This window comes from Pseudomonas sp. B14(2022), assembly GCF_012030485.1.
Lineage (GTDB): Bacteria > Pseudomonadota > Gammaproteobacteria > Pseudomonadales > Pseudomonadaceae > Aquipseudomonas.
In genome coordinates, this window is sequence record NZ_JAAUVM010000009.1 from 55,468 (window position 1) to 261,782 (window position 206,315).

The following is a 206,315-nucleotide window of genomic DNA, read 5'->3' on the forward strand; positions in this document are numbered from 1 at the left end:
GGCTGTGGCTGCCGTGCCGAGCAGCAGGCTGCACGTCATACCGTGGTAGGAAAGTCGCTGGCGGAGCTTGGTGCGAAGGCGCATAGGTGGATAAGCCCTGAAGGTGGCGTCGTGATTACCTTTAGGGCCGTGTCAGGTAAAAAAAAGATAACCCCTTGTGAGGATATTTTTGCGATCAAGCGATTCGCTTCACCGAAACCCAATAGCGAGTGAAGTATTTCACCTGAATAGGCAAGGTTGCCTGCAGATTCGCCAGTACCGCATCGGTGGAATCCAGGCGGAAGGTCCCGGAAACACGTAGACGTGCACAAGCCAAGTCGCATTTCAGGACACCGGGACGGTAGCGGGCAAGGTCTTCGATCACATCCCCGAGGCGAGCATCCAATACGATCAGTTGGCCATCGACCCAGGCTGCCTGGGACCCGCTATACGTGTGGTCAAGCCCCACGTTTTGACGATCAAAGTCAGCGCTTTCACCGGCACCGAGCAGTCGAGCATGGCCGGGCTGGTCACCAGGGGACACACTTACGCGATCCTCCAGAACACCGACACGTGTGGAATCCGGCAACTGGCGCACTGTAAACCGTGTACCCAGTGCCTGGACTCTGCCTTGGCGGGTTTCGACATAAAAGGGCGTCTGCCCGCCCAACTTCCCGGTGTGGATAAGTACTTCGCCTTCACGCAGCCGGATCAAACGTTGGTGCCCATCGAATATCACGTCAATCGCCGTGCTGGTATTCAGATCAATCCGTGTGCCGTCAGCCAATACGACGCGCCGGCGCTCACCCACAGACGTCCGGTAGTCGGCCCATACATTTCCCAGGGAGGTATGTTGCTGAACATTCCACCCCAGGCACCCGGTACCGCCCATTACCAACATCCACTTCAACACCTGACGACGTTGTTGCGTGGTCGACAATGCCCGGCGGGTGAAATCCTGGGGCAGGGCGCCGAGACTGCGCTGCAATTGCTCCATCTGGTTCCATGCCGCCTGATGGGACGGATCGCCGTTGAGCCACTGTTGCCAGGCAAGGCGTTCAGCAGCCGTAGGCGTTTGGGATTGAAACTGTACATACCAGTTAGCAGCGGCCTCGAAGGTCTTGCGATCGGGGGCGGCCATTACAGGCTGGCCACGATCAGCGAGCATTCAGTCAATGCGCGGATCATGTGCTTCTTCACCGTGGTCAGCGACACCTGCAGTTGATCGGCGATCTGTTGATAAGTCAGCCCCTCGATCTGCGACAACAGGAAGATCCGTCGCGCTCGCTCGCCGAGTGCGGACAGGGCTTTATCCACAGCCACCAGCGTCTCGATAATGATGGCCTTGTCTTCTTCACTGATGGCCGTGGTTTCAGGCCGTTCGGCCAAGGTTTGCTTGTAGGCCTGCTCGATGCCATGCCGGCGATAACGATCAATCACCAGGCCCCTTGCGATGGTCGCCAGGTAGTCCCGCGGTTCAACAATCTGCGCCGCATGCCGCCCACCCAAAATGCGCACGAACGTATCGTGCGCCACATCGGATGCATCGCAGGCGTTATGCAACTTACCTTTGAGCCACCCGTGCAACCAGGAATGGTGCTGCTCGTAGATGTTCTGAACCGCAGCCGTGTGTGAAGAAGGGGACATAGGGCATGACAAGGTAGGTTAATGATAATCGCTATTATTAACTGCCTCACTGTTTTCTCACAATAGATCTCTTTTTTTGACGTGCTTCCCCCCAATAGAAAGATTCGGTGGGCTTCATCTTGGGCGAAATTCACACCATTGCACGGAGTTCTGTGGATTAAGCCCTGTGAATAACCGCCCCTGTGCCCAGTTGATAACAGGGCTTGAAACCTGAGTAAAAACCCCTCTGTGGATAACCACCTGTTTAATCCACAGGCTTAAAGCACTTATCCAAGGGCCTCATTGGCACATGACCACAGACTTTTGAATCGCTGTACACATTGTAAATAAAGGCCTGTAGAGATCTATCCACAGAAAACGTGCTCAGTAGAAATAAACATAAAAACAAAGATTTAATAACTTTCTCTCTTTTAATTTCTATTGTCTGTGATTCATCCACAGCTGGTTAAATTTTGTGCAAAGGGTTCTTTAGGAAGGGCGAAGTCCCTATACTTGCCGCCAAAGCTCCAAAACCCTTTCAACAAACAACTCCTGATTACCTACATAAGCAGGCACGAGGTGCGTGGTGGATTTCCCTTCCCGTTTTGAAGTGATCGTCATCGGCGGCGGTCATGCCGGTACCGAGGCAGCACTGGCGTCAGCACGCATGGGCGTAAAAACCCTGTTGTTGACGCATAACGTGGAAACCCTCGGTGCCATGAGTTGCAACCCTGCCATTGGTGGGATCGGCAAAAGCCATCTGGTCAAGGAAATCGATGCCCTTGGTGGCGTGATGGCCGAGGCCACCGACAAGGGTGGTATTCAATTTCGCGTGCTCAACAGCCGCAAAGGCCCGGCCGTGCGTGCCACTCGGGCCCAGGCAGACCGCATCCTGTACAAGGCCGCGGTCCGCGAAACCCTGGAAAACCAGCCCAACCTATGGATATTTCAGCAAGCCGCCGATGACTTGATCGTCGAACAGGACGTGGTTCGCGGTGTTGTCACCCAAATGGGCCTGCGTTTCTTCGCAGAATCCGTGGTGTTGACCACCGGTACGTTCCTCGGCGGACTTATCCACATCGGTATGCAGAACTATTCGGGTGGCCGCGCCGGTGATCCGCCGTCGATTGCCCTGGCAAAACGCCTGCGCGAATTGCCGCTGCGCGTCGGTCGGCTGAAAACCGGGACCCCGCCGCGTATTGACGGACGTTCCGTGGATTTTTCGGTGATGACCGAACAAGCCGGCGACACACCGATTCCGGTGATGTCGTTCATGGGTTCCAAAGAGCAACACCCCAAACAGGTGAGCTGCTGGATTACCCACACCAACGCCCGAACTCACGAAATCATTGCCGCGAACCTCGACCGTTCGCCGATGTACTCCGGGGTGATCGAAGGGATTGGCCCGCGTTACTGCCCGTCGATCGAAGACAAGATCCACCGCTTTGCCGACAAGGAAAGCCACCAGGTCTTCATCGAGCCTGAAGGGCTGACCACCCACGAGTTGTACCCAAACGGGATTTCCACTTCCCTGCCGTTCGATGTGCAAATCCAGATCGTGCAATCGATTCGCGGCATGGAAAACGCACACATCGTGCGACCGGGCTACGCCATCGAATACGACTACTTCGACCCGCGTGACCTGAAGTACAGCCTGGAAACCAAAGTGATCGGCGGTCTGTTCTTCGCTGGCCAAATCAACGGCACCACCGGTTACGAAGAAGCCGGCGCCCAAGGTTTGCTGGCCGGGACCAACGCCGCATTGCGTGCACAGGGCAAAGACAGCTGGTGCCCGCGTCGCGATGAAGCGTATATCGGCGTGTTGGTCGATGACCTGATTACCCTGGGAACCCAGGAACCGTATCGGATGTTTACCTCCCGAGCGGAATATCGCCTGATCCTGCGCGAAGACAACGCCGACCTGCGCCTGACCGAAAAAGGTCGTGAACTGGGCCTGGTCGACGATGCCCGTTGGGCCGCCTTCTGCAAAAAACGCGAAAGCATCGAGCTCGAAGAGCAACGCCTGAAAAGTACTTGGGTTCGCCCGGGCACCCAGCAGGGCGACGCGATTGCGGAAAAATTCGGCACGCCGCTGACCCACGAGTACAACCTGCTGAACCTGCTGTCCCGTCCGGAGATCGATTACGCGGGTCTGGTCGAAGTGACCGGCGGCGGCGCAGATGATCCACAGGTTGCCGAGCAGGTCGAAATCAAAACCAAGTATGCCGGTTACATTGACCGCCAGCAGGACGAGATCGCTCGTCTGCGCGCCAGTGAAGACACCAAGCTGCCTGTGGATATCGACTACACCGGCATTTCCGGATTGTCGAAAGAAATCCAAAGCAAGCTGGGGATAACTCGCCCCGAAACGCTCGGCCAGGCTTCACGTATCCCCGGCGTCACCCCGGCAGCCATTTCGCTGTTGATGATTCACTTGAAAAAACGCGGCGCGGGCCGTCAGTTGGAGCAAAGCGCTTGAGTTCGTTGGTCACCTCGCAACACGCCGAAGAGTTATCCACAGGTGCGCGCCAGTTGGGCGTGGACTTGACCGAAGCCCAGCACGATTTGCTGTTGGGTTACCTGGCCCTGTTGATCAAGTGGAACAAGGCTTACAACCTGACGGCCGTGCGTGATCCCGACGAAATGGTTTCCCGTCACTTGCTCGACAGCCTGAGCGTGATGCCATTTATCGAAAACGGTCGTTGGCTTGACGTGGGCAGTGGTGGCGGTATGCCTGGCATTCCACTGGCTATCCTGTTTCCCGAGTCGCAGGTGACCTGCCTGGACAGCAACGGCAAGAAAACTCGTTTCCTGACCCAGGTCAAACTCGAGCTCAAGCTGGATAACCTGCAAGTTATCCACAGTCGCGTCGAAGCCTTCACGCCTGAACTGCCCTTCAACGGAATTGTTTCCCGGGCGTTCAGCAGCATGGAGAACTTCAGCAACTGGACCCGTCACCTGGGCGACCGTGACACCCGCTGGCTGGCAATGAAGGGCGTCCATCCAAGCGATGAGCTGTTAGCATTGCCGGCAGACTTCCACCTCGATAGCGAACACGCCTTGGCCGTACCCGGTTGCCAAGGCCAACGCCATCTGCTGATACTGCGCCGCACGGCATGATTGGGAACACAAGCAAGAATGGCTAAGGTATTCGCGATAGCGAACCAGAAAGGTGGCGTGGGCAAAACCACCACCTGCATCAACCTCGCAGCATCTCTGGTCGCCACCAAGCGCCGGGTGCTGTTGATCGATCTCGATCCACAGGGCAACGCCACCATGGGTAGCGGTGTGGATAAACACGGCTTGGAAAACTCGGTCTACGACTTGCTGATTGGCGAGTGCGACCTGGCCCAGGCCATGCACTACTCCGAGCATGGCGGTTATCAACTGCTGCCGGCCAACCGCGATTTGACAGCGGCGGAAGTGGTGCTGCTGGAAATGCAGATGAAGGAGAGCCGTCTGCGCAGCGCTTTGGCACCGATCCGCGAGAACTACGACTACATTTTGATCGACTGCCCACCGTCGCTGTCGATGCTCACACTTAACGCACTGGTGGCGGCCGATGGGGTGATCATTCCCATGCAGTGTGAGTACTACGCGCTGGAAGGGTTGAGCGACCTTGTGGATAACATCAAGCGTATCGCCGAGTTGCTCAACCCGAACCTGCAGATCGAAGGCCTGCTGCGCACCATGTTCGACCCGCGGCTGAGCCTGATGAACGATGTGTCGGCCCAGCTCAAGGAACACTTTGGCGAGCAGCTGTACGACACCGTGATCCCACGTAACATCCGCTTGGCCGAAGCGCCGAGCTATGGCATGCCGGCGTTGGCGTACGACAAGACTTCGCGTGGTGCCATTGCCTACCTGGCATTGGCCGGCGAGATGGTTCGTCGTCAACGCCGCAACTCACGCACCGCTGCAGCCCAGCCAACTTAAGGAATCCCCATGGCCGTCAAGAAACGAGGTCTCGGACGTGGACTGGATGCACTGTTGAGTGGTCCGACCGTCACATCGCTTGAAGAACAGGCGGTGCAGGCTGACGAACGTGAGCTGCAGCACCTGCCCCTGGACCTGATCCAGCGCGGCAAATATCAGCCACGCCGGGACATGGATCCCCAGGCGCTGGAAGAACTGGCCAATTCGATCAAGGCTCAGGGCGTGATGCAGCCGATTGTGGTTCGCCCGATCGGCGGCGGCCGCTTTGAAATCATCGCCGGTGAACGCCGCTGGCGCGCCAGCCAGCAGGCCGGCAAGGACACCATCCCGGCGATGGTGCGCGATGTAACGGATGAAACCGCCATCGCCATGGCGTTGATCGAGAACATCCAGCGTGAAGACCTCAACCCGATCGAAGAAGCGATCGCCCTGCAGCGTTTGCAGCAGGAGTTCCAGCTGACCCAGCAACAGGTCGCCGAGGCCGTGGGTAAATCCCGTGTCACCGTGTCCAACTTGCTGCGCCTGATCGCGCTGCCGGAGGTCATCAAGACCATGTTGTCCCATGGCGACCTCGAGATGGGTCACGCCCGTGCTTTGCTCGGGTTACCGGAAAATCAACAGGTTGAAGGGGCGCGACACGTTGTCGCACGAGGGCTCACCGTTCGTCAGACCGAGGCCCTGGTTCGCCAGTGGCTCAGCGGCAAACCTGCACCGGTCGAAGCGGCCAAACCTGATCCGGATATTGCGCGCCTGGAGCAGCGCCTGGCCGAGCGCCTGGGCTCTGCGGTACAAATTCGCCACGGCAAGAAAGGCAAAGGACAATTGGTCATCGGATATAACTCCCTTGATGAGCTTCAGGGCGTCCTTGCCCACATCCGCTGAAACATTTGCTTATGTAGCGCGTGATCGGAAATCACTACCCGGCAGTTGAATAGGGGCAGAACCGCCCCTATACTCTGCGCGCATTTTGTCGGCACAAATTATGCCAAGTTATTGATTTCCGGCAGCCGACTATTGAGGAGCAAGAGTGATGGAAACCCGCACGCCAAACACGTCGCCCTTCCATCGCTTGGCTGTTTTTCCGGTTTTATTGGCTCAATTTGTCATTTTGCTGATCGCCGCATTGGCGCTTTGGTACTGGCATGGAGTCGTAGCCGGATATTCAGGACTTTGCGGAGGCCTGATAGCCTTGCTGCCCAATATGTATTTTGCTCACAGGGCCTTTCGGTTTTCCGGCGCCCGAGCAGCCCAGGCTATCGTCCGGTCTTTTTATGCCGGCGAGGCGGGGAAACTGATTTTGACGGCAGTGCTGTTTGCACTGACCTTTGCAGGTGTGAAGCCATTGGCGCCGCTGGCTGTATTCGGCGTCTTCGTGTTGACCCAACTGGTCAGCTGGTTCGCTCCCCTGCTAATGAAAACAAGACTTTCGAAACCTTAGGGCGTTTGAGGCAACCATGGCAGAAACAACCGCTTCGGGCTATATCCAGCACCACTTGCAGAACCTGACCTTCGGTCAGCTTCCCAACGGCGGCTGGGGCTTTGCCCACTCCGCAGCAGAGGCCAAAGAAATGGGCTTCTGGGCTTTCCACCTGGATACTCTGGGCTGGTCGGTCGCTTTGGGTCTGATCTTCGTCCTGATTTTCCGCATGGCGGCAAAGAAGGCAACTTCCGGTCAGCCAGGTGCTTTGCAGAACTTCGTTGAAGTATTGGTCGAATTCGTCGATGGCAGCGTGAAAGACAGCTTCCATGGCCGTAGCCCGGTGATTGCACCGCTGGCACTGACCATCTTCGTCTGGGTGTTCCTGATGAACGCCGTCGACCTGATCCCGGTTGACTGGATTCCTCAGCTGGCCATGGCGATTTCCGGCGATCCGCACATTCCATTCCGTGCCGTATCGACCACTGACCCGAACGCTACCCTGGGCATGGCCCTGTCGGTATTTGCGTTGATCATTTTCTACAGCATCAAGATCAAGGGCATCGGCGGCTTCATTGGCGAACTGACCCTGCACCCGTTCGGCAGCAAGAACATCTTCGTTCAAGCCCTGCTGATCCCGGTGAACTTCCTGCTGGAATTCGTCACCCTGATCGCCAAGCCGATCTCCCTGGCCCTGCGACTGTTCGGCAACATGTATGCCGGCGAGCTGGTGTTCATTCTGATCGCTGTGATGTTCGGCAGCGGCCTGCTCTGGCTTAGCGGCCTGGGCATTGTTCTGCAGTGGGCGTGGGCTGTGTTCCACATCCTGATCATCACCCTGCAGGCCTTCATCTTCATGATGCTGACCATCGTCTACCTGTCGATGGCGCACGAAGAGAACCATTAAGACCAGTCTCGACTAGTCTGATGTCCTTCCCGGTGAAACGGGAAGGTGGCCCACCAGGGCTATGAAACGATTTGTTTTACCGCTTTAAAATCTAAAAAACCTAAACCATACGACGTAAAAGTCGGGAGGAAAGATGGAAACTGTAGTTGGTCTAACCGCTATCGCTGTTGCACTGTTGATCGGCCTGGGCGCCCTGGGTACTGCCATTGGTTTCGGCCTGCTGGGCGGCAAGTTCCTGGAAGGCGCAGCGCGTCAGCCAGAAATGGTTCCAATGCTGCAAGTTAAAATGTTCATCGTTGCCGGCCTGCTCGACGCCGTGACCATGATCGGCGTTGGTATCGCTCTGTTCTTCACCTTCGCGAACCCCTTCGTTGGTCAACTCGCCGGTTAATCACTCGTTTCTCGAGTGATTGGTGTGTTGTGCAACGAATGAGCGAGGTATTGGCGTGAACATTAATGCAACCATTATTGGTCAGTCCTTAGCGTTCTTGATTTTTGTCGTTTTCTGCATGAAGTTCGTATGGCCTCCGGTCATCGCGGCTTTGCACGAACGTCAAAAGAAGATCGCGGATGGACTGGACGCTGCCGCACGAGCAGCTCGCGACCTGGAGTTGGCCCAAGATAAAGCGGGTCAGCAACTGCGCGAAGCGAAAGCTCAAGCAGCCGAAATCATTGAGCAAGCCAAGAAACGCGGTAACCAGATCGTTGAAGAGGCTGTTGAAAAAGCCCGTATCGACGCTGACCGTGTGAAGGTTCAGGCTCAAGCCGAGATCGAGCAGGAACTGAACGGTGTCAAAGATGCGCTGCGTGCCCAATTGGGTGCTCTGGCCGTCGGCGGTGCTGAGAAGATCCTGGGTGCCACAATTGATCAAAACGCGCACGCGGAGCTGGTTAACAAACTGGCTGCTGAAATTTAAGCGAGGGCGATCATGGCAGAATTGACCACGTTGGCCCGACCTTACGCTAAGGCAGCCTTCGAGCACGCCCAGGCCCACCAGCAGCTGGCCTCTTGGTCAGCCATGCTCGGCCTGGCTGCAGCAGTGTCGCAAGACGACACCATGCAGCGCGTGCTCAAGGCCCCGCGACTGACGAGCGCAGACAAGGCCGCCACTTTTATTGAAGTGTGCGGCGACAAGTTTGATGTGAAAGTGCAGAACTTCATCAACGTCATCGCCGAAAACGACCGTCTCCTGCTTTTGCCGGAGATTGCCGCTCTGTTCGACCTGTACAAGGCCGAGCAAGAGAAATCGGTAGACGTTGAAGTGACCAGTGCTTTTGCATTGAACCAAGAACAGCAAGACAAACTCGCCAAGGTTCTCAGTGCACGACTCGACCGGGAAGTGCGCCTGCAAGTTGCGGAAGACCCATCCCTCATTGGGGGTGTTGTCATTCGCGCCGGCGACCTGGTTATCGATGGCTCGATTCGCGGCAAACTCGCGAATCTTGCCGAAGCATTGAAATCTTGAGTTTGAAGGGGCAGCAGAGCAATGCAGCAACTCAATCCTTCCGAAATAAGTGAAATTATCAAGGGCCGCATCGACAAGCTCGATGTGACCTCCCAAGCCCGTAACGAAGGCACTGTCGTCAGCGTATCTGACGGCATCGTGCGGATTCACGGTCTGGCCGACGTTATGTACGGCGAGATGATCGAGTTTCCGGGCGGCGTCTTCGGTATGGCCCTCAACCTGGAGCAAGACTCCGTAGGTGCCGTTGTATTGGGCGCGTACACCAGTCTGGCTGAAGGCATGAGCGCCAAGTGCACAGGCCGCATCCTGGAGGTTCCGGTTGGTAAGGAACTGCTGGGTCGCGTAGTCGACGCACTGGGTAACCCTGTTGACGGTAAAGGTCCACTGGGCAACACCGAGACCGACGCGGTCGAGAAAGTTGCTCCAGGCGTGATCTGGCGTAAGTCGGTAGACCAGCCTGTACAGACTGGCTACAAGGCTGTCGATGCCATGATCCCTGTCGGCCGTGGCCAGCGTGAGCTGATCATCGGTGACCGTCAGATCGGTAAAACCGCTCTGGCGATCGACGCGATCATCAACCAGAAGAACAGCGGCATTTTCTGCGTCTACGTAGCGATCGGTCAGAAGCAATCGACCATCGCCAACGTGGTTCGCAAGCTGGAAGAAAACGGCGCCCTGGCCAACACGATCATCGTGGCTGCCAGTGCTTCGGAATCTCCTGCGCTGCAATTCCTGGCACCGTACTCCGGTTGCACCATGGGTGAATTCTTCCGCGACCGCGGTGAAGACGCGCTGATCGTTTATGACGATCTGTCCAAGCAAGCAGTGGCTTACCGCCAGATTTCCCTGCTGCTGCGCCGTCCACCAGGCCGTGAAGCTTACCCAGGCGACGTGTTCTATCTCCACTCCCGTCTGCTGGAGCGCGCATCCCGCGTTTCGGAAGAGTACGTAGAGAAGTTCACCAACGGCGCAGTGACCGGCAAAACCGGTTCCCTGACCGCGCTGCCGATCATCGAAACCCAGGCTGGCGACGTTTCCGCGTTCGTTCCGACCAACGTGATTTCCATCACCGACGGTCAGATCTTCCTGGAATCGGCCATGTTCAACTCGGGCATCCGCCCTGCAGTGAACGCCGGTGTTTCGGTATCCCGTGTGGGTGGTGCCGCTCAGACCAAGATCATCAAGAAGCTCTCCGGTGGTATCCGTACCGCTCTGGCTCAGTACCGTGAACTGGCGGCATTCGCCCAGTTCGCTTCTGACCTGGACGAAGCGACCCGTAAGCAACTTGAGCATGGTCAGCGCGTTACCGAGCTGATGAAGCAGAAGCAATACGCCCCAATGTCGATCGCTGACATGGCGTTGTCGCTGTATGCCGCTGAGCGTGGGTTCCTGACCGACGTTGAAATCGCCAAGGTCGGCAGCTTTGAACAAGCGCTGATTGCTTACTTCAACCGCGATCACGCCGAATTGATGGCGAAGATCAACGTGAAGGGTGACTTCAATGACGATATCGACGCTGGCATGAAAGCCGGTATCGAGAAGTTCAAGGCCACCCAAACCTGGTAAGCCGCAGCGGGAGCCGCAAGGCTCCCGCTTGCTAACCTGATAGGTGTTACATGGCAGGCGCAAAAGAGATTCGCAGTAAGATTGCGAGCATCAAAAGCACGCAAAAAATTACCAGCGCCATGGAAAAAGTGGCGGTCAGCAAAATGCGCAAGGCACAAATGCGCATGGCTGCTAGCCGTCCTTATGCGGAGCGTATCCGCCAGGTAATTGGGCATCTGGCCAACGCCAACCCGGAATACCGCCACCCATTCATGATCGAACGCGCCGTCAAGCGTGTGGGTTATGTGGTAGTGAGCAGTGACCGTGGTTTGTGCGGTGGTTTGAATACCAACCTGTTCAAGGCCCTGGTCAAGGACATGGCGGTAAACCGCGAAAACGGCGTCGAGATCGATCTGTGTGTTGTTGGTAGCAAGGGTGCGGCCTTTTTCCGCAACTTCGGCGGTAACGTCGTTGCAGCTATCAGCCACCTGGGTGAAGAGCCGTCGATCAATGATTTGATCGGCAGTGTGAAGGTGATGCTGGATGCGTACCTGGAAGGCCGGATTGACCGCCTCTCCGTGGTATCCAACAAGTTCATCAACACCATGACCCAGCAGCCAACCGTGGAGCAATTGATTCCACTGGTGGCGACTCCGGATCAGGAACTCAAGCACCACTGGGACTACCTCTACGAACCAGACGCCAAAGAGCTGCTTGACGGCTTAATGGTGCGCTACGTGGAGTCGCAGGTGTACCAGGCGGTGGTCGAGAACAACGCAGCTGAACAAGCGGCGCGGATGATCGCGATGAAAAACGCTACCGATAACGCCGGTGATCTGATCAGCGATTTGCAGCTGATCTACAACAAGGCGCGTCAGGCTGCGATCACCCAAGAGATCTCGGAAATCGTCGGCGGCGCTGCCGCGGTTTAACGGTTCAAATATTCAGAGGATCCAGCTATGAGTAGCGGACGTATCGTTCAAATCATCGGCGCCGTTATCGACGTGGAATTTCCACGCGACAGCGTACCGAGCATCTACAACGCGCTGAAAGTACAAGGCGCGGAAACTACTCTGGAAGTTCAGCAGCAGCTGGGCGACGGCGTAGTTCGTACCATTGCGATGGGTTCCACCGAAGGCTTGAAGCGCGGTCTGGACGTAATCGACTCTGGCGCAGCCATCTCCGTACCGGTCGGTAAAGCGACCCTGGGCCGGATCATGGACGTACTGGGCAACCCGATTGACGAAGCTGGCCCGATCGACACCGAAGAGCGCTGGGGCATTCACCGTCCAGCACCTTCGTTCGCGGAACAAGCTGGCGGCAACGACCTGCTGGAAACCGGCATCAAGGTTATCGACCTGGTTTGCCCGTTCGCCAAGGGCGGTAAAGTCGGTCTGTTCGGTGGTGCCGGTGTAGGCAAGACCGTAAACATGATGGAACTGATCCGTAACATCGCCATCGAGCACAGCGGTTATTCCGTGTTCGCCGGTGTGGGTGAGCGTACTCGTGAGGGTAACGACTTCTACCACGAGATGAAGGACTCCAACGTTCTGGACAAAGTGGCACTGGTTTACGGTCAGATGAACGAGCCGCCGGGAAACCGTCTGCGCGTAGCACTGACTGGCCTGACCATGGCCGAGAAGTTCCGTGACGAAGGTAACGACGTTCTGCTGTTCGTCGACAACATCTACCGTTACACCCTGGCCGGTACTGAAGTATCCGCACTGCTGGGCCGTATGCCTTCCGCAGTAGGTTACCAGCCGACCCTGGCTGAAGAGATGGGCGTTCTGCAAGAACGTATCACTTCGACCAAGGAAGGTTCGATCACTTCGATCCAAGCGGTATACGTACCTGCGGATGACTTGACCGACCCATCGCCTGCGACCACCTTCGCCCACTTGGACGCCACCGTCGTTCTGTCCCGTGACATCGCTTCCCTGGGTATCTACCCAGCGGTCGATCCACTCGACTCGACTTCGCGCCAGCTGGACCCGAACGTGATCGGCCAGGAGCACTACGACACCGCTCGCGGCGTTCAGTACGTGCTGCAGCGTTACAAAGAACTGAAGGACATCATTGCGATCCTGGGTATGGACGAGCTGTCGGAAGCCGACAAGCAGTTGGTAAACCGTGCTCGTAAGATCCAGCGCTTCTTGTCGCAGCCGTTCTTCGTGGCTGAAGTCTTCACCGGTGCTTCGGGTAAATACGTTTCCCTGAAAGACACCATTGCTGGCTTCAAAGGCATCCTCAACGGTGACTACGACCACCTGCCAGAACAAGCGTTCTACATGGTCGGCGGCATCGAAGAAGCGATCGAGAAAGCCAAGAAACTGTAATCCAAGCGCCCGGAAACGGGCGCTCATCAGGTTGAGGCAATCAGATGGCTATGACAGTCCATTGCGATATCGTCAGCGCGGAAGGGGAAATCTTCTCCGGTCTGGTGGAGTTTGTGACAGCGCACGGTGACCTGGGTGATCTTGGTATCGCCATGGGCCACGCACCGCTGATCACCAGCTTGAAGCCAGGTCCGATCACTCTGACCAAGCAAGGCGGGGAACGTGAGGTGTTTTACATCTCCGGTGGTTTCCTCGAGGTTCAGCCGAACATGGTCAAGGTACTTGCCGACACCGTGCAACGTGCTGGCGATCTGGATGAAGCCTCCGCTCAGGAAGCCGTCAAGGCTGCCGAGAAGGCCCTGAACGAAAAGGGTGCGGACTTCGACTACAGCGCTGCTGCTGTACGTCTGGCCGAGGCTGCAGCTCAGCTGCGCACGCTCCAGCAGATCCGCAAGAAGTAAGCGGCCACGCCGTGATGCTTATGCGCGATTGATTAAAAAGGGTAGCCTCGGCTACCCTTTTTCTTTATTTAGCAAAACACATCTCTGGTCTGAAGCCGGACCGCCCAGGATTGGTAGCCATTCATGTCTCTTGAAATCGTCATTCTCGCCGCAGGCCAAGGCACCCGCATGCGTTCGGCCCTGCCCAAGGTGCTGCACCCTGTCGCGGGTAATTCCATGCTTGGGCATGTTATCCACAGCGCTCGCCAGTTGGACCCACAACGTATCCACGTAGTGATTGGCCATGGCGCCGATGTGGTGCGCGAACGCCTGGCTGCGGATGACCTGAATTTCGTATTGCAGGACAAACAACTGGGGACCGGCCACGCCACCGCGCAAGCTGTGCCGTTCATTACCGCCGACACCGTGCTGATCCTCTACGGTGACGTGCCGCTGATCGAAGTGGAAACCCTGCAACGCCTGCTCAAGCATGTGGTGCCCGGCCAGATGGGCCTGCTCACCGTTGAGCTGGATGACCCCACCGGTTACGGGCGCATCGTGCGCGGTGCCGACGGCAAGGTCGCGGCGATCGTCGAGCACAAGGACGCCAGTGAAGCCCAGCGGGCTATCACCGAAGGCAACACCGGTATTCTCGCCGTGCCTGCCAATAAGCTCGCCGACTGGATGAGCCGTCTGTCCAACAACAACGCCCAGGGCGAGTACTACCTCACCGATGTGATCGAGATGGCCGTGAGTGATGGCCTGCTGGTCGCCACCGAACAGCCTCACGACCCAATGGAAGTGCAGGGCGCCAATGATCGCAAGCAGCTTGCAGAGCTCGAACGTCACTACCAACTGCGTGAAGGCCGCCGCCTGATGGCCCAGGGCGTGACCCTGCGCGACCCGGCTCGCTTCGACGTACGCGGTGAGGTCAGCGTGGGCCGCGACGTACTGATCGATATCAACGTGGTCCTCGAAGGCCGCGTGATCATCGAAGACGACGTGGTCATCGGCCCGAACTGCGTGATCAAGGACAGCACCCTGCGCAAGGGCGTGGTGATCAAGGCCAACAGCCATATCGACGGTGCCGTGATGGGCGAGGGCAGCGATGCCGGACCGTTTGCGCGGTTGCGTCCGGGCACCGTGATGGGCGCCAGGGCGCACGTCGGTAATTTTGTCGAATTGAAGAACGCACGGATGGGCGACGACGCAAAGGCCGGCCACCTGGCCTACCTCGGTGATGCGGTGATTGGCGCACGCAGCAACATCGGCGCTGGCGCAATCACCTGCAACTACGACGGTGCCAACAAGTACCAGACGACGATTGGTGAGGACGTATTCATCGGTTCCAACAACTCGCTGATTGCCCCTGTGACGATCGGCGATGGTTCGAATACGGCAGCGGGCTCAACTATCAACCAAGATGTGGATAAGTCCCAGCTGGCCGTAGCCCGTGCCCGCCAACGCAACATTGACGGATGGAAGCGCCCGGTCAAAATCAAGAAGACCTGAGTTATCCACAGCCTCATCAGCAGTGCTATCCAAATGTGGGAGGGGGCTCACCCCGATGGCGGATTTCCAGTCAATGTTTTAGTCGACTGATCTACCGCAATCGGGGGCTCGCCCCTTCCCACATTTGTCGTGTGTTGTTCGAAAAATCTGGTCCCGACGCTTGACGATATCTTGCCAATAGGTTTTGATTGCCTTCGTTATCTTTCGAAACGAAACTTATCATCACCATGTCGAAACGAAATACACCCCAACGGCGCCACAACATCCTGACCTTGCTCAACGAACAGGGCGAAGTCAGCGTGGACGAATTGGCCAAGCGTTTCGAAACCTCGGAAGTCACTATCCGCAAGGACTTGGCCGCCCTAGAAAGTAACGGCCTGTTGCTGCGCCGCTACGGTGGTGCGATCACCATGCCTCAGGAACTGGTGGGCGACCCCGCCCAACCAATCTCGGCCTACAAGCGTGCGATAGCCCGTGCTGCCGTGACGCGTCTGCGTGAACACGCCCGCATCATCATCGACAGCGGCAGCACCACCGCCGCCATGATCCCGGAACTGGGCCATCAGCCCGGCCTTGTGGTCATGACCAACTCCCTGCACGTGGCCAGCGCCTTGAGCGAACTGGAACACGAGCCGGTGCTGTTGATGACCGGCGGCACCTGGGACCCGCATTCGGACTCGTTCCAGGGCCAGGTCGCCGAGCAGGTATTGCGTTCCTACGACTTTGATCAACTGTTCATCGGCGCCGACGGCATCGATCTGCAGCGTGGCACCACCACCTTCAACGAATTACTGGGCCTGAGCCGTGTGATGGCCGAGGTCGCCCGTGAAGTGGTGGTGATGGTCGAATCCGACAAGATCGGCCGCAAGATTCCCAACCTGGAACTGCCCTGGAGCAGCGTCCATACCCTTATTACCGATGATCGCCTGCCGCTTGAGGCCCGCGACCAGATCCAAGCCCGCGGCATTACGCTGATATGCGCGGCAATCATCTAGGAGAAGCACCATGTGTGGAATTGTTGGCGCAGTTGCCGAACGTAACGTAACGGCCATCCTGCTCGAAGGCCTCAAGCGCCTGGAATACCGCGGCTACGACAGCGCAGGTGTGGCCGTTTTCACCAATGCTGGCAAGCTTGAGCGCATGCGCCGCCCAGGTAAGGTCAGCGAGTTGGAGCAGGCATTGGCCGGCGAGCCGCTGGTAGGTCGCCTGGGGATTGCCCACACCCGCTGGGCTACCCACGGCGCACCGTGCGAGCGTAACGCCCACCCGCACTTCTCCGGTGACTTGGCCGTGGTGCACAACGGCATCATCGAAAACCACGAAGTGCTGCGCGAACAGCTCAAGAGCATGGGCTACGTATTCACCTCGGACACCGACACCGAAGTCATCGCCCACCTGCTCAACCACAAGCTCAAGGACCACAGTGACCTGACCACCGCCCTCAAGGCCACGGTCAAGGAACTGCACGGCGCCTACGGTCTGGCCGTGGTCAGCGCCAGCCAACCGGACCGCGTAGTTGCCGCCCGCAGTGGTAGCCCGCTGGTAATCGGCCTGGGCCTGGGTGAGAACTTCCTCGCCTCCGACCAACTGGCCCTGCGCCAGGTCACCGACCGCTTCATGTACCTGGAAGAAGGCGATATTGCCGACATTCGCCGTGAAAGCGTGGCGATCTGGGACGTGAACGGCAATTCCGTCGAGCGCGAAGCCGTGCAGTACCGCGACGGTGCAGAAGCCGCCGACAAGGGCGAGTTCCGCCACTTCATGCTCAAGGAAATCCACGAGCAACCGGCCGTGGTACAGCGCACCCTGGAAGGCCGCCTTGGCGACAAGCAAGTGCTGGTCAACGCCTTCGGCCCACAGGCTGCGGAGCTGTTCGCCAAAGTGCGCAATGTGCAGATCGTGGCCTGTGGTACCAGCTACCACGCCGGTATGGTTGCCCGTTACTGGCTGGAAGAACTGGCCGGCATCCCGTGCCAGGTCGAAGTCGCCAGTGAGTTCCGCTACCGCAAGGTGGTGGTGCAGGCCGACACCCTGTTCGTGACCATCTCCCAGTCCGGCGAAACCGCCGACACCCTGGCCGCGCTGCGCAACGCCAAAGAGCTGGGCTTCCTTGCCAGCCTGGCGATCTGCAACGTCAGCATCAGCTCCCTGGTGCGTGAGTCCGACCTGACCCTGCTGACCCAAGCCGGTCGCGAAATTGGCGTGGCGTCCACCAAAGCGTTCACCACCCAGTTGGTCGGCCTGTTGCTGCTGACCCTGTCCCTGGGCCAGGTTCGCGGCACCTTGGCTGCCGGCGTCGAAGCCACCCTGGTGGAAGAACTGCGCCGCCTGCCGACCCGCCTGGGCGAAGCTTTGGCCATGGACAGCACCGTGGAAAAAGTCGCCGAGCTGTTCGCCGACAAGAACCACACCCTGTTCCTCGGCCGTGGCGCGCAGTACCCGGTGGCGATGGAAGGCTCGCTGAAGCTCAAGGAAATTTCGTACATCCACGCCGAAGCCTACCCGGCCGGTGAGCTCAAACACGGCCCGTTGGCCCTGGTGGACGACGACATGCCGGTGGTCACCGTAGCGCCGAACAACGAACTGCTGGAGAAGCTCAAGTCCAACCTGCAGGAAGTCCGCGCCCGTGGCGGCCAACTGATCGTGTTCGCCGACGAAAAAGCCGGCATGACCAACGGCGAAGGCACCCACGTCATCAACATGCCGCACATCCACGACACCTTGTCGCCGATCCTCTACACCATCCCGCTGCAGCTGCTGTCGTACTACGTCGCCGTGCTCAAAGGCACCGACGTTGACCAGCCGCGTAACCTGGCGAAATCGGTGACGGTGGAGTAATCCGCTCTACCCTGGAGGCCCGCCCGGGTCTCCAGGTACCCGCGAAAGGACGCGCCTTCGATGAACACCCTCTCGCAAATCCACGAGCGTTTGCACAACCGCCGATTCACCGTCGCCAATAACACCCACGGGCTATCCGGCGCGGGCACGGTGTTTCATTACCTTGTCGACGGCGATGCCATTTCCGGCACCTACCAAGGTGGTCGAATTCGCTTGGGTACGCAGGTCGGCCGCGTCACAGGCCCAGACTCTATCGAACTGCTGTATCAGTGCCTGACGCTGGAGGGTGAGCTGCTGGCCGGCTGGTCCCGGGGCATCATCGGCGTCGATGCTGCCGGGCGTACCACGCTGAGTTTCGTGTGGGGTTGGTTGTCGGGGGCGACAGGAGGTGGGGAGTCGAACTACGTGGAGCTTGCAGAGTGCGATGGCCACTCCTAAGGCACAAACTCCACCCTCAACCCCCGGCTCGCACTACGCCCCTGATCATCACTGACCCGCAGCCGATATTCCCCCGACTTACCCGGCCGCCAGTTCAATGTGGCTTGCGGCGGGCCCTGGCCGATCAAGGTTTGATCCGCAAACCAGTACAGCGTCGCCGCATCGCTGGCCGCATTCGCGTTCAGCGGGATGCTTTCCTGGGGTTGGGACAGGCGCAACTGATAACTCACTTGAGTCAGCGGCGAGCGGATCTGCGGGGCTTCGCTCTGGTCGCTGATGCGGTTGGGCTGGCAGTTTTTCATCACGTTGGGTGGTGTGCGGCGGGGCAGGCCGGCGGCGCGGTACAGGCGTTGTATGTCGCTGGGCCAGAATTCGAAGACTTCCTCGCGGGTGTATTGCGCCTCGAACGGCGGGCACGCGGCCTTGCCGGTACGGGTGTCGATCAGTACCGGGCGGTGCAGGTTGGACACGCGAATCGGTGAAACACCGGGGATGTACCAGGTCTTGCGGGTTTGTGGGCACCAGCGGTTGGGCAATTCGCCCGAGGCGGCGCAGACGTCGATGCGCACCAGGCCGGCGGGTGGTTTGTCGGCCTTGATCACGACGTTGGGCAAGGCCAGGGGCAGGGCGTCGGCGATGCGGAAGAACAGCGGTGCAGCGGTCTTGGCACCGATAAACGCCGGGTTGGGTCGACCATCGAAGTTGCCCACCCACACCACCAGCACGTAGGGACCGACCAGGCCCGCGCTCCACGCATCATGGAAACCCCAGGATGTGCCGGTTTTCCAGGCGGTGCGCCAGTGCCGCGCGGGCAGGCCATCCGGTCGCGGGTTGCGGCGCAGCATGTCGCGCACCATGAAGGCGGCCTGCGGGGTGAGGAGCTGCGGGCCGGTGGCCTGGGGTTGCTCCTGTAAATAGCGCAACGGCCGTAGATGGCCGTCGCCCGCCAGCATCACATACAGCCGCGCCAGCTCTTCCGGTGTCATCTCACCGCCACCGAGGGCCAGGGCCAGGCCGTAATGGCTTTCAGCACGCAGGCCCTTGATCCCGGCGCGTTGCAGCAACCCATACAACGACGGCGACTTCACCTGGCTGGCCAGCCACACCGCCGGGATATTGCGGCTACGGATCAACGCATCTCGTGCGGTCAGAGGCCCGACAAAACTGCCGTCGAAATTTTCCGGCTGGAAGTAGCCGAAGTTACTGGGCAAATCCTTGAGGATACTCATGGGGTGGATCACCCCTTGATCCAGCGCCAGCCCGTAGAGAAACGGCTTGAGGGTCGACCCCGGCGAACGGCGTGACAACACGCCGTTGACCTGGCCGTGGATGCCTGTGGATAAGTAGTCCGCCGAGCCCACCAGCGCCTTGACGCTCTGGTCGCGGCTGTCGATCAGGATGGCCGTGGCATTTTCCACACCGGTGCTGCGCCGCTCGGCGATAAAGCCGCTGATCAGGCGTTCGAGCAATTGCTGCAGGGGCAGGTTGAGGGTGCTGTTGAGTTCGTTGCCTGGCTGGGATGCCAATAACTGCTCGCTCAGATGCGGCGCCAGAAACGGGATCTGCTGGCGGTTGCGGGCTTCCAGGGGCAGGTCGAGCAAACTGTCGTTACGCGGGTCTTGTGGATAAGTTTCACGCCAGTCATTCATCAAGCGCAGTCGCGCGTTTTGCAGTGACGGCCCAAAGCGTGCGCGCCGCCCCGGCTGCTGGGGAATCACCGCCAGCGCCAAGGCTTCGGACAACGACAACTGCGCGGCCGCCTTGCCAAAGTAGATGCGACTGGCCGCTTCGGCGCCTTCGATATTGCCGCCCATGGGCGCCAGGTTCAGGTACGCCTCAAGGATGTCGTGCTTGCTGTAGCGCGCCTCCAGCCACAGGGCCAAGGCCATCTGCTGCAATTTGCCGGGTACCTGGCGGGTGTTGAGATCCCACAGGCGCCGCGCCAATTGCATGCTCAAGGTCGAGCCGCCCTGACGCTGGCCGCCGCTGTAGGTGGCCAGGGCCGCGCGCAGCAACGCCGGGGGATTGATCCCCGGGTGCCAATAGAAATTGCGGTCTTCCTTGAGCAGCAAGGCCTCCACCAGTGACGGCGAGATGCGCTCCAGCGGTAGCCATAAACGGTATTGGCCGTCATCCGCCAGGGTCATGCGCAGCAGCGAACCGTCATCGGCCAACACCACCCGTGACGACGTCACAGCCTGTTCCAGCGGAGCGTGGGGCCACAGCCGCAGCCCCGCCAGCACCAGCGCCGCTGCCAGCAGCGGCGCCAGGTGTTTAAGGCTTGGTAATTTCAAGTTGGCCTACTTTGCCGCGCCCTTGCAGGGTGGTTTCGTACATGCCTTCGGCGTAGGCCGGTGGCGTATTGAACGTGCCGGCGTTGGTGGCGCGTACGCGATAGACGAAAGTGCCTACGTCGCGCAGCGCCGTGCCGTACAACACCACCCGATCATCACGCACATCCACGTAGTCCGGCTGCCAGTTGCTCAGCTCGGTTTCGCCGATCGGCGCTTGCCAGGCATCGGCTTCCTGATCGCTTTCTTCGACGTAATCGGACTCTTCGCCTTCACTTTCCTCGCTGCTGGCGGTTTCCGGCTCCGGCGGCAAGTTATACACAGGCTCGACGCCACCGGGCAGCAGGTCGACCACGGCCACTTGCTGCACCTGGTCACGGTCGGTGGCACGCAGGCGCAAGCGCACCAGGAACTCATCGCCCACCGCCACTGTGCTCACCGGCTCGCCTTTGAGGTCGAGGTATTCGTGGATGATCTCCAGCCCGTTGCTGATCGGCTTGAGCTTGGCACCCTTATCGAAACCGGCTTCGCTGAGCATGTAGAACGCCGCCGGGCCATCGGATTTTTCCATCAGCAGTTTTTGCGTGGCGCCCGGTACAGCCGCTCGGGGTGGCTGGCCGGCCATTTCCAGCAGTTGTTGCTGCTTGTCGCCCACCCAGGCGGTGGCCTTGAGGGTCATATCGCTTTGCGCGCGCTGGCCGTAGTTGTCCAGGGCTCGCAGCAACAGCGCCGCCGACAGCGAGTTGTAGCGCTGTTCGTTGAGGCGTTTGCCGAGTTTATCCAGCAGGGCGGTAGGAACATCGTCCAGCAACTCGGGGAAATGGCGAGCGAGCAGGTGCAGGTGCTCGGCATCGTGGACCAGCGGGTCGTAATACAGGCCATCGCTGTCCCACTTATCCACAAGCGAACGCCAAGGGATCTTGCGGAACAAGGTGTCGGCCTGGCGATCCTGCTTGAGCAGTTTGTAGCTGGCCGCCAGGTAGGCGGCGCCCAGGTCGTTCTGCCAGCTGTCCTTGAAGTAGCTTTCGTAGCGTTCGCGTATATCGCTCAAGGCGCCGCTCACCAGAATCCCCTGACGACTCAACAGATAACTGGCGTAGGCGCGGTTGCGCAATTCCGACAGGCCTTCGCTCGGGCCGTTGGCCAAGTCCGTCAGATAACTATTGGCGCGCACCAGCAGGTCTTCGGGCACCGGCAGCCCGCGTTCCTTGGCTTCGATCAGGAAATCGGTGGCGTACAGGCTGGCGTAGGGCGCCACATCCGGGTTGGCGGCCCACAAACCGAAACCACCGGCCTGGTTCTGGCGCTGACGCAGCATGCGCACCGCGCTGCTGAAGGCGTGTTCGGCTTCGGGTGCGGTACCGCCCCAGATCAACGCCGGCATGGCCTTGGACACCAGTTGCTCGGTGCAGGCATAGCCGTAGTCATCCAGGTAATGCTTGAGGCCGTTGGCCCACACCAGCGGCGAGGCCGCCACACCCAGTTGCACGTCGCGCAGTTGGCTGAACAGTTCACGGGTGGGCTTGAGCTCTTTGCTGGCGCTGTCGAAGCGACCCAGGCTCAGGGCCACGCGATGCTCGCTCAGAGGGCGAATCGAAGTGGTTTCCGCCACCTGGATCCGCTTGCCATCCGGCAACACTGCAACAAAGCGCAAATCCGCCGAACCGAGGGTTTCGCCGACTTTGATCTTGAACTCGGCGGTGCCCTCCTTGCGCGGTTGCAGGGACAAGGTACTGGCTTTGTCGCCCTGCACCACCAGGCCGTCGCTGGTCTGCACTTCAAACTTCACGTCCGCCGCAGCCTCGAGGTTGCTGAATACCCCGGCGCTGACGTTGAACACATCACCCGGCGCCACGAAGGCTGGCACGTTCGGCGTGATGACGATCGGGCCACGGACCTCGGTATTGGCCTCGCTGACGCCAACGCTGTCGGCATCCACTGCCACCGCAAACAGGTGCAGCTTGCCGTTGAAGCTGTCGGGCACCTGGTAATGCAGCACGGTTTCGCCGGCGGGCAAGTCCACCAGCCCGGACCACCAGGCCACTGGCGGCTGATGTTTACGCTTAAATGGGTTGAGGTGGTTGGCCAGGGCGCCTTCCGTATCGCCACCGGGCGCCGCCCCACTGAGCAGGCGGCTGAATTCCGGCAGGATCAGGTCCAGGATCTGACTGGTGCCGACTTCCAGCGCACGCTTCTGGAAGAAGAAACCCAGCGGATCCGGCGTCTGGTAGCGCGCTACCTGCAAGATGCCTTCATCCACCGCGTACACCACCGCGCGGCCGGGGCGGTCGGCGTTGACCTTGATGTCGAGGGTCTGCCCCGGCTCTATTTTCGCCGGGCCCTCGACCTTCAACGCCATGCGCCGTGCATCCAGGTTGATGCTGAACGGCACCACCCCGTAGGACAGCGGGCTCATATAAACCTCGGACGAGCCGATGTCGCGCACAAACTGCACGTTGACGTAGGCATTGCCCTCAAGCCCCGCAGGCACGCGGATATGTTGCACGCTGTTGGTACTGTCGGCCTTGAACCACTGCTGGGTGTAGACCTTGTCCCGCTCGATGGTGATCAGGCCTGCACCGGTGTAAGGCGCGCGGATGCTGATCGCGATCTCATCGCCGGTGGCGTAGCTGCGTTTATCCAGGCGCAGTTGCAGCTCGGCGTTGCGTTCCAGGGAGCGCGAAGTATTCCCGCGTCCGGCCACGCTGTAGTCGATCTGGTTGAGCAGGTTGCCGTTGGCGTCCTTCACTTGCAGGGTGAAATCGCCAGGGGTGGCGGTGTTCAGGGTCTGCCTGGCGCCGTCCTTGGTCATCACCAGCGGTGAGGCCGGCTGGCTGATGTTCTTGATGCGCGACTCGTACTTGTAGGTGCCGTTGGACTGTTTCACCAGCACCGACACGTAGCGGTGTTCGACCACTTCGCTGGTCAGGCCATCCACCGCCAGCGGGGTGAGGTCGGGCGCGACGGCCAGCCATTGCACCTGGCGTGGGGCGTCCTTGGCGACGTACGACAGCGAGTCCTGACTTTTCACACCCACAAGGTAGGGTGCGGACGACACCAGCAACGCACTTTGCGCCGCCACGTTACGACCCCCTTCGGCCTCGAACACCTGGGTCATCACTTGTAAGCGATAGGTGCTGTTGGCGAAGCGTTGCAGGTTGAGGTCGAGTACAGCCTGGCCGTTGTCGTCGGCGGTGGTTTCGGCCAGGTCTTCGGTGCTGGCCTCTTCCAGGGAATCGTTGAGGCGGAAACGGTAGTCGGGGTAACGCTCAAATGCCGCGAGCGTCGGGCTCAGGGACATTTTTGCGGTGACGCGACGGCCGGCCGCCGGCGCGCCGAACAGGTGCATCGCGGTGACCTTGGCCACCACCTGGTCCGGTGGAATCCAGCCCTGCACCGGGGTGTCGTGCAGGCTCAGGTTGACCTTCATGCGGTCCGGTTCGAAATCGCGGACCTTGAAGCTGACACTGCCGAGGTCGGTGCGGGTCTGTTTCTGGCCAATCAACTGCAAGGTCGCGGTGTAGTCACCGGCGGGGGCGACTTCGCTGCTGGGGAAATCAAAGGTTTCAAAACCGCTGGCAGACAGCTTCAGCGGCTGGCGAATCACTTCAAGACCGCGTGGGTCGGTGATCTGCAACTCCACGGGCAGGCCTTGCAGGGCGCCTTTCCAGTTGCCGCTGCGCACGATCATGCCCAGGTGCGCGGTTTCGCCAGGGCGGTAGAGGCCACGGTCGGTGAACAGGTAGGCACTGAGGCGATCAATCGCGCCGTCTTCTTCCAAACCGCCTACGTCGAAGCGTGACAAATCCAGCTGCTGCGACTGACGAGCGATCGGCAGGAACGACTGGTCATTGCCGCGAGTGACCACATACATCAGCGGTGTCTTCTCACGGCGCAGTTCATCCAGCTTGGCGAAATGCACGTGGCCTTCGCCGTCGGTGTGGCCGCTGCTCACGGGCAGACCGTTGCGGCCAATGATGTCGACCTGGGCGTCGGACACCGGCGAACCGTTGCCGATGGACTGCACATACACGTCATGGCTGCCATCGCTGGAGCGCTTGGCGATGATGCCGAGGTCGGTGACCACGATAAAGCGCAGGTCAGAGGTGGTGCTGCGCGAATAGTCGAACGTGCGCTCGGCCGGCTCATCCTGAGGGCTGAGCTTGAGGACAAAAATACCGCGACGGCCACCGTTGGCGGTGAGGTAGTGGCTCAGATCGACGTTGTCATAGACGGTTTTCGCCGGATCCGAGGACGACAGCGCAATATCCAGGGACTGGCGTTCAACCATGCGGTCGAAGTACTCGTTGCCGAAATTGGGCCGGGCAAAGCTGCCGCTGCTCTGGTCCACCAGGTGCTGCAATTGGTTGGGCAGCAAGCGCGCGATTTCCACATGGGCGCCAGGTACACCACGAGCCATGAAGCCCAGGCGTTTTTCGCCATTGAGGCTGAGCAGCGCGCCGTCGGACAGGAACTGCAAGGTGCGCGGATAAGCCGGCATGCTGATCAGCGAGGCCGTCGGGTTTTTCGCCAGGTAGCCACCGATGGCTTCCAGGTTGGCGGGCACGCGCACATACAGCGCACGGCCGGCCGGGGCCTTGAACTTGAAGGCGTGCAGGGTGTTCAGCGGTTCGACGCTGGGCACGTGGGTCAGCGTGACCTTGGTGCTACGGGCCAGCAGGGCGTCATCTATGTCGTTGCTGTTATAGGGACGGGTGTCGTCCTGGGCTTTTTCCGGCAGCAGCCAGGCCTGGACCTTACCGGCAATGGTGTCATCGGCCACGGCGCTGGAACTGCTGAACATCAGCACCGGCTCAGGCTCGCCGCGCTCGTTATCCACAAAGCTCACTTCGGCGCCGGTAAAGGTCAGGCGATAGCGGCCAGGCACGGTGACTTCCGCCACCAGTGGCGCGGTGCTGGCGTTACCGCCGTCGCGGGCCTTGATGCCTTCATCCAGCTTGGCACTGACCGGCGTGCTTTCCAGCGGCGTGGCCAGGGCGGCGGAGCGTACGTAGGCGTTCAGCTTGGTCTCGTCGAAGCTGATTTCCGGGCGGTTGGGCAATTGGGCGTCGCGGTAGGCCAGGCCTTTGCCGAGGGTTACGGAGACGCGCTTGCGCAGGCTGTCTTCATCGACCGGATGGGAAAAATGGAAGGTCGCCACCAGTTGTTTCAGCGTCGGGTTCGACGGGTCTTGATACAACTCGTTGTGTGCCAGGGTGGCGCGGAATGGCTGGGTGGAGAACTGGCTGCTGTACTGGCTGAGCAGTACGCCATCGGCCAGCAAACCTTTCCTGGCCAGATCAAGGGTGTAACCCGCTTCGATGGGCCAGTCTTTCTCCGGTACGAACAGCAGAGTACGGTCATCGGACCAACGCCAGGTACCGGCCACGCCAGGTTTGAGGGTGATGCCCTCGGTGACCGGCTTGCCAATGGCGGCCAGCGGGGCCACCGATTCGGCAAAACGCACTTGCAAGTTATCCACAACCGGCGGTTGCTGGGTGTAGTCAGTCAGATTGGGTTTGTGCAGCGAATAGCCCACGGTGTGGGGCTGCGGCAGGTTGGAGTACCAGTGCCAGCCATAGAAGCCAGCGGCCGCCAGCAGCACCAGGCCCAATACGCCGGCACCGGCCTGGCGCGGATAAGCGCGGGCTTTGTTGCCCAGGTTCACCAGGCCACGGCCGATAGCGCGCAGCCATAGCGGCGGATGCCATTGGCCAAAAACGGCCCCCACCACAGTCAGAAACACACCGACAACACGACGGCTGACGGCTTTGAGCGAATCGAACATGGTGAGCATCCCTGGCTAAGTGCGGCGTATCTTACACGCGTCTTTGATACAAAAGATGACGCCGATACGCCGCACGGCGGGGATGTTTACCGCGTCAGCGGGGCCCCACGCATTCCAATGAGCGGTCGACCATCACTCTGGCCATTTCCATGAGGTGTCCTGCGGCTTTGGGCGAGTCGCGCAACTGTTCGGCACAGTGGAGCAGGTCTGAGGCGTAGACCAGTGCGTCTTCGAAGCTGATTTCGGGGTGGGGGATGAAAAAGGGATGGGGCGGACCGGGTTTTACTTTGCTCATTGCGGTAACTCCAATGTAGGTAATTGGAGCTGCCACGAGTCGCGACTAAACGATGGGGTGGCAGCTGTACGCAGGTTAGTCGACCGGAACATTGGGAACCCGGCGCACCCGAAGGTGCCCTGCGCACAGCCACCATAAAGCGTTGGCAGAAAAAAACGCCATGCTTGAGATGGCGCTTGTGCGCCCAATGTAAATCTTTCCCGAGCGACTAAACCCGGTCACTGAATTGGCAGTGACGAACGCAGACTAGCCACCGAAAAGGCAGGGCACAAGCGGCTGGGATTCTCTCGGAAATGTCCTGCGAAATAAAGAGAAGCGAGAGGTAGGAGCAGCGGTTTCAGACTTTGCTTAAACCTCGATAACACCAGAAAACCAATGTGGGAGGGGCAAGCCCCCTCCCACAGTTTGATCTTCATTGGGCTTGAGAGGGGTGTGGGTCAGGTCCACCAGTAGCGCACGAGGTGGAAGAAAATCGGCGCCGCAAAACACACCGAATCCAGCCGATCCAGCATCCCGCCGTGCCCTTCGATCATATGCCCCCAGTCCTTCACCCCCCGGTCGCGCTTGATTGCCGACATGACGATGCCGCCGGCGAAGCCGAGCAGGTTGATCAGCAAGGCGATCAGGAACGATTGCCACGGGTTGAACGGCGTGGTCCACCATAGCGCCGCGCCGATCAAGGATGACAACAGAATCCCGCCGACAAAGCCTTCCACAGTCTTTGATGGCGACAGGTTGGGCGCGATCTTGTGTTTGCCGAACAGCTTGCCGCACACGTACTGCAGCACGTCCGAGAGTTGCACCACGATCACCAGGTAGGCGATCAGCAGCAGGTTGCGGCCTTCGTAGCCGGGGATGTCGAGGGTCAGCAGGGCGGGCACGAACGACACGCAGAACACCGCGATCATCAGGCCCCATTGCACCTTGGAGGCGCGTTCCAGGAAGTGCGTGGTGTCGCCGCCCAGGGAGGCGAGGATCGGCAGCAGCAGGAACACATACACCGGGATAAAGATCGAGAACAGCCCGTACCAGTCCGAGTAGATCAGCAGGTATTGCAGCGGCAATGCCAGGTAGAACGCGGCCACCAGGGCCGGGTAGTCGCTGCGCCGGGTGGGCGTGAGGGTGAGGAATTCGCGCAGGGCGTAGAACGACACCGCGTAGAACAGCAGGATCACCGCACCGGTACCGAGCCAGAAAGCGATGCCGATGACCACCACCATCACCCACCAGGCGTTGATGCGGGCGTTGAGGTTGTCGATCACCGCATTGGGCGTGCCACGGGTACGCAGTTTGAGGATCAGGCCGATTAGCGAGGCGAGCACCAGGATCGCGCCGATGCCGCCAAATAACATCAGGGTTTGGCTATCCATCTCAGGAGTGCTCCGGGGCGAGGGCGAGCAGGGCATCGCGGGTTCGGGCAAGGAACGCGGCTTTGTCTTCGCCTTCTTCCAATTGCAATGGGGCGCCGAAGCTGGTGGTGCACAGCAAAGGCAGCGGTAGGACGCGGCCCTTGGGCATGACCCGGTTGAGGTTAGCGATCCACACCGGAATCAATTCGGCCTGTGGGTAACTGTTGGCCAGATGGTAGATGCCGCTTTTGAACGGCAGCAAGCCGTCCTCCAGGTTGCGTGTGCCCTCGGGAAAGATGATCAGCGAGTCGCCGCCTTCCAGCGCGGCGAGCATGGGCTGCAAGGGGTTATCCACAGGGTCTTTGCGCTCGCGGTCGATCAGCACGCCATTGAACACGCGGTTGATGATGTAGCGGCGCAGCGCGCTTTTATTCCAGTAATCGCTGCCGGCCACCGGGCGCGTGAATTTGCGCAGGTTCTGCGGCAGCGAGGCCCACAGCAGCACGAAGTCGCCGTGGCTGCTGTGGTTGGCGAAATAGATACGTTGCACCGGCACTGGCGCGCAACCCAGCCACAGGCTGCGGGCGCCGGTGACGGTGCGGGCCATGGAGGTAATGAGCGTGGCGACGACGGGTTCGAACATGGGGATTCCTTATCCGGCGAAAGGCAGCCAGGGGCTGGCGAGGATCACGGCGAGGGTCAGCAGCGCTTGCGCGCCCAGCAGCCAGGCTTGTTTGCGCAACAGTTTGAGGGCACCGCGACGGCGCTCGGTCCAGGGCCGGCCGGCACGCTTGGGCGATTGCAGGCCGAGGGCTTGCAGAGCTTGGTCGAGGTCCGGGGTGCGCTCGGTATCGCGGGCCAGCAGGGCGAACAGGTCGGCGTCGAAGGCAACGCGCAGCGCCCAGTACTTTTGCAGCAGCCCCAGGATAATCATCCACAGGCTGAGCAGCAGGCAGATGGTTGAAACACTCGCCATCAGCAACTGGGCGAGGCCAAATAACACACCGGCCACGGTCAGGCCTGTGGATAACTGATCCAGTGAACGGCCACGGCGCAGCAGGCTGGCGACCACCTGGAGTTCCATATCAGCGGGCATGAGGCAAACCCTCCAACGCTTGACGATGAGCAGGATGCAGGACCACATGGGCCCGCGCTGTACGAATAATAGCCAGCGCCTGGTCCACCGTGGCGGCGCGCCCACTGTGCAGCAGCCAGGCGGCGACCGCGGTGGCGCTGCGTGAGTAGCCAAGGGCGCAGCACACCAGCACCGGGCCGCTTGAACGCAGGCGCTCGATGGCCTCGGCGGCTTGCTGGCATTCGGTGGGTGTCGGGGCGATCAGGTCCAGCACGGGGATGCTTTGATACGCGCGGCCCTGTGGATTAATTGGCAACTCGGCACAGAGGTCGACGATGGCGTTGAATGAATCCTGCTCTTTCGCACTGGGAATCCGCCCAAGCCACACGTTATCCACAATCAGGTCCGGCTTTGGGTGTTTGCGTGTCCACAGGCGCGAATTTATCCACGCCCCGGCCAGATAGGGTGCATACAGCCAGCGCGCCGCAGGCGTGAGCCGGCCATCGGCGCGTTTCTGAAAGCCCGACGCGCCGAGCACCAGGTAATTCACCTTGATCAAGCCCAGGGACACCGCCGGCCAGAGCAGCCATAACCAGGCGCCGCCCAGGGAAAACGCGAGAACTGCCAGTGCCAACGCCCCCAGGCCGTAGCGCAGGCCCAAGCGCCAGCGCTTCGAATCTCGGGTAAGCCGTGCATTCAGCAGGGGGCTTGGATGTTCCACCGGCCACAGCCACACGCAGATCCAGCCGGCGAGGGCGCCTGTGGGTAAGTCGATAAAGTGATGTTGATAAGTGGTCAGCACCGAAATACCGATCAAGGCGAACCAGCCATGCACCAGCCAGCGCCATAACCCTTGGGTGTGGCGCTGATACATGACCCACAGGATCACCAGCAGCGCGATATGCAGCGAGGGCGCCTGGTTGAACGGTTTGTCGAACCCCGCCAGCACGGCAAACAGCCAGCCGAACACGCCATCCAGTTCCGGCCTCTCGAAGGTGAAGCGCAGCGGCCAGATCAGGAAGCAACTCACGGCGATGACCTGCGCGCTCAGCAAGCGCAGCGCGTGTTGCTTCAGCTCATGGCGGCTGGTGGGCAGCAGCAGGGAGAAACCGTAAAGCAGGTCGATGGACCAATAGGGCACGATGGTCCAGGCCCAGAACGGCATATGGGTTTCCCAGTCGAACACCAGGGTGCCGACGTCGCTGCGCTGGCTGGTGACCCAGGTGGCGAAGCCGTAAGTGCTGAAAAACAGCGGCGCCAACAGCAGCAGCCACAGGACCGCTGGTTTCAATAAACCGGGTTCGCGCATGGTCAGATCTTCTGGGCCAGGGACACGGTAAAGATGCCCCACTCATCCACACGCTGGGTGATCTTGCGAAAGCCTGCCGCTTCTACCAGTTGATCCATTTCCGCCTGGCTGCGACGGCGCATCACCCAGGCCTGGCCCTGGCGATGGCTGGTCAGTGCGCGGGCGATCAGTTCCAACTGCGGGTGCCACGGTTGGCCGGTGTAGACCAGGTAACCGCCGGGCTCCACGGCTTCAGACAGGCCGGCCAACGAACCACCGACCATGGCGTTATCGGCAAACAATTCATACAGCCCGGATACCACCGCCAGCGTCGGCTTGGGTTGCAGTGCCGCCAAATCCAAGCGGTCAAACGCATCGCCTTTGACGAACTGCGCGATGTCTCCCAAGCCTTTCTCACGAATCAGCGCGCCACCGTCGCGCACGTTGATGTCGCTGTAGTCGCGCAGCAGGATCGATTCCGGCAGCGGCGACACGCCCTGCAACGCTTCAAGAATGTAGCGCCCGTGGCCAGCGGCGATGTCGACGATGCGCACTTCGCGGTCTTCTGCGCGCAGCTTGGCCATGGCCAGGCGCAGCAGTTCCTCGACGTTCAACTTGCGCTGGCGAATACCACGCCAGCCGATGGAGTTGAGGTAGTTGGTGTCGATCATGCGGCCCAGCCCGCCCTTGCCGGTGGGCGTGTTGCGGTACACGTAGTCCAGGGTGCTGCCGGAGTCGAAGCCGGTGTCGAAGCCCAGCTTTACGCCGTCCGACAGGTTCTTGCCCAGGCCCATGCTGGCGCGGGTCAGGCGCCAGTACAGGTCGCGCAGGGAGTTGCGTGGCAAGGGGGCTGCGAGGGATTCGGATTCGGCGCAGGTGGCGCCCAGTTTGTCGGCGTCCAGCAGGGATGCGCGATCCAGCGGCTGCGCGAAGTTCTGCAGGATAAAACGCCTGGCGCTGCTCACGGCCACCGCGCGGTCACGCTCGCCGAGGGTGTCGTGGAAAAAACCGGGGAGGATATGCAGTTCTTTTTTCAGGCTGCCAAGGCGGTCGAAGAATTGCTGCTGGGGTTTGCGGTGCACCACAAAGTCGGAGCCCGAGACCAGCAGTTGGGTCGGCACCTGAATCGCCTGGGCATCGGCGACAACCCGGTCGGCGGCTTCGTACAGGCCCAACAGCACGTTCACCGAGATGGCCTTGGTGATCAGCGGGTCGCTGTCGTAGGACGCCACGCGCTCCGGGTCATGGCTGAGGAACTTGGCCTTGACGTAACTGTTGACGAAGAAGTTGCCGCGAAACCTGCGCATGAGCGCCAGGCCCGGCCGGGCGAAGGGCACGTACAGCTTGACCTTGAACGCCGGGGACGCGAGCACCAGGGCGCGGATTTTCGGCGCGTAGTCATGCACCCAGGTGGCTGCGATCACCGCGCCGACACTTTGGGCGATCACGGCACACTCTTCTTCCTCGATGCCATAGGTGGCACCGATATGGTCGCGGAAGGTCTGCACGTCACGGGCGCTGGTGGCGAAGCTCGGGCTGTCGCCGCGTTCGCCAGGCGATTGGCCGTGGCCACGGGCGTCCCAGGCGAAGAAATCGAACTGCGGCAAGTCCAGTTCATCCACCAGGTGCGCGATACGCCCCGAGTGTTCATGGCCACGGTGAAACAGCAGGATCGCCTTGCGCGGCTCGCCGTCCACCGGCGCGCTGGCCGGCCAATGACGGTAGAAAAGCTCGACGCCGTCATGGGTACTGAAGGTGTGCTCTTGCTGTTCGCGCATTGCAAAATCCTTATGCAGAAGGGGAGATGTGTTGTTCTTCTTTCAGGCCCTGGCGCACCCGGTTGACCAGGGTGTAGGCGAGCAGGGCGGCAACCAGCCACATCACCGTGTCGACCCAGCCGGCGCCGAGCCAGCCGAGCGCCACACCGGTGGCCAGCACGCCGAGGACGAACGCACGGTCACTTTTGCCCATCGGCCCGTCATAGCGCCGTGACGCACCGACCATCGGCCCCAGCACGCCAGCGTATTCACTGAACACCGCCAGCAGCGCCACCAGCAGCACCGGCACCAGGCTCACGCCGGGGATCAGCGCGAAGGGCAGAATCAGCGCGCTGTCGGCAATCACGTCGCACAGTTCATTGAGGTAGGCGCCCAAACGCGACTGCTGGCCGAATTCCCGGGCGAGCATGCCATCGATGGCGTTGAGGGCCATGCGCAGGATCATCCACAGCGGGATCAGCGCAAACAGCCACAGGTGTTGAGCGAAGCTGGCGATCAACAGGCCGACCAGCAGGGAAATGACCCCGGCCAGCACGGTGATCTGGTTGGCCGTGGTGCCGTTGTCATAGAGGCGCTGCACGAGGGGGCGCAGCAGGTTCTGAAAACGCGGTTTGAGCTGATAGATCGAAATCATGAGGGGTGACGCTTCCTTGTCCGAGAGCCCGCGAAAAACTGTCTGGAGTGTGCCGATTATTCATGGCCTGTACCAGTGATGGCTCGTGTTTATGGGGGTTTAGTCACGATCTTGAAAGCACTGAAGGACAAATGTGGGAGGGGGCTTGCTCCCGATAGCGGTTTGTCAGTCGATGCAGGTGCTGGCTGATCAACCGCCATCGGGAGCAAGCCCCCTCCCACAGGAGATCTGTGTGCAGCTTAAAAACGCTGTTTAACGAACAAAAATTTCACGCCGCGTGTTATATCGTAACGAATTGTGTACGAGCGGGCGTGAGTGGATGCAAGTGGATCTAGAGGCGGACGGCGCTTCGGTGGAAGGCCTGCCGCGTTTTCAGCAGGGGCTGTTCCATGCCCGCCGATTGCGGCAAGCCGGTATCAGCCTGACGGTGCTCGCCATTGTCGGTTGGGTGCTGGCGTTGTTTGTCGCGCTGTTTGCACCTGTGTCGATCTGGCCGGTGGTGTTGATCAACTGCGCATCGGCCCTGTTGGTGCTGGTGGCAGGGCTGCAGTCGGCGTGGTGGGTAGCCGATTGGCGTGCCCAGGCGCTGGAGGAGCCGGCGGCCGAATTACCCGTTGAAGAAACGGGTCGTTACGCACGCCTGGTGGGGCGCTTTGGCCGGCAGATTGGCGCCCCGGTCTTGTGGCTGGGCGGCTGGTCGCTGCTGGCACTGGTCAGCATCATCGAATTCTGGAACCTGGCCCTGCCCTCGGCGCCTGTCGGCCAAGCGGCCAGCGTGGGGGCGGCATTGGCGTTGGCGCTGGCGTTCGGCTTGCTGGTGTTCGAACGGCGCCTGGCTCAGGAAACCACGGCCCAGTGGCCGGAAGCCGCGCAACTGGCGCAGTTGAGTCGGGTCGCGATTATCTGTCTGGTGGTCAGCGCCATTTGCCTGCTGTTTGCGGGGGATGAGTCAGTCTGGCCGTTGCGCCTGGCGGTGCTGGTCGGGCTGTTGCCGGCGCTGGTGGCGCTGGAGTTTCTATTAAGAGGCGTGCTGTCGCTGTTCAGCCCGCGCCAGCCGCGCCTTGAACCACGCCTGATGGCGCAAAGCTTCATCGCCGGGTTGCTGCGCTGGCCGCCACAACCGCTGCTGGCGTTGCAGCACGAATTACATAACCGCTTCGGCATCGACCTGCGCCAGATCTGGGCGTTTACCTACATGCGCCGCGCGTTTTTGCCGGTGTTGCTGGTGGTGCTGGCGGTCGGCTGGGCGCTGACCGGCGTGCATGAAGTGCCTCTGCAAGGCCGTGGGATTTATGAGCGCTTTGGCAAACCCGTCGAGGTGTTCGGCCCAGGCCTGCATACCGGCTTGCCGTGGCCCTTGGGCCGCGTGATCAACGTTGAGAACGGTGTGGTGCATGAGTTGGCCACCAGCGTCAGTGAGGCCTCCGTACCGGAGTTGGCGCCTGCGGAAGGCCCGGCGCCGCTGATTGCCAATCGGTTGTGGGACGCCAGCCATGTGAATGACAAATCCCAGGTGATCGCCAGCAGCAGCGGCGATAAACAGAGCTTCCAGATCGTCAACATGGATGTGCGCTTCGTTTACCGCATCGGCCTCACCGATCAGGCCGCACTCGCCGCCACCTATAACAGTGCGGATGTGCCGACCCTGATTCGCAGCACCGCCAGCCGCATCCTGGTGCACGATTTTGCTTCGCGCACCCTCGACGAATTGCTCGGCGAACAACGCACCCGCCTGGCCGACGAAATCGGCCGCGCCGTGCAGGCGGACTTGCAGACACTCGACAGCGGTGTGGAAATCCTCGCCACCGTCGTGGAAGCCATCCACCCACCGGCCGGCGCCGCCAACGCCTACCACGGCGTGCAAGCCGCGCAGATCGGCGCCCAGGCCCTGATTTCCCGCGAGCGCGGCGCTGCCAGCGAACACACCAACCAGGCCTTGCTGCAAGCCAGCACCGCCCGCGACCAGGCCTTGGCCACTGCCCGCGAAGTGAATGCCGGCGCCCAAGCGGCCGACCTGCGCTTTACCGCCGAACAAAAGGCCTACGCCACGGCCGGTCGGGCCTTTGTGCTGGAACAGTACCTGGGCCAACTCAGCCTGGGCCTGGCCCACGCCAAGCTGCTTATTCTGGATCACCGCCTGGGCGCCGAGGGTGCACCGACGATTGATCTGCGTTCTTTTACTTTGCCGGCCGACCCTTCGCTGCCGCGTAAAGCCGTTCAATAAGGAGTCTGTCTGTTGAGCGCTCATTCTCACGATCATGGTCACCACCACGGCCACCATCACCATCATCACGGTGATGAACAGGCGGCGGGTCCTTTCCCTTGGCGTCGCATGGCCTGGGCGGTGTTGCTGGTGCTGTTTGCGGTGGCGGCGGCGAGCCTGGTGCAGGTGCGCTCCGGCGAGGCCACGGTGATTACCCGCTTTGGCAACCCGTCGCGGGTGTTGCTGGAACCGGGCCTGGGCTGGCGCTGGCCGGCGCCGTTCGAAGCGGCGATCCCGGTGGACTTGCGCCTGCGCACCACCTCCAGTGGCTTGCAGGATGTGGGCACGCGCGACGGCCTGCGGATTATCGTGCAGGCCTATGTGGCGTGGCAGGTGCAGGGCGATGCCGACAATGTGCAGCGCTTTATGCGTGCCGTGCAGAACCAGCCGGATGAGGCGGCGCGGCAGATTCGCACCTTCGTCGGCTCGGCGCTGGAAACCACGGCGGCCAGCTTTGACCTGTCGAGCTTGATCAACACCGACGCCAGCCAGGTGCGCATCGCCGATTTCGAGGCGCAGCTGCGCCAGCAGATTGATCAACAATTGCTCACCACCTATGGCGTGCGTGTGGTGCAGGTGGGGATCGAGCGCCTGACGTTGCCGTCGGTCACGCTGACCGCCACCGTCGACCGCATGCGTGCCGAGCGTGAAACCATCGCCACCGAACGCACGGCCGTGGGCAAGCGCGAGGCCGCGCAGATTCGCTCCGCGGCTGAGCGTGACGCGCGCATCGTGCAGGCCGACGCCACGGTGAAAGCCGCCGACATCGAAGCCCAGTCACGGGTCGAGGCCGCGCAGATTTATGGGCGTGCCTATGCCGGCAATCCGCAGCTGTATAATCTGCTGCGCTCCCTGGATACCTTGGGCACGGTCGTGACCCCCGGCACCAAGATCATCCTGCGCACCGACGCCGCGCCCTTTCGCGCGTTGGTGGACGGGCCCAAGGACGTTCAGCCATGACCGAGCGTGACAGCCCGGACAGCCCCTGGATCCAGGCCGGGCGCCTGACGTTCCTGGCGTTGTACGCGGTGACCGTGTTGGCGGCGTTGGCGTGGGCGTTTTCCAATGTGCGGCAGATCGACCCGCAGAACCGCGCCGTGGTGCTGCACTTCGGCGCCCTCGACCGCATCCAGAATGCCGGGCTGCTGCTGGCTTGGCCGCAGCCGTTCGAGCAGGTGGTGTTATTGCCGGCGGCCGACCGGGTGATCGAGCGTCGGGTGGAGAACCTGTTGCGTTCCGATGCGGCGGTGCAGGCGGATCGCGTGGCCAGTTTCGCCACGCCCTTGAGCGACGCCCTGGCCGGCTCCGGCTATTTGCTGACCGGCGATGCCGGAGTGGTGCAGCTGGATGTGCGGGTGTTCTACAAGGTCACCGAGCCCTACGCCTTTGTGTTGCAGGGCGCGCATGTGCTGGCTGCCCTGGATCGCCTGGTGACCCGCAGCGCCGTGGCCCTGACGGCCGCGCGCGATCTGGACACGATCCTGGTGGCGCGCCCCGAATTGATCGGCACCGACAACGGCGCCGCCGAGCGTCGCGAGCGGCTGCGGGGTGACTTGGTGCAAGGCATCAACAAACGCCTGGCCGAGTTGGCCGCCACCGGCCTGGGGTTGGGCATCGAGGTGACGCGGGTGGATGTGCAATCGAGCCTGCCGGGCCCGGCGGTGAACGCGTTCAACGCCGTACTCACCGCCAGTCAACAAGCCGACAAAGTCGTGGCAAACGCCCGGACCGAAGCGGAAAAACTCACCCAGACCGCCAACCAGCAGGCCGACCGCCTGGTGCAGGTCGCCCACGCCCAGGCCAGTGAACGCCTGGCCAATGCCCAGGCGCAAACCGCTACGGTCGCCAGCCTGGCCCAGGTCAAAGACCCGGGCTTGCTGTTGCGCCTGTACCGCGAGCGTATGCCGAAGATTCTCGGCCAGGCGGGCTCCGTGACCACGGTCGATCCTAAAGACGACTCCCGCTTGATCATCCAGGGAGCCGAACAATGAGCGCACCCATGCTGACCTCCGCCGAACAGCGCAGCGCTGCCCGGCAATTGACCCTGGCCATGCTCGCCCTGGGCTTGCTGACGCTGGGCCTGGTATGGCGCTGGCTGGCGCCGGACCAGACGGGCGTCAGCCAGTTGCTGCTCGGTGTCGCCTCGTTACTGGTGGCGGTGCCGGTGATGCGCTCGGCCTGGTACAGCCTGCGTTTTCCCAGCCTGCATGGCATTACCGACCAACTGATCGCCCTGGCGATGCTCGGCGCCTGGGCCACCGGCGATCTGCTGACCGCCGCGCTGCTGCCGATCATCATGATCTTTGGCCACGTATTGGAAGAGCGCAGCGTGATCGGCTCCCAGGAGGCGATTCATGCCCTGGGTAAACTGACCCGCAGCCATGCGCGGCGGGTGCAGGCCGACGGCAGCATCATCGAAGTGGATAACGGCACGCTGAGCACCGGCGATATCGTCGAAGTGCGGGCCGGTGATCGCGTGCCTGCCGATGGCGTGGTGCTGTCGGGCCAGGCGAGCCTGGACACGGCGCCGATCACCGGCGAGTCGGTGCCGTTGGAAGCCAGTGTGGGGGTGCAGGTGTTTGGCGGGGCGATCAACCTCGATGGCCTGCTCCGTCTGCAAGTGACGCGCACCGGCAATGAGTCGACCCTGGGCAAAGTCATCGCGCTGATGCAGAACGCCGAACGTTCCAAGCCGCCGATCACGCGGCTGCTGGAGCGTTACGCGGGCAGCTATATGGTGCTGGTGTTGCTGCTGGCGGCAGTGACCTGGTTTGTGACCAATGACGCCCAGGCGATGCTCGCGGTGCTGGTAGCGGCATGCCCGTGCGCCCTGGTGCTGTCGGCACCGGCGACGGCGATTGCCGGCATCGCCGTAGCGGCCCGGCATGGGATCCTGATTCGCAGCTCGGCGTTCCTCGAAGAGTTGGCGGACCTGACCTCGCTGGTGGTGGATAAGACCGGCACCCTGACCTTTGGCACCCTGCGTTTGCAGTCCATCGAGAGCGCATTGACCGATCGCCAGGCGCTGCTCAACCTTGCGGCCAGCCTCGGTTCGGCCAGCAGCCACCCGGTCAGCCGTGCGTTGGCGGGGTTGGCGACTCAGGCGCAAATGCTGGCGCTCACGGATATTCGCGAGCGCCAGGGCTTGGGCGTTGTGGCACAGACCGAGCAGGGCGAAGCGGCGTTGGGCCGTCCCGAGTTGTTCGAGCAATTGGGTATTGTCACCACCGCCGTGCCTGACCATGACGGCCCGATTGCCGGGCTGGCCCTGAACGGGCAGTTTCTGGCCTGGCTGCTGCTGGCCGACAGCGTCAAGCCGGAGGCGCGCCAAGCCCTGCAAGAGTTGCGGGATTTGGGCCTGGGCCGCCAACTGCTGCTCACTGGCGACCGTCAAAGCGTGGCCGACAGCCTGGCGCTGGACGTGGGCATCAGCGATGTCGAAGCCCAGGCATTGCCCGAGGACAAGCTCAACCGCGTGCTGGGGGAAATCGGCAGCGGCTTCCGGCCCATGGTGGTCGGTGATGGGATCAACGATTCCCTGGCGCTCAAGGCTGGGGTGGTCGGCGTGGCCATGGGCGCGGGCGGGGCGGACATTGCGCTGGCCTCGGCGGATGTGGTGTTGATCGGCAGCGACCTGCGGCGCCTGGGCACCTGTGTGCGCTTGAGTCGCCAGTGCCGGCGTACGTTGCAGGTCAACGTGGTCATCGGCCTGGGCTGGACGTTGGCCATCGTGGTGTTTGCCGCCTTTGGCTGGTTGGGTGCTGCGGGGGCAATGATTGCGGCGGTGTTGCATAACCTCAGCACCTTGCTGGTACTGGGCAATGCCGGGCGTTTGCTGCGGTTTCAGGAACCGCTGTCGAAGCTTGAGGATTAATTTTCGGGAATATTTGCACACGGCTGTAACGCCGATGTGGGGCCTCACTCTAGTGCAGTGTCGAGACTGGGCAATCCGTTCAGGCCGACGCCACTACCGATCATGAGGAATACAAGAATGAAGATTAAATCCGCTGCTGCTGGTGCTGCGCTGGCGATGGCTGCCGCCACCATGTTTGCTGGTGTTGCTACCCAGGTACAAGCCGCAGACGCCACCGTTCACTGCTATGGCGTCAACGCCTGCAAAGGCCAGAACGATTGCAAGACCAAAGACCACGCCTGCAAAGGCCAGGGAGCTTGCAAGGGCCAGGGCTTCCTGTCCATGAGCAAGGCCATGTGCGACCAGAAAGGCGGCACCGTCGGCGAGTAACCGGCCACCGAGTGCAACCGCAGCGGCTGCACCCACCGCTGCGGACACTTTTCCCTGGAGTGTCCTATGCCTGTTTCCCTTCCGAGCCTTGGTTACGGCCTGGGTTTACGCAGTGAGTACTATCAACAGATCCTTGAACAATCGCCGCCGGTGGATTGGTTCGAAGTGATCTCCGAGAATTATCTGGTTCAGGGCGGCAAGGCCTTGTACTACCTGGACGCAATAGCCGAGCGCTATCCTCTGGTGATGCACGGTGTGTCCCTGTCCATTGGTGGGCCTCATGCCCTCGATATCGATTACCTGAAGCAAATCAAATCCCTGGCCGAGCGCATCCAGCCGGCGTGGATTTCCGATCACCTATGCTGGAGCCGTGGCAGCGCGCACCAGTTGCACGACCTGCTGCCCCTGCCTTACACCGAAGAAAGCCTCTACCACGTGGCCGCTCGCGTTCGCCAAGTGCAGGATGTGTTGCAGCGCCCGCTGGTGCTGGAAAACGTCTCCAGCTATGTGCGTGCCAAGGCGGATGAATTCACCGAATGGGAATTCCTCAATGCCCTGGCCCACTTGTCGGGCTGCCAGTTGCTGCTGGACGTTAACAATGTGTATGTCAGTGCACGCAACCATGGCTTCGATGCCTGGACCTTCATCCGCAACCTGCCGCCCGACAGCATCCGCCAGTTGCATTTGGCGGGGCATATGGATTACGGCGACTACGTGGTCGATACCCACGACCATCCGGTGTGCGATCCGGTGTGGGCGCTGTATCAACAGACCCTGGAGCACGTGGGGCCGGTCTCGACATTGTTGGAGCGCGATGACCATTTCCCGCCGCTCGAAGAACTGCTCACCGAGTTGAGCAAGGCCCGCGAACTGGGGGCCACCGCCCTGGCCAGGAGAGCGTTATGCGCCTGACCGATTGGCAGTTGGCTTTTGAACGGCACCTGTTATCCGAGACGCCGGTTGCCAGCAGTGATTTCGCCGCCACGTTGCTTGGTGGGCCGACACTGGATGTGGAAACGGGCCTGGCGATTTATCACAATGCCTACCTCTCGCGGTTGCAGGACGTGCTGCGACATGACTTCGGTGCCATCCGGTATTGGCTGGGGGATGATGAGTTTGCGTTGCTGAGCGAAGCCTATGTTCGCCGCCATCCCTCTGCGCATTACAGTTTGCGCTGGCTGGGGGAGCGGTTTGCGGCGTTTATCCTTGAGCATCTGGTGGCCGAACAAAGCGCGCCGCTGGCCGAGCTGGCGCGGTTGGAGTGGGCGTTCACCCTGGCGTTTGACGCGCCCGAAGGGCGGTTGCTGACGCTGGATGACATGGCGTTGTTGCCTGCCGAAGAATGGCCGGGTCTACAGGTCAACCTGGCGCCTTCAGTGCAGCAGTTACTCTGCCGCTTCAACACGCTGGCGATCTGGCGATCCAGCAAGGATAAATCCAGTTTCCCAGGCAGCGAGGTGCTTGATCCCGCACACATCTGCGTGGTGTGGCGCCACCAGAATGTATGCCGTTACCGCAGCCTGGAACCCTTCGAGGCCTGCGCCTTGGCGGGGATGGTGACCACCGGCTGGGATTTTTCAGAACTGTGTGCAGAGTTGGCAGTCACTTATGGAGAGGGTGCACCACTGCAAGCGGTGACATGGCTGAAACAGTGGATCCAGGACGGTTTGCTCCAGCGCCGAGCCCCATAGAAGAACGCTATCAAATCGATAGCCTCCTACTTTTTCTCGGGATGGTCTACCCTCATTCCAGACGTCTGAAACAAGGGGGGATTACTCATGCTCGCGCAACTTCCACCGGCCTTACAGAATCTACAGCTGCCGCTGCGTCTTCGACTCTGGGATGGCCATGAATTCAGCTTGGGCCCCGAGCCCAGTGTGACCATCGTGGTGAAGGACCCCACGGTCGTGCCCCAACTGACCCATCCCACACTCGACTCGTTGGGTGAAGCCTTCGTCGAGGGCAAACTGGAGCTGGAAGGTTCCATCAGCGAAGTGATCCGGGTCTGTGATGAGTTGAGTCATGCCCTGGTCGAGGACGACGGCAGGAGTCTGCCGGTGCGCTCGATCCACGACAAAGCCACTGACGCCGCGGCTATTTCCTACCATTACGACCTGTCCAACGCGTTCTACCAGCTATGGCTGGACCAGGACATGGCGTACTCCTGCGGTTATTTCGAAACCGGCAGCGAATCCATCGACCAGGCCCAGCAAGACAAATTCCGCCACCTGTGCCGCAAATTGCGTTTGCAGCCAGGCGAATACCTGCTCGACGTAGGCTGTGGCTGGGGCGGGCTGGCGCGGTTTGCGGCGCGGGAGTTCGGGGTCAAGGTGTTTGGCATCACCCTGAGTAAAGAGCAGCTGGCGTTGGCCAAGGAGCGGGTGAAAGCGGAGGGCCTGGAAGACCGGATCGACCTGCAACTGCTCGACTACCGCGATCTGCCCCAGGATGGTCGTTTCGACAAAGTGGTGAGCGTGGGCATGTTCGAACACGTCGGCCACGCCAACCTGGCGCAATACTGCAAGACCATGTTTGGTGCCGTGCGCGAAGGCGGCCTGGTGATGAACCATGGCATTACCGCCAAGCACACCGACGGCCGGCCCGTGGGCCGTGGCGCTGGGGAGTTTATCGAGCGTTATGTGTTCCCCAACGGCGAACTGCCCCATTTGGCGATGATGACCGCTGAGATCAGTGAAGTCGGGCTGGAAGTGGTCGACGTCGAAAGCCTGCGCCTGCATTACGCGCGCACCCTGGACCATTGGAGCGAGCGCCTGGAAGACAACCTGGAAGCGGCGGCGAAGCTGGTGCCGGAGCAAGCGTTGCGCATCTGGCGGCTGTACCTGGCCGGGTGTGCTTATGCGTTTGCCCGGGGCTGGATCAACCTGCACCAGATTCTCGCGGTGAAGCCTCACGCGGATGGCAGCCATGAACTGCCGTGGACGCGGGAGGATATCTATCGCTGAGCTGATGTTCCAGAAAGGTGGAGATCCAAATGTGGGAGGGAGCAAGCTCCCTCCCACATTTTTTACCGCATTGGCTGTTAGAGAATCGGTGAGATCAAGCGCGCCACCCGCATGCCCAGTTGTTGCAGGCGGCGGGTCTCGCGGCTTTCTTCCTGGCTCACTTCATGGGCCAGGGCGAAGTCGTCCAGCAGCATCTGCTCCACCTGCTTGGCGAAGGCTTCGTCGACCGTCAGCAACATCACTTCGAAATTCAGCCGGAACGAACGGTTATCCATGTTTGCACTGCCGATGGCGCTGATCTCGCTGTCCACCAACACCACCTTTTGATGCAGGAAACCCGGTGTGTAGCGGAACACCCGGACACCGGCGCGCACCGCTTCGATCGCATACAGGCTGGACGCGGCGTACACGATGCGGTGGTCGGGCCGCGATGGCAGCAGCAGGCGTACATCCACCCCGCGCAGGACCGCCAGGCGCAGGGCGGCGAAGACCGCTTCGTCAGGGATGAAATACGGGCTGGTGATCCACACGCGCTCGGTTGCCGCGTGGATAGCCTCGACGAAAAACAGCGAACAGGTTTCATACGGGTCGGCCGGGCCGCTGGCGAGCAATTGGCAGAGCACGCCGTCTTCGGGGTAGGCGTCCGGCAGGATCAGCGGCGGCAGCTCGCGCGCGGCCCAGAACCAGTCCTCGGCAAACGACTCCTGCAGGCACGCCACTACCGGGCCGGTAACTTGCACGTGGGTATCGCGCCACGGCGCCAGCGGCGGTTTTTTGCCCAGGTATTCATCGCCCACATTGTGCCCACCGACAAACCCGGTGACACCGTCCACCACCACGATCTTGCGATGGTTGCGGAAGTTGACCTGGAAACGATTGAGCCAACCGCTGCGGGTGGCGAATGCCTTGACCTGCACCCCGGCGTCGCGCAGCGATTGCACGTAGCGATGGGGCAGGGCATGGCTGCCGATACGGTCGTACAGTACGTAGATGCCCACGCCTTGGGCGGCCTTTTCCTTCAACAAAGCCTGTAACTGACGGCCGAGTTCATCGTCATGGATGATGAAGAACTGAAACAGTACGGCGGTTTGTGCGTTGCGGATGGCCTCGAAGATCGCACCGAAGGTGGCGTCGCCATTGATCAGCAAGCGCACTTCGTTGTTCGCCAGGCACGGCATGCGGCCCAGTTTGGGCATGGCACGCAGTGAGGCGTAGGCGCTGGAATTACGCGCGGCGAGGGCTTCTTCGACCCATGGGCGCCAGTTCAGCTCGGCGATGGCGGTGTGCATTTCCTGATTGGCCTGGCGGCGGGCCTGGATGTACGCGTCGAAGGTGCTGCGGCCAAAAATCAGGTAGGGGATCAGCGTGAGGTAGGGCATGAACATCAGCGACAGGGCCCAGGCGATCGAGCCTTGGGCGGTCCTGACGGTCAGCACCGCGTGGATCGCGGCGAGAGTCCCGAGAAAATGCAGCGTGGCGATGAAGTAGGCGAGCAGGTGCGGGCCAAAGAAATCCATGGACGACGGTACTCCAGGCAATCCAATGCCTAACAGACCATGAACGGCTGCGAATGTCGCTATTTTATTTGCCGTGCAACACTGGCACTTTTGTGGCGTCTAACGCCCACAATTGCCCAGGAGTTACCCGATGAATGCTCGTCTGCTTGGTTTGGCCATGGTTGTTGGTTTGTCGTTGCCGGTGGCAGCGCAGGCGCAGATGCTGGCGCCGGGCTTGTGGGAATTGACCACCAGCAACATGAAAGTCGATAACCAGGACCTGCCGGACCTGTCGCTGATCCTCGGTCAGCTCAAGCAACAGATGACCCCCGAACAGCGCGCCATGCTGGAAAAGCAAGGCATCACCATGGCCGGCAAAGGCGTGCAGGTGTGCCTCACCCCGGCACAGGTCGCCTCTGATTCAATCCCCCTGACCGACCCGCAATCGGGCTGCAAACAGGAAGTGACCGACAAGACCGGTAACCAGTGGAAATTCCGTTTCAGTTGCCCGAAAGCCCAGGGCACCGGCGTCGCTACTTTCCAGAGCCAGAAAGAATTCACCACCACCGTCAACGGCACCTTCAATGCCACCGGCGTTCAGCAGAAGGGCAGCCTGGATACCCACGCCCAATGGCTGGGCACCGATTGCGGTACGGTCAAGCCTCGCGCTTAATAGGAGCGAGCAAGCGCGCTCCTACCTTAGGAAATGCAGGGGTAAACCCTGGCAGCTGTCGACTACCTGGCCGTTGTGCCAGGCCAGGTGGCCGCAGACCAAGGTGGTGCTCACACTGTGGCGAAAGCGACGTTCGGCGAACGGCGTCCAACCACAGCGGGCAAGAATCGGCTCATCCCTGACCGGCTTTCCCTCGGGCTCCGGTTTGATCAGCACCAGGTCGGCCCAATACCCTTCGCGTAGATAACCCCGGTCGGGGATGGCAAACAGGTCGGCGACACGGTGGCTGGTCTTGGCCACCAGGGTGGCCAGGGGCAGCAGCCCATCGGCCACCAACTCCAACAGCGCAGGCAGCGCGTGTTGCACCAGGGGCAAACCCGAGGGCGCTTCACGATACCCCAACTGTTTTTGCGCCCAGGTATGCGGCGCATGGTCAGTGCCAATCACATCCAGACGATCACTCAGCAAGGCCAGGCGCAGGGCGTCGCGGTCGGCGCGGGTCTTGATCGCCGGGTTGCATTTGATCTGGTGGCCGAGGCGGTGATAGTCGTGGTCATCGAACAGCAGGTGATGCACGCAGACTTCAGCGGTAATGCGTTTTTGCGCCAGCGGTTTGTCTTCGAACAATTCCAGCTCGCGGGCACTGGTCAGGTGCAGCACGTGCAGGCGTGTACCGTGACGCTTGGCCAATTCCACGGCGAAGGAGGATGAGCGATAGCAGGCTTCGGCATCGCGGATCAGCGGGTGGGCGACGGCGGGGATCTTGTCACCAAAGCGCTCACGCATGCGCTGCTCGTTGGCTTGGATGCTCGGCGTGTGTTCGCAGTGGGCCAGCAGAATGGTCGGCACTTCGGCAAACAGCCGTTCCAGGATCCGTGGATCGTCCACCAGCATATTGCCGGTAGAGGCGCCCATGAACACTTTGACCCCGGCCACTTCGCGTGGGTCGAGGGCGGCGACGGTGTCGAGGTTGTCGTTGCTGACGCCGAAGTGAAAGCCATAGTTGGCCACCGAGTGCAGGGCCGCGCGGCGCTTTTTATCGGCCAGGGCTTCCAGGTTCAGCGTGGCGGGCTGGGTGTTGGGCATGTCCATCACGCTGGTAATGCCGCCGGCCACGGCCGCGCGGGACTCGCTGTAGAAGCTGCCCTTGTCCGGCGCGCCCGGATCGCGAAAATGCACCTGATCGTCAATCATGCCCGGCAGCAGCCACTGGCCTTGGGCGTCGATGGCCACCGGCGCGGCGTTTCCCTCGATACTGCTGGCGATCTTCTCGATACGGCCATTGACGACCAGCACGTCGGCATCGAACTCCTGGCCTTCATTCACCAGGCGGGCATTGCGGATCAGCAGGCGGCTCATGGCTCAGAACTCGTTTTGCAGGGCTTTGTAACCGCGCACCAGGTCGACGTTGGTACGTGCCACGTCTTCGGAAAACTCCGAGGCGCTGACACTCACCGGCGGGAATTGCGACAAGTCGGTATTCGGCCCGATACGGGTGGTGGAGGGCACGTAGAAGGCGGCGGGCAAGTCACGGCCGTCGACCACCGAGTTATGGCGCACCACGCATCCATCGCCGACGGCGCAATTGAACAGCACACTGTTGAAGCCGATAAATACGCGGTCGCCGACCGTGCACGGGCCGTGGACGATGGAGCGATGCGCGATGGATGTAAATGCTCCTATCGTCACCGCCGCGCCGGACTTGGAGTGGATGACCACGCCGTCCTGGATATTGGAATTGGCGCCGATGGTGATCGGGTCCATGGCGCCGCTGGCGTCGACTTCGTCGGCGCGGATCACGGCGTAGGGGCCGACAAACACGTTCTCGCCGATGATGACTTTGCCGCAGATGATCGCGGTCTTGTCGACGTAGGCCGATTCGGCAATCACCGGCAGATCGCCGGAAGGGTTCTTGCGGATCATGCAACTGGCTCCGTAATGATGTGAACGTAGGCGCCGTCGATGGCGTTGTAGAAACAGGTGTGGCGGCCGGTGTGGCAGGCCGGGCCTTGCTGGTCGACGATCAGCAGTACCGCGTCGCCGTCACAATCCAGGCGCGCTTGCACCAACTGTTGCCAGTGGCCGGAGCTTTCGCCTTTGCGCCACAGCTGTCGGCGCGAGCGCGACCAATAGCAGACCTGCCCGGTAGCCAGTGTTTCGTTGAGGGCCTGGCGATTCATCCAGGCCAACATCAACACTTCGCCGCTGCCGTGTTGCTGGGCGATGGCGGCGATCAGGCCGTCGCTGTTCCACGGCAGGGCGTCGAGCACGGCTGCGAGTGGAAAGCGGCTGCCGACGGCAGCCCCTTCCAGTTCGAGCATGCTCAGGGTCATGGCTTGCTCAACGCGGCGCACAGGGTGTTGAGGTTGTACTCGAACAGCCCTATGAAGGTGCTCGCCGGCCCTTCTGCGGCCAGGGCGTCGGAGTACAGCGTGCCGCCAATCTGCGCGCCGCTTTCATCGGCGATCTGCTTGAGCAGGCGCGAGTCCTTGATGTTTTCCATGAACACGGCCTTGACCTTGTCTTTGCGGATTTGGGTGATCAGCGCGGCGACTTCGGCGGCCGACGGTTCACGTTCGGTGGACAGGCCTTGCGGCGCCAGGAACTGGATGCCATAGGCCTGGCCCAGGTAGCCGAAGGCGTCATGGGAGGTAACGATGCGACGGTTACCCGGCGGCAGCGCGCCGAATTTGGTCTTGGCTTCGGCCAGCAGGCGGTAGATTTCCTTCAGGTAGGCCTGGCTGTTACGCAGGTAGTCGGCCTTGTTGGCCGGGTCGGCAGCTACCAGCGCCTTGGTGATGTTGTTCACATAGATTTCGGCGTTGGCCAGGTTGTGCCAGGCGTGCGGGTCGGGGATGGTTTCGCCGTCTTCCTCCATGGTGTGGGAGATCACACCTTTGCTGGCGGTGACCACCGTGGCCTTGGTTTCGGTGCTGGTGACCAGGCGATCCAGCCACGGCTCGAAGCCCAGGCCGTTCTTGATGATCACCTTGGCCTTGAGCAGCGCCTTGGCATCGTCCGGGGTTGGCTCGTAGGTATGGGCATCGGCGTCGGGGCCGACCATGTTGCTGATCTGGATGTGCTCGCCACCGATCTGGTGGGTGATGTCATCGAGAATACTGAAGCTGGTAACCACTTGGAGTTTGTCGGCGGCCTGGGCCATCGAAAGCGGCAGCAGCAGACTGAACAGCACGAGTAGAGCGCGCATCGGGAAACACCTCATTGGGATGTAAGCAAAGGCGGGCGGCGCAGCAAGCCGTGCACCGGACCGAAGACCACGGACAGCAGGTACCCACCGCCAGCCACCAGCACAATCGCCGGGCCGCTGGGCAGCGAGAAGTAGAACGACAGCAATAAACCCAACCACACCGACAGGCATCCCAGCACCGCCGATACAGCGATCAACACCGGCAGGCGCCGGCTCCAGAAGCGTGAAGCGATGGCCGGCAACATCATCAATCCCACCACCATCAAGGCGCCGATGGCTTGGAAGCCAATCACCAGGTTCAGTACCACCAGGGTCAGGAACAAGCCGTGGGCCAGGGGGCCAAGGCGGCTGACGGTTTGCAGGAACAGCGGGTCGAGGGTGTCCAGCAGCAGCGGTTTGTAGATCAGCGCCATGGCGATCAGGCTGAACCCGGAGACCCAGAGCATGCCGGTCAGGGTGGTTTCGTCGACGGCCAGGGCAGAGCCGAACAGCAGGTGCAGCAGGTCCAGGCGCTTGCCGGCCAGGCCCAGGATCAATACACCGGCGGCGAGGGAGATGGGATAGATAGCGGCGAGGCTGGCGTCTTCGCGCAGGCCGGTGCGGCGGGTGATCCACGCCGACAGGCCGGCCATGCTCAGGCCCGCGCCCAGGCCGCCGATGGTCAGCGCGGGCAAGCTCAAGCCCGCGAACCAGAAGCCCAGTGCAGCGCCGGGCAATATGCCGTGGGCGACGGCGTCACCGATCAGGCTCATGCGGCGCAGGATCAGAAATACGCCGAGCGGAGCGGTGCTGCAGGCGAGCACCAGCCCGCCCATAAGGGCGCGACGCATGAAGACGAAGTCGAGGAAGGGCATCCACAGATGGGCGGCGAAGTGCATCAGGCCACCTGCATGTGCGGCTGCGGACGGATCAACTCTTTGCTGGAACCGAACACACAGCCACTGCTTTTGATTTGCACCACTTGCTGGGTGTGATGGCGTACGGAGGCGAGGTCATGGCACACCACCACCAACGTTCGGCCTTCGGCGTGCCAGGCGTGGATATGGTTCCAGCAAAGCGCTTGGCCTTCTTCGTCCAGAGCGGCATGGGGCTCGTCAAGCAGCAACACTGGCGACTCGGCAAGGCTCATGCGAGCGAGCAATGCGCGTTGTAGCTGGCCGCCTGACAGCGCCATCAGCGGGCGCTGTTCCAGACCGCTGAGGCACCAGTCTTCCAGTACCGCTTGCAGGCGTTCGCTGCGTTGTTGCGGGGTGAGCCGTGTGCCCCATAGACCGGCGGCGACCAGTTCTTGCAGGCTGATGGGGAACTGACGGTCAAGGTGCTGTTGCTGGGGCAGGAACGACAGGCCACCTCGGCGTGGAACATCCACGGTCACTTTGCCCGCCAACGGTTTTTGCAGGCCAGCGATGACTTTGAGCAGGCTGCTTTTGCCGCAGCCGTTGGGGCCGATCACACCGGTGAGGCTGCCTTTTTCCAGGGTGAAATCCACGGCGGGAGTGAGCGGTTGGCCGGGGGCGCCCCAGCGCAAGGCGGTGCAACTGATCATGAAGGGTTTCTCGTCCAGCGGCTTTCAGCCACGGCATCGTGCGCGTGCAGGCTTTCGGCGTGGATCACTTTGAGGTGGAAGGCTTTGACGGCATCCGAGCGTTTCAAGGCGAGGTTAAGGCGGCGTGCGGCGTCTTCGCAGAACATCAGGTTCTGCCCGTTGGCCAGGGCGAAGGCTTGTTCGTCCGCGCGTTTTACGGCGGTTTGTACGGCTGTGCCGAGGGCGGCTTCGGCAGCGTTGATCAGCTCGGTCAGTGGCAGGTGATCGCCTTGCAGGTGCACGTGCAACTGCGCGCTGCTGCGCTGGCTGTGGGGCGTGGCGACGATACCGTTGGCGCTGCCGAGCCAGGTCAATACGTCTTCATGCAGCAATGGCGTGTTGCCGAAGTCTTGGAGAAATTGCTGCTGAATCAACTGCCTGGCGAGGGCAGCGGAACAGGGGCAGGTTGAAGAATAGGTAACGTCAATTTTTAGTTCCACGTGGAACATCTGGTTTTCCAGGCGCGCCTCGATACTCACCGGGTAGCCCTTCCAGCCGGCCAGTGGGCTGACCAGCGCGGGGCGTTTCAGCAGTAAATTCGTGTGCAGACGCAGGTAGGCGTTCTTAGATAAATCTTCATGACTGTCGAGAAACCGCTGCAGTACATTGCGCAGAAGTGCGGGTGTAATGGGCTGCTGGTCGAGCATCTCCAGCGCCAGGTAAAGGCGCGACATATGAATACCACGGGCGGTGCCGTCGTCCAGGCTGACGCCGGCATCGGCGGTGGCGGTCAGGCGCTGGCCATCGATGAGGATCGGCAGGGCGATGCCGCACATGCCCACCCAGTCGAGTGGCAAGGCTTGGCGTGAAGCCTGCGCGGCAATATCCGGCAGAGTCAGCGCATTCATAAGCAGGTCCATCGTTGGAAATAATTCGACATGTTATAGTATAACAATAGAGTCGGCGATGAATTTTCTGCCCCGACCTTTTTTCAGTCATGTCGAGTACGGACGCTCCTTTATTCGCGGTATTTGTCATGCACAGACGTCAGCTCCTCCACCTGCTCCTGGCCAGCCCTTTGTTTGCTTTGCCGTTCGCCGCCCACGCGACCCAGATCCGCAATGCACGCCTGTGGCGCTCGGACGACAAGCTGCGGCTGGTGTTCGACCTAAGCGGCCCAGTGCAATACAAGACGTTCTCCCTGACTGCCCCGGAACGCCTGATCATCGACTTGAGCGGCGCAGGCCTCAGTGGTGACTTTTCTCAACTTGAGCTGAAGAACAGCGGGATCACCTCGATTCGCTCGGGGCATTTCGGCAAGGCGGATACACGCATCGTGCTTGACCTGGCCGCGCCGATGCAGCTCAACAGCTTTGTATTGCCGCCTCAGGACGGGCAGGGGCATCGCCTGGTGCTGGACCTGACCAGCGCCACCCGTGCACCGCGTCAAATCGCTGCTGAAGCCGTGCCCTTGGTGGCTTCGGTGGACAAGGCGCACCCCAAGCGCGACATCATTGTGGTGGTCGACCCCGGCCACGGCGGCAAAGACCCCGGTGCTGTCGGGTCCAAGGGGCAGCGCGAAAAAGATGTGGTGCTGTCGATCGCCCAACTGCTGGCCAAGCGCTTGAAACGTGAAAAGGGTTTTGACGTGAAACTGGTGCGTAACGACGACTTCTTTGTGCCGCTGCGCAAGCGCGTGGACATCGCCCGTCAGCACAAGGCCGATATGTTCATCTCGGTGCATGCCGATGCCGCGCCACGGCTCACGGCCTCGGGCGCCTCTGTGTATGCGCTGTCGGAGGGCGGCGCGACCTCGGCCACGGCGCGCTTTATGGCCCAGCGTGAAAACGGCGCGGATTTGCTGGGCGCCACCACGTTGCTCAATCTCAAGGATAAGGATCCGATGCTGGCCGGGGTGATTCTTGATATGTCGATGAACGCCACCATCGCGTCCAGCCTGCAACTGGGCAGCTCGGTGTTGGGGAGCCTGCAAAGCATCACCAGCCTGCATCAGAAACGTGTGGAACAGGCGGGGTTCGCGGTGCTCAAGTCACCGGACGTGCCGTCGATCCTGGTGGAGACCGGCTTTATCTCCAACGCCCAGGACGCCCAGCGCCTGGTGACGGCGCGCCATCAACAAGCGGTTGCGGATGGCTTGTTCGAAGGCCTGAAAAAATACTTCCAGAAGAACCCGCCGATGAACAGCTACATGGCCTGGGTGCAGGAACAGAAGAACGCTCAGGCCTAACAGCCGGTAATTCGGCTGCACGTGAACTTGGCAGTGGCGCCTCCGGAGCTGGAAAACCGGTTGATCGTGGTCCAGCCCACCCGCCGCGTGTAGCCGACCCATGCCTCCCCATCCGACGCCAGGCCGGTAAAGAACGTCAGTTGCCCGTAGCGGCTGTTGGTTTGTGCCCAATAACGTTTACCGACCACCTCGAAACCGCGCAAATACGTGGTGGTGCCCACCGTCGCTACGCTGTAGGCATTGCCCAGCGGGTCCACACAGGCCAACAGGTTGGCGCTGCGCGTGCAATTGGCCAGCAAGCTTGGCGCTTGGGCGCAGGCAGGCCCTGCCGCTGCCAGTAACAGGGCGCACACCAGGTATTTCATAAGGGATCTCGGGGGCTGGGAAGTGTTCAAGCATTGCGCCCTTCGTCGCAACGAGCAAGGGGGATTGGCTTATTTGTATTGTTATACTATAACATTAAAGCACAGCCTGACCCGTGACCCATTCCCTATGACCGAACAAGACCTGCTGGCCCAGCCGCCCGCCGACTATATGAATGAAGCCCAGCAGGGCTTTTTCCGCGAACTGTTGCTGACTCAGCGCAATGAACTGCAAGCGCGCATCGAGGGCGAATTCCTGTTACTGCGCGAGCAGGAGCCCAACAGCGATCCGGCCGATGTGGGCAGCGCCGAAGAACAGCGCCAGTGGCAACTGCGCTTGCTGGAGCGGGAAAAGAAGCTGCTCGACAAGATCGACGACGCCCTCGAACTGCTCGCCCGTGGCGAGTACGGCTGGTGCCGCGAAACGGGCGAGCCCATCGGCCTGCAACGTCTGCTGCTGCGCCCCACCGCCACCCTGTGTATCGAAGCCAAAGAACGTCAAGAGCTGCGCGAACGCCATAAACGGGCGATTTGACCGGCCAACCCTGATGAGGATTACCTGATGCCCAATCGTCTCCCCGTTACCGTGTTGTCCGGCTTTCTCGGCGCCGGTAAAAGCACGCTGCTCAACTACGTCCTGCGCAACCGCGAAAACCTGCGCGTGGCGGTGATCGTCAACGACATGAGCGAAATCAACATCGACGGCAGCGAGGTGCAGCGTGACGTCACCCTCAACCGTTCCGAAGAAAAACTGGTGGAGATGAGCAACGGCTGTATCTGCTGCACCTTGCGTGAAGACTTGCTCGAAGAAGTCGGAAAACTCGCCAAGGAAGGTCGCTTCGATTACCTGTTGATCGAATCCACCGGTATCTCCGAGCCGTTGCCGGTGGCTGAAACCTTCACCTTCCGTGATGAAAACGAGCAAAGCCTGGCCGACATCGCGCGCTTGGACACCATGGTCACCGTGGTCGACGGCATGAACTTCCTGCTCGACTACCAGGCTGCCGAAAGCCTCGCCTCACGGGGCGAAACCCTTGGAGAGGAGGACGAACGCTCGATCACCGACCTGTTGATTGAGCAGATCGAATTCGCCGACGTGATCCTGATCAGCAAGATCGACCTGATCAGCAGCTGTGAGCGCGAAGAGCTGATGGCGATCCTTGAGCGCCTCAATGCCCAGGCGGAAATCATCCCGATGGTCATGGGCGAAGTGCCGCTGAACAAGATCCTCAACACCGGCCGCTTCGACTTCGAACGCGCCGCGCAAGCGCCAGGCTGGTTGCAGGAGTTGCGTGGTGAACATGTGCCGGAAACCGAAGAGTACGGCATCGCGTCCACCGCTTATCGCGCACGGCGCCCCTTCCATCCGCAACGCTTCTTCGACTTTATCGACCGGCCTTGGGTCAACGGTAAATTGCTGCGTTCCAAGGGCTTTTTCTGGCTGGCCAGCAAGCATCAGGATGCGGGCAGTTGGTCCCAGGCCGGTGGCTTGATGCGCCACGGGTTTGCCGGACGCTGGTGGCGCTTTGTGCCGAAAAGCCAATGGCCCCAAGACGAAGAAAGCGTCGCGGCAATCATGGGTAACTGGCAGCTCAGTACCGGCGACTGCCGTCAGGAACTGGTGTTTATCGGACAGAACATCGACTTCGCGCGGATGCGTACCGAGTTGGACGCGTGCTTGCTCACCGATGAAGAAATGGCCCTGGGCGTCGAAGGTTGGCGCCTGCTGGCTGATCCGTTTGGTCCCTGGTACGAAGAGGTTGCCTGATGTTGGCACCGGTTATCCCCTTGCGCCCCGTGGTTCGCCAGACCAGTGGTGACACCCCGCTGGCGCTGTCCGATATTCTCGAAGATGGCGTGAACCTGGCGCTGTGGCAGCGTCAATTGCCGTTGCATATCGCCGAATTCGGCACTTTGCTGGTGGCGCTCAATGAGCCGTTGGCCGAGTCCTTGGTGATCGAACTCAACAGAGAGGACGCCGAGCCGAACTTGCGCGGTCTGGCGTCCAGTTACCGCGATCTTGAAGGCTACGAAGGTTTTATCGCCGATGTGTCGTGGCTGGTCAGCGCCTTTGCGTGCCTGCTCGGCGCCAAGCGCATCGGTGTGCGCCTGCGGTTGCTGGATAAAGCCATGTGCCCCCGTTTTCACGTTGACCATGTGCCGGTGCGGCTGATCACCACCTATGCCGGCATCGGCAGCCAGTGGTTGCGCGAAGGGGTGATGGACCGCCGCAAGCTCAGCCAACCGGACGCCGAACCGAGCCAGTGCATCGAACAGATCCAGTGCGGTGAAGTGGCGCTGCTCAAAGGCACTAAATGGCATGGCAACGAAGACCACGGCCTGATCCATCGCTCCCCCGCGCTGAAAGCGGATGAGCGCCGATTGATTCTGACGCTGGATTGGCTCGCGTAACCGCGTAGGATCAAACGCTCTACACGGTCCGAACGATGGCTCTCATGCTGCAGAACATTCCCACCCACGTAATTGCCGGGCCCTTGGGCGCCGGCAAGACCAGCCTGATCAAGCACCTGCTCGCCCAACGCCCGGCCAACGAGCGCTGGGCGGTGTTGATCAACGAGTTCGGCCAGATCGGCCTGGACGCTGCACTGCTGACCCTGGATGACGACGGCATTGCCCTCGGTGAAGTTGCCGGTGGCTGCCTCTGCTGTGTGAATGGCGCACCGTTCCAGGTAGGCCTGGGCCGGTTGCTGCGTAAGGCCAATCCGGATCGGTTGTTTATCGAACCCTCGGGCCTGGGCCATCCTGCGCAGTTGCTCAAGCAGTTGCGCGAAGCGCCGTGGCAGCAGGTGCTGGCGGTTCAGCCCTGTGTGCTGGTGCTGGATGCCCAGGCGCTGGCAGCGGGCAAACCCTTACCGCCAACGCAGCAGGAAGCGTTGGCCAGTGCCGGACTGTTGGTGCTGAACAAGGATGAGGGGCTGGATGCTGGGCAACGCGAGGCGGTCGAACGACAGCTACCCGACCGCGATATTTATTGGACCCAACAGGCGCACGTGCCGCTCGGCAAACTGCCAGGCTTGAATGCACAGGCTGAAGCTGCTGTGGATAACTTCGCCGTGCCTAAGGGGCTGGCTCAATTGCCGGCTATCTGGAGCGATCCGGCAGTGCCGATCTGCCTGAGTCAGGCCCAGGAGGGCGGTTGGAGTATCGGTTGGCGCTGGCACCCGAGCCAGCAATTCGATTCCGAGCGTCTGCACCTGTGGCTGACAGGGCTTGAGTGGTGCCGCGCCAAACTGGTTATCCACAGCCGTGATGGGTGGATCTCGGCCAACGCTGTGGATAACAGCCAGCTCGTCTGGCAACCCAGCGAATGGCGTCGCGACTCACGTATCGAACTGATCTTCAGCGCACCACAGGACGTGGCCGCATTGCAGGCCGCACTGGCTGCCTGCCGTTACTGACGGTTCTTGGTGGCGTGGTCCTGGCGCCATTGGCTCAGCTCGATCACATTGGCGCTGGGCAGCGCTTCCTTGACCTCGAACGGGTAGGGCGCCAGTTCGATCTGCGCGCTGTGGGCACCGAATTGTGTGATGGTCCCGCTGTGACGAGTCTCGCCTGTGACGGTGAACTCGAAATTGTAGATACGCGCCAGACGCCGCCGACCGTTGGCATCCTTCACAAAACCGATGCGCTTTAACGCCACGGCGCCGTCGAGCAATTCGATATCGAGCTTGGCACAATGCTGCTTGACCCGCGCCAGCGCCCGCTCTCGCAGGCCGTGGTTGTGCCATACCCAGGCGGCACCGGTCGCCAGCAGCATCAACACGAAGATGTTTCCCAGGGTGAGCATGCGAAAAACTCCAACAAAGTGAGAGCAGCTTAACTGTGTCGTCGGCCTGTCGTACAGGCTGCGTTTAGTCGCATACTGCGCGGCCAGAATTTCAATGGCTTTACGGAAATCCCCTGCATGAAACGCACACCTCATCTGCTTGCGATCCAGTCTCATGTGGTCTTTGGCCACGCCGGAAACAGCGCCGCCGTGTTCCCCATGCAGCGGGTCGGGGTAAATGTCTGGCCGCTGAACACGGTGCAGTTCTCCAACCATACGCAGTATGGTCAGTGGGCGGGCGAAGTGTTGGCGCCGCAGCAGATTCCTGCGCTGGTGGAAGGCATTGCCGCCATCGGCGAGCTGGGCAACTGCGATGCGATCCTGTCCGGCTACCTGGGCAGTGCGGATCAGGGCCGCGCGATTCTTACCGGTGTGGCGCGCATCAAGGCCATCAACCCCAAGGCCCTGTACCTGTGCGACCCGGTGATGGGCCATCCGGAAAAGGGCTGCATCGTGCCGCAGGAAGTCAGCGATTTCCTGCTGGATGAAGCTGCGGCCATGGCCGACTTCCTGTGCCCCAACCAACTGGAACTGGACAGCTTTGCCGGGCGTAAGCCGCAATCGCTGTTCGACTGCCTGGGCATGGCCAAGGCATTGCTGGCCCGTGGCCCGAAGGCGGTACTGGTCAAGCACCTGGATTACCCGGGCAAGTTGCCGGACGGTTTCGAGATGCTGCTGGTAACCGCCGAGGGCAGCTGGCACCTGCGTCGGCCGCTGCTGGCGTTCCCGCGCCAGCCGGTGGGCGTGGGCGACCTGACGTCGGGGCTGTTCCTGGCGCGGGTGTTGCTGGGTGACAGTCTGCTGGCGGCTTTTGAGTTCACGGCCGCGGCGGTGCACGAAGTGCTGCTGGAAACCCAGGCCTGCGCCAGTTACGAGTTGGAACTGGTACGCGCCCAGGACCGCATCGCCCATCCTCGCGTACGTTTCGAGGCGACGCCGATCAGCCTGTAAGTGCGGGAGGGTTTACAGTCCCGGACTTACAGCGCGTCAGCCTTGATTTCCTGGTAGCGCTTCTCCAGCTCCTGGCGGATCTGCCGGCGCTGCTGGGCCTGCACGAACCGGCGCTTGTCTTCGCTGTTGTGCGGTTGCAGCGGCGGTACGGCAGCGGGTTTGCGCTGGTCGTCCACGGCCACCATGGTGAAGAAACAGCTGTTGGTATGACGTACCGAGCGCTCGCGGATGTTCTCGGTCACTACCTTGATGCCCACTTCCATCGACGTATTGCCGGTGTAGTTGACCGATGCAAGGAATGTCACCAGCTCGCCGACATGGATCGGCTCGCGAAAAATCACCTGATCCACCGACAACGTCACCACATAGCGACCGGCATAACGGCTCGCGCAGGCGTAGGCCACTTCGTCGAGGTACTTGAGCAAGGTGCCGCCGTGGACATTGCCTGAGAAGTTGGCCATGTCAGGGGTCATCAATACCGTCATCGACAGCTGGGCGTTTCCGGGTTCCATAGCACACTCACGGGTTGTAGGCATTGGTTGGGGGGCACCTCTGCGGGTGCTGGGATCTTTGCAGCGCCATCCCTTACGGGACGCCGGTGGGCGGCTTGCCGTCACGCGTTCACCGATCTGTTTCCATATATTGCACCGGCTTTCCGGCGGAAGTCGCGGTGTTAACCTTCAAAAGCCCATCTCAGGGCATTTCTTACGATTAAGGCAGACTTTTCCTTCCGCACTTTGCGATTTTTCAAAGGCGCGTGCGGAAGTGGGAAAAGCGCCAGTACCCTCAAGGAGCCCCTCGCCATGCACGCCATCAGCTTTATTCAGGACTTGGCCGTGATCATGCTGGTGGCAGGGGTGGTCACCGTCCTGTTTCACCGCCTCAAGCAACCCGTGGTGCTGGGGTACATCGTCGCCGGCTTCATCATTGGCCCGCACACACCGCCGTTCGGCCTGATCCACGACGAAGACACCATCAAGACCCTCGCCGAGCTGGGGGTCATCTTCCTGATGTTCTGCCTGGGCCTGGAGTTCAGCCTGCGCAAACTGTTCAAGGTGGGGGCCACGGCGTTTATCGCGGCCTTCCTGGAAATCATCCTGATGATCTGGATCGGCTACGAGATTGGCCGCTGGTTCGACTGGAACACCATGGACTCGCTGTTCCTCGGCGCGATCCTGGCGATTTCCTCTACCACCATCATCGTGAAGGCACTCAATGACCTGAAGATGAAAAACCAGCGCTTCGCCCAACTGATTTTTGGTGTGCTGATTGTGGAGGACATCCTCGGCATCGGCATCATTGCCTTGCTGTCGAGCATCGCCGTCAGCGGTACGGTGAGTTCCGGCGAGGTGTTCTCCACGGTCGGCAAGCTCTCGCTGTTCATGATCGTCGCGTTGGTCATCGGTATTTTGCTGGTGCCCCGCCTACTGGCTTATGTGGCCAAGTTCGAAAGCAACGAAATGCTGCTGATCACCGTACTGGGCCTGTGTTTCGGTTTCTGCCTGCTGGTGGTCAAGCTGGAGTACAGCATGGTGCTGGGGGCGTTTCTGATCGGCGCGATCATGGCCGAATCCCGGCAGTTGGTTAAGATCGAGCGCCTGATCGAGCCGGTTCGCGACATGTTCAGCGCGATCTTCTTCGTGGCGATCGGCTTGATGATCGACCCGCAGATTCTCCTGCAATACGCCTGGCCGATCGCGGTGATCACCGTGGCCGTGGTGCTGGGCAAGATGCTCTCCTGCGGCCTGGGTGCCTTTATCGCCGGTAATGACGGCCGTACCTCATTGCGCGTAGGCATGGGGCTGTCACAAATTGGCGAGTTTTCCTTCATTATCGCCGCGCTGGGCATGACCTTGCAGGTCACCAGCGACTTCCTGTATCCGGTGGCGGTGGCCGTTTCGGCGATCACTACACTGCTCACGCCATACCTGATTCGCGCTGCCGACCCTTTGTCATTGAAGATCGCCGCCGTGATGCCAAAGCGCATGAGCCGGGTGTTTGGCATGTACGGCGAATGGTTGCGCAGTATTCAGCCTCAGGGCGAGGGCGCAATGCTGGCGTCGATGATCCGCAAGATCATCCTGCAGGTGGGCGTTAACCTGGCGTTGGTGATCGCGATTTTCTTCGCCGGAAGCTTTTTCGCGGTGCGCATTGGCGGGTATCTGGAGGGTTGGATCAGTGATCCAAGTTGGCAGAAGGCGTTGATCTGGGGTGGGGCATTGCTGTTGTCGCTGCCGTTCCTGATTGCGGCGTACCGCAAGCTCAAGGCGCTGTCGATGTTGCTGGCGGAGATGAGCGTGAAACCGGAAATGGCCGGGCGACATACCCAGCGGGTGCGACGGGTGATTGCGGAGCTGATCCCGATTTTGTCGCTGCTGGTGATCTTTGTGCTATTGGCAGCCTTGTCGGCCAGTATTCTGCCGACCAACAAGTTGCTGGTGCTGATTGCCGCAGTCACGGCGGCGGTGGCGGCCGTGCTCTGGCGATGGTTCATCCGTGTGCATACGCGGATGCAGGTCGCCTTGCTGGAGACGCTGGATAACCATAAGGATACGCCGGAGCACTAGTGGGGGCCGCTACGAGGTCCGGCGCGGGACAAGCCCGCTCACTACAGCAAGCCCGTTCGCCAGGGGGATCAGGTGTCAGCTTTCCAGCCAGACGTCCCGCGCCCAGTGCCACACCGATTCCCAGGTTTCTTCGGTGACGAGTTCTTCTTCGCCGGACCACAGCACCACAGTGCCGTCTTCTTCGACGCAGTAGTAGTCTTCGCCGTCCTGGCAGATAGGGATCATGCTGCGGTCAACGCCGGCATCCCAGGCGTTGGCGGCCACGTCCGGCAGGTAGGTGTGCGACTGCGGGTCGGTGACGGTCACCGGCTCCAGGCTGCCGTACACGACATCGCTGACGGTCAGCAGGAACTCGCGAAAGACAAACGGGATGTCGATGAACAGCTGTTCTTCGATTTCCACCAACTGATCTTCATCAGGCAGTTCCAGGGGAACCGGAACCGGTTCGTTGGCTTCACGCAATTGTTCGATGATTTCTTCCACGTCCGGGATCCTCTTGCTGATGGCGCGGTTTATAGGGGGGTTTTATACAGTAGCTTGCTATAAGTGCAACCGTGAAATAGAAAACCCCGGACAGGTCCGGGGTTTTTTGTTACGGCTTGCTCAAGCGCGTGGGTATCAGCCGTTCTGGCGGATACCGGCGACCAGCCATGGCTGGTTGTCGCCTGGGGCACGTTCCATGTTCCAGCTTTCGCTGAACACTTCACCCTGGTCGAAACGCGAAGTCTTCGACACGCCGCTGAAGGTCAACGTTGCGATGGTCTTGTCGGCACGATCATCCACACCGTCCAGTTGCACGCGCAGGTCGTCGATATAGGTCGACTGGAAGCCGTCGCCCAGGTCGGCGCGTTCGCGCTTGAGGAACTCCAGCAGTTGTGGGGTCACGAACTCGGAGATCTTGTCCATTTCGTTGGCGTCCCAATGCTGCTGCAGGGACTGGAAGTGGCTGCGGGCCGCTTCGATGAAACGCTCTTCGTTGAACCAGGCCGGTGCGTTGATCACCGGGCGGGCTGCGGCAGGCGCTGCCGAACCACCGAAGATCGAACCCATGGCTGGCTTCTGTTCGAACACTTCACGCTGCATCGGCCCGCCGGCTGGAGCCAGCTGCTCCTGCTGCTTGCGGCGACGGGCGGCGATGAAACGGAAGACCAGGAAGGCGATGACCGCCATGATCAGGATGTCGAAGATCTGCATGCCCTGGAAGCCGTCGCCCATGAACATGGAAGCGAGCAGGCCACCGGCCGCGATACCGGCCAGAGGGCCCAACCAGCGCGAAGCACCGCCGGCCTTGGCAGCGGCGCCGGCAGCACCGGCTGCGCCTGCGGTCGCGGCAGCACCGCCTGCACCGGCGGATGGAGCCATTTGGCTGGTCTGGTGAGTCGGTGCCGCGCCCGAGCTTTTGCCGCCACCGAAGCGTTTGGCGTTGGCGTCGAGGCTCATCGTCAGGCCGATGCACAACGCCATGGCGATGCTAAGAAAACGTTTCATAAAGGGAATTCCCATTTGTGGATTGCACGCGCGCCATGTTGCACAGGTGTAGTGACAGTGGCTAGCGACATAATGTTTCGGGCTTTTGCGTAAGACCGAATCAGAATGGTCTGTAGGACTTATTACAGATATTGGCCCGCGCTCGTTGAAAACAAGGGCGGGCCAATAACCTTCATGTTGGCAAATGTTTCAGACCGCTTCGAGCTTCGCGTAGCCCATCATCAGCCATTTGCTGCCTTCGGCGAAGTTCACCTGCACCCGTGCCTGGGCACCGGCGCCTTCGAAGTTGAGAATCACCCCTTCGCCGAAGATCGCATGCTTGACCTGCTGGCCCAGGCTGAACGGGGTTTCCGGAATCTCGGAACCGGCGAACATGCTGCTGGAGTTCTGCTGCTGACCGCCGCCGAACGGGCGGCTGACGCTGTTGGACAGGCGCACTTCCTGGATCAGACCCTTCGGCACTTCACGTACGAAGCGCGACACCTTGTTGTAGGTCTCGCTGCCGTAGAGGCGTCGGGTCTCGGCGTAGGTCATCACCAGGTTCTGCATCGCGCGGGTGATGCCTACGTAGGCCAGGCGGCGTTCTTCCTCAAGGCGGCCGGGCTCTTCCAGGCTCATCTTGTGGGGGAACAGGCCTTCTTCCATGCCCACCAGGAACACATACGGGAACTCCAGGCCCTTGGCGCTGTGCAAGGTCATCAACTGGATGCTGTCTTCATGCTCATCGGCCTGGGTGTCGCCGGCTTCCAGGGATGCATGGCCGAGGAAAGCGGCGAGCGGAGTCAACTCTTCGTCTTCCTCGGTGTTTTCGAACGCGCGGGCGGCGCTGACCAGTTCCTCAAGGTTTTCTACCCGGGCCTGGCCTTTCTCGCCTTTTTCCGCTTCGTGATAGGCAATCAGCCCGGACTGCTCGATCACCGTCTGTGTCATCAGGTGCAGGGGCATTTCCGAACATTTGGCGGCGAGGTTCTCGATCAGCTCGACAAATACCCCCAGCGCGCCAGCAGCACGCCCCGTCAGGCCTTTATTGGCGATGAGCAGGCGCATGGACTCCCACATCGACACATCGGCATGGCGCGCGTGGTCGCGAATCGCCTCGACGGTTTTCTCACCGATGCCGCGCGCCGGGATATTGATGACCCGCTCCAGCGCCGCATCGTTGCCACGGCCTTCGAGCAAACGCAGGTAAGCCATGGCGTTCTTGATTTCCGCACGCTCGAAGAAGCGCTGGCCGCCATAAATGCGGTACGGGATGCGCTCGCGCAGCAAAGCCTCTTCCAGCACCCGCGATTGGGCGTTGGAGCGGTACAGGATCGCGATGTCGCTGCGCGCCAGGCCGGTTTTCAGTGCGCTTTCGATGGTTTCCACCACGTAGCGTGCTTCATCGTGCTCGTTGAACGCGGCGTACAGGTTGATCGCTTCGCCTTCGCCACCGTCGGTCCACAGCTCTTTGCCCAGGCGCCCGGTGTTATTGGCGATCAAGGCGTTGGCGGCCTTGAGGATGCCGGCGGTGGAGCGGTAGTTCTGCTCCAGGCGGATGGTGACCGCGTCCGGGAAGTCTTCGGAATACTGGTAGATGTTCTCGATTTTCGCGCCGCGCCAGCCGTAGATCGACTGGTCGTCGTCGCCCACCACCATCAGGCTGTCGCCGCCCTTGGCCAGCAGGCGCAACCAGGCGTACTGCACGGCGTTGGTGTCCTGGAATTCGTCCACCAGAATGTGACGGAAGCGTTTCTGGTAATGGGCCAGCAAGCCCGGGTTGTCGCGCCACAGGTCGAGGGCGCGCAGCAGCAGCTCGGAGAAGTCGATGACACCGGCGCGTGCGCAGGCCGCCTCGTAGGCCTCATAGATGCTGCGCATGGTGGCCAGGAACAAATCGCCGCTGGCCTGGATGTGCTGCGGGCGCAGGCCTTCGTCTTTCTGGCCGTTGATAAACCACTGGGCCTGGCGCGCCGGCCAGCGCTGCTCGTCGAGACCCAGCTCGCGGATCACGCGCTTGACCAGGCGTTGCTGGTCATCGCTGTCGAGGATCTGGAAGGTCTGGGCCAGGCCCGCTTCCTGCCAGTGTGCCCGCAGCAGGCGGTGTGCCAGGCCGTGGAAGGTGCCCACCCACATGCCGGCCGGGCTGATGCCCATCAACTGCTCGATGCGATGGCGCATCTCGGCAGCGGCCTTGTTGGTGAAGGTCACCGACAGGATGGAGTGCGGGGACGCGTTCTCGACCTGGATCAACCAGGCGATACGGTGCACCAGCACTCGGGTTTTACCGGAGCCAGCACCGGCCAGGACCAACTGACGGCCAACGGGGGCCGCTACGGCCTGGCGTTGGGCATCGTTGAGAGAGTTCAGCAAAAGAGAGAGATCATCGCGCATCGGCGCATTCTATGGGCCTAAGGAGACTCGGGCAAATCCCAATGCCGGGTGGTCGACGCAAAACGTCACGCGTGATCCCGCCGGGGCAAATATTCCGGCAGGACTGATGACCGGTAAGTCATGGCCCACAGCCCGCGCGGAGCCTCGCTCAAGGGGTCTGGCACCGAGGTTTGCGGCCAATCACAGCATGATTTTTATGATCTGGAGCAGTTTGGCCCAAGCGCTTGCTTGTGTATGCTCCGTCGACGTTTCGGGCTCACCATTATAAGAACACTGCCTATGACTCTCAGCAACGACCTGCTCGGCCCCTCGGCGGCGCCCGCGCAGGTTATCCGCAAACATTACGCCACCGAGATGGCGGTCGAGCGCACACGCCTGCTATACCAGGGCTCATTGCTGCCCACCTTATTAATGCTGGTCAACGGCCTGGTCTGCGCCTGGCTGCTATGGAACCCCAAGCAATACCTGCTGGACAGCATCTGGCTGGTCTGGCTGCTGGCCCTGGTGGCGATGCGCGTGATCCAGGTGGCAGCCTTTGATTCAGCCATGCCCAGCCGGCAGGCCCAACCGATCTGGCGGCGCATGTTCATGCTCGGCTCGGCGGTCAGTGGCCTGACCTTGGCCACCGCAGCCATCGCCCTGGTGCCGGTCGACAGCTTTATCCAGCAGGCCTGGGTGTTCGGCCTGATCGGTGCGGCGACGTTGTCAGCCAGCGTCGCCTACGCAGTGAGCTTTCCGGCGTTCTTGTCCTTTGCCTTGCCCTGCCTGGTGCCGGCGATCGTCTATCTGTTCTGGAGTGGCGCCCCGCAGCAACAGGGCTGGGGTGTGCTCGGCCTGATCCTGCTGGCCTCCCTGAGCGTGGTGGCGTGGCAGGTCAATCGCCTGATCCAGCGTGGGCTGTTGCGGCGGTTCCAGAACCAGGCATTGATCGAGCATCTGCAGCAGGCGCAGCAGCGCAGCGAGCAACTGAATCAGGATCTGGTGCGCGAAGTCGAGCAGCGGCGTCAGGTTGAGCAGGAGCTGCGTGAGGCGCAAGTCGGCCTGCAGGACCGCATGGCGCAACGCAGCCAGGAACTGGACGCCGCCAGCCTAGCCCTGAATAAAAGCGAGGCGCGCCTGGCCATGGCCCTGCAAGCCAGTGAACTGGGCCTGTGGGACTGGAACCTGCAAACCGACGAGGTTCATCACACCCAGCTCAAGGAGCTGTTCGGCCTGGAGCCCGAGCACGTCACGGCCATGCTCGGTCACCTCAAGCCGCGCCTGCACCCTGACGACCTGCCGCTGCTCAAGCGGGCGCTGGTGGAGCACCTTAAAGGACGCACTGAGGATTACCAGGTGGAATACCGCGTGCGCCATGGCGATGGCCACTGGGTATGGATCGAAGACCGCGGTCGCGCCGTGGAGCGTGCACCCAGCGGGCGAGTGATTCGAATGCTCGGCACCCGCCGCGACATCAGCGCCGGCAAAGCCCTGGAAGAGCAGCAGCGGTTGGCCTCGACCGTATTCGAGGCAGCCAGCGAAGGCATCGTGATCCTTGACCCGGACTACGCGCTGATCGCGGTCAACCAGGCTTTCAGCCGTGTCACGGGATTTGAAATCGACGATATGCTCGGTCGCAATGTCGTCGAGCTGCCCAGCAGCCGCGACGCCCGGCGCCACTTCCCGGTGATCCGCCAAGCGTTGCTCAGCCATGGCACCTGGCAGGGTGAGCTGGTGGAAACACGCAAGAACGGCGAGTTGTATCCGCAGTGGCTGCAACTGAACGTAGTTCGTGATGTTCGGGGAAAGGTCAGTCATATCGTGGGCTTCTTCGCCGATCTGTCAGCGCGGCGCGAATCCGAGGAGCGCATGCGCTACCTCACCCACTACGATGAGTTGACCGGCCTGGCCAACCGCTCGTTGTTCCGCGAACGGCTGCGCGAGGCGCATCAGCGTGTACGCCAAGGGGGGCGCAGCCTGGCGTTGCTGCATATCAACCTCGACCGCTTCAAGTTGCTCAATGACAGCCTGGGTCATGAAGTGGCCGACCAGTTGCTGCAAAAAATGGCCCGTCGGTTGATCAATGCCTTGCCCGAGGCCGACACCATCGCGCGTTTGTCCGGCGATGAATTCGCCGTGCTGTTCGACGCCTACGGCAACCTGTCGAGCCTGGCCCGAGTGGCCACGCGGCTGCTGGCCAAGCTGCGGGTGCCGGTGACGGTAGAAGGGCATGAGTTGGTGGTGAGTGCGTCGATGGGGATCAGTCTGTTGCCGGATAACGCGCGGGAAATTTCTGCGCTGGTCAGTCAATCGAACATGGCCATGCAGCACGCCAAGCACCTGGGCGGCAATAACTTCCAGTTCTACACCGACAGCCTGCAAGCCAGCACCCTGGAGCGTTTGCAGCTGGAAAACCATCTGCGCAAGGCCATTGATGAGCGCCAGCTCACGGTGTTCTACCAGCCGAAACTGTGCCTGGCCACGGGCAAGCTTAACGCTGCCGAAGCGCTGATCCGCTGGGAGCACCCGCAATGGGGCATGGTGCCGCCAGGCGACTTTATCGGCCTGGCCGAAGAAACGGGCCTGATCGTACCGCTGGGCGAATTCGTGCTGCGCCAGGCGTGCTGGCAGGCCTGTGAGTGGCAGCGCCAGGGGCTGGCACCGATCCGCGTGTCGGTGAACCTCTCGGTGCACCAGTTGCGCCAGGGCAAGCTGGTCAGCCTGGTGCGCCAGGTATTGGAAGAGACCGGCCTGGACCCGCAATACCTTGAGCTGGAGCTGACCGAAAGCCAGTTGCTCGACAGTGTTGAACACATCATTGCGACCTTCCAGCAACTGCGGGACCTGGGCGTGAAGCTGGCGATCGACGACTTTGGCACCGGCTATTCATCCCTCAGTTACCTCAAGCGTATCCCTGTGGATTACGTGAAGATCGACCAGACCTTTATCCGCGGCCTCGGCCAGGGGCGGGAAGACGCCGCTATTACCCGAGCGATCATTGCGATGGCGCACGGCTTGGCGCTCAAGGTGGTGGCCGAAGGCGTGGAAGATCAGCAGCAGCTGGATTTCCTGCGTACAGAACGATGCGATGAGGTGCAGGGCTACCTGATCAGTCGGCCGATGGAGGCCGAGGGGCTGGCAGATTTGTTACGCAGCAATGCAGATTTTCCCTGAAGACAGTCCTCACGCCCATATGGCTACAAGGCAGCTACCCGCTGATTCAAAGGGCATCAGGGCGATTTAGTGATGCATCGGGCGGGCAAAACGACAATTCTTGTAGTATAACTACAAGCTTGCTACATCCCTGGCCCCGCCAATAACAAGAGTCCTGCCCTTTGAACCTGTTGCAACATATCGCCCAGTCGCGCCACCTGTTACGCAAATCGGAACTCAAGGTTGCCGATCACGTGCTGCTTGACCCTGCGGCCGTGATGCACAGTTCCATGGCCGATCTGGCCCACAGTGTGGGCATCAGCGAGCCGACCATCGTGCGCTTCTGCCGCGCCATCGGTTGCTCCGGATTCCAGGACTTGAAGCTCAAGCTGGCCCAGAGCCTGGCCGCCGGCGCGAGCTTCGGCCAATTTGCGATTCACGAAGACGATTCCGTCGCCGACTACAGCCTGAAAATCTTCGACACCACCTTGCACACGCTGATGGAGGTGCGCGAGAAGCTTGACCCGGTGGAGTTGCAAAAGGCGGTGACCGCCATGTCCCAGGCCCAGCGTGTGGAGTTCTATGGTTTCGGCGCGTCCGGTGCGGTGGCAGCCGACGCCCAGCACAAATTTTTCCGCCTGCTGCTGACCGCGGCGGCCTACAGCGACCCGCACATGCAGGCGATGTCGGCGGTGACCTTGAAGCCGACCGACGTGGCGATCTGCATTTCCCAGTCGGGCCGCTCCAAAGACCTGCTGATCACCGCCAACCTGGTGCGTGAAAGCGGCGCGACGTTGATTACCTTGTGCCCGAGCCAGACGCCGTTGGCGGAGCTGTCCACGGTCAACCTGGCGATCGATGTGCACGAAGACACCGAGATCTACACCCCGCTGACCTCGCGTATCGCTCACCTGGTGGTGATCGACGTGCTGGCGATGGGCGTGGCCATGGCGCGGGGCCCGAGCCTGGTCAACCACCTCAAGAGCGTCAAGCGCAGCTTGCGCAGCCTGCGGTTGTCGCCCAAGTCCGTCAAAGCCCTCGACGACTGATCCAGGGCCATACACGCTCACAATGTGGGAGGGGGCCTGCTCCCGATAGCGGTGGGTCAGTCAAAGAGAAATTGGCTGATGTACCGTAATCGGGAGCAAGCCCCCTCCCACATTTGGATTGTTTACCTATTCGGAAGATTCATCGTCCTGTAACCCCCGCGCCGTTAAACCGTCATCGCTACAACCCATCCTGTACTCCCCGTACTCGCATTGGGAGACTCCAAATGGCCCGGCCCTACGAAGACAGCAACAGCTCCGTCAAAACCCGTCGTCAGCAGGAAGACCAGCGCCGCATGGCGTTCCGTCGCGCAATCGAAGACCGCTGCGACCAGCGTCAGCTGCAGCAGAGCATCAGTGACTACCCGGAACTCCATTGGCAGGCGCCCGCGGCTGCCCAGCGAAACGTTCAGCCAACGCGCTGATCTGCACCCGTTCGCTGCGGATAAAGCCCAGGAACGCATGGGCCACCGGTGACAGGCGCTTGGCTTTGGCCTGCACCAGGCACCAACTGCGGTACAGCGGCAGTTCTTCCACCGGCAGCTCCTTGAGCCCGCCGGTGGCCAGTTCCATATTGACCGCGTGGCGCGTCAGCAAGGCCACGCCAAGGCCGGCGCAGACGCATTCACGTTGCGCCTCGGCGGAGGCCACTTCCACCGTCTGGGTGAAGTGCACGCGTTTCTCCTTGAAATACTCCTCGCAAGCCAGCCGTGTGCCGGAACCCGGTTCGCGCAGCAACAGCGTGTAGGGTTCCAAGTCCTGCAAGCGCAGCGGCCCTTGCAGGCTCAAGGGGTGATCGGGTGGGGCTACGGCCACGATCGGGTTGTTGAGAAACGGCAGGAATTCCAGGCCCATGTCCTGGGGCACCATGGACATGATCACCAGGTCGTCGCGGTTGTCGGAGAGGCGCCGAATCACCTGGGCGCGGTTGACCACGGTCAGGTGCAGCTGTACTTCGGGATGCTGGCGCTTGAACGCGGCGAACAGGTGCGGCACGAAGTACTTGGCGCTGGACTCAATCGCGAGCTTTAGCTGGCCTTGCAAAGAACCCTGCATGTCCGACAGCTGCATATCGAGGTTTTCCAGGCGCCCGAAGATATCCCGACTGGCCCGTTGCAAGGCTTCGGCAGCTTCGGTCATGTAGAGCTTTTTGCCGACATAATCGAACAGCGGCTGGCCGATCAGCTCTTCCAGCTGGCGAATTTGCAGGCTAACGGCCGGTTGTGTGAGAGACATTTCCTCGGCGGCGCGGCTGTAGGAGCGCAAATCACACACTTCATTGAAGATCTGCAATTGACGCAATGTCATACGCATCAAAGACTTACGCATTATTCGATTCCTCTCTCCCCAGGCCGGCCGGCCAACTATAAGTCTTTACTTATGCACGACCCAATAATTATTGATTTTTGTTAATCCCTCCACGGGCTTAGTGTGTGCCTGCGACTGGCTTGAAACATTTGGTCACGCGCCGACCCGGCTCCAGCGGGTCGAAGAACGCAGCAATCGGCTCAAGGGAATTTCCAAGTGATAAAAAAGATCCTGATCGCCAACCGTGGTGAAATTGCCGTACGAATCGTGCGTGCCTGCGCCGAGATGGGCATTCGCTCGGTCGCGGTTTACTCGGACGCCGACCGCCATGCCTTGCACGTCAAGCGTGCCGACGAAGCCCACAGCATTGGCGCCGAGCCGCTGGCCGGCTACCTGAACCCGCGCAAGCTGGTGAACCTGGCGGTGGAAACCGGTTGTGATGCGCTGCACCCCGGCTACGGCTTCCTGTCGGAAAACGCCGAGCTGGCGGATATCTGCGCCGAACGTGGAATTAAATTCATCGGCCCTTCGGCTGAAGTGATTCGCCGCATGGGCGACAAGACTGAAGCCCGCCGCAGCATGATCAAGGCCGGCGTGCCGGTTACGCCCGGTACCGAAGGCAACGTTGCCGACATCGCCGAGGCCCTCACCGAAGGCGACCGCATTGGTTACCCGGTGATGCTCAAGGCCACCTCCGGTGGCGGCGGTCGCGGTATCCGTCGTTGCAACAGCCGCGAAGAACTCGAACAAGCCTTCCCCCGCGTGATCTCCGAAGCCACCAAGGCCTTCGGCTCGGCGGAAGTGTTCCTGGAAAAATGCATCGTCAATCCCAAGCACATCGAGGCGCAGATCCTTGGTGACAGCTTCGGCAACGTGGTGCACTTGTTCGAGCGCGATTGCTCGATCCAGCGCCGCAACCAGAAGCTCATCGAAATCGCTCCGAGCCCGCAACTGACCCCGGAACAGCGCGCCTACATCGGCGACCTGTCGGTGCGCGCGGCCAAGGCCGTGGGCTACGAGAATGCCGGCACCGTGGAGTTCCTGCTCGCCGAAGGCGAGGTGTACTTCATGGAGATGAACACCCGGGTGCAGGTGGAACACACCATCACCGAAGAAATCACCGGGATCGACATTGTCCGCGAGCAGATCCGCATCGCCTCAGGCCTGCCGTTATCGGTAAAGCAGGAAGACATTCAGCACCGTGGCTTCGCGTTGCAGTTTCGCATCAACGCCGAAGACCCGAAGAACAACTTCCTCCCAAGCTTCGGCAAGATCACCCGTTACTACGCGCCCGGCGGCCCCGGCGTGCGTACCGACACAGCGATCTACACCGGCTACACCATCCCGCCGTTCTACGACTCCATGTGCCTGAAACTGGTGGTCTGGGCGTTGACCTGGGAAGAAGCCATGGACCGCGGCCTGCGTGCCCTGGACGACATGCGCCTGCAAGGCGTGAAGACCACTGCCGCCTATTACCAGGAAATCCTGCGTAACCCGGAATTCCGCAGCGGCCAGTTCAACACCAGTTTTGTGGAAAGCCACCCTGAGCTGACCAACTACTCGATCAAGCGCAAACCCGAAGAGCTGGCCCTGGCCATCGCCGCCGCCATCGCCGCCCACGCAGGCCTGTGAGGAACATAATAATGAGCAAGAAAATCTTCGTAACCGACACTATCCTGCGCGACGCCCACCAATCGTTGCTGGCGACCCGCATGCGCACCGACGACATGCTGCCGATCTGCGACAAGCTCGACAAAGTCGGCTACTGGTCCCTGGAAGTCTGGGGCGGCGCCACCTTTGACGCCTGCGTACGCTTCCTCAAGGAAGACCCGTGGGAGCGCCTGCGCAAACTGCGCGCCGCGTTGCCTAACACGCGCCTGCAAATGCTCCTGCGTGGCCAGAACCTGCTGGGCTACCGCCATTACAGCGACGATGTGGTCAAGGCCTTCGTGGCCAAGGCTGCCGTCAACGGTATCGACGTATTCCGCATCTTCGATGCCATGAACGACGTGCGTAACCTGCGCGTGGCCATCGAGGCGGTAAAAGCCGCTGGCAAACACGCCCAGGGCACCATCGCCTACACCACCAGCCCGGTGCACACCGTCGAGGCTTTTGTGGCCCAGGCCAAGCAGCTGGAATCCATGGGTTGCGACTCGATCGCGATCAAGGACATGGCCGGCCTGCTGACTCCGTATGCCACCGGTGAGCTGGTCAAGGCGCTGAAAACCGAGCAGAGCCTGCCGATCTTTATCCACTCTCACGACACCGCCGGTTTGGCTGCGATGTGCCAACTCAAGGCCATCGAAAACGGTGCCGACCATATCGATACCGCAATCTCCAGCTTCGCCTGGGGCACCAGCCACCCGGGCACCGAGTCGATGGTCGCCGCCCTTAAAGGCAGCGAATTCGACACCGGTCTCGACCTGGAACTGCTGCAAGAGATCGGCCTGTACTTCTATGCCGTGCGCAAGAAGTACCACCAGTTCGAAAGCGAATTCACCGCCGTCGACACCCGTGTGCAAGTCAACCAGGTACCGGGCGGGATGATTTCCAACCTGGCCAACCAGTTGAAAGAGCAGGGCGCTCTCAACCGCATGAGCGAAGTGCTGGCTGAAATTCCACGGGTGCGTGAAGACCTCGGCTTCCCGCCCCTGGTGACCCCGACTTCGCAGATCGTCGGCACCCAGGCGTTCTTCAACGTGCTGGCCGGTGAGCGCTATAAGACCATCACCAACGAAGTGAAGCTGTACCTGCAAGGCGGCTACGGCAAGGCGCCGGGCACGGTGAACGAGAAGTTGCGTCGCCAGGCCATCGGCAGCGAAGAAGTGATCGACGTGCGCCCAGCCGACCTGCTCAAGCCGGAGATGACCAAGCTGCGCGGCGAAATCGGCGCATTGGCCAAGTCCGAAGAAGACGTGCTGACCTACGCCATGTTCCCGGACATCGGGCGCAAGTTCCTCGAGGAGCGCGACGCCGGCACCCTGACGCCAGAGGTGCTGCTGCCTATCCCTGAGGCCGGCGGCGTGGCCCGTGCCGGTGGTGAAGGCGTGCCGACTGAGTTCGTCATCGACGTGCACGGCGAAAGCTACCGCGTGGACATCACCGGGGTCGGCGTGAAAGCCGAAGGCAAACGCCACTTCTACCTGTCCATCGACGGCATGCCGGAAGAAGTGGTGTTCGAACCGCTCAACGAATTCGTCGGCGGTGGCGGCAGCAAGCGCAAGCAGGCCAGCGAGCCGGGGCATGTCAGCACGGCGATGCCGGGCAATATCGTCGATGTGCTGGTCAAGGAAGGCGATGTGGTCAAGGCCGGCCAGGCCGTGTTGATCACCGAAGCGATGAAGATGGAAACCGAAGTGCAGGCTGCGATTGCCGGCAAGGTGACCGCCGTTCACGTGGCCAAAGGCGACCGGGTGAACCCTGGCGAAATCCTGATTGAAATCGAAGGCTGATCCAGCCTTCGACACGACCGTTTAATCCTCGGGGGGGCAGGTGCTCCCCTTTTTTTTGCCTGATGATCAGGCTACGTCATGGCTCAGAACGCTATCGCCCACTGGCCCATCACCCCTTGATTGCGGCTGTGGCTGCCGAACTCGGCGGAATAGGCCAGGCCCACGCTGTGTGTGTCCGACAGCGCCATGTCCAGGCCGGTACGCAGCGCCAGGCTGTTACGGTCCAGTGAGGTGCCGCCGATGGTGAACGAGCTGTCGAAGTCCTCGCGTTTTTCCCCGGCGAAGGACTGGCGCACATGGCTGCCGACGTCGCCATACAGGTGTTTCCAGCTGGTGCTCAGGTGCGGTTTGAGCGTGATTTGGTTGCCCAAGGCAAAGTCGCGGGTCAAACGCAGGCCAAAGGTACTGCTGAAGTTTTGCTGGGTCTGTGCACCAACGTCCAGCGCGCTATCGCCACCCTTCTCCACGAAGCGGTCGCGCTGATAACGCTGGAAACCCAGTGCGGCAAAGGGCTGGGCGCGTAAGCCACCTGTATGAAACTGATAGCCCAGTTCGGCGAAGGCGTTTTGGCTCCGCGCTTTGTACTTACCCGTGAGGTGTTCGCGGTAATTGATGAAGTCGAAATCGACATTGCGTTGGTTCTGCCCGCTATGCCTGCTGTAGAGCGCGCCCAGGCGCAGTGCCAGCGGCCCGTCCTGGCGCACCGCATAAGCGCCCAGATGCCAGCTGTCCAGTTCGCCTTTGAAACGTTTGGCGCTCAGGTCACTGCCCGACTTACCGCCCATCACGCCGAGTCGCCAGGCATTGTCGGCCGACCAGTCGGCGCCCAGCAGCAAGCCTTGGCTGCGTTGCTTCAAACCAAAGCTTCCGTGTTGAGCATCCAGAGTGCCGGCGCCGCCCAAGGCTTGGAGCCATACACGGCTGCCCTCGTCGGTGTCGTTATCCAGCTGACGTACTGCCGACAGCAGGCTGGCGTTCAATTGTTTCATGCTGTTTTGGGTGGCGCTGCCCAGGTTGGCGTTCTGGCTACCCGCCAATTGTTCCAGTACCGCGCCCAATCGCCCTGGCTCCAGGCTGCCCAGGTACTCGCCGTATTGCTCAAGTCGGTATTTTTCCCACTCGTTCAGTTCGTCCGACGCCAGCAGGTCATCCACCGCGGCGTCGAGCACACGGGCGACGCTCAGGCCATTGCGGCTGGTGGCATGGTCAGCGAAGTAGAAGTCTTCGGGCGCGGGCAGGGCCGGTTCATGAGGGCTTTTCTCACTGTGCTCCGCGAGCGGATCGAACCATTCGCTGTCTGGCTCCATGTCGCCCCGTGCCTGTGCGTATTGAGCACAGGTGGCCCCCAGCGCGAGGGTGATGGCGAGTACGAGTTGTTTCTGAATGAGCGGCATGTAAACCCACCTCTTGATGTATGAGGCGGGGAATTTAGCGGGGCACTCGGAGGATAACTGTCAGGCCAGGCAGTGCTCGTTTGCGGGAGATGTCTCTAGCCTGATGCGAAAAAGAATGCAGCAGGATTGGCACCGTAAGGTTGCGGTCGATGGTTACTTTACTGACCTCACCCTCGCTTTACATACCCCTTGCCAAAATGGCGTTCCATCCGCGCCTGGATCAGTTCCAGCCCGAGGGACATGATCCAATAGATGATTGCCGCGGTGCTGAGCATCTCGATGTAGCGATAACTGGAGCGCCCGTAGGATTGCGCCAGGAACATCACTTCCCACACGCCCATCACCGAGATCAGTGACGAGTCCTTGAGCATGGAGATGAACTGGTTGGTCGCCGGCGGGATGATGGTGCGCATGGCCTGGGGCAGGGTGACGTGCCAGAAGATCGCGCTGTCGCGCATGCCAAGGGCCAGCGCGGCTTCCCGTTGCCCATGAGGGACGCCCAGGATACCGGCGCGGAAGATTTCGCTCAGGTAAGCGCCGTAGTTCAGCGACAGCGCGATGATCCCCGCGACGATGGCACCCGGCACCAGGCCCAGCTGCGGCAGGCCGAGGTAGATCAGCAGGATCTGGATCAGCAACGGCGTGCCACGGAAAAACGACGCGTAAAAGCTGGCTATGCCAAAGGCCACGGCACTCTTGGACAAGCGCCCGAGCGCAGTGACAAAGCCCAGCACCGACGAAGCGGCAATCGAACACAGGCACAGGAACAGCGTCAGCGCTGCGCCTTGCAGGAAGCCATTGGGGGCCAGGTGCAGGCCAACCAGGTTGGGCAGCTTGTCGAGGATGATCGAGAACTTCAGGTCAAAGCTCAGGAAGAAACTGGCAAACAGGGCGAACAGGGCCGCCCAGGTCAGGTAAAGCCGCGTGCGAAAGCCCAGCAGGGCGCGCGCAGGTTTTGGAGGAACACTCATTGGCTGATATCGGCACCGATCCATTTTTGCGACAGTTTGCTCAGGGTGCCGTCCTGTTTCAACTGGGCAAACACCTCACGCACCTTGGCGTCCCACTGAGCGTCGCCTTTTTCGATGGCGACCGAATTGGGTTCGGCGTACAGCGGCGCGCCGGCGAGCTTGAAGCGTTTGTCTTCGTTCAGGCGCGGCTGGGCGGTGACCAGGTTGGTGAGGATTGCATCCAGGCGCACACCGGCGCCCAGGCCGAGGTCCTGGAAGGCGACGTTATCGGTGTCGTACGGGGCGATCTGCACGTCCTCGAACGGGTACTGCAGTTGAGTGTCTTCGGCGCCTTCGATCACCAGGTTCTTGTTCAGATAGCTTTCGTAGCTGGAGGCGCTGGTGAGCCCGACCTTTTTACCGCTCAGGTCCTTGGCGCCATGGATGCTGTCATCTTTGGCATTGACCACGATTACGGCGGGGGAGGCGTAGTACTCCACCGGGAAATCAAACACCTCGGCGCGGGCCTTGCTCGGGGTCATGGAGCAGATGCAGATGTCGTAGCGACCGCTCCAGCGGCCAGCGGCGATCACGTCCCACGACGGCGTTTCCAGACGCAGTTTCACACCGAGCTTTTGCGCGACGGCCTTGGCCACATCGACATCGAAGCCGTCGAGTTGGTTTTGGTCGTTGAGGAACGAGAACGGCGGGTAGCTTTCCATCAGCACGCCCACCAGTTCTTTCTTCTTCTCAATCCGGTCCAGGGTCGCGCCGCCAAAGGCTTGGGTGGAGGCAGCAAGCATCGTCAGGCCCAAGGCCAATAGCGGTTTAAGTTTCAAAGTGGGCACCTGAATAAAAAAGAGTTGTTATGAACCGAATTGAACGTATTAAATAGTTATAAGAACGACTCTCATAGTGAGTTATTTTCATAAGCTTATGAGTAAAAAGCATATGGGCGCAGTAAGCACAGTAATTCTGGACGGCGGCATGGGCCGTGAACTGCAACGACGCGGTGCGCCCTTCAGGCAGCCGGAGTGGTCGGCGCTGGCCTTGAGCGAAGCACCGCAGGCGGTGGAGGCGGTGCATGCGGCCTATATCGACAGCGGCGCCAACGTGATTACCAGCAACAGCTACGCGGTGGTGCCGTTTCATATCGGTGAGGCGCGGTTTGCTGCCGAAGGCCAGGCCCTGGCGGCACTGGCGGGTGAATTGGCCAGAAGGGCGGTGCAGGCTTCGGGCAAAGCCGTGCGTGTGGCCGGCTCGTTGCCGCCGTTGTTTGGTTCGTATCGTCCCGACCTGTTCGAGCCGCAGCGCGTGTCTGAATTGCTGACACCGCTGGTGCAGGGCCTGGCACCCCATGTCGATCTGTGGCTGGCGGAGACCCAGAGCTCAATCGTCGAAGCGCGGGCGATTCATGCGGGCCTGCCGAAGGATGGCAAGCCGTTCTGGCTGTCGTTTACCTTGAAAGATGAAGACACCGACGATGTACCGCGCCTGCGTTCCGGCGAACCGGTGGCGGACGCGGCCGAAGCGGCGGCGCAGCTGGGCGTGCAAGTGTTGTTGTTCAATTGCAGCCAGCCGGAAGTGATCGGCGCGGCGATCGATGCCGCGCGCCAAACCTTCGAGCGGCTGGGCGTGGCGATTCAGATCGGCGCCTACGCCAACGCCTTCCCGCCACAGCCCAAGGAAGCCACGGCCAACGACGGCCTGGACCCCTTGCGCGAGGATCTCGACCCACCGGGCTACCTGCAGTGGGCCGCGGACTGGCAAAAGCGTGGTGCCAGCCACTTGGGCGGTTGCTGCGGGATCGGGCCGGAGCACATTGCGGTGCTGGCCCAGAAGCTGGTCTAAGCCTTAAAGCGCCTGGCGGCGACACTCCGCCAGGCCCTTCAACTGCCCGGAACCTGCCTGGTTCGCCTCGGACAACCACGCCTCAAACCCCGCGCCCACCGTCGGCCATTCCGAATCCAGAATCGAATACCAGGCCGTATCCCGGTTCTGCCCCTTCACCACCATATGCTGGCGAAACACCCCTTCAAAACTGAACCCCAACCGCTCAGCCGCATATTTGGAGCGGGCGTTGCCGTTGTTGCACTTCCACTCCAGGCGTCGGTAGCCCTGCTCGAACGCGTATTTGGCCAAGAGGTACACCGCCTCGGTGCTTTTGGGTGAGCGCTGCATCGGCGCGCCGAAGGTGACATGGCCGATTTCGATACGGCCCTGGGCCGGGACGATGGACATCAGGCTGAGGATGCCCTGCACCTGGCCGGACGCACGGTCGACCACGCTGAAGAAATACGGATCGCTATTCGCCGCATGGTTGTTCAACCACGCATCGAACGCGGCGCGCTCGGCAAACGGGCCGTAAGGCAGGTAGTCCCACAACTTGGGGTCGGCACCGGGGCCTTCGAGGGCTTGCCACAATTGATCGGCGTGGCGCGCCGGGTCGAGTTTTTCCAGGCGGATAAAGCGCCCTTCGAGCAGTTGCGCGGTGGGCGCCGGGGCGCCTTTCCAGTCGGCGAGGGAAGTAGACATGCTGCGCTCCTTAAAGACCTTTGCGAAATTGAATGAAGCCAGGGCGTTCGGCGATGCGCTCGTAGAGTTGGATCGCGGTGGCGTTGGTCTCGTGGGTCAGCCAGTGGACCTTGCAGCAGCCGTCGGCCTTGGCAGTGGCGTAGACGAACTCGATCAGTTTACGGCCGACACCGGTGCCGCGCTGAGCCGGGTCCACCAGCAGGTCCTGCAGGTAGCAGGAGTTTTCGATGCTCCAGTTGGAACGGTGGTAGATGAAATTGACCATGCCCACCGCCTTGCCATCCTGCCAGGCCAACGCGGAGTGGGTCGGCTCATTGGGATCGATCAGGCGCTGCCAGGTGCTCTGGCTGACGGCGTCCGGCAGTTCGGTGTTGTAGAACGTCAAGTACGCCTGCCACAGCGGCAGCCAGGCGGCGTGGTCGGCCGCGGTGACCTGGCGGATGTCGATCTGGCTCATTCTGAAACTCCTTGGGGAATAAAGCGCGCGAGGGTCTGGTCGCGTATATCGGCGCTGGCGGCCAGCCCGTCGCGCACACCGGCGATGTCCGCCGCGCTGCGGTTCTGGCTGAGCTTGCGTTTGCCGATCAGGCGCTCGATCGGCAGGCTGAAGCCGACGATGGCCTTGAGCATGCCGTCAATGTAGTCGGCCGGGGCGTCGCTGACTTTCCACGGTTGTGCGCGGTTGCCTTCATGGCGGTCGGTGAGGGCGCTGACCACGCCGAGCAAACGTTCGGCATCGGTAAATACCTCGGCCTTGCCATAGGCATGCACCGCGATGTAATTCCAGGTGGGCACCACTTTGCCGTGCTCAGCCTTGGCCGGGTAAAACGCCGGACTGACGTAGGCCTCGGCGCCGGTAAAGATCACCAACGCTTCGCTGCCGTTTTGCAGGTCGCGCCACTGCGGATTGGCCTTGGCCAGGTGCCCGTACAGCGTGCCATTGGGGCCTTCATCGGGATTGAGCAGCAGCGGCAAGTGGCTGGCCCGCAGGCCTTGCTCACCCAAGGTCACCAACTGCGCCAGGCGTGTGTGCTGGATCAGTTGCTGTATCTCGGGCAAGTCTTCGAGGGCAAAGGCACGAGGTGTGTACATGAATATTTTCCTTGGCGAATGCCTGCATCCTAGGCAGGCTAATGGTTCGTTGTAAGAGCCATCTAACGTCAATTTAATAGGTCCAATTCGATGCCTTCCGTAGAGCCGCCGCTGTCGTTCAACCCTGCCGGTATTGAGTTGGATCGGCGGCAAGGCCTGACACGCCAACTCTATGAAGCCTTACGCCAGCGTGTGCTGGATGGCCGCCTGGTCAGCGGTACGCGCTTGCCCGCCAGCCGTGACTTGGCGGCGGCCCTGGCGATTTCCCGTAACAGTGTGGTGCGCGCCTACGATCAGCTGTACGCCGAAGGGTTTATCGAAGGCCGCGTGGGTGACGGTACCTATGTCGCCCAACTGCCCAGCCCGAAAAAACTATCCACAAAAGTGTCCACAGGGTTATCAACAGGCTTATCCCCAGCCTTATCCACAAAATGGGCCGACTTACCGGAAGATCTCGCTGGCGAAGTTATCCACAGGTCGGCCTTGGGGCGCGTGCGAAATAACCATTTGCCACAACCGCCAGCGGGTCCGCCCAAGGCGTTTCGCGTGGGCGTGCCGGCTTTCGATCTGTTCCCGTTTGAGGTCTGGGCCAAGCTCAATGGGGCGTTCTGGCGCAAACCCGACATGGAGCAATTGTGCTACGGCGACCCGGCAGGCGATGCGCGGCTGCGCGGGTTGATCGCGGCGTACCTGCGCAGTTCGCGGGGCATGCAGTGCACGGCTGAGCAAATAGTGATCACCAGCGGCGCACAGCAGGCAATCAGCCTTTGTGCACAGTTGCTGGTAGAGCCAGGTGACGGGGTGGCAGTGGAAAACCCGGGCTATCGCGCCGCAGGCCACGCATTCGCCTTGGCCGGTGCCAATCTGCAGGGCGTGCCGGTGGACAGCGACGGCATCGATTGTCAGGTCCTGAATACCTTAGTCAATTGCCGCCTGGCCTATGTCACGCCCTCCCACCAATACCCCCTGGGCGTGGTGATGAGCCTGGCGCGGCGTCTGGAGTTGCTGGCCTGGGCCGAGCGCACCGGCGGTTGGATCGTGGAGGACGACTATGACGGCGAATACCGCTACAGCGGCGCACCGCTGGCGCCCCTGGCCGCGCTGGACCGCAGTGGGCGTGTGCTCTACGTCGGCACCTTCGGCAAAGTCGCGTTCCCGGCCTTGCGCCTGGGCTATCTGGTGTTGCCGCCTGGCCTGGTCGATGCCTTCTCGCGGCGCCGTGCGGTGGATATGCGCCACTCGGAAGTCAGCACCCAAGCCGTGATGGCCGAATTCATGGCGGCCGGACACTTCCAGCGGCATATCCGTCGGATGCGGCGTGCGGCATTGAGCCGGCGCAATGCCTTGCTCGCCGGGTGGCCGCGCGGTTTGCCGGGTGTCGGCGAGTTGCCCGTCATTGCCGCAGGGCTGCACATGACCGTGCGCGTGGACAGCCTGGCCCGCGAGCAACAGCTGCTTGAGCAGGCCCGTGCCGTGGACGTCGAAATCAATGGGTTAAGCAGTTACTGGCTGGCGCAATCCACCCCCCCGGAAGACCAGCGCGCCGGCCTGGTGCTGGGCTTTGCTGCCGTACCCGAAGCGGCCGTCGCCGAGGCCCTGGCAACGTTGCGCAGGGCCTGGCACTTCGGTTGACCATCAGTGTTGGGAAAACAAGCAGCGGGCCAGCGGCAGAGTCAGCGAGTGCGCGGCGGCGGGTGCGCACTCGTCCACACTGCGCTGAACATGCCGATCAGGTCCCGGACTTGATCTTGGTCCAGACGCGCGTCCTGGCGCGTTCGGCATCGCGTCCCAAGGGTTTCAAGGTATAGAGCGTGGCCATCGCCGCCTCGGTTGGGTACAGGTTGGGGTTGTTGCGGATCGCGGGGTCCACCTGCTCGGTCGCGTCTTTGTTCGGGTTGGGGTAGCCGACGAAATCACTGATGGGCGCAATGACTTGCGGTTGCAGCAGGTAGTTGATGAAGGTGTAGGCGTCCTGCGGGTTCTTCGCGCCCTTGGGAATGGCCAGCATGTCGAACCAGATCGGTGCGCCTTCCTTGGGCAGGCGCATATCGACGATCACGCCGTTCTTGGCATCCTTGGCGCGGTTGGCGGCCTGGGAGAAGCTGCCGGAGTAGCCGACGGCGACGCAGATGTCGCCGTTGGCGATATCGGCCATGTATTTGGAGGAGTGGAAGTAGGTGATGTACGGGCGGATTTTCATCAGCAACGCTTCGGCTTTTTCATAGTCCTTGGGGTTGCTGCTGTTGGGGTCCAGGCCCAGGTGCTGCAAGGCCAGCGGCAGGATCTCCGAGGGTGAATCCAGCAGCGCCACGCCGCATTGCTTGAGCTTGCTGATGTTCTCTTCCTTGAAGATCAGGTCCCAGCTGTCCACCGGTGCATCGGCGCCCAATGCGGCCTTGACCTTGTCGGGGTTGAAGCCGATCAGGATGGTGCCGTACATGTAGGGCACGGCAAATTTATTGCCGGGGTCGTTGGCTTCGATCAGCTTCATCAACTTGGGATCGAGGTGGTTCCAGTTCGGCAGCTGGCTGCGATCCAGCGGCTGGAACACGCCGGCCTCGATCTGCTTGGCCAGGAACACATTGGACGGCACCACCACGTCATAGCCGGAATTGCCGGCGAGCAGCTTGGCTTCCAGGGCTTCATTGGTGTCGAAGATGTCGTAGACCAGTTTGATTGCCGGGTTCCGAGCCTTGAAGTCTTCCAGAGCCTTGGGAGTGATGTAGTCGAACCAGTTGTAGACCCGCAGGGTTTTTTCTTCAGCGTGCGCGGCGGTGCTTAATACGGCGGCGCAGAGCACAAGCGACTTGAACAGATTCATTCGACTGCCCCTTCAAAACCTTCGAGAACGTTGACGGCATTGATGCCGATTTCTTCTACCGCGTAGCCGCCTTCCATCACGAACAGCGTCGGCCGGCCCAGGCGGGCAATGCGCGCGCCCATCGCCAGATAATCCGGGCTGTCGAGTTTGAACTGCGAGATGGGGTCGTCCTTGAAAGTATCGACGCCCAGGGACACCACAATCACGTCGGCGCCGTAGCCCTCAATGGCCTGGCAAGCCTGTTCCAGTGCGGCGCTCCAGGTGTCCCAGCCCGAACCGGCCGGCAACGGATAGTTGAAGTTGAAACCCTCTCCGGCCCCGTCGCCGAGCTCATCGGCATAGCCGAGAAAAAACGGAAACTCGGCTTCCGGATGCCCGTGGATCGAGGTGAACAGCACATCGCTACGCTCATAGAAAATCGATTGGGTGCCATTACCGTGGTGGTAATCCACATCGAGGATCGCGACTTTTTTATAGCCCTGATCGAGAAAGGCCTGGGCGGCGATGGCTGCATTGTTGAGGTAGCAGTAACCGCCCATCAGGTCGCTGGCGGCGTGGTGTCCCGGCGGGCGGCACAGGGCAAACGCCGCCGGCGCACCGGCCTGGATCGCCTGCTGCGCGGTCAGCGCCACCTGCGCTGCGCTGTAGGCCGCCTGCCAGGTACCGGCGGTGATGGGCGCGCCGCCGTCGAAGCTGTAGTAACCCAGTTGGCCATGCAGGCTGGTGGGCAATACCCGGCGCAAGGTCCGGGCGGGCCAGGTGTAGGGCAGCAGGTCGCCTTCCTGGCCGAAGACGGTCCAGCGTTCCCAGGCGCCTTTGAAGAAGTCCAGATAGGCCGGGGAGTGAACGCGTGCCAAGGGGGGCAGGCCGAAATCGTGAGGTGCGCGCACCGGCCCCAGTTGGCGGTCTTTCACCCGTTGCAACACGTGGTCGGCGCGGGAGGGCATTTCGAAACAGGGCATCAATTGCCCGTCCATCAATTCGCAACGGCCATGGTGCAGATGGTGATCGTCCGAGTAGATCGTCAGCATGTTGTTGTTCTCGAAGACTCAGGAAGGTGCCTTGCAGTGTTGCCTCGTCGGTGCGACAAGAGAACGGCAGGAGCGGCCAAAACGGGATAAATATGGCCAACGGCACTGTCCGTTATTCGCCCGCCGGGGCTTATGGCCGGAACTGACTCGGCGCGACGCCGCTCCAGCGCACGAAGGCATGCCGGAAACTCGCGGTTTCACTGAAACCCAGTTGCTCGGCAATGCAGTGGATCGGCATCGCATCGTCGGCCAGCCACTGCTTGGCCTGCTCGAAGCGCAGCTCATCGAGCAGTTCCTGATAACTGCTGCCCAGATCATGCAGGTGGCGGCGCAAGGTGCGTGGCGAGCACTTCAACTGCTCGGCGAGCCTGTCCAGCCCCGGTGCGGCATGCAGTTGCGTGGCAAGCAGGTGACGTACGCGGCCCAACCATGCCTGGCGCCCAGTGAACTCGGTGTTTTGCTTGCGGCAGCGCTCAGCCATGGCGCGATGGGTGATTGCATCGGCCAGGGGCAACGGCTGATCGAGCCACTGACGGTCGAAGGCAAAAGCATTGCTACCCGCCTGGAACTGCAACGGGCAGGCGAAGCGTTCGCCATAGCGAGCGCTGTAGGCGGGCGCCGGGTAATCGAAACGAGCCCCCAGCAACGGCAACGGATGGCCGAGCAAGTCGTCGCAGATCACCTTGAGCGACGCCAGGCACAACTCGATATTGAATGCCGCCAGCGCCGGATCCTCCCGATAATCGCAGGCGTTGAACCAGACCCGCTGGCCATCTTCCTCAAGGTTCAACTCGAAAAGTGTTCCCAGCAGTGCCGGATAGCGCAGTGCCAAGCGCAAAGCGTCACCGAAGGTGGCACTGGTCAGCAGCGCATAGCCCAGTATGCCGTAGGCCGACACGTGCATGCGTTGCCCCAGTTCCAGGCCGAGGTCCTGGCGCAGGGCTACTGCATTTGCGCAGACCTGCATCTCCTGGCGCGTGGTGATCCGTGTATCGGGTTGGTGCAGGTCTACAACCTCGATGCCGCTGCCGGCCAGCAGCACCTCATGGCTTATGCCTTCGGTGTTGAACGTCTCGAGCACCAGCGAAACAGCGTTCAAGGTGGTCAGGTGTGAGTGCAGCATAGGGCGGATCCCTGCAAAAATTGCTTGGAGGGAGCAATTCCCATGCCGCAGGCACCCGTTGATCAGAGGCCGAAGAATAGTCGGCGTGCCTGTTCCAAGTTGATTTCGCTACGGTAGTAGTCAATCAGTTCCTGCGAGTCCAAGCCGTTGGGGGTATCGGTAGTCAGGCCCTGGTTGCGCTGAGCGGGTGTTTTCAAGCGGGCCTTGATGAACGCCTTGGATTGCGTCCAGGACGTCGAATAGTGAAAGTGGGCATACCAGAGTACGTCATGGGTAACACGGTCCGTGATGGTGTACTCATCCAGGTAGTTCGGTCTGGCGCTCTTGAGCCGCTGTCGACTCTTGGTTTTCTTCAGGGTGATTTCGCGGCGCTGCTGGAGCCATTCCACGCCGGCAATAGTGGGTGGCCGTTCCTTGATCATGCGCCGTATGTGCTGGGCGGCGTCTTGGTAGAGTTCGGCCGCGGCCTCCTTGAGTTTTCGGCTGAGGATGGCCGCAGAGCGCTGCTGTTGAGTGCCGAGTTGCGGTCGTGACAAGGCTTGTTCTATGGCCTGGCCGGTTTCTTCCAGCACCAGGGCGTGCTGGTGATACAGGTACTCGATACCGATGGCGGTACGCGCCGTCTTTTTCGCCTGCTCGTCGGCACGCTCCTTGAACGCCGTCAGGCCGTCGAGAAAGACCTGGGCCTTATCAAGGACTGTCTGGATCTGCGGTGTCGCAGGATGCGATGGCGGTGGCGTGGTAACGCGCTGGACCCACAACCCCTGATCTTTTTTGTGGTAGGTCGCGATGATTTGTTGAGTGATGGGCGACTTGATATCCACCAGATCGGTCTCAAGCCCGACGGAGGTCATTCGCGGCTCGCCGATCAATACGCCGTTGTAGCGGGTATTGATGAATTTTTTCTGCGCCCTGGGCGGTGTGGGTGGCGGTGTGGGTCGGCTCCTGAGGGCGTCGCGGTCGACATGCAACAGCGTCAGTTGCTGCTGCGCATCCTGGGAGTAGGCGCGCATTTTCTGACGTAGGGATTCCAGCTGTTCGGGAACGACGGCGTCGGCGAAGTCTTGTGGCAGGTCCTCCAGACGTTCATTGATGACCGCGAATTGTTCGATCAGGCTGCCCAGCGCTTCAATACGTTCATCCAGACGTGCTTCGCTGCGCTCAAACAAGGTATCGCGCAGGGCCTGGACCGCAATGTCAGCGGTATCGACGATCTTGTCCAATGCGGCCCAGGCCTCAGGCGCGCTATCAACAGAGGCTTCATCCAGGCACAGGTTGCGCGACATGGTCACCTGCAAGGCCTTGAGGTCATCACTGCTGTAGGAAGGCATTCGCTTTTTCCGCAGCTGGATCTGGTGCAAGCCCTCGGAGGACAGTTGGCGTAGTTGTTCAAAGCGTGAGTGCACGTAATCCAGGCGCTCGATCATGTCCTGATTCAACCTGGTGAGTTGTCGCGCATCTTCGATATGCCGTTCCTGAGGGGCGCGGGCCTGGCGTTCGATCTGCTCCAGTACCTTGCGAAAGGCTGGAGTGAATGTGCTTTGGACCTCCTTGATACCCACTTCGGATAATTCCAGTTGTGCATTCAAATAGGCGATGGCCCTGGGCTGATAGTCTGGGATGGGATCAAACACGTGCAGTTGCTTGAGTTGTTGCAGGGCGGTTTCATAGTCCGAATGCTGGGTGGCGAGTTTTTGCAGATAGTGCTGGCGTTGCTCGTCGGCCGAGGTCTCGAGCGCTTCGGTCATTTCCGTGCGGGCTCGTTGCAGGTCCAGTGACAACGTTTTTTTTGAGTTCTCAAACGCTTGCAGTTTTTCGCGCAACTGCTTGGCAGTTTCCGTGGCCTGCAGGCTGGCGCGTCTGATCGCGCGTTTGGGGCCACCGCCACGCAGGCGCAGGCGACTGTCGATAAACCATTGGCCTAGAGCATTGTGGATCAGGGCCGGGCCGATACGTTCTGATTTAGTTGGATCAATGATGAACACTGGCTCGTCCGGTTGCGCTGATACCTCGAACCAGCGTTGGCCGACGGGTACGTAGTATTTCTGGCCTGAACGGTAGAGGTGTTGGTGAGTACCTGCCTTGGTGATGGGGCTACTCAGCGTCGCGGGTTTTTCGACCTTGAAGCTCTCCAGCAGGGCGCGTAGTTGTTCGGTGCGGCGGTTGACCGCGCCACTGATGTTCAGCGGGGAAATAGTGTCGGCAGGCAGGTTGGATGATGCGTTGTCGGCCAACTGCTTGACGACGATCGCCTTAGCGACGGTTTTTTCAGCCGGCGGTTCTGGCTCACGCTGGGCGGCGAGCGCTTTGCCGGTGTGCTGATGCCGTGTGGCGATATGCAGGGTGATCGCCAGGCCCAGATTGAGCAGGACGTCGGTGATGGCAGCCCATTGCGCGGGTTTGTCCTGTTGCTGTTCGGCATCGACGAACTGTTGCAGTTGATCGAGAACCTGCCAGATCCACAAGGCGGTGCCCAGGGTCGGGCTGAGGAAGGGCAGCACTGCATTGAGCAGGTTCCAGCCAGCCTGCTTGAGCGTTGCCCAGCGGCTTTCGGCGTTGGAGACCGACTGGCGATCGGCCAGGGTCACTAATGCCTGGGCGTTGGCAGTGAACAGCGTGGCGAGCAGGTCATCGTTCAGCACGGCGTTGCCCAGCACCATCGGGCCGCTCAGGGTCCACAGTTTGTCAGGCTCCACCAGATAGTCCGCAACGGCCCAGGGAGAGGGCAGGTCCCCTGGGAATACGTAGTTGGCGTAGTCTTCGCGCACAGCGTCGGGCAGCCAGGCCAGTACCGAGTTGCGCAATTCGGGCGACTGCGTCACGGCGTAGATCAGGTTGGCAGGCGAGGCGTATTGAACCAGCGGCGGGTTGAACAATGGGCGGTAGAGCAGGCAGGGACCGGCGGCAGGATCGGACGGGCCGATGACATACATGTTGGCCACCTCGTCGTAGGTCCCTGCACTGCGCCGTTTAGGGGCAAAGGCCAATTGGCGCATGACAATAGCCTGGCCATCCACGTTGTGCTCATGGGTGTCGAGTTCCATCAGCGCGGCGATGTAGCGGTATCCCAGTTCATTAATCCCGTCCTGCTGACGAAGCTTGCTCTGCAGCGCCATCAGCGGCAGTTGGATGCGCATGTGTTGGGTGTACAGCGCTTTGCGGCGCGCGGACTCCTGGCGCAGGTCCAGCAATTTAGTGTTGATCAGCTCGGGGTAGGTCTTGCCGATATTGACCTGCTGAATAACGTTCTCCACGTAGTCGACGGTCATCCATTCGGGCAGTGCCACTGCGTTATCAAGCTCAATCGTTTTGTTGCCCAGGGGCAGCGCAATCAGGTTCTGCAGGGCCAGCTCCACGAGTGTGAAGGTGGTTGTGTTGTAGACGCCCGGAACAATGAAGGAACCCCAGGTTTCCAGGCTCTTGACGCGCACGAGGATTTTTTCAAAAGACAGGTGCCCGGCGGTTGGGTGGTCCAGGAGAATCTGATCCTTGATTTGGTCAAGGGCGTACTTCTCGATGCCGGGGATGTCTTCCAGGTAGGACGCGCCGGCATGCGCGCTGTTAAGCGCCGCCAGGTCCTTGAGCAGACGTGCGTAGCGGTTGAGGTCACTGGTCGAGGCGCTGCTCAGCCAATCGGGCAAGGCGTCGCGATACCATTCAAGCCCGGGCCCTTTTTGTGCGGGCGCAGTGTCCGGTCCCGGGGTTGAATTCAAAGCGTTGTTGACCTTGCTCGGACTGTCTTCGCGCAGTTCTGAAAAACTCATGGCGCCGACAGCGTCAACTTGCTGAGCGATGTAGGCGCAGGCCAGATGATCAAAAAAATTGCCTTCGGGCTCGAACAAGCGCCAGTTGAGTGAAGGGCGGTTTGCCTGTGGTCCGAGATGGTCCGGCAGCGATTTGCCCAATTGCTCCAGAGAGTCGAATTTCTCGTAGCCCTTGAGCAGTGAGTAGCTGAGGATGATCGTGCGTTCCTGATGCCGGCCCGACAGTAACGCGATCTGCAACGCTTTGAATCCCTTGCTCTGCGTGCCGTCCGTCTGTTCGATTTCGATCATGCAGGCTTTGCTCGCATAGGGATCATCGATTTGTCGAGTGGCGCGTTCGGGCAGGTGAAACAGTCGGCGTGCCAGGGCGCAGTCGGTTTCGTCCCATGCTTCAACTTCCTGGACGTTCCAGCCATTACGCAGGGTGTTGGACAGTTCCTGCCAGCGCGGGCCTTTGGCGTTGCTATCGTTCCAGAATTTGACCAGGTGCTCCTGGAAAGCGCAGAGCATGACCGGGGCTCTGGTGTTGAGGATTTTCGCAACATCGGTCGTGCGCACGGGCAAATGCACAGGCGGATCGGTGAGCGGGTACCGTGTGAGAAAGTGCTCTCCCTCGATGCACAGCGTCGGTATCGCCAGTACCGCCTGGCGGACCAGCAGGTCACTGAGTGCGTGATACTCGGGCGGCCCGGCAACGATCTGGTCGTCGAGGAGGTGCCAGGTCGGCACGCCCATCAAGGTGCTGCCCGGGTCGATGTTCAGGGTTGCGTATTGCTCATTCAGCGCCTGACGCAATAATTCGGTGGCGGCCTCTCTGAAGGAAGGCCCTGCGTAGAATTGAGCAATCAGCTCCAGTGTCGGGTCATTGTTCTTGAGCTGTTTCTGGGCGGTGGGGGTTGCAGAGGTCATGAGGGGTTCCTGTCGTGCCGGTTGATGGAAACAACCCGAGGCAGAGGCTCGGGTTTTCCATGCTAGGCACCGACAGGTCGCTGGCGAGAGTGACTATGTATCGAATCTCAACGCAGCTCTTCACACAGGTCCAGTTCGACCAGGCGGCGAATCTCGGCGTTGGGCAGGCCCGCACCGATCAAGGCATTGAGCTTGCCGAACGCGGCTTCCCGGGTCATGCCGCCACCGGACAGCACGCCCACGCTGCGCAAGCGGCTGCCGGCTTCGTACACATCCAGCTCCACGCCACCTTCATGGCATTGGGTGATTGCCACGACCACGATGCCGTTTTCTTCTGCTCGCTTGAGGCTGGCGAGAAACGCAGGGTTGTCGCTGGGCCCGGTGCCACTGCCGAAGCATTCCAGCACCAGCGCCTGGATGCCGCTGTCGACCAGTGCATCCAGTTGCGCTGCGCCGATGCCCGGGACCAGCGGCAACACGCCGACATTGGCCAGGGCCTTGGACTGGCGGTAATCCAGGGCGGCGGGAAGCGCTTCGGCCTTGGCCACACCGCCGTTGCGCTGCAACGCGGCAAACGGATGACGACCAAAGCTGCGGATCTTCGCGCAGCGGGTCGGTGCCATCAGCGCGCCGTGGAAGAACAGGTGCACGCCGGGTGCCAGGCCTTCGCCCAACGCCAGCAGGGCACCGCTGACGTTTTCCCAGGCATCGCTGTCGGGTACGCCGGCCGGCAACATCGAGCCAGTGAACACCACCGGTGCCGGCAAGCCCAGCAATTGGAAGCTCATGGCTGCCGCGCTGTAGGCCAGGGTGTCGGTGCCGTGCAGGATCAGCACCGCGTCGCAACCCTCGTCAACGGCCTCGACCACGGCGCTGCGCAGGCGCTGCCAATAGGCGGGGGTCATGTTGGCGCTGTCGATCAACGGGGACATTTCCCGGAAGCGCCAGGCGGGTACTGAGACGTTGGCGAGCTGTTCGCGCATGCGCGCTTCAAAACCGGAGGCGGGGGCCAGGCCATTGGCGCTGGCCTGCATGCCAATGGTGCCACCGGTGTAGAGCACCATGATGTTGTTAGCTGGTTGCATCAAAGAATCTCCTGAACGAAAAACGCCGCCGGGCCCAGAGCATGCCCAAGGCCAGGCGGCGTGTCATCTGTCTACGCTCAGCGTTGCACTTGAGCGTTCAGTTCAGCCGCTGGGGCCGCTTGCGGTTTTACCGGATTGGCCGGCCAGGCCTTGCGGTCCAGGTCCAGGTCAGGGAACTGGCTGGAGTCGAACACCGGGGTCTTGATGCCTGCCGCGCGCTGGTTGTCGTAGTCGTTCAGGATGCGCATGGCAATCTTGAACAGGAACGCCAGGGCGAACAGGTTGACGAACGCCAGCATGGTCATGGTGATGTCGGCGAAGGCGAACACGGTGCTCAGGTTCTCGATCGAACCCCAGAAAATCAGCACCAGCACCAGCGCGCGATAGCCCATCAGCACCTTGCGGTTGTTGCCCACCAGGAAGCGCAGGTTGCTCTCGCCCAGGTAGTAGTTGTACATGATCGAGGTGAACACGAACAACGCCAGGGCCACCGAGATAAACATGCGGCCCCAGTCACCCACTACGGCAGCCAGGGAGTTCTGGGTCAGGGCAATGCCGTCGCCTTCAAAGCCTGGGGTGTAGAAGCCGGAGAGCAGGATCAGCAACGCGGTGCAGGTGCAGATCACGAAGGTGTCGAGGAACACGCTGAACGCCTGGACCACGCCTTGGGCGATCGGGTGTTCTACCGAAGCGACGGCCGCTACGTTAGGCGCACTGCCCAGACCGGCTTCGTTGGCGAACACGCCGCGTTTCACACCCATGATGATCGCGCTGCCCACCAGGCCACCGAAGGCTTGGTCCAGGCCGAAGGCGCTTTTGACGATGGTCGCGAGCATGGCCGGTACGTGGTCGAATTGCAGCACGATCACATAGAGGGTCACGGCGATGTAGATCAGGGTCTTGACCGGCACCAGCAGGTCGGCGATCGAAGCGATGCGCTTGATCCCGCCGATGAATACCAGGCCCAGCAATGCCGCCAGGGCCAGGCCGGTGTAGGTGGTGTCGAGGCCGAAAGCATTGTTCAGCGAGTGGGTCACGGCATGGGCTTGCAGGCCGTTGAAGGCAAAGCCGAAGGTCACCAGCAGCAGGAACGCCATGACCATACCCAGCCAGCGCTTCTGCAAACCGTGCTGGATGTAATAGGCCGGGCCGCCACGGTAGGTGCCTTCCGCGTCAGTGCGTTTGTACAACTGGCCGAGGGAGCACTCGATAAAGCTCGAAGACATGCCCACCAGCGCGGTGACCCACATCCAGAACACGGCACCCGGGCCACCCAGGGTCACGGCAATGCCGACACCCGCGATGTTACCGGCACCGACGCGGCCGGCCAGGCTGAGCATCAGCGCCTGGAACGAGCTGAGTTGGTCGGAGCTGTTTTTCAGGCTGTCGCGAAACACCGAAAACATGTGGAAAAAGTGACGCAATTGAACGAAACGCGAGCGGATCGTGAAATAACCGCCGAGCCCGACAATGAGCACGATCAGTACTTTCCCTGAGAGGAAGTCGTTGATGACTTCGAGCATGGAGTGTTCCTCGCTGATTTTTCTAATGGCAAACGCAGGACGGTCCTACCCTTCGCATAGCACCAGGCAGTGCGCGACGGTTCGACCCCAATCCTTTTGCGGGTGTTGTTATTCATGCGCTATCGCGTGTATCCGGGCCTCGTTACCGACGGCCGCAGGCGCGAAGAGGGGCGGCACTATACCTAGGCGAACGTGATCCGTCTGCTCGGGCTGATTAAAGGTTTCAGCCACGCTGTTACAGGCAAGGAGGGTTTGCAGGGCGATATTGGATTTTTTATGGGCGTCATTTCACAACCTTGAGGCAAAAAAAAAGGGCCTGAAGAACGAGCCTTCAGGCCCTCAAAAGGTGAGAGGTGTCTAGTCCCTCAACCTGGTGAGCGGTGCAACAAACACTTAGGCCTTCAACGGGACCAAGCGTGGGGCAATCATGTTTTCGGGTCGCAGGATGTCGTCGAGCATGGCGTCGTCGAGCAAGCCTTCTTCGCGCACCAGTTCCAGCACGCCGCGGCCGCTTTCGAGGGCGATACGTGCGATGCGGGTGGCGTTTTCATAGCCGATGTACGGGTTCAGCGCGGTGACCAGGCCGATGGAGTGTTCCACCAGTTCGCGGCAGCGGGCTTCGTTGGCGGTGATGCCGACGATGCAGTGTTCGCGCAGCATGTCCATGGCGCGCTGCAGCAGGCGGATCGAGTCGAAGATCTTGAAGGCGATCAGTGGCTCCATCACGTTCAACTGCAGCTGGCCGCCTTCGGCCGCCATGGTCAGGGCCAGGTCGTTACCGATGACTTGGAACGCAACCTGGTTCACGGCTTCCGGGATCACCGGGTTGACCTTGCCGGGCATGATCGAGCTGCCTGGCTGGCGCGCCGGCAGGTTGATCTCGTTGATGCCGGTGCGTGGGCCGCTGGACAGCAGGCGCAGGTCGTTGCAGATCTTCGACAGCTTCACGGCGGTACGCTTGAGCATGCCGGAGAACAGCACGAAGGCGCCCATGTCGGAGGTGGCTTCGATCAGGTCGGCAGCCGGGACCACTGGCTGGCCGCTGATAACGGCCAGGCGTTGTACGGCCAGGGCCTGGTAACGCGGGTCGGCGTTGATGCCGGTACCGATGGCGGTACCGCCCAGGTTCACTTCGGTCAGCAGCTCTGGCGCCAGGGTTTTCAGGCGGGCCAAGTCTTCACCGAGGGTGGTGGCGAAGGCGCGGAATTCCTGGCCGAGGGTCATCGGCACGGCGTCTTGCAGTTGGGTGCGGCCCATTTTCAGCACGTGGCTGAACTCGACGCCCTTGGCGGCGAACGCCTGGATCAGGCTGTCGAGGCTGGCCAGCAGCGCGTCATGGCCCAACAGCAGACCCAGGCGGATCGCGGTCGGGTAGGCGTCGTTGGTCGACTGCGCCATGTTCACGTCGTTGTTGGGGTGCAGGTATTGGTACTCGCCCTTGTTGTGGCCCATGGCCTCCAACGCGATGTTGGCGATGACTTCGTTGGCATTCATGTTGGTTGAAGTGCCGGCGCCGCCTTGAATCATGTCCACCACGAACTCTTCGTGGAAATCGCCGCGGATCAGGCGGGCACAGGCTTCGCTGATGGCAGCGTGCTTGGCTTCGCTGAGCTGGCCCAACTCGCGGTTGGCGTCAGCGGCGGCTTGCTTGACCATTGCCAGGCCGACCACCAATTTCGGGTAATGCGAAATCGGAACGCCCGAGAGGCGGAAGTTATTCACCGCTCGCAGGGTCTGGATGCCGTAATACGCTTGGGCAGGTACTTCGAGTACGCCAAGCAGGTCTTTTTCTGTGCGGAATGATGCAGCGGAGGACATGACGGAAATCATCTCGATATGGACCCGGAACAGGCCGGAACGCTGCGAATGCTAGGCCTGTAGGGGATTTTGGGCCAATGCTGTTAAACACTGGCCTATGCATAAACGGCATAATGCACGTGTGACCCGGCTATCATGGCGGGCGTGTGTGCCAAAATGGTGCGTATCCGTGGGAGGCAGCGATGAACCTTGAGAGCAAATGGCTGGAAGACTTCAGCGCCCTGGCGGCGACACGCAGCTTTTCCCAGGCGGCGGAGCGGCGGTTTGTCACCCAGCCGGCGTTCAGTCGACGTATCCGCAGTCTTGAGGCCGCACTGGGCCTGACCCTGGTCAACCGCTCGCGCACACCGGTTGAGCTGACGGCGGCGGGGCAGCTGTTCCTGGTCACTGCACGCACCGTGGTCGAACAGCTCGGTGAAGTGCTGCGCCATTTGCACCACCTGGAAGGCGGGCAGGGCGAGGTCATGCAAGTGGCCGCTGCTCACTCCCTGGCGTTGGGTTTCTTCCCGCGCTGGATCGCGCAACTGCGCAACGAAGGCCTGAACATCGCCACACGGCTGGTCGCCACCAACGTCGGTGACGCCGTGCACGCCCTGCGCGAAGGCGGTTGCGATTTGATGCTGGCCTTCTACGACCCGGATGCGGCCATGCAGATGGACGCCGAAATCTTCCCTTCGCTGCACCTGGGCAACACCGAAATGCTCCCGGTGTGCGCGGCGGATGCGGATGGCAAGCCGTTGTTCGATCTGGAAGGCGAGGGCAGTGTGCCGTTGCTGGCCTACAGCGCTGGCGCGTTCCTCGGCCGTTCGGTGCACCTATTGCTGCGCCAGCGCGCGCTGCGCTTCACTACTGTTTACGAAACCGCGATGGCCGACAGCCTCAAAAGCATGGCCCTCGAAGGCCTGGGCATCGCCTGGGTGCCGCAGTTGAGCGTGCGTGCCGAACTGGCTCGAGGCGAACTGGTGGTGTGCGGTGGGCCGCAATGGCATGTGCCGCTGGAGATTCGGCTGTATCGCTGCGCGTTGGTGCGCAAGGCGAATGTGCGGTTGTTGTGGCGTAAGTTGGAAGGTGGGGCGGCGCAGAATACCTGAGCCCTCCCACAGGGTTTTGTGGTTATTTGGCTGACTCTTAAGTCAATAAAACCGCCGGTTTGCGCCGCTGGACAGATGGTCATTCCAGGGGCTGTTTATCTGGATTATTACGGTATACTGCGCGGCCTTCGGCCGGTCCAACCGGCCAAAATTCGTACACCAAGCCACGCCGGATTTCCCGCGTGGCTTGTTGTTTTTTGACGCGCCTGCGGGCGCCCAGAGAGAAGAGGCACGACGATGAGTGCATTGGTTGGCGTGATCATGGGCTCCAAGTCCGATTGGTCCACCCTTAGCCACACCGCCGATATGCTGGAAAAACTCGGCATTCCGTATGAAGTGAAAGTGGTCTCTGCCCACCGCACCCCGGATTTGCTGTTCCAGTATGCCGATGAAGCAGAATCCCGTGGCATCGAGGTGATCATCGCCGGTGCCGGCGGCGCAGCGCACCTGCCGGGCATGTGTGCGGCCAAGACTCACCTGCCAGTGCTTGGCGTACCGGTGCAGTCGGCAATGCTCTCGGGCGTCGATTCGCTGTTGTCCATCGTGCAGATGCCGGCCGGTATCCCGGTGGCCACCCTGGCGATCGGCAAGGCCGGCGCGATCAACGCAGCCCTGCTGTCCGCCAGCATCCTGGGCGCCAAGCACCCGCAGTTCCACGCGGTGCTGAAGAAATTCCGTGCTGAACAGACAGACAGCGTGCTGGACAATCCAGACCCACGTATCGCCTGAGGTTGTTGACGATGAAAATCGGTGTAATCGGTGGCGGCCAACTGGGCCGCATGCTGGCCTTGGCGGGCACCCCGCTGGGGATGAACTTTGCTTTCCTGGACCCGGCGCCGGACGCTTGTGCGGCAGCCTTGGGTGAACACCTGTGCGCTGACTACAGCGACCCGGACCACCTGCGCCAACTGGCCGATGAAGTCGACCTGGTGACGTTCGAGTTTGAAAGCGTGCCGGCCGAAACCGTGGCCTTCCTGTCGCAGTTCGTACCGGTGTACCCGAGCGCCGAGGCCTTGCGCATCGCCCGTGACCGCTGGTTCGAGAAGAGCATGTTCAAGGACCTGGGCATTCCGACCCCAGCCTTCGCCGATATCCAGTCCCAGGCGGACCTGGACGCCGCCGTCGCCAGTATTGGCCTGCCGGCCGTGCTGAAAACCCGCACCCTGGGTTACGACGGCAAGGGCCAGAAAGTCCTGCGCACCGCCGCCGATGTGGTCGGCACCTTCGCCGAACTGGGCAGCGTGGCCTGCCTGCTGGAAGGCTTCGTGCCCTTCACCGGCGAAGTCTCGTTGATCGCCGTGCGTGCCCGTGATGGCGAGACCCGCTTCTACCCGTTGGTGCACAACACCCACGACAGCGGCATCCTCAAGCTGTCCGTGGCCAGCACCGATCACCCGTTGCAGGCCCTGGCCGAAGACTATTCCAGCCGTGTGCTCAAACAGCTGGATTACGTCGGTGTGATGGCGTTCGAGTTCTTTGAAGTCGACGGTGGTCTCAAGGCCAACGAAATCGCCCCGCGTGTGCACAACTCCGGGCACTGGACCACCGAAGGCGCCGAGTGCAGCCAGTTCGAAAACCACCTGCGCGCAGTCGCGGGCTTGCCGCTGGGTTCCACGGCCAAGGTCGGTGAGAGCGCGATGCTCAACTTCATCGGCGTGGTACCGCCGGTGGAGCGCGTGATCACGATCGAAGACTGCCACCTGCATCACTACGGCAAGGCCTTCAAGGCCGGGCGCAAGGTCGGCCACGCCAACCTGCGCTGCAAGGACCGCGCAACGCTGCAAGCGCAGATCCTCAAGGTCGAAGCGCTGATCGCCGAGCAATAACCCTGGGGTCGGCGGGAACCATTCGGTTATCGCCGTCCTCTGATTGCAGGGTGCCAAAGCCTGTCTAGGCTTTGGCATAGCTCACTTCATTCAGAGGGAAATGCCATGGGTATTATCGGAACCATCTTTATCGGCTTGATCGTCGGCCTGCTGGCGCGTTTCCTCAAGCCCGGCGACGACAGCATGGGCTGGATCATGACCATCCTGCTGGGTATCGCCGGCTCCCTGGCCGCGACCTACGGTGGTCAGGCACTGGGCATCTACCAGGCGGGTCAAGGCGCAGGCTTTATCGGCGCACTGGTCGGCGCCATTGTGCTGCTGGTGATCTACGGCCTGATCAAAAAGAAGTAATCAGCCGACAAAGTCCTCTGCGCTGCGCAGGCGCAGAGGGCTAGAATGCTCGGCACTTGTTACTTGCCGAGCCTCTCCATGCGCCGTTTTCTGTTGACTCTTCTCTTGCTGGGCTCTGGCCTGGCACACGCCGGCGAACTGCCGGAAACCGACTGGCTCGACCTGATGCCGCTGTCGGACCAGAAGGCCCTCGAGGCCATGCCCGAGATCGACCACAACTCCCCCGAAGCCCAAGGCACGTTCACCGACAAAGGTGGCCTGAAGCAGAGCAAAGGCTTGCCGGCGGTGATGTATTCCACCAAGACCGTGGCCGCCATGAACGGCAAGAACATCCGTATCGGCGGATATCCGGTGCCGTTGGAAACCGACGCCAAGGGTCGCAGCACGTTGTTCTTCCTGGTGCCGTACCCGGGCGCCTGCATCCACGTGCCGCCACCGCCGCCTAACCAGTTGGTGCTGGTGCGTTATCCCAAGGGGCTGAAGCTGGATGACATCTACACGCCGCTGTGGGTTACCGGTACGTTGAAGGTGGAGAAGGTGAATAACGACCTGGCGGATGCGGCGTATGCGCTGGATGCTGGGAAAGTACGGGTCGTAAAGGAATCCGATCTCTAAGCTTACGCAGAACCCAATGCGGGTTTACAGGGCGATACCGGTAATGCTCACGCCCAGCATGTGGCTTTCACCTGGGGCCAGGCTCACCACATCATCCAGCACATTCGCCGTCTCGACGCACAGCATGCCTTGCCAGCCATCGTCGGCCATGTCGTCGAAGGCCTTGGCGCGTTCAGTCCAGGGGTTCCAGATCACGGTCGATTTCGAGCCTTGGCTGGTGAGCTGTATGCGGCGCTGCCAGTCCTTATCGACGATGTTCAGCGATGAGGGCGTATCGAGGTAGATGCGGTCGGTCTCGGCGCTGAAGTGCAGCAGGCCGGTTTGCGTCTTCTCGCTCCAGCCATCGGCGGTATCGATGTACGCCGAGCCGTCCAGGCCGTCGACCTGCACGTTGCGTACGTCGCTCACGGCGAAGTAGGTGTGCAGCGCCTGGCTGAGCGTGACAGTGTCGTCGCCACGGTTGTGGCTGGTCAGGCGGATGTGCAGTTGATCGTCCAGCAGCAGGCTCAGGGTCAGGTCGACCTGATGGGGCCAGCCGGGGAAGCCGCCTGCAGGAACCGGTAGTTGCAGGTCCACCCGCAGCGCTTGGCCTTCAAGCGTGGTCCCGGCCAATGCCCAGGTCGCGGTACGCGCGAAACCGTGAGCGCCCGCAGGCTGATCACTTTGGCGCATCGCCTTTACGCTGTGCGGGTTGCGGTCAAATACGCCAAACCATGGCCAGCACACCGGTACGCCGGTGCGGATGCCTTTGCCTTTCTTGAACACCGCCTCGGGGTTCGGCCAAATCAGCGGCTGCTCGCCCTCGCGCCCGTAACTGAATATATGTGCGCCCTGCTGGGCAATCATCAGCTCGGCGCCGTTGTGGCGGATGCGCCAGCAGTCCAGTTCGTCGATCTTTATGGTCTCAACGTGGGGCGTAGGCATAACAGGCACTCTCAATGGCGGGCAATGGGGCAATGGACCGTCAAAATCCCGCGAGGTTTAACGCGCGCGCGAAGGCACCGAACGTGTGCGGCCGCTGCCATCGATAGCGACGAATACAAACACCGCCTCGGTCACCTTGCGCCATTCGCTGGACAGCGGGTCGTCGCTCCACACTTCGACCATCATCTGGATCGAGCTGCGGCCGATTTCCAGGGCCTGGGTATAGAAGGACAATTGCGCGCCCACCGCCACCGGCACCAGGAACGCCATGCGATCAATGGCCACGGTGGCCACACGCCCGCCTGCGACCTTGCTGGCCATGGCGGTACCGGCGAGGTCCATCTGCGCGACCAGCCAGCCGCCGAAAATATCGCCAAAACCGTTGGTTTCACGCGGGAGCGCGGTGATTTGCAGGGCGAGATCGCCTTGCGGGATAGGATCTTCTTGTTCGAGTTCGATCATGCCGGGGGTGCCTCTGACCCGTGACGCTTTTTATAGATGTTGCAAAGTGGATAGCCGACTGATGGAAAAACGTTTCAGCACAAACATACTCCGTTCGATACGTTTCTCGTAAGGCGTACTAAAGGGAAACTCTGCCAAACCGGCTGGATGGCACCCAACGGCGTTTTGGCACAGCAGCCCCTCAAGGATGCGGGTCTTGAGCCTGCAAGGGCCGAGTATATCGAGACCCTGGCGCCACGACGACCTCCCGGCGCTCATTTGGTCGGTAAATAGGCGCTGTATCGCGGCTTTTACGCGCAACTGTTCTCCTGGCGCTGTGCTTTTACAAGCGATTTGCTATCTTGCCAGACCCGCCGCCAGTCCCGGGCGTGCCGTCCTTATCAAGCTGACTACTATAAGAGAAGCCTTGCCATGTCCTCCGTGCCCGCAAGCAGTGCGCAACCGTCGCGCCCGCTGACCCGCAACGACTACAAAACCCTGTCGCTGTCTGCCTTGGGCGGGGCGCTGGAGTTTTATGATTTCATCATTTTCGTGTTTTTCGCCACCGTAGTCGGAAAACTGTTTTTCCCCGCCGATATGCCTGAATGGCTGCGGATGATGCAGACCTTCGGCATCTTCGCCGCCGGTTACCTGGCACGCCCGCTGGGCGGCATCATCATGGCGCACTTCGGTGACCTGCTGGGCCGCAAGAAAATGTTCACCCTGAGCATTTTCATGATGGCTGTACCGACCCTGATCATGGGCCTGCTGCCGACCTACGCGCAGATCGGCCTGTGGGCGCCGATCCTGCTGCTGCTGATGCGTGTCATCCAAGGCGCAGCGATTGGCGGCGAAGTCCCGGGCGCTTGGGTATTCGTCTCCGAACACGTACCGCCGCGCCATATCGGCTACGCCTGCGGTACCCTGACCAGCGGCCTTACCGCCGGTATCCTGCTGGGTTCGCTGGTGGCCACTGCAATCAACACTATTTATAGCCCGGAGCAGGTCTCGGATTACGCCTGGCGTATTCCGTTCCTGCTCGGCGGCGTGTTCGGCCTGCTGTCGGTGTACCTGCGTCGCTGGTTGCATGAAACGCCGATCTTCGCCGAAATGCAGCAACGCAAGACCCTGGCCGCCGAGCTGCCATTGCGTGCCGTGCTGCGCGACCACCGTGGTGCCATCGTATTGTCGATGCTGCTGACCTGGCTGTTGTCGGCCGGCGTCGTGGTGGTCATCCTGATGACCCCGACCGTGCTGCAGACCCTCTACCACTTCAGCCCGACCGTTGCGCTGCAAGCCAATAGCCTGGCCATCGTGACCTTGAGCCTGGGCTGCATCGCCTCCGGTGCCCTGGCCGACCGCTTCGGTGCCGGTCGTGTACTGGTGAGCGGTTGCGCACTGCTGCTGGCGACCTCCTGGACCCTGTATCACAGCCTCATGTCCCACCCGGACTGGCTGTTCCCGCTGTACGCCTTGACCGGCCTGTTCGTCGGCACCATTGGCGTGGTGCCTTACGTGATGGTGAAAGCGTTCCCACCCGTGGTGCGCTTCAGTGGCTTGTCGTTTTCCTACAACGTCGCCTACGCCGTATTCGGCGGGCTGACGCCGCTGGCGGTGTCGCTGTTGATGAAGGAAAGCCCGATGGGCCCGGCTTACTACGTGGCTGTCCTGTGTGTGATGGGGATGGTGGTGGGTGGGTATCTGTGGAAGCGCGGGCGGTAATATCAGATCAGCAGCAGGCTATGTAGAGGCTAAATGTCTACTTTGCCAGATGGACAGGGTGATTTTTATAAGTGCTGGATGGATATTCAATATCCGAGTTGAGTTTCATATAACTTTCCAGCCAGAGATCCGTATTTGACATTCTGATGCTGGCAAGCGGGCGCCGCCTGCCAGCATCTGTTCGAGTGCCGTTGCTGCGCCAATAGCATTGAGGACTTGATGTTCGACCATGAGGTCGAGTAGCCAAAGTGCGCCGTGTATCTGCAGTCCATCTCGAATTGCCTGGCGACGTAGCTTCCCATCGCCAGTGAGTAAGGGTCTTCCGGTTGTATGTGCCAGTAGGTAGCAAGAAACGTCGGCCAAGGAACTGTTGTTGTGTTCGACCTTAAGTCCTAAGAGTTTCTGCACGCCTCCCTCGTCAAATGATTCGACAACCAGCCCTTGGGCGAGCAGTTCTTCATGAGGGAAATCCTCAAGCTCATGCATGACGAAATCGGTGCAGCAGAGGGTAAATGGCAGCCTGAACATATGCTCCAGCAATCCAGCGTTCCTGAAATCAATCCAGATGTTGGTGTCGCTGATATAGATCAGGCTCATGCACTCTCCAGTGAGCCCAGAAAATTGGGGTCTAGAGCCCTCACAGGACGCCGCAGCAATTCGGCCGCTCGTGATTTGGTGATAAGGCCTTCCGCTAACCCCCAGAAAACGAGTGACTCAAAGCGCTGAGGTGGTTTGCAAGGTAACGGCTCAGGTTCTGCTTTGCGCCAGCCATTGCTACTGAATTGAATGGTCAGGGACTTGTATCCGCTTTCCCCTAACAGTTTGAGGTCCTTCAATCGACGAAGCGCTGCATGCATTGAGAGCCCATATTGGCGCTTAGCAATCAGTAGTTCTCTAGGGTGGACACGGGAGCGTTGGTGATTCCCAAAATCTCCGGTAACGCTTTTAGAGGGATAAAGGAACGCTCCTGCGAAGCGGTGACAGCAGTTTTCTTTATCGCGCTCGGGCATATCATCAGGCAATTTCATCACCCAGTGACCCAATTCATGAGCAGCGGTGAAGCGAATACGTTCACCTGCTCTCTGAGCATTTAAAGCGATCAACACATGTTCGCCGTCATGGGTGGCTGCGCAAGCGCCATCGAAATCGTCCGGCCCATCCAGCATCACCACTTTAATGCCGTGCTCTTCCAACTGTTCAGTCAGATGAGCAATAGGATCTTCACCTATATCCCAATACTTGCGGAGCTCATCCGCCGCTCGTTCCGCTTCCTCTATGGAGGAGACTGGGAGCATTTGGGCTGGGGTTTCGGCAGTCTTGATATCTTGTGGATCGAAACACTCCTCCAGAGAGATATAGCGTTCCAGATGCTCTCGAATCTGTTCCTCGACCTGGACCTGACGGTATTTAGGCATCTTCGCAAGCTTGCGGAACTCCAGCGGCGCGAGTGGCAGTGCCTGAGTACGAAAAAAATACTCGGGGCTCACCTCCAGTGCTTTTGCCAACTGCAGAAGGCGCTGAGAGTTTGGGGTACTCAACCCTTTTTCATATTTGCTCAGGCCTTGCTTGGTTATATCGCCGAGACGCAGTGCCAGTGCTTCCAGCGACAGGCCACGCAATAACCTTGCGCGGCGAATTCGGTCATTGATCATGTGAGGTCTCCTTAGGTTGACAAGACTATTCTTTGGTTTTGTTTTGTCAACCTAAGGTGCGCCGTGAAGCGGTCAGGTTTTAACTGCAGTCCCGGCCGCTGAATTTGCAGCGGCGCGGGGAGGTTAGTAAGGCGAGTTCCGAGCAACAACCCTAAATAGCTGTGGGAAATCTCCGATCAGCAATTGCAGAGAGGTTTCAAACCAGGGACTCATTACGTTCATCTCGCCGCTCCAGCCTGTATTGCCGACCGTTTTCTTCTTGACTGCGAATGCTCGCCCAATGCTGGCCTTTCATCCAATTGTCATATTTCAGACATAGAGTGTTCACACGGCCTCTCGATACTTGGCCCCGATCCAACTATCCCTATCTGCTAGGAGCAAGGCATGAAACTGAAACGTTTGATGGCGGCAATGACTTTTGTCGCTGCTGGCGTTGCGACCGCCAACGCGGTGGCCGCAGGTGTTGATCCGGCAATCCCGGCGTACGTCAAGACCACTGGTGTGTCGGGCAACTTGTCCAGCGTCGGTTCCGATACCCTGGCCAACCTGATGACCCTGTGGGCCGAGGGTTACAAAAAGGAATACCCGAACGTCAACATCCAGATTCAAGCTGCCGGCTCCGCCACCGCGCCACCTGCGCTGACTGAAGGCACCTCCAACCTGGGCCCGATGAGCCGCAAGATGAAGGACACCGAACTGGCTGCCTTCGAGCAGAAGTACGGCTACAAGCCAACCGCTATCCCGGTTGCCGTGGATGCCCTGGCTGTGTTCGTGCACAAGGACAACCCGATCCAGCACCTGACCATGGAGCAAGTCGACGCGATCTTCTCCTCGACGCGTCTGTGCGGCGCCAAAGCCGACGTGAAAACCTGGGGCGACCTGGGTGTGACCGGCGACCTGGCCAACAAGCCAGTGCAACTGTTCGGTCGTAACTCGGTATCCGGCACCTACGGCTACTTCAAGGAAGAAGCCCTGTGCAAAGGCGACTACAAGCCTAACGTGAACGAACAACCCGGCTCGGCTTCGGTCGTGCAGTCGATCAGCTCCTCGCTGAACGGCATCGGTTACTCGGGCATCGGCTACAAGACCGCCAGCGTGAAGACCGTGGCCCTGGCCAAGAAAGGCAGCACTGACTTCATCGAAGACAGCGAAGAAAACGCCCTGAACGGCAAATACCCGCTGTCGCGTTTCCTCTACGTTTACGTCAACAAAGCCCCGAACAAGCCTCTGGCCCCGCTGGAAGCCGAGTTCGTGAAACTGGTTCTGTCCAAACAGGGCCAGGAAGTTGTAGTGAAAGACGGCTACATCCCACTGCCAGCCAAAGTTGCCGCCAAGGCACTGGCTGACCTGGGCCTGAAAGAAGGCAACTGATTGCCTCTGCGGGAGCCGGTACGCCGGTTCCCGCATCACTAATTTTCAATCCGCTGCCAGCCCTGCTTCGCGGCGGATTTCCTGCGTCACTGCATTGTCATCTTTCTGTCATACAGGATCGCTAGGGTGTGCGCATGAATGATCTGGCCAATTCCACCATGACGACAACTTCTCCCCCCAAGCGCATTGATTTCAATACGCCTGAGCTGCAACGCAAGCGCCGCATCCGCGCGCTCAAGGACCGTCTGACCCGTTGGTACGTGCTGGTTGGCGGCCTCGCCGTTCTCGGTGCCATCACCCTGATTTTCTTTTTCCTCGCCTATGTGGTCGCGCCTTTGTTCCAAGGCGCCTCGCTGACCAAGGAAGACGCACTGACGCCCGCCTGGATGCAGGACGCCGGCAAGCCTTTGTTGATCTCCCTGGAAGAGCAGAACCAGGTCGCCATGCGGGTATCCGACAAGGGCCAGGCGCTGTTCTTTGATGTCACGACCGGTGCCGAACTCAAGCGTGTTGACCTGCCGCTTGCGCCGGGCGTGAGCGTTGCTTCCATTGGTGAAGATCAGCCGGGCAGCCCGCTGGTGATCCTCGGATTGTCCAATGGCCAGTCCCTGGTGTTCCGCCACACCTATAAGGTGTCGTACCCGGACGGCAAGAAAACCATCACGCCTGCGATTGAATACCCCTACGGTGAAACGCCGATCGTGCTCGACGATGCCGGTCGCCCGTTGGAGCACGTCGCCCTCAATGCCACCGATACGTCGCTGGTGGTGGCAGGCTCGGCCGGTTCGTACTTGAACGTGCTGACCCTGAGCCGCGAAGAAAACATGATGACCGGTGAAGTCACCAGCGAGCAGAAGCGTGTCGAGCTGCCGCAAATGACCGAACCGGTGAAGGCGATCTTCATTGATCCGCGCCAGCAGTGGTTGTATGTGATCAACGGCCGCGCCCTGGCGGATGTGTTCAGCCTGCGCGACAAGAGCCTCAACGGTCGCTACAAACTGCTCGAAGACGGCAACGCCGAAATCACCGCCAGCACCCAGCTGGTGGGCGGTATCTCGCTGATCGTCGGTAACTCCAAAGGCGGCCTGGCCCAGTGGTTCATGGCCCGTGACCCGGATGGCGAGCAGCGTTTCAAGCAGATTCGCACCTTCCAGATGGGCACCGCGCCCATCGTGGAAATCACCGCCGAAGAGCGTCGCAAAGGCTTCACTGCCCTCGACGCTTCCGGCACGTTCGGCGTGTTCCACAGCACTGCCCACCGCACCCTGCTGGTGGATCCGGTGGTCGACGGCCAGGGCGTGTTCGGCCTATCGCCTCGCGCCAACCGCGTGATCGTCGAAGCCGGCGGCAAGCTGCAGCCGCTGCTGCTGGACAACCCGCACCCGGAAGTGTCCTGGAGTGCGTTGTGGAGCAAGGTCTGGTACGAAAACTACGACGAGCCTAAGTACGTCTGGCAATCGACCGCCGCCAACACCGACTTCGAACCCAAGATGAGCCTGGCGCCATTGACCTTCGGTACGCTGAAGGCGGCGTTCTACGCCATGCTGCTGGCGGCGCCCCTGGCCGTTGCCGCGGCGATCTACACCGCTTACTTCATGGCCCCGAGCCTGCGCCGCAAGGTCAAGCCGGTGATCGAATTGATGGAAGCGATGCCGACGGTGATCCTCGGCTTCTTCGCCGGCCTGTTCCTGGCGCCGTATGTCGAAGGGCATCTGCCGGGGATCTTCAGCCTGCTGATGCTGTTGCCGATTGGCATCCTGGTGGCCGGGTTTGTCTTCAGCCGCCTGCCTGAATCCATCCGCCTGCGGGTTCCCGACGGTTGGGAAAGCGCGATCCTGATCCCGGTGATCCTGTTCGTGGGCTGGCTCTCGCTGTACATGAGCCCGTACCTGGAAACCTGGTTCTTCGGCGGCGACATGCGCATGTGGATCTCCCACGACCTCGGCATCACCTACGACCAGCGCAATGCCCTGGTGGTCGGCCTGGCCATGGGTTTTGCGGTGATCCCGAACATCTACTCCATCGCCGAAGACGCCGTGTTCAGCGTACCGCGCGGCCTGACCCTGGGCTCCCTGGCCCTGGGCGCCACGCCGTGGCAGACCATGACCCGCGTGGTGATCCTGACCGCCAGCCCGGGCATCTTCTCGGCGCTGATGATCGGCATGGGGCGCGCCGTGGGCGAGACCATGATCGTGCTGATGGCCACCGGTAACACGCCGGTGATGGAGATGAACCTGTTCGAAGGCCTGCGCACCCTGGCGGCCAACGTCGCGGTGGAAATGCCGGAGTCGGAAGTCGGCGGCAGTCATTACCGCGTGCTGTTCCTATCGGCGCTGGTGCTGCTGCTGTTCACGTTCATCATGAACACCCTCGCCGAGCTGATTCGTCAGCGTCTGCGCAAGAAATACTCGTCGCTTTAAGAAAGGTAGAAGTCTGTGAAACAGAACTCCCTGAATGGATGGTTCAAGAGCGGCGCTCCCGGCGTCTGGATCAGCGGTGGCGCGGTGTCCATCGCGGTCATCATGACCATTGGTTTGCTGGCGGTGATTGCTGTGCGTGGCCTGGGCCACTTCTGGCCGGCTGACCTGATCCAGGCCAACTACAACGTGCCGGGCCAGGAAAACCATATCGTCATCGGCGAAGTGGTGCAGAAAGAAGAAGTGCCGCGCGAGCGCCTGAAAAGCGCGGGCCTGCCGGTGCCCGATGCGGGCCCGGAATTCATGACCCGCGAGCTGATCAAGGTCGGCAACCGTGACCTGAACGGCAACGACTTCACCTGGATCGTCGGCGAGTGGTTGAAGGACCAGACCACGCCGAAAAACCTGATGACCATCGAGCGTCGTGAGTGGGGCAACTTCTACGGCACCCTGGTCAACGTCAAGCAGGATGGCAAGGTCATCGCCGAAGGCGAGGCCGCATGGCCTGAGCTGCAAGCCCGCGTGGACCGCGTTAACAAGCTGGCGGCCCAGCTCAAGACCCTGGAGAAATCCGACATCGGCGCGATCAACGCCGGCCTCGAACGCATTCGCCTGCACGGCCGCAAGCTTGAGCTGGAAGGCAAGCTCGACGCCGCCGCCCAGGCCGACATGGATGCCGACCGCGCCGAGCTCAACGCCCGCTACCAGGACATCGAAGCTCGCCTGGCCGACCTGCACGCCCAGTTCAACCGCGACGCTTTGACCGCTCGCGATGGCAACGGCAAGGAAATTGAAATCGGCATCGGCAAAGTGGTGCACGCCTACCAGCCGAACGCCATGGGTACCGTGACCAAGATCGGTTTCTACTTCAGCAAAGTGTGGGAATTCCTCAGCGATGACCCGCGGGAAGCCAACACCGAAGGCGGGATCTTCCCGGCCATCTTCGGCACCGTGATGATGACCCTGATCATGGCGATGATCGTGACCCCGTTCGGCGTGCTGGCGGCGGTATACCTGCGTGAATACGCCAAGCAGAACACCCTGACGCGGATTATCCGCATCGCCGTGAACAACCTGGCGGGTGTACCGGCCATCGTCTACGGCGTGTTCGGCCTGGGTTTCTTCGTGTATGTATTGGGTGGCTCGGTCGACCGTCTGTTCTTCGCCGAAGCGCTGCCGGCACCGACCTTCGGTACACCGGGCCTGCTCTGGGCCTCGCTGACCCTGGCGCTGCTGGCGGTACCGGTGGTGATCGTGGCCACCGAAGAAGGCCTGGCGCGGATTCCGCGTACGGTGCGTGAAGGCTCCCTGGCGCTGGGCGCGACCAAGGCGGAAACGCTGTGGAAGATCGTGCTGCCGATGGCCAGCCCGGCGATGATGACCGGCATGATCCTCGCCGTGGCCCGCGCCGCCGGTGAAGTGGCGCCGCTGATGCTGGTCGGCGTGGTGAAACTCGCCCCGTCGCTGCCGCTGGACGGCAACTACCCGTACCTGCACCTGGACCAGAAGATCATGCACCTGGGCTTCCATATCTATGACGTCGGTTTCCAGAGCCCTAACGTCGAGGCCGCACGGCCGCTGGTGTACGCCACCGCCTTGCTGCTGGTGCTGGTGATCGCCACGCTCAACCTGTCGGCGGTGTGGATTCGTAACCACCTGCGCGAGAAGTACAAGGCGCTGGACAGCTAATCTGAATTGAACGCGGACTTATTTGTGGGAGGGGGCTTGCTCCCGATTGCGGTGTGCCAGCCAGCACACATGTTCCTGATGCACCGCTATCGGGGGCAAGCCCCCTCCCACACAACAGCACAGGGAGCATCCCATGCAACACGACACCCATTCCCACGGCATCAACATGTCTGCCCTGGGTCGCGACAAACAGAGCCTGAGCTTGGCCCAGGAAACTGTGGCCATCGAAGTGCCGGGCCTGAGCCTGTACTACGGTGACAAGCAGGCGCTGTTCGACGTCAGCATGAACATCCCCAAGCAGCGCGTGACCGCCTTCATCGGCCCGTCCGGCTGCGGCAAGTCCACGTTGCTGCGTACCTTCAACCGCATGAACGACCTGGTCGACGGTTGCCGCGTGGACGGGGCCATCAACCTCTACGGCACCAATATCTACCGCAAGGGCGAAGACGTGGCCGAGCTGCGTCGCCGCGTGGGCATGGTGTTCCAGAAGCCTAACCCGTTCCCCAAGACCATCTACGAAAACGTGGTCTACGGCCTGCGCATCCAGGGCATCAACAAGAAGCGCATCCTCGACGAAGCGGTTGAGTGGGCCCTTAAAGGCGCGGCGCTGTGGGACGAGGTCAAGGACCGCCTGCACGAGTCGGCACTCGGCCTGTCCGGCGGCCAGCAGCAACGCCTGGTGATCGCGCGCACCATCGCCGTGGAGCCGGAAGTGCTGTTGCTCGACGAACCGTGCTCGGCACTCGACCCGATCTCGACGCTGAAAGTCGAAGAACTGATCTACGAGCTCAAGTCCAAGTTCACCATCGTCATCGTGACCCACAACATGCAACAGGCGGCGCGGGTTTCCGACTACACCGCGTTCATGTACATGGGCAAGCTGGTGGAGTTCGGCGATACCGACACCCTGTTCACCAATCCGGCGAAGAAGCAGACCGAAGACTACATCACCGGTCGCTACGGCTAGGAAGCTGTGGTTCTGATTGCACTGACGCTGCGGTTCTCCGCACCTTACCGGACGCTCCAAGGACGCCAACATGATTAGTAAAGAAGGCCTTACCCACCACATCTCCGCGCAGTTCAACGCTGAGCTCGAGGAAGTGCGCAGCCACCTCCTGGCGATGGGCGGGCTGGTGGAGAAGCAAGTCAACGACGCCGTGACCGCGCTGATCGAGGCTGACTCGGGCCTGGCCCAGCAAGTGCGCGAGATCGACGACCAGATCAACCAGATGGAACGCAACATCGACGAAGAATGCCTGCGCATTCTCGCCCGTCGCCAGCCGGCGGCATCCGACCTGCGCTTGATCATCAGCATCTCCAAGTCGGTGATCGACCTCGAGCGGATCGGCGACGAAGCCACCAAGATCGCCCGCCGTGCCATCCAGCTGTGCGAAGAGGGTGAAGCGCCGCGCGGTTATGTTGAAGTGCGTCACATCGGCGACCAGGTGCGCAACATGGTGCGTGATGCCCTTGATGCCTTTGCGCGCTTTGACGCCGACCTGGCGTTGTCGGTGGCGCAGTACGACAAGGTCATCGACCGTGAATACAAGACCGCCCTGCGTGAGCTGGCCACCTACATGATGGAAGACCCGCGCTCTATCTCGCGGGTCTTGAGCATCATCTGGGTGCTGCGTTCCCTGGAGCGGATCGGTGATCACGCGCGCAATATCTCGGAACTGGTGATCTACCTGGTGCGCGGTACCGACGTACGGCACATGGGCCTCAAGCGCATGAAGGCCGAAGTTGAAGGTTCAGCCGATCAAATCCCTAATGTTCCGGGCGAATCTGACGATAAGTAAGGTTGCCCGAGAAATTAACGCCCGGCCTTTGGTCGGGCGTTTTTGTTTGCGGCCCCCGATTTTTTTGCGAGTCGGGTAAAAGAAAGTCCGAACGTGACTACAGAGTTTTGGCAAAATGCCATCAGTCAGGCGTTTTGCGTGCCGAAGTTTTTATAGGATGAAGGGTCGATGAGTAAAGTCAGTGTATTGGTGGTGGATGACGCCTCGTTTATCCGCGACCTGGTGAAGAAGTGCCTGCGCAACTACTTCCCCGGGATCAAGCTTGAAGATGCGGTAAACGGCAAGAAGGCCCAGACCATCCTGATGCGCGAGAGCTTCGACCTGGTGCTGTGCGACTGGGAAATGCCGGAGATGTCCGGCCTGGAGCTGTTGACCTGGTGTCGTGAGCAACCGCACCTGAAGTCCATGCCGTTTGTGATGGTGACCAGCCGTGGTGACAAAGAGAACGTGGTCCAGGCGATCCAGGCCGGGGTTTCCGGCTACGTCAGCAAACCGTTTACCAACGAGCAACTGTTGAACAAGGTCAAACAGGCCCTGCACAAGGTCGGTCGCCTCGACGCCCTGGTCGCCAGCGCGCCGACCAAGATGAACTCGGCCTTCGGCAATGACTCCCTGAGCGCCCTTACCGGTGGCAAGCCCGAAGCTGTACGTGCAGCCCCCGTTGCGGCTGCCGCGTCTGCGCCAAACAAAGGCCTGCTTAACAACGCCCCGCCGGTCCAAGCGCCAGGCGCTGCACCCACTGGCGGCCGTGGCCAGGGCCAGTTGCGCCTGTCCAGCGGCACCCAGCAATGCGTGATCAAGGCGCTGAGCATCAAGGAGGCGCTGCTGGTGGTGCGTCGCGGTGAGGTCCTGCCTCAGGTGCTGGAAAGTGCCGTGCTCGACCTGGAACAGGGCGACAACGCTGAGGTGGCCCGTCTCAACGGTTACCTGCACGCCATCGTCGCCTTCGAGCCCAAGCCCGATAGCGATTGGCTGCAACTGACCTTCCGCTTTATCGACCAGGATGCGCAGAAGCTCGACTACATCTCCCGCCTGATTGCGCGTGGTACGGCGCAGAAGCATTTTGTGCCGGGTGCCTGACCTTGTGGTGAGGGAGGTCCCACTACCTCTTCGACATAGCGCTGGCGCGCAGCAAACTGGGGCCTCTGTGGCGAGCGGGCTTGTCCCGCGTTGGGGTGCGAAGCGCCCCTGACGAAGACGAATGCGGTGTATCAGGCACTCCTCTGCGCCTGGTTTCGGGGCTGCTGCGCAGCCCAGCGCGGGGCGAGCCCGCTCACTACAAGATTGTCATCAACCGTTGTTAGCTTGCTGTTCATTCACTCCGGCAGGTTCGCGCCATGGTTCTTCGCCTCTTGCTGTCCTGCACGTTGGCTGCGGTCGCCACTTCGACCCAGGCCATGACCCTCTACAAATCCACCGATGCCAACGGCATGGTGTTCTTCAGCGACCGGCAAACCCCCGGTGCCCAGGCGTTCGTGATTCAAGAACGCAGGGTCGAGCGCGTACAACGGCCAGCACTCGACAGACCCAAACCTGGTTACCCACAACAAGCCTACCGCTACCCCTTGCCCTGGCGTGGCGGTCCGTTCCGCCTGACCCAAGGCCCCAACGGCAGTTTCAGCCACACCGACGCCAAAAGCCGCTACGCCATGGACATTGCCATGCCCGAAGGCACGCCGATCATTGCGGCGCGCAGCGGTGTGGTGGTGAAAATCGAGAATAGCCAGATCGGACGCGGCAACGATGCGTCGGGCAATTTCGTGCGCGTGCAGCATGATGACGGCACCCAGGGCGTGTACCTGCATCTCAAGCAAGGTTCGGTCAGCGTCAGGGCGGGGCAGCGCGTAGCAGTGGGCAGCGCGCTGGGGTTGTCGGGCAATACCGGCAACAGCAGCGGGCCGCACCTGCACTTCGTGGTGCAGCAGAGTAGCGAGGCCGGGCTGGTGTCGATCCCTTACGAATTCAACCAGCCGGTGGGGACATTGCCCAATTTTGCATTGGGCAATTGAGGGTCAATCCAGCAGCAGGACCTTGGCCAGTACGATCTTCGGCCCTTTCATCTTCTTGATGATGATCCGCAAGCCTTCAACCTCCAGCACTTCTTCCTCTTCCGGTACCCGTTTGAGCGTGTCGTAGACCAGCCCTGCGAGGGTTTCGGCCTCAATGTGGTCCAGGTCGACACCCAACAGGCGTTCCACCTTGAACAGCGGCGTGTCGCCCCGTACCAGCAGTTTGCCGGGCTGGTAGGCGAGGATGCCGCGCTCGGCCTTGCGGTGTTCGTCCTGAATATCGCCTACCAGCACTTCCAGCACGTCTTCCATGGTCAGGTAGCCGATGATCTTGCCGTCGGCTTCTTCCACCAGGGCAAAGTGCGCGCCGCCTTTGCGGAACTGCTCCAGCAACTGCGACAACGGCATGTGCCGCGACACACGTTCGAGCGGGCGGGTCAGTTCGGCCAGGTTGAACGATTCGGGGATGTGGTCCAGGGCCGCCAGTTCCAGCAGCAGGTCCTTGATGTGCAACAGGCCGACAAACTCGTTGCGCACCGCGTCATATACCGGATAACGGCTGAACTTATGGCGGCGGAACAGCGCGAGGATTTCCTTGAGCGGGGCGTTGAAGTCCAGGGTGACCAGGTCTTCACGGGAGTTGGCCCAGTCCACCACTTCCAGCTCGCCCATTTCCACGGCCGAGGCCAGTACGCGCATGCCTTGGTCGCTCGGGTCCTGGCCACGGCTGGAGTGCAGGATCAACTTGAGCTCTTCGCGGCTGTAATGGTGCTCGTGGTGCGGGCCGGGCTCGCCTTGGCCGGCAATGCGCAGGATCGCATTGGCGCTGGCGTTGAGCAGGTAGATCGCCGGGTACATGGCCCAGTAGAACAGGTACAGCGGCACCGCCGTCCACAGTGACAGCAGTTCGGGCTTGCGAATGGCCCAGGACTTGGGTGCCAGTTCACCGACCACGATGTGCAGGTAGGAAATCACGAAGAACGCGGCAAAGAACGACACGCCCTTGATCACTTCCGGCGATTCGACGCCTGCGGCGCCCAGCAGCGGCTCCAGGATATGCGCAAAGGCCGGCTCACCGACCCAGCCCAGGCCCAGGGAGGCGAGGGTGATACCCAGCTGGCAGGCCGACAGGTAAGCATCGAGCTGGCTGTGTACGGTACGCAGGATCTGCCCGCGCCAGCCGTTGGTGTGGGCGATGGCCTCGACCCGGGTCGAGCGCAGCTTGACCATGGCAAATTCCGCCGCAACGAAAAAACCGTTGAGCAGTACCAGGATCAGAGCAAAAAGAATCATGCCGAAATCGGCGAAGAGTGTGGCGAGGGTGATACCAGGGGAAGGGTCCATGATTGGGTTTTGCAGGTTCCGTGTGTTCAATAAGGGGGGACAGAAGGGCCTGGAAGGCAGGCGCAAGTCGGCCAATGTAGCGGCTGACGGGGCGCTTGCCTAGTGGTTGCCGCCGGGTGGGGTGTGGAATGCCTTATTCGAAACAGCACAATTCCAATTGTGGGAGGGGGCTTGCTCCCGATAGCAGTGTGTCAGTCAGCATATCTGATACTGGTGCACCGCCATCGGGAGCAAGCCCCCTCCCACATTTGGTTTTGTGCTGTGTTTGAGTTATTCGTCATTTCCAACGAGCCGCGAACGGGTCATCTGCGCTGGTGGAAAATGGCAGGTGAACGTACTGCCATGCCCCAGCACACTGCTGATTTCCAGGCGCGCACGGTGGCGCAGCAGCACATGCTTGACGATGGCCAGGCCCAGCCCGGTGCCGCCGGTGTTGGAGTTGCGGCTGGAGTCGACGCGGTAGAAGCGCTCGGTCAGGCGCGGCAGATGCTTGGCGTCGATGCCGATGCCGGAGTCCTGCACGCTCAGGTGTGCGCCTTGTTCGTCGGCCCACCAGCGGATGCGGATAGTGCCCTTGTCCGGGGTGTACTTCACCGCGTTGAACACCAGGTTGGAGAACGCGCTGCGCAATTCGCCTTCGCTGCCTTTGAGCAACACTCGCGGGTCGGCATCCAGGCTGATCTGCTGCCCGCGCTCGCCCGACAGGGCCTGGGCGTCATTCTTGATGGTCTGCAACAGGCTTTGTACGGCCACCGGATGGTTGTCCGACGGATAATCCGTGGCTTCAAGCTTGGCCAGCAACAGCAAGTCGTTGAGCAGGGTCTGCATGCGTGAACCCTGCTGCTGCATTTGCTGCAGGGCACGGCTCCAGCGCGGGTTGATCTCGTCGACGTTGTCCAGCAGCGTCTCCAAGTAGCCGCAGATCACCGTCAATGGCGTACGCAATTCGTGGGAAACGTTGGCGACGAAGTCTTTACGCATCTGTTCCAGTTGATGGATGCGGGTTACGTCGCGCACCAGCATCAGGTGTTCGTTGTTGCCGTAGCGCGTCAGGTACAGCTGGATACGCACGCGGTCGTTGGTCGGCGAGGGGATTTCCAGCGCTTCCTCGTAGTTTTCCTGCTCGAAGTACTCTTTGAAGCGTGGGTGGCGCACCAGGTTGGTCACTGGCTGGCCGCTGTCCTGGGGTGTCTTGAGGCCCAGCAGGGTCTCGGCGGCGCGGTTCCACCATTCCAGGTTGCCATCGCTGTCGAGCATGATCACTGCATCTTTGAGCGCAGCGGTGGACTCCTGCACGCGGTCGATCACGGCTTGCAGGCGCCCGCGTACGCGTTGGTCGCGGCGTTGCAGGTGGTAGATGCTGTCGAACACCTCACCCCACAGGCCGTAGCCGTCAGGTGGCGCTTCGTCGGGTTTGTGCTGGCGCAGCCATTCATGCAGGCGCAGCAATTGTTTGAGGGTCCAGCCCAGGTACAGGGCGATACCAATGGCCAGGCTCCAGCCGTAATAGCCGCTGACCAGGCCTACCAACAGGCAGGCGGTGATCAACAGGAGCATGTGGCGGATCAGGGTGCCATGCCAGTTTTGGTTCACTTAAACATGCGTCCTTGTCAGCTGTTAAGGAAGGGCTGGCTCAGCCTTTGGTTGAAAACCGGTAGCCGGTGCCGCGCACGGTTTGTACCAGATTCTCGTAAGCGTCACCCAAGGCTTTGCGCAGGCGGCGGATATGCACGTCAACGGTGCGCTCCTCCACATACACGTTGCCGCCCCACACCTGGTCCAGCAACTGGCCACGGGTATAGGCGCGCTCCTGGTGGGTCATGAAAAATTGCAGCAGGCGGTATTCGGTCGGGCCCATCTCGGCCGGCTTGCCGTCGATGGTCACGCGGTGGCTGATCGGGTCCAGCAGCAGGCCGCCGACTTCAATAGGCGCTTCGCCATCGGTCGGGCCGGCCCGGCGCAATACGGCCTTCAGGCGCGCTACCAGCTCCCGTGGGGAAAACGGCTTGGTGATGTAGTCATCGGCGCCGACTTCCAGGCCCTGGATCTTGTTGTCCTCTTCGCCCTTGGCGGTGAGCATGATGATCGGGATATCCCCGGTCAGCTCATCGCGCTTGAGGCGGCGGGCCAGTTCGATGCCGGAGGTGCCGGGCAGCATCCAGTCCAGCAGGATCAGGTCCGGCTTGCGGTCGACGATAATGGCATGGGCCTGCTGGGAGTTCTCCGCCTCCAGGCAGTCATAGCCGGCCATTTCCAACGCAACGGCGATCATCTCGCGGATGGGCGCTTCGTCGTCAACAATCAGAATGCTCCTGCCAACCATGCCTAAAATCCTCTTGTCATTTAACTGTCTTGCGCCGCATTAGATAACGGAAATATTGCAGTCGTGTGACAGTAATTTAGTCGCTCGGGCAATTAGCGGCACTCTGGACTACGCTTTGGGTCCGAATCCTGACAACCACAAAAGGAAGGTTCCGATGAATCACAGTACTTTTTCCTGGAAGGCCCTTCTGGTCACGGCGGCGTTGACGCTGCCGACACTGGCATTTGCCGCAGACCCGGCGATGACGAAAGACGGGATGTTGGTGGATCATAAGGGCATGACGCTCTACACCTTCGCCAAGGACGCCGATGGCAAGTCCATGTGTAACGACAAGTGCGCCACCAACTGGCCGCCGTTGATGGCCGAGTCCACCGACAAACCCATGGGCAAGTGGACCGTTATCACCCGTGACGATCAAAAGGGCCAATGGGCCTACAACGGCAAGCCTCTCTATACCTTTGTGATGGACAAAAAGGCCGGCGACATGACCGGCGACGGCAAAATGGACGGGGCCTGGAAAGTCGCCAAGCCCTGATTCAGCCCGCTAGCGGTGAGGGGCCTGGCCCCTCATCGAAACCCGTAATCCGCCACAATCCCGATAAAAATCGCCAACCCGGCCCAGTGGTTGTGCAAAAACGCCTTGAAGCACTTCATCCGGTCCCTGTCGCGGGTGTACCAGAACTCCCAGGCAAAGCAGCCTGCCGCTGCCAGCAACCCCAGGTGGAACCAACCGCCCAGCTCAAACCGTGCGCCGGCCAGCAACAGGCACAGCAGCGCCAGGCCTTGCAGGGTGAGGATGATCACCCGGTCGGCATCGCCGAACAGAATCGCAGTGGATTTGACGCCGATCTTCAAGTCGTCGTCGCGGTCGGTCATTGCGTAATAGGTGTCGTAGCCCACCGTCCACAGCAGGTTGGCTATATACAGCAGCCAGGCGGTGGCGGGCAGGTGGCCGGTTTCGGCGGTGAACGCCATCGGCATGCCCCAGGAAAACGCCGCGCCCAACACCACCTGCGGGTAATAGGTGTAGCGCTTCATGAACGGGTAGCTGACCGCCAGTGCCAGGCCGCCCAGCGATAACCAAATGGTTGTGGCGTTGGTCAGCAGTACCAGCAGGAAGCTGATCAGCATCAGTACCGCAAAGAACACCAGGGCCTCTTTCGAACTGATCCTGCCGCTTGCCAGCGGGCGTTGCGCGGTGCGCTTCACATGGCCGTCGACCTTGCGGTCCGCCCAGTCATTGATGACGCAACCGGCAGCGCGAGTCAGCGTAACGCCCAGCACGAAAATCACGATGTTGGCCAGGGACGGCGAACCCTTGCCGGCGATCCACAGCGCCCACAGCGTCGGCCACAGCAGCAGGTAGATGCCGATGGGCTTGTCCATGCGGGTCAACTGAATGAAATCCCAGGCCCTGGGGTTCAGGCGGTTCAAGGATTTGAGCAGACGTTGATACATCAGCAGTTCTCCGGATGGTCATGCAGCGCGTGCCAGAAACTCGGCAGGAAGACTTCCGCCACCAGCACGCTCAGCGCCCCACGATCAAAGCGTGAGCGGCGTGCCCACAGCCCGTCGACCTGGTCCGTGGTCGGCAGCCACTGGCGAGGGTAATGGCACACCTCGATGGCCTGGCGGGTGAACGCGCGGTCGCAAAACAGCAATTCGCCCAGGGAACGGCTGCCCAATTCGTCCATCTGCAAGCCGTCGCCCTGCAACGCACTGCGCGCCGCCACACTGCGGGCAAACACCCACGGTTGGCCATGCCCGCGCAAATACACCTCGCGCACCCAACCGATGCTGGCCGGGGGCATATGCAGCGCCGCGCATTCATCATCGCGCAGCGGCTGCCAGCCTTCGAACAGAGGGGTCACGCTGAAGCCATCGTTGGACAGCCACGTCAGCCGGCGGGTCAGCGAGCCTTCGTCGAACAGCCAGTTGAGGGTCAAGGGCGCGGGCGCAGGGCTCAGGAGGCTCTGGGTCAACCATTGGCAAGCATCGGGAAGGGCGATTGAGTGCGGCACGGTGCGTCAGTATTGGCAGCAAAAGAGGCGGCGAGCTTACCATGGCGTCCTGATCTTTTGCCGGGCTGCGCGGGCGCCTTGCGTCGATCGTGCTTGCATCTGCCGGCCCCGATCAGTACAAAACGCCCTGAGCCGTGCGGCAATGCTGGATCCATCGACCGCCGGCCAACCAGCCTGGACCCTGAGGAAGCAAGTAAATGAAGAAGTGGCAATGTGTAGTCTGCGGCCTGATCTATGACGAAAAAGACGGCTGGCCGGATGATGGTATCGCTCCGGGCACCCTGTGGCAGGACGTCCCGGAAGACTGGCTGTGCCCGGACTGCGGCGTCGGCAAAATGGATTTCGAAATGATCGAAATCGGCTAATTTTCAGTTTCAGAACCGTACTACAAGGAGAAAGGAATGAACGCACCTGTCGTGATCATCGGCACAGGGCTGGCCGGCTACAACGTGGCCCGGGAGTTTCGCAAGCTCGACAGCGAAACCCCATTGCTGCTGATCACTGCGGATGACGGGCGCTCCTACTCCAAACCCATGCTTTCCACCGGCTTTGGCAAGAATAAGGAAGCCGATGGCCTGAGCATGGCGGAACCCGGCGCCATGGCGGAGCAACTCAAGGCCGAAGTGCGCACCCACACCCGCGTCAGCGGCATCGATCCCGGTCACAAACGCCTGTGGATCGGTGAAGAAGCGGTGGTCTATCGTGATCTGGTCCTGGCCTGGGGCGCAGAAACCGTGCGCGTACCAGTCGAAGGAGACGCCGCTGAGCTAGTTTTCCCGATCAATGACCTCGAAGATTACGCCCGCTTTCGCGCCGCCGCTGCCGGCAAGCGCCGCGTGCTGCTGCTCGGCGCCGGCCTGATCGGCTGCGAATTTGCCAACGACCTGATCCTTGGCGGCTATGAGATCGACCTGGTGGCGCCGTGCGAGCAAGTCATGCCGACCCTGCTGCACCCGGCGGCGGCCGCAGCGGTACAGGCCGGCCTGGAAGGGCTGGGGGCGCGTTTCCACCTGGGCCCGGTGCTCAACCGCCTGCAACGTACCGCTGACGGCCTGGAAGCGCACCTGTCGGACGGTGAGGTGGTCCACTGCGACCTGGTGGTCTCGGCCATCGGCCTGCGTCCGCGTGTCGACCTGGCCGCCGCCGCCGGCCTGCAGACCAACCGCGGGATCATGGTGGACCGCCACCTCAAGACCTCCCACGCCAATATCTACGCCCTGGGCGACTGCGCCGAAGTTGACGGCTTGAACCTGCTGTATGTGATGCCTTTGATGAGTTGTGCCCGTGCCTTGGCCCAGACCCTGGCCGGCAACGCCACCGCTGTCAGCTACGGCCCGATGCCGGTCACCGTGAAAACCCCGGTCTGCCCGCTGGTGGTCTCGCCGCCGCCACGGGGCACAGAAGGTGTATGGAGCGTCGAAGGCCAGGGCGCCGACATCAAGGCCCTGTGCCGCGACGCCAGCGGCCGCCTGCTGGGTTACGCGCTGACCGGCAGCGCCGTGATGGAAAAACTCGCCCTCAACAAAGAACTTCCGCCGTTGCTGGCGTAAATACCGGTCGTTCTGTCGGAATAAGCACATTTTTTACCCTAGAAAGGGCGCCGCGAGACTGGCGCGGCGTACGAGGGCATGCCATCCTCACTCCCGTCTGCCGCAGAGTAGAGCCTGCGGCGCCTTGGCCGCTGTTCCGTTAGAGAGCAGCACGGACATAACAACAAAAAACCGTCAAAGAGGCTTCATATATGCGTAAACCAGAACTCGCAGCCGCCATCGCTGAAAAAGCGGATCTCACCAAAGAACAGGCCAACCGCGTCCTCAACGCCGTTCTCGAAGAAATCACCGGCGCCCTGCACCGCAAGGACAGCGTCACCCTGGTTGGTTTCGGCACCTTCCTGCAACGCCACCGTGGCGCCCGCACCGGCAAAAACCCGCAAACCGGTGAGCCCGTGAAAATCAAGGCGAGCAACACTGTTGCGTTCAAGCCGGGCAAGTCGCTCAAAGATACTGTTAACGAGTAACCGGTTGTACCGTCTCGAAAGGGGGCGGGGCGGTAGGAGAAATGGGCACGCCGATTAGGTCGGGTGCCCATTTTTGTTGGGGCTGACTACGGGCTTGGTCTCAACCGTAGAAGTAGTCAAAAAAGCGTTCGTAGTTGTCTTCGCCCAACAATGGGCTGACTTCCTTGTTGAGTAACTTCACGAACTTGCTGGAAAGCTCATCGTCGTCGTTGTAGATATCAAAGATGTCGAACTTTCCATGCACGACCTCGACAGTCTTGGCGAATGCCAGCAGGAAATCAGCGAGAGAGTCGGCAATCCTGAACGGCGCTCCCGCATCGTAGCTCGCCAGTACGGGGGCGCCTGGCATATCAGTCACCGCGATAACGGGCTTGCCACCGCCGATGTCATCCATGAAAACCAGATGTTGCGCAAGCCAGTTCCCATTCAACTCGGTCTTGTTGGATTCGCCTGCCCACTTGTAGCCGACCTGACCGTTTTCTAATTCGCCCAGGTTGAAAAAGCGGATAGGGGTCAAGCCTGTCTCGACTTCCACATCGACCGGCTCGCAAAGGTCGTAGAAGGAGTCCATCTCAGCGGAGCGAGGTAGGGTTTGCGGCCATTTGGCATTTGCCTGGCCGTTCTTTTCGAAGCTGCCTTCGAGATCGAATTTCTTGTGGACGCGGCGCAGTTCTTTAAATGCGTTATCAAGGGCGCTCATGGTTTTACTTTCCCAATGCCATTTTCTCGTATCAAGAATGTAATGGAGAGGTCAGCGCGATACTTTTCCAGCTGGCTCTACGTTTCTTCTCAAGAATAGTCTTCATGACGTCACCTTCAGGTGGCCCTTTCTTCGGCAATTTCAGCGGAACCAAAACGTAGAGCTTTACCGAGTCATCTTGATGGTCTGTTTCAGCATTTGTAGTCCAGATCTTATCCACCACAATCAGTGCATCAATATCTGCTGGCCAGCCCAGGGAACTGAAGGCTGGTTCAGAGCGCAAAATGAGCTGGCCCTCAGACAGAGGGGCCTTTTCCATCGTTTGTTTTGACAGCTCAGAAAGAATGCCTTGAGGGAATATCCAAGGGCTGTCGATGGCCAAGCCTTGTCTTGGCAGCCGCCAATTCCCGGGTAGGCAGATGAAAAGTTCAGTCCGTGGTTTTTGCGTAAACAGCCCAAGGGTGAAGAGTAGCTTGTAGTCGTTTTTATCAGCGATGCAGCTGACTCTGAATTTCACGCCCGCACTTTGAGGTTGGGGAGTGACTTTTTCGGGGAGCACCCAGCCGGCGGTCTCACTGACAAACTCGACTATGGGCGCACCGGGAATTGATGCTTCGGCGGCGTCTTTTTCGATCGCAGAAACCGCGCCCCGTGCTTCAAGGCGTTCGGCAATTTTCGGGAAGTCCCAGGATCTAGCTAGATCCAAGGCGGTCCGGTTGAATTTTGTGTGCAGTCGATTGATGTCTGCTTGGTGATTGAGTAGTAAATCCACAGCTTCAGCCTGCCCGAAGGTGACGGCTGTTATCAGAGGCGATGCTACCGAGAGAGGTGAGCCATCGACTTGTGCGCCGACCTCCAAGAGCCAGCGAACGATTTCCAGGTGGCCATTTTCAGCTGCTATTGCTAGCGCCGTCGTGTTGCCTGAACCTACTGTGGGTTGATCGATGTCGATACCCAGCTCAACGAGCAGTTGGCATATGGCAAGTTGGTTGTTTTCGGCAGCGTGATGCAGAAGACCTGGGTAACTTACAAAGTTAAAGCGAGGTGGGTCTAAAAGTTGAGGGTGTTTGGCCAATTCGGTGCGTAGAAAGGCAATGTCCCCCGTTTCGATATGAGCATAAATTTCTCGAACAAGGGTGGCGTCCTCACCAAATGCTTTCTCTAGGCTAGTCATCTAGAAACACTCCCTTTCTCATTTCTTTGCCCATGGATTGTAACGTCTTAATTACCTCGCTCTTACCGCCTTTGCGGGCTATAGCAAGGGCTTCAGAGACCTTTCTCGATGCTGCGATTGTATGGTTTCCACTACCGTTGGGTGCCCACACAAAATTGCGCGGGTCGTCATTCAGGCCAATACCGAATTTCTTGAGAATGCCTTGGGCATGTGCCACATAGCGACGATTGCTATCCGTCCAATTCTTGGGTGCTTTTTCGCGCACGATATGGTGACGATGCGGGTTCGTCATTTCGTGCGCCTTCGGTTTAGGGCCCATGTTCGCTTTATCGTTTTTGGACAGTCGGCAGGTTTCCCAGCCAAGTGGGTCGATCCAACCAATTGGGTTCGGTGAGTATTGGTAGAGGTTCAGACCTCCCACCAAGGCTATTGGATCTCGGGTAGTAAACCTCCCCACATCCGGATCATAAAACCGAAATGTGTTGTAGTGCAGCCCAATCTCCCGATCCAGATACTGCCCCTGGAACCGCAAATTCTGCTCTTCGATAAAGTACGCCTCACGCACTTCTTCGGCCGCATTCCCCCACACCTGATACCGCGCCTGCCACACCGTTTTCCCATCAGCTTCGGTCAGTTGCTCAGGCAATCCGTTCAGGTCGTTGTGGTAATAGCGCACACTTTGATGCTCGCCCGTACCATCCACCCGAGCCAGCGGTGCATAGCCATCTTCTTCATAGATATAGAGGCTGGTCTGGCTATGTCGGTGCTCCTGCAACAGACGCAACCCCTCCCAATCAAAGTGGGTTTCGCCCAACGGGTAGCCGTTGCTGTCATGTTCGGTTTTAGCGATGCGCCGGCCGAGCGGGTCATAGGTCATGTTCACGACCGTTTCGCGACCATCCTTCTGGCTACGGACTTCGATCAGGCGATGCTCAGCGTCATAGGCGAAATACTGTACGCCACGCGCTGCACTGCGCTTTTCGATCATGCGACCGAAACCATCGTAGCGGTAGAGTTTGGCCGCCGCCGTGGTACAGGCGGTTGAGCCAACGGCCTTCGGGCAACTGCGTCTGATCAATTAGCTACAGAGCTCTGTTAGCCAAGCGAATCTTTAGCAGGGGTCAGTGCAGTAACATAGCTCAGCAAGCTTGGGTGATGGTATGGAAACTCTGTTTCCCTTCATCAAAAAACAGGTAAGCCTGAGCGTTGTCATGGCTAAGCTCGCTTATGTCGAGCTGGCCCAGGAAAACCATAGGCTTCCCATCCACCATCGGCCATACGGGACTTTGAAGCCATTTCGGTGGGACTTTCAGGTACCGAAAATCAAATTTTATTTTTTCCTTCAGCCAAGCCTGCAGCTCTTTAGAACTGAGATTTTTTCGCTCTTCAACCAGCTTGGAGAGATAGTCCGATGGTAGCGACAGCCATTTTGGCTGAACTTTTAGCGTTAGATTGAATAGGTTTTCGTACTTTTTTTCCACCGTGTGGGTGATTTTTTTCTTGGTTAGAACAGTAGATAGAAGTGTCTGAACGTTGTAGATAGATTCTAAGCTTTGATAGTCCTGACTGATTGTGTAGGTGTAGAGATCAGGCTCCGTAACATAAGCAGGGAGGCTGTTCTCACTTTTGAGCAATGCTTCGACTGCCGGGTCTGCGTATATTATTTCTTCAAGTGCTTTAGGCGAAATTGCCCCTTCGACGAATTGCTTGATGATTTCTATAGCTGTCATTATCTGGTTCCTAAATGTCTAAATTCATCAAGCGCGGCGTGCTGTTCCAGAGTAACTTCGCGCAGGTTTCGAGGGTTTAAGGCATGGAGGTGTCTACGAAACCCAAGGCGATTCAGTGGCCTGGTATCCAGAGCAAGCTTTTACCTCCGGATTTAATGATTTTCTCAACCAGCTCAGTAAATGATTTTGCGATCAGTGTGCTCTCATCGGCCGTCGGGTAACTGTCCCAGAACGAGTCGTAGCAATAGCCAAATTGCGGGCCAGGTTTCAGGTCAATTGAAATTATTTGATCCTCACATTTAACGAGCGCGTACCAGTTAGCTGAGTCTGGGTCGTCCAAGTCTTCGTTCATAACGACAAAGTCGGAACGTTCAAGCTCTGGCGCCTGGATCGTGAAGCTGTACTGTGCCTTTGGATAGAAAACAGCGCTGCTGTAGTGCTTAAAAATCGGCTAAGTCATCGGGGACGAGATTACTCGGCAACCCAGTGGAAGGTGCTGTCGTGCAGTCAGAATTCTCTATCAAATCAACGACTTTAATCAGGCTCATCTTCCGCATCCCTTACGCAGGTAGGTTTTCATTGCTTTGTTGTACAAACCGCGTGAAGCCTTCGGGAAACCTTTCGATAAAGGGGACGGATGTATTTGATTTTTTTACTTACTTGGCTAGGCGATCCTTAAATGAATCTGTCTCCTTTTTCTTCACCAATCACCTCGCCACTCCTCTGCGTACTCTGAAGTTGGGTCTAGGCCCACGATCTCCCCTATAGCATAAATATGCTCAAGCACAGATTCGCGCTCAACAGTTTCTATTTCGTCCTCGAAGTTGTTGATGTTGAGTATGCACTGTTTGAAGTTTTCCAGAATAACTAGTTGAGTTTCTTTTTCGGGAAGAAGCATTAGGTTATCGATAAGCCTGTCGAAAAGGATCTTTACCTTGGCAGCAAATTTTTCTTCGCCGCCCAGGTTAAGGTGATATGTTTTAAAGTTTTTTAGTTCTTTATTTTTCATATGTTTTTTGCAGAGGGTACTGAGATGCCTTTGAATAAAAATTCCTTTGACTTATCCCAGTTTATTCCGTTATCGAAATAATTTATCAAGCGTTCTCGCAATTTTTCCGGATCACCGACCATGCCAGAAAGCTCATATTTGTATATTGTTTCTAAGTCATCGCTGAGCGTTAGATTATTCTTCAGAACCTTAGCCTCCAACTCGTCAAGAGAGTCGGGTAGTTCGATCAAGTCGGCTCCATAGTTACCGCCAATGATGGCTCTCAGCATTTTTTTTTCCGGAGGGCGTTTATCAATGGTTATCTCATCCGGTGACGGTGTGCTGACAGCTAAACTTTTCAATGCCTTGGTCGAGGTGAAGATAAAGAATAAGGTATTGGCTTTTCCAAGATCCATACCTTTCCATTCATCTTGAGCACATGTTAGATCAAAGAATTGAAGATAGTAGTCTGCACGCATCTGGACAAGAGTGTACAAGTCTTCTTTCAGTTTCAAACTGAACACCTTGCCCTCTTCCCAAGTGATTTTTTTCAACATCTTCCAGGACCTTTAGGTTTGCTAGTGGGCTTTTGAGGCTTAACACCTCTATGTTTATCAGCGGCAGCTAAGTAAATATCCCGCCTTTTGTTTTTCGGACCTACGGGCCTTTGCTTATTGGCGACAGGTCCTTCTTTCAATTTGTCCTCATAAATCCTTTGTTCTAAACCACGTGCAATATCTTTACCTTCTTGTCCGTTTCCTTTGAATACGGCACGCGGTGCTACGTCGAAAATGTCCTTGTTAGGATAACGATAGTTCAACACATCTTGGGCAGAGTGCCCCAGTCCAGGTTTGCTGGCGTAACCCACATAAGGTTTACCGTCTTTTACGCCGACGTAGGTGATGTGGGTCGCTTTCGCTGGGTCACCTGCCCACCCCCACGGGTCAATCCAGCCAATGGGGTTTGGCGCGTACTGGTACAGATTGAGTCCACCCATCAACCCAATCGGATCCGGCGTAGTAAACCGCCCCACATCCGGATCATAAAACCGAAATGTGTTGTAGTGCAGCCCAATCTCCCGATCCAGATACTGCCCCTGGAACCGCAAATTCTGCTCTTCGATAAAGTACGCCTCACGCACTTCTTCGGCCGCATTCCCCCACACCTGATACCGCGCCTGCCACACCGTTTTCCCATCAGCTTCGGTCAGTTGCTCAGGCAATCCGTTCAGGTCGTTGTGGTAATAGCGCACACTTTGATGCTCGCCCGTACCATCCACCCGAGCCAGCGGTGCATAGCCATCTTCTTCATAGATATAGAGGCTGGTTCGGCTGTGCCGATGTTCCTGCAACAGGCGCAACCCCTCCCAATCAAAGCGGGTTTCGCCCAACGGGTAGCCGTTGCTGTCATGTTCGGTTTTAGCGATGCGCCGGCCGAGCGGGTCATAGGTCATGTTCACGACCGTTTCGCGACCATCCTTCTGGCTACGGACTTCGATCAGGCGATGCTCAGCGTCATAGGCGAAATACTGTACGCCACGCGCTGCACTGCGCTTTTCGATCATGCGACCAAAACCATCGTAGCGGTAACGTTTGTCCTGATAGGTCAACAGCTTGTTATGCACCACTAGGCCCGCATTGGCCTGTGGGCCGTCCAGCAGGTTGGCGGCGGCATCGTAGGCGAAGGTTTCGCGCTGACCTTGAATGTTGTCCTGGCTGGCGATGATGCGCCCGGTCGCGTCGTAATGGAGCAGTTGGCGCTGATCCCGACGGTTATCGCGGTCACGCTCCAGACGGCCGATCAGGTTATCGGCCGGGTCATAGTCGAAGTGTTTTTGCTGGGCAGCCGGCAGTTGCGTGGGCTGGCCATTGGGGCGGCGTATCCGTGAGCGCAGGCGGCCGCTGCGGTCGTATTCGCTGCGTGTGGTGATCTGGCCTTGGGTACGCAGAACTTCACGGTGCAGGCGGTCGCGTTCGAAGTCGCAGATGACGCGGCCGTCGAGGTTGATCTGGTGCAGGTGGCCGCTGCCGTAGTAAAGACGGTTGAGCCAGCGGCCGTCGGGCAACTGCGTCTGGATCAGGTTGCCGAGCTCATCGTAGTGGTAGTTCAGGCTGCCAGCGGCGCTTTGTTCGATGAGCAACTGGCTGCGCGCGTCGTAGGCGAAGGCCAGTGCCTGGGTGGTTTCGTCATTGCCGATGAAGGTGACAGCGGTGAGTTGGTCCAACGGGTCGTAGGCGTATTCGGTGCGACCATCATCGGTTTGTTTCAACAGCAAGCGGCCCACTGCATCTCGTTCGAGTCGATGCACAATTGAAGGCTCAGGTGTCTGCCCTGTGGGCACGTACTCAACGGCGGCTACGTTATCCAGAAGGTCATAGGCATAACGTCGGGCGCTGCCGTCGAGGTCTTGTTGCTCCACGAGACGGTCGCACGGGTCCCAGGTAAAACGGTAACTTTCACCATTTTCATTGGTCAGGGTTTGGAGGTGTCCGTAGGCGTCGTAGCGGAACTCAATCTGCCGGCCGTGTGCATCTATTCGTTGGCGCACTTGCCCGCGGCGCCCGTATTGGTAGCGGGTGGTGTGACCCGCTGCATCGGTATAGCCGATCAACAGACCGCTGGTGTCGCGCAGGTACTGTTCGGTGCGACCGTCCGGCATTTCGGTCTGCAACAGCCGGCCTTGGCCGTCGTGTCGATAACGCTGTCGTTCACCCAAGGCGTCGACGACCACCTGCAAATGGCCCTGGCGGTCGTACTCGAACGCTGTGGGATACCCCGAACAATCGATATGCTGGATTAACTGTCCGGTTTCATTCCACCGCAGGGTTTTGCTCTTCCCCGTGGCATCGATGATTTCCACCACCTGACCAAAGGCGTCGTAGCGATAACGTGTGGCATGCCCCAAGGGGTCGATTTCGCTGACGCAATTGCCCCGCTGGTCGTACTGATATTGCCACGCGTGGCCTGCCGCATCGGTCTCCACCAGCGGCAGCGACCAATGCTCCAGCCACAACGTCGACTCGATACGCCCCAACGGATCCTGAGTGCTGCACAGGTTGCCTGACTCGTCGTAGCCGAACTGCCATTTGCCGCCTTGTGGGTCAGTCGCGCTGAGCAACTGACGCTCCTCATTCCATTCGAATTGCCACGTCTTTCCCAGGTTGTCGGTGTACTCAGTGATCTGGTACTGCGAGTTCCAGTGGCGTGTGCTGAGACGCTGCAAGCCATCAGTAATGCGCGTCACTCCGGCCGACAGGTCGTAGTCGAACAGGTATTCGTCACCCTCATCCGTCCAGTGCCGCACCACGCGCCATTCGCTGCCGTCCACGCAGCCCCATTGGTAGTAACAACGCAGCCCGGTGGGCAGTTGATGCTCGACCATGCGCTGGCCGTCGTCATAGGCGAAGCGGCGTTGCACGTTTGCGTCGGTATCGCGTACTTCGGCCAGGTCGCCGCGAGAGTCGTAGCTGTAACTGACAAGGGTTTCCCGGCTGTGATCTGGGTATAGCCGCTCGACTTGCTCCACTCGCGCCGGCCATTGCTGGCTGTAAACAAGTTCGACACGCACATGGTCGAACGTATCTCGTAAGTGGCTCAGCCGACCCTGAATGTCATAGTCGAGGAAGATTCGGTTGTCGTTGCGATCCCCCAATTGGCTAAGGCGCAGGCGTGAGGCGGTGCCTGGCGTTGGTTCGAATAGCCGATAGAGCCCATCAACGCTTTCAATCAGTAGTTGGCCATTGGTATTGCGCCGTACGCTCAAGCCTTCTCCTGCGCTGAATACGGCACCGCCCAGCGGGATGACGCCCATGTCGATCTGTCGCGCTTGCTCATCGGTATAGACCAGCCGTTCCCCACCATCGGGGTGTACGCCAATCTCGACGCAGACCTCGTAGATCACGCTCCAGCTGGCACCGAAGAGACCGTCGCGACGCTCGTCCCGGCTGCTGTAGTAGCGCTGCCACTCGATAGGGAGCAGGCCGGGCAGGGCGAAGTCCAGATCGTCTTCCCCATCAAGAATTTTCGCGCCAGTGGAGCTGTGTACCGGGTTGGGCGAGCCTGCTACTGCAGAGGTAATGGCATTGGTCACTTGGCTGGTGCCCCACGACACCAGTCCACCAACGACCATGCACGGCAGCTTGCTGAAAAACTTGGAGCCGCCGCCACGCAGCATCAACAGTGCGGTCACCGCCAGCCCGACACCGGGTGTTTTGCCACTGCGGATCTCGCGTACCACCACGGGGCTTCCGCCAATACGCACGTTGCTGGAGATCATCCCCGACTCGACAATCGAGGCGTCGCAGGTGCTTCGGTCACCGCTGCGGGCGGCCGGCTGACCGTTGATAGTGACCTTGCTGGAGCCTTCGGCAATAAACTGCGGCGGCATTGGCGGATGCTTGGTGCAAATCACAATATCCAGCGGTTTCGGTACTGCGCCTGGTGCGGGAACCGCCACTGTGGGTCGCCACATCTGCGAGAAGAAACCCTTGGCCATATCAAGGTAGCTAGCCTCTTCGGGGCTACCACCTTCGGCAGGTTGCGAGCTGACCGGGCCGATGGCGCCTGCGGCACGTGCAGAGGGTATGCCGTTGGTAAAGGTGTTGTGGGAGCCAGTGGCGATTGTTGCCATCACCACCGGCGGGAATAACGCATTGCCTATCCAGTCACAAACCTTTGTCAGTCCCTTGTCCGCCCCCGTCTTGCTCATGCCTATGCCGACGATAATTCCCACCACGGCGCCCAGCACAAAGCAGCCTAGCCCGCCGGTTACGACCGTAATACCGGTGGCGGCCACAATCGCAGCAGTGGCAACGGCCGTAATAGCGATGTTGGCCGCAATTTCCAGCACGCCTCCCAGGATGTCGGCCATCGCCGAGGTGTGCAGCAGGCCGTCGCCGAGACGTGCCGCCCAGAGTGCGTCAGACATGGAATAGGGACTTCAAGGCTTGGGATTCAGCTGCAAGGTGCTTTTGATGGTTGCCCAATGGGCGCTTTCAGCATCGCCCAGGGGTTGGGCTTTGACATAACTCAGGGCAAGCATCTGCCGAGTGCCGGGTATCACAAGCGCTAACTGGTATTGATGGATGCGCTCGGTGCCCTTGCTGAACTGGTTATGCACTTCGATGGCGTCTATATCCTGCGCCGCGCCTACACGAAGTGCCTTGGCCGGTTGGTAGCGCAGGTCCTGTACCTGCTTCTCCAGCTTCGCCAGTTGCTCTTCGAAGTTGCTTTGCAGCGTCTCACCATCACCTAGAAGGCTACGGCTGACAATCAACGACGTACCCAGAGCGGCGAACTTCAGGATATTGATGGAAGCATCCTGAACGTCATCGCTGGGCAGCGTGAATTGCAGTTCGTTAAGTTGATAGGTCATGAAACGGAATCTCGTTATTGGCCGGAAGGCGGCTTAGGAAACATGGAATTGACGGCCGCGTCGATTTCACCCTTGACCCCTTGGCCCATGGGGGTGGTGCCGCCTTTGCCACCAATGTTCAAATGCAAATTACCTCCGGTGTTGATCTCCGAGCTGCCTTCGGAATACACATTGATCTGCACACCAGTGAGATTGATCTGGCCGCTGGCGTTGAGCTCCAGCACGCTTTTGCCACAAACCAGGCGCAAGTTTTCGCCCACTTCAATTAGATAGCTCTTGCTGATGGCGTCGGTTTTGCTGAACCCCACCATAAGCATGTCGTCATGCTTGACCGCACGCACGCGGTCGTTGCCAATCGTCACTACCTCGTCATGCCCAATGCTCTTATTGCGGTCATGCCCCACCGAATGGCTCTCATCCACCTCCACCACAACGTCCTGGTTACGCTCGGCATGGATATACAACTGCTCCAACCCCTTCTTGTCCTCCATGCGGATTTCATTGAAGTTGGCCGGCGTGCCGCCCTTGCTCGAGCGACTCTTCATGCCGCTCTGGGTTGCGTTTTCCGGCAGGTCGTACGGTACCGTCTGCTCGGCGTTGTACACCCGTCCCGTGATGATCGGGCGGTCCGGATCACCTTCAAGAAAGCTCACAATCACTTCCTGGCCAATCCGTGGAATCTGCATCGAGCCCCAGTTCTTGCCGGCCCAGGATTGCGACACGCGGATCCAGCACGAGCTGTTTTCGTTGGATTGGTCGTGGCGGTCCCAGTAGAAGTGCACCTTCACGCGGCCGTATTGGTCGGTCCAGATTTCCTCGCCTTTGGGACCGACCACCAGCGCGGTTTGCGGGCCTTTGACGATGGGCCGGTGGGTGGTGGCGAGCGGGCGGAAGCTTTGCTGGGCGTCAATGCAGGTCAGGCTGCTTTCGAACTGCGCCGAGCCTGAGCCACCACCGCTTTCCAGGCTTTCCTGAACGATGTAGTAGCGGCAGCCGACGATCAGGTATTCGCGGTTCTGGTCCTGGCGGCTGAAGCCGGTGAGGCTGAACAGATGGCCGGAGCCGAGGCCGCGGGCGTTGCCGCTGAACTCGATCTGCTCATGCAGGGTTTGCAGGGCTTCGATGCGGGTGCGCGCGTAGTGTTCGCCGTCGGCGCTTTGCACGTAGGTGCCGGGGTAGTCGTACAGCGGGTAGTCGCCGGCGGTGTGCGGGCGCGGCATGGCCGAACGCACGTCGATGCTGGCGCTGGGGCGCTGGAAGTCGTAGTCGTTAAGCTCCAGCGAACCCGGCTGAACCTCCTGCGCCAGGTGCCAGTTGTGCATGTGGTCGCGTTCGCGCTGCTGCTCGTCCTTGGGGTAATACGGAATCGACGCATAACCCGGCACCGTGGTGTGGGCGCCATAGGCGTCGGCCAGCACCAGCACATGACGGTCCTGTTCATGGCGGAAGAAGTAGTAGATGCCTTCCTGTTCCATCAAACGGCTGACGAAATCGAAGCTGGTCTCGCGGTACTGCACGCAGTATTCCCACTCGCGATACGGCCGGCTCAGGGCGTCTTCGAAGTCGGAGAACCCCAGGTCTCGGAACACCTGCTTGATGATCTGCGGGATGCTCAGGTTCTGGAAAATCCGGCAGTCGGACGTACGGCTCAGCAGCCACAGCCAGGGGCGCAGCGTCACTTGGTAACTGGCGAACTGGCCCTGGTCGATGTTCTGGCTGCAGCGCGCGACGATGCCGTGGAAATGCCGCTCGCCGCCGTCCGCCAGCTGCAGGCCCACGCTCATCGGCTTGCCCAGCAACTGGTTGAGGTCGATGTTGGCGTCCAGGGACGTCAGTTGCAGCTCATAGTTGAACAGGCGGCCCAGCTCTTCGCCGCCGCCCATTTCATTGAGCAGCAGCACATCCGGCCCTAGAGGGCTGGTGATCTTGGCCAGGCGTGAGGCTTGGTTGAATAGCATCGGTTAACCCGTAAATTGCGTAATAGCTGAAGAAACCGGCTGCAAATGTGGGAGGGGGCTTGCCCCCGATAGCAGTGTGTCAGGTGATGTATCAGGCGACTGATTCACCGCCATCGGGGGCAAGCCCCCTCCCACATTTAGATTGTGTTTCTTCAGGTCAATCGTTGAACTGGTAGTGCAGCTCATTATCCCGGCTACTGATCCGCACACCCGCCAATGCCTTGCCTTCGAGCATGCGCGTGAGGAATTCACGGCTCATGTCCGGCAGCAGGCTGTTGGTGAGAATGGTGTCGATCATGCGCCCGCCGCTTTCGGTCTCGGTGCAGCGCGAGACGATCAGGTCGACCACCGCGTCGTCGTAGTCGAAGGCGACCTTGTGCGTATTCTCCACGCGCTTCTTGATGCGGTTGAGTTGCAGGCGGGTGATCGCCTTGAGCATCTCGTCGCTCAGCGGGTAGTACGGAATGGTCACCAGGCGGCCGAGCAAGGCGGGAGGGAAGATCTCCAGCAATGGCTGGCGCAGGGCCTTGGCGATTTCTTCCGGCTCGGGAATGTTCGCCGGGTCTTTGCAGACCCGGGAAATCAGCTCGGTACCGGCGTTGGTGGTCAGCAGGATCAAGGTGTTCTTGAAGTCGATCACCCGGCCTTCACCGTCTTCCATCACGCCCTTGTCGAACACCTGGAAGAAGATCTCGTGCACGTCCGGGTGGGCTTTTTCCACCTCGTCCAGCAGCACCACGCTGTAGGGCTTGCGCCGCACCGCTTCGGTCAGCACGCCGCCTTCGCCGTAGCCGATGTAGCCCGGAGGCGCGCCCTTGAGGGTCGACACCGTGTGGGCTTCCTGGAACTCGCTCATGTTGATGGTGATCACGTTCTGCTCACCGCCGTACATGGCTTCGGCCAGGGCCAGGGCGGTTTCGGTCTTGCCCACGCCGGAGGTGCCGGCCAGCATGAACACGCCAATCGGCTTGCTCGGGTTGTCGAGGCCGGCGCGGGAGGTCTGGATGCGCTTGGCGATCATCTGCAAGGCGTGGTCCTGGCCGATGATGCGTTTTTTCAGGTGCTGGTCGAGGTTGAGCACGGTTTCCAGTTCGTTGCGGGCCATGCGGCCCACCGGGATACCGGTCCAGTCGGCGACCACCGAGGCCACGGCCTGGTAATCCACGGTCGGCAGGATCAACGGGGTTTCGCCTTGCAGCGCAGTGAGGCGTTGTTGCAGGTCGACCAGTTGCGCACGCAATTGATCGCTCTCGTTGTTACCTGCATCGCTGTCCACAACCCCGGCTTTTTCGCGCAGGGTGGCACGGGTGGCGAGCAACTCATCCACCAGGGTTTTCTCTTCGGCCCAGCGGCTTTCCAGGGTCGCCAGGCGCTCACGCTCGGCGCTTAACAGGGCTTCGCTGTTGCTCTGGCGCGCGCCAATGGCAATACCGATCGCATGCTCGCGGGCGATGATTTGCAGCTCGGTTTCCAGGGCTTCGATGCGGCGGCGGCTGTCGTCCACTTCGGCCGGCACCGCGTGCAGGCTGATGGCGACGCGGGCGCAGGCGGTGTCCAGCAGGCTCACGGATTTATCCGGCAACTGGCGCGCCGGGATATAGCGATGGGACAGTTTCACCGACGCTTCCAGGGCTTCGTCGAGGATCTGCACCTGGTGGTGTTTCTCCATGGTCGAGGCCACGCCGCGCATCATCAACAGCGCTTTGTCTTCCGACGGCTCGGCCACTTGTACCACCTGGAAGCGGCGGGTCAGGGCCGGGTCTTTCTCGATGTGCTTTTTGTACTCGGCCCAGGTCGTCGCGGCCACGGTACGCAGGGTGCCACGGGCCAGGGCAGGTTTGAGCAGGTTGGCCGCATCACCGGTACCGGCAGCGCCACCGGCACCCACCAGGGTGTGGGCTTCGTCGATAAACAGAATGATCGGCTTGGGCGAGGCCTGGACGTCTTCGATGACCTGGCGCAGGCGCTGTTCGAACTCGCCTTTCATGCTCGCGCCGGCTTGCAGCAGGCCGACATCAAGGCTGCGCAGTTCCACGTCTTTGAGCGCCGGCGGCACATCACCGGCGACGATGCGCAGGGCGAAACCTTCGACCACGGCGGTCTTGCCCACACCGGCCTCACCGGTGAGGATCGGGTTGTTCTGGCGGCGGCGCATGAGGATGTCCACCAGCTGGCGGATCTCTTCGTCACGGCCCACGATCGGATCGAGCTTGCCGCTGCGCGCTTGTTCGGTCAGATCGACGGTGAAACGCTTGAGCGCCTCCTGCTTGCCCATCGCACTCGGTGCCATGGCGCCGCTGGCCTCACCCGGCACCGCGCCGGCATTGAAACCGTCGCTGGCAGTCAGGGCGTTTTCCGGCGAGTCGCCGACGTATTCGTCAAAACGCTCGCTCAGGGCTTCGGCCTTGATCTTGTCGAACTCCGAGGATAACCCCAGCAGCGCATGGCGCAGGCTTGGCGTCTTGAGGATGCCCAGCACCAGGTAACCGGTGCGCACCTGGCTTTCGCCGAACATCAGGCTGCCGTACACCCAGCCGCGTTCCACGGCTTCTTCCACGTGGGACGACAAGTCGGTGATCGACGTCGAGCCACGCGGCAGGCGGTCCAGGGCTTCGGTGAGGTCACGGGCCAGGCGCGCCGGCTCGACGTTGAACTGGCGGATGATGCGGTGCAGGTCCGAGTCCTGCAGTTGGAGCAACTGGTGAAACCAGTGGGCCAGTTCCACGTACGGGTTGCCCCGCAGCTTGCAGAACACGGTGGCGGCTTCGATGGCCTTGTAGGCCACGCTGTTGAGTTTGCCGAACAGTGCGGCGCGACTGATTTCACCCATGCTCTGGATTCCTTGAGGTGGTGGCTTGATCGGCGTAATGCCGGGCCAGGATTAGGTCGTTGGCATCAACCGCAGGGCAGCCGAGCCAGGTATTAAAGCCCAGGCGGAACTGGCCATTGAGTTGCAGCGCCGGTACTTCGGGTTGTTGCAGAACCAGGTTCAAGTCCCAGTCCAATTCATGGCCCAGGTACTCGGCCACCCACGCCACCAGCTCGTTGAACGGCTGGCTGCCGGGCAGCATGCCCATGTAGTCGTCCAGCTTGAGCGGGCCCAGGCGGATGCGGAATTTATGCTGGCGGTCCCACACGTGGCTGCCCAGGCAGAAGTCCACGCCCAGCTGGTTGGCGCTCACGCCCACGCGGCTGCGCTCGGGCAGTTCCAGCCATTGGCCGACGTATTCTTCGATCTCCACCGGCAGGCCGAAATACTCGCCGAGGATCGCCTTTAAACCGTCCGGGTAGCGGGTTTGCGCCGACAGGTGGCCGCTGTAGTGCAGCTTCGCCGTGTCGGGTATCAATCCCTGGTTAAGCAGGCTCGGCATGCCCCGGCCACTCAAGGCGGCGAGGCGTGCAGACCAGTAGTCATCGTCCGGGCGGTCGTGGCTGACCGTCGGCCGCGCCTCGGCCCAGGCCCGGTAAAACAGGCTCAGCAGACGGTGGTGGAACACGTCCAGGAACTGCTTGCTGGTACTGTCGGCGTTGTTGCGCTGACGCTCGCGTACGTACTCGGTGATATGCAGCGGCAACGGACCGTTGGGGCCACCAAGGCCGAAGAAGAACTGTTCCAGCCGCGCCGGTTTGCCGTCGCCGCCGGGATCGACCGAGGCCAGGGTCGCCGGGGCGAAGGTGCAATCGGCCTGTTGCCCCAGGCGCAACGGGTCATCCGCCAAACGCAGGGAATGGCCCAGGCGCGGCAGCTCGGGCGATTCGCACTCGATACGCCGCAACGCCTGGAAGAAATCGTATTCCCAGGGCTCCTGATGCATCGCATCCAACGTACTCACAGGGTCGGACGACGCCCGGGCTTGGCTTTCCATCGCATGATCTCGCCGCGTTCGGTGGTACGGATCACCGTCTCGGTAAAACTGTTGATCGACACGTAGCGTGCCAGGAAGCGTTCCAGCACCGCACCAAGCAGGAACACGCCGGTGCCGCGAAACGCGTTTTCATCGAACTCCAAGGTAATTTCCAGGCCGCGACCAAACACAATCGGGCCGGGCATCGGCAGGCGCCGGGTGACGGCCTTGCTGCTGACGTCGCGCAAGCCTTCGATCTGCAATTGCAGCGCCGCGTCATTACTGTCGCCATACAGACGCAGCAGTTCGCGCAATGCCGCCGCGCCCTGGCCTTGTTCACTCAGGGACAAATAGTTGAGCGACAACTGGCTGATCAGGCGCCAGGCCTTGGCGTCATGGGCATGGCTGGCGCGTGGGCGGCTTGGCCCGGCGACGCAACGCACGGATAACACCGGCGCGCTGTCGGCCAGGGTGAAGTCGGTCTTGCCGTTGCCCACGCTCATGAACAACGGCAGGTCGCGGTTGGTGCACAGCGCGGTCACGCCGAGTTGGCGCAGGTCGTGGCGATACGGCGCCTGGCGGCTGTCGACCAGGCTGACAAAGGTTTCGCTGCCCACATAGGTGGAACGCGGGCCGTTGCGGCGCTGGTCGCTGGACAGCACCCGTGGCTCGCGGCGCACGGTGTAGTACGCCTGGTCGCGGCCATAACGGGATGGATCGCGTACCGCGTAGAACGGCAAAAATGGCTGCTCTGGCCCGGTGCCGTGGCCGGTGATGCCGCTCAGCGAGTGAATCTCGAAATCCATTGGCCGTGTGCGGTCGGCGATCACATGGTGTTCGTTGACCCGATCGGACAAGTGGATGCGGTCCACGCGCTTCGGGAACAGGTTGATCGCCGGGGTGCAGAACGGCAAAAACTGCGCTGCGCCGACGCTGCCTTCCAGGCTCGGCTCGTGACGGTCGAACAGCACGATCAGCTCCAGCTCCTGGCCGTCGCAACGCTTGACCGCACGGCTCAGCTCGGCGAATTCGACGAACAGGAAGCGGTGGGGCAGGGCGAAGTATTCCTGCAACAGGCGATAGCCCTGGAAGGCTCGCGCGACGACCGGCATGGCCGCATCGGCGTCGTCGAAACCCCGCGAGCGCAGCGCATCCTGCGGCAGGCGCTCGACCCAATCGCCACCGGGCTTGCGCGCAAACACCGCGCAGGCGTTGCCCAGTAGTTGTTCGTAGAGGCGGAACGGCTGCTCGTCGGCACCGCTGAGGTACAGCGGCAGGTTGTCCAGGTCGAGGCTGTTGAACGGCAATTCGGCGCCGGTGCGCAGGGTCAGGCGCAGGCCGGCCTTGGCTTTCGGCTCACTGGCGGCCAGGCGCCCGAGCACGGCTGCGGGGTTGCCGAAGTACTCGGCGTTGCTGACCTGCAACGGCCACAGCGTCACCGGGTGCGCGGTGCGGTACTCGCAGCAGGTCTGGGTTTCGCGGCCCAGGGCGGCGCGCAACACGGTGTCGCGCGGCAGCGGGAAGCCGCTGGCCAGGGAACCTTCGTCGGGGTCGGTGTGCAATTGCACCACGGTCATCGACGGCGTCGGCGCCAGGTAGTGCGGGTAGGCGATTTCCAGCAGGTTGTGGGTGAAGGTCGGGTACTCGGCGTCGAGTTTGAGCTGCACGCGGGCCGTGAGGTAGGCAAAGCCTTCGAGCAGGCGTTCGACGTACGGGTCGGCGCAGTCCATACCGGACAGGGTCAGCCGACTGGCGATCTTCGGGTATTCCTTGGCGAACTCCGCAGCGCTTTCGCGCACGTGGTGCAGTTCCTGGTTGTACAGCTCCAGCAGGCGCGGGTTCATGGGCGCCTCCGCTGGTCGGCATTCACCACGCGCACATGGCCGGATTCCAGGTCGAGGTCGGTTTGCAGCAACAGGCGCAAGGGCACCGGCTGCGCCCACAGGTCGCCTTCGATCTCGAAACTCAGCGCGTTGTGATTCATCTCGCCATGGCCGACGCGGGCCTTCACCCGCAGGGTATGGCGCAGGATGCGTGGTTCAAAAGTGGCAATCGCCTGGTAGATCAGGGCTTCCAGGGCCTTGATGTCGACGCTGGAAACGCTGTTGCCCGCCAGCGCCGGCAGGCCGTAATTGACCACCGAGGTGCCTGCCTGTGTGTGCAGCGTGGCATCGGCATCGAGCAACGACGTGGTATTGAGCAGCCACGCCAGGTCGCGCAGCACCGAGGCTTTCAATTGGGTCAGGGACAGCACGCGTTTATCGGCGCTTTCCTTGGGATTGGTCGGGTCGTCGTCGGTCAACCGGTCCAGCAGGGACGGTTGCAGACGGTCGCGGGAAGCGATTTCAGTTACCACCAAAGCAGCTCCACGGACGGGTTGCGAGAGGAACAAAAGGCTGCACTTGAGACCGTAGTGCCGTGGCGCAGGGCCACGGCCCCAGGGCTATCAGCGCTTGGTGTTGGACCGGATGTTCCAGCCAAACTTGATCGCGCCGCCGTCTTTGGTGCCGTCGGCTTTCTGCGGCTGGTAGTCGACCATCACTTGGGCGAAGTTCAGGGTGACGTTTTCAGTCAGGCGGTCATCGCCGCCCGAACCGCCGGTGCTCAGGGACGTTACCAGCACTTCTTCCAGGTTGATCACCATGTACTCGACCTGGCTTTCGCCACCGGCCTTGCGCACGGTCAGCTTGACCTTGTCGATGTGCTTGCCGCTGGCGCAGTGCATCATCAGGTTCGGCGAGGCCTTGTCGACGTACTTGGTCAGCGACAGGTCCTGGATATTCACCTTGCCCGCGCCGCCGCCACCGCCCACGTGCATGTTGCCGGACTGGGCCATGCCCCAGCTCCAGTTCAGCACGTCGATTTCGTCCTTGTGGGCTTTGTCCATGGACTCGCCCTTGATGTCGCCGATCTTGATGAAAATATCAACAGCCATGTTTTCTCCCTGTGTGGCTCTTGCCACTGAATTTGAGTGACTCCAAATGGGCAGTGCTTTTGTGTGGGAGGGGGCTTGCCTCCGATGCAGGCACCTCGGTGTGTCAGTCACACCCCAGTGATGCTATCGGGGGCAAGCCCCTCCCACAGAAGAGCCAGCTCATCCGTGGGTTAGGCGCTTTTCGCCGAAGGCAGCTTCGATACCAGGCGCAGCGACACGGTCAGCCCTTCGAGCTGGTAGTGCGGGCGCAGGTAGAACTTGGAGTTGTAGTACCCCGGGTTGCCTTCGACGTCCTCCACAATCACCTCGGCGGCAGCCAACGGGTGCTGGGCCTTGGTGGTTTCGGTGGAGTGCGCCGGGTCACCGTCGACGTAGTTGAGGATCCAGTCCTGCAACCAGCGCTGCATCTCGTCCTTCTCTTTGAAGGAGCCGATCTTGTCGCGCACGATGCACTTCAAGTAGTGAGCGAAACGGCAGGTGGCGAACAGGTACGGCAGGCGCGCGGCCAGGTTGGCGTTGGCGGTGGCGTCCGGGTCATCGTATTCGGCCGGTTTCTGCAACGACTGGGCGCCGATGAACGCGGCGAAGTCGGTGTTTTTCTTGTGCAGCAGCGGCATGAAACCGTTCTTCGCCAGCTCCGCTTCACGGCGGTCGCTGATGGCGATTTCGGTCGGGCACTTCATGTCCACGCCACCGTCATCGGTAGGGAACGTGTGGGCCGGCAGGTTTTCCACTTCACCGCCGGATTCCACGCCACGGATGCGTGAGCACCAGCCGTAGTGCTTGAACGAACGGTTGATGTTCACTGCCATTGCATAGGCCGCGTTGGCCCAGGTGTACTTGGAGCTGTCGGCGCCGTCGGTGTTTTCTTCGAAGGCGAAGGCTTCCACCGGGTCGGTCTTGGCGCCATAGGGCAGGCGCGCCAGGAAGCGCGGCATGGTCAGGCCGATGTAGCGCGAGTCTTCCGATTCACGCAGCGAGCGCCAGCCGGCGTATTCCGGGGTGGTGAAGATCTTGGTCAGGTCGCGCGGGTTCGACAGTTCCTGCCACGAGCCCATGCCCATCACGGTCGGCGACGCCGCAGCAATGAATGGGGCGTGCATGGCGGCGCAGACTTTCGACAGCTCGCCCAGCAGTTCCACGTCCGGTGGCGACTGGTCGAAGTAGTAGTCGCCCACCAGGCAACCATACGGTTCGCCGCCGAACTGGCCGTACTCTTCTTCGTACATCTTCTTGAAGATCGGGCTCTGGTCCCACGCGGTGCCCTTGAATTTCTTCAGAGTCTTGTGCAGGTCCGGCTTGGAGATGTTGAGCACGCGAATCTTCAGCTGCTCATCGCTCTCGGTGTTATTGACCAGGTAGTGCAGGCCACGCCAGGCGCTTTCCAGCTGCTGGAAATCCTTGTGGTGGATGATCTGGTTGACCTGGGCGGTGAGCTTGGCGTCGATGGCGGCGATGATCGATTCGATCGACTTGATCGCGTCGTTGGACACCAGGTCGGTTTGCGCCAGGGCCTGTTCGGCCAAGGTGCGCACGGCGGTTTCCACGGCTTCGCGGGCACGCTCGGTCTTGGGCTTGAATTCCTGCATCAACAAGGATGCGAACTCGCTGGTTTCCTCGGTTGCACCCAGGCTCTGGGCGCCTTCGCGGGCGGTATTGTCAGTCATGATTACTGGTCCCCTGCAGGCTTAGGCGCGCTGGCAAGTGCCTGGAGCAGTGCCGGGTCCTTGATCGCCTTCATGATGATTTCTTCAGCGCCAGTCTTGCCGTCCATGTAGGTCAGCAGGTTGGCCAGTTGGGTGCGGGCTTCGAGCAGTTGCTTGAGCGAGTCGACCTTGCGGGCCACGGCGGCCGGGCTGAAGTCGTCCATGCTTTCGAAGGTGATGTCCAGGCTCAGGTTGCCTTCGCCGGTCAACTCGTTGGGTACGTGGAACGCCACGCGCGGCTGCATGGCCTTGAGGCGCGAGTCGAAGTTGTCGACGTCCACTTCAAGGAACTTGCGGTCGGCCACCGGCAGAAGAGGCTCGGCAGGCTTGCCGGCGAGGTCGGCCATCACACCCATCACGAAGGGCAGCTGGACCTTTTTCTCGGCGCCGTAGAGCTCGACGTCGTACTCGATCTGCACTCGAGGCGCGCGGTTGCGCGCGATGAATTTCTGAGAACTTTGCTTCGCCACGTTGCTGCTCCTGGTCGCTTGAGCGACGGTGTTGTTACTGCACAGTCGGGCGGTTTACTCGCCGTCCGGGCCGCGCAGGTTTTCAAATTGGGACATGCCATCGGGAATCAGGTTGCGCACGATGGCCGCGAAGTCGGCGTGCACCAGATGCTTGGCCCGGTTCAGCAACACCGGCAGCGGGCTCGAAGGCTCGTGCCGGGTGTAATACGCAAGGATCTTGTCGAGGCTGCGCAGCACGTCATCACGGTTGGTGATGTCGCCGGTGGCGCGAGGTGCGGCGGGGGCAGCGGCGAAGTCGACCGAGGGGGCATTGTCGTCACTGACGGCCTCGGGTTCGCTGCTGGTATCGCTGTTCGGAACACACTGGCTGAGCACCTGCAGCGCTTGCTTGAGCGGTTGCTTCAACAGGCTCAGGTCCACGCCTTGGGCGGAGCCCACTTGGTCGCTGACTTGCTGTTCGATGGCTTCGCAGGCAGCGCGCGCGGTGCTCAAGGCGTCGCGGGTGGCTTGCAGTTGTTCGGGGTCGCTGTCGAGGAACGCGGCGTTGAGCTGCTGGGCGCCGAGCTGTTCGTCGGGGAAACTCATCAGGCCGCTGGCATTCAACGCGGCGCGCAGGCTCACAGGGCCGAAGGTGCGCGAGCGCGTGAGAATGCTCTCGCGCAGCAGACGAATGGTCCCATCGCTGGTCAGGCCGGAGAGGGCGTTGATACGGACGGTGGGGTCGTTATCGTCGTCGGCATCCAGGCGCGGGTGCAGGTCGGCCCAGTATTCGCGCAGCAGCGCGTTGATCAGCGTAAGGACGTTTGCCAGCCCGGCCACACCCTGGAGGGCGAGGGAACTTTGCAGCAGGAAATGGGTGATGCGCAGGTCTTTGCTGCGCTGCAGCAAATCGAGGCTCTGCTGCTGGATGCCGCGCCATTCCGGCGGCTCGGCGGGCAGGATCGAATCGCCCATGCTGCGCTCGGGTTGGCCCTTGGCATCACGCTCCAGTTGGAGAAAATCCGCGTCATATTCCATGTCTTCGCCACAGGGCGAAGTTGCGGAAACGGCGGTGAGCAGCAACGGCACATCCACTGAAATTGATCTCCCTATCAGCCCGTTAGATAACGGGCAATGCATGCATTAGTTGCGCAAGGAACTTTGCATGTTTTCTTGGTCATATAGGCAAGATGCCACTAATGCGCCATCACTGGTATTCAAGAAGTTGTGCATTTTTGGTGTAGTACTTATGCCTTGTCAAGGTAAGCTATTCGCTCTCTGTGACAGATGTGCGGTGCTTAACAACCTGTGCGACTGCTGGGTCGAACGGCGCACCGGTATAGGATTTTTGTCATGGAGCCCAGTTAAGATCAGCGATCATGCTGGCATCAGCAGGTTTTGGACGGTCGATTACACGACCCGATGGGGATCTCCCGGGAATCGTTGTCCCTGGGGTCGACTGCGCGCGAAGTATCAGCAAGGAGGCAAGATGTCGCTGTGTTTGACTATCACTAGTTATCACAAGATTACCCCCGGGCAGTGCTCGGAAAAGTCCATGAATCAGGGCTCGATGGCTATCGGCCGCAGCTCGGATAATGACTGGGTATTGCCTGATCCTGAGCGGTTGGTTTCTTCGCAACACTGCGTTATTCAATACAAAGATGGCCGTTATTATTTAACCGATAACAGTACAAATGGTGTGGAGTTGGTTAACGCCGGTATTCGTATGCGTCGAGGTAACAGCGAACCCTTGCAAGACGGTGAGCTGATCCGCATCGGCGATTACGAGATCCAGGCGCGTATCGACTTCAACATGCAGGCTGTCGACAGCCAGCCATTCGCCGGTGATTCACCGAACAGTTTTGAAGCCCTGATGGGGGCCGTGGCGAGCAAACCCGCGCCAACGCCGGTGATCGCTCCGCAGTTCCAAGGCGCTTCGTCGATGGACACGCTGCCGGACCTGTTCGACTTCCTCAGCCCCACCGCCGTGCCGCCGCCCACTGTGGCTGACCACGTTCCCAGCGAACAACACGACTTCCGCCCGCCCACGCCAGTGGCGGTGCCCGTGGTTGAGAAACCGGTGGTCTCGGGCTCGGTGATTCCCGAAGACTGGGACCTGTTTGGCGACACGCCGGCGCCGATGGCCAGTGCGCCGCCAATGCCAACGCCACCTGCCCCTGCACCCGTACCGATCATCCAGCCGCCACCCGTGGTCGAGCCAGCGCTCCCCGTGGCAGACAGCCAACAACCCGACCTCTTGCAAGCCTTCCTGCGCGGTGCCGGCCTGGACCAGTTACGCCTGGACAAGGCCCAGGCTGAGGCGCAAATGGAAAACATCGGCCGCAGCTATCGCCTGATGGTCGAAGGCCTGATCGACGTGTTGCGTGCCCGCGCCAGCCTCAAGGGTGAGTTCCGCATGCAGCAGACGATGATCCAGCCTGCTGAAAACAATCCGTTGAAATTCGCACCGAATGCCGACGAAGCGTTACTGCTTTTGCTTCGCCACGGCAACCAGGCGTTTATGGCACCGGACCTCGCCGTGCGCGACAGTTTTGATGATCTGCGTGCCCACCAACTGGCGGTGATGGCCGGCGTGGAAGCGGCGATCAAGCACCTGCTCACGCGCTTTGAACCGGCACAACTGGAAGAGCGCATGGGCAAGCCCGGCGGGCTGTCGAACCTGTTCGCCGGCTCGCGCCAGGCCCAGTACTGGCAGCAGTTCACCGAGCTTTACAGCAATATTTCCCGCGAGGCCCAGGAAGATTTCCAGGACCTGTTCGGCCGCGAATTCAGCCGGGCCTATGAAGAACACAGCGCACGACAGCGCCGTTGACACGCAACACATGGATTAACGGATAGCTCAGTACGTCATTGAGGACGCAGGATGATTCCCAGGTTTTTACTCGCAGCCGCCACCGCGCTGCTGCTGACCGCGTGTAGCAAGGACGCGGCCAAACCCGAAGCAGCCGCTGAGGCTGAAGCGGACACCGCCGCCGTCGAGTTGCATTTCCACGCCATTGCCGGGCTTAACCCCGGCGCCAACGGCCAGGCCGCCCCGGTGCGGGTGCGCATTTTCGAACTGAAGAACGCCGCCACCTTCGCCCGCTCCGATTACTTCGCCCTGGCCGACCGTGCGCAATCGACCCTCGGCCTGGACCTGCTGGACCAGGACGAAGTCATGGTGCAACCCGGCCAGCAACTGAGCATCCAGCGCGACCTCGACCCCTCCACACGCCAGATCGGCTTGCTGGTGGGTTATCGCGAGCTGGACCGCGCGCAATGGCGCACGGTGATCAACGTGCCGGCGCGCCAATACACCGAATACCAGATCAGCCTCGATGTACGTGCCGTGCGCGCCGACGTCGTGGTCACCCCATCCAGCCCTGCCCAATAAGAAGCAATCGGAGCCCCCATGTCCTGGAACAATCGCGTGGTCTGGTCGGAAGGCATGTTCATCGGAACGCAGCACTTCCAGCAGCATGACCGTTACCTGGAAAACCTGATCGACGCCCGCAGCCGCCCGTTGTCCGCCGGCGCCTGGGGGTTCTCCGAGTTGCTGATCGACCAGGGCCTGTTGGCCCAGGGCAAGCTGGCCATTGTCTCGGCGCGCGGCCTGTTGCCCGACGGCACGCCGTTCAATATCCCCCAGGATGACCTGGCGCCCAGCCCGCTGAACATCGACGACAACCTGCGCGATGGCCTGGTCTACCTGGCCTTGCCCCTCAAGCGTGCGGGTGCCCGCGACACCGTGGATGAAGGCGAAGCCCTGGAAGCCGCGCGTTACGTGAGCCAGGTGCGCGAAGTGCGCGATGACAACGCCCCGTTCGAAAACCGCGCGCCGGTGGCCGTGGGGTCCCGGGCCCTGCGCTTGCTGACTGCCCAGGATGGCATCAGTGACTACGCCGCCGTGGGCCTGGTGCGCATCAAGGAAAAGCGCGCGGACCGTGCGCTGGTTCTCGACGACAGCTACATCCCACCCGTGCTGGACGTGGCCGCCAGCAAACCGTTGAGCGCGTTTCGCAGCGAACTGCTGGGCCTGCTGCACCAGCGCGGCGAAGCCCTGGCCGGTCGCGTGGTTGCCTCGGGGGCGGGGGGGGCGTCGGAGATCGCCGACTTCATGCTGCTGCAACTGGTCAACCGCGCCCAGCCGTTGATCCAGCATTTCAGCCAGTTGAGCCCGCTGCACCCGGAGCGCTTCTTCAGCGAACTGGTCAGCCTGGCCGGTGAGTTCTCGACTTTCTCCACCTCGGGCCGCCGCCCCCAGGAATACCCGCAATACCAGCACGACGACCTGGCCCTGAGTTTCGCGCCGGTGATGGCTGCGTTGCGTGAGGCGCTGTCGATGCTGATCGACAGCAAGGCCACGCCGATTCCCATTGTGGAAAAAGCCTATGGCATCCACGTGGCGATGCTGGCGGACAAGACCCTGCTCGACAATGCCAGTTTCATTCTGGTGGTACGCGCCGACGTGCCCGGCGAAACCTTGCGTGCGCGCTTCGGCCAGCAGAGCAAGGTCGGTGCGGTGGAGCACATCCGCGACATGGTCAACCTGCAACTGCCGGGTATCGGCCTGGTACCGTTGCCGGTGGCGCCGCGCCAATTGCCGTACCACGCAGGCTCGACCTACTACGAGCTGGATCGGGGCAGCGAGCACTGGCAACAGTTGAGCAATTCCGGTGGTTTTGCCTTCCACATCGCCGGGCAGTTCCCGGGCTTGAACCTGGCCTTCTGGGCGATCCGAGGATAATCCGCGATGCATCCCAATGATGACGACCGCACCCAGTTCATGCCGCGCCCGGGTGGCCGTGCGCCGGAACCCGCGCGTGCCGAACCGGCCCCGCTGTCGATGCCGGCCGCACCGATCCTCACCGGCAAAAGCCAGGGCCTGAACCCGCTGGAAAGTGCCGCCGGCCCGCTGCTGGCGCTGCTGACGCGCCTGCGCAACACCATCGCGCACCCGGCGCCGGCCAGCTTGCGCGCGCAGTTGCTGGCCTACCTGCGCCAGTTCGAAGAGCGCGCCGAAGCCGCTGGCGTGGCACGCAACGAAGTGCTGCTGGCGCGTTACGCACTGTGCACCGCCCTCGATGAGGCGGTGTTGAGCACGCCGTGGGGCAGCACCAGCGATTGGGGCAAGCAGAGCCTGTTGATCACCGTGCACAACGAAGCCTGGGGGGGCGAAAAAGTCTTCCAGTTGCTCGACCACTGCCTGCAAAGTCCACGTGAGCGCCTGTACCTGCTGGAGCTGTTGTACCTGTGCATGTGCCTGGGTTTCGAAGGCCGTTACCGCGTGATGAACGACGGTCGCAGCCAGTTGGAAGCCTTGCGTGAGCGCACGGCGGCGGCGATTCGCAGCGCGCGCGGTGACCACGAGCGCGAGCTGTCGCCGCATTGGCGCGGCGTCACCGTGGCGCGTGATCGGCTGGCGCAGTTCATGCCGCCGTGGATCGCCGTGGCGATTGGCCTGGCGTTGTTGCTGGCCTTGCTGTTCACCTTGCGCATGCTGCTCGCGGCGCAGGCGGAGCCGGTGTTCAAAAATATCCATGCACTGGGTGAGATCCCGGTGCAGGCCATTGACCGTCCCGTGGCGCAGCCCAAAGTGATTGAGCGTCCGCGCCTGGCCGGCTTCCTGGCGGAAGACATCAAGGCCGGTCGCGTCGCGGTGGAAGACCAGGTCGACCGTTCTGTCGTCACCATTCGAGGCGATGAGCTGTTTGCATCCGCCAGCTCAAGCATCGTCGATGACTACCAGCCGCTGATGCTGCGCATCGCCGACGCCATCCGCAAGGTCAAGGGCCAGGTGCGGGTCACCGGGCACAGCGACAACCGCCCGATTGCCACGCTGCGTTTCCCATCCAATTGGGCCCTGTCCGAAGCGCGGGCCAAGTCGGTATTGGAGATCCTCGCGGCCAAGACCGGCCAGGCCGATCGCTTCAGTGCCGAAGGCAGGAGCGACACCGAGCCGTTGGCGACCAACGCGACTGCCGAAGGCCGTGCCCGCAATCGTCGGGTTGAAATCACCGTATTGGCGGAGGGCGTCGAGTGAAGGCGTTTTTCAGTTTCATGATTCGCTGGGTGATCCCCGTGCTGGGCCTGATCGCCCTGAGCCTGATCATCTGGTTTGTGGGGCCGTTGCTCGATGTGCTGGTGCCGGAGGGCCGGCGCTGGGCGCTGATCATCCTGGTGTTCGCGGTGTGGATCGCCTACCGCGTGTTCCGCATCATCCAGGCGCGGCGCCAAGCCGCCGAAGTGATGCGCAGCCTGGCTGCCGAAACCCCGGCCGACCCCAACAGCGTGGCCACCGCCGAAGAGCTCACCACCCTGCGCCAGCGCATGGACGAAGCCCTGGCGCTGCTGAAAAAGGCCAAGCTTGGTGGCGACGAACGCCGCAACCTCTACGAGCTGCCGTGGTACGTGATCATCGGCCCGCCGGGTTCGGGCAAGACCACGGCGCTGGTCAACTCCGGGCTGCACTTTCCGTTGGCGGCCCAGTTGGGCGCCGGGGCGGTGCGCGGCGTCGGCGGTACGCGCAACTGCGACTGGTGGTTTACCGATCAGGCGGTATTGCTCGACACCGCCGGCCGCTACACCACCCAGGACAGCAACTCCACGGTGGACAAAGCCGCGTGGCTGGGCTTTCTCGACCTGCTGAAAAAGCAGCGTTCGCGCCGCCCGATCGATGGCGCCTTTATCGCCATCAGCCTGTCGGATCTGCTGCTGGGCACCGATGCCGAACGCGCGGCCCATGCGGCGGCGATCCGCCTGCGTATCCAGGAGCTGTACACCCAATTGGGCGTGCGTTTCCCGATCTACCTGATGCTGACCAAGCTCGACCTGGTGCCGGGCTTCATGGAGTTCTTCGACAACCTGAGCAAGGAAGAGCGCGCCCAGGTGTGGGGCATGACCTTTGCCCTCGATGACGGCAAGAACAGCGACAGCCCGCTGGCGCACCTGCAAAGCGAATTCGCCGGTCTGGAGCAGCGCCTCAACGAACGTCTGGTGGAGCGCCTGCAACAGGAGCGCGACCCGGCGCGGCGCGACCTGATCTACGGCTTCCCGCAGCAGTTCGGCGCATTGAAGGACTGCCTGCAAAGCTTCCTCGAAGGCGTGTTCAAACCCAATGCCTTTGAAGAACGCGTGTTGCTGCGCGGCGTGTACTTCACCAGCGGCACCCAGGAAGGCAGCCCGATTGACCGCCTGATCGGCGCCATGGCCCAGAGCATGAACCTGGACCGCCAGCACCTGGCGCGTCAAAGCGGCACCGGGCGCAGTTACTTCATCGAGAAACTCTTCACCGCCGTGGCCTTTGCCGAGCGTGGACTGGTGGGTGTGAACCCGAAAGTCGAACGCCGGCGCAAGTGGATTGCACGCGGTGTACTCGCAGCCACCGTGGCCTTGGTGATCGTGGTCAGCAGCCTGTGGTGGGTGAGCTATCGCGCCAACCAGGCCTATATCGCCCAGGTCGACCAGAAGGTCGCCCCGCTGGGCCAGACCGTACAGAACCTGAGCCCGGCGCAGCGTGAAGTGCTCGCGGTGCTGCCGCTGCTCAATGCGGTGAAGCACCTGGCGGGCGATTCGCCGAGCTGGTCCGAAGGCCTGGGGCTGTATCAGGGCGATATGCTCGAAGCCGAGTCCGCCAGTGTCTATCGCAAACTGTTGATCGCCGTGTTTGCGCCGCGCCTGGTGACGCGCATCGAGGAGCAACTGCACGGCGGCGGCAACTCCGACTTCCTCTACGAAGGCCTCAAGGCCTACCTGATGCTCGCCGACAGCGAGCATTACGACCCGGACTTCATCAAGGCCTGGATCGCCCTCGACTGGGACCGCAACCTGCCGCGCGACCTGCCGGCCGATCAGCGCCAGGCGTTGACCGGGCACTTGCAGGCGTTGTTTGAACGCCATCCGCCAAGTGCGCGCCTTGACCCACGTCTGATCGACGATCTGCGTCGCCAGTTGCAACAACTGCCGGTGGCCCAGCGCGTCTACGACCGGGTCAAACGCCAGAAACTGCCTGAAGGCATCCCGGACTTCCGTATCAACGAAGCCGCTGGCCGTGATGCCGCGCTGGTGTTCAGCCGTAAAAGCGGCAAGCCGTTGGGCGAGCCGTTGAGTGGCTTTTTCACCGCCAAGGGCTATCGCCAGGCGTTTTTGCTGAGCAGCCTGAACCAGACCGGCACCCTGGCTGAAGAACAGTGGGTGTTGGGCCGCGAGCAGGCCGATCAGCAGAACGTGGTCAGCCTCGCCGCCGATGTGCGCCGCCTGTACTTCCAGGACTACCAGCGCCAGTGGGATGCGTTGCTCGCCGACATCGACTTTGTGCCGATCACCAGCGTGGCCCAGGCGGCCGATGTGCTGCGGGTGATTTCCGGCCCGAGCTCGCCACTGAAAAAACTGCTGGTGGCTGTGGCCAAGGAAACCGATCTGCAAGCTGAGGAACGCCAATTGGCCGCCAAAGGCGTGCCGGTGGAAGGCGGCGTCGACAAGCTCAAGGAGCGCCTCGGCAACCTGCTCGGCCAGGAGCAACCCACGGCCAATGCGCCGGCGGCAGCGGATGATCCGGTGACCGCGCACTTTGCCGAACTCAACAGCATCGTCAGCAAGAACGAAGGCGAACCGGCAGCCATCGACGGCCTGTTGTCGGACATGAACGCGCTGTATGTGCAGGTCAGCGCCATGGTCGGGGCCAGCGGTGATGCCTTGCTTGGCGAGGCGAAGAACCAGGCGGCGGCTGCGGCCACACGGGTCAGCCTGAACGCTGAGCGCCAACCGCCGCTGGTGCAGGGCATGGTCAAGTCGGTGGTCAACTCCACCACCAACAGCATGATGGGCGGAGTGCGTAACCAGCTGAACGCGGCATGGGTCAGCGAAGTGGTCAATGTGTACCGCCAGTCCCTGGCCGGCCGTTACCCGATGTCGCCGGGCAGCGCGCGGGATGCGACCCTGGATGACTTCGGCCAGTTCTTCGGCGTGGGCGGGGTGATGGACAACTACTTCCGCAAATACCTGCAGCCGTACGTGGACACCTCGGCACAGACCTGGCGCTGGCAGCCGGGCGCGGCGCAGAAGCTCGGGATTGCGCCGGGCGTGCTGCAAACCTTCCAACGTGCTGCAACGATCCGCGATGCGTTTTTCCGCTCCGGGGGCACCCAGCCGATCGTGCGTTTCGAACTCAAGCCGGTGTCGATGGACCCGACCATCACCCAGTTCCTGCTCGACCTCGACGGCCAGCAATTGAGCTACGACCATGGCCCAAGCCGCCCGGTGGCGATGCAATGGCCGAACCCCGGCAGCATTGGCGTGGTGCGTATCTCGATCATGCCGCCGTCGGCCAGTGGCCGCTCGGGCGTGACGCTCGACGGGCCGTGGGCCTGGTTCCGCTTGCTGGAACAGTCGGACCTCACCGCCGGTAACTCGCCGGATCGCTTCAACCTGCGCCTGCGGGTCGACGGTGCGAGCATCGCCTACGAGTTGCGCGCCAACAGCGCCTTCAACCCGTTCAAGAGCCGCGTGCTCAGTGGCTTCAGCCTGCCGGAGCGGCTATGACGACGCTGGGCTTCTACGGCAAGTTGGCCAGCCGCGGTGACTTCGTCAGCCGCGCTTTGCCCCAGAGCTTTATCGGCCCGTGGGACAGCTGGCTGGCGGCGGGGTTGCTCGCCAGCCAGAACAGCCTCGGCGCCGGCTGGCTCAATGCGTACCTGGTCAGCCCTCTGTGGCGCTTTGTGCTGGCGCCCGGCGTGTGTGGGCCGGACGCGGCGGCGGGCGTGGTGATGCCGAGCATTGACCGGGTCGGGCGCTATTTCCCGCTGGCGGTGGTCACCTTGCTTGATCACGACATCAACCCTGCGTCCCTGGTGGGCGGGCCGGACAGCTGGTTCGAGCAGGCTGAAGAGCTGCTGCTCAGCACCCTGGATGCCGGCGCCACATTCGAACGCTTCAACGCTGGCCTCGACGACCTGGGCTTGCCGGCGACAGAGCCGCGCGCGGTCGACAGCCGTTTCGCCGGCCTGCAACGTGTGGCGGCCAGCGTGCCGCACCAGCGCATGACCGCGCTCGCCGAACAGGCCTGCGACGGTGCGAGCCTCTGGTGGGGACGTGGTTCACAGACGATTTCCCCTGGTTTATTGCGGTGTCAGGGCCTGCCTGCCGCCGGCGATTTTGCGCAGTTTTTGCTCGGACAAGAAGGTGTGGTGTAGATGGGGTCGACGTACAAATCCGCGAGCAAAAGCCATGTGGGCATGGTCCGGCAGGTCAACGAAGACGCGTGCCTGGACCTGCCGGAAAATCGCCTGTGGGTGGTGGCCGACGGCATGGGCGGGCATGCGGCGGGGGATTATGTCAGTAGCCTGATCGTCGACAGCCTGCGCAGTGTGCCGATGGGGCGCTCCCTCGATGAGTACTCGGCGGCCTTGCGCAATGACCTGATCCGCATCAACGCCGCCGTGCGTGAAGAAACCGCCAACCGTGGCGTGACCATGATGGGCAGCACGGTGGTGGTGCTCGCTGCACGCGGTTTGCGCGGTGTGTGCCTGTGGGCCGGCGACAGCCGCCTGTACCGCCTGCGCGACGGCGTGCTCGAAGGCATCTCGCGCGACCACAGCTACGTGCAGGACCTGCAAGACAGCGGCCTGCTCAGCGAAGCCGATGCCCGCGTGCACCCGCGCGCCAATATCGTCACCCGCGCCATCGGCGTGGAAGCCCAACTGGAGCTGGCGGTGGTCGACCTGCTGATCGCTCCCGGCGACAGCTACCTGCTGTGCAGCGATGGCCTGAACAAAACCGTTGAAGACCGTGAAATCCGCGAAGTGCTCAGCCACGACGCGCCGGACGAAATCGTGCGCAGCCTGGTGCACCTGGGGCTCAACCGTGGCGCGCCGGACAACATCACCGCCATCGTCGTGAAGGTATCGGCATGAACATTGTGATTCCGGGCTACGACATCGAAGGCGAGATCGGCGAAGGCGCCATGGCCAGCGTGTACCTGGCGACCCAGCGCTCCCTGGAGCGCAAGGTGGCGTTGAAGGTGATGGCGGCGGCGCTGGCGGCCGACCCGAGTTTCTGCGAGCGTTTCCTGCGCGAGGGCAAGACCCTGGCGCGGCTGTCCCACCCGCACACGGTGACCATCCATGACATCGGCAATGTCGGTGAGCTGTATTACATGGCCATGGAATACCTGCCCAACGGCACGCTCAAGGAGCGCATCGCTGCCGGCCTGACGCCGGAGCAGGGCATTACGTTGATCCGCCAGATCGCCTCGGCCTTGGGTTACGCCCATGCCCAGGGGCTGGTGCACCGCGACGTCAAGCCGGCAAACATCCTGTTCCGCGCCGATGGCACGGCGGTGCTCTCGGACTTCGGTATTGCCAAGTCCCTGGACGACCGCACCCAGTTCACCCAGGCCGGTTTTGCCGTGGGCACGCCGAGCTACATGAGCCCGGAGCAGGCGCGGGGCCAGGAGATCGATGGCCGTGCCGACCTCTACGCGCTGGGCGTGGTGCTGTATGAAATCCTCGTCGGCAAGCTGCCCTATAACGGCAGCGATGCGCTGTCCACGGCGCTGGCGCACCTGACCGAACCCTTGCCGGAATTGCCGGTGCACCACGGCCGTTATCAGGGCGTGCTGCGCAAGCTGTTGGCCAAGGACCCGGCGGAGCGTTTCCCGGATGCGGCGGCGCTGCTGCAGGCGCTGGACAATCTGCCGACGGACTCGCCGGAGGCCACGCTGGTGCGGCCGTTGCCGATTCCGCTGAGTTTTGACCTGGCGGGCATGACGCCGGTCACGATCGACATCCCGACCGATAAACCCCAGCCGCAACCGGTGCGCCAGCCGGTGGTGACGCCGACCCAGCATAACGCCGTGTCCGAGCAGCGGCGTGGACCGGTGTTGGCACTGGCCGCCGTGGCGGTGGCCGTCGCATTGGCCATTGGTGGTGGCAGCTACTGGTGGTTGAGCGGCAGTGATGAGCCGGCCAAGCCACCTGCGGCGGCAGCCGAAGTGCCCCAGGCAACGCCACCCGTGGCGGTGGCCGAAGTGGACGGCGGCCAACGTCCGTTGTTGATGGCCGGTAAGAAGACCCTGTTCCAGCGCGTCCTCAGCAAGCCCGGCGCCAAACTGTCGAATGACGCCGGCAGCGCGCCGGGCAAGGCCCTGCCGGCGTTTTCGGTGCTTTATGTGTACCAGCGCAAAGACGTCGACGGCAGCCCGTGGGTGCGCGTCGGTGCCGCCACCGATGGCCGCAGCGATGGCTGGTTGCCGGCCGCCCAGGTCAGCGATTGGAAGCAAAGCCTCGTGCTTAAATTCACCGAGCGCTCTGGCCGGGCGCCGGTGATGTTCCTGCGTCAATCCGCTGAAGTGGAAAAACTGCTGGCCGACCCTGCCGCCGCCAAAGGCGTGTTGGCCAAGGCGCAGAAGAACCGCGAAGACAACGGCCAGGTCCTGGCCCTGGAGCCGTCCGCCAGCGCGGTGCCGCAGAACCAGTTCTACCTGCTGCCGATTTTCGACGCCAAGGAGAGCTTCGACGAGAACGGCCAGCCGGTGCAGTTGCTTAACATCGCCTCCATCGACCCAGGCAGCAGCGCGGCGGCCAAGCCCGCGACGCCGGTGATCAACGCCAATGCTGATGCCTTCCGCACGGCGGTGGTGCTGGTAGTGGACACCACGGTCTCCATGCAGCCCTACATCGACCAGATCCGCGACGTCGTGCACGAGCTGCAAACCCGCATCGCCGAGCGTGGCGAGCTGGACAGTGTCAGCTTCGGCATGGTCGGTTTCCGGAGCAGCATCAAGAAAACCCCGGGCCTGGAATACGTGGCCAAGACCCTGATCAGCCTCGACCAGGGCCGCGACCCGCAACGCTTCCTCGACATGGCGCGCCAGGTCAAGGCGTCTACCGTGTCCAGCCACTCCTTCAACGAGGACGCGTTTGCCGGCGTGATGCAGGCCGTGGACGGCATGGACTGGTCCGGCTATGGCGGGCGTATCATCCTGCTGGTCACCGATGCCGGTGCCTTGCGCAAGAACGACCCGTTTGCCGCCACCCAGATGAACGAAGCTGAAGTGCGCCAGGCCGCGCTGGGCAAGCAGATCAAGATCTACGCGCTGCACCTGCGCACCGACGCCGGCAAGAAAACCCACGCCGGCGCCGAGAGCCAGTACCGCATCCTCACGGCCGACGCCAACCCGCAGATCGGCGACCTGTACACCGCGGTTCCGGGTGGCGATGTACGCAAGCTGGGCGAGCGCGTCGACGAGATCGGCAGCGTGTTCGCCAACCTCGTGCATCAGGTGCGCAGCAACACCCCGCAACCGGTGCCGCTGCTGAGTGCCGCGCCGAGCCTGGCGGACAAATCCGCAGCGGTCGGCTATGCGATGCATATGGATTTCCTCGGTCGCAAGAGCGCGAGCCAGGCGCCGCAGCTGGTCAGTGCCTGGACCGCCGACCGCGACCTGACCAACCCCGCACTGCCGGCGTTCCAGGTGTGCGTGATGCTGACCAAATTGCAGCTCAACGACCTGCAACAGTCGCTGAAACTGATCGTCGATGCGGCGCGCAAGACCCAGACCTCGCCCAAGGATTTCTTCCAGGAAATCGCCAGCGCCTCGGCCTATATGAGCCGCGATCCGCAGGCCCTGCGCAAGGGTGGCAACCTGGCCGACGGCGGTCTTCTTGGCGAATACCTGGAAGGCCTGCCGTACCGCAGCAAGTCGCTGAACATGACCCAGGATCTGTGGTTGTCGTTGAGCGTGGCCGAGCAGGAAGACTTTATCGACGAGTTGGATTCGAAAATCCGCCTCTACGAAACCTTCCACAATGACGTGGCCAACTGGGTCCGTTTCGGCGATGCCGAGCCGGGCGATGCGTTGTACCGCGTGCCCTTGTCGACACTGCCGTAATGCTGAACCTGAGCGCGGTGCATAAGAGCCGGGGGATCGGGAGCCAGCGTTACAGCCTGGTGATCCCGACGCTGCACCTGCGTGCCGGGGAACAGTTGGCGATTGTCGGGCCGAGCGGGTGCGGCAAGAGCACCTTGCTGGACCTGTTGGCGCTGGTACTGGCGCCGGATCAGGTGGGCCGGTTCGACTTCAATCAGCAGGACATTGGCGGGCTGTGGCGCGCCGATCAGCAATCCACCCTGGCCGCGCTGCGCAGCCAGCACTTGGGCTATGTGCTGCAAACCGGCGGGCTGCTGGGTTTTCTGGATGTGCGCAGCAATATCGCGCTGTCCCGGCAACTGCTGGGCTTGAAAGACGATGGCAGCGTGACGCGCCTGGCTGAACAGCTGGAGATCAGCGACCAGTTGGCCAAGAAGCCGGCCGCGTTGTCGGTGGGCCAGCGCCAACGGGTGAGCTGCGCCCGCGCCCTGGCCCATGCACCGCAATTGGTGCTGGCCGATGAGCCGACGGCGTCCCTTGACCCGCTGAATGCCGAGCGCGTGATGCAGGCCCTGCTGGCCCAGGCCCGCGAGCACCGCGCCGCCTGTGTGATCGCCACCCATGACGAACCCCTGGCCCGTGCCAGTGGCTTGCAGGTGCGGCGCATCAGTTGTCGGCGCGACACCGACGGCGGCGTCACCGCGACCCTCGGGGAGGCGTGCTGATGCGCATCCCCCTGGTGGCGTCCCTGGCCTGGCAGGATTACCGCAACGATGCCTGGCTGTCGGCCTGTTCGGTGTTGGCGCTGGTGGCGGTGATCGCGCCGTTGCTGGTGTTATTCGGCCTGAAATTTGGACTGGTTAGCAGTTTGACCGAACGTTTGGAGACCGATCCGGCCACCCGTGAAATTATTCCGTTGGGCGGTGGTCGATTCAGCAGCGCATTTGTCGAACAGCTCGGCCAGCGCAGCGATGTGGCGTTCGCCTTACCGCGCACGCGGCAGATTGCGGCGACGGCACAGGTGGGCACGCTGACCCTGGAAATGCTGCCGACGGCGGCGCGTGACCCGTTGCTGAACGGCCTGCCGATGCCCAAGGGCCTGGACCAGATTGTGCTGAGCCATACCGCTGCCGAGAAGCTTGCGGCGCGGCCGGGGGATTGGCTGGAGACCAGCTTTGCGCGGCAGGTGGCCGGGCACGTGGAAGCCCAGCGCACGCGCTTGCAGGTACTGGCGGTGCTGCCGCTGGAAGCCTTCGCTCGGGACGGATTGTTTGCCGATTTGAGATTGCTGGAAGCGGCGGAAGATTACCGCGATGGCCGCGCGGTGCCAGCGTTGGGTTGGGCGGGTGATGAGGTCGCGGTGAGCGAACAGCGGGTGTATCCGGCGTTTCGCTTGTATGCGCGCAGCCTCACCGATGTGGAGTCGTTGCGGGTGTTTTTCGCCGGGCAGAATCTGTTGGTATCGACCCAGGCACAGACCATCGCGCAGGTGCAGTCGCTGAGCCGCAACCTGTCGATCGTCTTCTGGATCATCGCCGGGCTGGCCTTGGCGGGCGCATTTGCGGCGATCTTCGCCGGGGCATTGGCGGCTGTGGCACGCAAGCGTCGAGAGTTGTCGGTGTTGCGCCTGTTGGGGTTTTCCACCGGCGCGCTGTTGCTGTTTGTGATGCTGCAAGCGCTGTACAGCGCAGGGTTTGCCGCCTTGCTCAGTGCCGGGCTGTATGGCCTGGCCGAAACAGCTGTGAATAAACTATTTGTGCAGGTGCCGGGCGAATACGCCAGCCACCTGTTGGCGCGTCACTATGGCCTGGCCCTGGTTGCAGTCCTTGGCGTCAGCGCCGTGGCGGCAGCCTGTGGTGGTTGGCGAGTGGTGCGTATCCAGGCTTCTGAAGGAATCAGAGATGTATAAGTTACTGGGCGCCGTTGTGGCGCTGAGCCTGGCCTCGATGGCCTGGGCCGATGAGGCAAGCGACAAGCTCGACAACCCCAAGCCGTTGCCCGATGACGTCAGCCTGCCGCTGCCGTGCGAAGGCAATATGGTGTTCCGCTACGCCTACGTGCTGGCCCAAGGGACGTTGGATGACCGCGAGATCAGCCTCGGCTACCCCTTCGCCGAAGGCGAGGCGGGTTATCAGCAGTCGTTCATTTCCGGCTATCGCCGCGACTTTATCAACGGCCAGTTCACCCTCAAGGACTTGCCGAAAGACTGGAACAAAGTCATCGCGCCCCTGATGCCGAAGACCGACGCCAAGACCCCGCTCAAGCCCATGCTGTACTTCATCGGCAAGTACGAAGTGACGGCACGCCAGTACGCCCAGGTGATGGCCCAGGCGCAGTCGCTGGCCAGTGGCGAGCCGGCGCCTGCGTGCGATGCACCCACCGGCATGGCCGGGCGTTTGCCCAAGGTGAAGCTGTCGCGCTTTGAAGCTGAGCGCTTCTCGGCGGTGTACAGCGCCTGGCTGATGAAATACCACCGCGACTTGCTGCCGGTGAGCGGGCGCGGTTCGTCGGCAGAAGATGGCGGCCTGGGCTTTGTACGCCTGCCCACCGAAGTGGAATGGGAGTTCGCCGCGCGTGGAGGCCAGGCGGTGAGCCGTCAGGACCTCGAAGGGCGCCTGTTTCCACGCCGTGTCGAAGGCAGCGACAGCGACGGCCCGCTGGGTGATTACGCGGTGTTCAACCAAGTCGCAGGCGGCACCGGCCAGGCCGCGCGCCTGATGCCCATCGGCACCAAATTGCCCAACCCGATCGGTATGTTCGATGTGATTGGCAACGCCGCGGAAATGGTCCAGGAATCCTTCCAGCTGGTGCACGCCGGTCGTCGCCAGGGCACTTACGGCGGCTTTGTGGTCAAGGGCGGCAACTACCTGGAAGGTGAGGGCACGTTGTTTACCGGCATGCGCCGCGAATACCCGCTGTTCGCCGCCGACGGCACCGAACAAAGCAATGAGACCACTGGATTCCGCGTGGCGATTGGTGCCTTGTCGGCGCCGCGCTCGCGTTACAAGGAGCTGTTTGCGCAATGGCAGAAAGAGGGCCGCCTGGCCTCGCTGACCGATGCCATCGACGACGCCCAGGACCCGACCAAGCGCCTGGACAGCATCATCGCTGCCAGTGTCGACCCCAAGCTGCAAGCCGAGTTGGGGCTGGTCAACGAAGAGCTCAAGCGCAATGTCTCGCTGATCGCCCAGCAACGCGAAGAGGCGGCGGGCAACCTGATTCAGTCGGCCGCGCTGGTGGCCGAGACCATTGGCAACTACAACATCCGCCTGGCCAACCTGCAGAAGAGTCGCCAGCAGGCCCTGGACAATAAGGACGAGGCCAGCGCGGCGCTGTTTGCCACGGCCATCGACAACGGGCGCAGCGCCCTTGATGGCGCGGTGGCGATCTATATCGACAACCTGGCCACCGGCACGCGCTACACCGATGCGGTGATCCAGGCGCAGTTTCAACGGATCAAGGAAGAGTTGGATCGCAAGCCAGTGCTCGGCAAAAGCCTGGTGACGCGCGCAACACTGTTCGTTCGCCATGTCGGCAACTACCGCAAACAACAGCGGGCCGACCCGGTGACGATCTTGAAGGAATTGCTCGCAGCGAGCGGTCAGCGCTGATCGCTGGCTGTATGGCGAGCTTGGAAGGGACTCAGGCGGCAGTGGCCGTGCTGGGCAAGTCAAACTTAGAAGAGAACACAACCTATGCTTTTTTCCCGTAAGGCGGTTTCCAAGCGTCATCTTTTGCTGATTGCCGCTGGCTTCAGCACCGTGTTGACAGGCTGCGCCACGTCGCCGTCCTCCAAGGTCGCGTCCAGCACCAAGGTCGAGTACTACCCCAACTGCTACGAGCCGGTGCAGCACTTGCGCGCCACCGACTCGAACATGACCAAGTCGGTGGTCACCGGTGCAGCCATCGGCGCGGCCGGCGGTGCATTGCTCGGCGCCCTGACCGGCGACAAGGAAAAACGCGGCCGTAACGCCGCCATCGGCGCAGCGGGCGGTGCCCTGGCCGGCGGCGCAGCGGGTTACTACACCGAGCGTCAGAAGCAGATCGCCGATGACAACCAGCGCATCGCCTCGTATGCGGCTGACGTGAACAAAAGCGCCTCCGACATCGACCGCAGCACCGCGTACGCCAAGGCGTCCCAGCAGTGCTACCAGAGCGCATTCACCAAGTTGGTGAGTGATCGCAAAGCCAAGACCGTCAACGACACCGAAGGCCGCAAGCGCCTGGCGGAAATCGTCTCGGGCCTGAAGGAATCCAATGACCTGATCGTTGCGGTCAACGGCAAAGCCGCCGAAGACCTGAACAACTACACCCAGGCCTACGAGAAAGACCTGCAGCAGGTTGGCGTGCAGCGTAACGACGTGGTCACCGTGGCCACCGCCGACACCGCACCCGCTACCCCGCCGGCTAAAGGCAAGAAAGCCGTCAAGCCGGCGAAAAAGAAAGTGCTGCCAGTCGTGCCTCAAGAAGCAGTGACTACCGAGAAGAGCATCCAGACCGTGCAGGCCAAGCAAGCTGAAAGCAAGCAGGTCGCCAGCGCCGGTAAAGCGCAGATCGAAGGCACTTGCCGCGATCCAAACTTGGCCGACTGGGCGCCGGTGCCTTGCCCTAACGTTTAAGTAACATGCTGCTATAAGCGTCAAACGCCAGCCGATCTTCCGCTAATGCGCAAGATCGGTAGCGTTCTTTTTGCAATTCGTTAAACTGCTGCGGCCACTCAATAATTACACCGAGGCCGTGTGCATGAAATTTCGTCTTCTCCTGTGGGTGCTGGGCCTGATGATGGGCAAAGCCAGCCGCACCAATCCTGCCTTCCAGCAACAGTTGGGTGACAAAGACCTGGCGTTCCAGTTGCAGACCCTCGACGGCAAGGTTGCCCGTCACTTCATCGTCAAAGACCAACGCATCACCAGCCGCTCGGGTGTCCATCCGACGCCGGCGTTTGCTATCGCGTTCAAGGATGCCGCCTACGGCTTCGCCACGATGCAGGCGAAGAACAAGCAACTGGCGTTCATGACGGGGATTCAGGACAAGTCGATCCAGATCAAGGGCAACCCGGCGCTGGTGATCTGGTTCCAGGGGTTGACCAAGTATTTGAAACCGAAGAAAAAGAAGTAGGGCTTTCAGGTAGATCGAGTTGGATTCATCGGGGGCAAGCCCCCTCCCACACTTCGAATGCATTCCAAGTGTGGGAGGGGGCTTGCCCCCGATAGCTATCTGATAGGCGCCAGATTCAGCCCTGGCTGAACTGCGAGGCCAATTCGCGCAACAGCACCTCGGCATCCAGCACTTTGGAGACCACTTCCTCTGCCTTGTCACGCGTCAGCCCCAGACGCTCGAGCAGTTCGTCCGGGATGGTCTCATCCGGCCCGGAGCCAATCCCCCGGCTGCGCAACAGGCGCACGGCCAGACACACCAGGTTCGGGTACTCGGCGTATTGCCCATCGTAGGTCGGATCGTGCTGGAAGCGCAGGGCGGTGGACAGTTCGTCCGGCATGTCCCAGTAGCGCATCAGCCAGGCGCCGATCTGCTCGCGGCTGATGCCCAGCAAGTGTTGCTCCACATAGCTGTGGCACAGGTGCGGGTTGACCTCCAGGTGGCGGCAGATCAGCGAGAAGTGCGGCGGGAACACATGGGCCAGCAGCAGGTAGCCGAAGTTGTGCAGCAGGCCGGCGAGGTAGGTCAGGCCGGCTTCCGGGCGCTGGGCGCGGGGCATGGCGCGGGTCAGGCCCTCGATCACGGCGGCGGTGTAGATGGACTGGTGCCAGTACGGCGTGGCCTGGTGCGGGTGGTCCTTGGGCAGGCTCAAGGTCTTGCCCAGGGCCAGGCCCAGTGCGAGGTTGATCACCAGGTCAAAACCCAGCACGCGCACGATGGCGTCTTCCACCGAGCGGATCTTGCCCGGCGATGCGTAATAAGGCGACGCGGCCCAGCTCACCACTTGGGCGGCCAGGGCCGGATCGGTTTCGACCACGCTGGTGATGTCGTCGATGGTGGCATTGGGGTCGACGCGCAGCTTGATGATCTTCTGTGCGGTGTCGGCCAGCGGGGGAATCTCGATGGTCGCTTCCAGGCGTTGCTGGATGCGACGGGCGGTGAACGCCTGCATCGCCTGGGTGATTTCCTCACGGTCATCATTGGGGCGGTCGAGGTTCGGGCGGATATTGCTCAGTGGCTCACCGAACTGGGCGGCGCTGGCCTTGGTGAGCATGGTCTTGAAGGCGTCGCTGGCGATTTCCAGCAGCAGCCCGGCTTCACCCGAATGCACCAGCAGGCTCGGTTCATTGAGCAGGCTGCCTTCGTACAGGCACGGCGAACTGGTGAGTGCCGGCAGCCCCGGCAGCAGGCTCAGGTCGTGCTTGCCCAGCATGCGCGCGACGCGATCCGGCGCCACGGCCGTAAGGCGGCGACCCGTGAGTTCGGTGAGGCGGTTGAGGTCCAGCAACTGGCTCTGCGGGAACAGCACCATCAGGGCGCCCACCGCGTCTTCCAGCAATACGACCTGGACTTTTTGCGCAGGATTCAGGCCCGGATGTTCGATGACTTCCGTGTAGCTGATGGCGAGTTTTGCGAGCAAAGCCCGAATGACCGGCGGTGCGGTCAGTGGGGCTGTGGCGAGGGCAACTTCTGACATGGCCTGATCCAATTTCCTACATTCACCGAAGTATAACCAGCTTGATACAACTGTAGGTCGGATAAGTGCGCCAAGCGTCACACTTGGCCGTATTGCTGCCCATGACGAAGCCAGCGATCCAGCAGCGGGCTGACGTGATCCGGCCAACGCTCCAGCAGTGCTTGCGCCGCGTCGCGCACGGCGGGCAGCAGGTCGGCGTCGCGCATCAGGTCGGCGACCTTGAATTGCAGCAGGCCGGTCTGGCGGGTGCCGAGCATTTCGCCGGGGCCGCGCAGTTCGAGGTCTTTTTCGGCGATGACAAAACCATCGTTGGTTTCGCGCATGATCCCCAGGCGCTGGCGGCCGATCTGCGACAGCGGCGGGTGGTAGAGCAGCACGCAGTGGCTGGCGGCGCTGCCCCGGCCGACGCGACCGCGCAGTTGGTGCAATTGCGCCAGGCCCAGGCGCTCGGGGTTTTCGATGATCATCAGGCTGGCGTTGGGCACGTCCACGCCCACTTCAATCACGGTGGTAGCGACCAGCAGTTGCAGGTTGCCGGCCTTGAATTCAGCCATCACCGCCGCCTTTTCCACAGGCTTCATGCGCCCGTGGATCAGCCCGACCTTAAGTTCGCCCAGGGCGCTGGTGAGGTCTTCATAGGTGGTCTCGGCGGCCTGGCAGGTCAGCTCCTCGGACTCTTCGATCAGCGTGCACACCCAGTACGCCTGACGGCCTTCGGCGCAGGCGCCGCGTACCCGTTCGATCACTTCGACCCGGCGCGTATCGGTGACCAGCACGGTGTTGACCGGTGTGCGGCCGGGGGGCAGTTCGTCGAGGATCGAGGTGTCGAGGTCGGCGTAGGCGCTCATGGCCAGGGTGCGCGGGATCGGGGTGGCGGTCATGATCAGCTGATGCGGGTTCATGCGCCCGCCCACGCCTTTCTGGCGCAGGGCCAGGCGCTGCTGCACGCCGAAGCGGTGCTGTTCGTCGATGATCACCAGGGCCAGGTTCTTGAACTGGACTTCGTCCTGGAACAGCGCATGGGTGCCCACCACCATCGGTGCGCCGCCGGCGATCTGCTCCAGCGCCGCTGCACGCGTCTTGCCCTTGAGCTTGCCGGCCAGCCATGCGACTTCCAGGCCCAGGGGCTCGAGCCATCGCTTGAACGTGATGAAGTGCTGCTCGGCGAGGATCTCGGTAGGCGCCATCAGCGCCACCTGGTAACCGGCTTCCAAGGCTTGCAGGGCGGCGAGGGCCGCGACTACGGTTTTGCCCGCGCCTACGTCGCCCTGGATCAGGCGCAGCATCGGCTCGTGCTGGCTGAGGTCGTAGGCGATTTCATTGCCCACACGCTGCTGGGCACCCGTCGGCGCAAAGCCGAGGTTAGCCAGGTATTGCGCAGGCAGGCGCGTGGCCTTGGGCATGGCCGGCGCACGCAGGGAGCGCATGCTTTCGCGCAGACGTTGCTGGGACAGTTGGTGAGTCAGCAGTTCTTCGAACGCCAGGCGGTGCTGGGCCCAGTGATGACCGAGGGCCAGCTCGTCGACATCGGCATCCGCGGGTGGGTGATGCAGGTAGCGGATCGCATCGGCCAGCGGCGCCAGTTGGTAGTCGCGGGCCAGTTCCAGGGGCAGCCAGTCGGGCAGGCTCTGTGGGCCAAGCATGCTCAGGGTCTGCATGCACAACTGGCGCAGGCGCTGTTGGGTCAGGCCTTCGGTGAGCGGGTAGATCGGCGTGAGGGTGGTGTCCACCGGTGGCGGTTCATCGCCGGTAATGGCGCGGTACTCCGGATGGTAGATCTCCAGGCCCGAGGCGCCGGGGCGCGCTTCGCCGTAGCAGCGCACGCGGGTGCCACGCTTGAGGCCTTCCTTCTGCGCATTGCTGAAATGGTAGAAGCGCAGGCTCAGGCCACCGGTGCCGTCCTGCAGGCGCACCACCAGGCTGCGGCGCTTGCCCATCACCACGTCGGCGCCGCTGACGGTGCCTTCGACCACCGCATCCTGCCCCGGACGCAGTTGGCCGATGGGCACCACGCGGGTGCGATCCTGATAACGCAAGGGCAGGTGAAACAGCACGTCCTGGAGGTTTTCCAGACCGACCTTGGCCAGTTTCTCGGCCATGGCTTCACCGACACCCTTGAGTGCCGTCACCGACACCTGCGACAGCTCAGTCATACGTTTACTTAGCTCGCAGCAGGCGGCTTGGCCACCGAACACAGGCGGATCGAGTCGGCGAGGATCTCAATCGCTTTGGGCCGTGGGAAGCTGGCGCGCCAGGCGATCGCCACGGTGCGGAACGGCACCGGTGGCGTGAGTGGACGCACTTCGATCACACCAGGGGCGTAGTGATGGCTGTCCACTGCCGAAAGCGGCAGGATCGAGATGCCCAGGCCAGAGGCGACCATATGGCGAATGGTTTCCAGGGAGCTGGATTCCACGGTGGTGTGTTTGGCGCCGTCGTTGCCTTTGGTCAGGGTCGGGCAGGCTTCCAGCACCTGGTCGCGGAAGCAGTGGCCTTCGCCGAGCAGCAGCAGGCTCTTGTCGTTGAGCAGGCCGGCGTCGATGGTGTCTTTCTGCGTCCACGGGTGGGAGGCGGGCATCAGCACGTAGAACGGCTCGTCGTAGAGCGGCAGCGTCAACACATCCGCTTCGTTGAACGGCAGGGCGATGATGATCGCGTCCAGCTCGCCGTTGCGCAGTTTGTCGCGCAGCACGTGGGTGAAGTTTTCTTCGATATACAACGGCATCTGCGGTGCGACGCGGTGCAGTTGCGGGATCAGGTGCGGGAACAGGTATGGGCCGACGGTATAGATGGCGCCGACTTTCAGCGGCGCGGTCAGCTGGTTCTTGCCCGCCTGGGCCAGTTCACGAATGCTCTGGGCTTGCTCGAGCACCTTCTGGGCCTGGGCAACGATGCCTTCGCCCACCGGGGTAAGGCGCACGGCGCTTTTGCTGCGCTCGAAAATCAGCACACCGAGTTCGTCTTCAAGCTTTTTCACGCCCACCGACAGCGTCGGCTGGCTGACGTGGCAACGCTCGGCTGCGTGGCCAAAGTGTTGCTCTTGGGCGAGTGTAACGATGTAGCGTAATTCTGTGAGAGTCATAGCGGGCGTCCATGAGGTTGCGGGCCAAGCATACCGGCTGCAATCGATAGACGCACGTTATCAGAACTTTGCTGGGGATTGAGGGGGGAATGCGCGGGATTTTGCTGAGAGTGGCGAGGGGTGTCCCTCGCCACCTTCATTTTCAGCGACGACGTTTTTCGATGTTGTACACGAACGGTGCAACGATCTCGATGCTGCCGCCCTTAAGCATATCGGCCGGCGGCTTGGGCAGCGGCTGGGCACGACGGATCATGTCCAGGGTGGCGCGGTCCAGGTCGGCGTTGCCGGAACGGCCCACCAACTCGTAGGACAGCACGTTACCGTCGGCATCCACGACGAACTTCAGGCGGTTCAGGCCTTCCTTGCCACGGGCCTGGGCACCTGGCGGGTACTTCTTGTACTTCTGCAAGTGTGCCAGCAGGGCACCTTCCCAGGACGCTTTGGCGGCGATCTGCTGCGGCGATGGGCCGGGAGCCGGCTGGGCCGATTTTTCAGCCGGTGCTTTGGTCGGAGGAGCATCGCTCGGCGGTTCCTCGGAGGGTTTCTCCTTGGGCGGCTCGATCTTTTTCTCCACCGGCTTTGGCGGTTGCGGCTTGGGCTTTGGCTTGACCGGTTTGGGCACCTGGATCGTTGGCTTGGGTGCCTCGGCCAGTTTTGGCAGGGGCAGCTCTTCCACCGGTGCAGGCGGTTGCGGTGGCGTTACCACTTTCGGCGGCGCCGGCGGCGGGGGGGCAGGCATCGGGGCCAGGTCGATGACCATGGCTGCCGGCGGCAACTGCACCGTGCGCGGCGCCGACCAGTGGAGCGCGATGGCAATCGCGACGGCATGCACGCCCAGCACGACGGCGAGGCTGGTGCCATAACGCGTCAGTTTGTGGCGCGTCGTGATCATTTCTTGGCTGCCGTCTCAAGTCCGACCAGGCCGACCTTGAGGTAGCCGGCTGCCCGCAGGGCATCCATCACGCTCATCAGGTCACCGTAGTCCACGCCCTTGTCGGCCTGGAAGAAGATCGTCGTGTCCTTCTTGCCTTGGGTCTTGGCATCGAGCACCGGCCCCAGGGTTTCGGCTTTGACTTCTTCTTCGCCCAGGAACAGGCGTTGATCCGCCTTGACGCTGAGGAAGATCGGTTTCTCCGGCCGCGGCGCAGGCTTGGCGCTGGAGGCGGGCAGGTCAACCTTGATATCCACGGTGGCCAACGGTGCGGCCACCATGAAGATGATCAACAGCACCAGCATCACGTCGATAAACGGTGTGACGTTGATTTCGTGGTTCTCGACGAGTTCGTCGTCGCCTTGATTCAAATGCAGGCCCATGGCCGATTACCCCACTTTCACCATGTGCGGTTGCGAGCTGCGCTCGGTAGGCAGGTGATCGAGGTCGCGGCTGACCAGCAGCAGGACTTCTGCCGACGCGTCCGATACCTGGGCCTTGTAGCCGGCAATCGAACGGGCGAAGACGTTGTAGATCACTACCGCAGGAATCGCGGCGACCAGGCCCAGGGCGGTTGCCAGCAGGGCTTCGGCGATGCCGGGGGCAACGACGGCGAGGTTGGTGGTCTGGGTTTTGGCGATGCCGATGAAGCTGTTCATGATGCCCCAGACGGTACCGAACAGGCCGACGAACGGCGCGGTGGAACCAATGGTCGCCAGTACGCCGGTGCCGCTGCTCATGTTACGGCCGCAGGCTGCAACAAGACGCTCCAGGCGGAAAGCCACGCGCTCCTTGATGCCTTCTTTTTCGCGGGCGTTGGCCGACAGGCGCATTTCTTCCAGCGCGTCGTGCACCAGGGTGTTGGCCAGAGTGCCTTTCTTGGTCGCGCTTTCGCTGGCTTCCTTGAGGGTGGTGGCCTTTTTCAGGTGGACGATTTCAGTGCGCAGACGGCGCTTGGCGCCCAGCAGCTCGAAACCCTTGGCGATCCAGATGGTCCAGGTAATGATCGAGGCGATGGCCAGGCCGATCATCACGGCTTTTACCACCACGTCAGCATTCTGGTACATGCCCCACGGCGACAGGTCGTGGGCCATGCCCAGGGTGTTGTCTTCTTCCAGCACTACACCGGTGTCATCGGCAGCGGCAGGAGCGGCAGTGTCAGTAGGGGCCGGGGCTGCGACGGGAGCGGCCGGGGTGGCGGCATTCTGCTCGGTGGCAGCCGGAGTGGCGGGTGCGGTGGCGTCAGCGAACGCGGCGGTCGGTGCCAGCAGTACGCTGAACAGCAGCGCAGCAATCGCACGCCAGGCGCGGGAAGGGCTGTGAAGCTTGGTTGGCGAAGCGGGGGTTGTATTACGTGTCATGCTGGCCGGACCTGAGAGAAAAAATGAGTGATCGTCCTTCCAGACCCAAGGGGTCGAGGACAAATGGGCGGTTATTATTGCAAGTAATTCTTGTTAACAGAAGTAATACAGTAACTTTATTTGCCCTTTTTCTGGCCGTCGGTCATCTGCGAGGGCTAATCTAGACCTTTAAGAGCGGAGTTTTTTGATGTCTGTGCCTTCTGTTGTGATTGCCGGTTGTGGCGATGTGGGTAGTCGGTTGGCTAGCCAATTGCTCGCCTCGGAATGGGAGGTTTATGGCCTGCGGCGCGATATTTCACGCCTTCCCGATGGGGTGATCGGCATTGCCGGCGACCTGTTCAACAAGGATTGTCCTGACACCTGGCCGATCGGCGGGGTGGATTACCTGGTGTACTGCGCCGCCGCGACCGACCACGATGAGGCCGGTTATCGCGCCGCTTACGTGCAAGGGTTGCAGCATGTGCTGGAGTGGCTGAAGGATTATGGCCAGGAGCCCAAGTACCTGCTGTTTGTATCCAGCAGCAGCGTATACGGGCAGCAGAATGGGGAGTGGGTCGATGAAACCTCCGAAACCCAGGCCAACGGTTATTCCGGGCAAGTCATGCTGGAGGCCGAGCAGGTGGCACTTAACAGTGGCATTCCCGCGAGCGTCGTGCGGCTGACCGGTATTTACGGTCCTGGTCGCGAATGGCTGCTGACCCAGGTGCGCCAGGGGTACCGCGTGGCGATCGACCCGCCTCTATATGGCAACCGGATTCACGCGGACGATGCGGCGGGCTTGCTCGCGTTTTTACTGCGGCATGTAGAGCAGGGCGGTTCGCTTGATCAGGTTTACATCGGTGTTGACGATGCACCGGCGCCGTTGGCCGAGGTGGTGGCTTGGTTGCGAGACTATCTGGGCGTGACGGAGTGGTCCGAGGATGCCAGTGTGCGGCGAGCGGGCAGCAAGCAGTGCAGCAATGCCCGCATAAAGGCGTTGGGGTGGACACCCACGTATGCGACCTACCGCGAAGGGTATGCAGCCATTCTTAAAGGCTGAAATGCGGTTTAAAAATGTGGGAGGGGGCAAACCCCCTCCCACATTTGGAGCTGGTTAATGACTGCTATTGTTTTTCAAGCAGCCATTGGCGAGGACCCGGCGTAAACGAAGGCACTTCGTCCGCCTGTGCGGTGTTGACCGCCTGGAAGATCTCCAGTTGCTTGCCCTTGCGCACGAAGATCCAGGGGTTGCCCACGCCGTTGAGTTGCAGCCACATGCTGTCGTAGCCACCGCTCATGGAGGCGCAATCGCCGGCCAGGCACAGTGAGTACCGATCAGCATTGGGCAAACCGGCGACCTTGCCGTCAGGCTGGAACTGGACAGTGGCGCCGTTGCCGAAGCCGTCGGTGATCTTCCAGTCGCCGCCCATATAGGCTGCGTACAGTGCGCGTTCGAAGTTGGCACCCAGTGGCGCGCCTTCCGGTGCAGGGTCCTTGGCGCGGGCGAACAGTTGCTCGGGCTCATTGTCGTTGGCGGACTGCAGCAGTTGCTTGCCTTTGCGCTTGAGTTCGGTGGCGGAGCTGCCGTAGAAATCCACGCTCCAGGCACCGGATTTCTCGCCCAGCAACTTGCCTTCGGCTACTTCAAAACCGTTGTAGTAGCGCGCCTGCGAGGCCTTGGGGTTGACCTCCCATTCGAGGTTCGGACCATAGCTTTGCAACGATTCACGCAAAGGGCCGCCTTTGGCTGCCGCATCGATGGCGACCTGGTTGATCCAGGTGCCGCTCACATCCAGATCGGCAGGGTTGCTGGCACAGCCGCCGAGGAGCAGGGCGAGCAACGAAGAGGCTACAAGCGCTTTGCGCATCATGAAATCCTTTTAAAACGAAGTCGGCGCAGCCTGTGGAGGCTGCGCCGGGTGTTTTACTCGATGACCAGAATTGCGTCCATCTCAACCTGCGCGCCCTTTGGCAGGGCTGCAACGCCAATGGCGGCACGGGCTGGGTAAGGTTGTTCGAAGTACTTGCCCATGATCTCGTTAACCTTGGCGAAGTGGCTCAGGTCGGTGAGGAAGATGTTCAGCTTGACGATGTCCTTGAACGAGCCGCCGGCAGCTTCGGCCACGGACTTGAGGTTTTCGAAGACCTGTACGGTCTGGGCTTCGAAGCCTTCCACCAGTTCCATGGTCTTTGGGTCCAGCGGGATCTGGCCGGACATGTAGACGGTGTTGCCCGCCTTGATAGCCTGGGAGTAAGTACCGATGGCGGCTGGGGCCTTGTCGCTGGTGATAACGGTCTTGGTCATGAATGACTCCTTGTAATGGATGGGCTACGCACGCATGCGGGTGATGCGGATCACACCGGTCAAGGCGCGCAGTTTCTTGATCACGCGGGCCAGGTGCACGCGGTCATGCACGCTGACCACCAGCTGGACCACGCTGATGCGACCATCGCGCTCGTCCATGCTGATTTTCTCGATATTGCCGTCGGCCGCGTTGACGCTGCTGGCCAGCAGGGCGATCAGGCCGCGCTGGTGTTCCAGCTCAACGCGCAGCTCGACGTTGAATTCGCCGGTGACATCCTTGGCCCACGAGAGCTGGATGCATTTTTCCGGGTTGTGACGGATTTCGGTGATGTTGCGGCAGTTGTCGAGGTGAACGACCATGCCCTTGCCAGCCGACAGGTGGCCGACAATCGGGTCGCCAGGGATCGGCGTGCAGCATTTGGCGTAGCTGAGCACCAGGCCCTCGGTGCCGCGAATCGCCAGCGGGCCTTCCGGGCTTGGCAGTTGTTCGCCTTCACCCAGCAGGCGGCGTGCGACCACATAGGCCATGCGGTTGCCCAGGCCGATATCTTCCAGCAGGTCTTCGATGGTTTCCTGGCGGTACTCGTGGAGCATCGCCTGCACGCGCTCCTGCGGAATCTTGTCCAAGGCACTGTCGAAGCCGTTGAGTACTTTGTTCAGCAGGCGCTCGCCCAGGCTGATGGACTCGGAGCGGCGCTGCAGTTTCAGCGCGTGGCGGATGTGTGTGCGCGCCTTGCCGGTAACTACGAAGTTCAGCCACGCCGGGTTCGGGCGCGCGCCCGGTGCGCTGACGATCTCCACAGTGGAGCCGCTTTGCAGCGGTTCCGACAGGGGCGCGAGACGACGGTTGATCCGGCAGGCAATGCAGCTGTTGCCGACGTCGGTGTGCACCGCGTAGGCAAAGTCGACCGCGGTGGAGCCTTTGGGCAGCTCCATGATCCGGCCTTTGGGCGTGAATACGTAGACCTCGTCCGGGAACAGGTCGATCTTCACGCTTTCGATAAATTCCAGGGAGTTGCCGGCACGTTGCTGCATTTCCAGCACGCCCTTGACCCACTGGCGGGCACGGGCATGGGTGCCTTTGGGTTGCTCGTCGCCGCTGGATTTGTACAGCCAATGGGCGGCGATGCCGTTGTTGGCCATCTCTTCCATTTCGCGGGTGCGGATCTGGATCTCGATTGGCACCCCGTGCATACCGAACAGCGTGGTATGCAGCGATTGATAGCCGTTGGCCTTGGGGATGGCAATGTAGTCCTTGAAGCGCCCCGGCAGGGGTTTGTACAGATTATGTACAGCGCCCAGCACGCGGTAGCAGGTATCGACCTTGTCCACGATGATGCGGAACGCGTACACGTCCATGATCTCGTTGAAGGCCCGACGCTTGCCGCGCATCTTCTTGTAGATGCCGTAGATGTGTTTTTGCCGGCCGCTGACCTCGCCCTCGATCTCGTCGATCGCCAGGCAATGGCTCAGGGATTCTTCGATCTTGTTGACGATTTCCTTGCGATTGCCCCGGGCGCGCTTGACGGCCTGGTAGATGCGCGCTGAACGCATCGGGTGCATGGCCTTGAAGCCGAGGTCTTCGAACTCGATACGAATGGCGTGCATGCCCAGCCGGTTGGCGATGGGCGCGTAGATTTCCAGGGTTTCCTTGGCGATGCGCCGGCGTTTTTCGCCGGACAGTACTTCCAGCGTACGCATGTTGTGCAGCCGGTCGGCCAGCTTGACCAGGATCACCCGGATGTCCCGGGCCATGGCCATGGCCATTTTCTGGAAGTTTTCCGCCTGGGCTTCGGCCTTGGTCTCGAAGTTCATCTGGGTCAGTTTGCTGACCCCGTCGACCAGTTCGGCCACGGTTTCGCCAAATTGCGCACTGAGCGCTTCCTTGGCAATACCGGTGTCTTCGATCACGTCATGCAGCATCGCGGCCATCAGGCTCTGATGGTCCATGTGCATGTCGGCGAGGATATTCGCCACCGCAAGAGGATGGGTGACGTACGCCTCACCGCTTCGGCGGCGTTGGCCGTCGTGGGCTTGTTCGGCGTAGAAATACGCTCGGCGGACCAGGTTGACCTGGTCGGGGCCGAGGTAGGTCGATAAGCGATCGGCGAGGGCGTCTATGCTCGGCAAAGTGTGAACTCCTGCCGAAGGCTGTGACCCCGCGCCGTGCTACGTCGACCAGGCATAGGCTTAGACGGCCTCGTTGGACTCGTCCTCGAACGCTGCAAACAGCGGTTCGTCTTCAACGATTTCAGCGTTGGCGATGAACTCGTAGCTCATCAGGCCTTCAGCGATTTCACGCAGGGCTACAACGGTAGGCTTGTCGTTTTCCCACTGGACCAGGGGCTCTTTGCCGCCAGTGGCCAGTTGACGGGCACGCTTGGTAGAGAGCATGACCAGCTCAAAGCGGTTTGCCACGTGGTCTAGGCAGTCTTCAACGGTTACGCGGGCCATGATATTCCTCGGAGCGAATGCAAGATGCGCGCTGCCCGGTTGGGCGAGCGGACTGAGCAGTTTAAAAAATCACCAGCGTTTAGGGAAGCGCTGATTTTTCGCAGGCCCTCGCAAAACCGCTGCAAGCGCCAATGTAAAGCCCTTGCAGCGGTTTTGGGAAGGGCCAATCAGCCGAGCAATTCGGCGAGTAATTTGCCGAAACGCTGCTGTTGACGCTTCTGCTGGAGCTGATTGGCGCGGAAAATCGCCTTCAGGTCATCCAGCGCGTGGGAAAAATCGTCGTTAATGATCAGGTAGTCGTAGTCGACATAGTGGCTCATTTCGCTGACAGCTTCCCGCATGCGGCCTTCGATGATCTCGTCGCTGTCCTGGCCACGGTTGGTCAGGCGCTGGTGCAAGGCTTCGAGCGATGGCGGCAGGATGAAGATCGAGCGCGCCTTGGGCATCAGTTGGCGCACTTGCTCGGCGCCCTGCCAGTCGATTTCCAGGATCAGGTCGTGGCCTTCGTCCAGGGTCTGCTGCAGGTGGCTTTGCGAGGTGCCGTAGAGGTTGCCGAACACCTCGGCGCGCTCCAGGAAGTCGCCATGCTCGATCATCTTGACGAACTCGGTGCGCTCGACGAAGTGATAGTGCACGCCGTTCACCTCGCCCGGGCGCATGGCGCGGGTGGTGTGGGACACCGAAATACGGATCTGATCGTTGGTGTCGGTCAGCGCCTTGACCAGGCTGCTTTTGCCCGCGCCCGAAGGGGCGGAAATGATGTAAAGGGTACCGGTGCTGTGGGTCATGGAGGTTGCCTTACTCAATATTCTGTACTTGTTCGCGCATCTGCTCGATCAACACCTTGAGGTTGACCGCAGCCGTGGTGCTGCGCGGATCGAAAGCCTTGGAGCCCAGTGTATTGGCTTCGCGGTTGAGTTCCTGCATCAGGAAGTCCAGGCGCCGACCGGCGGCGCCGCCGGACTTGAGCACGCGGCGCACTTCAAGAATGTGGGTGCTCAGGCGGTCGAGCTCTTCGGCGACGTCGCTCTTTTGTGCCAGCAGGACCATTTCCTGTTCCAGGCGCACAGGGTCGAGGTCGGCCTTCATGTCGGTGAAGCGGTCGAGGACCTTCTGGCGCTGGGTTGCAAGCATCTGCGGCACCAGCTCGCGCAGGATCACCACGTCTTCCTCGATCGAGGTCAGGCGCTCGTTGATCAGGCGGGCCAGTTCGGCGCCTTCGCGCTCGCGGCCGGCCTTAAGTTCCTTCAGGCCCTGGGTGAACAGGGCGAGGGCTTCGGCATTGAGGGCTTGCGGATCGGTGGCGTCAGCCACCAGCACGCCGGGCCAGGCCAGCACTTCCAGAGGGTTCAGCGCAGCGGGTTGCTTGATCAGGCCGGCGATGGTTTCGGCGGCAGCGACCAGTTGCGCAGCGCGTTCGCGATCCACCTGCAGCGGCTTGCCGGTGGTTTCTTCGGTAAAACGCAGGGTGCATTCCAGCTTGCCGCGGGAGATACCCTGGCGCAGTGCCTCACGCACGGCGCCTTCGAGGTCACGGAAGGATTCCGGCAGGCGCAGGTGCGGCTCCAGGTAGCGGCTGTTGACCGAGCGCAGCTCCCAGCTCAGGGTGCCTTGGGCGCCGGCTTTTTCGACGCGGGCGAAGGCGGTCATGCTGTGCACCATGGAGGTACCTCGCGATGCAGTCCCGCGAAAGCGGGCTGATGGGTAAATTGAAGCCGACAGGCTGCGAAGGCGCGGGATTGTAGCGCAGTGGGGCGAGTGCGCCCAAGCAATGGGCGATAGGCTGACCATTCGTAACCAGATTTTTAGCAGTGCCCCGAATCGACTCGCGGCTCTATAATGCTCGGCAGTTTTTCGTCCTCTGTACAGGTATCCCCTATGAAACGTCCAAGTGGTCGCGCTGCCGATCAGCTCCGCTCGATCCGCATCACCCGCAACTACACCAAACACGCCGAGGGATCCGTACTGGTCGAGTTTGGCGATACCAAGGTTATCTGCACCGTCAGCGTTGAAAATGGCGTGCCGCGTTTCCTTAAAGGCCAGGGCCAGGGTTGGTTGACCGCCGAATACGGCATGCTGCCGCGCGCCACCGGCGAACGTAACCAGCGTGAAGCCAGCCGTGGCAAGCAAGGCGGCCGCACCCTGGAAATCCAGCGCCTGATCGGACGTTCTCTGCGCGCGGCCCTGGATATGACCAAGCTGGGCGACGTGACCCTCTACGTCGACTGCGACGTGATCCAGGCCGATGGCGGTACGCGTACTGCGTCCATCACCGGCGCCATGGTGGCGCTGGTTGACGCGCTTAAAGTCATCAAGAAGCGTGGCGGCCTGAAAGGCGGCGACCCGCTGAAGCAGATGATCGCCGCCGTATCGGTGGGCATGTACCAGGGCGAGCCGGTGCTGGACCTGGATTACCTGGAAGACTCGGCTGCCGAGACCGACCTGAACGTAGTGATGACCAGCACCGGTGGTTTCATCGAAGTGCAGGGCACCGCCGAAGGTGCGCCATTCCAGCCGGCCGAGCTGAACGCCATGCTGGCCCTCGCCCAGAAAGGCATGACTGAGATCTTCGAACTGCAGAACGCCGCACTGGCTGACTAAGCCGGCTTCAAGGAGAAGCGCCATGAGTGACAGTCAATTGCCGGTTCCGGCACCGACCAAGGAAGTTCGCCAGTGGGCGATGTTGTGTCACTTCGCGGCGTTCCTGGGGTTGGTATTCCCCTTCGGCAGCCTGTTGGGGCCGCTGATCGTGTGGCAGATCAAGAAGGATATGGACCCGCTTATCGATGATCAGGGCAAGGAAGCCCTGAATTTCCAGATCACGGTGGCCATCGCCTGGCTGGTCTGCATGGTGCTGGGGTTCGTGGTGATCGGCTTTCTGCTGATGTTGATCCTGGTGGTGGCAGCGCTGGTGCTGACGATCATCGGTGGCATCAAGGCCAACAACGGCACTGCCTATCGCTACCCGTGGACCTGGCGCCTGGTCAAATAATGAACACCCACAAAAAAACCGACAGCGATGTCGGTTTTTTTGTGCCTGGATAAAGACCTTAGATGGTCAGTGTCCAGTCGTAGTCCACGATCAGCGGCGCGTGCTGCGAGAAACGCGGCTGGCGCGGCAAACGTGCACTGCGTACGAACCGGCGCAGACCAGGGGTCAGCAACTGGTAGTCGAAGCGCCAGCCCAGGTTGAGCATCTCAGCCTGTTCATTGTCTGGCCACCAGCTGTACTGGTCGCCTTCGCGGCTGACTTCGCGCAGGGCATCCACATAGCCCATGTTGCCGACAATCTCGTCCATCCAGGCCCGTTCCGGCGCCAGGAAACCTGGGGATTGCTGGCTGTCGCGCCAGTTCTTGATATCCAGCTTCTGTTGCGCCACGTACAGCGAGCCACAATAAATGTACTCGCGACGTTTGCGTCGCTGTTTATCCAGGTAACGGGCGAAATCGTCCATTAGCTTGAACTTCTGGTTCAAGTCTTCATCGCCGTTCTGCCCCGAAGGAAGCAGCAAGGTCGCGATGCTGACCTTGTCGAAATCGGCTTGCAGGTAGCGCCCGTAGCGGTCGGCTGTCTCGAAGCCGAGGCCGCTGATGACCGCCTTGGGTTGCAACCGCGAGTACAAAGCCACGCCACCTTGGGTGGGCACTTCGGCATCGCAGGCATAAAGGAAGTAGCCATCCAGTTGGAAGGCTGGGTCGTCCAGTTCAAAGGCGGAGGCGCGGGTGTCCTGCAGGCAGATGACGTCGGCATTCTGAGCTTGCAGCCAACTGAGCAAACCACGCTCGACTGCAGCCTGAATACCATTAACGTTCACACTGATGATCCGCATAAATGGCCCCAAAAATCGCGTGCGTGTATGATACACGCCGTCTACCTAATTAGCTAAATCCGTGGTATCTGAGGCTTTTTTCATGCAGGCGTATCAACGCGATTTCATTCGTTTTGCCATCGATCGCGGGGTTTTGCGCTTCGGTGAGTTCACCCTCAAGTCCGGGCGCACCAGCCCGTACTTCTTCAATGCAGGCTTGTTCAACTCGGGTTCGGCCCTGGCTCAGTTGGGTCGTTTCTACGCGGCAGCCATTGTTGAAAGCGGTATTTCCTTCGACGTGCTGTTTGGCCCGGCCTACAAGGGTATCCCCCTGGCAGCTGCAACAGCCGTGGCCCTGGCGGAACATCATGGGCGCGATCTGCCATGGTGCTTCAACCGCAAGGAAGCCAAGGCTCATGGCGAAGGCGGTAGCCTGGTGGGCGCGCCGCTTACCGGCGATGTCTTGATCATCGATGACGTGATCACGGCCGGTACGGCTATCCGTGAAGTGATGCAGATCATTGCGTCCCAGGACGGCGCCAAGGCCGCCGGTGTATTGATTGCACTGAACCGCCAGGAGCGAGGCAACGGTGAGTTGTCGGCGATCCAGGAAGTGGAGCGTGATTTCGGTATTCCAGTGGTAAGCATCGTGTCGTTGAACCAGGTGTTGCAGTTCCTTGAGGATGATCCGCAGCTCAAGCAGCACTTGCCGGCAGTTAAGGCGTATCGCGAGCAGTTCGGCGTTCAGTAACCGCTGAACCATAAAAAAGCCCCACCCCTTGTAGGAGCGAGCAAGCTCGCTCCTACAAGGGGTGGGGCTTTTTAGTGCTTTAAGGGCGCTTGCGATTACTGATCAGCGTGCCCACACCGGTATCGGTGAAAATTTCCAGCAGGATCGCATTCGGCACACGGCCATCCAGGATCAGCGAGCTGCCGACGCCGCCTTGCACTGCTTCCAGTGCGCAACGGATCTTCGGCAGCATGCCACCGTAGATGGTGCCGTCGGCGATCAGCTCGTCCACTTGTTGAGTGGTCAAGCCGGTCAGCACCTTGCCTTGCTTGTCCATCAGGCCAGCAATGTTGGTCAGCAGCATCAGCTTTTCAGCTTTCAGCGCTTCGGCCACTTTACCCGCCACCAGATCGGCGTTGATGTTGTAGGACTCGCCGTTGGCACCCACGCCGATCGGCGCGATCACTGGGATGAAGTCGCCCTTGACCAGCAGGTTCAGCAGGTCAGTGTTGATGCCGATCACTTCGCCCACCTGGCCGATGTCGATGATTTCCGGTTGGGTCATTTCCGGCGTCTGACGGGTAACGGTCAGTTTTTTCGCACGGATCAGCTCGGCGTCCTTGCCGGTCAGGCCAATGGCGCTGCCGCCGTGACGGTTGATCAGGTTGACGATGTCTTTGTTCACCTGGCCGCCGAGGACCATCTCCACCACGTCCATGGTCTGCGCGTCAGTGACGCGCATGCCATCGATGAAGTGACTCTCGATCGACAAGCGCTTGAGCAGGTCGCCGATTTGCGGGCCGCCGCCGTGGACCACCACGGGGTTGATCCCCACGGCTTTCATCAACACGATGTCGCGGGCAAAGCCGGTTTTCAGCTCGTCGCTTTCCATGGCATTGCCGCCGTACTTGATCACCAGCGTCTTGCCGACGTAGCGTCGAATGTAAGGCAACGCTTCGGACAGGACCTTGGCGGTGTTGGCAGCGGCTTCGCGTTCGAGGGTCATTCAGGGCTCCGGTTAAAATCAGAACGGTAATTGGAGATCAGGGGCAACACGTTTCAACTGGGCGTGGAACACGTCCTTGATGCGCTGCAACTCAGCCTCGGTATCCGCCTCGAAACGCAGCACCAGCACCGGTGTGGTGTTGGACGCGCGAACCAGGCCCCAGCCTTTGGCGTAATCGACTCGCACACCATCAATGGAGGTCAGGTTGGCGCCTTCACCCCATTGCGCATCGTGCAGTGCGTCAATGATGCTGAATTTGCTCTCTTCGGTCACATGGATATTGATCTCTGGCGTAGAAATATCATTCGGGAAGGTCTGAAACAGCTCTTCCGCGGTGGATTTTTCCTTGCTGAGGATCTCCAGCAGACGGGCGGCGCTGTAAATACCGTCGTCAAATCCGAACCAGCGCTCCTTGAAGAACACGTGGCCGCTCATTTCGCCGGCCAACAGCGCGCCGGTTTCCTTCATTTTCTTTTTGATCAACGAGTGACCGGTCTTCCACATTAGCGGGCGGCCGCCATATTCCTTGATCAGCGGGGTGAGGCGGCGGGTGCACTTCACGTCGAAAATGATCTCGGCACCCGGGTTGCGCGCCACCACATCGCGGGCAAACAGCATCAGCAGGCGGTCCGGGAATACGATTTCGCCGGTTTCGGTCACCACGCCCACACGGTCGCCGTCACCGTCGAAGGCCAGGCCGACGTCAGCGCCGGTTTCCTTGACCTTGGCGATCAGGTCCACCAGGTTTTCTGGCTTGCCCGGGTCCGGGTGGTGGTTGGGGAAGTTGCCGTCGACCTCGCAGAACAGCGGGATCACTTCGCAGTTCAGGGCTTCGAGCAGCTGCGGGGCGATCACGCCGGCCGCGCCGTTGCCGCAGTCCACCACCACTTTGAGGCGGCGTGCGAGTTTGATGTCGCGGGTGATTTCGTCAGAGTAGCGCTGCAGGATGTCAACTTTGGTGATGCTGCCTTTGCCGCTCGTCAGGTCGTTGGTCTTCAGGCGTGTGTGCAGGGCCTGGATCTGCTCGTTGGCCAGGGTGTCGCCGGCGATGACGATTTTGAAGCCGTTATAGTCCGACGGGTTATGGCTGCCGGTCAGCATCACCCCGGATTTGCCGGCCAGTACATTGGCGGCGTAGTACAGCGCGGGGGTGGGCACCAGGCCCACATCGCTGACATGGCAGCCGCTGTCGGCCAGGCCCTGGATCAGTTGTTCCACCAGTTCCGGACCGGACAGGCGACCGTCACGACCGACCGAAACGTTCGGCTCGTCCTGGGCCAGGCTCTGGGAACCAATGGCGCGGCCAATCCAGTAGGCGGTTTCGGCGGTCAGGGTCTTGGGTACTACGCCACGAATGTCATAGGCGCGAAAGATGCTGTCGGGGAATGTCGGGGCTACTCGGGCTGCGGTACTCATCGCGGGGGGAAACTCCATCTCAAGGGGCAAGGCTGGCCTTAATGTGGCTGACCGGCAGGCTCAAACTGAAGGGTATGACGGTGTTTTCGGCAGAGAGTTCGTGGTGCAAAAGTGCCATCGGAGCTTGGCTCCTGTCTTTTTGTCTTCGTAATACGTTGATTTCAATGGGGAAATCTCGCTGATAAAGTCCGCGCATTCTTCATCCTGAAAAGCCTTGCGGGGGGCGTCGAGCCGGACAAAAGCGCCCGGCCAGGCTCAGCTTAGTCAGTGACTGCCGGAATGCCCAAAACCGCCTGCGCCGCGTTGGGTTTCGTCGAAATCCTGCACCAGTTCGAAGTGCGCCTGCACCACCGGCACCAGTACAAGCTGGGCAATGCGCTCGCCGACAACGATGTTGAACGCCGTCTGGCCACGGTTCCAGCACGACACCATCAACTCGCCTTGGTAGTCCGAATCGATCAGGCCCACCAGGTTGCCCAGCACGATGCCGTGTTTGTGGCCCAGGCCGGAGCGCGGCAGGATCAGCGCCGCCAGGCCTGGGTCGCCGACGTAGATCGACAGTCCGGTGGGGATCAGGAGGGTCTGGCCCGGTTCAAGGACGGTGTCTTGCTTGAGCATCGCACGCAGGTCCAGGCCGGCGGAGCCTGGGGTGGCGTAGGCCGGCAGCGGGAATTCGGTGCCGATGCGGGGGTCGAGGATCTTGGCTTGCAAAGCGTGCATGGAAATTAAACCTGGTTCAGCCGTTGGGCGATAAAAGAGATCAGTTGGCGGGCAATCTTGCCTTTGCTGGTCTGGGCGAAAAGAGTGGCGTGCAGCTCGCGGTCGATCACGCTGCAGGCGTTTTCCTCGCTGTTGAAGCCGATGCTCGGGTTGGCGACATCATTGGCAACGATCAGGTCGAGGTTTTTGTCTTTCAGTTTGCGTGCGGCGTAGTCCAGCAGGTGCTCGGTCTCGGCGGCAAAGCCGACACTGAACGGGCGGTCCGGACGCGTGGCGATGGTGGCCAGGATATCCGGGTTGCGCACCATTTGCAGGAGCAGGCCGTCACCGCTTGTGGGGTCTTTCTTGAGCTTTTGCGGGGCGACGACTTCCGGGCGGTAGTCTGCAACCGCTGCCGAAGCGATAAACAGGTCACAGGGGATGGCGGCCTCACAGGCGGCCAGCATGTCCCGAGCGCTGACTACGTCGATTCGCGTGACGCGATCGGGGGTCGGCAAGTGCACCGGACCGGTGATCAGGGTCACGCGTGCGCCTGCCTCGACCGCTGCTTCGGCCAAGGCAAAGCCCATTTTTCCTGAACTATGGTTGGTGATGTAGCGCACCGGGTCGATGTTTTCCTGGGTCGGGCCTGCCGTAATCAGCACGTGCCTGCCGGTCAGGGCCAGGTGCTGGAAGCACTCGGCGGCGCACAGTGCCAGGTCGGTGGCTTCGAGCATGCGGCCCATGCCGACGTCACCGCAGGCCTGGCTGCCGGAGGCCGGGCCGAACACCTTGAGGCCACGGCTTTGCAGGAGTTGGGTGTTGGCCTGGGTCGCAGGGTCACGCCACATGGCCTGGTTCATGGCCGGGGCGATGGCGATGGTGGCGTCGGTGGCCAGTACCAAGGTGGTCAGCAGGTCATCGGCAATGCCCTGCGCCAGGCGCGCGATCAGGTCGGCGGTGGCAGGAGCGATCAGCACCAGGTCGGCCCACTTGGCCAGTTCGATATGACCCATGGCGGCTTCGGCTGCCGGGTCCAGCAGGTCCAGGTGAACCGGGTGTCCGGACAAGGCCTGCATGGTCAGCGGGGTGATGAACTCACTGCCGCCGCGGGTCATGACCACGCGCACTTCGGCGCCCTGGTCGAGAAGCCTGCGGACCAGCTCTGCGCTCTTGTAGGCGGCAATGCCGCCGCCGACGCCGAGAACGATGCGTTTCCGATACAGACGCTGCATTGGTTTGCCTTTCCAGTTCAGTGAAGCCAGTTCAGTGACGCCTGCGATGCCCCCTCCCCAGGTGAAATCGCACGCAAAAAAGAGGGCCTACGATAACACAGCGTCCGCCCCGCAACAGCGGCGCACATGCACAGGGAGGTGGGATGAGTATTCGTGATTGGCCGGCGGCAGAGCGGCCGCGAGAGAAGCTTTTGGAGTGGGGCGCGGCGAGTCTGTCCGATGCTGAATTGCTGGCGATCTTCCTACGCACCGGGGTAACCGGCAGGAGCGCGGTGGACCTGGCGCGCCATCTGCTGGCGCAATTTGGCGGTTTGCGCCCGCTGCTGGAAGCCAGCCAGGCGCTTTTCAGCCAGCAATTGGGCTTGGGGCCGGCGAAGTTCGCGCAGTTGCAGGCGGTGCTGGAAATGTCCAGGCGCCATCTGGCCGAACGCCTGCGCAGCGATTCGGTGCTGGAAAACCCGGTGGCGGTGCGCGACTACCTCAAGGCGTTGTTGCGTCATGAGCCTCACGAGATCTTCGGCTGTCTGTTTCTTGATTCAAAGCACCGTGTGCTGGGGTTCGAGGCGTTGTCCGAAGGGACCATCGACACAGCCGTGGTCTACCCCCGGCAAGTGGTCAAGCGCGCCCTAGCCTATAACGCAGCGGCGTTGATTTTGTGTCACAACCATCCTTCAGGGATCGCGGAGCCCAGCGCGGCTGATCGAAAATTGACCAAGCTGCTGCAAAAGGCCCTGGAAGTGGTGGATGTGCGGGTACTGGATCACATCATCGTGGGGGACGGTGATCCGTTGTCGATGGCGGAGTATGGCTGGATGTAAGCCCGCCCCCTGGGGGGCGGGACTGGTTCTCAGGGCTTGACGCTGACCTTCGAGAAGTCCTGGCGCCCGAACGGGCTCACCTGATAGCCCTCGACGTTCTTGCGCGCCAGGGCGAACGCCGTCGGGTGCGCCAGCGGCAACCACAGCGCCTGTTGTTGGATCTGCGCCTGGGCCTGCTGATACAGCTTGCTGCGTACGCCTTGTTCGCTGGTGGTCTTGCCGGCGCTGATCAGCTTGTCCAGCGCCGGATCACAGTAGCGGGCGAAGTTGGTGCCGGATTTAACCGCCGCACAGGAAAACTGCGGGGTCAGGAAGTTATCCGGGTCGCCGTTGTCGCCGGCCCAGCCCATGAACAGCAGGTCGTGTTCACCCGCTTTCGCCCGGCGAATCAGCTCGCCCCATTCGATCACGCGGATCTCGGCCTGGATGCCAATCTTGGCCAGGTCCGCCTGCAGCAGTTGTGCGCCGAGGTTCGGGTTAGGGTTCAGCAGACTGCCGGTGGGGCGCGTCCAGAGGGTGGTCTTGAAGCCGTCCTTGAGGCCGGCGCGGTCCAGCAAGGCCTTGGCCTTGGCGAGGTCCTGTGGATAACCCGGCAAGTCCTTGGCGTAGCTCCAGGTATTGGGCGGGTAAGGGCCGTTGGCCGCTTCGGCGGTGCCTTCGAACACGGCCTTGAGGTAGCTGCCCTTGTCGAAGGCGAGGTTAATGGCCTGGCGCACCTCGGGCTTGTCCAGTGGAGGGTGCTGGCTGTTGATGGCCACGAATGCGGTCATGAAGGCTGCGGTTTTTTCTACCTTGAGTGCGGGGTCCTTTTCAGCCTCGCCCACATCCAGGGGCTTGGGCGACAGGGCGATCTGGCATTCGTTGCGGTGCAGTTTCTGCAGGCGCACGTTCGCGTCCGGGGTAATGGCGAAGATCAAGTTATCCACAGCCGGTTTGCCGGCGAAGTAGTCCGGGTTGGCCTTGTAGCGCACCACGGCATCTTTCTGGAAACGGCTGAAGATGAACGGCCCGGTGCCGATCGGCTGGCTGTTGAGCTTCTCCGGCGTGCCGGCCTTGAGCAGTTTGTCGGCGTATTCCGCCGGGTAGATCGAGGCGAAGCCCATGCTCAGGGCCGCAAGGAAGGTGGAGTCGGCGTGATCGAGGGTAAAGCGCACGGTCAGCGGGTCGAGGGCATCGATCTTCTTGACCAGTATTGGCAATTGCAGGGACTGGGCGTGGGGGAAGCCACTCTGAGCGATCTTGTGCCAAGGGTTGGCCGGGTCGAGCATGCGTTCAAAGCTGAAGCGCACGTCTTCGGCGGTCAGGGTGCGGCTTGGGGTGAAATACTCGGTGCGATGGAATTTCACGTCCGGGTGCAGTTTGAAGGTATAGGTCAGGCCATCCGGCGAGACGTCCCAACTGTCCGCCAGGCTTGGCACCAGTTTGCCGCTGGCCGCGTCGTAGTCCACCAGGCGGTTCATCAGCACGTCTGCCGAGGCGTTGGTGGTGGTCAGCGAGTTGTATTGCACCACATCGAACCCTTCGGGGCTGGCCTCGGTGCAGACGCTCAAGTTGCTGGCGGCAGAGGCCAGCGGCGCGATAAATAGAGGGGCTAGCAATAGCGGTAGGGCAGCGAGGCGCATGTTCGGTTTCCTTTGCAGATCGAAGGCCCATCTGCGAGTGCAGTCTGGAAAAGTCCTACCGTAGTGGTCTGATTGATAAATGACTAGCCCATTTTTGCCTGTGCTTTTGCCCTAAATGCTGTTTTGATGGCGCCTCAGCGCGTTTCGCCGTGCGCTTAACTGCGTGCGCGAGCGCTGTAAATCAATCTGTGCGACGAGCGGTCGGCTGTTACAGCGGCCCCTCCTGGCAGCGGTTCGGACGTCTGTCGCCGAGATTTACGCCGGTAAAAATACACGGGCTGTTGTTGCACATGGGTCTTTCTGGTATAAAGCAGCGCTCTTTTCTAGGGGCCCGGTTCCTTCGCTTGTAGGTGTAGCCGGTAAGACCCTAAAGAAACGCGGCGCCTGGCGCCAAATGACTGAGAGATTAAGCGGCCAACCCATGCCGGGTTGGGCATGTGGTTTTAGAGGGCTGAGGCATGTCGAGAGTCTGTCAAGTTACCGGTAAGGGTCCGGTGACTGGGAATAACATTTCCCACGCAAATAACAAAACCCGTCGTCGTTTCCTGCCGAACCTGCAGCATCACCGCTTCTGGGTTGAAGAAGAGAAACGTTTTGTTCGCCTGCGTGTATCTGCCAAAGGCATGCGTATTATCGACAAGCGTGGCATCACTGTCGTGCTGGCCGAAATCCGCGCCGCTGGCAAGATCTAAGGAGCTCTATCATGCGTGAATTGATTCGAATGATCTCTAGCGCCGGTACTGGTCACTTCTACACTACCGACAAGAACAAGCGTACTACCCCGGACAAGCTCGAAAAGAAAATGTTCGACCCGCGCGTTCGCAAGCACGTGATCTACAAAGAAGGCAAAATCAAGTAATTGATTTTCCTCCTTGTGAAAAAGCCCGTATCTCACGATACGGGCTTTTTTTTGCGTCGGATTTACTGATCAGGCTTTCTGCTCGAACACCACGTAGATCTTACGGCACGGCTCCAGCACTTCCCAGGTGCCGCTGAAGCCGGCGGGGATTACAAAACGGTCGCCAGCACGCAAGGTCTTCGCATTGCCCTCGGTGTCGCGCAATACAGAGACGCCCTGCACGATCTCGCAATACTCATGCTCGGTATAGTTGACCTTCCATTGCCCAACTTCACCTTCCCAGACTCCGGCGTTCATCTGGCCGCACGGGCTGTTGTAATGGTTGTACACCGTTTGTTCGGGATCGCCCTTGAGGATTTTTTCGGCGGCAGGGCGGTAGCGGTCTGGGGCGGTGTTGGCTTGGCTGAAGTCGACGATGTCCTGGATGCTCATGTGCGTGTCCCGTCTGGCCTGGGGTTGGAGAGCCCAAAGTCTATGTTTATTAAAATGAACATCGCAAGGGCGTTTACCGGTGTTATGTCAAATATATTGAAACATCCCCGGCCGCTGGTTTAGGGTGGCAGCTGCCTTTGAGCCGAACAGCTGGCTGGCGGGCAAGCATTCTTTGAGGCTGCCGGGGGACATCGCCTGGCCCTTATATTCAATAAGAGGAGGACACTCGCATGACCACCCTGACCCGTGCCGACTGGGAACAACGTGCCAAGGATCTGAAAATCGAAGGCCGCGCCTACATCAATGGCGAATACACCGCTGCTGTTTCCGGTGACACCTTCGAATGCATCAGCCCGGTCGATGGTCGCCTCCTGGCCAGCGTGGCCAGTTGTGACGCCGCCGATGCCCAGCGCGCCGTAGAAAACGCCCGCGCCACCTTCAATTCCGGTGTGTGGTCGCGCCTGGCGCCGGCCAAACGCAAAGCCACCATGATCCGTTTCGCCGCGCTGCTCAAGGCCAATGCCGAAGAGCTGGCGCTGCTCGAAACCCTGGACATGGGCAAGCCGATCAGCGATTCCCTGAACATTGACGTACCCGGCGCGGCAAATGCCCTGAGCTGGAGCGGTGAGGCAATCGACAAGATCTACGACGAAGTCGCTGCCACCCCGCATGATCAGTTGGGTCTGGTGACCCGCGAGCCGGTCGGCGTTGTGGGGGCCATCGTGCCGTGGAACTTCCCGCTGATGATGGCCTGCTGGAAGCTCGGCCCGGCGCTGTCCACCGGTAACTCGGTGATCCTCAAACCGTCCGAAAAATCCCCACTCACCGCCATTCGCATCGCGGCCCTGGCTGTTGAGGCCGGTATTCCGAAAGGCGTGTTCAACGTGCTGCCGGGCTACGGCCACACCGTCGGCAATGCGCTGGCGCTGCACATGGACGTCGACACACTGGTGTTCACCGGTTCGACCAAGATCGCCAAGCAACTGTTGATCCGCTCCGGCGAATCGAACATGAAGCGCGTCTGGCTGGAAGCCGGCGGCAAGAGCCCAAACATCGTGTTCGCCGATGCTCCGAACCTGCAGGCTGCCGCCAAATCCGCTGCCAGCGCCATCGCCTTCAACCAGGGCGAAGTCTGCACGGCCGGCTCGCGCCTGCTGGTGGAGCGTTCGATCAAGGACACCTTCCTGCCGCTGGTGATCGAGGCCCTCAAAGGCTGGAAACCCGGCAACCCGCTGGATCCGGCGACCACCGTTGGTGCGCTGGTGGACACCCAGCAGATGAACACCGTGCTCTCGTATATCGAAGCGGGGCACGCCGACGGCGCCAAGTTGGTGGCGGGTGGCAAGCGCATCCTGGAAGAGACGGGCGGCACCTACGTCGAGCCGACGATTTTCGACGGTGTGACCAACGCCATGAGAATCGCCCAGGAAGAGATCTTCGGCCCGGTGCTGTCGGTGATCACCTTTGACGGTGCCGAAGAAGCGATCAAGATCGCCAACGACACCCAATACGGCCTCGCCGCTGCGGTGTGGACATCGGACATTTCCAAGGCGCACCTCACCGCCAAGGCCCTGCGCGCCGGTAGCGTGTGGGTCAACCAATACGATGGCGGCGACATGACCGCACCGTTTGGCGGCTTCAAGCAGTCGGGTAATGGTCGCGACAAGTCGCTGCATGCGTTCGACAAGTACACCGAGCTGAAGGCGACCTGGATCAAGCTGTAAGCAACACCGCAGGCAAATGTGGGAGGGGGCTTGCCCCCGATAGCAGTGTGTCAGGCACTAACAGTGCTCAATGATCCACCGCAATCGGGAGCAAGCCCCCTCCCACACTGTTTTGTGTGAACCCATGATTATCCACAGGAGCGTGGCAATGCGTTGGGCGACCTATTTCGCCGTCCTGGCCTCGGTGCTCAGTGTCGGCCTGGCCCTGGGTGTCAGCATGCCTCTGGTCTCCCTGCGCCTTGAGGGCTGGGGCTACGGCAGTTTCGCTATTGGCGTAATGGCCGCCATGCCGGCCTTTGGCGTATTGCTTGGCGCCAAGGTCTCCAGCCGCCTGGCCGCCTGGCTCGGCACCGCGAACCTCATGCGTCTGTGCCTTTGGGCCGGTGCGGTGTCCATCGGTTTGCTGGCCATTCTGCCCAGCTACCCGATATGGCTGGTGCTGCGCCTGATGATCGGGGTGATCCTGACCATCGTGTTTATCCTTGGTGAAAGCTGGATCAACCAGTTGGTGGTGGAGCAGTGGCGTGGCCGGCTGGTGGCGCTGTATGGCTGCAGTTATGCCTTGAGCCAGCTCTCGGGGCCGTTGCTGCTGGGCGTGATCGGTACCGGCCATGACTATGGTTTCTGGGTCGGCGTTGGCCTGCTGGTGGTGGCTCCGCTGGCATTGCTGGGTCGCTCCGGTGCGCCCAGTGCCGAATCGTTCAGCGTGACCTTCGCGGATTTGTGGCGCTTCTGCCTGAGCCTGCCGGCGATTGCCTGGGCGGTGGCGCTGTTCGCCGCGTTTGAGGCGATGATCCTGACGCTGCTGCCGGTGTATTGCCTGCAACAGGGGTTCACTGCCGAAATTGCCTTGGCGATGGTCAGCACGGTGGTGGTCGGTGACGCCCTGCTGCAACTGCCCATCGGTGCGCTGGCGGATTATCTGCCACGACGCACGCTGTTTTTGAGTTGCGCACTGCTGTTGCTGGCATCGAGCCTGGCGATTCCATTGCTGATGCACACGCTGCTCATCTGGCCACTATGGGTGCTGTTCGGCGCCAGTGCTGGCGGGTTGTTCACGTTGTCGCTGATTCTGATCGGCGAGCGTTATCGTGACGATGCGCTGGTGCGTGCCAATGCCCACATCGCGCAGTTATGGGGAATCGGCTGCCTGATCGGTCCGCTGGTGGCCGGCGCCGGCAGCCAATGGATCAGCGGGCACGCGCTGCCGTTGCTGATGGCGGTCGGGGCCTTGGGTTTGGTGGTGCTGTTGCTGCGCCAAGGTGCATTTGGTGCCGCTCAGCCGGCTTGATCCTCGCTGTTCCTAGAGCATGCGCTCCAGGCCGACCGAGGTGGCGAACCAGGCATTGAACCGCCGCCACCAACTGCCCGGCTCACGGGTTAGGGTATGCAGTTGGCCGTTGTCCTCGGTCACCCACACCACGTTGTCGTCCTGCAACTTCGCCTCGTAGCTCAAGGCCGGCGCCATGCCTTGCAGCGCCAGGTTGCGCACGTGTTCCGCCAGCTCCGGGCTGTCCACCAGCACGCCGACTTCGGTGTTCCACAGCACGGAGCGAGGGTCGAAATTGAAAGAGCCCACAAACGACTTCGTCCGATCAAAGATCATCGCCTTGCTGTGCAGGCTCGAGTCCGAGCCACGGAACGTGCCGCGACGAAACAGGTGCGGCCCGCTGCCTGCGCTCGGATCGCCCGGTTGGCGGCGCAATTCGTAGAGTTTCACGCCGTGCTCCAGCAACGCCTTGCGGTACGGTGCATAGCCGCCATGTACCGCCGGAACGTCGGTAGCCTCAAGGGAGTTGGTCAACAAGCTTACCGACACACCCGCATCGGCGCGGCCGGTGAGGTACACCAGCCCAGGTTGCCCTGGCACAAAGTACGCCGAGATCATGATCAGTTCATGGTTGACGCCTTCCAGCTCCGGGGCCAGTTGCGTGGTCAGCAGCAGGTGCGGGTCCGGGTCGGCCTTGGACAGGACCTTGCTCGGCGCGTCCCACAGTGCCTGGTTCCAGGCCCAGATCAGTTCGCGGCGCCAGGTGTCCATGCGTGGCTGGGTCTGGTAGGTGCGCAAGCGTGCATACAGCGCGTGCTTCTGCTGGCGCGACTCGGCCAGCGATGCTTCCAGGCCCAGGCGCGCGGCGGCCAGGTCACCTTTGGAGGGCATATTGGAGACAAAGTCATCAATGGGTTTGCTCAGGGCGCTGTTCCAGTACTGATCGAAACTGTGCCCGAGTTGTTCTGCCACCGGCCCGACGCTGAGCATGTCGATATCGGTGAAGTTCAGGTTGGGCTCGGCGTCGAAATACTCATCCCCCAGGTTGCGCCCGCCGACGATGGCCACGCTGTTGTCCGCCAGCCACAGCTTGTTGTGCATGCGCCGGTGTTGCAGCGACAGATTGAAAAGACGGCCCATTGACCGTGTCACACCGGTGCTGCGCCCCAGATGCAGAGGGTTGAACAGGCGAATCTCGATCTTGGGGTGGGCGGCGAGGGTGGCGATGATCTGGTCAAGGCCGTCGCTGGTGGTGTCGTCCAGCAGGATGCGCACGCGCACGCCTCGGTCGGCGGCCTTGAGCAGTTCATCCACCAGCATCCGTGTGCTGATGCCGTCGTGCACGATGTAGTACTGCAGGTCGAGGCTGGTCTGGGCGTTGCGGATCAACTCGGCGCGGGCCATAAAGGCTTCGCTGCTGTTGGGTAGCAGGCGAAAGCCCGAGCGTCCTTGATACGGCGCGGCCTGGGCCTGGATCGAGCGGCCGAACGACGACTGGGCGGCCGGCAGGGCATCGCTGGATATGCGCGGCGTACTCACCGTGGCGCAGCCGCTCAAGGCCAGGGCTCCCAACAGGAAAAACGGTAAAAGCCGTCGAATCATCAAGGGAGTCGCTTCCAGGTCAGGGCGGTAGTCGACATATGACGGCGTTTTCTCGCGAAAGGTCAGTCCACCACTTCGGCCAGCATCTTGATCGCGGCAGCACCGACTTTGCGCACGGCCTCTTCAATCTGGGCGGTTGGCTTGGCAGCGTAGTTCATGCGCAGGCAGTTACGGTACTTGCCCGACGCGGAAAAGATGCTTCCCACCGCCACCTGTACGCCTTGTTCCACCAGCACGCGGTTGAGCTTGAGGGTGTCGAAACCTTCCGGCAGTTCTATCCACAGCATGAAGCTGCCTTGTGGGCGGCTGGCGCGTGTGCCGGCAGGGAAGTAGCGGTTGACCCAGTCGAGCATCACGTCGCGATTACGCTGGTATTGTGTGCGCATCCGTCGCAAATGGGGTTCGAAATGGCCCCCTTTGAGAAACTCGGCAATGGCGATCTGCGGCTGCGTGGCGGTGGAGCCGGTGCTGATGTACTTCATGTGCAGTACCCGCTCCAGGTACCGGCCGGGCGCGACCCAGCCAATGCGCAGGCCCGGCGCCAGGGTCTTGGAGAATGAGCTGCACAACAGCACGCGACCGTCTTCGTCAAAGGATTTGATGGTGCGCGGGCGCGGGTAGCTGTAGGCCAGTTCGCCATACACATCGTCTTCGATGATCGCTACGTCAAAGCGCTGGGCCAGGGTCAGCAACGCGCGTTTGCGCGCTTCCGGCATGATGTAGCCCAGCGGGTTATTGCAGTTGGGGGTCAACTGGATGACCTTGATCGGCCACTGTTCCAGCGCCAGTTCCAATGCTTCGAGGCTGATGCCGGTGATCGGGTCGGTGGGGATTTCCAAGGCTTTCATGCCCAGGCCCTTGAGGGTCTGCATGGCGCCGTGGAAGCTGGGCGAGTCCACCGCGACGATATCGCCAGGCTCGCAGATGGCGTGGATGCTGGCGGATAGCGCCTCGTGACAGCCGGTGGTAATCACGATGTCCTCGGCAGTCAGCTGGCAGCCGGAATCCAGTGACAGTCGGGCGATTTGCTCGCGCAGTTCCATACAGCCGAGAATATTGTCGTAATACAGCCCCGGCAGATCCTGGCGCCGGCTGACGCGAGCCAGGCTGCGCAGCAAGGGCTTGAGGGTGGGTGACAATACATCCGGCATGCCGCGACCCAGCTGTATGACATCCTTGCGCGGAACGGCGCGAATCAGTTCCAGCACCAGGTCCCACTGTGAGATTTCCACCGGGCGCTGGGCCGGGCGGCCGACCTCGGGCAGCGCCGGCAACTCCCGGCCCACCGGTACAAAGTACCCAGACTTGGGCTTGGGCATCGCCAGGCCATTGTCTTCCAGCAACCGATAAGCCTGCTGCACGGTGCTCAGGCTGACCCCGTGCTCGACGCTCAAGGCGCGTACGGACGGCAGTCGATCACCGGGGCGATAGAACCCCTGTTCGATGCGCGTGCCCAGCAATTCGGCGAGGTTGACGTAAAGCGTCATGGCGGTCGCTCCCGGGGGACCAGTACAGATAAGGGGAAAATACAGGATTCAGCCGCGTACAGGCAGTGTCTGTATGGATTTAATAAAGGTGGGTTGAATCTGTAATGGTTTTGCCTGCTCGCCCATTCTAGTCACTCATGGCAACAAGCAAATGAGGGGCAGCAAAATGAACGGCATGAGCGATGTGCGGCTGATGTTACACAGTCAGGAATTGCAGGCTGGGCAAGAGCGGGCGACGTCGCCGCGCGAGATCAGCCGCTGGGGTCTGTTCTGGCACCGCCGCCATACGCGCAAGGCCTTGCTGCACTTGAGCCGCGAGCAATTGCGCGATGTCGGGTTGACCCCCGAGCAAGCCCGCCAGGAAGGCCTGAAGCCTTTCTGGCGTGATTGATCAGACCAGCTCTTTGAGGCGGTGCCAGAGCATTCCCAAGGCCAGCAGCGGCGAGCGCAGGTGCTTGCCGCCGGGGAAGGTGATGTGCGGCACCTGGGCGAACAGGTCGAAACGTCCCTGCTGCTGGCCACTGATGGCTTCGGCCAGCAGCTTGCCCGCCAGGTGCGTGGCGTTGAGGCCATGGCCTGCGTAGGCCTGGGCGTAATACACGTTGGGCTGGTCCGCCAAGCGGCCGATTTGCGGCAAGCGGTTGGCGCCGATGCCGATCATGCCGCCCCATTGGTAGTCGATGTTCACGTCGGCCAGCTGTGGGAACACCTGCAGCATCTTTGGCCGCATGTAGGCGCCGATGTCCTTGGGGTCGCGTCCGGAGTAGTGGCAGGCGCCGCCGAATAACAGACGGCGGTCGGCGGACAGGCGGAAGTAATCCACCGTCACGCGCTGGTCACACACCGCCATGTTCTGCGGCAGCAGGTTGGCGGCTTGTGCTTCGCTCAACGGTTCGGTGGCGATGATGTAGCTGCCGGCGGGCAGCACCTTGCCGCTCAATTGCGGGTTCAGCCCATTCAGGTAGGCATTGCAGGCCAGCACCAGGGTCTTGGCGCGCACAGTGCCTTGGGTGGTGTGCACCTTGACCTCGGGGCCGTAGTCGATACGCGTGACTTCCGACTGTTCGAACAACTGCACACCCCATTGCTGCGCGGCGGCGGCTTCGCCGAGAGCCAGGTTCAACGGGTGCAGGTGGCCGGAACCCATGTCGATCATGCCACCCATATAGCGGTCGGAGCCGATGACGCTGCCCATGTCGCTCGCTTGTAACAGACGTACTTCGTGGCGATAGCCCAGGCTGCGCAGTTCTTCGGCGTCTTCGGCCAGGCCTTGCAGGTCGCGAGGCTTGTTGGCCAGGTCGCAGTAGCCCCAGGTCAGGTCGCAGGGGATCTGGTAGCGTTCGACGCGTTCACGCACGATTTCCACGGCCTCCAGACCCATGAGCTTCATCTGGCGCACGCCATCGGTGCCGATCACGTTGGTGAACTGCTCCAGGCCATGACCGACACCGCGAATCAACTGGCCGCCATTGCGCCCGCTGGCGCCCCAGGCGATCTTGCGCGCCTCCAGCAGCGCCACGCTGAAGCCGCGCTCCGCCAGCTCCAGGGCCGTGTTGAGCCCGGAGAAACCGCCGCCGATCACGCACACATCGGCGCTCACTTCGCCCGTCAACGCTGGGTAATCGGGTTGCGGTACGCTGCTGGCGGCGTAGTAGGAAGCGGTGTGCCGGGCGCTGGCAGTCATGGGGAGCATCCCTGTTTGGAAAATTTGACGCAGGATACAGCGGTCGGACGAAGCTGTCTGCGCAGGGCGTTTTGCTTCAGAATCCACCTCTATTCGCCGTTCGGTACGTGTTTCGATGAGTTGCAATAGTCAGAAAATCAGCGCGCTGCGCCGTCAGATTCCTTCGTTCGAGTGCGTCCCCGGCTGCCACGACTGCTGTGGGCCGGTCACCACTTCGCCGGAGGAAATGTCGCGCCTGCCACGCAAGACCGCCGCCGAGCAGGACGCGGCGATGGACGAGCTGAACTGCGTACACCTGGGCCCCAACGGCTGCACCGTATATGACGAACGGCCGCTGATCTGTCGGCTGTTCGGCACCACGAAGACCTTGCCATGCCCCAATGGGCGGGGGCCCGTAGAGTTGATTCACCCTCGGGTGGAGAAGCAGATCCATGAGTACATGGCGAGTACCCGACAGGTGCTGGTTTAATCAGGAATAGGCAGGTTAAGGCTCTCTTTCACCTCTTCCATCACGATGTAGCTCTTCGATTCCCGCACATGGGGCAACTTGAGCAGGATGTCGCCGAGTAATTTGCGGTACGAGGCCATCTCGGAAATGCGCGCTTTCACCAGGTAGTCGAAGTCCCCCGAGACCAGGTGGCACTCCAGCACATGGGGCAGTTTCAGCACGGCGCGGCGGAACTCTTCAAAGGTGTCACCGGATTTGTAATCGAGGCTGATCTCGACAAATACCAGCAAACTCCCCTTCAAATGCTGCGGATTGAGCCGCGCGTTGTAACCCATGATGATCCCCTCGCGCTCCAGCCGCCGCACCCGCTCGGTGCACGGCGTGGTGGACAGCCCGACCTTTTCCCCCAGTTCCGTGAACGAAATTCGCCCGTCGGCTTGCAGGATGCGCAGGATGTTGCGGTCGATCTTGTCCAGCTCCCGCTTGGTCTGGGTGTTGGTACGCATAGGGGATACGCCTCTGTGAAAAGGGTTTTTGCCGAGAATTGTCGCCAAATATAGGCATTTATATAGTGAAATGCACTGGCGATTGCTTTTTATACTGCGCCCATCATTGCTCGAATAACACACGTCAGCGGCCAAGCCCGCGATGAGGATATAAAAATGCGCGTTCTGGTCTTGGGTAGCGGCGTCATTGGTGTGACCAGTGCCTACTATTTGGCGCGGGCCGGCTTTGAAGTCGTCGTAGTCGACCGTCAGCCCGCCGCTGCCATGGAAACCAGTTTCGCCAACGCCGGCCAGGTGTCCCCAGGCTACGCTTCGCCATGGGCCGCGCCGGGCGTGCCGCTCAAGGCCATCAAGTGGTTGTTGCAACGCCACGCGCCGCTGGCGATCAAGGCCACCGCCGATATCGACCAATACCTGTGGATGGCGCAGATGCTGCGCAACTGTACCGCCAGCCGTTATGCGGTGAACAAAGAGCGCATGGTCCGCCTGTCCGAGTACAGTCGTGACTGCCTCGACGAACTGCGTGCGGAAACCGGTATTGGGTACGAAGGCCGCAGCCTGGGGACTACGCAGCTGTTCCGCACCCAGGCCCAGCTTGATGGCGCCGCTAAAGACATTGCCGTTTTGAAAGAGTCCGGCGTGCCGTTCGAACTGCTCGATCGCGCCGGTATCGCCCGCGTTGAGCCTGCCCTGGCCAGCGTCACCGATATCCTTGCCGGTGCTTTACGTCTGCCGAATGACCAGACCGGCGATTGCCAGATGTTCACCACCCGCCTGGCAGAAATGTGCAAGCAACTGGGCGTGGAATTCCGCTTCGAACAGGATATCCAGCGCCTCGACTACGCGGGCGAGCGCGTCAACGGTGTGTGGATCGACGGCAAGCTGGAAACCGCCGACCGCTACGTACTGGCTCTCGGCAGTTATTCGCCGAAGCTGCTCAAGCCGCTGGGGATCAAGGCGCCGGTGTACCCGCTCAAGGGTTACTCGCTGACGGTGCCCATCACCAATCCGGCAATGGCCCCGACCTCGACCATTCTGGATGAGACCTACAAGGTCGCGATCACCCGTTTCGACAACCGCATCCGCGTCGGCGGCATGGCCGAAATAGCCGGTTTTGACCTGTCGCTTAACCCGCGGCGACGTGAAACCCTGGAGATGATCGTCAACGACCTTTATCCTCAGGGCGGCGATCTGACCGAAGCCACTTTCTGGACCGGCCTGCGCCCGACCACACCCGACGGCACGCCGATTGTCGGTGCCACGCCGTTCAAGAATCTGTTCCTGAATACTGGTCACGGCACCCTCGGCTGGACCATGGCGTGTGGCTCTGGTCGCTTGCTGGCCGACCTGATGGCGAAGAAAACGCCGCAGATCAGCGCCGAAGGCCTCGATATTTCCCGTTATGGCAACCACCAGGAGTCCGCAAAGCATGTCAATCCAGCGCCAGCTCACCAATGAGCGCATGAGCCAGATCGTTGTTCACAGCGGTACCGTGTATCTGGCCGGGCAAGTCGGTGACGACATGAACGCCGGGATCGAACAGCAGACCCGTGAAACCCTGGCCAATATCGAGCGTTTGCTGGACCTGGCCGGCACCGACAAAACCAAGCTGCTGTCGGTGACGATCTACCTGAAGGACATCGACGCCGACTTCGCGGGTATGAATGCGGTGTGGGACAAGTGGCTGCCCAAAGGTGTCGCCCCGGCCCGCGCCACGGTTGAGGCCAAGCTGTGCGAACCGGAAATTCTGGTAGAGCTGTCCGTCGTGGCCGCGCTGCCTTAAACAACGATCCCTCTTCCGGTGCTGAGGTTGTTGATCGGTGCCGGTTTTTTCTTCACTTTGCCGCCTAGAAGCCTGCCGCCATGCGTCCTGCCCGTGCCCTGATCGACCTCCAAGCCCTGCGCCACAACTACCAATTGGCCCGTGAAGTCACGGGCGCCAAGGCCCTCGCGGTGGTCAAGGCCGACGCCTACGGCCATGGTGCCGTGCGCGTCGCCCAGGCGCTGGAAGCCGAGGCCGATGGGTTTGCCGTGGCGTGTATCGAAGAGGCGTTGGAGCTGCGCGCCGCCGGTATTCGCGCGCCAGTGCTGCTGCTGGAAGGTTTTTTCGAAGCCGACGAGTTGCCGCTGATCGTCGAGCATGATTTCTGGTGCGTGGTGCATTCGCTGTGGCAACTGGAGGCCATCGAACAGGCCAGCCTGCTCAAGCCGCTGACCATCTGGCTCAAGCTGGATTCGGGAATGCACCGCGTTGGCCTGCACCCCAAGGATTACCACGAGGCTTACCAGCGCCTGCTGGCCAGCGGCAAAGTCGCAAAGATTGTGTTGATGAGCCATTTTGCCCGCGCCGATGAGCTCGATTGCGTCAGCAGCGACGAGCAAGTGGCGGTGTTTGATGCGGCGCGCCAAGGGCTGGTGGCTGAGGTCAGCCTGCGCAACTCGCCGTCGGTGCTGGGCTGGCCGAGCGTATCCAGCGACTGGGTGCGTCCGGGCATCATGCTTTATGGCGCCACACCGTTTGGTGAGGACCAGGCCTTGGCCGCGCGTTTGCAGCCGGTGATGACCCTGGAATCGAAAGTGATCTGCGTGCGTGAACTGCCAGCCGGCGAGCCGGTGGGTTACGGCGCCCGGTTCATCACGCCCAAACCGATGCGTATCGGTGTGGTTGCCATGGGGTATGCCGACGGCTACCCGCGCCATGCGCCCACCGGCACGCCGGTGCTGGTGGCGGGGCAGCGCAGCCAATTGCTGGGTCGCGTGTCCATGGACATGCTGTGCATCGATCTGACGGACGTCCCTGAGGCGGGTCTTGGTTCCACCGTGGAGCTGTGGGGCAAAACCATCCTCGCCAGTGACGTCGCCGTCGCTGCCGAGACCATCCCGTACCAGATCTTCTGCAACCTGCGTCGTGTGCCAAGGCTCTATTCCGGCGCTTGACCGTCAGGTACGAACACCGCTCCCTGGGATTTAGGCCCAAGTGTTGTAAATACTGAACGCTGTCGCCATGATAACGCTCAATTACAACAAAGCCAGAATCCTAGGAGGCTCCCGCATTGGACGTCGGCGAACGACTGCAATCCATCCGTAAGCTGAAGGGTCTTTCCCAGCGTGAGCTCGCCAAGCGCGCGGGCGTCACCAACAGCACCATTTCGATGATCGAAAAAAACAGTGTCAGCCCCTCGATCAGTTCCTTGCGCAAGGTGCTGGGCGGCATCCCCATGTCCATGGTCGAGTTCTTTTCCGAGGAGATCCTCCAGGAAATACCGACGCAGATCGTCTATAAAGCCAATGAGCTGATCGATATCTCTGATGGCGCCGTCACCATGAAACTGGTGGGTCGTGCTCACCCGAGCCGGGCGATCGCGTTTCTCAACGAAATCTACCCGCCGGGCGCCGATACGGGCGAAGAAATGCTCACCCACGAGGGCGAAGAAACCGGGATTCTGGTGGAAGGCCGTTTGGAGTTGGTGGTCGGTCTTGAAACTTTTGTGCTCGAAGCCGGCGATAGCTACTACTTTGAAAGCACCAAGCCCCATCGTTTCCGTAATCCGTTCGATGTGCCGGCGCGACTAATCAGCGCAGCCACACCCGCGAACTTTTAACAAAAGAGGCGTCCTGCCAGCGTTGCAGAGACACCCGAGCAGCATTCCGCGAGACTGAATCTCCCTTTGTTTAATAGGGTTGTTTCGGCCGGACGGGCTAACCGTTATACTTTCGCCGCCTGCGAAACCGTGGCCGCAGGCGTGAATAGCCACCATTGAGGGTGAACGCGTGAATCTAATTATGAAAATGCTGGCTGCACCAGCAACCGTACTGGCCCTATGGGCTGTCAGCGCTCAAGCTGCGACTAATGACGACATTGCCAAGCGCCTGGAGCCTGTGGGCCAGGTGTGCGTCCAGGGGCAGGAATGCAAGGGGATGGAAGTCGCTGTGGCAGCGGGCGGCGGCGGCGGAGCGAAAACGCCAGATGAAGTGATCGCCAAACACTGCAACGCGTGCCACGGCACCGGCCTGTTGAACGCGCCGAAAATTGGCGACACCGCGGCCTGGAAAGAGCGCGCCGACCACCAGGGCGGCCTCGATGGCATCCTGGCCAAGGCAATCACCGGTATCAACGCCATGCCGCCAAAAGGCACCTGTGCTGATTGCTCGGATGATGAGCTTAAAGGTGCAATCAAGAAGATGTCCGGCCTGTAACCGTCGATCTTCGCCAAAAACGCCGCTTACGAGCGGCTTTTTTGTGCCCGTAATTTGTGTTTCGAGGCTGTTCTTTGCAGCAAAGACCCGCCACTCTCTGTCCAACCCCTAATCATGGAATGTTCAGGAGGGTCGGATGGTGCAGTTGTGTTCAATCGAGCAAGCAGTTGACGACGTACTCGCGCGGCTACCGGCGCATATCCACATGGGCATGCCCCTGGGGCTGGGTAAGCCCAACCTGTTCGCCAATGCGTTGTACCGGCGTATTGCCAAGCTGCCGGAGCGGGCGCTGACGATTTACACCGCGTTGAGCCTGGGCCGCCCGACTTTGGGCGATGGCTTGCAGAAGCGCTTTCTCGAACCCTTTATCGAGCGGGTGTTTGGTGATTACCCAGAGTTGGAGTTTCTGGCCGCGCTGCACTCAGACAGCCTCCCGAAGAATATCCATGTGCAGCAGTTCTTCATGCAGCCCGGCAGTTTGCTGCACAGCACGTCGGCCCAGCAGGATTACGTCAGCAGCAACTACAGCCACGCCGCCCGCGACATCAACGCCGCTGGCCTGAACCTGGTGGCACAACTGGTTGCGAGCAGCGCGGAACACCCGGACCGTCTGAGCCTGAGCTGCAACCCCGACATCACCCTCGACCTGCTGCCCATGATCGCCAAGCGCCGTGAAGCGGGCGAAACCGTTTTGATCGTTGGCCAGGTCCACACCGAGTTGCCGTACATGCCGGGCGACTCCGAGTTGGGCATGGACGCGTTCGACTACCTGATCGATGCAAAGGACAGCAGCACGTTGTTCTCCACGCCGAACATGCCGGTGGGGTTCCAGGACCATTTCATCGGCTTGCACGCCAGCACCCTGGTGCGCGATGGAGGCACCTTGCAGATCGGTATTGGCTCCATGGGCGACGCACTGACCGCCGCTTTGCTGGCGCGCCAGGCCGATAACGAAGCTTATCGCCTGCTACTGACTGACCTGGATGTGTACCAATGGGCCCCGCTGATCAGTCGTGAAGGTGGTGTCGATCCCTTCGCTCGTGGGCTCTACGGTTGCAGCGAAATGTTCGTCAACGGCCTGCTGGTGCTGGCGGATGCGGGGATTATCCGGCGCAAGGTCTACCCGGATGTGGCCACTCAGGAACAAGCCAACGCCGGTTTGCTGGACGATGCGGCGCAGCCCGACGGCGTTTCGATCCACGGCGGTTTCTTCCTGGGGCCGCGCAGTTTTTACCAGCGCTTGCAGGAGATGACCCACGCCAAGCGCCTGGAATTCAACATGACCCGCATCAGCTACATCAACGAGCTGTACGGCCAGGAAGCGCTCAAGCGCCTGCAGCGCCAGGATGCACGGTTTATCAACAGCGCGATCACGGTGACGTTGCTGGGCGCAGGCGTGGCCGACCAGTTGGAGGACGGTCGCGTGCTCAGCGGCGTAGGTGGGCAATACAACTTTGTGGCTCAGGGGCATGCGCTGGAGGGCGCGCGCTCAATCCTGATCCTGCGCAGTTGGCGTGAGTCGGCGGGGGAGGTCAGTTCCAACATCGTCTGGGAGTATGGGCATTGCACCATTCCCCGCCACCTGCGGGACATCGTCATCACCGAGTACGGCATTGCCGACCTGCGTGGGCAGACGGATGTCAAGGTGATCGAGGCGTTGCTCAACATCACCGATTCACGCTTCCAGGCCGACTTGATCGAACAAGCGCAAAAGGCTGGCAAGTTGCCCAAGGATTTCCAGCTCGATCCTCGCTTCAGCGACAACACCCCGGAGCGGCTCCAGGGTATCCAAGCGCGGCATCGGCGGCTGTTCCCGGAGTATCCGCTGGGCAGCGATTTCACGGACGAAGAGCGGGATCTGTTGCGCGCCTTGAACTGGCTCAAGAGCAAATTCAAGCTGACGGAGATTCTGGAGTTGGGCAAGGCGGCACTGGATGCACCGGAGCCGGAGGCGTTTCCAGAGCATTTGAGGCGGATGCGGTTGGATAAACCGGAGGGGCTGAAAGAGGATCTCTATCAGCGCCTATTGCTCGCTGGCTTACAAGCAACCGCACACTAAAAACCAACACAAAGCCAAATGTGGGAGGGGGCTTGCCCCCGATAGCGGCGTATCAGTCCCAAATGTGTTGGCTGAACCACTGTTATCGGGGGCAAGCCCCCTCCCACATTTTGATCCGTGTTCACCTCGTAGCAAATTACTCGATGAAGGTGACGACGCCACCGGCCAGCGACTTCACCCGCGCCAGCGACTCAACCCGATAACCCTGCGCATCCAACTCCGCACGGCCACCCTGGAACGACTTCTCGATCACAATCCCCAAACCGGCAACGGTCGCACCGGCCTGCTTGATGATCGAAATCAGCGCCTGGGATGCCTTGCCGTTGGCCAGGAAGTCATCGATCACCAGTACGCGGTCGCTGCTGGTCAGGTGACGCGGCGAGATCGCCACGGTGCTTTCGACTTTCTTGGTGAAGGAATACACCGTCGCCGACAGCAGGTTTTCAGTCAGGGTCAGGGACTGCTGCTTGCGTGCGAAAATCACCGGTACGCCAAGGTTCAGACCGGTCATGATTGCCGGCGCGATGCCCGACGCTTCGATGGTGACGATCTTGGTGATGCCCGCGTCCTTGAACCGCGCGGCGAATTCGTCGCCGATCTGTTTCATCAGCGCCGGGTCGATCTGGTGATTCAGAAAGGCGTCGACCTTGAGTACCTGATCGGAAAGCACGATGCCTTCTTCGCGAATTTTCTTGTGCAGTGCTTCCACGGAAAGCTTCCTCTAATGGCGGGTTGTGCGCCGAAAGTAGATTAAAAAGTAGTCGATTCTAGCGCTTTAACATCGCGCGTATATCCGCCAGGGCGGTGTTGCCGCGAACGGCCTTCACCTCGGTCGGGGTGTCGTCATTGCCTTCCCAGGCCAGGTCATCCGGCGGCAGTTCGTCCAGGAACCGGCTGGGGGCACAATCGATGATTTCGCCGTATTGCTTGCGCTTGGCGGCAAAGGTGAAGGCCAGTGTCTGACGTGCGCGGGTAATGCCCACGTAGGCCAGACGCCGTTCTTCCTCGATGGTGTCGGCTTCGATGCTGGAGCGGTGCGGGAGGATTTCCTCTTCCATGCCCATGATGAACACATAGGGAAATTCCAGGCCCTTGGACGCATGCAAGGTCATCATCTGTACACCTTCGGCGCCGTCTTCCTCTTCCTGCTGGCGCTCGAGCATGTCGCGCAGCACCAGCTTGCCGATGGCGTCTTCGACGGTCATTTCGCCGTCTTCGTCTTTTTCCAGAGTGTTCTTCAACGCTTCGATCAGGAACCAGACGTTGCCCATGCGGTAATCCGCGGCCTTGTCGCTGGAACTGTTGGTGCGCAGCCAGTTTTCATAGTCGATGTCCATGACCATGCTGCGCAGGGCGCTGATCGGGTCTTCGCCGGCGCACTGCTCGCGCACCTTGTCCATGAAGCGCTTGAAGCGCGACAGGCGATCGGTGAAGCGCGTGTCCAGGTGTTCGCCCAGGCCGATTTCGTCGGTGGCGGCGTACATCGAGATCTTGCGTTCGGTGGCGTAGTTGCCGAGCTTTTCCAGGGTGGTAGAACCAATCTCGCGGCGCGGCACGTTGATCACGCGCAGGAAGGCGTTGTCGTCGTCCGGGTTCACGATCAGGCGGAAGTAGGCCATCAGGTCTTTCACTTCCTGGCGTCCGAAAAAGCTGTTGCCGCCTGACAGGCGATACGGCACCTGGTGGTGCTGCAACTTCAGTTCGATCAGCTTGGCCTGGTAGTTGCCGCGATAGAGGATCGCGAAATCGCTGTAGGGCCGGTCGGTGCGCAGGTGCAGGCTGAGGATTTCCACGGCCACGCGCTCGGCTTCGGCGTCTTCGTTGCGGCAGCGGATCACGCGGATCTCATCGCCGTGGCCCATCTCGCTCCACAGTTGTTTTTCAAACTCGTGGGGGTTGTTCGAGATCAGCACGTTGGCGCAACGCAGGATGCGGCTGGTGGAGCGGTAGTTCTGCTCCAGCATCACCACTTTCAGGGACGGGTAGTCGTCCTTGAGCAGCATCAGGTTTTCCGGGCGGGCGCCGCGCCAGGCGTAGATCGACTGGTCGTCGTCGCCCACCACGGTGAACTGGTTGCGCGTGCCGATCAGCAACTTCACCAGCAAATATTGGCTGGCGTTGGTGTCCTGGTATTCGTCCACCAGCAGGTAGCGCACCTTGTTCTGCCACTTTTCGAGGATGTCGGCGTGTTCCTGGAACAGCTTCACCGGCAGCAGGATCAGGTCGTCGAAGTCCACCGCGTTGAACGCCTTGAGCGTGCGCTGGTAGTGGGTGTAAACGATGGCGGCGGTCTGTTCCTTGGGGTTGCGTGCATTTTCCAGGGCTTCGGGCGGCAGGATCAGGTCGTTTTTCCAGGCGCCGATCATGTTCTTGATCTCGTCGACGCCGTCGTCGCCCGCGTATTCCTTCTGCATGATGTCGGTCATCAGGGCCTTGACGTCGGTCTCGTCGAAGATCGAGAAGCCCGGCTTGTAGCCCAGCCGCACATGCTCCTTGCGGATGATGTTCAGGCCCAGGTTGTGGAAGGTACACACCGTGAGGCCACGGCCTTCGCCCCCCTTGAGCAGGGTGCCGACGCGCTCTTTCATTTCCCGCGCCGCCTTGTTGGTAAAGGTCATGGCGACGATGTACTGGGCGCGGATGCCACAGTTCTGGATCAGGTGCGCGATCTTGCGGGTGATCACGCTGGTCTTGCCGGAGCCTGCACCGGCGAGCACCAATAGAGGGCCGCCGACGTAGTTCACGGCTTCTTGCTGCCGGGGATTGAGTCGGGACATACGGAATTCAGGGAGTCGTTGTTCAAAAGGGCGGGCATTTTAACAGGCTGGCAAGATTCTGCTGCCCTGGATCGACGGTGTGACGTACCACTCGATCTAAATTTGCCGCTTTTGATACTTTGCCGCAGGATGTCTGGGTTTTTAAGACAATTGCTTACAGCCTGCGTATTTGATAGCCCCTATCATTGGTGATTATCAGGCCGCACGTCATAATGCCCGCCGCCAACGAATTTTTGCAGAGTCTAGGGAGCTAGCTTGTCTACGCCTGTCGAACCCTTGCGTTTGCTGCTACTGGCCGATACGCCTGAGTGGGCAGCGTTGTTGCGCGAGTGCCTGGCGCCGATGGGCGATGGGGCTGTGCTGATCAGCGCGCCAAACTGGGACTCGGTGAGTCGTCTGTTCGACGACGACGACAGCGCCGTGCTGTTGACCACGCCCAGCCTGCAACCCGGCCCTGGCCGTTGCAGCTTGCCGTGCGTGTTGTTGCTGGAGCAGGAACCGCTGGTTTCGCCGCTGGGCGTCAGTGATTGGCTGATCCGCAATGCGTTGGACGCTGACACCCTGCGTCGTTGCCTGCGCCATGTGCGTGAGCGTGGTGTGCTGGAAAACACTCTGCAGCGCCTGGCCGAACAGGACCCGCTCACCGGCATCGCCAACCGCCAGGGCTTCCAGACCCTGCTGGCCGCACGGTTGGCCGAGAACGAAGGTCGCGGCCTGGCCCTCGGTCACCTGGACCTCGATAATTTCCGCCATGCCAACGATGCCCTCGGCCACCAGGCCGGCGACCGCCTGATCCTGCAAGTGGTCTCGCGGCTTAAGAGCCAGCTCGAAGCCGGCGATCAACTGGCGCGCCTGGGCAGCGACGAATTCGCCCTGCTGATCGATACGCGCCGCGCGCCCCAGCGTGCGGAGTGGATGGCCGAGCGCATCACCGAAGCCATGGCCGAGCCTTATTGGGTGGATGGCGAAAGCCTGCTGATCGGCTGCAGCCTGGGCGTGGCCCATGCCCGGGCGCGTGCCGGCGCCGACCCGCTGATGTGGCACGCCCATATCGCCATGCAGCAAGCCAAGAGTACCCAGGGCTGTACCTTTCATATCTTCAACGAACGCATCAACCGCAACGCGCGCAGCCTGGCCGACCTGGAAAGCGAGCTGCGCCGTGCCTTGCGCCGTGATGAGCTGGAGCTGCATTACCAGCCGCGCCTCGACCTGGACGACGGGCATATCGTTGGCCTGGAAGCCCTGGTGCGCTGGCGCCACGGCGAGCGTGGCCTGTTGCCGCCGAGTGAATTCGTGCCACTGGCCGAACAGAGTGGGCTGATTGTACCGTTGGGTTACTGGGTGATTTCCCGGGCCTTGCGTGACATGCAAGACCTGCGCGAACGCGGCCTGCCGCCGCTGCATATGGCGGTAAACCTGTCGTTTCGCCAGTTCCAGGACAGCCAGCTGCTTTCTACGCTGAGCCGGCTGATCAGCGAGCGCGGCGTGGAAGCGCAATGGTTGGAATTCGAACTGACCGAAACCGCCGTGATGCGCCGCAGTGACCTGGTCAAGCAGACCATGGACGCCCTTGGCCGTTTGGGCGTGCGGTTTTCCCTGGATGACTTCGGCACCGGTTTCTCATCGTTCGTGCACCTCAACAGCCTGCCGATTGCGTTGTTGAAAATCGACAAGAGCTTCGTCGGCGGCATGGAAGAGCGTGAGGAAAACCGCAAGCTGGTGCACGCCATGATCAACCTGGCGCACAACCTCAATCTGGAAGTGGTGGCCGAAGGTGTCGAGACTCCCGAGCAACTGGCACTGTTGCGGTTGTTCGGCTGCGACCAGGCCCAGGGTTACCTGATCAGCAAGCCGCTGCCGTTGCCGGAGTTGGTGGAATACCTGACCTTCGGCAATGGCCAGCGCACCTGCGTGAGCGAGGGGCTCTAGTCGACCTGTGCAGCCTGAAAGCCGGTGTCGGCTTCGGGCTCCTGGCCTTCCCGGCGAATCATCCGCTTCATCTTCGCTTCAAACGCCCAGGTCAGGCTAATCGCGGCGCAGGCCAGGCCCAGCGCCAGGCCCCACCACACGCCGGTGGGACCCCAGCCCAACGTGAAGGCCATCAACCAGGCTGAAGGCGCGCCAATCAACCAGTAGCAGCCTGCACCGATCAGGAAGGTGGTCTTGGCGTCTTTGAGCCCGCGAATGCAACCCATCGCGATGGTTTGCACGCCGTCGAACAGCTCAAACCAGGCGGCGACGGCGAGCAGGCTGACGGCCAGGACGATCACATCGTGGAACGCCGGGTTGTCGTGGTCGATTAGCAGTCCAATCAACGGGTCTGAAAACAGCCACAGCACGGCGGCAAATCCCAGCATTATTGCCGCGCCAAAGCCTATGCCGACGCGCCCGGCCATGCGCGCATGCAGCAATTGCCCGGCGCCGTAGTGCTGGCCGATGCGCATGGTCACCGCGTAGGACATCCCCGCGGGCACCATAAAGGCCACCGACACGATTTGCAGGGCGATCTGGTGCGCTGCCAACTGCGTGCTGCCCATGGTGCCCATGCACAGTGCAGCAAAGGCAAACAGCCCGACCTCCACCGCATAGGTACCGCCAATCGGCAGGCCCAGGCGCCACAGCTCGCGCAAGTACTGGGTGTTGAGGCGCAGCAGCCCGGTGCCCAGCGGGTAGGCTGCATAAGCCCGGTTGCTGCGGATGTACCACATCAATGCCAGCGCCATGCTGTTGGCGACAATGGCCGTGACTAAACCAATGCCCATCAAGCCGAGCTTGGGCAGGCCGAACATGCCTTCGATCAGCGCGTGGTTGAGCAGGTAGTTGACCACCGTGCCGCCGAGGCTGATCACCATCACCGGAGTGGCCTTGCCGATGGCGCTGGTGAAACCGCGCAGGGCCATGAAGCTCAGGTAGCCAGGCAGGGCGAACGGCAGCATGGTCAGAAATTGCCCTGCCGAGTGCACGTTGGTTTCGGTCTGGCCGAACATCAGCAGCACCGGCTTGAGGTTCCACAGCAGCAGGGCCGCCGCCAAGGCCATCAGCCAGGCCAGCCACAGCCCGGCCTGGGTCAGGCGGGTGGCGCCTTCGATATCACCCGCGCCGTGGCGGATCGCAACCAAGGTGCCCACGGCGGCAATCACGCCGATGCAGAAAATCGCGACGAACGAATAACTCGCCGCGCCCAGGCCGCCACCGGCCAGGGCTTCGGGGCTCAGGCGCGCCATCATCAGGGTGTCGGTCAACACCATCAGCATGTGTGCCAACTGTGAGGCAATCAACGGCCCTGACAGCCGCAGAATGGCCCAGAGTTCGGTACGTGCCGGATGCTGCATGATCATCACGCTCAAAAAGTCAGAGGGTTGGGGAGGGTTTGATTCTCGGCGCTTCCAGCCCATTGCACAAAGGGATAAATGCGATCGTTTGCATGATTAAAACTCATGTCTGATTGATTCTGGTAGGGTTTCAGCACTGTGCTGTCGGAGCTTTCCCAATGTCTCGTCGTCTTCCTCCTCTTTATGCGTTGCGTGCCTTTGAAGCGGCCTCCCGGCACAGCTCCTTCACCCGCGCTGCGGAGGAGCTGTCGATTACCCAAAGTGCGGTGAGCCGACATATCCGCACGCTCGAAGAGCATTTCGCCTGCCGCCTGTTCCAGCGCAACGGCCGCGCCTTGCAGCTCACTGAGGCGGCGCGCCTGTTGTTGCCCGGCGTGCGCGAAGGGTTTGCGGCGCTGGAGCGGGCCTGCCATACCTTGAATGCCGAAGATGACATCCTGCGCATGAAGGCCCCCTCCACATTGACCATGCGCTGGCTGCTCGCGCGGCTCAGCCGCTTCCGGGCGCTGCAGCCGGGCAATGAGGTGCAACTGACCAGCGCCTGGATGAACGTGGACGAGGTGGACTTCAATCAGGAGCCTTTCGACTGTGCGGTGCTGCTGAGCGATGGGCATTTTCCAGCGGATTGGGAGGCCCGTTACCTGTTCCCGGAGCTGTTGATTCCTGTCGGTGCGCCGAACCTGCTGGAGGATGGACCTTGGGATGCCGCGCGCCTGGCCACCGCCGAATTGCTGCACCCCACGCCCGACCGGCGAGACTGGCGCAACTGGCTGGAGCGCATGCAGCTGTCGTCCCAAGTGTCACTCAAGGGCGGGCAGGTGTTCGACACCCTGGAGCTGGGCATGATCGCTGCTGCGCGGGGCTACGGCGTGTCCATGGGCGATTTGCTGATGGTGGCTGAAGACGTCGCCCAGGGACGATTGAGCCTGCCGTGGCCGACGGCGGTGGCCAGTGGGGAAAATTACTACCTTGTGTGGCCAAAAACCCGCCCTGGCGGCGAGCGCTTGCGACGGTTGGCGGATTTTCTGCAAGGCGAGGTGCAGGCGATGGTGTTGCCTGCGGTAGAGCGCCTCGACTGAAGGGGTGGAAGCGTTGGTTCGCAACCGTTTGCGTCATACCCCTGTGAATCGCTCAAGTATTGCTGCGGCCAGCCGAAGTAGGTGTGTTGGAACTATCGTGCACCAACGTTTCCCATCAGATAATTTGCCGAGCAGCGCTATGAGATCAGGATGATCCTGGCCTCGGCCAGGAGCTGTCATGTCTCAACCTCGCGCCCGGATTGCCTCCCAGTTAGGCCTCGCGTTAGCCGTGATTCTGGCTGTCGTTATCAGCGGCAGTACGGTGTTTGCCTTGCGTTCCCTCGACTCCGCTAACCTCGACACCCGCGAGGAACACCTGGCCAGTGAGGCGCGTCTGCTCGCCGACCAGCTCAATACCTTCCACGGCACCTTGCGCGAGAGCACTCAGCGTTTGAGCGGGCTGTTTGAAAAGCGCTTCGGCGCCGGGTTGAGCGTGCATGCGGACCAACCCGTGACCGTAGCCGGTGTTCAGACGCCCAGCCTGTACCTGGGCAGCGAGGTGCTGAATAACAACTTTGATGAAGTGGATGAGTTCAAGCAAATGTCCGGCGGCGTGGCCACCGTATTTGTGCGCAGTGGCGACGACTTCATCCGGATCAGCACGTCCCTGACCAAGCAGGATGGCAACCGCGCCATCGGCACCGTCCTCGACCGTCAGGGCCCGGCCTATCAGCGCGTTGTGGGTGGGCAGACCTACATCGGCAGGGCGGTGTTGTTCGATCGCTCCTACATGACCCAGTACAGCCCGGTGCGTGACAGCGGCGGTAAGGTCATCGCCGTGCTGTTCATCGGTTTTGACTACACCGATGCGCAGAACGCCCAATTCGAAAACCTCAAGCGTTTCCGAATTGGCCAGACCGGTTCCCTTGCGCTGCTGGATGAGCAAAAGCACTGGCTGGTGCCACCCGCCGGTGTGCAGGCGCTGGATCAATCGGTGGCGGTGATGCTGGACCTGGCCAAGACCCCAGGCAAAGGCCGCTTCTGGAGCGACAAGAACGAAGATTTCTATAGCGTTTCGGTACCGTTCGAAGGTGGTCCGTGGGCTGTAGTCGCGAGCATGCCGAAAGCTGAAATCCGCGCTGTGACCTGGGCCGTGGGTATTCGCCTGGTGATCGGCAGCGTGCTGGCGATGTTGCTGGCGGTGGGCGCCACGGTCTGGCTGCTGCGCAGCAAGTTGCAGCCCCTGAGTGACCTGGTGCGTCAGGCCGAGTCCCTGGGGGCGGGCGATCTGAGCGCGCGCTTGAACGTGTCCAGCCATGACGAAATCGGCCAACTGGCGCGCAGCTTCAACCAGATGGGCGAAGCGCTGTCGACCATGGTCTCGCATATCCGTAACGCAGCCGAAGAGGTCAACAGCCGCGCCCAGGCCTTATCCGGTTTGTCCGGCGGTGCCTATGAGGGCATGGAGCAGCAATCCGGCGAAATCACCAGCATGGCCGGCGCGGTAGAGGAGTTCAGCGCCACGTCGTTGAATATCGCCGACAACATGGGCAATACCGAACGCCTGGCCCAGGAAAACGCCCAGCAGACCCGCATTGGCCGCACCTCGATGCAGGAAGCGTCGTCGTCGCTGGAACACATCGCCACCGCCCTGAACAGCACGGCCACGGTGATCAACACCCTCGGCCAGCGCTCCCAGGAAATCGGCGGGATCGTCGGCGTGATCACCTCGATTGCCGAACAGACCAACTTGCTGGCGCTCAACGCCGCCATTGAAGCCGCCCGCGCAGGGGAGCAAGGCCGTGGGTTTGCTGTGGTGGCCGACGAAGTACGTAACCTGGCGTCGCGTACCCGTGAAGCCACCGATGAAATTTCCGGCATGATCCAGAGCATTCAGAAGGAAACCGGCAACGCCATCAGCACCATGGAGCAAGGCAACGCGCTGATGCAGGAAGGCCTGTCGCGCAACGCCGACGTGGCCTCGGCCCTGGCACGTATCGACGAGCAAAGTCGCTCGGCCGGCCAGCAATTCGCCGCGATTACCACCGCCACCCAAGAGCAGAGCAGCACCGCGACCTTGCTCAGCAGCAACCTGCAGAGCATCGCGCTGGCCAACAGCGAGCAGCGGGAAGTGGTGTCCAACCTGGCGATTACCGCCAAGGAACTGGAGACATTGGCGGCGAGCCTGCGCCATGAGGTGGATCGGTTTCGCTGAGCCACCGCTGTACAAAATGTGGGAGGCTTACTGAACTGGTCAAGTAATCTTGGACACTGATTAAGGTTCACGCCGCCAACCTTTCCTTCACGACCGGCGACCGGTAGTCGTTGTAGCTATGAGGCCTGCTGATGTTGTAGCGCGAGACATAGCGCTG

181 protein-coding genes and 2 pseudogenes (1 of these 183 running past the window's edge) are annotated in these 206,315 nt (G+C 61.1%); 90 read left to right on the forward strand and 93 right to left on the reverse strand.

Features of this window, described 5'->3' with window-relative positions; genetic code table 11:
- The 3 genes from HCF10_RS15270 to HCF10_RS15280 all read right to left on the reverse strand — a co-directional run.
- Positions 1–84 carry the beginning of a TonB-dependent siderophore receptor gene (locus HCF10_RS15270; RefSeq protein ID WP_167655882.1) on the reverse strand. Its footprint begins 2,355 nt before the window's first position, so only the first 84 of its 2,439 coding nucleotides appear in the window; the start codon lies at positions 82–84; its stop codon lies off the left edge, out of view.
- Positions 85–175: 91 nt separating this feature from the next.
- Entirely contained in the window at positions 176–1,120 is a 945-nt protein-coding gene (locus tag HCF10_RS15275; protein WP_167655883.1) for a FecR domain-containing protein, read from the reverse strand.
- Positions 1,120–1,626, reverse strand: a complete 507-nt coding sequence (locus tag HCF10_RS15280; protein ID WP_167655884.1) for a sigma-70 family RNA polymerase sigma factor — start codon at positions 1,624–1,626, stop codon at positions 1,120–1,122. The genes HCF10_RS15275 and HCF10_RS15280 overlap by 1 nt, the downstream gene beginning before the upstream one ends.
- Before the next feature lie 565 nt (positions 1,627–2,191).
- Between HCF10_RS15280 and mnmG the strand changes: the two genes are divergently transcribed.
- From mnmG to HCF10_RS15365, 17 genes are all read left to right on the forward strand, one after another.
- Positions 2,192–4,084, forward strand: a complete 1,893-nt coding sequence (gene mnmG / locus HCF10_RS15285; protein ID WP_131699632.1) for a tRNA uridine-5-carboxymethylaminomethyl(34) synthesis enzyme MnmG — start codon at positions 2,192–2,194, stop codon at positions 4,082–4,084.
- Complete coding sequence (gene rsmG, locus HCF10_RS15290) at positions 4,081–4,725, forward strand: 16S rRNA (guanine(527)-N(7))-methyltransferase RsmG (protein ID WP_065926803.1); 645 nt, start codon at positions 4,081–4,083, stop codon at positions 4,723–4,725. The genes mnmG and rsmG overlap by 4 nt, the downstream gene beginning before the upstream one ends.
- A gap of 18 nt (positions 4,726–4,743) precedes the next feature.
- On the forward strand, positions 4,744–5,541 hold the full coding sequence (locus HCF10_RS15295; protein WP_015886651.1) for a ParA family protein: 798 nt from the start codon (positions 4,744–4,746) through the stop codon (positions 5,539–5,541).
- A gap of 9 nt (positions 5,542–5,550) precedes the next feature.
- Positions 5,551–6,423: a ParB/RepB/Spo0J family partition protein gene (locus tag HCF10_RS15300; RefSeq protein WP_131699633.1), complete on the forward strand. Its 873-nt coding sequence runs from the start codon at positions 5,551–5,553 to the stop codon at positions 6,421–6,423.
- 148 nt (positions 6,424–6,571) lie between these two features.
- A complete protein-coding gene (locus HCF10_RS15305) occupies positions 6,572–6,979 on the forward strand; it encodes a F0F1 ATP synthase subunit I (RefSeq protein WP_131699634.1) in 408 nt (135 codons plus the stop codon).
- 16 nt (positions 6,980–6,995) lie between these two features.
- A complete protein-coding gene (gene atpB, locus HCF10_RS15310) occupies positions 6,996–7,865 on the forward strand; it encodes a F0F1 ATP synthase subunit A (RefSeq protein WP_017736231.1) in 870 nt (289 codons plus the stop codon).
- A gap of 133 nt (positions 7,866–7,998) precedes the next feature.
- Positions 7,999–8,256, forward strand: a complete 258-nt coding sequence (atpE, locus tag HCF10_RS15315; RefSeq protein WP_002555987.1) for a F0F1 ATP synthase subunit C — start codon at positions 7,999–8,001, stop codon at positions 8,254–8,256.
- 55 nt (positions 8,257–8,311) lie between these two features.
- Positions 8,312–8,782 carry a F0F1 ATP synthase subunit B gene (locus HCF10_RS15320; RefSeq protein WP_008439543.1) on the forward strand — a complete coding sequence of 157 codons (471 nt, stop codon included), beginning with the start codon at positions 8,312–8,314 and terminating at the stop codon, positions 8,780–8,782.
- 12 nt (positions 8,783–8,794) lie between these two features.
- Positions 8,795–9,331 (forward strand): F0F1 ATP synthase subunit delta, encoded by a 537-nt coding sequence (locus HCF10_RS15325; RefSeq protein WP_053127454.1) that lies wholly within the window; start codon positions 8,795–8,797, stop codon positions 9,329–9,331.
- A 21-nt stretch (positions 9,332–9,352) separates the two neighbouring features.
- Positions 9,353–10,897 (forward strand): F0F1 ATP synthase subunit alpha, encoded by a 1,545-nt coding sequence (gene atpA, locus HCF10_RS15330; protein WP_053127456.1) that lies wholly within the window; start codon positions 9,353–9,355, stop codon positions 10,895–10,897.
- 50 nt (positions 10,898–10,947) lie between these two features.
- Positions 10,948–11,808, forward strand: coding sequence for a F0F1 ATP synthase subunit gamma (gene atpG / locus HCF10_RS15335; protein ID WP_003195829.1), 861 nt, complete (start codon positions 10,948–10,950; stop codon positions 11,806–11,808).
- A gap of 27 nt (positions 11,809–11,835) precedes the next feature.
- Positions 11,836–13,212: a F0F1 ATP synthase subunit beta gene (gene atpD, locus HCF10_RS15340; RefSeq protein WP_003177062.1), complete on the forward strand. Its 1,377-nt coding sequence runs from the start codon at positions 11,836–11,838 to the stop codon at positions 13,210–13,212.
- Positions 13,213–13,256: 44 nt separating this feature from the next.
- Complete coding sequence (locus tag HCF10_RS15345; RefSeq protein WP_003195825.1) at positions 13,257–13,673, forward strand: F0F1 ATP synthase subunit epsilon; 417 nt, start codon at positions 13,257–13,259, stop codon at positions 13,671–13,673.
- A gap of 123 nt (positions 13,674–13,796) precedes the next feature.
- A complete protein-coding gene (gene glmU, locus HCF10_RS15350) occupies positions 13,797–15,164 on the forward strand; it encodes a bifunctional UDP-N-acetylglucosamine diphosphorylase/glucosamine-1-phosphate N-acetyltransferase GlmU (protein WP_131699635.1) in 1,368 nt (455 codons plus the stop codon).
- A gap of 227 nt (positions 15,165–15,391) precedes the next feature.
- The gene (locus tag HCF10_RS15355; protein WP_131699636.1) at positions 15,392–16,159 is read left to right on the forward strand and encodes a DeoR/GlpR family DNA-binding transcription regulator; all 768 of its coding nucleotides are present in this window, start codon (positions 15,392–15,394) and stop codon (positions 16,157–16,159) included.
- 10 nt (positions 16,160–16,169) lie between these two features.
- Positions 16,170–18,002 carry a glutamine--fructose-6-phosphate transaminase (isomerizing) gene (glmS, locus tag HCF10_RS15360; RefSeq protein ID WP_145338380.1) on the forward strand — a complete coding sequence of 611 codons (1,833 nt, stop codon included), beginning with the start codon at positions 16,170–16,172 and terminating at the stop codon, positions 18,000–18,002.
- 60 nt (positions 18,003–18,062) lie between these two features.
- On the forward strand, positions 18,063–18,440 hold the full coding sequence (locus tag HCF10_RS15365; RefSeq protein WP_131697736.1) for a hypothetical protein: 378 nt from the start codon (positions 18,063–18,065) through the stop codon (positions 18,438–18,440).
- Here the strand turns inward: HCF10_RS15365 and pbpC are convergent.
- The 9 genes from pbpC to HCF10_RS15410 all read right to left on the reverse strand — a co-directional run bounded on the left by pbpC (position 18,437) and on the right by HCF10_RS15410 (position 32,938).
- Positions 18,437–20,734, reverse strand: coding sequence for a penicillin-binding protein 1C (gene pbpC / locus HCF10_RS15370; RefSeq protein ID WP_145337367.1), 2,298 nt, complete (start codon positions 20,732–20,734; stop codon positions 18,437–18,439). The genes HCF10_RS15365 and pbpC overlap by 4 nt on opposite strands.
- A complete protein-coding gene (locus tag HCF10_RS15375) occupies positions 20,715–26,519 on the reverse strand; it encodes an alpha-2-macroglobulin (protein ID WP_167655885.1) in 5,805 nt (1,934 codons plus the stop codon). The genes pbpC and HCF10_RS15375 overlap by 20 nt, the downstream gene beginning before the upstream one ends.
- A 94-nt stretch (positions 26,520–26,613) precedes the next feature.
- Positions 26,614–26,814, reverse strand: a complete 201-nt coding sequence (locus HCF10_RS15380) for a DUF3077 domain-containing protein (protein ID WP_145337369.1) — start codon at positions 26,812–26,814, stop codon at positions 26,614–26,616.
- A 437-nt stretch (positions 26,815–27,251) separates the two neighbouring features.
- The gene (locus HCF10_RS15385; protein ID WP_032885177.1) at positions 27,252–28,184 is read right to left on the reverse strand and encodes a phosphatidate cytidylyltransferase; all 933 of its coding nucleotides are present in this window, start codon (positions 28,182–28,184) and stop codon (positions 27,252–27,254) included.
- A 1-nt stretch (position 28,185) separates the two neighbouring features.
- On the reverse strand, positions 28,186–28,806 hold the full coding sequence (locus tag HCF10_RS15390) for a lysophospholipid acyltransferase family protein (protein ID WP_131697732.1): 621 nt from the start codon (positions 28,804–28,806) through the stop codon (positions 28,186–28,188).
- Positions 28,807–28,815: 9 nt separating this feature from the next.
- Positions 28,816–29,259 carry a hypothetical protein gene (locus HCF10_RS15395; protein WP_131697731.1) on the reverse strand — a complete coding sequence of 148 codons (444 nt, stop codon included), beginning with the start codon at positions 29,257–29,259 and terminating at the stop codon, positions 28,816–28,818.
- The gene (locus HCF10_RS15400) at positions 29,249–30,547 is read right to left on the reverse strand and encodes a phosphatase PAP2/dual specificity phosphatase family protein (protein ID WP_167655886.1); all 1,299 of its coding nucleotides are present in this window, start codon (positions 30,545–30,547) and stop codon (positions 29,249–29,251) included. The genes HCF10_RS15395 and HCF10_RS15400 overlap by 11 nt, the downstream gene beginning before the upstream one ends.
- Before the next feature lie 2 nt (positions 30,548–30,549).
- Positions 30,550–32,304 carry a bifunctional alpha/beta hydrolase/class I SAM-dependent methyltransferase gene (locus HCF10_RS15405; RefSeq protein WP_167655887.1) on the reverse strand — a complete coding sequence of 585 codons (1,755 nt, stop codon included), beginning with the start codon at positions 32,302–32,304 and terminating at the stop codon, positions 30,550–30,552.
- A 10-nt stretch (positions 32,305–32,314) separates the two neighbouring features.
- Positions 32,315–32,938 carry a CDP-alcohol phosphatidyltransferase family protein gene (locus HCF10_RS15410; protein WP_053127483.1) on the reverse strand — a complete coding sequence of 208 codons (624 nt, stop codon included), beginning with the start codon at positions 32,936–32,938 and terminating at the stop codon, positions 32,315–32,317.
- Between the two features lie 319 nt (positions 32,939–33,257).
- Between HCF10_RS15410 and hflK (HCF10_RS15415) the strand changes: the two genes are divergently transcribed.
- The 8 genes from hflK (HCF10_RS15415) (at position 33,258) to cfaB (ending at position 42,407) form a co-directional block, all read left to right on the forward strand.
- Positions 33,258–35,162, forward strand: coding sequence for a protease modulator HflK (gene hflK / locus HCF10_RS15415; RefSeq protein ID WP_167655888.1), 1,905 nt, complete (start codon positions 33,258–33,260; stop codon positions 35,160–35,162).
- A gap of 9 nt (positions 35,163–35,171) precedes the next feature.
- Positions 35,172–36,161 carry a protease modulator HflC gene (hflC, locus tag HCF10_RS15420; protein ID WP_167655939.1) on the forward strand — a complete coding sequence of 330 codons (990 nt, stop codon included), beginning with the start codon at positions 35,172–35,174 and terminating at the stop codon, positions 36,159–36,161.
- Positions 36,158–37,192, forward strand: a complete 1,035-nt coding sequence (gene hflK, locus HCF10_RS15425; protein ID WP_167655889.1) for a protease modulator HflK — start codon at positions 36,158–36,160, stop codon at positions 37,190–37,192. The genes hflC and hflK (HCF10_RS15425) overlap by 4 nt, the downstream gene beginning before the upstream one ends.
- Positions 37,189–39,075: a cation-translocating P-type ATPase gene (locus HCF10_RS15430; RefSeq protein ID WP_167655890.1), complete on the forward strand. Its 1,887-nt coding sequence runs from the start codon at positions 37,189–37,191 to the stop codon at positions 39,073–39,075. Before hflK (HCF10_RS15425) ends, HCF10_RS15430 begins: the two co-directional genes overlap by 4 nt.
- A 117-nt stretch (positions 39,076–39,192) precedes the next feature.
- Positions 39,193–39,444 carry a BufA2 family periplasmic bufferin-type metallophore gene (gene bufA2, locus HCF10_RS15435; protein WP_065937926.1) on the forward strand — a complete coding sequence of 84 codons (252 nt, stop codon included), beginning with the start codon at positions 39,193–39,195 and terminating at the stop codon, positions 39,442–39,444.
- 66 nt (positions 39,445–39,510) lie between these two features.
- On the forward strand, positions 39,511–40,356 hold the full coding sequence (gene bufB, locus HCF10_RS15440; RefSeq protein ID WP_131697724.1) for an MNIO family bufferin maturase: 846 nt from the start codon (positions 39,511–39,513) through the stop codon (positions 40,354–40,356).
- On the forward strand, positions 40,347–41,135 hold the full coding sequence (locus tag HCF10_RS15445; RefSeq protein WP_167655891.1) for an HvfC/BufC N-terminal domain-containing protein: 789 nt from the start codon (positions 40,347–40,349) through the stop codon (positions 41,133–41,135). Before bufB ends, HCF10_RS15445 begins: the two co-directional genes overlap by 10 nt.
- Positions 41,136–41,222: 87 nt before the next feature.
- Positions 41,223–42,407 carry a C17 cyclopropane fatty acid synthase CfaB gene (gene cfaB, locus HCF10_RS15450; protein ID WP_167655892.1) on the forward strand — a complete coding sequence of 395 codons (1,185 nt, stop codon included), beginning with the start codon at positions 41,223–41,225 and terminating at the stop codon, positions 42,405–42,407.
- Between the two features lie 77 nt (positions 42,408–42,484).
- Here cfaB and cls read toward each other — a convergent pair whose 3' ends face one another.
- Positions 42,485–43,924: a cardiolipin synthase gene (cls, locus tag HCF10_RS15455; protein WP_167655893.1), complete on the reverse strand. Its 1,440-nt coding sequence runs from the start codon at positions 43,922–43,924 to the stop codon at positions 42,485–42,487.
- A 130-nt stretch (positions 43,925–44,054) separates the two neighbouring features.
- Here cls and HCF10_RS15460 point away from each other — a divergent pair, with 130 nt between their 5' ends.
- Positions 44,055–44,576, forward strand: coding sequence for a DUF3617 domain-containing protein (locus HCF10_RS15460; RefSeq protein WP_092355965.1), 522 nt, complete (start codon positions 44,055–44,057; stop codon positions 44,574–44,576).
- A 21-nt stretch (positions 44,577–44,597) separates the two neighbouring features.
- Here HCF10_RS15460 and HCF10_RS15465 read toward each other — a convergent pair whose 3' ends face one another.
- The 7 genes from HCF10_RS15465 to folE2 are packed head-to-tail and all read right to left on the reverse strand — an operon-like array spanning position 44,598 to position 50,217.
- Positions 44,598–45,935 (reverse strand): dihydroorotase, encoded by a 1,338-nt coding sequence (locus HCF10_RS15465; RefSeq protein ID WP_167655894.1) that lies wholly within the window; start codon positions 45,933–45,935, stop codon positions 44,598–44,600.
- A 3-nt stretch (positions 45,936–45,938) separates the two neighbouring features.
- Positions 45,939–46,499, reverse strand: coding sequence for a gamma carbonic anhydrase family protein (locus HCF10_RS15470; protein ID WP_167655895.1), 561 nt, complete (start codon positions 46,497–46,499; stop codon positions 45,939–45,941).
- Positions 46,496–46,909 carry a phosphoribosyl-AMP cyclohydrolase gene (gene hisI / locus HCF10_RS15475; protein ID WP_131697718.1) on the reverse strand — a complete coding sequence of 138 codons (414 nt, stop codon included), beginning with the start codon at positions 46,907–46,909 and terminating at the stop codon, positions 46,496–46,498. The genes HCF10_RS15470 and hisI overlap by 4 nt, the downstream gene beginning before the upstream one ends.
- Positions 46,906–47,784, reverse strand: a complete 879-nt coding sequence (locus HCF10_RS15480; RefSeq protein ID WP_145337377.1) for a metal ABC transporter substrate-binding protein — start codon at positions 47,782–47,784, stop codon at positions 46,906–46,908. Before HCF10_RS15480 ends, hisI begins: the two co-directional genes overlap by 4 nt.
- 11 nt (positions 47,785–47,795) lie before the next feature.
- Positions 47,796–48,662: a metal ABC transporter permease gene (locus HCF10_RS15485; RefSeq protein ID WP_167655896.1), complete on the reverse strand. Its 867-nt coding sequence runs from the start codon at positions 48,660–48,662 to the stop codon at positions 47,796–47,798.
- The gene (locus HCF10_RS15490) at positions 48,662–49,330 is read right to left on the reverse strand and encodes a metal ABC transporter ATP-binding protein (protein ID WP_145337378.1); all 669 of its coding nucleotides are present in this window, start codon (positions 49,328–49,330) and stop codon (positions 48,662–48,664) included. The genes HCF10_RS15485 and HCF10_RS15490 overlap by 1 nt, the downstream gene beginning before the upstream one ends.
- Positions 49,327–50,217 carry a GTP cyclohydrolase FolE2 gene (gene folE2, locus HCF10_RS15495; RefSeq protein ID WP_131697715.1) on the reverse strand — a complete coding sequence of 297 codons (891 nt, stop codon included), beginning with the start codon at positions 50,215–50,217 and terminating at the stop codon, positions 49,327–49,329. Before folE2 ends, HCF10_RS15490 begins: the two co-directional genes overlap by 4 nt.
- A 128-nt stretch (positions 50,218–50,345) precedes the next feature.
- Between folE2 and HCF10_RS15500 the strand changes: the two genes are divergently transcribed.
- A complete protein-coding gene (locus HCF10_RS15500; protein WP_145337380.1) occupies positions 50,346–51,557 on the forward strand; it encodes an N-acetylmuramoyl-L-alanine amidase in 1,212 nt (403 codons plus the stop codon).
- Here HCF10_RS15500 and HCF10_RS15505 read toward each other — a convergent pair.
- Positions 51,554–51,922, reverse strand: coding sequence for a hypothetical protein (locus tag HCF10_RS15505; RefSeq protein WP_053127519.1), 369 nt, complete (start codon positions 51,920–51,922; stop codon positions 51,554–51,556). The genes HCF10_RS15500 and HCF10_RS15505 overlap by 4 nt on opposite strands.
- A gap of 127 nt (positions 51,923–52,049) precedes the next feature.
- Here HCF10_RS15505 and dksA point away from each other — a divergent pair, with 127 nt between their 5' ends.
- Genes dksA through HCF10_RS15525 form a run of 4 tightly spaced genes read left to right on the forward strand, consistent with a single transcriptional unit; the run spans position 52,050 to position 55,338 of the window.
- Positions 52,050–52,454, forward strand: coding sequence for an RNA polymerase-binding protein DksA (gene dksA / locus HCF10_RS15510; protein ID WP_131697713.1), 405 nt, complete (start codon positions 52,050–52,052; stop codon positions 52,452–52,454).
- 27 nt (positions 52,455–52,481) lie between these two features.
- Positions 52,482–53,687: a zinc metallochaperone GTPase ZigA gene (zigA, locus tag HCF10_RS15515; RefSeq protein ID WP_167655897.1), complete on the forward strand. Its 1,206-nt coding sequence runs from the start codon at positions 52,482–52,484 to the stop codon at positions 53,685–53,687.
- Complete coding sequence (locus tag HCF10_RS15520) at positions 53,687–54,331, forward strand: DUF1826 domain-containing protein (protein ID WP_167655898.1); 645 nt, start codon at positions 53,687–53,689, stop codon at positions 54,329–54,331. Before zigA ends, HCF10_RS15520 begins: the two co-directional genes overlap by 1 nt.
- A 44-nt stretch (positions 54,332–54,375) precedes the next feature.
- A complete protein-coding gene (locus HCF10_RS15525) occupies positions 54,376–55,338 on the forward strand; it encodes a CobW family GTP-binding protein (protein ID WP_167655899.1) in 963 nt (320 codons plus the stop codon).
- On the opposite strand, the gene HCF10_RS15530 is transcribed toward HCF10_RS15525, so the two are convergent.
- Positions 55,332–55,727, reverse strand: coding sequence for a DUF3301 domain-containing protein (locus tag HCF10_RS15530; protein WP_065926772.1), 396 nt, complete (start codon positions 55,725–55,727; stop codon positions 55,332–55,334). The genes HCF10_RS15525 and HCF10_RS15530 overlap by 7 nt on opposite strands.
- Before the next feature lie 117 nt (positions 55,728–55,844).
- Here HCF10_RS15530 and pdxY point away from each other — a divergent pair, with 117 nt between their 5' ends.
- Positions 55,845–56,717, forward strand: a complete 873-nt coding sequence (pdxY, locus tag HCF10_RS15535) for a pyridoxal kinase PdxY (protein WP_027608215.1) — start codon at positions 55,845–55,847, stop codon at positions 56,715–56,717.
- Positions 56,718–56,743: 26 nt separating this feature from the next.
- Here pdxY and HCF10_RS15540 read toward each other — a convergent pair whose 3' ends face one another.
- Positions 56,744–57,229: an acyl-CoA thioesterase gene (locus HCF10_RS15540; protein WP_003177014.1), complete on the reverse strand. Its 486-nt coding sequence runs from the start codon at positions 57,227–57,229 to the stop codon at positions 56,744–56,746.
- A gap of 291 nt (positions 57,230–57,520) precedes the next feature.
- On the opposite strand from HCF10_RS15540, the gene HCF10_RS15545 reads away from it, so the two are divergent.
- On the forward strand, positions 57,521–59,284 hold the full coding sequence (locus tag HCF10_RS15545; protein WP_131697709.1) for a cation:proton antiporter: 1,764 nt from the start codon (positions 57,521–57,523) through the stop codon (positions 59,282–59,284).
- 75 nt (positions 59,285–59,359) lie between these two features.
- Here the strand turns inward: HCF10_RS15545 and HCF10_RS15550 are convergent, their stop codons facing one another.
- From HCF10_RS15550 to uvrD, 3 genes are all read right to left on the reverse strand, one after another.
- Positions 59,360–59,767 carry an SMI1/KNR4 family protein gene (locus HCF10_RS15550; RefSeq protein WP_131697708.1) on the reverse strand — a complete coding sequence of 136 codons (408 nt, stop codon included), beginning with the start codon at positions 59,765–59,767 and terminating at the stop codon, positions 59,360–59,362.
- A gap of 135 nt (positions 59,768–59,902) precedes the next feature.
- On the reverse strand, positions 59,903–60,772 hold the full coding sequence (locus HCF10_RS15555; protein WP_167655900.1) for a Tim44 domain-containing protein: 870 nt from the start codon (positions 60,770–60,772) through the stop codon (positions 59,903–59,905).
- 189 nt (positions 60,773–60,961) lie between these two features.
- Positions 60,962–63,145 (reverse strand): DNA helicase II, encoded by a 2,184-nt coding sequence (gene uvrD, locus HCF10_RS15560; RefSeq protein ID WP_131697706.1) that lies wholly within the window; start codon positions 63,143–63,145, stop codon positions 60,962–60,964.
- Between the two features lie 279 nt (positions 63,146–63,424).
- Between uvrD and HCF10_RS15565 the strand changes: the two genes are divergently transcribed.
- From HCF10_RS15565 to HCF10_RS31440, 3 genes are all read left to right on the forward strand, one after another.
- Positions 63,425–66,298: an EAL domain-containing protein gene (locus HCF10_RS15565; RefSeq protein WP_167655901.1), complete on the forward strand. Its 2,874-nt coding sequence runs from the start codon at positions 63,425–63,427 to the stop codon at positions 66,296–66,298.
- A gap of 161 nt (positions 66,299–66,459) precedes the next feature.
- Positions 66,460–67,326 (forward strand): transcriptional regulator HexR, encoded by an 867-nt coding sequence (gene hexR, locus HCF10_RS15570; RefSeq protein WP_010168370.1) that lies wholly within the window; start codon positions 66,460–66,462, stop codon positions 67,324–67,326.
- Between the two features lie 224 nt (positions 67,327–67,550).
- The gene (locus HCF10_RS31440; protein ID WP_074848013.1) at positions 67,551–67,748 is read left to right on the forward strand and encodes a PA3496 family putative envelope integrity protein; all 198 of its coding nucleotides are present in this window, start codon (positions 67,551–67,553) and stop codon (positions 67,746–67,748) included.
- Here HCF10_RS31440 and HCF10_RS15580 read toward each other — a convergent pair.
- Positions 67,678–68,652 (reverse strand): LysR family transcriptional regulator, encoded by a 975-nt coding sequence (locus HCF10_RS15580; RefSeq protein WP_131697704.1) that lies wholly within the window; start codon positions 68,650–68,652, stop codon positions 67,678–67,680. The genes HCF10_RS31440 and HCF10_RS15580 overlap by 71 nt on opposite strands.
- Positions 68,653–68,847: 195 nt before the next feature.
- Here HCF10_RS15580 and HCF10_RS15585 point away from each other — a divergent pair, with 195 nt between their 5' ends.
- Both HCF10_RS15585 and oadA read left to right on the forward strand, forming a co-directional pair.
- Entirely contained in the window at positions 68,848–70,263 is a 1,416-nt protein-coding gene (locus tag HCF10_RS15585; protein ID WP_003213442.1) for an acetyl-CoA carboxylase biotin carboxylase subunit, read from the forward strand.
- A gap of 11 nt (positions 70,264–70,274) precedes the next feature.
- A complete protein-coding gene (oadA, locus tag HCF10_RS15590) occupies positions 70,275–72,083 on the forward strand; it encodes a sodium-extruding oxaloacetate decarboxylase subunit alpha (protein ID WP_167655902.1) in 1,809 nt (602 codons plus the stop codon).
- Positions 72,084–72,166: 83 nt separating this feature from the next.
- On the opposite strand, the gene HCF10_RS15595 is transcribed toward oadA, so the two are convergent.
- The 3 genes from HCF10_RS15595 to HCF10_RS15605 form a co-directional block, all read right to left on the reverse strand.
- Positions 72,167–73,477, reverse strand: a complete 1,311-nt coding sequence (locus HCF10_RS15595) for an autotransporter outer membrane beta-barrel domain-containing protein (RefSeq protein WP_167655903.1) — start codon at positions 73,475–73,477, stop codon at positions 72,167–72,169.
- A 167-nt stretch (positions 73,478–73,644) separates the two neighbouring features.
- Entirely contained in the window at positions 73,645–74,448 is an 804-nt protein-coding gene (locus HCF10_RS15600; RefSeq protein ID WP_371920965.1) for an amino acid ABC transporter permease, read from the reverse strand.
- On the reverse strand, positions 74,445–75,266 hold the full coding sequence (locus tag HCF10_RS15605) for an ABC transporter substrate-binding protein (protein ID WP_131697701.1): 822 nt from the start codon (positions 75,264–75,266) through the stop codon (positions 74,445–74,447). Before HCF10_RS15605 ends, HCF10_RS15600 begins: the two co-directional genes overlap by 4 nt.
- A 112-nt stretch (positions 75,267–75,378) precedes the next feature.
- On the opposite strand from HCF10_RS15605, the gene HCF10_RS15610 reads away from it, so the two are divergent.
- Positions 75,379–76,278 carry a homocysteine S-methyltransferase family protein gene (locus HCF10_RS15610; protein ID WP_131697700.1) on the forward strand — a complete coding sequence of 300 codons (900 nt, stop codon included), beginning with the start codon at positions 75,379–75,381 and terminating at the stop codon, positions 76,276–76,278.
- A 3-nt stretch (positions 76,279–76,281) separates the two neighbouring features.
- Here HCF10_RS15610 and HCF10_RS15615 read toward each other — a convergent pair whose 3' ends face one another.
- The 3 genes from HCF10_RS15615 to HCF10_RS15625 are packed head-to-tail and all read right to left on the reverse strand — an operon-like array spanning position 76,282 to position 78,054.
- On the reverse strand, positions 76,282–76,962 hold the full coding sequence (locus tag HCF10_RS15615; RefSeq protein WP_027608228.1) for a GNAT family N-acetyltransferase: 681 nt from the start codon (positions 76,960–76,962) through the stop codon (positions 76,282–76,284).
- 10 nt (positions 76,963–76,972) lie between these two features.
- Positions 76,973–77,419 (reverse strand): GNAT family N-acetyltransferase, encoded by a 447-nt coding sequence (locus HCF10_RS15620; protein WP_131697698.1) that lies wholly within the window; start codon positions 77,417–77,419, stop codon positions 76,973–76,975.
- Positions 77,416–78,054 carry an FMN-binding negative transcriptional regulator gene (locus HCF10_RS15625; RefSeq protein WP_167655904.1) on the reverse strand — a complete coding sequence of 213 codons (639 nt, stop codon included), beginning with the start codon at positions 78,052–78,054 and terminating at the stop codon, positions 77,416–77,418. The genes HCF10_RS15620 and HCF10_RS15625 overlap by 4 nt, the downstream gene beginning before the upstream one ends.
- Before the next feature lie 90 nt (positions 78,055–78,144).
- Here HCF10_RS15625 and pdxR point away from each other — a divergent pair, with 90 nt between their 5' ends.
- Positions 78,145–79,686, forward strand: a complete 1,542-nt coding sequence (pdxR, locus tag HCF10_RS15630) for a MocR-like pyridoxine biosynthesis transcription factor PdxR (RefSeq protein WP_145337386.1) — start codon at positions 78,145–78,147, stop codon at positions 79,684–79,686.
- A gap of 97 nt (positions 79,687–79,783) precedes the next feature.
- On the opposite strand, the gene HCF10_RS15635 is transcribed toward pdxR, so the two are convergent.
- From HCF10_RS15635 to aspA, 7 genes are all read right to left on the reverse strand, one after another.
- On the reverse strand, positions 79,784–80,875 hold the full coding sequence (locus HCF10_RS15635; RefSeq protein WP_167655905.1) for a polyamine ABC transporter substrate-binding protein: 1,092 nt from the start codon (positions 80,873–80,875) through the stop codon (positions 79,784–79,786).
- Positions 80,872–81,906: a histone deacetylase family protein gene (locus HCF10_RS15640; RefSeq protein WP_167655906.1), complete on the reverse strand. Its 1,035-nt coding sequence runs from the start codon at positions 81,904–81,906 to the stop codon at positions 80,872–80,874. Before HCF10_RS15640 ends, HCF10_RS15635 begins: the two co-directional genes overlap by 4 nt.
- A gap of 130 nt (positions 81,907–82,036) precedes the next feature.
- A complete protein-coding gene (locus tag HCF10_RS15645; protein WP_145337388.1) occupies positions 82,037–83,029 on the reverse strand; it encodes an AraC family transcriptional regulator in 993 nt (330 codons plus the stop codon).
- A gap of 62 nt (positions 83,030–83,091) precedes the next feature.
- Positions 83,092–87,702, reverse strand: a complete 4,611-nt coding sequence (locus HCF10_RS15650) for a hypothetical protein (protein ID WP_167655907.1) — start codon at positions 87,700–87,702, stop codon at positions 83,092–83,094.
- A 107-nt stretch (positions 87,703–87,809) separates the two neighbouring features.
- The gene (locus HCF10_RS15655; RefSeq protein ID WP_167655908.1) at positions 87,810–88,787 is read right to left on the reverse strand and encodes an asparaginase; all 978 of its coding nucleotides are present in this window, start codon (positions 88,785–88,787) and stop codon (positions 87,810–87,812) included.
- 77 nt (positions 88,788–88,864) lie between these two features.
- The gene (locus HCF10_RS15660; RefSeq protein WP_131697690.1) at positions 88,865–90,310 is read right to left on the reverse strand and encodes an alanine/glycine:cation symporter family protein; all 1,446 of its coding nucleotides are present in this window, start codon (positions 90,308–90,310) and stop codon (positions 88,865–88,867) included.
- Between the two features lie 393 nt (positions 90,311–90,703).
- Positions 90,704–92,128, reverse strand: a complete 1,425-nt coding sequence (gene aspA / locus HCF10_RS15665) for an aspartate ammonia-lyase (RefSeq protein ID WP_025854459.1) — start codon at positions 92,126–92,128, stop codon at positions 90,704–90,706.
- A 182-nt stretch (positions 92,129–92,310) separates the two neighbouring features.
- Here aspA and HCF10_RS15670 point away from each other — a divergent pair, with 182 nt between their 5' ends.
- From HCF10_RS15670 to HCF10_RS15690, 5 genes are all read left to right on the forward strand, one after another.
- Positions 92,311–93,219, forward strand: a complete 909-nt coding sequence (locus tag HCF10_RS15670) for a LysR substrate-binding domain-containing protein (RefSeq protein ID WP_010566930.1) — start codon at positions 92,311–92,313, stop codon at positions 93,217–93,219.
- A 237-nt stretch (positions 93,220–93,456) separates the two neighbouring features.
- Positions 93,457–93,948, forward strand: a complete 492-nt coding sequence (gene purE, locus HCF10_RS15675) for a 5-(carboxyamino)imidazole ribonucleotide mutase (protein WP_003176980.1) — start codon at positions 93,457–93,459, stop codon at positions 93,946–93,948.
- Between the two features lie 11 nt (positions 93,949–93,959).
- Positions 93,960–95,045: a 5-(carboxyamino)imidazole ribonucleotide synthase gene (locus HCF10_RS15680; protein WP_131697689.1), complete on the forward strand. Its 1,086-nt coding sequence runs from the start codon at positions 93,960–93,962 to the stop codon at positions 95,043–95,045.
- 105 nt (positions 95,046–95,150) lie between these two features.
- On the forward strand, positions 95,151–95,396 hold the full coding sequence (locus HCF10_RS15685) for a GlsB/YeaQ/YmgE family stress response membrane protein (RefSeq protein ID WP_005792540.1): 246 nt from the start codon (positions 95,151–95,153) through the stop codon (positions 95,394–95,396).
- A gap of 78 nt (positions 95,397–95,474) precedes the next feature.
- Positions 95,475–96,011: a DUF3299 domain-containing protein gene (locus tag HCF10_RS15690; RefSeq protein ID WP_041161056.1), complete on the forward strand. Its 537-nt coding sequence runs from the start codon at positions 95,475–95,477 to the stop codon at positions 96,009–96,011.
- 24 nt (positions 96,012–96,035) lie between these two features.
- Here HCF10_RS15690 and HCF10_RS15695 read toward each other — a convergent pair whose 3' ends face one another.
- On the reverse strand, positions 96,036–96,935 hold the full coding sequence (locus HCF10_RS15695; RefSeq protein ID WP_167655909.1) for a D-hexose-6-phosphate mutarotase: 900 nt from the start codon (positions 96,933–96,935) through the stop codon (positions 96,036–96,038).
- Between the two features lie 57 nt (positions 96,936–96,992).
- A complete protein-coding gene (locus tag HCF10_RS15700) occupies positions 96,993–97,397 on the reverse strand; it encodes an acyl-CoA thioesterase (RefSeq protein ID WP_003176975.1) in 405 nt (134 codons plus the stop codon).
- Positions 97,398–97,808: 411 nt separating this feature from the next.
- Between HCF10_RS15700 and HCF10_RS15705 the strand changes: the two genes are divergently transcribed.
- A complete protein-coding gene (locus HCF10_RS15705) occupies positions 97,809–99,098 on the forward strand; it encodes an MFS transporter (protein ID WP_131697687.1) in 1,290 nt (429 codons plus the stop codon).
- Between the two features lie 105 nt (positions 99,099–99,203).
- Here HCF10_RS15705 and HCF10_RS15710 read toward each other — a convergent pair whose 3' ends face one another.
- Entirely contained in the window at positions 99,204–99,695 is a 492-nt protein-coding gene (locus HCF10_RS15710) for a PIN domain-containing protein (RefSeq protein WP_167655910.1), read from the reverse strand.
- Positions 99,692–100,750, reverse strand: coding sequence for a helix-turn-helix domain-containing protein (locus tag HCF10_RS15715; protein ID WP_131697685.1), 1,059 nt, complete (start codon positions 100,748–100,750; stop codon positions 99,692–99,694). Before HCF10_RS15715 ends, HCF10_RS15710 begins: the two co-directional genes overlap by 4 nt.
- Positions 100,751–101,134: 384 nt before the next feature.
- On the opposite strand from HCF10_RS15715, the gene HCF10_RS15720 reads away from it, so the two are divergent.
- The 7 genes from HCF10_RS15720 (at position 101,135) to HCF10_RS15750 (ending at position 110,035) form a co-directional block, all read left to right on the forward strand.
- Positions 101,135–102,121 carry a phosphate ABC transporter substrate-binding protein PstS gene (locus HCF10_RS15720; protein ID WP_017135798.1) on the forward strand — a complete coding sequence of 329 codons (987 nt, stop codon included), beginning with the start codon at positions 101,135–101,137 and terminating at the stop codon, positions 102,119–102,121.
- A 386-nt stretch (positions 102,122–102,507) separates the two neighbouring features.
- Positions 102,508–104,541 (forward strand): ABC transporter permease subunit, encoded by a 2,034-nt coding sequence (locus HCF10_RS15725; protein ID WP_178116729.1) that lies wholly within the window; start codon positions 102,508–102,510, stop codon positions 104,539–104,541.
- 15 nt (positions 104,542–104,556) lie between these two features.
- Positions 104,557–106,227 (forward strand): phosphate ABC transporter permease PstA, encoded by a 1,671-nt coding sequence (gene pstA / locus HCF10_RS15730; RefSeq protein WP_131697683.1) that lies wholly within the window; start codon positions 104,557–104,559, stop codon positions 106,225–106,227.
- Between the two features lie 133 nt (positions 106,228–106,360).
- Positions 106,361–107,194, forward strand: coding sequence for a phosphate ABC transporter ATP-binding protein PstB (gene pstB, locus HCF10_RS15735; protein WP_027608247.1), 834 nt, complete (start codon positions 106,361–106,363; stop codon positions 107,192–107,194).
- Between the two features lie 70 nt (positions 107,195–107,264).
- Positions 107,265–108,026, forward strand: coding sequence for a phosphate signaling complex protein PhoU (phoU, locus tag HCF10_RS15740; RefSeq protein ID WP_032884456.1), 762 nt, complete (start codon positions 107,265–107,267; stop codon positions 108,024–108,026).
- 168 nt (positions 108,027–108,194) lie between these two features.
- Positions 108,195–109,106, forward strand: coding sequence for a response regulator (locus tag HCF10_RS15745; protein WP_131697682.1), 912 nt, complete (start codon positions 108,195–108,197; stop codon positions 109,104–109,106).
- A gap of 257 nt (positions 109,107–109,363) precedes the next feature.
- Entirely contained in the window at positions 109,364–110,035 is a 672-nt protein-coding gene (locus tag HCF10_RS15750; protein WP_145337393.1) for a M23 family metallopeptidase, read from the forward strand.
- A gap of 3 nt (positions 110,036–110,038) precedes the next feature.
- Here HCF10_RS15750 and HCF10_RS15755 read toward each other — a convergent pair whose 3' ends face one another.
- The 3 genes from HCF10_RS15755 to phoB form a co-directional block, all read right to left on the reverse strand.
- Positions 110,039–111,379 (reverse strand): hemolysin family protein, encoded by a 1,341-nt coding sequence (locus tag HCF10_RS15755; protein WP_131697680.1) that lies wholly within the window; start codon positions 111,377–111,379, stop codon positions 110,039–110,041.
- Between the two features lie 270 nt (positions 111,380–111,649).
- Positions 111,650–112,936: a phosphate regulon sensor histidine kinase PhoR gene (phoR, locus tag HCF10_RS15760; protein ID WP_205885705.1), complete on the reverse strand. Its 1,287-nt coding sequence runs from the start codon at positions 112,934–112,936 to the stop codon at positions 111,650–111,652.
- Between the two features lie 76 nt (positions 112,937–113,012).
- Positions 113,013–113,702, reverse strand: a complete 690-nt coding sequence (gene phoB / locus HCF10_RS15765; RefSeq protein ID WP_003176964.1) for a phosphate regulon transcriptional regulator PhoB — start codon at positions 113,700–113,702, stop codon at positions 113,013–113,015.
- A 154-nt stretch (positions 113,703–113,856) separates the two neighbouring features.
- Here phoB and HCF10_RS15770 point away from each other — a divergent pair, with 154 nt between their 5' ends.
- On the forward strand, positions 113,857–114,237 hold the full coding sequence (locus tag HCF10_RS15770) for a COG4315 family predicted lipoprotein (protein WP_145337394.1): 381 nt from the start codon (positions 113,857–113,859) through the stop codon (positions 114,235–114,237).
- A 32-nt stretch (positions 114,238–114,269) separates the two neighbouring features.
- Here the strand turns inward: HCF10_RS15770 and ubiA are convergent, their stop codons facing one another.
- Together ubiA and HCF10_RS15780 are read right to left on the reverse strand one after the other, a co-directional pair.
- Positions 114,270–115,160, reverse strand: coding sequence for a 4-hydroxybenzoate octaprenyltransferase (gene ubiA, locus HCF10_RS15775; protein ID WP_145337395.1), 891 nt, complete (start codon positions 115,158–115,160; stop codon positions 114,270–114,272).
- On the reverse strand, positions 115,160–115,723 hold the full coding sequence (locus HCF10_RS15780; protein ID WP_167655911.1) for a chorismate lyase: 564 nt from the start codon (positions 115,721–115,723) through the stop codon (positions 115,160–115,162). The genes ubiA and HCF10_RS15780 overlap by 1 nt, the downstream gene beginning before the upstream one ends.
- 197 nt (positions 115,724–115,920) lie before the next feature.
- Here HCF10_RS15780 and HCF10_RS15785 point away from each other — a divergent pair, with 197 nt between their 5' ends.
- The 3 genes from HCF10_RS15785 (at position 115,921) to HCF10_RS15795 (ending at position 117,740) form a co-directional block, all read left to right on the forward strand.
- Positions 115,921–116,088, forward strand: a complete 168-nt coding sequence (locus HCF10_RS15785; RefSeq protein WP_003213373.1) for a rubredoxin — start codon at positions 115,921–115,923, stop codon at positions 116,086–116,088.
- Positions 116,089–116,124: 36 nt separating this feature from the next.
- On the forward strand, positions 116,125–117,273 hold the full coding sequence (locus HCF10_RS15790) for an NAD(P)/FAD-dependent oxidoreductase (protein WP_131697675.1): 1,149 nt from the start codon (positions 116,125–116,127) through the stop codon (positions 117,271–117,273).
- A 191-nt stretch (positions 117,274–117,464) separates the two neighbouring features.
- Entirely contained in the window at positions 117,465–117,740 is a 276-nt protein-coding gene (locus HCF10_RS15795) for an HU family DNA-binding protein (protein ID WP_095014020.1), read from the forward strand.
- A 100-nt stretch (positions 117,741–117,840) separates the two neighbouring features.
- Here HCF10_RS15795 and HCF10_RS15800 read toward each other — a convergent pair whose 3' ends face one another.
- The 17 genes and pseudogenes from HCF10_RS15800 to tssA form a co-directional block, all read right to left on the reverse strand.
- On the reverse strand, positions 117,841–118,440 hold the full coding sequence (locus HCF10_RS15800; protein WP_167655912.1) for a hypothetical protein: 600 nt from the start codon (positions 118,438–118,440) through the stop codon (positions 117,841–117,843).
- Between the two features lie 31 nt (positions 118,441–118,471).
- Positions 118,472–119,614, reverse strand: a complete 1,143-nt coding sequence (locus HCF10_RS15805; RefSeq protein ID WP_167655913.1) for an ankyrin repeat domain-containing protein — start codon at positions 119,612–119,614, stop codon at positions 118,472–118,474.
- A pseudogene (locus HCF10_RS15810) lies at positions 119,607–120,632 on the reverse strand (RHS repeat domain-containing protein); the annotation flags it as partial. The pseudogene HCF10_RS15810 and the gene HCF10_RS15805, both read right to left, overlap by 8 nt.
- Positions 120,633–120,753: 121 nt before the next feature.
- Positions 120,754–121,344: a hypothetical protein gene (locus tag HCF10_RS15815; RefSeq protein ID WP_167655914.1), complete on the reverse strand. Its 591-nt coding sequence runs from the start codon at positions 121,342–121,344 to the stop codon at positions 120,754–120,756.
- A 700-nt stretch (positions 121,345–122,044) separates the two neighbouring features.
- Entirely contained in the window at positions 122,045–122,353 is a 309-nt protein-coding gene (locus HCF10_RS15820; protein WP_167655915.1) for a hypothetical protein, read from the reverse strand.
- Positions 122,350–122,889, reverse strand: a complete 540-nt coding sequence (locus HCF10_RS15825; RefSeq protein ID WP_167655916.1) for a hypothetical protein — start codon at positions 122,887–122,889, stop codon at positions 122,350–122,352. Before HCF10_RS15825 ends, HCF10_RS15820 begins: the two co-directional genes overlap by 4 nt.
- A complete protein-coding gene (locus tag HCF10_RS15830) occupies positions 122,883–127,259 on the reverse strand; it encodes an RHS repeat-associated core domain-containing protein (protein ID WP_167655917.1) in 4,377 nt (1,458 codons plus the stop codon). The genes HCF10_RS15825 and HCF10_RS15830 overlap by 7 nt, the downstream gene beginning before the upstream one ends.
- Before the next feature lie 12 nt (positions 127,260–127,271).
- Positions 127,272–127,706, reverse strand: a complete 435-nt coding sequence (locus HCF10_RS15835) for a DcrB-related protein (RefSeq protein ID WP_145337401.1) — start codon at positions 127,704–127,706, stop codon at positions 127,272–127,274.
- A gap of 14 nt (positions 127,707–127,720) precedes the next feature.
- Positions 127,721–129,664: a type VI secretion system Vgr family protein gene (locus HCF10_RS15840; protein ID WP_167655918.1), complete on the reverse strand. Its 1,944-nt coding sequence runs from the start codon at positions 129,662–129,664 to the stop codon at positions 127,721–127,723.
- A 157-nt stretch (positions 129,665–129,821) separates the two neighbouring features.
- A complete protein-coding gene (tssH, locus tag HCF10_RS15845; RefSeq protein ID WP_145337403.1) occupies positions 129,822–132,494 on the reverse strand; it encodes a type VI secretion system ATPase TssH in 2,673 nt (890 codons plus the stop codon).
- Positions 132,487–133,530, reverse strand: coding sequence for a type VI secretion system baseplate subunit TssG (tssG, locus tag HCF10_RS15850; RefSeq protein WP_053127603.1), 1,044 nt, complete (start codon positions 133,528–133,530; stop codon positions 132,487–132,489). Before tssG ends, tssH begins: the two co-directional genes overlap by 8 nt.
- Positions 133,494–135,353, reverse strand: coding sequence for a type VI secretion system baseplate subunit TssF (gene tssF / locus HCF10_RS15855; RefSeq protein WP_065937972.1), 1,860 nt, complete (start codon positions 135,351–135,353; stop codon positions 133,494–133,496). The genes tssG and tssF overlap by 37 nt, the downstream gene beginning before the upstream one ends.
- Positions 135,350–135,865: a type VI secretion system baseplate subunit TssE gene (gene tssE, locus HCF10_RS15860; RefSeq protein ID WP_027608263.1), complete on the reverse strand. Its 516-nt coding sequence runs from the start codon at positions 135,863–135,865 to the stop codon at positions 135,350–135,352. The genes tssF and tssE overlap by 4 nt, the downstream gene beginning before the upstream one ends.
- 90 nt (positions 135,866–135,955) lie before the next feature.
- Entirely contained in the window at positions 135,956–136,444 is a 489-nt protein-coding gene (locus HCF10_RS15865) for an Hcp family type VI secretion system effector (protein ID WP_015886558.1), read from the reverse strand.
- Between the two features lie 170 nt (positions 136,445–136,614).
- Positions 136,615–138,111 (reverse strand): type VI secretion system contractile sheath large subunit, encoded by a 1,497-nt coding sequence (tssC, locus tag HCF10_RS15870; RefSeq protein ID WP_053127606.1) that lies wholly within the window; start codon positions 138,109–138,111, stop codon positions 136,615–136,617.
- Positions 138,112–138,113: 2 nt separating this feature from the next.
- Complete coding sequence (gene tssB / locus HCF10_RS15875) at positions 138,114–138,620, reverse strand: type VI secretion system contractile sheath small subunit (protein WP_065926732.1); 507 nt, start codon at positions 138,618–138,620, stop codon at positions 138,114–138,116.
- Positions 138,621–138,674: 54 nt separating this feature from the next.
- Positions 138,675–139,694 carry a type VI secretion system protein TssA gene (tssA, locus tag HCF10_RS15880; protein WP_167655919.1) on the reverse strand — a complete coding sequence of 340 codons (1,020 nt, stop codon included), beginning with the start codon at positions 139,692–139,694 and terminating at the stop codon, positions 138,675–138,677.
- 394 nt (positions 139,695–140,088) lie between these two features.
- Here tssA and tagH point away from each other — a divergent pair, with 394 nt between their 5' ends.
- The 13 genes from tagH to HCF10_RS15945 all read left to right on the forward strand — a co-directional run bounded on the left by tagH (position 140,089) and on the right by HCF10_RS15945 (position 157,584).
- Positions 140,089–141,432 (forward strand): type VI secretion system-associated FHA domain protein TagH, encoded by a 1,344-nt coding sequence (gene tagH, locus HCF10_RS15885; protein WP_167655920.1) that lies wholly within the window; start codon positions 140,089–140,091, stop codon positions 141,430–141,432.
- Between the two features lie 51 nt (positions 141,433–141,483).
- Complete coding sequence (tssJ, locus tag HCF10_RS15890) at positions 141,484–141,993, forward strand: type VI secretion system lipoprotein TssJ (protein ID WP_131697666.1); 510 nt, start codon at positions 141,484–141,486, stop codon at positions 141,991–141,993.
- 18 nt (positions 141,994–142,011) lie between these two features.
- Positions 142,012–143,346, forward strand: coding sequence for a type VI secretion system baseplate subunit TssK (gene tssK, locus HCF10_RS15895; RefSeq protein ID WP_167655921.1), 1,335 nt, complete (start codon positions 142,012–142,014; stop codon positions 143,344–143,346).
- A 6-nt stretch (positions 143,347–143,352) separates the two neighbouring features.
- A complete protein-coding gene (locus HCF10_RS15900) occupies positions 143,353–144,642 on the forward strand; it encodes a DotU family type VI secretion system protein (protein ID WP_167655922.1) in 1,290 nt (429 codons plus the stop codon).
- Positions 144,639–148,139 (forward strand): type VI secretion system membrane subunit TssM, encoded by a 3,501-nt coding sequence (gene tssM / locus HCF10_RS15905; RefSeq protein WP_131697663.1) that lies wholly within the window; start codon positions 144,639–144,641, stop codon positions 148,137–148,139. Before HCF10_RS15900 ends, tssM begins: the two co-directional genes overlap by 4 nt.
- A complete protein-coding gene (gene tagF / locus HCF10_RS15910) occupies positions 148,136–148,789 on the forward strand; it encodes a type VI secretion system-associated protein TagF (RefSeq protein WP_131697662.1) in 654 nt (217 codons plus the stop codon). Before tssM ends, tagF begins: the two co-directional genes overlap by 4 nt.
- On the forward strand, positions 148,790–149,509 hold the full coding sequence (locus HCF10_RS15915) for a PP2C family protein-serine/threonine phosphatase (protein WP_145337410.1): 720 nt from the start codon (positions 148,790–148,792) through the stop codon (positions 149,507–149,509).
- A complete protein-coding gene (locus HCF10_RS15920) occupies positions 149,506–152,487 on the forward strand; it encodes a serine/threonine-protein kinase (RefSeq protein WP_167655923.1) in 2,982 nt (993 codons plus the stop codon). The genes HCF10_RS15915 and HCF10_RS15920 overlap by 4 nt, the downstream gene beginning before the upstream one ends.
- Complete coding sequence (locus tag HCF10_RS15925; RefSeq protein WP_167655924.1) at positions 152,487–153,191, forward strand: ABC transporter ATP-binding protein; 705 nt, start codon at positions 152,487–152,489, stop codon at positions 153,189–153,191. Before HCF10_RS15920 ends, HCF10_RS15925 begins: the two co-directional genes overlap by 1 nt.
- Entirely contained in the window at positions 153,191–154,375 is a 1,185-nt protein-coding gene (locus tag HCF10_RS15930) for an ABC transporter permease (protein WP_167655925.1), read from the forward strand. The genes HCF10_RS15925 and HCF10_RS15930 overlap by 1 nt, the downstream gene beginning before the upstream one ends.
- Positions 154,368–156,077, forward strand: a complete 1,710-nt coding sequence (locus tag HCF10_RS15935) for a formylglycine-generating enzyme family protein (RefSeq protein WP_167655926.1) — start codon at positions 154,368–154,370, stop codon at positions 156,075–156,077. The genes HCF10_RS15930 and HCF10_RS15935 overlap by 8 nt, the downstream gene beginning before the upstream one ends.
- An 84-nt stretch (positions 156,078–156,161) precedes the next feature.
- On the forward strand, positions 156,162–157,085 hold the full coding sequence (tagQ, locus tag HCF10_RS15940) for a type VI secretion system-associated lipoprotein TagQ (protein WP_167655927.1): 924 nt from the start codon (positions 156,162–156,164) through the stop codon (positions 157,083–157,085).
- 124 nt (positions 157,086–157,209) lie between these two features.
- On the forward strand, positions 157,210–157,584 hold the full coding sequence (locus HCF10_RS15945) for a hypothetical protein (RefSeq protein WP_058424462.1): 375 nt from the start codon (positions 157,210–157,212) through the stop codon (positions 157,582–157,584).
- Positions 157,585–157,699: 115 nt separating this feature from the next.
- On the opposite strand, the gene HCF10_RS15950 is transcribed toward HCF10_RS15945, so the two are convergent.
- The 6 genes from HCF10_RS15950 to exbB form a co-directional block, all read right to left on the reverse strand.
- Positions 157,700–159,100, reverse strand: coding sequence for an aminoacyl-tRNA deacylase and HDOD domain-containing protein (locus HCF10_RS15950; RefSeq protein WP_145337413.1), 1,401 nt, complete (start codon positions 159,098–159,100; stop codon positions 157,700–157,702).
- A gap of 77 nt (positions 159,101–159,177) precedes the next feature.
- On the reverse strand, positions 159,178–161,253 hold the full coding sequence (recG, locus tag HCF10_RS15955; RefSeq protein ID WP_145337414.1) for an ATP-dependent DNA helicase RecG: 2,076 nt from the start codon (positions 161,251–161,253) through the stop codon (positions 159,178–159,180).
- Positions 161,254–161,261: 8 nt separating this feature from the next.
- Positions 161,262–162,182 carry a hydrogen peroxide-inducible genes activator gene (locus tag HCF10_RS15960; RefSeq protein WP_015886540.1) on the reverse strand — a complete coding sequence of 307 codons (921 nt, stop codon included), beginning with the start codon at positions 162,180–162,182 and terminating at the stop codon, positions 161,262–161,264.
- A gap of 142 nt (positions 162,183–162,324) precedes the next feature.
- On the reverse strand, positions 162,325–163,074 hold the full coding sequence (locus HCF10_RS15965; RefSeq protein WP_131697653.1) for a TonB family protein: 750 nt from the start codon (positions 163,072–163,074) through the stop codon (positions 162,325–162,327).
- Positions 163,071–163,496, reverse strand: a complete 426-nt coding sequence (exbD, locus tag HCF10_RS15970; protein ID WP_003195519.1) for a TonB system transport protein ExbD — start codon at positions 163,494–163,496, stop codon at positions 163,071–163,073. Before exbD ends, HCF10_RS15965 begins: the two co-directional genes overlap by 4 nt.
- A 6-nt stretch (positions 163,497–163,502) precedes the next feature.
- Positions 163,503–164,474, reverse strand: a complete 972-nt coding sequence (exbB, locus tag HCF10_RS15975; RefSeq protein WP_167655928.1) for a tonB-system energizer ExbB — start codon at positions 164,472–164,474, stop codon at positions 163,503–163,505.
- A gap of 187 nt (positions 164,475–164,661) precedes the next feature.
- On the opposite strand from exbB, the gene HCF10_RS15980 reads away from it, so the two are divergent.
- Complete coding sequence (locus HCF10_RS15980; protein ID WP_167655929.1) at positions 164,662–165,513, forward strand: SDR family oxidoreductase; 852 nt, start codon at positions 164,662–164,664, stop codon at positions 165,511–165,513.
- Positions 165,514–165,577: 64 nt separating this feature from the next.
- Here HCF10_RS15980 and HCF10_RS15985 read toward each other — a convergent pair whose 3' ends face one another.
- From HCF10_RS15985 to HCF10_RS16010, 6 genes are all read right to left on the reverse strand, one after another.
- Positions 165,578–166,321: a hypothetical protein gene (locus HCF10_RS15985; RefSeq protein WP_131697650.1), complete on the reverse strand. Its 744-nt coding sequence runs from the start codon at positions 166,319–166,321 to the stop codon at positions 165,578–165,580.
- A 56-nt stretch (positions 166,322–166,377) separates the two neighbouring features.
- A complete protein-coding gene (locus HCF10_RS15990) occupies positions 166,378–166,758 on the reverse strand; it encodes a RidA family protein (RefSeq protein ID WP_003176922.1) in 381 nt (126 codons plus the stop codon).
- Positions 166,759–166,782: 24 nt separating this feature from the next.
- Positions 166,783–168,888, reverse strand: a complete 2,106-nt coding sequence (spoT, locus tag HCF10_RS15995) for a bifunctional GTP diphosphokinase/guanosine-3',5'-bis pyrophosphate 3'-pyrophosphohydrolase (protein WP_015886535.1) — start codon at positions 168,886–168,888, stop codon at positions 166,783–166,785.
- A gap of 60 nt (positions 168,889–168,948) precedes the next feature.
- A complete protein-coding gene (gene rpoZ / locus HCF10_RS16000; protein WP_017735757.1) occupies positions 168,949–169,212 on the reverse strand; it encodes a DNA-directed RNA polymerase subunit omega in 264 nt (87 codons plus the stop codon).
- Positions 169,213–169,379: 167 nt separating this feature from the next.
- Positions 169,380–170,000 (reverse strand): guanylate kinase, encoded by a 621-nt coding sequence (gene gmk, locus HCF10_RS16005; protein WP_131697649.1) that lies wholly within the window; start codon positions 169,998–170,000, stop codon positions 169,380–169,382.
- Positions 170,001–170,010: 10 nt separating this feature from the next.
- Complete coding sequence (locus HCF10_RS16010) at positions 170,011–170,874, reverse strand: YicC/YloC family endoribonuclease (RefSeq protein WP_131697648.1); 864 nt, start codon at positions 170,872–170,874, stop codon at positions 170,011–170,013.
- Between the two features lie 216 nt (positions 170,875–171,090).
- On the opposite strand from HCF10_RS16010, the gene rph reads away from it, so the two are divergent.
- On the forward strand, positions 171,091–171,813 hold the full coding sequence (rph, locus tag HCF10_RS16015; RefSeq protein ID WP_124411079.1) for a ribonuclease PH: 723 nt from the start codon (positions 171,091–171,093) through the stop codon (positions 171,811–171,813).
- A gap of 22 nt (positions 171,814–171,835) precedes the next feature.
- Positions 171,836–172,204, forward strand: coding sequence for a DUF4870 domain-containing protein (locus HCF10_RS16020; protein WP_131697647.1), 369 nt, complete (start codon positions 171,836–171,838; stop codon positions 172,202–172,204).
- 58 nt (positions 172,205–172,262) lie between these two features.
- Here the strand turns inward: HCF10_RS16020 and HCF10_RS16025 are convergent, their stop codons facing one another.
- Positions 172,263–173,042, reverse strand: coding sequence for an exodeoxyribonuclease III (locus tag HCF10_RS16025; protein ID WP_003195493.1), 780 nt, complete (start codon positions 173,040–173,042; stop codon positions 172,263–172,265).
- An 82-nt stretch (positions 173,043–173,124) separates the two neighbouring features.
- Between HCF10_RS16025 and pyrE the strand changes: the two genes are divergently transcribed.
- Positions 173,125–173,772 carry an orotate phosphoribosyltransferase gene (pyrE, locus tag HCF10_RS16030; RefSeq protein ID WP_027608288.1) on the forward strand — a complete coding sequence of 216 codons (648 nt, stop codon included), beginning with the start codon at positions 173,125–173,127 and terminating at the stop codon, positions 173,770–173,772.
- A gap of 79 nt (positions 173,773–173,851) precedes the next feature.
- Here pyrE and argB read toward each other — a convergent pair whose 3' ends face one another.
- The 5 genes and pseudogenes from argB to coaBC form a co-directional block, all read right to left on the reverse strand.
- On the reverse strand, positions 173,852–174,757 hold the full coding sequence (argB, locus tag HCF10_RS16035; protein ID WP_017846055.1) for an acetylglutamate kinase: 906 nt from the start codon (positions 174,755–174,757) through the stop codon (positions 173,852–173,854).
- Positions 174,758–174,775: 18 nt separating this feature from the next.
- Positions 174,776–176,197 (reverse strand): annotated as a pseudogene (locus HCF10_RS16040) (phosphomannomutase/phosphoglucomutase); the annotation flags it as partial.
- Positions 176,193–176,369 (reverse strand): hypothetical protein, encoded by a 177-nt coding sequence (locus tag HCF10_RS16045; RefSeq protein ID WP_167655864.1) that lies wholly within the window; start codon positions 176,367–176,369, stop codon positions 176,193–176,195. The pseudogene HCF10_RS16040 and the gene HCF10_RS16045, both read right to left, overlap by 5 nt.
- A gap of 68 nt (positions 176,370–176,437) precedes the next feature.
- Positions 176,438–176,893 carry a dUTP diphosphatase gene (gene dut / locus HCF10_RS16050; RefSeq protein ID WP_053127661.1) on the reverse strand — a complete coding sequence of 152 codons (456 nt, stop codon included), beginning with the start codon at positions 176,891–176,893 and terminating at the stop codon, positions 176,438–176,440.
- A gap of 5 nt (positions 176,894–176,898) precedes the next feature.
- A complete protein-coding gene (gene coaBC / locus HCF10_RS16055) occupies positions 176,899–178,107 on the reverse strand; it encodes a bifunctional phosphopantothenoylcysteine decarboxylase/phosphopantothenate--cysteine ligase CoaBC (protein WP_167655931.1) in 1,209 nt (402 codons plus the stop codon).
- Between the two features lie 143 nt (positions 178,108–178,250).
- On the opposite strand from coaBC, the gene radC reads away from it, so the two are divergent.
- Positions 178,251–178,925: a RadC family protein gene (gene radC / locus HCF10_RS16060; RefSeq protein WP_131697643.1), complete on the forward strand. Its 675-nt coding sequence runs from the start codon at positions 178,251–178,253 to the stop codon at positions 178,923–178,925.
- Positions 178,926–178,954: 29 nt separating this feature from the next.
- Here radC and HCF10_RS16065 read toward each other — a convergent pair whose 3' ends face one another.
- On the reverse strand, positions 178,955–180,547 hold the full coding sequence (locus HCF10_RS16065; protein WP_131697642.1) for an ABC transporter substrate-binding protein: 1,593 nt from the start codon (positions 180,545–180,547) through the stop codon (positions 178,955–178,957).
- 458 nt (positions 180,548–181,005) lie between these two features.
- On the opposite strand from HCF10_RS16065, the gene rpmB reads away from it, so the two are divergent.
- Positions 181,006–181,239: a 50S ribosomal protein L28 gene (rpmB, locus tag HCF10_RS16070; protein ID WP_003176907.1), complete on the forward strand. Its 234-nt coding sequence runs from the start codon at positions 181,006–181,008 to the stop codon at positions 181,237–181,239.
- 11 nt (positions 181,240–181,250) lie between these two features.
- The gene (gene rpmG, locus HCF10_RS16075) at positions 181,251–181,406 is read left to right on the forward strand and encodes a 50S ribosomal protein L33 (RefSeq protein WP_003176906.1); all 156 of its coding nucleotides are present in this window, start codon (positions 181,251–181,253) and stop codon (positions 181,404–181,406) included.
- 69 nt (positions 181,407–181,475) lie between these two features.
- On the opposite strand, the gene HCF10_RS16080 is transcribed toward rpmG, so the two are convergent.
- On the reverse strand, positions 181,476–181,838 hold the full coding sequence (locus HCF10_RS16080) for a cupin domain-containing protein (protein ID WP_131697641.1): 363 nt from the start codon (positions 181,836–181,838) through the stop codon (positions 181,476–181,478).
- A 230-nt stretch (positions 181,839–182,068) separates the two neighbouring features.
- Here HCF10_RS16080 and HCF10_RS16085 point away from each other — a divergent pair, with 230 nt between their 5' ends.
- Both HCF10_RS16085 and HCF10_RS16090 read left to right on the forward strand, forming a co-directional pair.
- Complete coding sequence (locus HCF10_RS16085; protein WP_167655932.1) at positions 182,069–183,562, forward strand: aldehyde dehydrogenase; 1,494 nt, start codon at positions 182,069–182,071, stop codon at positions 183,560–183,562.
- A 148-nt stretch (positions 183,563–183,710) separates the two neighbouring features.
- The gene (locus HCF10_RS16090) at positions 183,711–184,853 is read left to right on the forward strand and encodes an MFS transporter (RefSeq protein ID WP_145337418.1); all 1,143 of its coding nucleotides are present in this window, start codon (positions 183,711–183,713) and stop codon (positions 184,851–184,853) included.
- Positions 184,854–184,865: 12 nt separating this feature from the next.
- On the opposite strand, the gene HCF10_RS16095 is transcribed toward HCF10_RS16090, so the two are convergent.
- On the reverse strand, positions 184,866–186,434 hold the full coding sequence (locus HCF10_RS16095) for a phospholipase D family protein (RefSeq protein ID WP_167655933.1): 1,569 nt from the start codon (positions 186,432–186,434) through the stop codon (positions 184,866–184,868).
- Between the two features lie 62 nt (positions 186,435–186,496).
- Positions 186,497–187,921 (reverse strand): aminotransferase-like domain-containing protein, encoded by a 1,425-nt coding sequence (locus HCF10_RS16100; RefSeq protein WP_167655934.1) that lies wholly within the window; start codon positions 187,919–187,921, stop codon positions 186,497–186,499.
- 166 nt (positions 187,922–188,087) lie between these two features.
- Here HCF10_RS16100 and HCF10_RS16105 point away from each other — a divergent pair, with 166 nt between their 5' ends.
- Complete coding sequence (locus tag HCF10_RS16105) at positions 188,088–188,312, forward strand: DUF1127 domain-containing protein (RefSeq protein WP_131697743.1); 225 nt, start codon at positions 188,088–188,090, stop codon at positions 188,310–188,312.
- Here the strand turns inward: HCF10_RS16105 and HCF10_RS16110 are convergent, their stop codons facing one another.
- Positions 188,313–189,605, reverse strand: a complete 1,293-nt coding sequence (locus HCF10_RS16110; protein WP_131697636.1) for an NAD(P)/FAD-dependent oxidoreductase — start codon at positions 189,603–189,605, stop codon at positions 188,313–188,315. It lies immediately after the preceding gene.
- Positions 189,606–189,720: 115 nt separating this feature from the next.
- Here HCF10_RS16110 and HCF10_RS16115 point away from each other — a divergent pair, with 115 nt between their 5' ends.
- A complete protein-coding gene (locus tag HCF10_RS16115; RefSeq protein ID WP_003176897.1) occupies positions 189,721–190,074 on the forward strand; it encodes a YkgJ family cysteine cluster protein in 354 nt (117 codons plus the stop codon).
- Here the strand turns inward: HCF10_RS16115 and HCF10_RS16120 are convergent.
- The gene (locus HCF10_RS16120; RefSeq protein WP_003206849.1) at positions 190,071–190,559 is read right to left on the reverse strand and encodes an Lrp/AsnC ligand binding domain-containing protein; all 489 of its coding nucleotides are present in this window, start codon (positions 190,557–190,559) and stop codon (positions 190,071–190,073) included. The genes HCF10_RS16115 and HCF10_RS16120 overlap by 4 nt on opposite strands.
- A 156-nt stretch (positions 190,560–190,715) precedes the next feature.
- Here HCF10_RS16120 and dadA point away from each other — a divergent pair, with 156 nt between their 5' ends.
- The 6 genes from dadA (at position 190,716) to HCF10_RS16150 (ending at position 196,815) form a co-directional block, all read left to right on the forward strand.
- Positions 190,716–192,017 (forward strand): D-amino acid dehydrogenase, encoded by a 1,302-nt coding sequence (dadA, locus tag HCF10_RS16125; RefSeq protein WP_131697635.1) that lies wholly within the window; start codon positions 190,716–190,718, stop codon positions 192,015–192,017.
- A complete protein-coding gene (locus HCF10_RS16130; RefSeq protein ID WP_017135862.1) occupies positions 191,989–192,342 on the forward strand; it encodes a RidA family protein in 354 nt (117 codons plus the stop codon). Before dadA ends, HCF10_RS16130 begins: the two co-directional genes overlap by 29 nt.
- Before the next feature lie 80 nt (positions 192,343–192,422).
- Positions 192,423–193,496: an alanine racemase gene (gene alr / locus HCF10_RS16135; protein ID WP_131697634.1), complete on the forward strand. Its 1,074-nt coding sequence runs from the start codon at positions 192,423–192,425 to the stop codon at positions 193,494–193,496.
- 116 nt (positions 193,497–193,612) lie between these two features.
- Positions 193,613–194,161, forward strand: coding sequence for a cupin domain-containing protein (locus HCF10_RS16140; RefSeq protein ID WP_003176893.1), 549 nt, complete (start codon positions 193,613–193,615; stop codon positions 194,159–194,161).
- 181 nt (positions 194,162–194,342) lie between these two features.
- Positions 194,343–194,756 (forward strand): c-type cytochrome, encoded by a 414-nt coding sequence (locus HCF10_RS16145; protein ID WP_090401453.1) that lies wholly within the window; start codon positions 194,343–194,345, stop codon positions 194,754–194,756.
- A gap of 136 nt (positions 194,757–194,892) precedes the next feature.
- Complete coding sequence (locus tag HCF10_RS16150; protein ID WP_167655935.1) at positions 194,893–196,815, forward strand: acetyl-CoA hydrolase/transferase family protein; 1,923 nt, start codon at positions 194,893–194,895, stop codon at positions 196,813–196,815.
- Between the two features lie 136 nt (positions 196,816–196,951).
- Here HCF10_RS16150 and HCF10_RS16155 read toward each other — a convergent pair whose 3' ends face one another.
- Both HCF10_RS16155 and rep read right to left on the reverse strand, forming a co-directional pair.
- On the reverse strand, positions 196,952–197,524 hold the full coding sequence (locus HCF10_RS16155) for a xanthine phosphoribosyltransferase (RefSeq protein ID WP_167655936.1): 573 nt from the start codon (positions 197,522–197,524) through the stop codon (positions 196,952–196,954).
- 58 nt (positions 197,525–197,582) lie between these two features.
- The gene (gene rep, locus HCF10_RS16160; protein ID WP_027608306.1) at positions 197,583–199,592 is read right to left on the reverse strand and encodes a DNA helicase Rep; all 2,010 of its coding nucleotides are present in this window, start codon (positions 199,590–199,592) and stop codon (positions 197,583–197,585) included.
- Positions 199,593–199,847: 255 nt separating this feature from the next.
- Here rep and HCF10_RS16165 point away from each other — a divergent pair, with 255 nt between their 5' ends.
- A complete protein-coding gene (locus tag HCF10_RS16165; RefSeq protein ID WP_131697632.1) occupies positions 199,848–201,521 on the forward strand; it encodes a putative bifunctional diguanylate cyclase/phosphodiesterase in 1,674 nt (557 codons plus the stop codon).
- On the opposite strand, the gene HCF10_RS16170 is transcribed toward HCF10_RS16165, so the two are convergent.
- On the reverse strand, positions 201,518–202,930 hold the full coding sequence (locus HCF10_RS16170; protein ID WP_131697631.1) for a NorM family multidrug efflux MATE transporter: 1,413 nt from the start codon (positions 202,928–202,930) through the stop codon (positions 201,518–201,520). The two genes, HCF10_RS16165 and HCF10_RS16170, sit on opposite strands and share 4 nt — an antisense overlap.
- 152 nt (positions 202,931–203,082) lie before the next feature.
- Here HCF10_RS16170 and HCF10_RS16175 point away from each other — a divergent pair, with 152 nt between their 5' ends.
- Positions 203,083–204,003 (forward strand): LysR substrate-binding domain-containing protein, encoded by a 921-nt coding sequence (locus HCF10_RS16175; RefSeq protein WP_167655937.1) that lies wholly within the window; start codon positions 203,083–203,085, stop codon positions 204,001–204,003.
- A 178-nt stretch (positions 204,004–204,181) separates the two neighbouring features.
- Complete coding sequence (locus HCF10_RS16180; protein ID WP_167655938.1) at positions 204,182–206,158, forward strand: methyl-accepting chemotaxis protein; 1,977 nt, start codon at positions 204,182–204,184, stop codon at positions 206,156–206,158.
- Positions 206,159–206,315: the final 157 nt, after the last annotated feature.

What these genes read in the sequence shown, in the direction of transcription:
- ubiA (WP_145337395.1), bottom strand. Translation starts at nt 115,160, where the DNA reads ATGTATCAACGTCTGCTCAAATCCTTGAACCGCCTGAACCCCAGGGCC.
- HCF10_RS15645 (WP_145337388.1), bottom strand. Translation starts at nt 83,029, where the DNA reads ATGCTGCACTCACACCTGACCACCTTGAACGCTGTTTCGCTGGTGCTC.
- HCF10_RS16080 (WP_131697641.1), bottom strand. Translation starts at nt 181,838, where the DNA reads ATGAGCATCCAGGACATCGTCGACTTCAGCCAAGCCAACACCGCCCCA.
- HCF10_RS15920 (WP_167655923.1), top strand. Translation starts at nt 149,506, where the DNA reads ATGAACATTGTGATTCCGGGCTACGACATCGAAGGCGAGATCGGCGAA.
- HCF10_RS15625 (WP_167655904.1), bottom strand. Translation starts at nt 78,054, where the DNA reads ATGTACACACCTCGTGCCTTTGCCCTCGAAGACTTGCCCGAGATACAG.
- HCF10_RS15985 (WP_131697650.1), bottom strand. Translation starts at nt 166,321, where the DNA reads ATGCGCAAAGCGCTTGTAGCCTCTTCGTTGCTCGCCCTGCTCCTCGGC.
- HCF10_RS15465 (WP_167655894.1), bottom strand. Translation starts at nt 45,935, where the DNA reads ATGAGCCGCCTGCTGATCCGCAATGCCCGCCTGGTGAATGAAGGCCAG.
- HCF10_RS15480 (WP_145337377.1), bottom strand. Translation starts at nt 47,784, where the DNA reads ATGCGCGCTCTACTCGTGCTGTTCAGTCTGCTGCTGCCGCTTTCGATG.
- HCF10_RS15935 (WP_167655926.1), top strand. Translation starts at nt 154,368, where the DNA reads ATGTATAAGTTACTGGGCGCCGTTGTGGCGCTGAGCCTGGCCTCGATG.
- HCF10_RS16105 (WP_131697743.1), top strand. Translation starts at nt 188,088, where the DNA reads ATGAACGGCATGAGCGATGTGCGGCTGATGTTACACAGTCAGGAATTG.
- HCF10_RS16145 (WP_090401453.1), top strand. Translation starts at nt 194,343, where the DNA reads ATGAAAATGCTGGCTGCACCAGCAACCGTACTGGCCCTATGGGCTGTC.
- HCF10_RS16180 (WP_167655938.1), top strand. Translation starts at nt 204,182, where the DNA reads ATGTCTCAACCTCGCGCCCGGATTGCCTCCCAGTTAGGCCTCGCGTTA.
- HCF10_RS15725 (WP_178116729.1), top strand. Translation starts at nt 102,508, where the DNA reads ATGCAGGACGCCGGCAAGCCTTTGTTGATCTCCCTGGAAGAGCAGAAC.
- coaBC (WP_167655931.1), bottom strand. Translation starts at nt 178,107, where the DNA reads ATGCAGCGTCTGTATCGGAAACGCATCGTTCTCGGCGTCGGCGGCGGC.
- HCF10_RS15945 (WP_058424462.1), top strand. Translation starts at nt 157,210, where the DNA reads ATGAAATTTCGTCTTCTCCTGTGGGTGCTGGGCCTGATGATGGGCAAA.
- HCF10_RS15680 (WP_131697689.1), top strand. Translation starts at nt 93,960, where the DNA reads ATGAAAATCGGTGTAATCGGTGGCGGCCAACTGGGCCGCATGCTGGCC.
- HCF10_RS16100 (WP_167655934.1), bottom strand. Translation starts at nt 187,921, where the DNA reads ATGACGCTTTACGTCAACCTCGCCGAATTGCTGGGCACGCGCATCGAA.
- HCF10_RS15750 (WP_145337393.1), top strand. Translation starts at nt 109,364, where the DNA reads ATGGTTCTTCGCCTCTTGCTGTCCTGCACGTTGGCTGCGGTCGCCACT.
- HCF10_RS31440 (WP_074848013.1), top strand. Translation starts at nt 67,551, where the DNA reads ATGGCCCGGCCCTACGAAGACAGCAACAGCTCCGTCAAAACCCGTCGT.
- HCF10_RS15820 (WP_167655915.1), bottom strand. Translation starts at nt 122,353, where the DNA reads ATGAAAAATAAAGAACTAAAAAACTTTAAAACATATCACCTTAACCTG.
- dksA (WP_131697713.1), top strand. Translation starts at nt 52,050, where the DNA reads ATGACCGAACAAGACCTGCTGGCCCAGCCGCCCGCCGACTATATGAAT.
- HCF10_RS15690 (WP_041161056.1), top strand. Translation starts at nt 95,475, where the DNA reads ATGCGCCGTTTTCTGTTGACTCTTCTCTTGCTGGGCTCTGGCCTGGCA.
- HCF10_RS15865 (WP_015886558.1), bottom strand. Translation starts at nt 136,444, where the DNA reads ATGGCTGTTGATATTTTCATCAAGATCGGCGACATCAAGGGCGAGTCC.
- pdxY (WP_027608215.1), top strand. Translation starts at nt 55,845, where the DNA reads ATGAAACGCACACCTCATCTGCTTGCGATCCAGTCTCATGTGGTCTTT.
- HCF10_RS15600 (WP_371920965.1), bottom strand. Translation starts at nt 74,448, where the DNA reads ATGAGTGTTCCTCCAAAACCTGCGCGCGCCCTGCTGGGCTTTCGCACG.
- HCF10_RS15405 (WP_167655887.1), bottom strand. Translation starts at nt 32,304, where the DNA reads ATGCGCGAACAGCAAGAGCACACCTTCAGTACCCATGACGGCGTCGAG.
- rpmG (WP_003176906.1), top strand. Translation starts at nt 181,251, where the DNA reads ATGCGTGAATTGATTCGAATGATCTCTAGCGCCGGTACTGGTCACTTC.
- tagH (WP_167655920.1), top strand. Translation starts at nt 140,089, where the DNA reads ATGTCGCTGTGTTTGACTATCACTAGTTATCACAAGATTACCCCCGGG.
- tssG (WP_053127603.1), bottom strand. Translation starts at nt 133,530, where the DNA reads ATGGAAAGCCAAGCCCGGGCGTCGTCCGACCCTGTGAGTACGTTGGAT.
- folE2 (WP_131697715.1), bottom strand. Translation starts at nt 50,217, where the DNA reads ATGAATGCGCTGACTCTGCCGGATATTGCCGCGCAGGCTTCACGCCAA.
- atpA (WP_053127456.1), top strand. Translation starts at nt 9,353, where the DNA reads ATGCAGCAACTCAATCCTTCCGAAATAAGTGAAATTATCAAGGGCCGC.
- rph (WP_124411079.1), top strand. Translation starts at nt 171,091, where the DNA reads ATGAAACGTCCAAGTGGTCGCGCTGCCGATCAGCTCCGCTCGATCCGC.
- HCF10_RS15280 (WP_167655884.1), bottom strand. Translation starts at nt 1,626, where the DNA reads ATGTCCCCTTCTTCACACACGGCTGCGGTTCAGAACATCTACGAGCAG.
- purE (WP_003176980.1), top strand. Translation starts at nt 93,457, where the DNA reads ATGAGTGCATTGGTTGGCGTGATCATGGGCTCCAAGTCCGATTGGTCC.
- tssC (WP_053127606.1), bottom strand. Translation starts at nt 138,111, where the DNA reads ATGACTGACAATACCGCCCGCGAAGGCGCCCAGAGCCTGGGTGCAACC.
- HCF10_RS15900 (WP_167655922.1), top strand. Translation starts at nt 143,353, where the DNA reads ATGCATCCCAATGATGACGACCGCACCCAGTTCATGCCGCGCCCGGGT.
- HCF10_RS15685 (WP_005792540.1), top strand. Translation starts at nt 95,151, where the DNA reads ATGGGTATTATCGGAACCATCTTTATCGGCTTGATCGTCGGCCTGCTG.
- HCF10_RS16150 (WP_167655935.1), top strand. Translation starts at nt 194,893, where the DNA reads ATGGTGCAGTTGTGTTCAATCGAGCAAGCAGTTGACGACGTACTCGCG.
- HCF10_RS16170 (WP_131697631.1), bottom strand. Translation starts at nt 202,930, where the DNA reads ATGATCATGCAGCATCCGGCACGTACCGAACTCTGGGCCATTCTGCGG.
- atpD (WP_003177062.1), top strand. Translation starts at nt 11,836, where the DNA reads ATGAGTAGCGGACGTATCGTTCAAATCATCGGCGCCGTTATCGACGTG.
- HCF10_RS15825 (WP_167655916.1), bottom strand. Translation starts at nt 122,889, where the DNA reads ATGTTGAAAAAAATCACTTGGGAAGAGGGCAAGGTGTTCAGTTTGAAA.
- HCF10_RS15525 (WP_167655899.1), top strand. Translation starts at nt 54,376, where the DNA reads ATGCTGCAGAACATTCCCACCCACGTAATTGCCGGGCCCTTGGGCGCC.
- HCF10_RS15460 (WP_092355965.1), top strand. Translation starts at nt 44,055, where the DNA reads ATGAATGCTCGTCTGCTTGGTTTGGCCATGGTTGTTGGTTTGTCGTTG.
- HCF10_RS15695 (WP_167655909.1), bottom strand. Translation starts at nt 96,935, where the DNA reads ATGCCTACGCCCCACGTTGAGACCATAAAGATCGACGAACTGGACTGC.
- HCF10_RS15385 (WP_032885177.1), bottom strand. Translation starts at nt 28,184, where the DNA reads ATGGATAGCCAAACCCTGATGTTATTTGGCGGCATCGGCGCGATCCTG.
- pstB (WP_027608247.1), top strand. Translation starts at nt 106,361, where the DNA reads ATGCAACACGACACCCATTCCCACGGCATCAACATGTCTGCCCTGGGT.
- atpB (WP_017736231.1), top strand. Translation starts at nt 6,996, where the DNA reads ATGGCAGAAACAACCGCTTCGGGCTATATCCAGCACCACTTGCAGAAC.
- HCF10_RS15670 (WP_010566930.1), top strand. Translation starts at nt 92,311, where the DNA reads ATGAACCTTGAGAGCAAATGGCTGGAAGACTTCAGCGCCCTGGCGGCG.
- HCF10_RS15930 (WP_167655925.1), top strand. Translation starts at nt 153,191, where the DNA reads ATGCGCATCCCCCTGGTGGCGTCCCTGGCCTGGCAGGATTACCGCAAC.
- bufA2 (WP_065937926.1), top strand. Translation starts at nt 39,193, where the DNA reads ATGAAGATTAAATCCGCTGCTGCTGGTGCTGCGCTGGCGATGGCTGCC.
- phoR (WP_205885705.1), bottom strand. Translation starts at nt 112,936, where the DNA reads ATGCTCCTGTTGATCACCGCCTGCCTGTTGGTAGGCCTGGTCAGCGGC.
- cls (WP_167655893.1), bottom strand. Translation starts at nt 43,924, where the DNA reads ATGGATTTCTTTGGCCCGCACCTGCTCGCCTACTTCATCGCCACGCTG.
- zigA (WP_167655897.1), top strand. Translation starts at nt 52,482, where the DNA reads ATGCCCAATCGTCTCCCCGTTACCGTGTTGTCCGGCTTTCTCGGCGCC.
- HCF10_RS15715 (WP_131697685.1), bottom strand. Translation starts at nt 100,750, where the DNA reads ATGATCAATGACCGAATTCGCCGCGCAAGGTTATTGCGTGGCCTGTCG.
- dadA (WP_131697635.1), top strand. Translation starts at nt 190,716, where the DNA reads ATGCGCGTTCTGGTCTTGGGTAGCGGCGTCATTGGTGTGACCAGTGCC.
- HCF10_RS15520 (WP_167655898.1), top strand. Translation starts at nt 53,687, where the DNA reads ATGTTGGCACCGGTTATCCCCTTGCGCCCCGTGGTTCGCCAGACCAGT.
- tssF (WP_065937972.1), bottom strand. Translation starts at nt 135,353, where the DNA reads ATGAACCCGCGCCTGCTGGAGCTGTACAACCAGGAACTGCACCACGTG.
- aspA (WP_025854459.1), bottom strand. Translation starts at nt 92,128, where the DNA reads ATGTCCTCCGCTGCATCATTCCGCACAGAAAAAGACCTGCTTGGCGTA.
- alr (WP_131697634.1), top strand. Translation starts at nt 192,423, where the DNA reads ATGCGTCCTGCCCGTGCCCTGATCGACCTCCAAGCCCTGCGCCACAAC.
- HCF10_RS15615 (WP_027608228.1), bottom strand. Translation starts at nt 76,962, where the DNA reads ATGTCTACTTCCCTCGCCGACTGGAAAGGCGCCCCGGCGCCCACCGCG.
- HCF10_RS15375 (WP_167655885.1), bottom strand. Translation starts at nt 26,519, where the DNA reads ATGTTCGATTCGCTCAAAGCCGTCAGCCGTCGTGTTGTCGGTGTGTTT.
- HCF10_RS15830 (WP_167655917.1), bottom strand. Translation starts at nt 127,259, where the DNA reads ATGTCTGACGCACTCTGGGCGGCACGTCTCGGCGACGGCCTGCTGCAC.
- glmS (WP_145338380.1), top strand. Translation starts at nt 16,170, where the DNA reads ATGTGTGGAATTGTTGGCGCAGTTGCCGAACGTAACGTAACGGCCATC.
- HCF10_RS15925 (WP_167655924.1), top strand. Translation starts at nt 152,487, where the DNA reads ATGCTGAACCTGAGCGCGGTGCATAAGAGCCGGGGGATCGGGAGCCAG.
- HCF10_RS15950 (WP_145337413.1), bottom strand. Translation starts at nt 159,100, where the DNA reads ATGTCAGAAGTTGCCCTCGCCACAGCCCCACTGACCGCACCGCCGGTC.
- HCF10_RS15915 (WP_145337410.1), top strand. Translation starts at nt 148,790, where the DNA reads ATGGGGTCGACGTACAAATCCGCGAGCAAAAGCCATGTGGGCATGGTC.
- HCF10_RS15400 (WP_167655886.1), bottom strand. Translation starts at nt 30,547, where the DNA reads ATGCGCGAACCCGGTTTATTGAAACCAGCGGTCCTGTGGCTGCTGCTG.
- HCF10_RS16115 (WP_003176897.1), top strand. Translation starts at nt 189,721, where the DNA reads ATGAGTTGCAATAGTCAGAAAATCAGCGCGCTGCGCCGTCAGATTCCT.
- tssH (WP_145337403.1), bottom strand. Translation starts at nt 132,494, where the DNA reads ATGGGTGAAATCAGTCGCGCCGCACTGTTCGGCAAACTCAACAGCGTG.
- glmU (WP_131699635.1), top strand. Translation starts at nt 13,797, where the DNA reads ATGTCTCTTGAAATCGTCATTCTCGCCGCAGGCCAAGGCACCCGCATG.
- HCF10_RS15545 (WP_131697709.1), top strand. Translation starts at nt 57,521, where the DNA reads ATGCACGCCATCAGCTTTATTCAGGACTTGGCCGTGATCATGCTGGTG.
- gmk (WP_131697649.1), bottom strand. Translation starts at nt 170,000, where the DNA reads ATGACCCACAGCACCGGTACCCTTTACATCATTTCCGCCCCTTCGGGC.
- HCF10_RS15410 (WP_053127483.1), bottom strand. Translation starts at nt 32,938, where the DNA reads ATGATTTCGATCTATCAGCTCAAACCGCGTTTTCAGAACCTGCTGCGC.
- cfaB (WP_167655892.1), top strand. Translation starts at nt 41,223, where the DNA reads ATGCTCGCGCAACTTCCACCGGCCTTACAGAATCTACAGCTGCCGCTG.
- HCF10_RS15795 (WP_095014020.1), top strand. Translation starts at nt 117,465, where the DNA reads ATGCGTAAACCAGAACTCGCAGCCGCCATCGCTGAAAAAGCGGATCTC.
- HCF10_RS15710 (WP_167655910.1), bottom strand. Translation starts at nt 99,695, where the DNA reads ATGAGCCTGATCTATATCAGCGACACCAACATCTGGATTGATTTCAGG.
- HCF10_RS15835 (WP_145337401.1), bottom strand. Translation starts at nt 127,706, where the DNA reads ATGACCTATCAACTTAACGAACTGCAATTCACGCTGCCCAGCGATGAC.
- HCF10_RS16110 (WP_131697636.1), bottom strand. Translation starts at nt 189,605, where the DNA reads ATGACTGCCAGCGCCCGGCACACCGCTTCCTACTACGCCGCCAGCAGC.
- HCF10_RS15785 (WP_003213373.1), top strand. Translation starts at nt 115,921, where the DNA reads ATGAAGAAGTGGCAATGTGTAGTCTGCGGCCTGATCTATGACGAAAAA.
- radC (WP_131697643.1), top strand. Translation starts at nt 178,251, where the DNA reads ATGAGTATTCGTGATTGGCCGGCGGCAGAGCGGCCGCGAGAGAAGCTT.
- HCF10_RS15805 (WP_167655913.1), bottom strand. Translation starts at nt 119,614, where the DNA reads ATGACTAGCCTAGAGAAAGCATTTGGTGAGGACGCCACCCTTGTTCGA.
- HCF10_RS15960 (WP_015886540.1), bottom strand. Translation starts at nt 162,182, where the DNA reads ATGACTCTCACAGAATTACGCTACATCGTTACACTCGCCCAAGAGCAA.
- HCF10_RS15530 (WP_065926772.1), bottom strand. Translation starts at nt 55,727, where the DNA reads ATGCTCACCCTGGGAAACATCTTCGTGTTGATGCTGCTGGCGACCGGT.
- HCF10_RS16025 (WP_003195493.1), bottom strand. Translation starts at nt 173,042, where the DNA reads ATGCGGATCATCAGTGTGAACGTTAATGGTATTCAGGCTGCAGTCGAG.
- HCF10_RS15965 (WP_131697653.1), bottom strand. Translation starts at nt 163,074, where the DNA reads ATGATCACGACGCGCCACAAACTGACGCGTTATGGCACCAGCCTCGCC.
- HCF10_RS15540 (WP_003177014.1), bottom strand. Translation starts at nt 57,229, where the DNA reads ATGGAACCCGGAAACGCCCAGCTGTCGATGACGGTATTGATGACCCCT.
- HCF10_RS16175 (WP_167655937.1), top strand. Translation starts at nt 203,083, where the DNA reads ATGTCTCGTCGTCTTCCTCCTCTTTATGCGTTGCGTGCCTTTGAAGCG.
- phoU (WP_032884456.1), top strand. Translation starts at nt 107,265, where the DNA reads ATGATTAGTAAAGAAGGCCTTACCCACCACATCTCCGCGCAGTTCAAC.
- HCF10_RS15295 (WP_015886651.1), top strand. Translation starts at nt 4,744, where the DNA reads ATGGCTAAGGTATTCGCGATAGCGAACCAGAAAGGTGGCGTGGGCAAA.
- HCF10_RS15380 (WP_145337369.1), bottom strand. Translation starts at nt 26,814, where the DNA reads ATGAGCAAAGTAAAACCCGGTCCGCCCCATCCCTTTTTCATCCCCCAC.
- hflK (WP_167655889.1), top strand. Translation starts at nt 36,158, where the DNA reads ATGACCGAGCGTGACAGCCCGGACAGCCCCTGGATCCAGGCCGGGCGC.
- HCF10_RS15640 (WP_167655906.1), bottom strand. Translation starts at nt 81,906, where the DNA reads ATGCTGACGATCTACTCGGACGATCACCATCTGCACCATGGCCGTTGC.
- tagQ (WP_167655927.1), top strand. Translation starts at nt 156,162, where the DNA reads ATGCTTTTTTCCCGTAAGGCGGTTTCCAAGCGTCATCTTTTGCTGATT.
- HCF10_RS15275 (WP_167655883.1), bottom strand. Translation starts at nt 1,120, where the DNA reads ATGGCCGCCCCCGATCGCAAGACCTTCGAGGCCGCTGCTAACTGGTAT.
- HCF10_RS15485 (WP_167655896.1), bottom strand. Translation starts at nt 48,662, where the DNA reads ATGCACTTCGCCGCCCATCTGTGGATGCCCTTCCTCGACTTCGTCTTC.
- HCF10_RS15430 (WP_167655890.1), top strand. Translation starts at nt 37,189, where the DNA reads ATGAGCGCACCCATGCTGACCTCCGCCGAACAGCGCAGCGCTGCCCGG.
- HCF10_RS16020 (WP_131697647.1), top strand. Translation starts at nt 171,836, where the DNA reads ATGAGTGACAGTCAATTGCCGGTTCCGGCACCGACCAAGGAAGTTCGC.
- rpoZ (WP_017735757.1), bottom strand. Translation starts at nt 169,212, where the DNA reads ATGGCCCGCGTAACCGTTGAAGACTGCCTAGACCACGTGGCAAACCGC.
- hisI (WP_131697718.1), bottom strand. Translation starts at nt 46,909, where the DNA reads ATGACCCTGAGCATGCTCGAACTGGAAGGGGCTGCCGTCGGCAGCCGC.
- HCF10_RS15990 (WP_003176922.1), bottom strand. Translation starts at nt 166,758, where the DNA reads ATGACCAAGACCGTTATCACCAGCGACAAGGCCCCAGCCGCCATCGGT.
- HCF10_RS15660 (WP_131697690.1), bottom strand. Translation starts at nt 90,310, where the DNA reads ATGCTCGAAGTCATCAACGACTTCCTCTCAGGGAAAGTACTGATCGTG.
- uvrD (WP_131697706.1), bottom strand. Translation starts at nt 63,145, where the DNA reads ATGCGCGATGATCTCTCTCTTTTGCTGAACTCTCTCAACGATGCCCAA.
- exbB (WP_167655928.1), bottom strand. Translation starts at nt 164,474, where the DNA reads ATGACACGTAATACAACCCCCGCTTCGCCAACCAAGCTTCACAGCCCT.
- oadA (WP_167655902.1), top strand. Translation starts at nt 70,275, where the DNA reads ATGAGCAAGAAAATCTTCGTAACCGACACTATCCTGCGCGACGCCCAC.
- HCF10_RS16045 (WP_167655864.1), bottom strand. Translation starts at nt 176,369, where the DNA reads ATGCGCGGACTTTATCAGCGAGATTTCCCCATTGAAATCAACGTATTA.
- HCF10_RS16010 (WP_131697648.1), bottom strand. Translation starts at nt 170,874, where the DNA reads ATGGTGCACAGCATGACCGCCTTCGCCCGCGTCGAAAAAGCCGGCGCC.
- HCF10_RS15300 (WP_131699633.1), top strand. Translation starts at nt 5,551, where the DNA reads ATGGCCGTCAAGAAACGAGGTCTCGGACGTGGACTGGATGCACTGTTG.
- hflK (WP_167655888.1), top strand. Translation starts at nt 33,258, where the DNA reads ATGCAAGTGGATCTAGAGGCGGACGGCGCTTCGGTGGAAGGCCTGCCG.
- HCF10_RS15635 (WP_167655905.1), bottom strand. Translation starts at nt 80,875, where the DNA reads ATGAATCTGTTCAAGTCGCTTGTGCTCTGCGCCGCCGTATTAAGCACC.
- dut (WP_053127661.1), bottom strand. Translation starts at nt 176,893, where the DNA reads ATGCACGCTTTGCAAGCCAAGATCCTCGACCCCCGCATCGGCACCGAA.
- HCF10_RS15980 (WP_167655929.1), top strand. Translation starts at nt 164,662, where the DNA reads ATGTCTGTGCCTTCTGTTGTGATTGCCGGTTGTGGCGATGTGGGTAGT.
- HCF10_RS16095 (WP_167655933.1), bottom strand. Translation starts at nt 186,434, where the DNA reads ATGATTCGACGGCTTTTACCGTTTTTCCTGTTGGGAGCCCTGGCCTTG.
- argB (WP_017846055.1), bottom strand. Translation starts at nt 174,757, where the DNA reads ATGACCCTCGAACGCGAAGCCGCTGCCAACACCGCCAAGGTCCTGTCC.
- bufB (WP_131697724.1), top strand. Translation starts at nt 39,511, where the DNA reads ATGCCTGTTTCCCTTCCGAGCCTTGGTTACGGCCTGGGTTTACGCAGT.
- HCF10_RS15700 (WP_003176975.1), bottom strand. Translation starts at nt 97,397, where the DNA reads ATGATCGAACTCGAACAAGAAGATCCTATCCCGCAAGGCGATCTCGCC.
- pdxR (WP_145337386.1), top strand. Translation starts at nt 78,145, where the DNA reads ATGCCTTCCGTAGAGCCGCCGCTGTCGTTCAACCCTGCCGGTATTGAG.
- HCF10_RS16085 (WP_167655932.1), top strand. Translation starts at nt 182,069, where the DNA reads ATGACCACCCTGACCCGTGCCGACTGGGAACAACGTGCCAAGGATCTG.
- HCF10_RS15800 (WP_167655912.1), bottom strand. Translation starts at nt 118,440, where the DNA reads ATGAGCGCCCTTGATAACGCATTTAAAGAACTGCGCCGCGTCCACAAG.
- HCF10_RS15770 (WP_145337394.1), top strand. Translation starts at nt 113,857, where the DNA reads ATGAATCACAGTACTTTTTCCTGGAAGGCCCTTCTGGTCACGGCGGCG.
- HCF10_RS15745 (WP_131697682.1), top strand. Translation starts at nt 108,195, where the DNA reads ATGAGTAAAGTCAGTGTATTGGTGGTGGATGACGCCTCGTTTATCCGC.
- HCF10_RS15500 (WP_145337380.1), top strand. Translation starts at nt 50,346, where the DNA reads ATGCACAGACGTCAGCTCCTCCACCTGCTCCTGGCCAGCCCTTTGTTT.
- HCF10_RS15595 (WP_167655903.1), bottom strand. Translation starts at nt 73,477, where the DNA reads ATGCCGCTCATTCAGAAACAACTCGTACTCGCCATCACCCTCGCGCTG.
- HCF10_RS15655 (WP_167655908.1), bottom strand. Translation starts at nt 88,787, where the DNA reads ATGCAACCAGCTAACAACATCATGGTGCTCTACACCGGTGGCACCATT.
- HCF10_RS15620 (WP_131697698.1), bottom strand. Translation starts at nt 77,419, where the DNA reads ATGAGCCAGATCGACATCCGCCAGGTCACCGCGGCCGACCACGCCGCC.
- atpG (WP_003195829.1), top strand. Translation starts at nt 10,948, where the DNA reads ATGGCAGGCGCAAAAGAGATTCGCAGTAAGATTGCGAGCATCAAAAGC.
- tssJ (WP_131697666.1), top strand. Translation starts at nt 141,484, where the DNA reads ATGATTCCCAGGTTTTTACTCGCAGCCGCCACCGCGCTGCTGCTGACC.
- HCF10_RS15445 (WP_167655891.1), top strand. Translation starts at nt 40,347, where the DNA reads ATGCGCCTGACCGATTGGCAGTTGGCTTTTGAACGGCACCTGTTATCC.
- HCF10_RS15505 (WP_053127519.1), bottom strand. Translation starts at nt 51,922, where the DNA reads ATGAAATACCTGGTGTGCGCCCTGTTACTGGCAGCGGCAGGGCCTGCC.
- HCF10_RS16120 (WP_003206849.1), bottom strand. Translation starts at nt 190,559, where the DNA reads ATGCGTACCAACACCCAGACCAAGCGGGAGCTGGACAAGATCGACCGC.
- HCF10_RS15395 (WP_131697731.1), bottom strand. Translation starts at nt 29,259, where the DNA reads ATGCCCGCTGATATGGAACTCCAGGTGGTCGCCAGCCTGCTGCGCCGT.
- tagF (WP_131697662.1), top strand. Translation starts at nt 148,136, where the DNA reads ATGACGACGCTGGGCTTCTACGGCAAGTTGGCCAGCCGCGGTGACTTC.
- HCF10_RS16065 (WP_131697642.1), bottom strand. Translation starts at nt 180,547, where the DNA reads ATGCGCCTCGCTGCCCTACCGCTATTGCTAGCCCCTCTATTTATCGCG.
- HCF10_RS15815 (WP_167655914.1), bottom strand. Translation starts at nt 121,344, where the DNA reads ATGACAGCTATAGAAATCATCAAGCAATTCGTCGAAGGGGCAATTTCG.
- HCF10_RS15720 (WP_017135798.1), top strand. Translation starts at nt 101,135, where the DNA reads ATGAAACTGAAACGTTTGATGGCGGCAATGACTTTTGTCGCTGCTGGC.
- HCF10_RS15705 (WP_131697687.1), top strand. Translation starts at nt 97,809, where the DNA reads ATGTCCTCCGTGCCCGCAAGCAGTGCGCAACCGTCGCGCCCGCTGACC.
- rep (WP_027608306.1), bottom strand. Translation starts at nt 199,592, where the DNA reads ATGTCCCGACTCAATCCCCGGCAGCAAGAAGCCGTGAACTACGTCGGC.
- HCF10_RS15610 (WP_131697700.1), top strand. Translation starts at nt 75,379, where the DNA reads ATGGGCGCAGTAAGCACAGTAATTCTGGACGGCGGCATGGGCCGTGAA.
- HCF10_RS16130 (WP_017135862.1), top strand. Translation starts at nt 191,989, where the DNA reads ATGTCAATCCAGCGCCAGCTCACCAATGAGCGCATGAGCCAGATCGTT.
- HCF10_RS15490 (WP_145337378.1), bottom strand. Translation starts at nt 49,330, where the DNA reads ATGATCAGTTGCACCGCCTTGCGCTGGGGCGCCCCCGGCCAACCGCTC.
- HCF10_RS15470 (WP_167655895.1), bottom strand. Translation starts at nt 46,499, where the DNA reads ATGATCCGCAAGAACCCTTCCGGCGATCTGCCGGTGATTGCCGAATCG.
- HCF10_RS15345 (WP_003195825.1), top strand. Translation starts at nt 13,257, where the DNA reads ATGGCTATGACAGTCCATTGCGATATCGTCAGCGCGGAAGGGGAAATC.
- HCF10_RS15840 (WP_167655918.1), bottom strand. Translation starts at nt 129,664, where the DNA reads ATGCTATTCAACCAAGCCTCACGCCTGGCCAAGATCACCAGCCCTCTA.
- HCF10_RS15390 (WP_131697732.1), bottom strand. Translation starts at nt 28,806, where the DNA reads ATGTTCGAACCCGTCGTCGCCACGCTCATTACCTCCATGGCCCGCACC.
- tssK (WP_167655921.1), top strand. Translation starts at nt 142,012, where the DNA reads ATGTCCTGGAACAATCGCGTGGTCTGGTCGGAAGGCATGTTCATCGGA.
- exbD (WP_003195519.1), bottom strand. Translation starts at nt 163,496, where the DNA reads ATGGGCCTGCATTTGAATCAAGGCGACGACGAACTCGTCGAGAACCAC.
- HCF10_RS15325 (WP_053127454.1), top strand. Translation starts at nt 8,795, where the DNA reads ATGGCAGAATTGACCACGTTGGCCCGACCTTACGCTAAGGCAGCCTTC.
- pyrE (WP_027608288.1), top strand. Translation starts at nt 173,125, where the DNA reads ATGCAGGCGTATCAACGCGATTTCATTCGTTTTGCCATCGATCGCGGG.
- HCF10_RS16090 (WP_145337418.1), top strand. Translation starts at nt 183,711, where the DNA reads ATGCGTTGGGCGACCTATTTCGCCGTCCTGGCCTCGGTGCTCAGTGTC.
- rpmB (WP_003176907.1), top strand. Translation starts at nt 181,006, where the DNA reads ATGTCGAGAGTCTGTCAAGTTACCGGTAAGGGTCCGGTGACTGGGAAT.
- HCF10_RS15580 (WP_131697704.1), bottom strand. Translation starts at nt 68,652, where the DNA reads ATGCGTAAGTCTTTGATGCGTATGACATTGCGTCAATTGCAGATCTTC.
- HCF10_RS15355 (WP_131699636.1), top strand. Translation starts at nt 15,392, where the DNA reads ATGTCGAAACGAAATACACCCCAACGGCGCCACAACATCCTGACCTTG.
- HCF10_RS15565 (WP_167655901.1), top strand. Translation starts at nt 63,425, where the DNA reads ATGACTCTCAGCAACGACCTGCTCGGCCCCTCGGCGGCGCCCGCGCAG.
- recG (WP_145337414.1), bottom strand. Translation starts at nt 161,253, where the DNA reads ATGACTGAGCTGTCGCAGGTGTCGGTGACGGCACTCAAGGGTGTCGGT.
- phoB (WP_003176964.1), bottom strand. Translation starts at nt 113,702, where the DNA reads ATGGTTGGCAGGAGCATTCTGATTGTTGACGACGAAGCGCCCATCCGC.
- HCF10_RS15650 (WP_167655907.1), bottom strand. Translation starts at nt 87,702, where the DNA reads ATGACCTCTGCAACCCCCACCGCCCAGAAACAGCTCAAGAACAATGAC.
- HCF10_RS15305 (WP_131699634.1), top strand. Translation starts at nt 6,572, where the DNA reads ATGGAAACCCGCACGCCAAACACGTCGCCCTTCCATCGCTTGGCTGTT.
- HCF10_RS15790 (WP_131697675.1), top strand. Translation starts at nt 116,125, where the DNA reads ATGAACGCACCTGTCGTGATCATCGGCACAGGGCTGGCCGGCTACAAC.
- HCF10_RS15365 (WP_131697736.1), top strand. Translation starts at nt 18,063, where the DNA reads ATGAACACCCTCTCGCAAATCCACGAGCGTTTGCACAACCGCCGATTC.
- atpE (WP_002555987.1), top strand. Translation starts at nt 7,999, where the DNA reads ATGGAAACTGTAGTTGGTCTAACCGCTATCGCTGTTGCACTGTTGATC.
- HCF10_RS15755 (WP_131697680.1), bottom strand. Translation starts at nt 111,379, where the DNA reads ATGGACCCTTCCCCTGGTATCACCCTCGCCACACTCTTCGCCGATTTC.
- HCF10_RS15555 (WP_167655900.1), bottom strand. Translation starts at nt 60,772, where the DNA reads ATGAAACGTTTTCTTAGCATCGCCATGGCGTTGTGCATCGGCCTGACG.